Source organism: Blautia sp. TF10-30, assembly GCF_003481245.1.
Taxonomy (GTDB): domain Bacteria; phylum Bacillota; class Clostridia; order Lachnospirales; family Lachnospiraceae; genus Fusicatenibacter; species Fusicatenibacter saccharivorans.
This window is the reverse complement of record NZ_QUKM01000001.1, coordinates 1-230,686: the sequence shown is the minus strand read 5'-3', so window position 1 is coordinate 230,686 and position 230,686 is coordinate 1. Positions and strand designations below refer to the sequence as shown.

Annotated in this window: 214 protein-coding genes, 2 pseudogenes and 1 riboswitch (1 of these 217 cut by a window edge); of the genes and pseudogenes, 152 read left to right on the top strand and 64 right to left on the bottom strand. The window is 48.5% G+C overall.

Going from position 1 to position 230,686, the window contains the following annotated elements; genetic code table 11:
- The 5 genes in view from DXD02_RS01065 to DXD02_RS01045 are tightly spaced (at most 53 nt apart) and all read left to right on the top strand, a layout consistent with a single transcriptional unit that may run on beyond the window.
- Positions 1–389, top strand: partial view of a ribonuclease H1 domain-containing protein gene (locus DXD02_RS01065; protein ID WP_055218059.1) — the 3' portion only. The gene continues 346 nt to the left of window position 1, outside the view; only the last 389 of its 735 coding nucleotides appear in the window; its start codon lies off the left edge, out of view; the stop codon is at positions 387–389.
- Positions 390–442: 53 nt separating this feature from the next.
- Positions 443–1,243: a metallophosphoesterase gene (locus DXD02_RS01060; RefSeq protein ID WP_158554950.1), complete on the top strand. Its 801-nt coding sequence runs from the start codon at positions 443–445 to the stop codon at positions 1,241–1,243.
- A 15-nt stretch (positions 1,244–1,258) separates the two neighbouring features.
- Positions 1,259–2,080, top strand: a complete 822-nt coding sequence (locus DXD02_RS01055; protein WP_117509009.1) for a segregation and condensation protein A — start codon at positions 1,259–1,261, stop codon at positions 2,078–2,080.
- Entirely contained in the window at positions 2,058–2,681 is a 624-nt protein-coding gene (gene scpB / locus DXD02_RS01050; RefSeq protein WP_055226398.1) for an SMC-Scp complex subunit ScpB, read from the top strand. Before DXD02_RS01055 ends, scpB begins: the two co-directional genes overlap by 23 nt.
- Before the next feature lie 34 nt (positions 2,682–2,715).
- Entirely contained in the window at positions 2,716–3,504 is a 789-nt protein-coding gene (locus DXD02_RS01045; RefSeq protein WP_117760329.1) for a zinc dependent phospholipase C family protein, read from the top strand.
- Between the two features lie 99 nt (positions 3,505–3,603).
- Here the strand turns inward: DXD02_RS01045 and DXD02_RS01040 are convergent, their stop codons facing one another.
- From DXD02_RS01040 to DXD02_RS01025, 4 genes are all read right to left on the bottom strand, one after another.
- Positions 3,604–5,478 (bottom strand): extracellular solute-binding protein, encoded by a 1,875-nt coding sequence (locus DXD02_RS01040; RefSeq protein ID WP_179964625.1) that lies wholly within the window; start codon positions 5,476–5,478, stop codon positions 3,604–3,606.
- Between the two features lie 23 nt (positions 5,479–5,501).
- Complete coding sequence (locus DXD02_RS01035; RefSeq protein ID WP_118666265.1) at positions 5,502–6,344, bottom strand: ABC transporter permease; 843 nt, start codon at positions 6,342–6,344, stop codon at positions 5,502–5,504.
- A complete protein-coding gene (locus DXD02_RS01030; RefSeq protein WP_118666264.1) occupies positions 6,316–7,389 on the bottom strand; it encodes an ABC transporter ATP-binding protein in 1,074 nt (357 codons plus the stop codon). Before DXD02_RS01030 ends, DXD02_RS01035 begins: the two co-directional genes overlap by 29 nt.
- 72 nt (positions 7,390–7,461) lie before the next feature.
- Complete coding sequence (locus DXD02_RS01025) at positions 7,462–8,001, bottom strand: cupin domain-containing protein (RefSeq protein ID WP_055226534.1); 540 nt, start codon at positions 7,999–8,001, stop codon at positions 7,462–7,464.
- Positions 8,002–8,279: 278 nt separating this feature from the next.
- On the opposite strand from DXD02_RS01025, the gene DXD02_RS01020 reads away from it, so the two are divergent.
- A complete protein-coding gene (locus DXD02_RS01020; RefSeq protein ID WP_226906314.1) occupies positions 8,280–9,515 on the top strand; it encodes a D-alanyl-D-alanine carboxypeptidase family protein in 1,236 nt (411 codons plus the stop codon).
- Here DXD02_RS01020 and DXD02_RS01015 read toward each other — a convergent pair.
- Positions 9,500–10,882 (bottom strand): MATE family efflux transporter, encoded by a 1,383-nt coding sequence (locus DXD02_RS01015; protein ID WP_055226390.1) that lies wholly within the window; start codon positions 10,880–10,882, stop codon positions 9,500–9,502. The genes DXD02_RS01020 and DXD02_RS01015 overlap by 16 nt on opposite strands.
- A 268-nt stretch (positions 10,883–11,150) precedes the next feature.
- Between DXD02_RS01015 and DXD02_RS01010 the strand changes: the two genes are divergently transcribed.
- From DXD02_RS01010 to DXD02_RS00960, 11 genes are all read left to right on the top strand, one after another.
- A complete protein-coding gene (locus tag DXD02_RS01010) occupies positions 11,151–12,374 on the top strand; it encodes a 6-phosphofructokinase (RefSeq protein ID WP_055226388.1) in 1,224 nt (407 codons plus the stop codon).
- 270 nt (positions 12,375–12,644) lie between these two features.
- Positions 12,645–14,078 carry an acyl-CoA carboxylase subunit beta gene (locus DXD02_RS01005; RefSeq protein ID WP_022462330.1) on the top strand — a complete coding sequence of 478 codons (1,434 nt, stop codon included), beginning with the start codon at positions 12,645–12,647 and terminating at the stop codon, positions 14,076–14,078.
- Positions 14,079–14,093: 15 nt separating this feature from the next.
- A complete protein-coding gene (locus DXD02_RS01000) occupies positions 14,094–14,867 on the top strand; it encodes an OadG family protein (protein WP_118659149.1) in 774 nt (257 codons plus the stop codon).
- Positions 14,868–14,881: 14 nt separating this feature from the next.
- Complete coding sequence (locus DXD02_RS00995) at positions 14,882–15,262, top strand: biotin/lipoyl-containing protein (RefSeq protein ID WP_118666263.1); 381 nt, start codon at positions 14,882–14,884, stop codon at positions 15,260–15,262.
- A gap of 33 nt (positions 15,263–15,295) precedes the next feature.
- Complete coding sequence (locus tag DXD02_RS00990) at positions 15,296–16,447, top strand: sodium ion-translocating decarboxylase subunit beta (RefSeq protein ID WP_055226382.1); 1,152 nt, start codon at positions 15,296–15,298, stop codon at positions 16,445–16,447.
- 49 nt (positions 16,448–16,496) lie between these two features.
- The gene (locus tag DXD02_RS00985; RefSeq protein WP_117804070.1) at positions 16,497–17,906 is read left to right on the top strand and encodes an oxaloacetate decarboxylase subunit alpha; all 1,410 of its coding nucleotides are present in this window, start codon (positions 16,497–16,499) and stop codon (positions 17,904–17,906) included.
- A 230-nt stretch (positions 17,907–18,136) separates the two neighbouring features.
- Positions 18,137–19,111: a MurR/RpiR family transcriptional regulator gene (locus DXD02_RS00980; RefSeq protein WP_117509159.1), complete on the top strand. Its 975-nt coding sequence runs from the start codon at positions 18,137–18,139 to the stop codon at positions 19,109–19,111.
- Positions 19,108–20,355 carry an NAD(P)/FAD-dependent oxidoreductase gene (locus DXD02_RS00975; protein ID WP_117509003.1) on the top strand — a complete coding sequence of 416 codons (1,248 nt, stop codon included), beginning with the start codon at positions 19,108–19,110 and terminating at the stop codon, positions 20,353–20,355. Before DXD02_RS00980 ends, DXD02_RS00975 begins: the two co-directional genes overlap by 4 nt.
- A gap of 44 nt (positions 20,356–20,399) precedes the next feature.
- Positions 20,400–21,065, top strand: coding sequence for a (d)CMP kinase (gene cmk / locus DXD02_RS00970; protein WP_022462337.1), 666 nt, complete (start codon positions 20,400–20,402; stop codon positions 21,063–21,065).
- A gap of 32 nt (positions 21,066–21,097) precedes the next feature.
- Positions 21,098–22,999: a bifunctional 4-hydroxy-3-methylbut-2-enyl diphosphate reductase/30S ribosomal protein S1 gene (locus tag DXD02_RS00965; RefSeq protein ID WP_117509002.1), complete on the top strand. Its 1,902-nt coding sequence runs from the start codon at positions 21,098–21,100 to the stop codon at positions 22,997–22,999.
- A gap of 147 nt (positions 23,000–23,146) precedes the next feature.
- Entirely contained in the window at positions 23,147–24,223 is a 1,077-nt protein-coding gene (locus DXD02_RS00960) for a putative ABC transporter permease (protein WP_055226378.1), read from the top strand.
- Positions 24,224–24,287: 64 nt separating this feature from the next.
- On the opposite strand, the gene DXD02_RS00955 is transcribed toward DXD02_RS00960, so the two are convergent.
- Positions 24,288–25,376, bottom strand: a complete 1,089-nt coding sequence (locus tag DXD02_RS00955) for a ribonuclease H-like domain-containing protein (protein WP_118666262.1) — start codon at positions 25,374–25,376, stop codon at positions 24,288–24,290.
- A 172-nt stretch (positions 25,377–25,548) separates the two neighbouring features.
- Between DXD02_RS00955 and ruvA the strand changes: the two genes are divergently transcribed.
- The 11 genes from ruvA to DXD02_RS15545 all read left to right on the top strand — a co-directional run bounded on the left by ruvA (position 25,549) and on the right by DXD02_RS15545 (position 35,536).
- Positions 25,549–26,163 (top strand): Holliday junction branch migration protein RuvA, encoded by a 615-nt coding sequence (gene ruvA / locus DXD02_RS00950; RefSeq protein ID WP_117508999.1) that lies wholly within the window; start codon positions 25,549–25,551, stop codon positions 26,161–26,163.
- A gap of 40 nt (positions 26,164–26,203) precedes the next feature.
- Complete coding sequence (ruvB, locus tag DXD02_RS00945; protein WP_022461905.1) at positions 26,204–27,214, top strand: Holliday junction branch migration DNA helicase RuvB; 1,011 nt, start codon at positions 26,204–26,206, stop codon at positions 27,212–27,214.
- Positions 27,215–27,344: 130 nt separating this feature from the next.
- Positions 27,345–27,776 (top strand): cell division protein ZapA, encoded by a 432-nt coding sequence (zapA, locus tag DXD02_RS00940; protein WP_118666261.1) that lies wholly within the window; start codon positions 27,345–27,347, stop codon positions 27,774–27,776.
- 57 nt (positions 27,777–27,833) lie between these two features.
- Positions 27,834–30,047, top strand: coding sequence for a U32 family peptidase (locus DXD02_RS00935; protein WP_118666260.1), 2,214 nt, complete (start codon positions 27,834–27,836; stop codon positions 30,045–30,047).
- Positions 30,048–30,073: 26 nt separating this feature from the next.
- A complete protein-coding gene (locus tag DXD02_RS00930) occupies positions 30,074–31,588 on the top strand; it encodes an FtsW/RodA/SpoVE family cell cycle protein (RefSeq protein WP_117508997.1) in 1,515 nt (504 codons plus the stop codon).
- Positions 31,536–33,002, top strand: a complete 1,467-nt coding sequence (locus DXD02_RS00925) for a peptidoglycan D,D-transpeptidase FtsI family protein (RefSeq protein ID WP_243106317.1) — start codon at positions 31,536–31,538, stop codon at positions 33,000–33,002. Before DXD02_RS00930 ends, DXD02_RS00925 begins: the two co-directional genes overlap by 53 nt.
- 203 nt (positions 33,003–33,205) lie before the next feature.
- A complete protein-coding gene (locus tag DXD02_RS00920; protein ID WP_117508996.1) occupies positions 33,206–33,682 on the top strand; it encodes an NUDIX hydrolase in 477 nt (158 codons plus the stop codon).
- The gene (locus DXD02_RS00915; RefSeq protein ID WP_022461899.1) at positions 33,666–33,995 is read left to right on the top strand and encodes a hypothetical protein; all 330 of its coding nucleotides are present in this window, start codon (positions 33,666–33,668) and stop codon (positions 33,993–33,995) included. Before DXD02_RS00920 ends, DXD02_RS00915 begins: the two co-directional genes overlap by 17 nt.
- The gene (locus DXD02_RS00910; RefSeq protein ID WP_118594755.1) at positions 33,992–34,975 is read left to right on the top strand and encodes a DUF2953 domain-containing protein; all 984 of its coding nucleotides are present in this window, start codon (positions 33,992–33,994) and stop codon (positions 34,973–34,975) included. Before DXD02_RS00915 ends, DXD02_RS00910 begins: the two co-directional genes overlap by 4 nt.
- A 3-nt stretch (positions 34,976–34,978) precedes the next feature.
- A complete protein-coding gene (locus tag DXD02_RS00905; protein WP_022461897.1) occupies positions 34,979–35,383 on the top strand; it encodes a GerW family sporulation protein in 405 nt (134 codons plus the stop codon).
- 6 nt (positions 35,384–35,389) lie between these two features.
- Positions 35,390–35,536: a hypothetical protein gene (locus DXD02_RS15545; RefSeq protein WP_167622772.1), complete on the top strand. Its 147-nt coding sequence runs from the start codon at positions 35,390–35,392 to the stop codon at positions 35,534–35,536.
- 393 nt (positions 35,537–35,929) lie between these two features.
- Here the strand turns inward: DXD02_RS15545 and rpmB are convergent, their stop codons facing one another.
- Positions 35,930–36,115, bottom strand: coding sequence for a 50S ribosomal protein L28 (rpmB, locus tag DXD02_RS00900; protein ID WP_022461896.1), 186 nt, complete (start codon positions 36,113–36,115; stop codon positions 35,930–35,932).
- 244 nt (positions 36,116–36,359) lie between these two features.
- Between rpmB and DXD02_RS00895 the strand changes: the two genes are divergently transcribed.
- From DXD02_RS00895 to DXD02_RS00880, 4 genes are all read left to right on the top strand, one after another.
- On the top strand, positions 36,360–36,716 hold the full coding sequence (locus DXD02_RS00895) for an Asp23/Gls24 family envelope stress response protein (RefSeq protein ID WP_022461895.1): 357 nt from the start codon (positions 36,360–36,362) through the stop codon (positions 36,714–36,716).
- A gap of 24 nt (positions 36,717–36,740) precedes the next feature.
- Positions 36,741–38,420, top strand: coding sequence for a DAK2 domain-containing protein (locus DXD02_RS00890; RefSeq protein WP_055226532.1), 1,680 nt, complete (start codon positions 36,741–36,743; stop codon positions 38,418–38,420).
- 18 nt (positions 38,421–38,438) lie between these two features.
- Positions 38,439–40,493 carry an ATP-dependent DNA helicase RecG gene (recG, locus tag DXD02_RS00885; RefSeq protein WP_117508994.1) on the top strand — a complete coding sequence of 685 codons (2,055 nt, stop codon included), beginning with the start codon at positions 38,439–38,441 and terminating at the stop codon, positions 40,491–40,493.
- 263 nt (positions 40,494–40,756) lie between these two features.
- Positions 40,757–41,275 (top strand): DUF6465 family protein, encoded by a 519-nt coding sequence (locus tag DXD02_RS00880; protein WP_055265199.1) that lies wholly within the window; start codon positions 40,757–40,759, stop codon positions 41,273–41,275.
- Positions 41,276–41,387: 112 nt separating this feature from the next.
- On the opposite strand, the gene DXD02_RS00875 is transcribed toward DXD02_RS00880, so the two are convergent.
- Positions 41,388–41,609, bottom strand: a complete 222-nt coding sequence (locus tag DXD02_RS00875) for an alpha/beta-type small acid-soluble spore protein (RefSeq protein ID WP_022461891.1) — start codon at positions 41,607–41,609, stop codon at positions 41,388–41,390.
- A gap of 170 nt (positions 41,610–41,779) precedes the next feature.
- Here DXD02_RS00875 and DXD02_RS15925 point away from each other — a divergent pair, with 170 nt between their 5' ends.
- The 5 genes from DXD02_RS15925 to DXD02_RS00850 are packed head-to-tail and all read left to right on the top strand — an operon-like array spanning position 41,780 to position 44,069.
- Positions 41,780–41,905 carry a hypothetical protein gene (locus DXD02_RS15925; protein ID WP_279220552.1) on the top strand — a complete coding sequence of 42 codons (126 nt, stop codon included), beginning with the start codon at positions 41,780–41,782 and terminating at the stop codon, positions 41,903–41,905.
- Positions 41,905–42,306, top strand: coding sequence for a methylglyoxal synthase (locus tag DXD02_RS00865; RefSeq protein WP_022461890.1), 402 nt, complete (start codon positions 41,905–41,907; stop codon positions 42,304–42,306). Before DXD02_RS15925 ends, DXD02_RS00865 begins: the two co-directional genes overlap by 1 nt.
- Positions 42,307–42,346: 40 nt before the next feature.
- Positions 42,347–42,925, top strand: a complete 579-nt coding sequence (rsmD, locus tag DXD02_RS00860) for a 16S rRNA (guanine(966)-N(2))-methyltransferase RsmD (RefSeq protein WP_022461889.1) — start codon at positions 42,347–42,349, stop codon at positions 42,923–42,925.
- Positions 42,922–43,434, top strand: coding sequence for a pantetheine-phosphate adenylyltransferase (gene coaD, locus DXD02_RS00855; RefSeq protein ID WP_055265195.1), 513 nt, complete (start codon positions 42,922–42,924; stop codon positions 43,432–43,434). The genes rsmD and coaD overlap by 4 nt, the downstream gene beginning before the upstream one ends.
- Before the next feature lie 11 nt (positions 43,435–43,445).
- Positions 43,446–44,069, top strand: coding sequence for an ATPase (locus DXD02_RS00850; protein ID WP_117801036.1), 624 nt, complete (start codon positions 43,446–43,448; stop codon positions 44,067–44,069).
- Here DXD02_RS00850 and DXD02_RS00845 read toward each other — a convergent pair.
- Complete coding sequence (locus DXD02_RS00845) at positions 44,043–44,993, bottom strand: nucleoside recognition domain-containing protein (RefSeq protein ID WP_055265191.1); 951 nt, start codon at positions 44,991–44,993, stop codon at positions 44,043–44,045. The two genes, DXD02_RS00850 and DXD02_RS00845, sit on opposite strands and share 27 nt — an antisense overlap.
- A gap of 76 nt (positions 44,994–45,069) precedes the next feature.
- Here DXD02_RS00845 and DXD02_RS00840 point away from each other — a divergent pair, with 76 nt between their 5' ends.
- The 14 genes and pseudogenes from DXD02_RS00840 to hisI form a co-directional block, all read left to right on the top strand.
- The gene (locus tag DXD02_RS00840; RefSeq protein WP_117801042.1) at positions 45,070–46,530 is read left to right on the top strand and encodes an aminoacyl-histidine dipeptidase; all 1,461 of its coding nucleotides are present in this window, start codon (positions 45,070–45,072) and stop codon (positions 46,528–46,530) included.
- 158 nt (positions 46,531–46,688) lie between these two features.
- Positions 46,689–47,501, top strand: a complete 813-nt coding sequence (locus tag DXD02_RS00835) for a GTP pyrophosphokinase (RefSeq protein WP_055218019.1) — start codon at positions 46,689–46,691, stop codon at positions 47,499–47,501.
- A gap of 24 nt (positions 47,502–47,525) precedes the next feature.
- Positions 47,526–48,899: an RsmB/NOP family class I SAM-dependent RNA methyltransferase gene (locus DXD02_RS00830; protein ID WP_118666332.1), complete on the top strand. Its 1,374-nt coding sequence runs from the start codon at positions 47,526–47,528 to the stop codon at positions 48,897–48,899.
- Entirely contained in the window at positions 48,896–49,654 is a 759-nt protein-coding gene (locus DXD02_RS00825; protein ID WP_117801045.1) for a pseudouridine synthase, read from the top strand. The genes DXD02_RS00830 and DXD02_RS00825 overlap by 4 nt, the downstream gene beginning before the upstream one ends.
- Before the next feature lie 3 nt (positions 49,655–49,657).
- Positions 49,658–51,601: a YgiQ family radical SAM protein gene (locus DXD02_RS00820; protein ID WP_055226360.1), complete on the top strand. Its 1,944-nt coding sequence runs from the start codon at positions 49,658–49,660 to the stop codon at positions 51,599–51,601.
- Positions 51,602–51,652: 51 nt separating this feature from the next.
- Positions 51,653–52,270 carry a DUF4191 family protein gene (locus DXD02_RS00815; protein WP_118666259.1) on the top strand — a complete coding sequence of 206 codons (618 nt, stop codon included), beginning with the start codon at positions 51,653–51,655 and terminating at the stop codon, positions 52,268–52,270.
- Positions 52,271–52,282: 12 nt separating this feature from the next.
- A complete protein-coding gene (locus DXD02_RS00810; protein ID WP_118666258.1) occupies positions 52,283–53,269 on the top strand; it encodes an RluA family pseudouridine synthase in 987 nt (328 codons plus the stop codon).
- Entirely contained in the window at positions 53,266–53,844 is a 579-nt protein-coding gene (gene lepB, locus DXD02_RS00805) for a signal peptidase I (protein WP_022461878.1), read from the top strand. Before DXD02_RS00810 ends, lepB begins: the two co-directional genes overlap by 4 nt.
- A gap of 25 nt (positions 53,845–53,869) precedes the next feature.
- Positions 53,870–54,418, top strand: a complete 549-nt coding sequence (locus tag DXD02_RS00800) for a Holliday junction resolvase RecU (protein ID WP_117509155.1) — start codon at positions 53,870–53,872, stop codon at positions 54,416–54,418.
- 107 nt (positions 54,419–54,525) lie between these two features.
- Entirely contained in the window at positions 54,526–55,767 is a 1,242-nt protein-coding gene (gene hisZ / locus DXD02_RS00795; RefSeq protein ID WP_118600646.1) for an ATP phosphoribosyltransferase regulatory subunit, read from the top strand.
- 21 nt (positions 55,768–55,788) lie between these two features.
- Positions 55,789–56,427 (top strand): ATP phosphoribosyltransferase, encoded by a 639-nt coding sequence (gene hisG / locus DXD02_RS00790; protein ID WP_022461875.1) that lies wholly within the window; start codon positions 55,789–55,791, stop codon positions 56,425–56,427.
- Positions 56,424–57,722 (top strand): histidinol dehydrogenase, encoded by a 1,299-nt coding sequence (hisD, locus tag DXD02_RS00785; protein WP_055226357.1) that lies wholly within the window; start codon positions 56,424–56,426, stop codon positions 57,720–57,722. Before hisG ends, hisD begins: the two co-directional genes overlap by 4 nt.
- Entirely contained in the window at positions 57,723–58,313 is a 591-nt protein-coding gene (gene hisB / locus DXD02_RS00780) for an imidazoleglycerol-phosphate dehydratase HisB (RefSeq protein WP_118600648.1), read from the top strand. It begins immediately after the preceding gene.
- A 66-nt stretch (positions 58,314–58,379) separates the two neighbouring features.
- Positions 58,380–58,691: pseudogene (hisI, locus tag DXD02_RS00775) on the top strand (phosphoribosyl-AMP cyclohydrolase); the annotation flags it as partial.
- Between the two features lie 101 nt (positions 58,692–58,792).
- Here hisI and DXD02_RS00770 read toward each other — a convergent pair.
- The gene (locus DXD02_RS00770) at positions 58,793–60,208 is read right to left on the bottom strand and encodes an NCS2 family permease (RefSeq protein ID WP_117509154.1); all 1,416 of its coding nucleotides are present in this window, start codon (positions 60,206–60,208) and stop codon (positions 58,793–58,795) included.
- A 312-nt stretch (positions 60,209–60,520) separates the two neighbouring features.
- Between DXD02_RS00770 and DXD02_RS00765 the strand changes: the two genes are divergently transcribed.
- Positions 60,521–62,182, top strand: a complete 1,662-nt coding sequence (locus DXD02_RS00765; protein ID WP_117508987.1) for a Na/Pi cotransporter family protein — start codon at positions 60,521–60,523, stop codon at positions 62,180–62,182.
- Positions 62,183–62,300: 118 nt separating this feature from the next.
- Here the strand turns inward: DXD02_RS00765 and DXD02_RS00760 are convergent, their stop codons facing one another.
- On the bottom strand, positions 62,301–63,779 hold the full coding sequence (locus DXD02_RS00760; RefSeq protein WP_118666257.1) for a S1C family serine protease: 1,479 nt from the start codon (positions 63,777–63,779) through the stop codon (positions 62,301–62,303).
- Positions 63,780–63,992: 213 nt separating this feature from the next.
- Here DXD02_RS00760 and DXD02_RS00755 point away from each other — a divergent pair, with 213 nt between their 5' ends.
- Positions 63,993–65,516, top strand: a complete 1,524-nt coding sequence (locus DXD02_RS00755) for an ASKHA domain-containing protein (protein ID WP_118666256.1) — start codon at positions 63,993–63,995, stop codon at positions 65,514–65,516.
- Between the two features lie 80 nt (positions 65,517–65,596).
- Positions 65,597–67,942 (top strand): ferrous iron transport protein B, encoded by a 2,346-nt coding sequence (feoB, locus tag DXD02_RS00750; RefSeq protein ID WP_118666255.1) that lies wholly within the window; start codon positions 65,597–65,599, stop codon positions 67,940–67,942.
- A 96-nt stretch (positions 67,943–68,038) separates the two neighbouring features.
- Here feoB and DXD02_RS00745 read toward each other — a convergent pair whose 3' ends face one another.
- On the bottom strand, positions 68,039–68,830 hold the full coding sequence (locus tag DXD02_RS00745; protein WP_055226353.1) for a hypothetical protein: 792 nt from the start codon (positions 68,828–68,830) through the stop codon (positions 68,039–68,041).
- A gap of 354 nt (positions 68,831–69,184) precedes the next feature.
- Between DXD02_RS00745 and pfkB the strand changes: the two genes are divergently transcribed.
- The 5 genes from pfkB (at position 69,185) to DXD02_RS00720 (ending at position 75,010) form a co-directional block, all read left to right on the top strand.
- Complete coding sequence (pfkB, locus tag DXD02_RS00740) at positions 69,185–70,093, top strand: 1-phosphofructokinase (RefSeq protein WP_118666254.1); 909 nt, start codon at positions 69,185–69,187, stop codon at positions 70,091–70,093.
- Between the two features lie 15 nt (positions 70,094–70,108).
- On the top strand, positions 70,109–72,022 hold the full coding sequence (locus tag DXD02_RS00735) for a PTS fructose transporter subunit IIABC (RefSeq protein ID WP_055265173.1): 1,914 nt from the start codon (positions 70,109–70,111) through the stop codon (positions 72,020–72,022).
- Between the two features lie 68 nt (positions 72,023–72,090).
- On the top strand, positions 72,091–72,348 hold the full coding sequence (locus DXD02_RS00730) for an HPr family phosphocarrier protein (protein WP_022463097.1): 258 nt from the start codon (positions 72,091–72,093) through the stop codon (positions 72,346–72,348).
- Between the two features lie 263 nt (positions 72,349–72,611).
- Entirely contained in the window at positions 72,612–74,261 is a 1,650-nt protein-coding gene (gene ptsP, locus DXD02_RS00725) for a phosphoenolpyruvate--protein phosphotransferase (protein ID WP_118666253.1), read from the top strand.
- Entirely contained in the window at positions 74,255–75,010 is a 756-nt protein-coding gene (locus DXD02_RS00720) for a DeoR/GlpR family DNA-binding transcription regulator (RefSeq protein WP_055226343.1), read from the top strand. The genes ptsP and DXD02_RS00720 overlap by 7 nt, the downstream gene beginning before the upstream one ends.
- A gap of 88 nt (positions 75,011–75,098) precedes the next feature.
- Here DXD02_RS00720 and DXD02_RS00715 read toward each other — a convergent pair whose 3' ends face one another.
- Positions 75,099–75,737 (bottom strand): EFR1 family ferrodoxin, encoded by a 639-nt coding sequence (locus DXD02_RS00715; RefSeq protein ID WP_055226341.1) that lies wholly within the window; start codon positions 75,735–75,737, stop codon positions 75,099–75,101.
- Between the two features lie 203 nt (positions 75,738–75,940).
- On the opposite strand from DXD02_RS00715, the gene DXD02_RS15670 reads away from it, so the two are divergent.
- From DXD02_RS15670 to DXD02_RS15660, 5 genes are all read left to right on the top strand, one after another.
- Complete coding sequence (locus DXD02_RS15670) at positions 75,941–77,230, top strand: transposase (protein ID WP_242998339.1); 1,290 nt, start codon at positions 75,941–75,943, stop codon at positions 77,228–77,230.
- A 392-nt stretch (positions 77,231–77,622) separates the two neighbouring features.
- Complete coding sequence (locus DXD02_RS00700; protein ID WP_055227877.1) at positions 77,623–78,294, top strand: DUF1638 domain-containing protein; 672 nt, start codon at positions 77,623–77,625, stop codon at positions 78,292–78,294.
- 475 nt (positions 78,295–78,769) lie between these two features.
- Positions 78,770–80,350: an ATP-binding cassette domain-containing protein gene (locus DXD02_RS00695; RefSeq protein ID WP_117508980.1), complete on the top strand. Its 1,581-nt coding sequence runs from the start codon at positions 78,770–78,772 to the stop codon at positions 80,348–80,350.
- Positions 80,351–80,456: 106 nt separating this feature from the next.
- Complete coding sequence (locus tag DXD02_RS15665; RefSeq protein ID WP_243106310.1) at positions 80,457–81,008, top strand: hypothetical protein; 552 nt, start codon at positions 80,457–80,459, stop codon at positions 81,006–81,008.
- Positions 81,009–81,164: 156 nt separating this feature from the next.
- Positions 81,165–81,428: a hypothetical protein gene (locus DXD02_RS15660; RefSeq protein WP_227093461.1), complete on the top strand. Its 264-nt coding sequence runs from the start codon at positions 81,165–81,167 to the stop codon at positions 81,426–81,428.
- Between the two features lie 38 nt (positions 81,429–81,466).
- Here DXD02_RS15660 and DXD02_RS16315 read toward each other — a convergent pair whose 3' ends face one another.
- Positions 81,467–81,541 (bottom strand): DUF6783 domain-containing protein, encoded by a 75-nt coding sequence (locus DXD02_RS16315; protein WP_373141018.1) that lies wholly within the window; start codon positions 81,539–81,541, stop codon positions 81,467–81,469.
- Positions 81,542–81,592: 51 nt separating this feature from the next.
- On the opposite strand from DXD02_RS16315, the gene DXD02_RS00685 reads away from it, so the two are divergent.
- The 3 genes from DXD02_RS00685 to DXD02_RS00675 all read left to right on the top strand — a co-directional run bounded on the left by DXD02_RS00685 (position 81,593) and on the right by DXD02_RS00675 (position 85,139).
- Positions 81,593–83,143 carry a spermidine synthase gene (locus DXD02_RS00685; protein ID WP_118666252.1) on the top strand — a complete coding sequence of 517 codons (1,551 nt, stop codon included), beginning with the start codon at positions 81,593–81,595 and terminating at the stop codon, positions 83,141–83,143.
- A gap of 199 nt (positions 83,144–83,342) precedes the next feature.
- Positions 83,343–84,566, top strand: coding sequence for a M28 family metallopeptidase (locus tag DXD02_RS00680; protein WP_118666251.1), 1,224 nt, complete (start codon positions 83,343–83,345; stop codon positions 84,564–84,566).
- Positions 84,567–84,644: 78 nt separating this feature from the next.
- On the top strand, positions 84,645–85,139 hold the full coding sequence (locus tag DXD02_RS00675) for a GNAT family N-acetyltransferase (RefSeq protein ID WP_055227881.1): 495 nt from the start codon (positions 84,645–84,647) through the stop codon (positions 85,137–85,139).
- Here DXD02_RS00675 and DXD02_RS00670 read toward each other — a convergent pair.
- Positions 85,108–85,995: a LysR family transcriptional regulator gene (locus tag DXD02_RS00670; protein WP_117508979.1), complete on the bottom strand. Its 888-nt coding sequence runs from the start codon at positions 85,993–85,995 to the stop codon at positions 85,108–85,110. The genes DXD02_RS00675 and DXD02_RS00670 overlap by 32 nt on opposite strands.
- A gap of 123 nt (positions 85,996–86,118) precedes the next feature.
- Here DXD02_RS00670 and DXD02_RS00665 point away from each other — a divergent pair, with 123 nt between their 5' ends.
- The 4 genes from DXD02_RS00665 (at position 86,119) to DXD02_RS00655 (ending at position 90,186) form a co-directional block, all read left to right on the top strand.
- Entirely contained in the window at positions 86,119–87,486 is a 1,368-nt protein-coding gene (locus DXD02_RS00665; RefSeq protein ID WP_118596001.1) for an MATE family efflux transporter, read from the top strand.
- 224 nt (positions 87,487–87,710) lie between these two features.
- Positions 87,711–87,884 carry a hypothetical protein gene (locus tag DXD02_RS15355; RefSeq protein WP_158578914.1) on the top strand — a complete coding sequence of 58 codons (174 nt, stop codon included), beginning with the start codon at positions 87,711–87,713 and terminating at the stop codon, positions 87,882–87,884.
- 88 nt (positions 87,885–87,972) lie between these two features.
- Entirely contained in the window at positions 87,973–88,818 is an 846-nt protein-coding gene (locus tag DXD02_RS00660; RefSeq protein ID WP_055227885.1) for a S8 family peptidase, read from the top strand.
- 165 nt (positions 88,819–88,983) lie between these two features.
- Positions 88,984–90,186 carry an NADP-dependent isocitrate dehydrogenase gene (locus DXD02_RS00655; RefSeq protein ID WP_055217983.1) on the top strand — a complete coding sequence of 401 codons (1,203 nt, stop codon included), beginning with the start codon at positions 88,984–88,986 and terminating at the stop codon, positions 90,184–90,186.
- Positions 90,187–90,284: 98 nt separating this feature from the next.
- Here the strand turns inward: DXD02_RS00655 and DXD02_RS00650 are convergent, their stop codons facing one another.
- A complete protein-coding gene (locus DXD02_RS00650) occupies positions 90,285–92,210 on the bottom strand; it encodes an ABC-F family ATP-binding cassette domain-containing protein (RefSeq protein ID WP_117812762.1) in 1,926 nt (641 codons plus the stop codon).
- Positions 92,211–92,364: 154 nt separating this feature from the next.
- On the opposite strand from DXD02_RS00650, the gene DXD02_RS00645 reads away from it, so the two are divergent.
- The 12 genes from DXD02_RS00645 (at position 92,365) to DXD02_RS00590 (ending at position 104,834) form a co-directional block, all read left to right on the top strand.
- Positions 92,365–93,021, top strand: a complete 657-nt coding sequence (locus tag DXD02_RS00645; RefSeq protein ID WP_022462574.1) for a redox-sensing transcriptional repressor Rex — start codon at positions 92,365–92,367, stop codon at positions 93,019–93,021.
- A gap of 89 nt (positions 93,022–93,110) precedes the next feature.
- Positions 93,111–94,619, top strand: a complete 1,509-nt coding sequence (locus DXD02_RS00640) for a bifunctional ADP-dependent NAD(P)H-hydrate dehydratase/NAD(P)H-hydrate epimerase (protein WP_022462573.1) — start codon at positions 93,111–93,113, stop codon at positions 94,617–94,619.
- A 192-nt stretch (positions 94,620–94,811) separates the two neighbouring features.
- Complete coding sequence (locus tag DXD02_RS00635) at positions 94,812–95,159, top strand: type II toxin-antitoxin system PemK/MazF family toxin (RefSeq protein WP_022462572.1); 348 nt, start codon at positions 94,812–94,814, stop codon at positions 95,157–95,159.
- A 137-nt stretch (positions 95,160–95,296) separates the two neighbouring features.
- Positions 95,297–96,025, top strand: coding sequence for a YebC/PmpR family DNA-binding transcriptional regulator (locus tag DXD02_RS00630; protein WP_022462571.1), 729 nt, complete (start codon positions 95,297–95,299; stop codon positions 96,023–96,025).
- An 83-nt stretch (positions 96,026–96,108) separates the two neighbouring features.
- A complete protein-coding gene (locus DXD02_RS00625) occupies positions 96,109–96,768 on the top strand; it encodes a ClpP family protease (RefSeq protein WP_022462570.1) in 660 nt (219 codons plus the stop codon).
- 121 nt (positions 96,769–96,889) lie between these two features.
- Positions 96,890–97,756, top strand: a complete 867-nt coding sequence (locus DXD02_RS00620) for an undecaprenyl-diphosphate phosphatase (RefSeq protein WP_022462569.1) — start codon at positions 96,890–96,892, stop codon at positions 97,754–97,756.
- A gap of 24 nt (positions 97,757–97,780) precedes the next feature.
- Positions 97,781–100,321 carry an FtsK/SpoIIIE family DNA translocase gene (locus DXD02_RS00615; protein WP_055267847.1) on the top strand — a complete coding sequence of 847 codons (2,541 nt, stop codon included), beginning with the start codon at positions 97,781–97,783 and terminating at the stop codon, positions 100,319–100,321.
- A 123-nt stretch (positions 100,322–100,444) separates the two neighbouring features.
- Positions 100,445–101,332 carry a sulfide/dihydroorotate dehydrogenase-like FAD/NAD-binding protein gene (locus DXD02_RS00610; RefSeq protein WP_055217977.1) on the top strand — a complete coding sequence of 296 codons (888 nt, stop codon included), beginning with the start codon at positions 100,445–100,447 and terminating at the stop codon, positions 101,330–101,332.
- A complete protein-coding gene (gene gltA, locus DXD02_RS00605) occupies positions 101,332–102,726 on the top strand; it encodes an NADPH-dependent glutamate synthase (RefSeq protein WP_022462566.1) in 1,395 nt (464 codons plus the stop codon). The genes DXD02_RS00610 and gltA overlap by 1 nt, the downstream gene beginning before the upstream one ends.
- A 105-nt stretch (positions 102,727–102,831) precedes the next feature.
- On the top strand, positions 102,832–103,311 hold the full coding sequence (gene rlmH / locus DXD02_RS00600) for a 23S rRNA (pseudouridine(1915)-N(3))-methyltransferase RlmH (RefSeq protein WP_117508974.1): 480 nt from the start codon (positions 102,832–102,834) through the stop codon (positions 103,309–103,311).
- A gap of 26 nt (positions 103,312–103,337) precedes the next feature.
- The gene (locus DXD02_RS00595) at positions 103,338–103,835 is read left to right on the top strand and encodes a pyridoxamine 5'-phosphate oxidase family protein (protein ID WP_117812764.1); all 498 of its coding nucleotides are present in this window, start codon (positions 103,338–103,340) and stop codon (positions 103,833–103,835) included.
- Between the two features lie 57 nt (positions 103,836–103,892).
- Entirely contained in the window at positions 103,893–104,834 is a 942-nt protein-coding gene (locus tag DXD02_RS00590) for a GTP-binding protein (RefSeq protein ID WP_117812765.1), read from the top strand.
- Positions 104,835–104,898: 64 nt separating this feature from the next.
- Here the strand turns inward: DXD02_RS00590 and DXD02_RS00585 are convergent, their stop codons facing one another.
- The gene (locus tag DXD02_RS00585) at positions 104,899–105,360 is read right to left on the bottom strand and encodes a hypothetical protein (protein ID WP_117812766.1); all 462 of its coding nucleotides are present in this window, start codon (positions 105,358–105,360) and stop codon (positions 104,899–104,901) included.
- Between the two features lie 160 nt (positions 105,361–105,520).
- Here DXD02_RS00585 and DXD02_RS00580 point away from each other — a divergent pair, with 160 nt between their 5' ends.
- Positions 105,521–106,216 (top strand): DNA alkylation repair protein, encoded by a 696-nt coding sequence (locus DXD02_RS00580; RefSeq protein ID WP_022462562.1) that lies wholly within the window; start codon positions 105,521–105,523, stop codon positions 106,214–106,216.
- A gap of 65 nt (positions 106,217–106,281) precedes the next feature.
- Here DXD02_RS00580 and DXD02_RS00575 read toward each other — a convergent pair whose 3' ends face one another.
- Entirely contained in the window at positions 106,282–106,560 is a 279-nt protein-coding gene (locus DXD02_RS00575; protein ID WP_055228190.1) for a type II toxin-antitoxin system HicB family antitoxin, read from the bottom strand.
- 168 nt (positions 106,561–106,728) lie between these two features.
- On the opposite strand from DXD02_RS00575, the gene DXD02_RS00570 reads away from it, so the two are divergent.
- The 13 genes from DXD02_RS00570 (at position 106,729) to DXD02_RS00520 (ending at position 117,314) form a co-directional block, all read left to right on the top strand.
- Entirely contained in the window at positions 106,729–107,424 is a 696-nt protein-coding gene (locus tag DXD02_RS00570; RefSeq protein ID WP_158564995.1) for a YjjG family noncanonical pyrimidine nucleotidase, read from the top strand.
- Positions 107,425–107,431: 7 nt separating this feature from the next.
- A complete protein-coding gene (locus DXD02_RS00565; RefSeq protein WP_118594418.1) occupies positions 107,432–108,412 on the top strand; it encodes an alpha/beta fold hydrolase in 981 nt (326 codons plus the stop codon).
- 21 nt (positions 108,413–108,433) lie between these two features.
- A complete protein-coding gene (locus tag DXD02_RS00560; RefSeq protein ID WP_055217961.1) occupies positions 108,434–108,973 on the top strand; it encodes a DUF2284 domain-containing protein in 540 nt (179 codons plus the stop codon).
- 515 nt (positions 108,974–109,488) lie between these two features.
- Positions 109,489–109,782 carry a YabP/YqfC family sporulation protein gene (locus tag DXD02_RS00555; protein WP_055267857.1) on the top strand — a complete coding sequence of 98 codons (294 nt, stop codon included), beginning with the start codon at positions 109,489–109,491 and terminating at the stop codon, positions 109,780–109,782.
- 45 nt (positions 109,783–109,827) lie between these two features.
- Positions 109,828–111,126 (top strand): sporulation protein YqfD, encoded by a 1,299-nt coding sequence (locus tag DXD02_RS00550; RefSeq protein ID WP_055267859.1) that lies wholly within the window; start codon positions 109,828–109,830, stop codon positions 111,124–111,126.
- Positions 111,113–112,144: a PhoH family protein gene (locus DXD02_RS00545; RefSeq protein WP_055267861.1), complete on the top strand. Its 1,032-nt coding sequence runs from the start codon at positions 111,113–111,115 to the stop codon at positions 112,142–112,144. The genes DXD02_RS00550 and DXD02_RS00545 overlap by 14 nt, the downstream gene beginning before the upstream one ends.
- Positions 112,141–112,644 (top strand): rRNA maturation RNase YbeY, encoded by a 504-nt coding sequence (ybeY, locus tag DXD02_RS00540; protein WP_055228185.1) that lies wholly within the window; start codon positions 112,141–112,143, stop codon positions 112,642–112,644. Before DXD02_RS00545 ends, ybeY begins: the two co-directional genes overlap by 4 nt.
- Positions 112,645–112,694: 50 nt before the next feature.
- Entirely contained in the window at positions 112,695–113,849 is a 1,155-nt protein-coding gene (locus DXD02_RS00535) for a DUF3048 domain-containing protein (protein WP_055267863.1), read from the top strand.
- Between the two features lie 278 nt (positions 113,850–114,127).
- Entirely contained in the window at positions 114,128–114,346 is a 219-nt protein-coding gene (locus tag DXD02_RS15540) for a DUF896 domain-containing protein (RefSeq protein ID WP_055267865.1), read from the top strand.
- Positions 114,324–114,872 (top strand): 5-formyltetrahydrofolate cyclo-ligase, encoded by a 549-nt coding sequence (locus DXD02_RS00530; RefSeq protein WP_055228183.1) that lies wholly within the window; start codon positions 114,324–114,326, stop codon positions 114,870–114,872. The genes DXD02_RS15540 and DXD02_RS00530 overlap by 23 nt, the downstream gene beginning before the upstream one ends.
- Positions 114,873–114,912: 40 nt before the next feature.
- Positions 114,913–116,157, top strand: coding sequence for a glutamate-5-semialdehyde dehydrogenase (locus DXD02_RS00525; RefSeq protein WP_055267915.1), 1,245 nt, complete (start codon positions 114,913–114,915; stop codon positions 116,155–116,157).
- Positions 116,158–116,291: 134 nt separating this feature from the next.
- Positions 116,292–116,444: a DUF6198 family protein gene (locus DXD02_RS15350; RefSeq protein WP_156338179.1), complete on the top strand. Its 153-nt coding sequence runs from the start codon at positions 116,292–116,294 to the stop codon at positions 116,442–116,444.
- A gap of 100 nt (positions 116,445–116,544) precedes the next feature.
- A riboswitch (THF riboswitch) is annotated at positions 116,545–116,644 on the top strand.
- Between the two features lie 67 nt (positions 116,645–116,711).
- The gene (locus DXD02_RS00520) at positions 116,712–117,314 is read left to right on the top strand and encodes a folate family ECF transporter S component (RefSeq protein ID WP_022461732.1); all 603 of its coding nucleotides are present in this window, start codon (positions 116,712–116,714) and stop codon (positions 117,312–117,314) included.
- A 192-nt stretch (positions 117,315–117,506) separates the two neighbouring features.
- On the opposite strand, the gene DXD02_RS00515 is transcribed toward DXD02_RS00520, so the two are convergent.
- The gene (locus DXD02_RS00515; protein WP_118594421.1) at positions 117,507–117,806 is read right to left on the bottom strand and encodes a hypothetical protein; all 300 of its coding nucleotides are present in this window, start codon (positions 117,804–117,806) and stop codon (positions 117,507–117,509) included.
- Between the two features lie 80 nt (positions 117,807–117,886).
- Positions 117,887–119,386 carry an arabinosylfuranosidase ArfA gene (gene arfA, locus DXD02_RS00510; protein WP_118666250.1) on the bottom strand — a complete coding sequence of 500 codons (1,500 nt, stop codon included), beginning with the start codon at positions 119,384–119,386 and terminating at the stop codon, positions 117,887–117,889.
- A gap of 231 nt (positions 119,387–119,617) precedes the next feature.
- Here arfA and DXD02_RS00505 point away from each other — a divergent pair, with 231 nt between their 5' ends.
- From DXD02_RS00505 to DXD02_RS00450, 12 genes are all read left to right on the top strand, one after another.
- Complete coding sequence (locus tag DXD02_RS00505; protein WP_118666249.1) at positions 119,618–120,457, top strand: helix-turn-helix domain-containing protein; 840 nt, start codon at positions 119,618–119,620, stop codon at positions 120,455–120,457.
- A gap of 88 nt (positions 120,458–120,545) precedes the next feature.
- Complete coding sequence (locus DXD02_RS00500; RefSeq protein WP_055217929.1) at positions 120,546–121,868, top strand: sodium-dependent transporter; 1,323 nt, start codon at positions 120,546–120,548, stop codon at positions 121,866–121,868.
- Between the two features lie 175 nt (positions 121,869–122,043).
- Entirely contained in the window at positions 122,044–122,796 is a 753-nt protein-coding gene (gene sufC / locus DXD02_RS00495; protein ID WP_055217927.1) for a Fe-S cluster assembly ATPase SufC, read from the top strand.
- 30 nt (positions 122,797–122,826) lie between these two features.
- Positions 122,827–124,233: a Fe-S cluster assembly protein SufB gene (sufB, locus tag DXD02_RS00490; RefSeq protein ID WP_118659668.1), complete on the top strand. Its 1,407-nt coding sequence runs from the start codon at positions 122,827–122,829 to the stop codon at positions 124,231–124,233.
- Between the two features lie 13 nt (positions 124,234–124,246).
- A complete protein-coding gene (locus DXD02_RS00485) occupies positions 124,247–125,305 on the top strand; it encodes a SufB/SufD family protein (RefSeq protein ID WP_118666248.1) in 1,059 nt (352 codons plus the stop codon).
- Positions 125,292–126,509, top strand: a complete 1,218-nt coding sequence (locus DXD02_RS00480) for an aminotransferase class V-fold PLP-dependent enzyme (RefSeq protein ID WP_118666247.1) — start codon at positions 125,292–125,294, stop codon at positions 126,507–126,509. The genes DXD02_RS00485 and DXD02_RS00480 overlap by 14 nt, the downstream gene beginning before the upstream one ends.
- A complete protein-coding gene (gene sufU, locus DXD02_RS00475) occupies positions 126,499–126,927 on the top strand; it encodes a Fe-S cluster assembly sulfur transfer protein SufU (protein ID WP_055267877.1) in 429 nt (142 codons plus the stop codon). The genes DXD02_RS00480 and sufU overlap by 11 nt, the downstream gene beginning before the upstream one ends.
- A gap of 198 nt (positions 126,928–127,125) precedes the next feature.
- Positions 127,126–128,427: a phosphopyruvate hydratase gene (gene eno / locus DXD02_RS00470; RefSeq protein WP_055217920.1), complete on the top strand. Its 1,302-nt coding sequence runs from the start codon at positions 127,126–127,128 to the stop codon at positions 128,425–128,427.
- A 207-nt stretch (positions 128,428–128,634) separates the two neighbouring features.
- On the top strand, positions 128,635–129,309 hold the full coding sequence (locus tag DXD02_RS15535; protein ID WP_022462789.1) for an amino acid ABC transporter permease: 675 nt from the start codon (positions 128,635–128,637) through the stop codon (positions 129,307–129,309).
- 3 nt (positions 129,310–129,312) lie between these two features.
- The gene (locus DXD02_RS15530) at positions 129,313–130,056 is read left to right on the top strand and encodes an amino acid ABC transporter ATP-binding protein (RefSeq protein ID WP_055267879.1); all 744 of its coding nucleotides are present in this window, start codon (positions 129,313–129,315) and stop codon (positions 130,054–130,056) included.
- Positions 130,057–130,178: 122 nt separating this feature from the next.
- Positions 130,179–131,036, top strand: coding sequence for a transporter substrate-binding domain-containing protein (locus DXD02_RS00455; protein ID WP_055217916.1), 858 nt, complete (start codon positions 130,179–130,181; stop codon positions 131,034–131,036).
- 27 nt (positions 131,037–131,063) lie between these two features.
- Complete coding sequence (locus DXD02_RS00450; RefSeq protein ID WP_055217914.1) at positions 131,064–131,837, top strand: histidinol-phosphatase; 774 nt, start codon at positions 131,064–131,066, stop codon at positions 131,835–131,837.
- 82 nt (positions 131,838–131,919) lie between these two features.
- On the opposite strand, the gene DXD02_RS00445 is transcribed toward DXD02_RS00450, so the two are convergent.
- The 3 genes from DXD02_RS00445 to DXD02_RS00435 all read right to left on the bottom strand — a co-directional run bounded on the left by DXD02_RS00445 (position 131,920) and on the right by DXD02_RS00435 (position 135,202).
- The gene (locus DXD02_RS00445; RefSeq protein WP_117761486.1) at positions 131,920–133,305 is read right to left on the bottom strand and encodes an MATE family efflux transporter; all 1,386 of its coding nucleotides are present in this window, start codon (positions 133,303–133,305) and stop codon (positions 131,920–131,922) included.
- A gap of 129 nt (positions 133,306–133,434) precedes the next feature.
- Positions 133,435–133,914 (bottom strand): DUF6465 family protein, encoded by a 480-nt coding sequence (locus DXD02_RS00440; RefSeq protein ID WP_055267883.1) that lies wholly within the window; start codon positions 133,912–133,914, stop codon positions 133,435–133,437.
- A gap of 85 nt (positions 133,915–133,999) precedes the next feature.
- Complete coding sequence (locus DXD02_RS00435) at positions 134,000–135,202, bottom strand: iron-containing alcohol dehydrogenase (protein ID WP_055267885.1); 1,203 nt, start codon at positions 135,200–135,202, stop codon at positions 134,000–134,002.
- Between the two features lie 216 nt (positions 135,203–135,418).
- Here DXD02_RS00435 and DXD02_RS00430 point away from each other — a divergent pair, with 216 nt between their 5' ends.
- The gene (locus DXD02_RS00430) at positions 135,419–136,420 is read left to right on the top strand and encodes a DnaJ C-terminal domain-containing protein (RefSeq protein ID WP_117804994.1); all 1,002 of its coding nucleotides are present in this window, start codon (positions 135,419–135,421) and stop codon (positions 136,418–136,420) included.
- Positions 136,421–136,650: 230 nt separating this feature from the next.
- On the top strand, positions 136,651–137,238 hold the full coding sequence (locus DXD02_RS00425) for a 50S ribosomal protein L25 (RefSeq protein WP_118600932.1): 588 nt from the start codon (positions 136,651–136,653) through the stop codon (positions 137,236–137,238).
- Between the two features lie 80 nt (positions 137,239–137,318).
- Here the strand turns inward: DXD02_RS00425 and DXD02_RS00420 are convergent, their stop codons facing one another.
- Positions 137,319–138,194: a YitT family protein gene (locus DXD02_RS00420; RefSeq protein WP_055267889.1), complete on the bottom strand. Its 876-nt coding sequence runs from the start codon at positions 138,192–138,194 to the stop codon at positions 137,319–137,321.
- A gap of 293 nt (positions 138,195–138,487) precedes the next feature.
- Here DXD02_RS00420 and DXD02_RS00410 point away from each other — a divergent pair, with 293 nt between their 5' ends.
- From DXD02_RS00410 to DXD02_RS00295, 25 genes are all read left to right on the top strand, one after another.
- A complete protein-coding gene (locus DXD02_RS00410) occupies positions 138,488–139,534 on the top strand; it encodes a M42 family metallopeptidase (protein WP_055267893.1) in 1,047 nt (348 codons plus the stop codon).
- Between the two features lie 25 nt (positions 139,535–139,559).
- A complete protein-coding gene (locus tag DXD02_RS00405) occupies positions 139,560–141,425 on the top strand; it encodes a TIGR03960 family B12-binding radical SAM protein (protein ID WP_118666246.1) in 1,866 nt (621 codons plus the stop codon).
- Positions 141,409–142,116 (top strand): TIGR03936 family radical SAM-associated protein, encoded by a 708-nt coding sequence (locus tag DXD02_RS00400; protein ID WP_117508951.1) that lies wholly within the window; start codon positions 141,409–141,411, stop codon positions 142,114–142,116. Before DXD02_RS00405 ends, DXD02_RS00400 begins: the two co-directional genes overlap by 17 nt.
- Positions 142,109–143,308, top strand: coding sequence for a ribonuclease E/G (locus DXD02_RS00395; RefSeq protein WP_117508950.1), 1,200 nt, complete (start codon positions 142,109–142,111; stop codon positions 143,306–143,308). The genes DXD02_RS00400 and DXD02_RS00395 overlap by 8 nt, the downstream gene beginning before the upstream one ends.
- A 27-nt stretch (positions 143,309–143,335) precedes the next feature.
- Positions 143,336–144,346, top strand: coding sequence for a type II CAAX endopeptidase family protein (locus DXD02_RS00390; RefSeq protein WP_158554948.1), 1,011 nt, complete (start codon positions 143,336–143,338; stop codon positions 144,344–144,346).
- 156 nt (positions 144,347–144,502) lie between these two features.
- A complete protein-coding gene (locus DXD02_RS00385) occupies positions 144,503–145,378 on the top strand; it encodes a DegV family protein (RefSeq protein WP_055267903.1) in 876 nt (291 codons plus the stop codon).
- 116 nt (positions 145,379–145,494) lie between these two features.
- The gene (gene rplU, locus DXD02_RS00380) at positions 145,495–145,800 is read left to right on the top strand and encodes a 50S ribosomal protein L21 (protein ID WP_022462906.1); all 306 of its coding nucleotides are present in this window, start codon (positions 145,495–145,497) and stop codon (positions 145,798–145,800) included.
- Positions 145,801–145,805: 5 nt separating this feature from the next.
- Complete coding sequence (locus DXD02_RS00375; protein WP_055228163.1) at positions 145,806–146,126, top strand: ribosomal-processing cysteine protease Prp; 321 nt, start codon at positions 145,806–145,808, stop codon at positions 146,124–146,126.
- 4 nt (positions 146,127–146,130) lie between these two features.
- Positions 146,131–146,421 (top strand): 50S ribosomal protein L27, encoded by a 291-nt coding sequence (rpmA, locus tag DXD02_RS00370; RefSeq protein ID WP_022462904.1) that lies wholly within the window; start codon positions 146,131–146,133, stop codon positions 146,419–146,421.
- 110 nt (positions 146,422–146,531) lie between these two features.
- Positions 146,532–147,830, top strand: coding sequence for a GTPase ObgE (gene obgE / locus DXD02_RS00365; protein WP_022462903.1), 1,299 nt, complete (start codon positions 146,532–146,534; stop codon positions 147,828–147,830).
- Positions 147,831–147,858: 28 nt separating this feature from the next.
- On the top strand, positions 147,859–148,152 hold the full coding sequence (yhbY, locus tag DXD02_RS00360) for a ribosome assembly RNA-binding protein YhbY (protein WP_022462902.1): 294 nt from the start codon (positions 147,859–147,861) through the stop codon (positions 148,150–148,152).
- A 67-nt stretch (positions 148,153–148,219) separates the two neighbouring features.
- Positions 148,220–148,840, top strand: coding sequence for a nicotinate-nucleotide adenylyltransferase (gene nadD / locus DXD02_RS00355; RefSeq protein ID WP_117801119.1), 621 nt, complete (start codon positions 148,220–148,222; stop codon positions 148,838–148,840).
- Between the two features lie 12 nt (positions 148,841–148,852).
- Positions 148,853–149,455 (top strand): bis(5'-nucleosyl)-tetraphosphatase (symmetrical) YqeK, encoded by a 603-nt coding sequence (gene yqeK / locus DXD02_RS15525; RefSeq protein WP_117801121.1) that lies wholly within the window; start codon positions 148,853–148,855, stop codon positions 149,453–149,455.
- Positions 149,456–149,809 carry a ribosome silencing factor gene (gene rsfS / locus DXD02_RS15520; protein WP_022462899.1) on the top strand — a complete coding sequence of 118 codons (354 nt, stop codon included), beginning with the start codon at positions 149,456–149,458 and terminating at the stop codon, positions 149,807–149,809.
- 116 nt (positions 149,810–149,925) lie between these two features.
- Positions 149,926–151,806 (top strand): DUF5696 domain-containing protein, encoded by a 1,881-nt coding sequence (locus DXD02_RS00345; RefSeq protein WP_118666331.1) that lies wholly within the window; start codon positions 149,926–149,928, stop codon positions 151,804–151,806.
- A 195-nt stretch (positions 151,807–152,001) separates the two neighbouring features.
- Positions 152,002–154,254: a formate C-acetyltransferase gene (pflB, locus tag DXD02_RS00340; RefSeq protein ID WP_118666245.1), complete on the top strand. Its 2,253-nt coding sequence runs from the start codon at positions 152,002–152,004 to the stop codon at positions 154,252–154,254.
- A gap of 246 nt (positions 154,255–154,500) precedes the next feature.
- A complete protein-coding gene (locus DXD02_RS00335; RefSeq protein ID WP_055267911.1) occupies positions 154,501–155,664 on the top strand; it encodes an FAD:protein FMN transferase in 1,164 nt (387 codons plus the stop codon).
- Positions 155,665–155,666: 2 nt separating this feature from the next.
- Complete coding sequence (locus DXD02_RS00330; protein ID WP_118666244.1) at positions 155,667–157,691, top strand: FMN-binding protein; 2,025 nt, start codon at positions 155,667–155,669, stop codon at positions 157,689–157,691.
- 12 nt (positions 157,692–157,703) lie between these two features.
- Complete coding sequence (locus DXD02_RS00325; RefSeq protein WP_055228158.1) at positions 157,704–158,192, top strand: FMN-binding protein; 489 nt, start codon at positions 157,704–157,706, stop codon at positions 158,190–158,192.
- 1 nt (position 158,193) lies between these two features.
- Positions 158,194–159,066 (top strand): 4Fe-4S binding protein, encoded by an 873-nt coding sequence (locus tag DXD02_RS00320; protein ID WP_055266115.1) that lies wholly within the window; start codon positions 158,194–158,196, stop codon positions 159,064–159,066.
- A gap of 20 nt (positions 159,067–159,086) precedes the next feature.
- Complete coding sequence (locus DXD02_RS00315; RefSeq protein WP_055266101.1) at positions 159,087–159,470, top strand: NusG domain II-containing protein; 384 nt, start codon at positions 159,087–159,089, stop codon at positions 159,468–159,470.
- A 30-nt stretch (positions 159,471–159,500) separates the two neighbouring features.
- Positions 159,501–160,025 (top strand): Gx transporter family protein, encoded by a 525-nt coding sequence (locus DXD02_RS00310; protein WP_055266099.1) that lies wholly within the window; start codon positions 159,501–159,503, stop codon positions 160,023–160,025.
- 282 nt (positions 160,026–160,307) lie between these two features.
- Positions 160,308–165,131: a penicillin-binding Tp47 domain C-containing protein gene (locus DXD02_RS00305; RefSeq protein WP_118666243.1), complete on the top strand. Its 4,824-nt coding sequence runs from the start codon at positions 160,308–160,310 to the stop codon at positions 165,129–165,131.
- Between the two features lie 221 nt (positions 165,132–165,352).
- A complete protein-coding gene (locus DXD02_RS00300) occupies positions 165,353–165,889 on the top strand; it encodes a DUF3877 family protein (protein WP_117801135.1) in 537 nt (178 codons plus the stop codon).
- Between the two features lie 20 nt (positions 165,890–165,909).
- A complete protein-coding gene (locus DXD02_RS00295; RefSeq protein ID WP_117761498.1) occupies positions 165,910–166,446 on the top strand; it encodes a nitroreductase family protein in 537 nt (178 codons plus the stop codon).
- Here the strand turns inward: DXD02_RS00295 and DXD02_RS00290 are convergent.
- Positions 166,432–167,301, bottom strand: coding sequence for a helix-turn-helix domain-containing protein (locus DXD02_RS00290; RefSeq protein WP_055266091.1), 870 nt, complete (start codon positions 167,299–167,301; stop codon positions 166,432–166,434). The two genes, DXD02_RS00295 and DXD02_RS00290, sit on opposite strands and share 15 nt — an antisense overlap.
- A 226-nt stretch (positions 167,302–167,527) precedes the next feature.
- On the opposite strand from DXD02_RS00290, the gene DXD02_RS00285 reads away from it, so the two are divergent.
- The 5 genes and pseudogenes from DXD02_RS00285 to DXD02_RS16175 all read left to right on the top strand — a co-directional run.
- Entirely contained in the window at positions 167,528–170,635 is a 3,108-nt protein-coding gene (locus DXD02_RS00285) for a glycoside hydrolase family 2 TIM barrel-domain containing protein (RefSeq protein WP_158580093.1), read from the top strand.
- A 290-nt stretch (positions 170,636–170,925) separates the two neighbouring features.
- A complete protein-coding gene (locus tag DXD02_RS00280) occupies positions 170,926–171,801 on the top strand; it encodes a phosphoribosylaminoimidazolesuccinocarboxamide synthase (RefSeq protein WP_055217859.1) in 876 nt (291 codons plus the stop codon).
- Positions 171,802–171,954: 153 nt separating this feature from the next.
- Positions 171,955–172,449 (top strand): HD domain-containing protein, encoded by a 495-nt coding sequence (locus tag DXD02_RS00275; RefSeq protein ID WP_055228150.1) that lies wholly within the window; start codon positions 171,955–171,957, stop codon positions 172,447–172,449.
- A 46-nt stretch (positions 172,450–172,495) separates the two neighbouring features.
- Positions 172,496–172,630 (top strand): hypothetical protein, encoded by a 135-nt coding sequence (locus DXD02_RS15920; protein ID WP_274601035.1) that lies wholly within the window; start codon positions 172,496–172,498, stop codon positions 172,628–172,630.
- Positions 172,631–172,768 (top strand): annotated as a pseudogene (locus DXD02_RS16175) (aldo/keto reductase); the annotation flags it as partial. It lies immediately after the preceding gene.
- A 174-nt stretch (positions 172,769–172,942) separates the two neighbouring features.
- On the opposite strand, the gene DXD02_RS00265 reads toward DXD02_RS16175, so the two are convergent.
- Positions 172,943–174,640 carry a carbon starvation CstA family protein gene (locus DXD02_RS00265; RefSeq protein ID WP_022462875.1) on the bottom strand — a complete coding sequence of 566 codons (1,698 nt, stop codon included), beginning with the start codon at positions 174,638–174,640 and terminating at the stop codon, positions 172,943–172,945.
- A 607-nt stretch (positions 174,641–175,247) separates the two neighbouring features.
- Between DXD02_RS00265 and DXD02_RS00260 the strand changes: the two genes are divergently transcribed.
- The 4 genes from DXD02_RS00260 (at position 175,248) to DXD02_RS00240 (ending at position 179,842) form a co-directional block, all read left to right on the top strand.
- Entirely contained in the window at positions 175,248–176,981 is a 1,734-nt protein-coding gene (locus tag DXD02_RS00260; protein WP_118666241.1) for a glycoside hydrolase family 5 protein, read from the top strand.
- A gap of 195 nt (positions 176,982–177,176) precedes the next feature.
- Positions 177,177–177,395 (top strand): cation transporter, encoded by a 219-nt coding sequence (locus tag DXD02_RS00255; RefSeq protein ID WP_055266075.1) that lies wholly within the window; start codon positions 177,177–177,179, stop codon positions 177,393–177,395.
- A gap of 186 nt (positions 177,396–177,581) precedes the next feature.
- Positions 177,582–179,450 carry a heavy metal translocating P-type ATPase gene (locus DXD02_RS00245; protein ID WP_118666240.1) on the top strand — a complete coding sequence of 623 codons (1,869 nt, stop codon included), beginning with the start codon at positions 177,582–177,584 and terminating at the stop codon, positions 179,448–179,450.
- A 17-nt stretch (positions 179,451–179,467) separates the two neighbouring features.
- Positions 179,468–179,842: an ArsR/SmtB family transcription factor gene (locus tag DXD02_RS00240; protein WP_055217845.1), complete on the top strand. Its 375-nt coding sequence runs from the start codon at positions 179,468–179,470 to the stop codon at positions 179,840–179,842.
- Between the two features lie 193 nt (positions 179,843–180,035).
- Here DXD02_RS00240 and DXD02_RS00235 read toward each other — a convergent pair whose 3' ends face one another.
- A complete protein-coding gene (locus tag DXD02_RS00235; RefSeq protein ID WP_022462870.1) occupies positions 180,036–180,410 on the bottom strand; it encodes a LysM peptidoglycan-binding domain-containing protein in 375 nt (124 codons plus the stop codon).
- 253 nt (positions 180,411–180,663) lie between these two features.
- On the opposite strand from DXD02_RS00235, the gene lexA reads away from it, so the two are divergent.
- Both lexA and DXD02_RS00225 read left to right on the top strand, forming a co-directional pair.
- Positions 180,664–181,332 carry a transcriptional repressor LexA gene (gene lexA, locus DXD02_RS00230; RefSeq protein ID WP_055217843.1) on the top strand — a complete coding sequence of 223 codons (669 nt, stop codon included), beginning with the start codon at positions 180,664–180,666 and terminating at the stop codon, positions 181,330–181,332.
- Between the two features lie 206 nt (positions 181,333–181,538).
- The gene (locus DXD02_RS00225; RefSeq protein ID WP_022462868.1) at positions 181,539–182,615 is read left to right on the top strand and encodes a tyrosine-type recombinase/integrase; all 1,077 of its coding nucleotides are present in this window, start codon (positions 181,539–181,541) and stop codon (positions 182,613–182,615) included.
- 98 nt (positions 182,616–182,713) lie between these two features.
- Here the strand turns inward: DXD02_RS00225 and rsmH are convergent, their stop codons facing one another.
- The 33 genes from rsmH to DXD02_RS00060 form a co-directional block, all read right to left on the bottom strand.
- Positions 182,714–183,763: a 16S rRNA (cytosine(1402)-N(4))-methyltransferase RsmH gene (gene rsmH / locus DXD02_RS00220; RefSeq protein WP_117508932.1), complete on the bottom strand. Its 1,050-nt coding sequence runs from the start codon at positions 183,761–183,763 to the stop codon at positions 182,714–182,716.
- Positions 183,764–183,792: 29 nt separating this feature from the next.
- Entirely contained in the window at positions 183,793–184,740 is a 948-nt protein-coding gene (locus tag DXD02_RS00215) for an RluA family pseudouridine synthase (RefSeq protein WP_117508931.1), read from the bottom strand.
- 166 nt (positions 184,741–184,906) lie between these two features.
- Complete coding sequence (gene dtd, locus DXD02_RS00210; protein ID WP_022462865.1) at positions 184,907–185,347, bottom strand: D-aminoacyl-tRNA deacylase; 441 nt, start codon at positions 185,345–185,347, stop codon at positions 184,907–184,909.
- A gap of 75 nt (positions 185,348–185,422) precedes the next feature.
- Entirely contained in the window at positions 185,423–186,061 is a 639-nt protein-coding gene (locus DXD02_RS00205) for a cytidylate kinase-like family protein (RefSeq protein ID WP_117508930.1), read from the bottom strand.
- Between the two features lie 173 nt (positions 186,062–186,234).
- Entirely contained in the window at positions 186,235–187,164 is a 930-nt protein-coding gene (locus DXD02_RS00200) for an RluA family pseudouridine synthase (RefSeq protein ID WP_118666239.1), read from the bottom strand.
- Complete coding sequence (lspA, locus tag DXD02_RS00195; RefSeq protein ID WP_022462862.1) at positions 187,157–187,693, bottom strand: signal peptidase II; 537 nt, start codon at positions 187,691–187,693, stop codon at positions 187,157–187,159. The genes DXD02_RS00200 and lspA overlap by 8 nt, the downstream gene beginning before the upstream one ends.
- Entirely contained in the window at positions 187,683–188,795 is a 1,113-nt protein-coding gene (gene aroB, locus DXD02_RS00190) for a 3-dehydroquinate synthase (RefSeq protein WP_117508928.1), read from the bottom strand. The genes lspA and aroB overlap by 11 nt, the downstream gene beginning before the upstream one ends.
- Before the next feature lie 133 nt (positions 188,796–188,928).
- The gene (locus DXD02_RS00185) at positions 188,929–189,540 is read right to left on the bottom strand and encodes a cell division protein SepF (RefSeq protein WP_117508927.1); all 612 of its coding nucleotides are present in this window, start codon (positions 189,538–189,540) and stop codon (positions 188,929–188,931) included.
- A gap of 89 nt (positions 189,541–189,629) precedes the next feature.
- Positions 189,630–190,325 (bottom strand): YggS family pyridoxal phosphate-dependent enzyme, encoded by a 696-nt coding sequence (locus DXD02_RS00180; protein WP_022462859.1) that lies wholly within the window; start codon positions 190,323–190,325, stop codon positions 189,630–189,632.
- A 20-nt stretch (positions 190,326–190,345) separates the two neighbouring features.
- Positions 190,346–191,629 (bottom strand): HlyD family efflux transporter periplasmic adaptor subunit, encoded by a 1,284-nt coding sequence (locus DXD02_RS00175; protein WP_119206743.1) that lies wholly within the window; start codon positions 191,627–191,629, stop codon positions 190,346–190,348.
- Between the two features lie 205 nt (positions 191,630–191,834).
- Positions 191,835–192,254, bottom strand: coding sequence for a hypothetical protein (locus DXD02_RS00170; protein ID WP_022462857.1), 420 nt, complete (start codon positions 192,252–192,254; stop codon positions 191,835–191,837).
- A 221-nt stretch (positions 192,255–192,475) separates the two neighbouring features.
- Complete coding sequence (locus tag DXD02_RS00165; protein WP_226906396.1) at positions 192,476–193,561, bottom strand: D-alanyl-D-alanine carboxypeptidase family protein; 1,086 nt, start codon at positions 193,559–193,561, stop codon at positions 192,476–192,478.
- Complete coding sequence (gene mgsA / locus DXD02_RS00160; protein WP_022462855.1) at positions 193,536–193,940, bottom strand: methylglyoxal synthase; 405 nt, start codon at positions 193,938–193,940, stop codon at positions 193,536–193,538. The genes DXD02_RS00165 and mgsA overlap by 26 nt, the downstream gene beginning before the upstream one ends.
- Positions 193,915–195,111: an FtsW/RodA/SpoVE family cell cycle protein gene (locus DXD02_RS00155; protein WP_022462854.1), complete on the bottom strand. Its 1,197-nt coding sequence runs from the start codon at positions 195,109–195,111 to the stop codon at positions 193,915–193,917. The genes mgsA and DXD02_RS00155 overlap by 26 nt, the downstream gene beginning before the upstream one ends.
- Positions 195,095–195,355 (bottom strand): cell division topological specificity factor MinE, encoded by a 261-nt coding sequence (locus tag DXD02_RS00150; protein WP_118594440.1) that lies wholly within the window; start codon positions 195,353–195,355, stop codon positions 195,095–195,097. The genes DXD02_RS00155 and DXD02_RS00150 overlap by 17 nt, the downstream gene beginning before the upstream one ends.
- 12 nt (positions 195,356–195,367) lie before the next feature.
- Positions 195,368–196,147, bottom strand: a complete 780-nt coding sequence (minD, locus tag DXD02_RS00145; RefSeq protein WP_022462852.1) for a septum site-determining protein MinD — start codon at positions 196,145–196,147, stop codon at positions 195,368–195,370.
- A gap of 129 nt (positions 196,148–196,276) precedes the next feature.
- Positions 196,277–199,261, bottom strand: a complete 2,985-nt coding sequence (locus DXD02_RS00140) for a penicillin-binding transpeptidase domain-containing protein (protein ID WP_118666237.1) — start codon at positions 199,259–199,261, stop codon at positions 196,277–196,279.
- Entirely contained in the window at positions 199,246–199,773 is a 528-nt protein-coding gene (mreD, locus tag DXD02_RS00135) for a rod shape-determining protein MreD (protein WP_022462850.1), read from the bottom strand. Before mreD ends, DXD02_RS00140 begins: the two co-directional genes overlap by 16 nt.
- Positions 199,774–200,625 carry a rod shape-determining protein MreC gene (mreC, locus tag DXD02_RS00130; RefSeq protein ID WP_055228139.1) on the bottom strand — a complete coding sequence of 284 codons (852 nt, stop codon included), beginning with the start codon at positions 200,623–200,625 and terminating at the stop codon, positions 199,774–199,776.
- A gap of 21 nt (positions 200,626–200,646) precedes the next feature.
- A complete protein-coding gene (locus DXD02_RS00125; protein WP_055217830.1) occupies positions 200,647–201,660 on the bottom strand; it encodes a rod shape-determining protein in 1,014 nt (337 codons plus the stop codon).
- A gap of 56 nt (positions 201,661–201,716) precedes the next feature.
- Positions 201,717–202,406: a RadC family protein gene (radC, locus tag DXD02_RS00120; protein ID WP_022462847.1), complete on the bottom strand. Its 690-nt coding sequence runs from the start codon at positions 202,404–202,406 to the stop codon at positions 201,717–201,719.
- Between the two features lie 94 nt (positions 202,407–202,500).
- Positions 202,501–204,114 (bottom strand): NAD(P)/FAD-dependent oxidoreductase, encoded by a 1,614-nt coding sequence (locus tag DXD02_RS00115; protein WP_055228138.1) that lies wholly within the window; start codon positions 204,112–204,114, stop codon positions 202,501–202,503.
- On the bottom strand, positions 204,111–205,298 hold the full coding sequence (locus DXD02_RS00110) for an NAD(P)/FAD-dependent oxidoreductase (protein WP_199607166.1): 1,188 nt from the start codon (positions 205,296–205,298) through the stop codon (positions 204,111–204,113). Before DXD02_RS00110 ends, DXD02_RS00115 begins: the two co-directional genes overlap by 4 nt.
- Entirely contained in the window at positions 205,298–206,584 is a 1,287-nt protein-coding gene (locus tag DXD02_RS00105) for a methionine gamma-lyase family protein (RefSeq protein WP_055228136.1), read from the bottom strand. Before DXD02_RS00105 ends, DXD02_RS00110 begins: the two co-directional genes overlap by 1 nt.
- Complete coding sequence (miaA, locus tag DXD02_RS00100; protein WP_118666330.1) at positions 206,578–207,555, bottom strand: tRNA (adenosine(37)-N6)-dimethylallyltransferase MiaA; 978 nt, start codon at positions 207,553–207,555, stop codon at positions 206,578–206,580. Before miaA ends, DXD02_RS00105 begins: the two co-directional genes overlap by 7 nt.
- Before the next feature lie 9 nt (positions 207,556–207,564).
- Complete coding sequence (mutL, locus tag DXD02_RS00095; RefSeq protein ID WP_118666236.1) at positions 207,565–209,595, bottom strand: DNA mismatch repair endonuclease MutL; 2,031 nt, start codon at positions 209,593–209,595, stop codon at positions 207,565–207,567.
- Positions 209,596–209,650: 55 nt separating this feature from the next.
- On the bottom strand, positions 209,651–212,287 hold the full coding sequence (gene mutS / locus DXD02_RS00090) for a DNA mismatch repair protein MutS (protein ID WP_118600993.1): 2,637 nt from the start codon (positions 212,285–212,287) through the stop codon (positions 209,651–209,653).
- A 280-nt stretch (positions 212,288–212,567) separates the two neighbouring features.
- Positions 212,568–213,335 carry a hypothetical protein gene (locus DXD02_RS00085; RefSeq protein ID WP_022461039.1) on the bottom strand — a complete coding sequence of 256 codons (768 nt, stop codon included), beginning with the start codon at positions 213,333–213,335 and terminating at the stop codon, positions 212,568–212,570.
- A gap of 18 nt (positions 213,336–213,353) precedes the next feature.
- On the bottom strand, positions 213,354–214,019 hold the full coding sequence (locus DXD02_RS00080) for a hypothetical protein (RefSeq protein WP_055228134.1): 666 nt from the start codon (positions 214,017–214,019) through the stop codon (positions 213,354–213,356).
- Positions 214,020–214,041: 22 nt separating this feature from the next.
- Positions 214,042–215,139: a hypothetical protein gene (locus DXD02_RS00075; RefSeq protein WP_118666235.1), complete on the bottom strand. Its 1,098-nt coding sequence runs from the start codon at positions 215,137–215,139 to the stop codon at positions 214,042–214,044.
- Between the two features lie 188 nt (positions 215,140–215,327).
- Positions 215,328–216,962, bottom strand: a complete 1,635-nt coding sequence (locus DXD02_RS00070) for an ABC transporter ATP-binding protein (RefSeq protein WP_118666234.1) — start codon at positions 216,960–216,962, stop codon at positions 215,328–215,330.
- On the bottom strand, positions 216,962–218,692 hold the full coding sequence (locus tag DXD02_RS00065; RefSeq protein WP_118666233.1) for an ABC transporter ATP-binding protein: 1,731 nt from the start codon (positions 218,690–218,692) through the stop codon (positions 216,962–216,964). Before DXD02_RS00065 ends, DXD02_RS00070 begins: the two co-directional genes overlap by 1 nt.
- Entirely contained in the window at positions 218,682–219,194 is a 513-nt protein-coding gene (locus DXD02_RS00060; RefSeq protein WP_118666232.1) for a MarR family winged helix-turn-helix transcriptional regulator, read from the bottom strand. The genes DXD02_RS00065 and DXD02_RS00060 overlap by 11 nt, the downstream gene beginning before the upstream one ends.
- A 190-nt stretch (positions 219,195–219,384) precedes the next feature.
- Between DXD02_RS00060 and DXD02_RS00055 the strand changes: the two genes are divergently transcribed.
- Positions 219,385–220,785: a sodium-dependent transporter gene (locus DXD02_RS00055; protein ID WP_118594444.1), complete on the top strand. Its 1,401-nt coding sequence runs from the start codon at positions 219,385–219,387 to the stop codon at positions 220,783–220,785.
- Positions 220,786–220,989: 204 nt separating this feature from the next.
- Here the strand turns inward: DXD02_RS00055 and DXD02_RS00050 are convergent, their stop codons facing one another.
- On the bottom strand, positions 220,990–222,744 hold the full coding sequence (locus DXD02_RS00050; protein WP_117812799.1) for a glycoside hydrolase family 13 protein: 1,755 nt from the start codon (positions 222,742–222,744) through the stop codon (positions 220,990–220,992).
- A 413-nt stretch (positions 222,745–223,157) separates the two neighbouring features.
- Here DXD02_RS00050 and DXD02_RS00045 point away from each other — a divergent pair, with 413 nt between their 5' ends.
- Entirely contained in the window at positions 223,158–224,159 is a 1,002-nt protein-coding gene (locus tag DXD02_RS00045; protein WP_117804963.1) for a LacI family DNA-binding transcriptional regulator, read from the top strand.
- Here the strand turns inward: DXD02_RS00045 and DXD02_RS00040 are convergent.
- Positions 224,154–224,921: a GNAT family N-acetyltransferase gene (locus DXD02_RS00040; protein WP_118666231.1), complete on the bottom strand. Its 768-nt coding sequence runs from the start codon at positions 224,919–224,921 to the stop codon at positions 224,154–224,156. The two genes, DXD02_RS00045 and DXD02_RS00040, sit on opposite strands and share 6 nt — an antisense overlap.
- A gap of 90 nt (positions 224,922–225,011) precedes the next feature.
- Positions 225,012–226,466, bottom strand: coding sequence for a MocR-like pyridoxine biosynthesis transcription factor PdxR (pdxR, locus tag DXD02_RS00035; protein ID WP_118666230.1), 1,455 nt, complete (start codon positions 226,464–226,466; stop codon positions 225,012–225,014).
- A gap of 144 nt (positions 226,467–226,610) precedes the next feature.
- Between pdxR and pdxS the strand changes: the two genes are divergently transcribed.
- Both pdxS and pdxT read left to right on the top strand, forming a co-directional pair.
- Positions 226,611–227,492: a pyridoxal 5'-phosphate synthase lyase subunit PdxS gene (gene pdxS / locus DXD02_RS00030; protein ID WP_118666229.1), complete on the top strand. Its 882-nt coding sequence runs from the start codon at positions 226,611–226,613 to the stop codon at positions 227,490–227,492.
- On the top strand, positions 227,492–228,073 hold the full coding sequence (pdxT, locus tag DXD02_RS00025) for a pyridoxal 5'-phosphate synthase glutaminase subunit PdxT (protein ID WP_118666228.1): 582 nt from the start codon (positions 227,492–227,494) through the stop codon (positions 228,071–228,073). Before pdxS ends, pdxT begins: the two co-directional genes overlap by 1 nt.
- Positions 228,074–228,417: 344 nt before the next feature.
- On the opposite strand, the gene DXD02_RS00015 is transcribed toward pdxT, so the two are convergent.
- Positions 228,418–229,542: a DUF362 domain-containing protein gene (locus DXD02_RS00015; RefSeq protein ID WP_117761523.1), complete on the bottom strand. Its 1,125-nt coding sequence runs from the start codon at positions 229,540–229,542 to the stop codon at positions 228,418–228,420.
- A 180-nt stretch (positions 229,543–229,722) separates the two neighbouring features.
- Here DXD02_RS00015 and DXD02_RS00010 point away from each other — a divergent pair, with 180 nt between their 5' ends.
- A complete protein-coding gene (locus tag DXD02_RS00010; protein ID WP_118666227.1) occupies positions 229,723–230,403 on the top strand; it encodes an HAD family hydrolase in 681 nt (226 codons plus the stop codon).
- The last annotated feature ends 283 nt before the right edge of the window (positions 230,404–230,686 follow it).

Sequence of the window (230,686 nt, the reverse complement as noted above, 5' to 3'; positions counted from 1 at the left end):
GAAGCTATCAGCATGCGCTCGGAAAGTTCTCCTGCGGTGTGGTCCTCTTCCTGGACGGAAAAGAGTTGAATCTTGCAGAAGAATACAGCGACCCGGATCTCGTCTCCATGCGGAATGTGGCAGGCGAGATCAAGGGCGCAGAGCTGGCCATGGCTTACTGCCTGACACATGATATTCCGGAGCTGGCCATCTATCACGATTACCAGGGAATCGCAAGCTGGTGTACGAGAGAATGGCAGGCGAAAAAACAGGGAACCATCGATTACCGGAATTTTTACGATCTGGCATCGGCCAAAGTTGCGATCCGCTTCTGCAAAGTAAAGGGCCACACCGGCGTCACCTACAACGAAAAAGCCGATCAGCTGGCAAAACAGGCATTGGGCTTATAAACAGCAGGGAAAACGGGTTGTCATACACCGAAAAATCAAGTATAATGAACGGTATGAGAAAATTTACAACGACCTATTACAAACTTTCGTCAAATGGAAAATTTCTGGAAGGAAACGGTTTTCGTCTGGCGTTTATCAGTGATCTTCACAATATGGAGTTTGGCCCGGATAACACGGTGTTAAAGGCGGTCATCGATGAGGCGGCTCCGGATCTTGTCATCATCGGCGGGGACCAGATTGTGGCAAAGCCGGGGGAGAACCTCGACCCGGGTCTGAGTTTCGCGGAACGTCTTGCGGAGGAATACCAGGTAATCTATGGCTGCGGAAACCACGAATACCGTCTGAAGCTGTATCCGGAACAGTACGGCGATCTGTATGAAAAGCTCCGGGAGCGCCTGAAAAAGGCAGGAATCTGCTATCTGGAAAATGAGACGGCGGATCTTACCATCAGCGGCTGTCCGGTCCGGATCTACGGCTATGCCATGGACCGCACCTATTACAACCGCTTTTACCGCGGACCGCTGCCGGTTTCGGAACTGACGGACCACCTTGGAAAACCGGATCCGGCGCGCTACGGCATTCTGCTGGCACATCACCCTGCCTACCGCAGCTCCTATGCATCATATGGAGCCGATCTGACGCTTTCCGGCCATTATCACGGCGGCGTGGTGGGCCTTGGCGCGCACCGGGGGCTTGTGACACCGGATTTCCGCCTTTTTTCGAAAAACTGCCGCGGGCTGTTCCTGACGGGCGGCACCTGCCAGATCATCAGTGCAGGAACGGGCGAACACACCATTCCGGTCCGCATCTGGAACAGAAGAGAATTGATTATTACAGATATCGGGAAACCGTAAGGGAGAACAGAGCACATGGCGATACCAGTAAAGCTTCCGGTGTTTGAAGGACCGCTGGACCTTCTTCTTCACCTGATCGATAAAAATAAAATAGATATTTACGATATCCCCATTGTAGAGATTACGGACCAGTATCTGGAATACATTCATCAGATGGAGCGGGAAGACCTCAACATCATGAGTGAGTTCATGGTCATGGCGGCGACGCTTCTGGATATCAAATGCCGCATGCTGCTTCCGAAAGAAGTGAATGAGGAAGGCGAGGAAGAGGACCCGAGAGCCGAGCTGGTGCAGCAGCTTTTAGAGTACAAAATGTACAAGTACATGTCGTACGAGCTGCGTGACCGCATGAACGAGGCGAGCCGTTCCGTGTACAAGGAACCGACGCTTCCAAGAGAAGTGCTGGAGTACAGGACGCCGGTCGACACCTCCGAGCTCCTCTCGCAGATTTCTCTCGCGAAGCTCCATACGATCTATAAAATGATTTTAAAGCGCCAGGAGGACAAGATCGACCCGATCCGAAGCAAGTTCGGAAAGATCGAAAAAGAAGAGGTCAGCCTGCCGGACAAGATGACGTATGTCGAGCAGTTTGCTGTTAAAAAACGCCGCTTCAGCTTCCGCGACCTTTTGGAATCCCAGCCGGGCAAGGTGCATGTGATTGTCACCTTCCTTGCAATCCTGGAGCTGATGAAAACCGGCAAAATCCGGATCAGCCAGGAGGAGCTTTTCGGGGATATCCTGATTGAATCCCTGGAGGATGAAGACACCGTAGTTGTGCCGTATACAGACGAGACAGACAGTGAGGACAAGACAGATGGAAGAACAGAACAGGAATAAAGAAACTGCCCTGGGTGAGGCAAGACGCCCCTCTTCGGTCGAGGAGGCGGAAGCGGCCATCGAGGCAGTCCTTTTTGCGATGGGAGATTCCGTGGAGCTGGGAAGGATTGCAAAAGCGATCGGCCATGACACGGAGACGACCCGCAGGATTCTGAACCATATGATGGAAAAATATAATACGAAAGACCGCGGCATCCACATCGTGGAGCTTGAAAATGCGTATCAGATGTGCACGAAACAGGAATATTATGATTATCTTGTCAACATCGCCATGCAGCCGAAGAAGGCGGTTCTGACCGACGTCATGATGGAGACTCTCTCGATCATTGCCTACAAGCAGCCGGTCACGAAGCAGGAGATCGACAAGATCCGCGGCGTCAAGAGCGATCACGCGGTCAACAAACTGGTGGAGTACAATCTGGTGCAGGAGCTTGGCCGCCTCGACGCGCCGGGCCGCCCGATTGTGTTCGGCACGACCGAAGAATTCCTGCGGAACTTCGGCGTTGATTCCACCGACAATCTGCCGGAGATCAGTCCGGTCAAGATGGAGGACTTCCGCGCAGAAGTGGAAGAGGAAATGCAGATCAAGCTGGATGTCTGATCCGGCAGGAGAAAAAAAGAAGGGAGATACCGATATGCCTACTACGTACGCACACGACAGGTTCGGAAGAGAAGTCTATGAACAGCTTCCGGCAAATTTGAAAAAGATCATTCGAGAAAACAAAAAATTGTATCTGATCGGACTGCACGGGCCGGATATCTTCTTTTATTACCATCCGTTCTCGAAAAACCGTGTGTCTGATTACGGAACGTTTCTGCATGAACAGACGGCTTCCGTTCTGTTCGAGGATGAGGTGAAAAAGTATCAGCAGAGCCCGTCAGAGGCGATGGAAGCGTATCTGTTAGGCTTTGCCTGCCATTACCTTCTCGATTCGACGTGTCATCCGTATATCGGGAAATTTGTGGATCACACTGGAATTTCCCATGCAAAGATTGAGACGAGCCTTGACCAGTACTTCATGCTGGAGGACGGCCTCGATCCGCTCGTATACCGTCCGGCATCGCCGATCTGCCCGCACACCGACGGCAACAAGGTCATCCACCGCTGTTTTCCGGAAATCGGGGAAACAGAAATTGTCGAATGCCTGAAGGGCATGAAGCTCTGGACGAGAATCACGATCTGCCGCAGCAGTGCGGTAAGAAGCCTTCTTCTTGGAGCGATGAAACTGGTCGGCTGCTATGATTCGATGGGCGGCCGTGTGATGCCTGGAAGGCCTCAGAAGGAATGCGAAGCGGGCACACGGAATCTTGTCCACCTGTACGAAAGAGCGCTTGCAGAGGCGCCGCAGGAGCTTGTAAAGCTGGATGAAGTGCTCCATGGAAACGGAACGCTTTCCCCGCGCTTTGACCACAATTTTGATTAAAACAGACTTTTGAGAGCAACAGTAAGAATAGAAAAATCCCGGCAGGAATCTTTCCTAAGAATTCCTGACCGGGATCTTTTTTTGTCCGAAAGCAGATCTTTAATTTGATTTTACTTCACGCCACAGCTGGTTGTAAACCTCATCGGCATCATCGCCAAGATACGTAAAGGTTTCGCACCGTGCAAGCGTTTCCTCATCCGGGAAGGCGATTTCACTGTTTCGGATATCGTCATCCTCAATCAGTTCACGCGCCGCATCATTCGGCGTAGAGTAGGTAATATACTCAAAGTTTTTCAGTGCGATGTCCGGCCGGCAGAGGAAATTCAGGAATTTCTCTGCGTTCTCGACATGCTGCGCATCTTTTGGAATGCACCAGGAATCGATCCAGACGTTGGAGCCTTCTTTTGGAACAACGTATTCCAGATCCGGGTTTTCACGCTTCGTGTAGATAGCTTCACCGGAGTAAATAACGCCGATAGCCGCCTCATTTCCGATCATCTTGTCACGCACCTGATCCACAACGTACGCCTGCACGAGAGGTTTCTGTGTCACAAGCAGATCCTTCGCCTCCGTCAGCTCCTTGATATTGGTGGAGTTTAAGGAGTATCCCAGATCCTTTAAAGCAACAGCAAACGCATCGCGCACGCTGTCCTGCATCAGAATGCTGTCGCGGTAATTGGTATCCCACAGAACAGACCAGGAGTCGATCGGCTCGCTTACCATTTTTTTGTTGTACAGAATACCAACTGTTCCCCAGCAGTACGGGATCGAGTAGAGATTGCCCGGGTCGAACTGCTCGGAAGTCTCGTAGTACATATCTCCAATGTTGGAAGCGTTCGGAATATGGTCAAAGTTGATCGGCTGCAGCAGATCGTTCTGGATCATCTTCTGAATCATATAGTCGGACGGGCAGACAAGATCGTAGGAAATCGCACCGGATTTGATCTTCGGATACATGATTTCGTTCGTCTCATACTCCTCGTAAACAACGTGGATACCGGTTTCTTCCTCAAAGATATCGATGACATCAGAATCCATATATTCGCCCCAGTTGTACACAATCAGCTGCTGGGAGCCGCCGGCTGAAGCATTCTGGCTTCCGTAGTAAATACCGCCGCCGCCGATGACAAGCACCATGGCGATCGGAAGAATCCGGCGGAAGACCACACGTTTCGTGATGCGGAAACGGATGCCCTTCTTCGCCATAGCCTCGCGCTCTTTTGCCTCCTCTTTTTCTTCCTTCGGAGAAGGATTCACATTCACAAGGAGCAGCAGAAGCAGTACGGTAACAAAAAGAATCGTGGAGAGCGAGTACATCTCCGGCTTGATTCCCTTGCGGACTTCGGCATAAATCTTTGTGGAGAGCGTATCAACGCCCGGTCCCTTGGTGAAGTAGGTGATAACGAAATCATCGAGGGACATCGTAAAGGAGAGCAGAAAGCCCGAAACAACACCCGGCATGATGTCCGGGAAGATGACTTTCCAAAACGCGTACAGAGGGGAAGCGCCAAGGTCGAGGGCTGCCTCGTACGTTGATTTGTTCGTCTGCTTTAATTTCGGCATAACGCTCAAAATGACATAAGGAACATTGAACGTGATATGCGCCATCAGAATCGTGCCGAATCCAAGCTGAATGCGGCAGATGATAAAGAGCAGCATCAGCGAGATTCCCATAACGATCTCACCGTTCAGCATCGGGATGTTCGTAATACCCATGAAAAGCGTCCGGCTTTTTTTTGACATGCTGTTGATGCCGATGCACGCAAGCGTTCCAAGGATGGTTGCAATCGCAGAGGCAAGAAGTGCAATGATTAACGTTGTATACAGCGCGTTCATGATCTCTGTATTGGCAAACAGTGAACGGTACCAGTGCAGCGTAAAGCCGCCCCATTTGGCACGCGTTTTTGATGCATTAAAGGAGAGCACCACAAGGGTGACAATCGGCGCATACAGAAGAATAAAGATGAGCGCCATATAAATTTTTTCCAGTTTCTTTCTCAAAATGCCGTTCCCTCCCCGTCTTTATCGTATTTGTTCATCAGAACCATCGACAGGATGATGAAAATCATCAGGACTGTGGAAAGTGCACTTCCGGCATTCCAGTTGTTGGTCTGTTTGAACTCCTGCTCGATGACATTTCCGATCAGAAGGATCTTGCTTCCGCCGAGCAGGTCGGAAATAACAAAGGTTGTAAGCGCCGGGATAAATACCATGGTAATACCGCTTACGATACCCGGCGTGGTGAGCGGCAGCGTTACTTTCAGAAAAGTTTGTACACTGTTCGCTCCAAGGTCTCTTGCTGCGTTGATGACATCGCGGTCGATCTTAATCAGGACATTGTAGATCGGCAGAACCATAAACGGCAGGAAGTTGTAGACCATACCGAGAATGATTGCTCCCGGTGTATTGATGATGGAAATGCCGGGCAGATGAAAAAACGAGAGAATGCTGTTGATGACGCCGTTTTTCTCAAGCAGTGTCTGCCATGCAAGCGTGCGGAGCAGAAAGTTCATCCACATCGGGAGAATGAAGATCAGCACAATAAAGCTGGTCTGATTGACGTTCCGGTTTGCCAGAATCATGGCAAGCGGATAAGCAAGGACAAGACAGAGGACTGTGCTGAGCAGCGAGAGCCACAGAGCCAGGCCGAGTGCCTTGATGTTTTCCTTCGTTGCAACGTAGGCAAAATTCGAAAGGGTAAAGCCGCCTTCTTCCCCGGTGAACGCATAGTAGAGAATCAGGATCAGCGGGATGATGATGAAACCAACAGCCCAGACGGCATAAGGTGCTGCCAGCCATTTCTTTAATTTATTACTCTTCAACAGCTGCCGCCTCCTCATCTTCGGATTCCGGTTTGTTCATGATCTGGATATCAAATGGATCGACATGGATGCCGACTTCCTGTCCGACCGGGAACAGATCGGTAGAGTGAACGAGAAGCTCAAAACCGTTCACCGTAACCTCCATCTCATAGTGAACACCTTTGAAAATCAGATGGGTGACACGTCCGCGGATGGTACCTTCCTCCGGCTTCACAAGATCAATATCCTCCGGGCGGATCACAACGTCGACCGGTTTGTTTTTGCCGAATCCGACATCAACGCACTCGAACTTCGCACCGAGAATCTCGACGAGACGGTCCTCAATCATGATGCCGTCGAGAATGTTGCTGTCACCGATGAAGTCTGCAACGAATGCGTTCTGCGGCTCATTGTAGATGTCTTCCGGTGTGCCGATCTGCTGGATATAACCCTGGTTCATGACAACGATCGTGTCCGACATGGTAAGCGCCTCTTCCTGATCGTGGGTGACATAGACAAAGGTGATGCCAAGTTCGTTTTTCAGACGGATCAACTCGTACTGCATGTCCTGGCGGAGCTTTAAGTCAAGTGCGCCGAGCGGCTCATCCAGAAGCAGAACTTTTGGTTCGTTGACAATCGCGCGCGCAATGGCAATTCGCTGCTGCTGGCCGCCGGAGAGAAGCGCCGGGGAGCGGTTTTCATAACCCTCAAGGTTGACGAGTTTTAAGGCGTATTTGATTTTGTCATTGATATATGCTTTGGATTTTCCTTTGATTTTCAGCCCGAAAGCAATGTTTTCTGCAATCGTCATATGCGTGAAAAGAGCATACTTCTGGAACACCGTATTTAGCTGGCGTTTGTTTGGCGGAAGCTGGGTGATATCCTGTCCGTTAAATAAAACCTTTCCGGCATCCGGTGTCTCAAAACCGCCGAGGATACGTAATGTGGTTGTTTTTCCGCAGCCGCTCGGGCCAAGGAGGGTAAGAAATTCGTTTTCACGGATATAAAGATTCAGATCATCCAGAATGGTAACTCCGTCGTACGATTTTGTGATGTTGACCAGATCAAGTAATTTGGTACTCATGTGTAATATGCTCCTTTCGGGTTGTGAAATTTGGAACACCGTTTCTCGTGAAAATCACGCGGTGTAAAAAATCTAAAAATAAGGCGGTGAACTGACCCAGAGAATGATGGCCGGTGTTTTACCCGGATTTTCCAGATAGTGATTACAGGAAGCGGGATAGTAGAAGCTTTCCCCTTTCTTCACTTTGTGGCATTCATCTCCAAGATGAAGGAGAATACGGCCGGAAAGTACATAGCCGAATTCCTCGCCTTCATGCGGTGAATCAATCTCGGTGCACGCGCCGCTTTGCAGCGTCAGCCGGATTGGCTCCATCCTGTTTTTCTGTGCATTCGGAACGATCCATGCGATCTCGTTGCCCTGCGCTTCAGCGGTCTTTACAAAGTAATCTTCTTCGCAAAAGACAACCTGATTGTCCTGCTCTTCGCCGAAAAACGTTTTTAGATCCGTTCCAAGGCAGGTAAGAACATCAACCAGCGTGGCGATCGAGGGAGAGGTCACATCGTTTTCAAGCTGGGAAATAAATCCCTTTGACAGCTCGCTCCGATCTGCCAGTTCCTCCTGCGTCAGTCCTTTCCACATCCGCAGTTCCCTGATTTTTTTTCCGATTTCCATAAAAAATCCTTTCTGCATCCAAAGTCTTTCCCGGGATCCTTTTGCTGAATACGGATTCTCAGGAAATCTCAGTAAAAATAAACAAAAAGTTTAGTAATTCTATACAAACACGGGGAATTATACATGATATGGATCGCAGTGTCAATAACTTTGTGAAATTTTACCATGATTTTGCAGGAAACCTCATATAATGAAGAAGAAGCAGACAAAAAGCCGGTCCCAAAAGAGCGTCCGGCTTTTCCATTTTTAAAGAGAAAAAACACAAGGGGGATCTGATTTTGAACAGAAAAAGAAGAAACAAGACAGGTTTTTTCCTGGGAATCCTGCTTCTGTTTTTGGGAAGTGTGTCCGTGACTGCGACAGAGCAGGAGAGCGAGCCGAATCAGCTGTTTGCAACGGCGGCATGCCTGATGGATGGCGATACCGGCCGTGTGCTGTTCGGAAAACGCGAGACAGATCCTATGGCAATGGCGAGCACAACGAAAATCATGACATGCATTCTGGCACTGGAAAACGGACAAGAGCAGACGGTCGCAACTGCATCGGCTAAAGCAGCCGCAGCGCCGAAAGTACATCTCGGTGTGCGGGAGGGAGAACAGTTTCTGCTTGGCGATCTTCTGTATTCCCTGATGCTGGAATCGCATAACGACGCGGCGGTAATGATTGCAGAGACCATCGGCGGAAGTGTAGAGGAATTTGCATCGCTTATGAATGAAAAAGCCGCAGCAATCGGCTGTACGGATACGCATTTTGTGACGCCGAACGGTCTCGATGCTTCTGACGCAGGCGGAGATCACCACACGACAGCAGCTGATCTGGCACGGATCATGCGATACTGTGTCTGGATTTCACCGAAAGCCGCCCAGTTTCTCGCAGTGACGCAGACGCGGTCCTATACCTTCTGGGATCTGGAAAAGAAAAACATGTTCAACTGCTATAATCACAACGCACTGCTGGATCAGATGGATGGAGCTGTTTCGGGAAAAACCGGCTTCACGGCAAAAGCCGGTTACTGTTATACCGGTGCGCTGGAGCGGGATGGAAAGCGTCTGATTGTGTCGTTGCTTGCATGCGGATGGCCCAGCCATAAAAACTATAAATGGGCGGATGCCGCAAAGCTTTTAAACTACGGGCTGGAATCGTATATGTATCGTGACGTGCTGGACCATAGCTGGAACCCAGGGCAGATTGAAGTAGCAGACGGTGTTTACGACGGGATGCTGCAGGTAAAAAGCAGCGCCCGCCTTACCCTTACAAGCCCGGCGCTTGATCCGGCGCGCTCGCTTCCCGCTCTTCTGAAAGAGACAGAAATACCGGAAAAAGACATTTTTTTACCGGAGCTTTTGAAAGCCCCGGTAAAGAAAGGAGAAAAGGTCGGTTCGGTTACGTATTCGATCGACGGGATTCTTCTCGCGGAATATCCCGTCTATGCAGCCGAAACGATCGAGAAAATTGATTATGGGTGGTGCATGGAAAAGGTCGCAGAGCGCCTCTTTTGTCATTCTTCGGTATGAGTCACTTTTGCAAGTGTTTCTGTTGAAAGAATTTTCCGGATATTGCAGAGAAACAGCGTAACGGCAGTGATAACAGAACATACATCAGCGATCGGTTCTGCATAGTAAACGCCCATGACACCGAAGAAATGCGGCAGAATGAGTGCAAGCGGAATCAGAAGGATGACTTTTCGAAGCAGTGCAATAAAAAGAGAAATCTTCGCCTGGCCAAGACCGAGGAAGGAACTCTGTACGCCGCTCTGCAGTCCGAAAATTGCCATGCCGGCAATGTAAACCGGAAGTACCTTCTCTACGATGACAATCAGTTCCGGGTCAGTCGTGAAAAGACCGGCAAAAAGAGCCGGACGAAGCATTGCGAATACAACGTAGACGAAAGCGGCAGTAAAAGTAATGGCGATCATGCGCCGGATTGTCTGGCGGACACGGTCAAACTGGCCTGCACCAAAGTTGTAGCTGATGATCGGCTGTACACCGTTCGTAAAGCCGTTGACCGGTACGAAAATCAGCTGCAGCACCGACTGGAGAATTGTCATCGAGCCGACATAGAGGTCGCCGCCGTACGTCTGTAGCCCGTGGTTCATGACGATTGTGATGGCACTTTCCGTTGCAGACATGATAAATGGTGAGATGCCGAGTGCCATGACAGAGCCTAAAATGGAAAAATCCGGTTTCATGGTGCGAAGAGAAAGGCGGACACCTGATTTTTTTGAGGTAAGAAACCGAAGAACCCATGCAGCACTTAAAGCCTGGGAGAGAATGGTAGCAAGTGCGGCCCCGGAAACACCCATATGAAGAACGAAGATGAAAACCGGGTCAAGACCAATGTTGATAACAGCGCCAATGAGAACGGAGCACATGGCCGTGCGTGCGTGTCCCTGACAGCTGATAAAAGTATTCAATCCGACAGCCAGCTCGACAAATACGGTTCCGACAAGATAAATGGAAATATACGTGGAAGCGTATCGGATTGTGTTGCTGCTTGCACCAAAGAGGTACAGAAGCGGTGTCTGAAAGAAAAAGAAAAACGCCATCAGACACACGGAGAAAAAGAGCAGCAGGGAAGTGGAGCTTCCAAGAATTTTTTCTGCGCGGTCCCGGTTTTTCTGTCCGAGTGCGATGGCGGCAAGAGGAGCACCGCCTCCACTTGCGAATCCGGCAAAGGCGGAGATGATTGTGATAATCGGAAACGTGACGCCGACACCGGTCAGTGCCAGGGAACCAACATCAGGAATCCGGCCGATATAAATGCGGTCTACAATGTTATATAGTACATTTACAATCTGTGCGAGGACAGAGGGAAGGGCCAGTTCGAGCATCAGTTTCCCGATTTTTTCGGTGCCGAGACGGCCATCTTGCTTGGTCTGCATGAAAAAAACCTCCAGTTTTTTTGTTGATGAAACGTATATTTTTCTGCGTCCTTTTCGTGGACATTGCTTCTATTATAGCTTTTTAAGGGCAATCCTGCAAGAAAAAAACGAAAAACTTTGCAATCCGTTGTGAAAGTCTACAGGCTTTTCCCGGAAACGCAAAACAGGGTGTACGGAAGAAAAAAAATATGGTACGCTATAGGACGAAGCGAAAGTGATTTCGTGAAAAACTTTTAGAAAGTAGTGGGAATAGATGGAGGAAAATCATATGCGAAATCTGTTAGTAGCGCAGTCTGGCGGACCGACCGCGGCGATCAATGCAACGGTGGCAGGAGTTGTTTCCTGTGCTGTACTGTCCGGAAAAGTAGATCATATTTATGGTGCGGTAAATGGAATTGAAGGCGTGCTTGCAGAAAAATTTCTTGATCTTGGAAAAAAACTGGATTCAGCAGAAAAAATCTCTCTTCTGATGCAGACCCCGGCAGCAGCGCTTGGCTCCTGTCGTTATAAACTGGGCGATCCGGAAGAAAACAAGGAGGATTTTGAAGAAATACTTCAAATTTTTCGCAGACATGAGATCCGTTATTTTATTTATATCGGCGGAAATGATTCGATGGATACCGTAGACAAGATGTCAAAGTACTGCAAAGAAAACGGTGTGGACGATGTGTTTGTTGTCGGGGCGCCAAAGACGATTGACAATGATCTTGTCGAAACGGATCACTGCCCGGGCTTTGGATCTGCGGCAAAATATCTGGCAGCAACCTTTGCAGAGCTGGAGAGAGACTGCCATGTATATGAAAAGAAGGCTGTGACCATCGTGGAGGTCATGGGAAGAAACGCAGGATGGCTGACGGCAGCGTCTGCACTGTCCCGTGTCAACGGCGGAGAAGGGCCGAGTCTGATCTATCTTTGCGAGCCGGTCTTTGACACCGAACAGTTTTTAAAGGATGTGCAGGAAAAACTGGAACAGAAGGACAGTGTTCTGGTTGCAATCAGCGAGGGCATCCATGACAGCGAGGGCCGCTATGTTTCTGAGCAGGTGCAGAGCGATGCACAGGATCAGTTTGGGCACAGCTACATTGCAGGTTCTGCAAAAGTACTCGAAGAGCTGGTGCGTGACCGTATCGGCTGTAAGGTAAGATCGATTGAACTGAACCTGATGCAGCGGTGCGCGGCTCATCTTGCGAGTGCGACCGATCTTGAGGAGTCCCGTATGCTCGGCATGAAAGCCTGCCAGTGTGCACTGGAAAAACAGGGAGGACAGATGGCATCGATCCGAAGAATCTCCGCGGATCCTTACCGCGTGGAGTATACCTCCGTTCCGGTATCGGAAGTGGCAAATAAAGAAAAGAAAGTGCCGCTTTCCTGGATTACAGAAGATGGTCATGATGTGACCGAGGAGATGATGGCGTATCTTCGTCCGCTGATTCTTGGCGAACCGGCGATGCAGTATGAGAATGGAATTCCGGTTCACATTGAACTATATTAAACCGAAGGAAAAACGTGCAAGAAAAGCCGCCGCCGGGCGGCTTTTTTGTACGATGCGGAAAGAAAACAGGACTTTTTGAAAAAGGAAAGGCTGGGAAAAATCAAGTTTGACCTTCCATTTATAATAGGAAAAATCTGAAATTTTTCTGTCTATTTTCTGTCAAAAAGGTGAGAAAAAGTATTGAAAAAAAACGAAAAAACAGATATGATAGACTTGTATAAAATTTGTTTAAAATTTTATAATGAAAATAGAAAGATGGAGGTTTGAAGAATGAGTAACACAGCACAAAGTTTAGCGAGCACAAGAATCGCCTCTTTGCTGGATGAAAACAGCTTTGTGGAAATCGGCGGACAGGTTACTGCCAGAAGCACAGATTTCAACATGGCCGGCATGGAGACACCATCCGATGGTGTAATTACTGGTTACGGTGTGATCAACGGCAGCCTGGTATACGTATACAGCCAGGATGCGTCTGTGATGGGCGGTACCATCGGCGAAATGCATGCAAAAAAAATCGCGAGACTGTATGAGTTTGCACAGAAAACAGGTGCTCCGGTCATCGGACTGGTAGACTGTGCCGGTATGCGTCTGCAGGAGGCAACTGATGCTCTGAACGGTTTCGGCGAAATCTATATGGCGCAGGCAATGGCATCCGGCGTGATTCCACAGATCACAGCAGTATTTGGTACCTGCGGCGGCGGTATGGCACTCATCCCGGCTATGACAGACTTCACGTTCATGGAGTCTAAAAACGGAAAACTTTTCGTAAACTCCCCGAACGCACTGGACGGAAACCACGTATCCAAATGTGATACCGCATCCGCAGATTTCCAGGGCGAAGAAGCAGGTCTTGTTGACTTTGCTGGAACCGAGGAAGAAATCCTCGGACAGATCAGAAACCTGGTATCTATGCTTCCGGCAAACAACGAGGACGAAGCATACACCGAGTGCGAGGATGATCTGAACCGTGCATGTGCAGACCTTGCAAACTGCGCAGGCGATACCGGAATCCTTCTTTCCCAGCTCAGCGACAACGGCATCTATTTTGAGACCAAAGCCGCTTACGGAAAAGATGTTGTAACCGCATTCATCCAGTTAAACGGAGCAACCGTAGGAGCAGTTGCAAACCGCTCTGAAATCTACGGCGAGGACGGAACTGTAAAAGAGAAAATGGATGGAACCTTAAGCGCAAGAGGAGCCAAAAAAGCAGCAGATTTCGTAAACTTCTGCGATGCTTTCTGCATCCCGGTACTTACCATCACAAACGTAACCGGATTCAAGGCAACCAAATGCTCTGAGAGAACCATGGCTAAGAACGCAGCAGCCCTGACCGCAGCTTTCGCAAACGCAACCGTTCCGAAAGTAAACGTTGTTGTCGGCAAAGCATACGGAAGCGCATACGTTGTCATGAACAGCAAATCCATCGGAGCAGACATGGTATTTGCATGGCCGAACGCAGAAATCGGAATGATGGATGCAAAATCTGCAGCAAAGATCATGTACGAAGGATCTGACGCTGCTACCATCAACGAGAAAGCAGCTGAATATGCAACCCTTCAGAACAATGTAACTTCCGCAGCCAGAAGAGGCTATGTGGACACCATCATCGAGCCGGAAGACACCAGAAAATATGTTATCGGCGCATTCGAGATGCTGTATACCAAGAGAGAAGACAGACCGGACAGAAAACACGGAACAGTCTAAGGAAGGTGGCATACGATGAGAAAGAACTGGAAAAAATTAGTAAGTCTCGTCCTTACCGCAGCCTGCACCATGGTTGTGACCGTAGCTCCTGTTTTTGCGGATGCGGCATCTACACCGGCTTATTCACCGGTTGAGGCATCTACGGTAGATTCTCTGCTCTCCTCCAGTGTTCAGTGGGTAGGACAGAGCCTGATGACCTACAGCGATGACGATCTTGCCAATATGGAAGCTTCCGACCAGCAGTTCTATGCAAGAGCAGCTGAGGCATGGGAAGAGGCAAAGGCTGACCTCGGAGAGGTAAAAAGCCTGGAAGACGGTACTCTCGAAGTAGACGGAGATTTTGTAACCTGCACAATTCCGGGTGAATTTGAAAAAAATCCTGGTATTGTCCGCGTATTCTGGAACATCAGCACCGGAACACCAGTTCCGACCGACCTCACCATCACCGTTGAGGAGTCAAAGGGCGTTCTGATCGGCCAGGCCGGCATGAACACCATCATCGGAATCGGTACCGTATTTGTTATGCTGATTTTCCTGATTTTCGTTATTTCTTCGTTTGATTACATTTTGGGAGACAAGAAGAAGAAAAAAGCACCGGCAGCACCTGTACAGGAAGCACCGAAGGCTGTCGCAGCACCGGTTGTTGAAGAGACAGCACCGGAAGCAGACGATATGGAGCTGCAGGCTGTTATTACAGCTGCAATCGCCATGTATGAAGAAGATATGGCTTCTGCATCCGGAGATGCTTATGTTGCACGTCCGATCCGCAGAAAAGGCAAAAGAGCTTAAGGAGGAAATTTTCAATGAAAAACTACACCATTACCGTAAACGGAAATGTATATAACGTAACTGTAGAAGAAGGAACCACAGCAGGCGCAGCTTCAGTTGTCAGCGCAGCAAAAGCAGCTCCGGCACCAAAAGCAGCTCCGGCAGCAGCACCAAAAGCAGCAGCTCCGGCAGGTGCAGCAGGCAGCGTAGAGGTTACCGCTTCTGTTCCTGGTAAAATCTGCAAAATCGAAGCAAACGTAGGCGCAGCTGTAAAAGCAGGCGATACGGTTCTTGTACTGGAAGCCATGAAGATGGAAATCCCGGTTGTAGCACCGCAGGATGGCACAGTAGCAACCATCAATGTAGCAGTAGGCGATGCAGTAGAATCCGGTGACGTTCTTGCAACCATGAACTAATGCCCGTTGTAAGAAAAAACCGGAGGTGAAAAAATGATTACTGAAACTTTAAACAACCTGCTTCACCAGACGGCGTTTTTTAATCTGGACTGGGGCAATTACGTTATGATCGCAGTGGCTTGCTTCTTCTTGTATCTTGCGATTAAGCATGAATTTGAGCCGTTGCTTCTTGTACCGATCGCATTCGGTATGCTGCTTGTAAACATTTACCCGGACATCATGGCTGAGCCTTATACCGACGTACAGGGTCTTGAGCATGCGGGCGGTCTGTTCTACTATTTCTTTACTCTGGACGAGTGGAGTATCCTTCCATCCCTGATCTTCATGGGTGTAGGTGCGATGACAGACTTCGGTCCGCTGATTGCAAACCCGATCAGCTTCATCATGGGAGCTGCAGCACAGCTTGGTATCTATCTGGCGTACTTTTTCGCTATTTTCATGGGATTCAATGGAAGAGAGGCAGCAGCTATCTCCATCATCGGCGGTGCCGACGGCCCGACTTCTATCTTCCTTCTGAACAAGCTCGGACAGCAGCACCTGATGGGACCGATCGCAGTAGCAGCATATTCCTATATGTCACTTGTGCCGATCATCCAGCCGCCGGTCATGAAGCTTCTGACTACAGAAAAAGAGCGTAAAATCAAAATGGAGCAGCTTCGCTCCGTATCCAAACTTGAGAAGATTCTGTTCCCGATTGTCATTACAATCGTTGTCTGCATGATTCTTCCGTCTACCGCTCCGCTGGTAGGTATGCTGATGCTTGGTAACCTGTTCCGCGAGTGCGGCGTTGTAAAACAGCTTCAGGAGACAGCTTCCAACGCCATGATGTACATCGTTGTTATCCTTCTTGGTACTTCCGTTGGTGCATCCACAAGTGCGGAGGCATTCTTAAATGTCAGCACTTTAAAGATCGTTGCACTGGGTCTGATCGCATTCGTATTTGGTACTGCAGGCGGTGTCCTGTTAGGAAAAATACTGTGCAAGGCAACACATGGAAGAATCAACCCGTTGATTGGTTCTGCAGGTGTATCTGCGGTTCCGATGGCAGCCCGTGTATCCCAGAAGGTTGGCGCTGAGGCAGATCCGACGAACTTCCTGCTGATGCATGCGATGGGACCGAACGTAGCCGGTGTTATCGGTACAGCAGTAGCGGCCGGTACCTTCATGGCGATCTTTGGTGTATAACTTCTTAAGACAAACAAAAGTGAAAAACACTTCATTTAGGAGGATAGAAATGGCAGTAGAAAAGAAACCTGTCAAGATTATGGAAACTGTTCTGCGTGATGCACATCAGTCCCTGATCGCGACAAGAATGACAACAGAACAGATGCTTCCGATCATTGATAAAATGGATAAAATCGGATATCACGCAGTAGAGTGCTGGGGTGGCGCAACCTTTGATGCTTCCTTACGTTTCCTGCATGAAGATCCATGGATGAGACTGAGAAAACTTCGTGACGGATTTAAAAACACGAAACTGCAGATGCTGTTCCGCGGACAGAATATCCTGGGATATCGTCCGTACGCAGACGACGTAGTAGAGTATTTCGTACAGAAATCCATCGCAAACGGAATCGACATCATCCGTATTTTTGACTGTATGAACGATCTGCGCAACCTGCAGACCGCTGTCAGCGCAGCAAACAAAGAAAAAGGCCACGCACAGGTAGCACTTTCCTATACTTTAGGAGATGCTTACACCCTGGATTACTGGACCACCATGGCAAAGAGAATCGAAGAGATGGGTGCAGATTCCATCTGTATTAAAGATATGGCAGGCCTGCTCGTTCCGTACAAGGCAACTGAGCTGGTAACCGCGCTGAAAGAAGCAACCGATCTTCCGATTCAGCTGCACACCCACTATACTTCCGGTGTTGCATCCATGACGTACCTGAAAGCAGTAGAGGCTGGTGTTGATATCATCGATACCGCAATGTCTCCATTCGCTATGGGTACTTCACAGCCGGCAACTGAGGTTATGGTTGAAACCTTCAAAGGCACTCCATACGATACTGGTCTGGATCAGAACAAACTGGCTGAGATCGCAGATTACTTCCGTCCGATGAGAGACGAAGCGCTCGATACAGGCCTCTTAAATCCGAAGAACCTTGGCGTAAATATCAAGACTCTTCTGTATCAGGTACCGGGCGGTATGCTCTCCAACCTGACAAGCCAGTTAAAAGAGCAGCACGCAGAGGACAAATACTACGATGTACTCGAAGAAGTACCGCGCGTAAGAAAAGACCTCGGCGAGTGCCCGCTGGTTACTCCGTCTTCCCAGATCGTTGGTACCCAGGCTGTATTCAATGTCCTGATGGGCGAGCGTTACAAGATGGTAACGAAAGAGACAAAAGACGTTCTTGCCGGAAAATACGGTGCAACTGTAAAACCGTTCAATCCGGAAGTACAGAAGAAATGCATCGGCGATACCGAGCCGATCACCTGCCGCTACGCAGACCTGCTTGAGCCGGAGCTTCCGAAACTGGAGAAAGAGATCGAGCAGTGGAAACAGCAGGATGAGGATGTATTAACCTACGCTCTGTTCCCGCAGGTAGCTGTAGACTTCTTCAAATATCGTGAAGCGCAGCAGACAAAAGTAGATCCGGCAGCCGCTGACAAAAAAGACGGCGCATATCCGGTCTAAATAAAATCTGAGTAAAAAAATCAGCCGGTGTTCTGTGTTCCCCGTAAAAAGGGAATGCAGAACACCGGCTTTCCTTTTCAGCTTTTCAGCCATTGCGTCAGTAATTTATTCGTGTTATAATTCAAAAGATCGAGGTGTGTCCGAAAAAGAATCAGGATGCCCCCAAAAGAAAAAATGTGGATGCCGAACGGCATTTGCAGATCGGAAAAACAAATCAGGAAGAAAATAACATGAAAAAAGAAAAAGAACAGTCTTCTTCAGAAGAGCAGAAGGCAGCGAACGAGAATCTCCTCATTCGTCTGAATCAAAATTACGGAAAGTTGAGCAAAGGACAGAAGAGGCTGGCAGATTTTATTACGGCACATTATGACCAGGCCGTATCGATGACGGCAGCGCGCCTGGGACAGCAGGTCGGCGTCAGCGAATCGACAACGGTTCGCTTTGCGATGCAGCTTGGCTACGCGGGATATCCGGAGTTCCAGCGCGCACTGGAGGAGATGGTGATGAATCGTCTGAATTCAGTGCAGCGGATGCAGTTTACGTATGGCCGCGTGCCGCAGGGAGAAATTCTGGAGACCGTTCTGCAGTCGGATATTGAAAAAATCAAGATGACGCTGGAAGAAGTGGACCGGAGCGCCTTTGAGCGCGCTGCGGATACGATTCTTTCTGCGCGGACAATTTACATTGTCGGCATTCGGAGCTGCGCGCCGCTTGCGAGCTTTCTGGCGTTCTATTTCCATATGATTTTCCCGGATGTGCGCCAGGTACAGACAAACAGTTCCAGCGAGATTTTCGAGCAGATGATCCGCATCACGGAGGATGATGTGGTGATCGGCATCAGCTTCCCGCGGTATTCGATGCGTACGATGAAGGCACTGGAATTTGCGAACAGCCGCAAAGCGAAGGTGATTACGATCACAGACAGTGTGCATTCACCGATGAATGTTTATGCAGCCTGTACGCTGATTGCCAAGAGCGATATGGCATCGATCGTTGATTCTCTGGTGGCCCCTTTGAGTGTAATCAATGCGCTTGTCGTGGCGCTCTGCATGAAACGCCAGGCGGATGTGAAAAAGACACTTGAGAGCATGGAAAAACTGTGGGATGAGTACCAGGTTTACAGCAACGATGAAATCAACGGGCTGGACGATGCACGTCCCATGGGCGGAAAAAAGGCAGCTCTGCCGGTAAAGGAGAAAGCATGAGAAAAGCAGCAGTAATCGGCGGAGGCGCCGCCGGAATGATGACCGCCGTGCTTGCCGCCGGCGAAAAGACAGAGATTCATCTCTATGAAAAAAATGAAAAGCTGGGAAAGAAGCTGTTTATCACAGGAAAGGGCCGCTGCAATGTGACAAACGACTGCCCGACAGAAGAGTTCTTCACGAATGTGGTGACAAACCCGAAATTTCTGTACAGCTCCGCCTACAGCTTTGACAGCGCCCAGGTGCAGGAGTTTTTCGAAGCGGCAGGTGTCCGCTTAAAAGTGGAGCGCGGAAACCGTGTCTTCCCGGAGTCAGATCACTCCTCGGATATTATCCGCGCGCTGGAGACGGAACTGAAACGGAAAAATGTGCAGGTGCATAAGAATACAAAAGTAAAAGAGCTTCTTTTCGAAGGAGACCGCGTGAAAGGAATCCGCCTGGAAAACGGGAAAGAGCTTTTTTACAATGATGTCGTTGTCGCAACCGGCGGTATGTCGTACCAGACGACGGGATCGGATGGAGACGGCTACCGTTTCGCAGAAAAGGCAGGACTTGCCGTCACTCCGCTCCGCCCGGCGCTGGTGCCGCTGGAAACAGAGGAAGCGTACATCCGTGAGCTGCAGGGACTCTCCCTGAAAAATGTGACGATGACGATTAAAAACGGCAAAAAGACGCTGTTCGATGGATTCGGCGAGATGCTGTTTACACATTTCGGAATTTCCGGCCCGCTGGGGCTTTCTGCGAGCTCCTACATCGGAAAAGCACTGGAACAGCAGCCGCTGAAAGGATATCTGAACCTGAAGCCGGCACTCACGGAAGAACAGCTGGATGCGCGGATCCTGCGTGAATTTGAGGAAAACCGGAACAAACAGTTCCGCAACGTGATCAACAGTCTGTTCCCGGCGAAACTGCTTCCGGTGATGCTCTCTCTTGGCGGGATCGACCCGTACAAACAGGTCAATGCCGTATCGAAAGCGGAGCGTCAGCACTTTGAAGAGCTGATCACGCATTTCCCGTTTACAGTAACCGGAACACGGGGTTTCCGTGAAGCAATTATCACACAGGGTGGTGTTTCCGTGAAAGAGATCCGTCCGGGCACGATGGAGGCAAAGAAAAAAGAAGGTCTGTACTTCGTAGGAGAAGTGCTCGATCTCGATGCACTGACCGGCGGCTTCAATCTGCAGATTGCCTGGGCAAGTGCCCACGCTGCAGCCGAAGAGATCCGGGCAAAGGAAGAACAGGAATAAAATATGGATCACAGATTTTAGAATTTTCAGGAGGAAGAGAGAAGATGAGATTTAATCTTGCAATTGACGGACCGGCAGGCGCTGGCAAAAGTACAATCGCAAAACGTGTGGCAAAGGAGCTTTCGTTTGTCTACGTTGATACAGGAGCAATGTACCGTGCCATGGGCATCTATTTTTCAGATCTTGGCATTGCACCGGAAGAGCAGGAAAAAATTGAGGCAGCCTGCAAAGATGTGAAAATTTCCATTTCCTACGAAAACGGAGAGCAGCAGGTTTATTTAAACGGCGTCAATGTCACCGGAAGACTGCGCACCGAGGAGGCTGGAAAGATGGCATCCGCGACAAGCGCCTATCTGGAAGTACGGAAAAAACTCGTGGAGCTGCAGCAGGAGATGGCGGAGAATACGGATCTTGTGATGGACGGCCGCGATATCGGAACTGCCGTTCTGCCGAACGCACCGTTGAAAGTCTATCTGACAGCAAGTGCCCATGTCCGCGCACTGCGCCGCTGGAAAGAGCTGACCGAAAAGGGACAGACAGCCGATCTTGCGAAAATCGAGGAAGATATCAATGAGCGTGATTATCAGGACATGCACAGAGAGCATTCCCCGCTGGTACAGGCAGAAGACGCCGTACTCGTTGACAGCTCTGAAATGACGATCGATGAGGTTGTGGAAAAGATCTTAAGCCTTGCCCGCGAGCGTATGTAAACGCGGCAGAGAAAAGAGGAGAAGAAAAACAGATGGAAGTAACTGTTGCAAAAAGTGCAGGCTTCTGCTTCGGCGTCAAACGGGCGGTCGATACGGTATACCGTGAAATTGAGAGCGGTGAAAAGCCGGTCTACACCTTCGGGCCGATTATTCACAACGAACAGGTTGTGGAGGATCTCGAAAACCGCGGCGTGCAGGTGATCCATTCGGAAGATGAACTAGAGGGGCTTTCCGGCGGAACCGTTGTGATCAGGTCGCATGGCGTGTCGCGGGATGTCTGTGAAAAGATCGAAGCGCGCGGCATGAAGATTGTAGATGCGACGTGCCCGTTTGTCAAGAAGATCCACCGGATTGTGGACGAGGAGGGCAGAAAAGGCCGCCACGTCGTCATCATCGGAAGCGCGGATCATCCGGAGGTACAGGGCATCATGGGATGGGCGAGCGGCCCGGTTACCGTGATGCATACCGCCGAAGAAGCGGAAAGTTTTGTGCCCGAAAATGGAAAACCAATATCTATTGTGGCACAGACGACATTTAATTACAACAAATTTAAAGATTTAGTTGAAATTTTTTTGAAAAAGAGTTATGATAGTACTGTTTTAAAGACTATCTGCAACGCTACCGAGGAAAGACAGACGGAAGCGAGAGCAATTGCCAGGAAGGTTGATGCCATGTTTGTCGTGGGAGGCAGACATAGTTCAAACACGCAAAAGCTGTATGAGATATGTAAAGAAGAATGTAAAAATACTTACTTTATAGAGACACTCGTTGATTTGGAATCTAAGCCTTTTCAATCATTTGGTCGCGTAGGTATTACAGCTGGGGCATCCACCCCGAATAAAATAATTGAGGAGGTTCAAAAAATGTCAGAAATGAGTTTTGAACAAATGCTGGATGAATCATTTAAAACAATCAGAAACGGAGAAGTCGTTGAGGGTACTGTAATCGATGTCAAAGACGATCAGATTATCCTGAATATCGGATACAAAGCCGATGGTATTCTTACCAAAAACGAATATTCCAACGATTCTTCCATCGATCTTCACACCGTTGCACAGCCAGGTGACAAAATGGAAGTCAAAGTTCTGAAAGTAAATGATGGAGAGGGACAGGTCCTTCTTACTTACAAGAGACTTGCTGCTGAAAAAGGCAACAAGAGACTCGAGGAAGCATTCGAGAATCATGAAGTTCTGAAAGCAAAAGTAACACAGGTACTGAACGGAGGATTATCCGTAGTTGTTGAGGAGACCAGAGTATTCATTCCGGCCAGCCTTGTATCTGATGTATATGAAAAAGATCTGTCTAAATATGCAGATCAGGAAATTGAATTCGTTATTACCGAGTTCAACCCGAGAAGAAGACGCATCATCGGTGACCGCAAACAGCTCATCGTTGCTGAGAAGAAGAAACTGCAGGAAGAACTGTTCGCACGCATTGCAGTTGGCGATGTTGTAGAGGGAACTGTTAAGAATGTTACCGATTTCGGCGCATTCATCGATCTGGGCGGAGCTGACGGACTGCTTCACATCTCTGAGATGTCCTGGGGCCGCGTAGAGAACCCGAAAAAAGTATTCAAAGTTGGTGAGACTGTAAAAGTTCTGATCAAAGACATCAACGGCGACAAGATCGCTCTTTCCTTAAAATTCCCGGAAGAGAATCCGTGGCTGAACGCTGCTGATAAATACGCTGTAGGCAACGTAGTAGAAGGCTGTGTTGCCCGTATGACTGACTTTGGTGCATTCGTTGAGCTTGAGCCGGGCGTAGATGCTCTGCTTCATGTTTCCCAGATCTCCAGAGAGCACGTTGAGAAACCGTCTGATGCACTGAAAATCGGACAGGAAATCACTGCAAAAGTAGTTGATTTCAACGAGGAAGACAAAAAAATCTCTCTGAGCATGAAAGCTCTGGAAAACGAAGAGCCAGTAGAAGAGTAAGAATAATTTAACTTGCAGGTGCTGCAGTTGGATGATTAGAATGCCGTAGACAACCGGGTTTCCTGAACAGACAGGAAACCTGTTGCCTGCGGTATTTTCTTATCATCCTGTTTTTGGCACCAGAAAAGAAAAAGGGGATGAAAGTTTATGTGGGAGACGAAGATTCTGGGTGTGGATCTGTACCACGTTCTAGCATGGTTCTGGCTGTACAGCTTCTGCGGATGGATCTGGGAGAGTTCCTATGTATCGATCCGGCAGAAAAAACTGGTCAACCGCGGTTTTGTCAATGGTCCGCTGCTGACACTGTACGGCACCGGCGCTGTTATGGTATACTTGATCCTGCGCCCGTTTGAAGCGAACGTCTGGGCACTGTATTTCGGAGGTGTCATTGTAGCGACGGTTCTGGAATATGTAACCGGCGTGCTGATGGAGACCATTTTTCATGCGCACTGGTGGGACTACAGCAATCAGAAGTTTAATTTTCAGGGAAAGATCTGCCTCAGCAGTTCGATTGCCTGGGGATTCTTTACACTGGGGCTGTTTTATATTCTGCAGCCGATTGCCGTGAAAGTAGTGAATCTTGTTTCGGATACTACAGGAGAGATCATTGTTTCCGTTGTTACCGTCTGCTATCTGGTAGATTTTGGATTTTCCGCAGCCGCAGCATTCCAGCTGGGACAGAAGATGCGCAGTCTGGAGAAAACGTGGGGAGAATTTCTGAAATATCTGCAGAAATCCCGCTTTAACCAGCTTGCCGAGGAGATGAATGCGAAAGTACAGCAGTATCGTGCAGAGTATTCCAGAGATAAGATGAAAGAATATCTGGCCGAGAAGCGCCAGACACTGTCTGAGGCAATGGAGCAGATGCAGAAGCTGGAGAAGGAGCGGAAAGAAGCTGAGGGAAGAAGAAATCCGCTTTTCGAGTCGAAGAACCGCCTGATGGAGTTCGGAGCAGAGCAGAAGGAACGCCTGACCGAGTTCGGAGCAGAGCAGAAAGAACGGTTTGCGGCACTTGGATTTGATGTGCGCAGCGATAAGATGCCGGATCTTAAAGAGCTGCTGGAGCGCTTTGACCAGATGACAAAACCGCAGCTTCCGACCAACTGGCTGATGCGCCTGACAACGAAACGTTATCTGCGCGCCTATCCGCATCTGCAGGGAACGCATCATGCTTCTCTGAAAAAGGAAGAAAAAAAGGTAGAAGAGAAAGAAGAGAAAAAATAAAGGACTGCTTGGAAAGGACAGTCCCGGAAAAACGGCCGTGCATGCAAAAACGTGTACGGCTGTTTTATTTTCTGGTTTTGCTATCGTCTTTGAAAAAGAGCTGAAGCTCGGAGCAGAGATACTCTTTCAGGAGATCTTCCTGCGAAAAAAAGGCATCAGACCACTCAAAATAGTAAGGGCGGCTTTTGAAGTTCTCGCGGAAGGCCGGGGTGAAAAACTCTTTCTGCTGCGGAAGAAATGTACCGGTCCGCCGCTGATAGCAGTTGGCAGCCTTTGCTTTCTGACGGTGTTCCGGATCGACAAACGCGCCAACGCTCTTGTGAACAGCCTGATCCTCCAGCGGAAGATAATAGTAATTCTTATAGTCCGGGAAGAAATATTTCAGCTCCGCCGTATGCGTCTGCAGGGAGAGAGAAACCCGTGAACCAAAGGCTGTAAGAGAACCATCCGCGCAGACACGGGAGAGGAAAACCGGAACTTCCCACTCGGGCTGCAGTGAAACTTCCAGTGTCTGTCCGGTAAAACGACACGACTGGACAGAAAAATCGCCGTGAAACAGGGCAGGAAGCGCGAGCAGTTCCAGGACAGAACCCATGCCGAGGACATCCTCATAATTGTGAAGGAAAAGCAGTTCCAGTTTCTTTTCATCCAGTGTCTGAAGATAGTCGTGGTAAACAGAAATCAACTGTTTTCCGTTAAGTTGATCCTTCCGTGGGAATGAGAGATACTGTTCCACATTTTTCTGTTTCATTGAAGAAAGTCCCAGGATTGACTGAAACGGGCGGAGTGCCTGATAAAGATCCAGGGATGCGATTGACGAAAGCGGATCTTCCATCTGATAAAACAGTGCTTTGTGTGTGAGGTAAGGAAGATCAAATGTCGTTCCATTAAAATGCACCAGCTGCTTCACGTCGGAAAGAAACGTGAAAAAAGAGACAAGCATCTCTTTTTCTTCGGTCGGTCGATCAAGAAACCACTGGCGCAGTGTGAAAGCATCCGCGGCCGGGTCAAAGAACAGCGCACCAATCAGATAGAGATGCGAGGTACGCCAGGAAAGGCCGGTCGTCTCAATATCGAAAAAGACATCGCCGTTTCTCAGATACATCTGAAGATTGGCAGAGAGAGCAGCGGGGGTAGAATCTATGATCTGCATAAGGTTTTTTGTCTCCTTTGAAAAACTTTTTTGAATCTAAAGATATTATAAGACGAAAAAATCTGACATGCAAGAAAGACAGCGACTAATCGTTGCGTGATGAGAAAAGTTCTGCTATAATAGAATGTGCGTTCGCTTTCGAAAAAAGAAAACGGCGCTTTGGAGGAAAAACATGATTGCATTTATCAAAGGAACTGTAGATTCTCTTTCGGAAGGAAAAATGATTCTCGAAAGCCATGGAATCGGCTATGAGCTGAATATTCCAGCGAGTATGTTCGACGCAGGCATCCGGGAGGGAGAAGAGTTAAAGATATATACACATATGAGTGTGCGGGAAGACGGAATTTCCCTATTCGGCTTTCTGTCCCGCGAAGATCTTGAAATATACCGTATGCTGATCGGCGTAAGCGGCATCGGACCAAAAGCGGCGCTTGCGGTGCTGTCCACGCTTACTGCAGACAATCTGCGCTTTGCCGTCCTCTCGGAAGATGTCCAGGCGATTGCCAAAACACCGGGCATCGGAAAGAAGACCGCGCAGAAGCTGATTCTGGAATTAAAAGACAAATTCGACCTGCAGGAAGCGTTCGAGCAGAAGCTGGCAGGAAATCAGGCGGCTGCGGCGGTACGGCAGACAGGCGAACCGGATGCCTTCCAGGATGCGGTACAGGCGCTGACTGCGCTTGGCTACTCCGGAACGGAAGCACTGCAGGCAGTAAAGAAAGTCGAAATCACCGAAGGCATGGACAGCGAGGCTGTGCTGAAAGCGGCATTGAAGCATATGTTTTAGCAGATGGTCCTAAATTGTGGAAGAAGGAAACCTTATAACGATGGAAAGAAGAATTATCACAACTGACGTTCTCGAGGAGGACGTGAAAATCGAAGGTTCGCTCCGTCCCCAGCACCTGGACGACTACATCGGACAGGAAAAGACGAAAAAGAACCTGAAAGTATATATTGAAGCAGCAAAACAGCGAAGTGATGTTCTCGATCATGTGCTGTTTTACGGCCCTCCGGGACTTGGAAAAACAACGCTGGCGGGCATCATTGCAAATGAGATGGGAACCCATATGAAGGTAACGAGCGGCCCGGCGATCGAAAAACCGGGTGAGATGGCAGCGATCCTCAACAATCTGCAGGAGGGCGACGTCCTGTTTGTTGATGAGATCCACCGCCTGAACCGCCAGGTCGAGGAGGTTCTTTACCCAGCGATGGAGGATTTTGCGATTGATATCATGATCGGAAAAGGCTCTTCGGCGCGCTCGATCCGCCTGGATCTGCCGAAGTTTACGCTGGTCGGCGCAACAACGCGTGCAGGTCTTTTGACTGCCCCGCTCCGCGACCGGTTCGGTGTCATCCACCATCTGGAATTTTACACGGAGGAAGAATTGGCCAACATTATCCTGCACTCCTCAAAAGTACTGAATGTGGAGGTGGACCCGCAGGGAGCGCTTGAGATGGCGCGCCGTTCCAGGGGAACACCGCGTCTGGCAAACCGGATTTTAAAGCGTGTCCGCGACTTTGCCCAGGTGAAATACGATGGAAGAATCACAAAAGAGGTCGCATCATTTGCTCTCGATCTGCTGGAAGTAGACCGTTACGGACTGGATCAGACTGACCGGCTGCTTCTTACCACCATTATGGAAAAGTTCCAGGGCGGTCCGGTGGGACTCGATACCCTGGCAGCATCGATTGGAGAAGATGCCGGCACCATCGAAGATGTCTACGAGCCGTTCCTGATCAAATCCGGATTTATCAACCGCACTCCGCGCGGAAGAGTGGCAACGGAATTTGCCTGGCACCACCTGGGGCTGGAGGCACCGCGTAAGATCGAAGAGTAAAAGCCCTGAATCTTTCATTTTCTGTCGCTTTTTGCAGAAAAAGGTTGTTTTTCTTCCATTTTCGGTATATGATAGGTTATATTAGCCGGAAGTTTGGTCCGGTTAAATTCAGTGGAGGAAAAGCAAAAGAATGGCTGTAAAAAATACAACACAGGTTTTAATAGATGGAAAAATTATCACACTGGGAGGCTATGAGAGCCCGGAATATCTGCAGAAAGTAGCTGCTTATCTGAATCAGAAGATCAGCGAACTTTCCCAGTCAGCCGGATACAACCGCCTGTCGGTGGATACGAAGCACACACTGCTTGCACTGAACATTGCAGACGACTATTTCAAAGCAAAAAGCCAGGTAGATACCCTCGAAGAGGATATGGAAGCCAAAGACCGGGAAACCTACGATATGAAGCACGATCTGATCGCAGCGGAAATCCAGGTCGGCGATCTGAAAAAAGAGCTGGAAGAGAAACGAATCGAGCTGGAACATGTGCGCGGCGAGATGGAAGAACTGCAGCGGCAGCTTGATAAGGCAAATAAGGATCTGGAAGATTTATTAAAAGCGTAAAAGAAGGAAAAACGGGGGATTGCGGAACAGGTAATCGCCCGTTTTTAGGAGATAAAGATGAAGACAGAATTATTAGCACCAGCCGGTTCGATGGAAGCGTTAAAAGCGGCGGTTTCCGCCGGTGCGGATGCCGTCTATCTCGGCGGAGCCGCATTCGGCGCAAGAGCGTATGCAAAAAATCTGGATGAGCAGGAGATTCTCTCAGCCATCGATTACGTCCATCTGCGGAACCGGAAACTGTATCTGACGGTCAACACCCTCTTAAAAGAGGAGGAACTGGAAGAGAAACTGTATCCGTATCTGCGTCCGTACTATGAGCAGGGACTGGATGCCGTGATTGTCCAGGATATGGGCGTTTTAAAGGCGGTCCGCTCCTGGTTCCCGGATCTCGACATTCATGCGAGCACACAGATGACAGTGACAGGATCTGCGGGAGCGCGTTTCCTGGAGAGCCTTGGCGCGACGCGTGTGGTACCAGCCCGTGAGCTTTCGTTTGCGGAGATCCAGAAAATCCACCGGACGACCAACCTTGAAATTGAATGCTTCGTCCACGGGGCGCTCTGCTACTGCTATTCGGGACAGTGCCTTTTTTCCAGCCTGATCGGCGGGAGAAGCGGAAACCGCGGAAGATGCGCGCAGCCGTGCCGTCTGCCGTACGAAGCGTACGATAAAGACAACCACCGCATGGGGGAGCCGGGCGACCGCTATCCGTTAAGCCCGAAGGATATGTGTACGGTAGAACTGCTGCCGGAGATTGTAAAATCCGGGATTATGTCCCTCAAAATCGAAGGCAGAATGAAAAAGCCGGAGTATACAGCGGGCGTTGTCAGCATTTACCGCAAATACCTCGATCTGTACGAAAAAAAGCCGTCCCGTTTCCACGTTCTGCCGGAGGACATGAAAAAGCTGTATGAGCTGTATAACCGTGACGGTTTCAACAAAAGCTATTATACCGTAAGAAACGGACGCGATATGATGGCGCTGAAGAACGAAAAAGAGCAGGAAAATAAAAAGAAACAGCGCAGAAATGAGCAGCTCTTTTATGAGATCCAGAGAGATTATATCGAGACTGAGGCAAAAGAGCCGATTTCCGGCTTTCTGACCCTGTATCCGGGCCAGCCGGCGTTCTTAAGTGCAGAAAGCGGAAAATACAGCGTAACAGCAGAGGCGGGCATGGTAGAACCGGCAAAGAAGCAGCCGCTGACAGAGGAACGCGTAAAAACACAGCTGGAAAAGACAGGCGAGACACCATTCTATTTCAAAGAACTCGATGTCTGTATGGATGACAACTGTTTCGTGCCGATGCAGACGTTAAACGAGCTGCGGAGAGGCGTTTCGGACCAGCTGGTGAAAGAGATGACAGAGCCATACCGCAGAAAAGCAGCGGAAAAGCCGGAACAGGAAGCAAAAGCATCTGGAAAACCGGACCAGGAGAACAGGGCAGAAAAGAAAATGGAGCTGACCGCATCTGCCGAGACGAGAGCCCAGTGGAATGCGCTGCTCGAGATTCCGGAGATCACGACGATCTACGCCGGCATGGGATGCTTCAAACGGGAAATCTTCGAAGAACAGGCGGAAAAAGGAATCCTGCAGGCGAAAGAACTGGGAAAACAGGTTTATCTGATGCTGCCGCACGTTGTGCGTGAAGGCGATCTGAAGGAATACCGTGACATGTTCCGCTGTCTGAAGGAGATCGGTCTTGGCGGTTTCCTGATCCGCAATCTCGAAAGCTTTTCATTTTTGAAAGAGATGGGAATGGAAAAGGATATCCGGCTCGATTACAGCGTTTACACGTACAACAGCCGTGCGCAGGCATTCTGGCAGGAGCAGGGCGTGCAGCGTGATACCGTTCCGTATGAGCTGAACGAGCGGGAAATCGGAAAACGTGACAATACGAACAGCGAAATGGTGGTCTACGGCTACCTTCCGATGATGGTTTCCGCCCAGTGTGTCCAGAAGAACCTGAACGGCTGCAATCACAGTTATTCTCTGGTACGCTTAAAAGACCGGATGGGAAAATACTTCCCGGTGAAGAGTTACTGCACCTCGTGCTACAGTGTGATCTACAACAGCCTTCCGCTCGGCCTGGTAAAAGAAGCCGATGAGATCCGGTCCATGCATCCGGCTGCGGTGCGGCTGAATTTTACCATCGAGACACTGGAGGAGACAAAAGAAATCGCCGCTGCGTTTGCTGGAACGTACTGTAAAGGAATCGCAGTTCCGGCCGAACAGGAATATACCAAAGGCCATTTCCGCCGGAAAGTAGAGTAAACGGTGAGAAAAAATAAGGGGAATTTATGGAAAATACCATTGTTCAGTTATCAAAATATGTGATTACCTTCCTCATGATCTGTTTTACCGTGCAGTCGTTTGCTGCACTCAAAGAGCGGGATGAGGATGAGCGCCATTACATTCTGATGCGGCAGATCATCATGATCATTCTGATGAATTTCATCTGTTTCTTCGTGATGTTCCTGCAGGAAGGCGAAGTATCAACGATTCAGATGTTTCTGCTCACGATGGCGTATATCCTGGGCGTACAGATCCTGTACCGCCTGATTTACCGGAAGGCATCGATGATCCTGGTAAACAACATGTGTATGCTGCTCTCGATCAGCATGATTATTCTGACGAGACTGAGCGTGTCAAAGGCGATGTCCCAGTACAAAATTCTGGCGGCATCCACACTGCTCTGCTTCATCATTCCGGTCATTGTCCGAAAGGGCAAGTTTCTGAAAAATCTGACCTGGATTTACGCTGTGCTCGGAATTGCCATGCTTTCCGTCGTTATGGTGCTTGGCTTTACTTCCGGCGGTGCGAAGCTGTCGATCGAAATCCACGGCATTACGTTCCAGCTCTCCGAGATTGCCAAGATCACACTCGTGTTCTTTATGGCAGGCATGCTGCGCGAGGATAATTCCTTTGGAAACGTTGTGAAAGCAACGGTCGTTGCGGCAGTTCATGTGCTGATCCTTGTTGCATCCACCGACCTTGGAACTGCGTTCGTCTTCTTTATGGCGTACGTGGTTGTAATCTATGTGGCAACGAGAAAAGCCAGATATCCGCTTTTGGGACTTGCGGGAATGAGTGCCGCCTGCGTTGTGGCGTATTTCCTGTTTTCCCATGTACGGAACCGTGTGGCACTCTGGCAGGATCCGATCGGAAACTGGGATATCAGCAGCCAGTTAGCACAGGGACTCTTCGGCATGTGCTCCGGCGGATGGTTCGGAACCGGCCTTTTCGAGGGACGGCCTGACATTATCCCGGTTGCAACGAAAGACTTTATTTTCTGTGCGATCTGTGAGGAGATGGGCATTATCTTCGGAATCTGCCTGATTCTGCTGTGCATGTCCACATTCCTTCTGATTATCAATATTTCCATGAAGATGAGCAAACGGTTCTACAAACTGATTGCCATGGGTCTTGGAACGGAATATGCGACACAGGTGTTCCTCACTATCGGAGGAACCATTAAATTTATTCCTATGACAGGTATCACGCTGCCGCTGGTCAGCTATGGAGGAAGCTCTATGTTCTCCACGGTGCTGATGCTGTCGATCATTCAGGGATTGTACATCTTAAGGGAAGACGAAGGTGAGGAGCTTGAGAAAAGACAAAACAAGAAGAAACGAAACCAGCAGAAAAACGACCCAGGCGCCAAGAAAAAACGACGCCCGGACGAAGAGACCGAAAGACGAAAGAAGAGCGGCAGCCGGAACGACGGACAGGGAACCCGCCAGAAGTACCGCGAGCAGCCGGATGAATTCGAACGGCGGATCGAAGAGCAGACCGAGAACAGCCTCCACTGGTAAGGCGGCAAACAACGGCGCAGGGCCGTATCTGATCGTTTCGTTCCTGTTCGTGGCCATGTTTCTTGGGCTGATCGCGTATCTCGTTTACTTTAATGTCGTGCGGAAAGAAGAATTTCTGAATAGTTCTTACAATACGAGACAGAATAACTATGCAGAGCGCGTGATCCGCGGAACAATCTATTCTGCGGACGGCCAGGAACTGGCAAAGACGACGACAGATGAAAACGGGGATGAGGTAAGAACGTATCCGTTCGGCAGCCTGTTTGCGCAGGTGGTTGGCTACACGGGAAAAGGAAACAGCGGCCTCGAATCTTCCTACAACTATATGCTGATGGAGTCCCATACAAGTAAGTTAAAGCAGGTAAAGAATGAATTCAGCGATGCGAAGAACCCGGGAGACAGTCTCTATACAACGCTGAATACAACACTCCAGCAGGCCGCGGCCGATGCACTGGACGGATACCGCGGTGCAGTTGTCGTGCTGGAGGCAAAAACGGGCCGTGTACTTGCCAATGTGAGCAATCCGGTTTTTAATCCTAATACGATTGAAGAGGACTGGGAGGCACTGAACGCAGACGATGAGAGCGGCGTGTTTCTGAACCGCGGTCTGCAGGGAAGATATCCGCCGGGATCTACGTTCAAGATTGTTACTTCGCTTGCGTATCTCCGTCAGAACGGCACACTGGACGGTTTTTCGTTCGACTGTGACGGTGAGCTGACAGCAGGAAACTATACGATTCACTGCTCTGGCGGTGAAGTGCATGGACCGGAAGATTTTGCAGGTGCGTTTGCACATTCGTGCAACTCTGCCTTTGCACAGATTGGCCTTGGGCTGGATAAAGATGCCTTCCGCTCGCTGGCGGATTCCCTGTATCTGAACAGCCGTCTGGATCTGGAGCTTCCGACCAGCAAAAGTTCTTTCGACCTTGATTCGACAACGGCGGATGCTCTTGTGATGCAGACCTCCATTGGCCAGGGTGATACGCTGGTAACACCGATGGAGATGGCACTGATCGCCTCCGCGGTTGCAAATGACGGAGAAATGATCAAACCGCGTTATGTGGACAACATTGTGTCTGCGGACGGACAGGCAGTCAAAACCTTTTACAAAGAGTCTCTTGGCACGGTAATGTCCGAGAGCGAAGCCAATACGCTGACAGAGCTGATGAAAGGCGTTGTCCAGAGCGGAACTGCAGTTTCACTTTCGGATCTGCCGTACAATATCGCCGGTAAAACAGGAACCGCAGAACACGGAAGCGACGGAGAGACACCGCATTCCTGGTTTGTCGGATTCTCCAATGCGGATGATCCTGATATTGTCATTGCTGTTGTGGCAGAAAACGGCGGATATTCGAGTGAAGTCGCTGTACCGATTGCAAGACAGGTAATTGAAGCATATTATGCACAGCAGTAAACGATGAAAAAAACGCGTTCGAACCGGAAAGGATGGGTTCGGGCGCGTTTTCTGAATTTTTAGAAAAATGTTAGAAAAAGGATGCGGTTTTAAGGTTGCGCGGGGGCGGGAAAAGAGGTATACTTTTTAACAGAAGATCTGGCGGCAAGCGGGAAGAAAAGAGCTGTCAGGGAATGGAAAAAGCCAGAAGGAGCTTAAAACGTATGATCGAAGCAGTAAGCTGCGGAGGTATCGTAATCTACCGTGGAAAAATATTGACGCTTTACAAAAGCTACCGCAACAAATATGAAGGCTGGGTTCTGCCGAAAGGAACCGTTGAGCCGGGAGAAACCCATGAACAGACTGCTGTCCGCGAGGTATATGAGGAGTCCGGCGTACACGGCACCATCATCAAGTACGTGGGAAAAAGCCAGTACAGCTTCAGCATTCCGGAGGACACCGTGGAAAAAGAGGTGCACTGGTATCTGATGGTCTCATCCGGCTACTACAGCCGTCCACAGAGAGAAGAATACTTTGTGGATTCGGGCTATTACAAGTATCACGAAGCATATCATCTGCTGAAGTTTTCCAATGAACGGCAGATTCTGGAAAAGGCCTATCAGGAGTATCTGGAACTGAAGAGAGCAAATTTATGGAAGGTTCAGCCACAGGCTCAGGGAAAATATGGTAAACTGGTATAAAAATCTGTACGTCGGGGATACTGCAAAAAAGAAACAGAAAAAATGGATGCGCCGGATTGAGAACAAAAAAGCAGTTCCGGGAGTCTGGCTCCTCACACTGCCTTCCAATCAGCAGAACAATCTGGATGTAATTCCGGCGGATCTGCTTTTGCAGCCGGCCGTGCGGAGAAACTGTCCGATGATTGTCGGACTTGCCGTGTCGCGCGAGGAAGCTTTTGAGCTTGTGGAGGCGATCGCATTGGAAACTTATCGGGAAACCGGAGAAGTAAAAATCCGGGAATGGCTGCTGAACCGGATTGAGGGATGTGAATGATACATATACTATTCATGATTTTGAAGGCACTGGGGATTTTACTCCTTGTTTTACTGTTTCTCGTGCTTCTTATCGTCTGCACCGTCCTGTTTCTTCCTTTTTGCTACCGGGCGCAGGTTCTGAAAGAAGAAGAGGGATTTGCCTGCGTAAAAGCGAGCGGAAGAGTATCGTGGCTTTTCGGAGCTGTCGCGCTGACGGCCTCGTATGAGGAACAGAAGCCGGAGGCGCAGATTCTGCTTTTCGGGGCATCACTGGAAACATGGAAACGGCGGCTGAAAAAGATCCGCCGGGGAGAAGCGTCCGTGCCCCGGACGGAGGAAAATGAGACAGAAAATGCGCTGGAAGCAGAAAAAACAGCAGAGCAGAAAGCACCGGACCAGAAAGAAAAGCAGCAGAAGGTGACAGCACAGAAGGAGCAGCCAGAGCAAGAGCAGGAACCGGATGCGCCGAAAAAAAGCATTCTGGAACGGTTTTTCGGAAGGATCGAATATCTTCCGGAAAAACTGCTGAATCTTGCCAGCCGTCTGCTGCAGACAGCTTTCCGGCTGTTGGAACTTCCGTTCCGTCTGCTTGAAAAACTGGAGCAGAAAATCCAGGCAGGCAGACGGTTAAAAAGAAAGTGGGAGAGTGTGAAAAAATTCTTCCGTTCGAAGATGTTCCGTGAGGCGCTGCTCCATGCAAAGAAAGAAGTGCTTTATTTCCTGAAGAAAGCAGCACCGAAAAAAGTAACCGGCACAGTCCGGTTCGGATTTAACGATCCGGCACTGACCGGAGAGACACTCGGCATTCTGGGTATGATTTATGGAAAACTGCCGAAAGACCTTTCCATCCAGCCGGATTTCGAACAGGAAATTCTCCAGGGCGATGTCCGGATGAAAGGAAGTTTTCAGGCTGTGACAGCAGCCGGCATTGCACTTCGATTATTCCGGGATCAGAATCTTCGGAAAACCATACGACATTTCAAACACAAGGAGGCCTAAAAGATGGCAGAAAAGGACAACACATTTCAGAATACCGTAGAAGCACTGTTCCGCGGAATGGACAGTTTTATCACAACAAAGACGGTCGTAGGTGAGGCGATCCACATTGATGATACGATTCTTCTGCCGCTGGTAGACGTTTCCTTCGGCGTGGGAGCGGGTGCATTCGCAGAAAATGCAAAGAACAATGCAGGAGGCGGTATGGGCGGAAAAATTTCTCCGAGCGCCGTTCTTGTCATCAGCAAAAACGGAACGCGTCTGGTCAACATCAAAAACCAGGATGCTGTGACCAAAATCATTGACATGGCTCCGGATCTGATCAGCCGCTTTACCGGCAAAAAGGAAGAGGACGGGTATACCGCAGAGAAAGTAGAGCATATAATAAACCAAGAGGCGGATAAGGAGTAAGCTCGTTTGTGCAGAATTTTAGGTTTTCTGCTGTTTTGGATGGGGGTCGGGCTTCTCATCAGCCTGATGATCCGCAGCTCATTTCTTACGGTTCTTGCGGCCGCTCTGCTGCTGTGCGTGGGATATCATCTGTTCTGCAATACAGGGGAATAGTGAAAGATGCACAAAAAGATCGGAAATGAACTGGCTGATTTGTACAGAGAAATACTTGCAAAATGAAGAAAGCTGCGCTATAATAAGTCCATCTTAAATGAATCAGCCAACTATACTAATATCATAGATCAAGACGAGGGCGTCTTACCAGAATGAAAGTTTCGGTAGGATGCTCTTTTTCTTTTGCTAAGCATATGGATCGTTGGCAGGTTCAGCTTAAGAGACCACGCTATTTTTTTCTCCCTTTTAAAATATAAAAAATAGAGCACAACAGGGCATAAGCGAAAACTTATGTCCTGTTTGCTCTTCCCAGAACTTTTTTTAAAATCTTAATTCTATTTTTAAACAGCAAAAAAGCCTTCCCGGACTGGAAAGGCCTTTTAACCATTCAACTTATGCACGCTCTACTTTTCCGGATCTTAAGCAGGAAGTACATACGTACATTTTCTGCGGTACACCGTCAACTTTAACTTTGACAGATTTTACGTTAGATTTCCACATTTTATTGCTTCTTCTATGTGAATGACTTACGTTGTTTCCGAAATGAGCACCCTTCTCACAAATTGCACACTTTGCCATGATTGCACCTCCTTGACATACGTACTTGAGTCAAAACGCATTTTAGACTCACAACATAAGTCATTCTAACAGATCTATACCGGTTTTGCAAGTAAAAAATGAAAAAATTATATGAATTTTGAAGGTTTTTCATTTTAAACTTTCTTTTTTGCGGAAAAGCGGTTATAATGTATCGTAGAGTGGAGTCAGTTATTCCTGTCTCCATGTGTTTTGAATAGTATGATGGAATTGGAGGATACAAGGCATGAAAGGTCGTATGAATACAGGCTTGGGAGAAATCGTAATCAATCCGGATGTAATCGCCCTGTATGCGGGCAGCGTTGCTGTGGAGTGCTTCGGCATTGTCGGAATGGCAGCGGTAAACATGAAAGATGGACTGGTCAAACTTCTGAAAAAAGAGAGTCTGACACACGGAATCAATGTATCGATTTCGGAAAATAAAATTTCCCTGGATTTCCACGTGATTGTTTCTTACGGAGTCAGTATTTCTGCCGTAACAGATAACCTGATCAATAATGTGAAATACAAGGTGGAAGAGTTCACCGGAATGGAAATTGAAAAAATCAACATCCTGGTTGAAGGCGTTCGCGTCATCGACTGATGGTAATAGGAGGAAATGAAGAAAGTGGCTACAAATACAATTGATGCCGGCTTACTGGCAAAAATGTTTCTGGCTGGTGCAAAAAATCTGGAAGTAAAGAAAGAGTGGATCAATGAGCTGAACGTGTTCCCGGTACCGGACGGCGACACAGGTACCAACATGACGCTGACGATCATGTCCGCAGTCAAGGAAGTAAACTCACTCACAGAAGTGAACATGTACAACCTTTCCAAGGCAATCTCTTCCGGTTCTCTGCGCGGTGCCAGAGGTAACTCCGGCGTTATTCTTTCCCAGCTTCTTCGTGGCTTTACCAAGAAGATCCGCGATTATGAAGAGCTGAACGCAGAGATTCTTGCAGAGGCAATGGAAAAAGCAGTTGAGACTGCATACAAAGCCGTTATGAAGCCAAAAGAAGGTACCATCCTGACCGTGGCAAAGGGAGCAGCAGAGAAAGCAGCAGAGCTTGCACCGGAAAGCGAAGACCTGAACGCATTCATCGAGGACGTTCTCGCGCATGCAGAGTACGTGCTATCCCAGACACCAGAGATGCTGCCGGTATTAAAAGAGGCAGGCGTTGTGGATTCCGGCGGACAGGGTCTCTTAACCGTACTGCAGGGCGCATATGACGCGTTCCTCGGGAAAGAGATTGATCTGAATTTCGAGATGCCGGAAGCAAAGACAGAATTTGTCAGACCGTCCAAAGAGACAGAAAAAGAAATCAAATTCGGCTACTGCACCGAGTTTATCATTATGCTGGAAAACCCGCTTCCGGATGAAGAGGTTTATGCATTCAAAGATTTCCTGAACGGAATCGGAGATTCGATCGTTCTCGTTGCAGACGATGAGCTGGTTAAGGTACACGTACATACCAACGATCCTGGAAAAGCAATTTCCAAGGCGCTGACGTACGGACAGCTGACCAGAATGAAGATCGACAACATGCGTGAGGAGCATCAGGAGCGCCTGATCAAGAACGCAGAAAAGATCGCAGCACAGCAGGCAGAGGAAGATAAGAAGAGAAAAGAAGCAGCAAAACAGCCGCCGAAGGAGAACGGATTCATTGCCGTGTCCATCGGAGAGGGAATCAAAGAGATCTTCCAGGGACTCGGTGTTGATTACCTGATCGAGGGCGGTCAGACCATGAACCCGAGCACCGAGGATATGCTGACTGCAATTGAGAAGGTCAATGCAAAGAATATCTTTATTCTGCCGAACAACAAAAATATCATCCTCGCAGCAAATCAGGCAAAAGCCATGACTGAGGACAAAAATATCATCGTTGTTCCGACCAAAACCGTTCCGCAGGGCATCACAGCCATGATCAGCTATGTGCCGGAGAAATCTGCAGAAGAGAACGAGGAGGCCATGACAGAGGGCATCCAGATGGTGAAAACCGGTCAGGTAACGTACGCGGTACGTGATACCCACATCGATGAGAAAGAGATCCATCAGGGCGACATCATGGGACTTGGCGATCACGGACTTCTCGCTGTCGGACAGGATATTCTTACCGTTGCAGAAGAAACCATCCGCGCCATGGTCGATGAGGACAGCGAGCTGATCAGCATCTACTACGGTGAAGATATGAGTGAGGAAGATGCCGAAAGCCTTGGCGAAAAAATCGAGCAGGCATATCCGGACTGCGATGTGGAAGTAAACTATGGCGGACAGCCGATTTACTACTGTGTCGTTTCGGTTGAATAAGAGTAAGGAAAGAAAAATATGAATACGGAACCCCTGACAACACTGAAGGGGATCGGTGAAAAAACGGAGAAGCTGTTTGCAAAAGTAGGAATCTACAATTTGCAGCAGCTTCTGCATTATTATCCAAGAGATTATGACTGCTATGCAGAGCCGGTTCCCCTTCGCGAATGCAGACAAGAGGAAAAGAATGCGGTATACGGAAGAATTGTCCACAGTCCGTCGGTAAAAGGAAACCAGAGAAAGAGCGTCGTTGTCCTGGAACTCTACGAGGAGCCGGTGCGGCTGCAGCTTACCTGGTTTAATATGCCGTTTCTGCGGAGCACGCTGAAGAAAGGCAGTGTTTTTATCTTCCGCGGAAAGATACAGGAAAAATCAGGCCGTCTCGTGATGGAGCAGCCGGAAATCTTCACTCCTGCCGCATACCATGAGCTTCTGGCAAGTCTTCAGCCGGTTTATGGGCTGACAGCCGGTCTCACGAACAAGATGGTGAGCAAGGCCGTAGCACAGGTGCTGGAACGATGCGCACCTGCGCAGGACTATCTGCCGGAGAAAATCCGTGCCCGGTATGAACTCTGTGAAATCAATTATGCCCTCCATGAGGTTCATTTTCCAAAAGACCAGGAGCATCTGGCAACGGCGCGGCGCAGAATTGTGTTCGAAGAGTTTTTTCTCTTCATCCTGTCCCTGCGGCAGTTAAAAGAGCAGACGGAGGGAATTACCAATGTGTTCCCGATCCGCGCCGTCTGGAAGACGGAGGAAGTCATCGAAAATATGCCGTACCGTCTCACGAATGCACAGATGCGCGTGTGGGGCGAACTGGAGCGGGACTTAAAAGGCCATACCCGCATGGCGCGGCTGGTACAGGGAGATGTCGGAAGCGGAAAGACGATTCTGGCATTCCTTGCAATGATTATGACAGCTGAGAACGGCTACCAATCGGCGCTGATGGTTCCGACGGAGGTTCTGGCGCGGCAGCATTATGAATCGCTCTGCACTCTGTTGAAAGAAAACAATCTGACGGAATACAATCCCCGCCTTCTGACTGGATCCACGAAAGCAAAAGAACGCCGGGAAATCTATGCCAGTCTGGAAGACGGAAGCTGCAAAATGGTGATCGGCACACATGCACTGATTCAGGAAAAGGTACAGTACAAAAATCTGGCGCTTGTCATCACAGACGAACAGCACCGCTTCGGTGTCCGGCAGAGAACGGCACTTGCTGAAAAAGGGGAACCGCCGAATGTTCTCGTTATGAGTGCAACGCCGATTCCAAGAACCCTGGCTATCATTCTGTACGGAGATCTTTCGATTTCTGTGATTGATGAACTTCCGGCGAAGCGTCTGCCGATTAAAAACTGTGTGGTGGATACGTCTTACCGTCCAAAAGCTTACCGCTTTATCACGCGTCAGGTCGAACTGGGCCGTCAGGCGTATGTGATCTGCCCGATGGTGGAGGAGAGCGAGGGTCTGGAAGCGGAAAACGTCACCGACTATACACAGCTCCTGAAAAAAGAGCTGCCGGGCATCACAGTAGAGATGCTGCACGGACAGATGAAGGCGGCGCAGAAAAACGAGATCATGGAGCGGTTCGCCAGCGGAGAAATCCAGGTACTCGTCTCGACGACAGTCGTGGAGGTCGGTGTCAACGTGCCGAATGCGACGGTGATGATGGTGGAAAATGCCGAACGGTTCGGCCTTGCACAGCTCCATCAGCTCCGCGGACGTGTCGGAAGAGGAGAGCATCAGTCCTACTGTATTTTCATCCGCGGAAACAAAGATCAGGAGACCGCCAAACGTCTGGAAATCCTGAACCATTCGAACGACGGGTTTTATATTGCTTCGGAAGATTTGAAACTGCGCGGCAGCGGCGATCTGCTGGGAACGCGCCAGAGCGGGGATATGGAATTCCAGATGGCAGATATTTTCCGGGATGCCGATATCCTGCAGAAAGCGAGTGAGGCGGCTTCAGAACTGCTTGCCGACGATCCTTATTTTGAAAAACCGGAGCATGAACTGCTGAAAAAGGTAATGAAATCGTATCTTGATCTGGAAAACCACGACATTGGATTGTGAAAAATTACAAAAAAATCCGGCTTTAAAATGCAAAATCGGATAAAAGTAACAGCCTGATTGGATAGTACGGAAAATGACTGTACAATTTCGTGGAAAATTCGTGCGAAATCAGATATTACTTGAAATGCCAAAAAAATTCATGTATTATAAACAAGGAATCAAAAAATGTGCGGACCGTGAGTGTCAAGCGTTCGCCTGAATGATAGTTCGCAGGACGGCTCTTCCAAAATATACAGGGCCGGTCCAAATGGGAGGAAACAGATATGGTAAAGAAAAAACCAGCTGCCCAGGCTAAGACAGCAGAGAACGAGACAGTAAAAGTAGAGACCAAAGCAGCAGAAAAAACAACCGCAGCAGAGAAAGAAGCTGTAAAAGAAGTTGCAAAAGAAGTTGTAAAGGAAACTGCAGCAGCAGAGGAAGCACCTGCAAAAGCAGAAGAAAAACCGGCAGCAAAAGCTGCAAAAACAACCCGCACAACAGCAAAGAAAACAACGACAAAGAAAGCGGCTGCACCGAAAAAACCAGCAGCAGTGAAAAAGCCGGCAGAGAAAAAATCACCTGCAAAAGCAGCAAAGAAAGAAGCGGAGCAGGAGATGATTCTGCAGTTCGGCGGAAGAGAAATCAAGGAGAAAGATCTGTACGAGAGAATCCAGCAGATCTGGATCGAAGGATATGGCAAGAAAGCAGAAGAATTAAAGAGCCTGAAGGTTTATGTAAAACCGGAGGAATTTACTGCTTACTACGTAATCAATGATGATGTAACCGGAAGCATTGATCTGTAAGTATTATGTACCAGCTCTGCAGGAGCAAGAAAAAAGCGTGAGCTTTTCCGAAAAGAAAAGAGCTCACGCTTTTTGATGCCTGTTCCGGCATCAGGATGTTATACCGGGATGATTAGTACTGGCCAGAAGAACCGCCGGACATCTGGCGTTCCTGCTGCTCAATCATCTTTTTGACCATATAACCTCCGACAGAACCATTCTGTTTGGAAGTCAGGTTACCGTTGTAGCCATCACTGAGCGGCACGCCGAGTTCGCTTGCCACCTCAAATTTGAATTTGTCCAGAGCGCCTTTTGCTTCTGGTACTGCTGCGGTATTCGATGAACGATTCGCCATGTTCATTCCCTCCTTTATCTTTGTGCTTGTTAAAAGCTGCTGTGAAGCAGATCCGGATGTGTTTTTCATCTGTTCTGCTACGGTCATAGTATGTGGAAAGAAAACAAAAATAAACTTCCAGATTCTGTATTTTTTCCGGAAAAGCGGAGAAAGTAAAAGAAGAAGGAAAAATGGAACGGCAGAAAAAATATAAAAACTGTGTAAAAAATTCACAAAAAGAATTGCGTATTGAAAATAAATTTGTTATAATTGCTGTACATGGTAGTAAAAACAGGAGAAGGGGCGGTTTGCAGTAATGAATATTGGAATCATAGCACACAACAGCAAGAAGAGTCTGATCGAGGATTTCTGTATTGCATACAAGGGAATCCTCATGAAACATGAGGTGTACGCCACCGGAACCACCGGACGGCGGATTGAAGAGGTGACGAACCTTCATGTACACAAGTTTCTGCCTGGAAGCGTAGGCGGAGACAAACAGTTTACCGAGATGATTGAACGCGGCGATATGGATATGGTAATTTTCTTTTACAATCCGACGATGATCAATCCGAAAGAGCCGGATGTCTACAAAATTATCCGTACCTGCGACCAGTACAATATCCCGATTGCAACAAATATCGGAACTGCGGAGTCTCTGATTTTGGGACTTGCAAGAGGAGATTTGGACTGGAGAGAGCAGTTGAAAGCCGACTGATCCATCAAACAAAAACAGTAAGGACGAAAATAAGACCAACATGAGAGTAATAGCAGGAAAATGCCGGAGTCTTCCATTAAAGACGGTTCCCGGCAGACAGACCCGGCCGACGACGGACCGGATCAAAGAAACCTTATTTAATATGCTTCAGCCGTATCTGCCGGATGCGCGTTTTCTCGATTTGTTCGCCGGAAGCGGGGCGATCGGAATCGAGGCGTTGAGCCGCGGCGCCGAGCGCGCGTGGTTCGTAGAGCAGAACAAAGCTGCAGCAGACTGTATCCGGCAGAATTTAAAATTTACGAAGCTGGAACAGCAGGCAGTGCTCCTGCCCATGGAAGCGCATGCAGCTCTGCAGTCGCTTCAGGGACAGGAGCCTTTTGACTGCATTTTTATGGACCCGCCATACGATAAGGGACTGGAAAAGGATGTGCTGTATGCGTTCCGCGACGCCTCTTTTATCGGTGAGGATACCTTAATTATTGTAGAAGCATCGCTGAATACTGATTTCGACTGGGCGGAGGATGCCGGATACGAAATTCTGAAGAAAAAAATCTATAAGACAAATGTCCATGTATTCCTTACCCCGAAAAGCAAACACGAAGGAGTAAAAGAATCATGAAGACAGCCGTATACCCGGGAACTTTTGACCCTGTAACGTATGGTCATCTGGATGTTATCTTGCGTGCATCCAAGCTTTTTGACCGCGTAATCGTGGGAGTTTTACATAATTCCTCAAAATCTCCGTTGTTTTCTGTGGAAGAACGTGTTAATATACTAAAGAAAGCGACCCAGGACATTCCAAATGTCGAAGTCCGTTCTTTCAGCGGGCTCGCTGTTGATTTTGCGAAGGAATGCCAGGCGCATACGATCGTCCGCGGACTCCGCGCGATCACAGACTTTGAATATGAACTGCAGATGGCACAGACGAACCGCGTTCTGGAACCGGAAGTAGATACCACGTTTCTGATTACCTCGCTGGAGTATGCGTACCTCAGCTCCACGGTAGTAAAAGAAGTAGCTGCTTTTGGCGGCGACATTCACAAATTTGTTCCGGATTTTGTGGAAAAAGAAATCCGCGCAAAGTATGCCGCCCGAAATTCAGAAGGAATGCCGCAGGATAAAAGATAAGGAGAATTAAAATGAGCAGCAGAATTGAACAGATCATCGAAGAAATTGAGGAGTATGTAGAGAGCTGTAAATATCAGCCGCTGTCTACCACCAAAATCGTTGTAAATAAAGAAGAATTAGAAGAGCTTCTCCGTGAGCTCCGTCTGAAAACACCGGACGAGATCAAACGGTACCAGAAGATCATCAGCAACAAAGATGCGATTCTGGCAGATGCACAGAACAAGGCAGATGTCATCATTGCAGAGGCACAGGCAAAGGCAAGAGAGATGGTAGAGCAGAGTGAAGTGATGCAGTCAGCATACGCACAGGCAAATGAGACCGTCAACAATGCAAATCAGCAGGCACAGGAAATCCTGGATGCTGCAACCAACGATGCCAACAGCATCCGTCTCGGTGCCATCGGATATACCGATGATATGCTTGCCAACTTAAGCAATATTATGACGACTGCATTAAACGATGCAGGAGAGAAATACAACAGCTTTGTAGAATCCCTGACAAGCTGCTACAATACCGTTGTTCAGAACAGAAGTGAGCTCTCCCCGCAGGGTGCTCCGGAAGAAGAGCAGCCAGAGGAAGAAGTTGTCGTACCGGAATATGATCCGGCATCAGAAGAGGAAAGCGAAGAGGAATAAACCAAGCGTTCCTGCGAAAGCAGCACAGCAGAGCTTCCCGGCAAGATAAGGCCAGAGGGGCAGACCGCTGTTATGGATCATACAGTTTGTCTGGGCAGCGACAGAGAGACCGCCGAAGGCGGCGCAGGTAAGGATAGCAGAGACTTTTCCGGCGTAAGGAAGAGAGGACGCGGCAAGCTGTGCGATTCCCGTCGTGATTTCCAGCACGCCGCAGAGCAGGGGCGAGGCGGAACCAAACGGATGCAGATCCATCAGAAGTCCGGACAGAATGGAAAACAGGATGATGTATCCGCCAAGCTGTGTAATGATTTCAAATCCGTTCATGATAGAGGTGTCCAGCAGGTTTCCTTTGGAAGTCTGTTTTGACATCTCTTTTTTTTCCACGGAATGTGTCCGATGGGCGGTGTGCCGGTGCAGGCGGAAGCGGCGGAAAACAAGCCGGAACAGAAAACCAGTTAGAAAATTGGAACCGTAGAGTACGCCGAAGACGAACCCGGGATGGATCTGTCCGGAAAACGCAGTTAAGATAACATAGGAAGACAGAAAAGCAGGACTCGGACTGCTGCAGAAGGTTAAAAGATAGCACGCTTCGTTCCGGTCAATTTCTTCTGCCTCATAGAGCTGGGCAGTGATGCGCGCTCCCATGGGAAAACCGCAGAAAAGACCGAGAAAAAGTGCATAAAACCCAGCCGGGGAAAGACCGAAAACCGTTTGAAAAAAAACTTCTGCACGGGCAGAGATCCGCCGCGCGGCTCCTGTTTCCAGAAGAAGAGATGTCAGAATCAGAAACGGCAGAAGTGACGGAAGAATGGTATGAAACCAGAGATTGACACCCTCGCAGGCATAGAAAAAAGTCCGCGCGGGAAAGATAAGAAGACAGAAAAAAAGAAGCAGGGAAGAGAGAAATAAAAGTGATTTTTTCATGACGTTCGAACCTCCTCCCGCTTTCTAAAATAGAGTATGACGAAGCTTTGAAAAAAAGAAGATGGGAGAAGAAAAAATGAGCGTATTAGCAGGATTAAAACCGGAACGGGTATTTTATTATTTTGAAGAGCTCTGCCGCATTCCGCACGGCTCCGGAAACACAAAAGAAGTGAGCGACTATCTGGTTCAGTTTGCAAGGGACCATGAATTATCCTGGTATCAGGATGCGTCCAACAACGTGATCATCCGCCGCCCGGCATCGAAGGGATGTGAATTGGCTCCGACTGTGATTCTGCAGGGCCACTGCGATATGGTCTGCGAGAAGAAGCCGGGCAGCAGCCACGATTTTACGAAGGACGGCCTTGAGCTTCACATCGACGGCGATGAGATTTATGCCAGGGACACGACGCTTGGCGGAGACGACGGAATTGCCGTTGCCTATATGCTGGCTGTGCTGGAATCGGATGATCTGCAGCTTCCGGCCATCGAGGCACTGATTACGACGGATGAAGAGATCGGACTGCTCGGCGCAGCAGCATTAAACGGGAATGAATTAAAGGGAAGAACACTGTTAAATATGGATTCTGAAGAGGAAGGCATTCTCACCGTATCGTGCGCAGGCGGTATGACAGCCATGATGGATCTGCCGGTGCGCAGAAGCGAAGTGATGGGTGAGCAGATGGAAGTGACGATTTCCGGTCTTGCTGGTGGCCATTCCGGTACGGAAATCCACAAAAACCGTGCCAACTCCAACATTCTGGCGGGCCGTTTCCTGTACGAACTGGCAGGAAAGATGGATTATGCCCTGATCGAGCTGGAGGGCGGTTTAAAAGACAACGCCATTCCGCGGACAACCCGCATGCTTCTTGCCATCGACGGCGGAGAGAAAGAGATCTTAAAAGAGGAAGCATCACGCTTCACCGAAAATCTTTGCAGAGAGTACAGCGGAACAGATGACGGTATTAGCGTTACGGTAGAGAAAACAGGCGAGGGCGCTGCACCGGCGCTTCATCCGGTCAGCCTGCAGAAAACCGTCTTTTTCCTGATGAATCTTCCGAACGGGGTACAGAAGATGAGCGGCCAGATCCCGGGACTGGTGGAAACATCCCTGAACCTCGGTATTCTGAAATTAGAGCCGGATCACCTGCATGCGTGTGCGAGTGTGCGGAGCTCCGTGGGAAGTGCAAAAGAAGCCCTTTCCGACAAGCTGGAGTATCTGATCGGTTTCCTGGGCGGTGAGTTCCACGTAGAGGGCGCGTACCCGGCATGGGAGTATAAAGAGGATTCTGCCCTCCGCGATCTGATGGTGGTGGAATATGAAGCCATGTATGGACAGAAACCGGCAGTGGAAGCGATTCATGCCGGACTGGAATGCGGTCTGTTCTATGAAAAGCTTTCCGGTCTTGACTGTGTATCTTTCGGCCCGAACATGAAAGCAATCCACACGACCGAGGAGCGGCTTTCGATTTCCTCCGTGGAGAGAACGTATCAGTACCTGTGCCGCGTTCTGGAGCAGCTTTCGAAACGGCAGGCATAAAAAACTGCCCGTGTCTATTTCAAAAAAGTTTCTGAAAAACAGTCATAAAACAGAAAAGACAGGCATAAAGTAACAGGGTGGGGATTGAATTTCCAAAGCGTTTACCATCCGATAAGAAAAATGGCTGAAAGCAGGAGCAAAAAAGGAGATTAGGGGACATGGATATACTGTTATGGCATGAGATTCTGGAACCATACGAGCTGGCTGTCAAGGAATTACAGGTGAAATTCCGGCATCTGATCAAGGAGCACCACGGAAAAGGGCTGTACTCACCGATCGAGAGCGTGAGCGGCCGTGTGAAGAGTGTTTCCAGTATTCTGGAAAAAATGCAGAGAAAGGGCATTGTGCCCGAAGAGATGGAGGAGCAGGTGGAGGATATCGCGGGCATCCGCATCATCTGCCAGTTCGTTGAAGATATCGAAAAGGTTGCCGACCTGATCCAGAAGCGGTCGGATATTGAGATTAAGAGCGAGAAAGACTACATCCGCCACATGAAGGACAGCGGTTACCGGAGCTATCACCTCATTGTTTACTATACCGTGGAGACGATGAACGGCCCGAAGCGCATCCAGGTGGAAATCCAGATCCGCACGATGGCGATGGATTTCTGGGCGACGATTGAGCACTCGCTGCAGTACAAATATAAGGCAAACATTCCGGATCACATCCGGGAGCGCTTGAGTGCAGCTGCAAAGGCGATTATTGTGCTGGATAATGAGATGTCCTCTGTGCGGAGTGAGATTATGGATGCACAGAATTCCTCCCAGATACAGCGGAATCTGATCACGGATATCCTGAATAATATCGAGAATCTTTACAAGGTGACGAACAAACGCGAAGTAGAAAAAATTCAGGATGAGTTTTATCACATCTATGCGCAGAACGATCTGCAGGAGTTAAAACGGTTCCACAAAGAACTGGATCTGATTGCAGAGGGATACCGCGCACAGGCAATTACAGACGAACTTTAGAACAAAAGGGGATAAACGGATATGATCACACTGCCGGAAGCCTTTGAGCAGGAGATGAAACAGCTGCTCGGTGAGGAAGAATATGAGGCATACTGCAAGACATTTGACGAGGCGGTACATAGAGGACTGCGGGTAAACAACGGAAAAATTTCGACAGAAGAGTTTCTTAGGCGGACCGATATTCCGCTTAAGAAGGTTCCGTGGATCCCCAATGGATTTTATTACGATGAAGAGAGCTGCAATCCGGCAAAGGATGCCGATTACTATGCGGGCCTGTATTATCTGCAGGAGCCGAGTGCGATGACACCGGCATCCCGCCTTCCAATTGAGCCGGATGACCGTGTGCTCGATCTCTGTGCGGCACCGGGCGGAAAGGCAACGGAGCTGGGAAGCCGGATCGGTGAGGGCGGCATGCTGCTGGCAAACGATATCAGCAATTCGCGGGCGAAGGCGCTGCTGCGCAACCTGGAAATCCAGGGAGTGGGACGTCTTCTCGTGACGAGCGAGGATCCGGAAAAATTAGTAACCTTGTATCCGGCCTTTTTTGACAAGATCCTTCTTGACGCGCCGTGCTCTGGGGAGGGCATGTTCCGAAAAGAGAGCTCAATGCTGCGCTACTACAGTGAAAATGGGCCGGAGCATTATGTGCCGATCCAGAAAAAACTGATCGAGCAGGCGTATCAGATGCTTGCAGAGGGCGGAGAGCTGCTGTACTCTACCTGTACGTTTTCTGTAAAGGAGAACGAAGAGGTCATCGCAGGGCTGCTGGATGCGCATCCGGATATGGAAGTGCAGGAAATTACCCCGGGTTACGAAGGGTTTGCGCCGGGAGTATCCGTGAATGGCCGCGATCTTTCCCGGTGCGTTCATATTTTCCCGCAGCGGATGGAGGGAGAAGGCCATTTCGTGGCGCTCCTGAAAAAGCAGGGAGAGAGCCGGAAACGGCAGCCTTCCCGCCTTTTGGAAACGACAAAGAAGCTGCCGAAAGAGGCGGAAGAGTTTCTTGCTGGCGTGCGCATGGACTGGAAGAATGGTTCGTTTGCCCTTGTGAAAGACCAGCTCTATTTTCTGCCGGAAGGTGTCTGTGCGGCAAAGGGTCTGCGCTATCTGCGGACCGGACTTTCGCTTGGCACCATTAAGAAAAACCGCTTCGAGCCGTCCCAGGCGCTGGCGGCGTATCTGAAAAAAGAAGAATACGTTTCGTGTTTGACCATTCCCAAGGGAGATGACCGTGTCATGCGCTACTTAAAGGGTGAGACACTCTCGTTTTCCGAGGAAGAGTGTCAGGGGAAAAAGGACTGGGTGCTTGTGTGCCTGGATGATTTCCCACTTGGCTGGGGAAAAATAAACAACGGAACGTTAAAGAATAAATATTATGCAGGATGGCGGATGGTATGAGTAAATTACGACTCGATAAATATCTGGCGGACATGGGTGTGGGAACACGCCAGGAAGTAAAGGCCCTGGTCCGGAAGGGACGGGTGGCCGTAGACGGAATTACGGCAAAAGCCCCGGAACTGAAAGTCGACCCGGATGAAGCGCAGGTGACTGTGGACGGAAACAGCATTTCCTATGTGAAAATGGAATACTGGATGCTCCACAAACCGGCGGGTGTCGTCTCTGCGACGGAGGACCGCCGTGACCGGACCGTACTCGATCTTTTAAGTGGTGCGGCAAGAAAAGACCTCTTTCCGGTCGGACGGCTCGACAAGGACACCGAAGGGCTGCTGCTGATTACGAACGACGGAGCCCTTTCCCACCGGCTGCTCTCTCCGAAATCGCATGTCTCGAAAGTGTATGAGGCCGTGATTGACGGAAAAGTGACAGAAGAAGATCGGCAGGCATTTGCCGAAGGGCTCGACATTGGGGACGACAAACCGACACTTCCGGCCGAGCTTACCATTCTGGAAACGACAGAAAAAGAGCCTGGCATTTTTGAAAGCCGGATCCGCATTACCATCTGTGAGGGCCGCTTCCACCAGATCAAGCGCATGTTTGAGAAGGTCGGAAAAACGGTCGTCTATTTGAAACGGCTGTCGATGGGGAGCCTGGAACTTGATCCGGCGCTGCCAAAGGGCAGTGCCCGTCTCCTGACGCAGAAAGAAAAAGCGGCGCTTGGCATAGCGGACGCCGAAACACAGAAAGGAAAGTAAAGCATGCCTTTTTTACCAATTACAAGAGAAGAGATGAAGGAACGGGGAATCGAACAGTTTGACTTTGTCTATGTCATCGGAGATGCCTACGTGGACCATTCCTCGTTCGGACCGGCAATCATCAGCCGTGTGCTCGAGGCGAACGGCTATTCCGTCGGCATCATCTCACAGCCGGACTGGAAGGACGAGAACAGCATTTCGATTTTCGGTGAACCGCGTCTTGGCTTTCTTGTCTCTTCCGGAAATATGGATTCCATGGTCAACCATTATACCGTGGCGAAAAAGCACCGAAAAACAGATGCCTTTACGCCGGGCGGTGTCATGGGAAAACGGCCGGACCGCGCGGTTACCGTGTACGGCAATCTGATTCGGAGAACGTATAAACATACACCGATGATCCTCGGCGGCATCGAGGCATCGCTCCGGCGCCTTTCGCATTACGATTACTGGTCTGACCAGGTGCGCCGCTCCGTCCTTCTCGATTCCGGTGCGGATCTGATTTCGTACGGAATGGGAGAACTTTCGATCGTAGCGATTGCAGATGCACTTGCGGCTGGCATTGACGTTCATGATGTCACCTTTATTCCGGGAACCGTTTATCGGAGCAAAACGCTGGATCACCTGATTGACCCGGTGGTGCTGCCGTCATTCGAGGAGGTGCGGGAGAGCAAGCGGACGTATGCGGAGAGCTTTGCGATTCAGTATAAAAATACCGATGCCATCAATGCGAAGCCGATGGCAGAGCCGTATGAGGGCCAGGGCTACATTGTACAGAATCCGCCTTCCCGTCCTTTGACAGAGCAGGAGATGGATGATGTCTATGCGCTTCCATACATGCGCGCCTATCACCCAAGCTATGAAAAAGACGGCGGTGTGCCGGCGCTTGGGGAAATCAAATACAGTCTGACGAGCAACCGCGGCTGCTTTGGGTCCTGCAGTTTCTGCGCGCTGACGTTCCACGAGGGACGCGTTGTGCAGACAAGAAGCCACGAATCCATTCTGGCGGAAGCGCGGCAGATGGTTCAGGAAAAAGAATTTAAAGGCTATATTCACGATGTCGGCGGCCCGACGGCGGATTTCCGCGGTCCGGCATGCAAAAAGCAGCTCACCAAAGGCGCCTGCCCGAACCGGAACTGTCTCTTCCCGGAGCCGTGTAAAAATATGGTGGCAGATCACAGAGATTATGTGAAGCTGCTGCGGGAATTAAAAGACATTCCGGGCGTGAAGAAAGTCTTTATCCGCTCCGGCATCCGTTTTGACTATGTCCTGGCCGATAAAGACCAGACGTTCCTTTCCGAGCTGGTAAAGGATCACGTCAGCGGTCAGCTCCGCGTTGCGCCGGAGCACGTTTCGAACCGTGTGCTTTCCTATATGGGAAAACCGCGCCACGAAGTATATCAGGAATTTATCCGCCGCTTCGATGCGTGCAACAAAAAGACGGGGAAGCAGCAGTACGCACTTCCGTATTTTATGTCGTCCCATCCGGGGTGTGACTTGGAGGATGCGGTGGAGCTTGCCGAGTACATCCGCGATATGGGATTTATCCCGGAGCAGGCACAGGACTTCTATCCGACGCCTTCCACACTTTCCACCTGTATGTACTATACCGGTCTTGACCCGCGGACGATGGATCCGGTTTACGTGCCGAAATCGCCGCATGAGAAGGCGATGCAGCGTGCGCTGATTCAGTACCGGAATCCGGAGAACTATGAGCTCGTCTGCGAGGCACTGCGCCGGACACACCGGGAGGATCTGATCGGATTCGGACCGAAATGTCTCGTACGGCCGAGAAAGATGGCCGGGGAGGCAGGAAAACCGTCAAGAGGAAAAGGGTCCAACGGAAAAGGCTTTGGCCAGAAGACGGCGAATGACCGTTCCGGACAGGGAAAAGCCAAAACAGGCGGACGGCCGAAAAAGACGCTCCGCAACGTGCACAAAAAGAAATAAACACGCAGAAGATGAGCGGGGATCTTATCGAAGAAGGGAAATGACAGAAGAATGAAGATCAGAAAAGGGGATTACGGCTATATCCGCCGGGAAAAGAAAAAAAGACTGCTTGTGACACTGGGACTGTTCGTCCTTCCGGCCATCGTTTTTATTGTCGGACTTGTGCTTGCAGACGGAAACAAGAGCAACATTTTTACGGTTGTCGCCGTAGTAGGCTGTCTGCCGGGCTGCCGCGCCGCCGTCGGTTTTATCATGATGGTTATGCAAAAGCCAGTGGACAAAGCAGTGTACGATGCCATTGAGGCAAAAAAAGGAAAACTGCTGATGGGATATGAAATGTATATCACACAGGAAAAATCGAGTCTGATGATCGAAGCAGCGGCGTTCTGCGGTGAGGAGATCGCCTGCTACACCACGCGCGCCAAAGACCAGAAACAGATCGAGGACTGCACTACGTATCTGAACAAGATCATCCGTTTCAACGGCTACAAATGCCATGTGAAGATTTTTGATCGGGAAAAAGCATTTCTGGAGCGCCTCGATTCCCTGAACCGCAACTACGATGAGCTGGAAAAGAGCGCCAGTGAAAACTTCAAACCGGATGAGCGGTACCCGGATCTGTCCCGCACGGAACTGGTGAAACACACGATGCTGGCGCTGGCACTGTAGGAGACCATTGCTATGAGAGAACTGACCGTGACAGAAAAAGACTGCGCGCAGCAGCTCATCAAATATCTGTCCAAATATATGGAGGAGGCGCCAAAGAGTTTCTTCTATAAAATGCTGCGAAAGAAAAACATTGTGCTGAACCAGAAAAAGGCGGACGGCAGTGAAAAGCTGAAAACAGGCGATACGATCCGGCTGTATCTGGCGGAAGAGACCATCGAAAAATTTCGGAAAACACCGGAAAAACCGGCGGCTGGAATACAGGTAAAGTATCCGAAGCTGGATATCGTCTATGAAGACGAAAAAGTAATTTTCCTGAACAAGCCGGCAGGTGTCCTCTCACAGAAGGCGAAAGAGACGGATGTGAGCCTTACCGAAGCGCTCGGCGCCTATCTTTCGGAAAAAAATGCCGGGGAGGAGACCATGTTCCGCGCCGGACTCTGCAATCGTCTGGACCGGAACACCAGCGGTCTGATTCTTGCCGGAAAAACCGTTGCGGCGACGCAGCAGCTTTCAGAACTGATCGCAGAGCGGGCTGTTGGAAAATACTATCTGACGGTTGTAAAAGGAACCGTGACAGAGACAGAGCGGATACGCGGATATCTCACAAAAAATGAGAGGACAAACCGTGTTTCGATTCAGAGAGAGCAGCAGGGAGATGCTGTTTACATAGAAACCGCATACCGGCCGCTCTGTGCCGGAAGAGGCTGTACGCTGCTGGAGGTTGAGCTGGTGACCGGAAAGAGCCATCAGATCCGCAGCCATCTCGCGAGCATCGGTCATCCGCTTGCGGGAGATACGAAATACGGGGATGCGGAGTTTAACCGCCGCTTCCGGGAAAAATACGGACTGAAATACCAACTTCTCCATTCGTGGAAGGCGGTATTTCCAGAGCTTACGGGCACCTTATCGGATCTGTCCGGAAAAACCTTTACAGCGCCCCTGCCATCATCCGTGCGCCGGATTTTACAGGGAGAACATTTGACGGGAGAAGGATTATGAGCCGAAAAGACAACGAAAAGAAAGAAACAAAACCAAGAAAAACGGAGGAGACGAGCATCGGACGGGAAATCTGGGAATATGTAAAAATGATCGCCATTGTCGTGGCAGTCGTTGTTTTTGTGGAGCAGGTCATTGTCATCAACGCAAGAATCCCATCTCCTTCCATGGAAAACACGATTATGACCGGAGACCAGATCTTCGGTAACCGCCTTGCTTATGTAAAGAGCGATCCGCAGCGGTATGACATCGTTATTTTCTATTATCCGGACGACGAGAAGCAGAAGTTTATCAAGCGCGTTATCGGACTGCCGGGAGAGACGGTTACGATCCGCGACGGAAAGGTGTATATCAACGATTCCACCGAGCCGCTGCGCGATGATTTCTGCCCGGAAACACCGGTCGGCGATTTCGGACCGTATGAGGTGCCGGAGGGCTGCTACTTTATGCTCGGCGACAACCGGAACGTATCAAAGGATTCCCGCTACTGGCTGAATCCGTACGTAGAGAAAGACAAGATCATCGGCAAGGCCTTTCTGCGCTACTGGCCGCTGAACAAAATTTCTCTGATTGAATAAGAACAGAACGAAGACGAGGACAGGAATTATGGCATGGACATCGAGGGGACTCCGCGGATCAACGTTGGAGGAAATGATCAACCGCACAAACGAGCAGTACCGTGACAAGCATCTGGCACTGATCCAGAAGGTGCCGACGCCGATCACCCCGATCAAAATAGATAAGGAGAGCAGACACATCACGCTGGCTTATTTTGAAAAGAAGAGTACCGTTGATTACATCGGCGCTGTACAGGGCATTCCCGTCTGCTTCGATGCCAAAGAGTGCAAAACGGATTCCTTTCCGCTCGCAAACATCCACGAGCACCAGGTCACGTTTATGAAAGATTTCGAGCAGCAGGGGGGGATTTCCTTCCTGCTGCTGTATTTTACGGCGCGGGACGAATATTATTACCTGCGGTATGAGACGATGAAAACCTTCTGGGACCGCGGACAGAACGGCGGAAAGAAGCATTTTTCCTACACCGAGCTTGAAACGTCATTCTTCCTTCCCAGAACGGGAAGCAGCGTTCTCGTCCCGTACCTGAACGGAATCCAGAAGGATCTGGAGATACGGGATTCGAAAGCGGATTAAAATTTTGAGTTGACAGGGAAAATGTTTTCCGATATACTAACCATAGTTTTAAATTCAATATGGTAATATGGTAGTGAACTAAAGCGAAAAAGTGAGGACAACAAAACATGGATCGATTAATTCATACCCCGGAAGGCGTCCGGGATGTCTACAATCAGGAATGTACGAAAAAATTATACCTGGAGAATCAGATTGAGCAGGTATTTCATGCGTTTGGATATCAGGATATTGAAACACCGACGTTCGAGTTTTTTGATGTATTCGGAAGAGAAGTGGGAACAACACCGTCCCGCGAGCTCTACAAATTCTTTGACCGCGACGGCAACACCCTTGTGCTCCGTCCGGACTTTACCCCGTCGATTGCACGCGCAGCCTCCATGTATTTCATGGAAGAGACGATGCCGATCCGCCTTTGCTACAGAGGAAGCAGCTTCGTCAACAGCAGCAGCTATCAGGGCCGCTTAAAAGAGTCCACCCAGATGGGCGTCGAGCTCTTAAACGATGATTCCGCAATGGCAGACGCAGAGATCATTGCGATGACCGTAAAAGTTATGCTGGATGCCGGTCTTACCGATTTCCAGATCAGCATCGGCCACGTAGGTTTCTTCCAGGCGCTCGCCGAGGAAGCTGCGCTCGCCGAGGATGTTCTGAACGAATTAAAAGAACTGATTTCCATTAAAAATCATTTTGGCGCCGAGGAGCTGCTGGCAAAACAGAACCTTCGAAGTGATCTGTTTGAAGCACTCCGTGATGTTCCGCAGCTGTTCGGAAATGCAGAGATTCTCGAAAAGGCAAAAGGCCTTACAAGAAATCCGGCGGCAAGAGAGGCACTCGATCGTCTGGCTACGATCTATGAGATCGTTAAAGATTACGGCTATGAAAAATACGTCTTCTTCGATCTCGGCCTTTTAAGCAAATTCCATTACTACACCGGTATTATTTTCCAGGCCTACACCTACGGCACCGGCGAGCCGATCGTAAAAGGCGGCCGCTACGATGCACTGCTGCAGCACTTCGGAAAGAAAGCGCCGGCGATCGGATTCTGTACTGTCATGGAATCTCTGATGAATGCACTGGAGCGCCAGAAAATTTCTCTTCCGATTGCCAATACGAAAACGATGCTACTCTACCCGGATTTTCTTCAGCCGCTGGCCGTAAAACTTGCTAACGAGCACAGAAGCAAGGGCATGGATGTCGCGCTGGTCTGCTTTGCAAGGGACAAGGTTCTTGCAGATTATGAAGAATACGGCAGAAAGAACCAGTTCGGCGGCATTGTCTATATTCAGAAGAGCGATTCGGTGCTTGCTATCGATTTGTCGACAGGAGAAGTACAGCCGGTGGAGCTGTAGGAGAGGAAGGGTACGAAAAAGATGAGATATTTGACCATTGCACTGACAAAAGGACGCCTGGCGTACCAGACGCTGGAGCTGCTGGAAAAAGTCGGCATCACCTGCGATGAAATGAAAAATAAAGATACGAGAAAGCTGATTTTCACGGACGAAGAGCATAAGCTCCGTTTCTTCCTCGCCAAAGGTCCGGATGTGCCGACCTATGTGGAGTACGGCGCAGCGGATATCGGAATCGTCGGAAAGGACACGATTCTGGAGGAAGGAAGACGCCTCTACGAGGTATTGGACCTTGGCTACGGCAAGTGCCGCATGTGTGTCTGCGGACCGGAGTCCGCGCGTGAGCTGCTGCAACACAACCAGCAGATCCGTGTGGCAACGAAGTACCCAAACATTGCCAAGGATTACTTCTACAACCGCAAGCACCAGACCGTTGAGATGATCAAGCTGAACGGCTCGATCGAGCTGGCACCGATTGTCGGACTTTCCGAAGTGATTGTGGATATTGTAGAGACAGGAAGCACTTTACGGGAAAACGGCCTGACCGTTCTCGAGGAGGTCTGCCCGCTGTCTGCGCGCATGGTTGTCAACCAGGTGAGCATGCGGATGGAAAATGAGAGAATTACCAAATTAATTCAGGATCTGAAAGGAGCACTGGTATGAGAATCGTAAAACTGACAAAAGAGACCACAGAAAATATTCTGGAGAATATGCTGAAACGAAGCCCGACACAGTACGGAACGTACGAGGCTTCCGTGCAGGAGATCATTGAGAATGTAAAAACAAGAAAAGACGCAGCCGTTTTCGAATATACCGAGAAATTCGACCATGCGGTACTCGATGCTTCTACCGTAGAAGTAACACAGGAAGAGATTGATGAGGCGTACAACATCGTAGATCCAGAGCTGATCGGTGTCATTCGCAGATCCATGAAAAATATCCGTGAGTTCCACGAAAAACAGAAACAGAACAGCTGGTTCACCTCTACCGAGAACGGAACGATGCTTGGCCAGAAGCTGACCGCCCTGAACCGTGTCGGCGTATACGTTCCGGGAGGAAAGGCAGCGTATCCGTCCTCTGTTCTGATGAACATTCTTCCGGCAAAAGTGGCAGGAGTCAAAGAAATCTGCATGACAACGCCGTGCGGCAGAGACGGAAAAGTCAACCCGGTTGTCCTTGCGGCAGCAAAAGAAGCCGGTGCGGACCGCGTCTTTAAAATCGGCGGTGCACAGGCAATTGCAGCCCTTGCTTACGGAACCGAGAGCATTCCAAAAGTCGATAAAATCGTAGGACCTGGAAACATCTACGTTGCCCTTGCAAAGAAAGCCGTATACGGAAATGTCAGCATCGACTCCATCGCAGGCCCAAGTGAGATTCTTGTCCTTGCTGATGAGACTGCAAATCCGCGGTTCGTGGCAGCCGATCTCTTAAGCCAGGCTGAGCATGATGAGCTTGCAAGTGCGATCCTCATTACCACCTCCCAGGAACTGGCAGAGAAGGTAAGTGAAGAGGTAGACGGTTTCTTAAAAGTCCTCTCCAGAAGCGACATCATCTCCAAATCACTGGACAACTTCGGCTACATCCTTGTCACCGATTCGCATCAGGAAGCGATCGACACCGTAGATGCCATCGCACCGGAGCACCTCGAGATCGTGACGAAGAACCCGTTTGAGGATATGATGAAGGTACATAACGCCGGTGCTATTTTCCTCGGCGAGAACTCCAGCGAGCCTCTCGGTGACTATTTTGCCGGCCCGAACCATATCCTGCCGACGAACGGAACCGCAAAATTCTTCTCCCCGCTGTCCGTAGACGATTTCGTGAAGAAATCCAGCATCATCTATTATTCCAGAGAAGCCCTTTCCGAGATCCACGAGGATATCGAGAGCTTTGCAAAATCAGAGAGCTTGACGGCACACGCCAATTCGATTGCCGTCCGTTTTGAGGGGGAAGAGTAAGTGGAGAACAGAACAGCCAGCGTAGAACGCGTGACAAAAGAAACAAAGATCCGCATGACATTAAATCTGGATGGAACGGGAAAGAGCGACATCCACACCGGCATCGGCTTTTTTGACCATATGCTCGACGGCTTTGCCCGCCACGGTCTTTTCGACCTTTCCGTTTCTGTAGATGGAGACCTTGATATAGACGGCCACCACACGATCGAGGACACCGGTATCGTGCTCGGAACTGCAATCCGCGAGGCAGTCGGCGACAAACAGGGCATCCGCCGCTACGGCGACAGAATCCTTCCGATGGACGAGACACTGGTGCTCTCGGCCGTTGACCTCTGCGGCAGACCGTATCTCTCTTTCCAGGCAGAATTTACGCGGGAGAAAGTAGGAGAGATGGAGACTGAGATGGTAAAAGAATTCTTCTACGCCGTTTCCTATGCGGCGCAGATGAATCTGCATATCAAAGTGCTTGACGGCGGAAATAACCACCACATCATCGAGGCGATGTTCAAAGCATTTGCGAAGGCACTCGATGAGGCAACTTCCTTCGATCCGAGAATTGCCGGCGTGCTCTCGACCAAGGGCAGCCTGTAAGAGCAGAAAAAGAGGAGAACAAGAGGAGAACAAGAGATGAAACAAGCATTAAAATGTGATTTTACCTGGGCGGATTTTAAGACAAACAGCGACGGCATGGTTCCGGTTGTTGTACAGGATGCGGAAAATGACGAAGTGCTGATGCTCGCCTACATGAATGAAGAAGCGTTTGAGACGACACTGCGCCTTGGAAAAATGACGTACTGGAGCAGAAGCCGCAATGAGCTCTGGACGAAAGGACTGAGCTCCGGCCATGTGCAGTATGTAAAACAGCTTCTGATCGACTGCGACAACGATACAATTCTTGCCAAAGTAGAACAGGTCGGCGCAGCGTGCCACACCGGAAACCGCACCTGCTTTTACCGGACCCTGGCAGAATAAAAATTTTTGATTCAGAGCATAAAAAGAGCTCCTGTTTCACAGAATAAAATCTGTGGGACAGGAGCCTTTTTATGCAGTTCTGTATCGTTAAAAAGCCATTACAGAAGAAGGTATTTTAAGATAAACAGAACAGCCAGGATGTACATGATCACGCTGATCTTTTTTTCTTTTGCTTTTCCGCTCAGGATCTGGATTGCAACGTAGGAGATAACTCCCATGGCAATACCTTCGGAAATGCTGTAGAAGAACGGCATTGCTCCGATGCAGATGTAGCACGGAATCGCCTCGGAAAGATCGCTGAAATCAATGTTGACTACGTTGGTCAGCATGTAGAAGCCTACCACGATCAGTGCCGGAGCCGTTGCAAAGGACGGGATGGCAAGGAAGATCGGGGAGAGGAACAGAGCGAGGCCGAAGAGGATTGCAGTGGTAACAGCGGTAAGACCGGTACGGCCGCCTTCGGAAACGCCGGAAGCACTCTCAACGAAAGTCGTTGTGGTAGAAGTACCAAGAACAGCACCTGCGCAGGTAGCAACAGCATCTGCCATCAGCGCGCCCTTGATGCGCGGAAGTTTTCCGTTTTTGTCGAGCATGTTTGCCTTGGAAGATACACCGATCAGAGTTCCGATGGTATCAAACATATCGACAAACAGGAATGCAAACATGATCACGAAGAACTCGCCTGTTTTCAGAATGGAGAAATCCAGTTTTCCGAAAATCGGGGCAAGGCTTGGAATGGAAAGTCCGTTGGAAAAATCCGGGAACAGGCTGTAGAAGCCGTTTGCCGGGTTCGGAACGTAGAGACCGCATGCCTGGCAGATCATGCCGAGGATCCAGGTTGCAAGAATTCCCCAGAGGATGTTTCCCTTTACATTGCGTACGACAAGAACGGCGGTGAGAATAACACCGATGACTGCGAGCAGAACGGTGATTCCGACATCGTTAAACGTTCCTGCCACATACTCTGTTCCGTTTAATGTGGCTGCAGACTGCAGGTTGGCATTGTAGGAAGACAGGGAATAGAGGCCTGCCACGGTTGAAGAGTTCGGCAGTACAATTTTTGCATTCTGAAGTCCGATGAATGCGATGAACAGACCGATGCCGACGCTGACTGCAGATTTCAGGCTGACCGGAATGGAGTTGAAGATCGCCTCACGGACGTTGGTCAGAGAAAGTACAATAAAGATGATACCTTCTGCAAAAACGGCGGTCAGGGCTGCCTGCCAGCTATATCCGTAGCCGAGAACAACGGTGTAGGCGAAATAGGCGTTGAGGCCCATTCCTGGTGCCAGAGCGAATGGATAATTGGCGAAAAGTGCCATGAGCAGGGTGCCAAGGAAGGCTGCCAGAGCCGTTGCGGTAAAGACAGCGCCGTGGTCCATGCCGGTGGAGGAAAGGATGTTCGGGTTGACGGCAAGAATGTACGCCATCGTCATGAACGTGGTGACACCGGCGATGATCTCGGTTTTGACCGTTGTTCCATTTTCCCGCAGCTTGAATGTGTTTTCCATCAGCTTGCTAAACTTTTCCATAGTTTTCTCTCCTTTTGAATTTTGTAGGCGGAAATGTCGCCTCATAATATGGAAACATCCTAAATGTTACAATATTATCAAGTAGAATGCAAGAAAGAAACGAAAAGAATCTGAAAATTTCTTGTCGAAATTTTTAATTTTTCTATAGACAAATGTCATGATTTCTTTTATGATAAAAAAGGTGTCTTGTAAAATCTGCGTTAAGGAAATGTAAAATATTGAGACCAAAACACGAAAATACTTTGACAGGGATTTTGAAAAGACATCAGAAAAAGACAAGGAAGAAAAAAGAATATGAGTGTAATAGTGTCTTTGATGGGCGGTCTGGGCTTCTTCTTATATGGAATGAAGCTGATGAGTGAAGGACTGCAGAAGGTTGCCGGATCCAAGATGAGAAGCATTTTGGAGGTATTTACGAAGAACCGTGTGATCGGTCTTCTGGTCGGTATTTTCTTTACCGCGCTGATTCAGTCCTCCAACGCTACAACCGTTATGGTGGTCAGCTTCGTAAACTCCGGTCTGATGAAACTGGCACAGGCTCCTGGAATTATCCTCGGAGCAAACATCGGTACGACAGTTACCGGACAGCTGATTGCGTTTGACCTTGCGGATATCGCGCCGCTGTTTGTCATCATCGGTGTTCTGATGGTTATGTTCGTAAAGAACAATCTGACGATCAGCCGTCTCGGCGAGGTTATCTTGGGATTTGGTATTCTGTTTATGGGTATCTCCGGTATCTCAGGAGCCCTGAACGAAGCAAAAGAGATCCCGGCAGTCGTCAACGCCCTCGGATCCCTGACGAATCCGTTTCTTGCGTTCTTAGTCGGCTGGGTGGCTACCGCGATTCTGCAGAGTAACTCTGCAACGGTCGGAATCATCATGCTTCTTGCAAGAGAGGGCTTGATGGGACTTCCGATCTGTCTGTTTATGATGCTTGGATGCAACATCGGATGTACGATGTCCGCTATTCTTGCCAGCTTCGGCTGCAAAAAAGATGCAAAACGTGCGGCATGTGTCCACCTGCTGTTCAACATCTCCGGAACGATTGTCTGCTCCATTATTTTCCTGCTGTTTGGAAATCAGGTAGTTGACTTCTTTATGGGTATTTCCGGAAACGAAGCAGGCCGTATGATCGCAAATGCAAACTCGATCATCAAAGTATGCCAGGTACTCCTGATGCTGCCGTTTACCCCGCTTCTGGTGAAGGCAACGTACTTTATCATCCGCGGAAATGACGAGGAAGACAAAAAGTTCGAGCTTGCCTACATCAGCTCGAAACATGCGATGTCCCCGACGACTGCAGTTCTGCAGGCTGTCCGTGAGATGGAGCGTATGGCACAGATGGCAGAGACCAACCTGATTCGCGCGATGAATACGTTGGTGACCCGCGATCAGAAAGAAATCGACGAGGTCTACCGTGTCGAGGAAAATATTAATTTCCTGAACAAAGAGATTACGAACTATCTGGTTCACTTAAATCAGGCATCGCTGCCGACATCAGACGTTATGCGCATCGGTGCGCTGTTCCATGTGGTCAATGATATCGAGCGGATTGGTGATCATGCCGAGAATGTCGCAGATTCTGCTGTGCAGATGACGAATGACAATGTGACCTTCAGCAAACAGGGCGAACTGGATCTTTCCGAGATGCTGGATATGGTATTAAAAATTCTCGATGAGTCGATCGAAATGTTTGCAAAGAATGATCTGCAGCACCTGCAGGAGATCATTGATATTGAAAATTCCATTGATCAGGAGGAGCGGGATCTGCAGCAGAAGCATGTAGAGCGTCTGACCCGCAACGAATGTACGCCGGAAGCCGGCATGATCTTCTCCGATCTTGTATCCGGACTCGAGCGTGTCGCGGACCATGCAACCAATATTGCATTCTCCATTCTGGATGAAGATCCGGAAGAGAAAGCAGCCCGCGAGGCAGTTGCAGGAGCAGAAAAATAAGAAATGGATTAAGAGAATAGGAGAAAGGCCCCGAAACATTGGAGTTATGTTTCGGGGCCTTTCTTTCATGCTTATGATGTTTTTTATTTATGGATTTCTTTCACGGGAGAGCGGGCAGTCAGATCGAAGGAGTAGCGGAGGTCAGGGTATTTCCACCCTCTGCAGAGCGGGATGAACCCGCATTCTGCTGGGAATCGCTCTGCTGATCATCTGAAGAGCTGATGCTCGTTCCGAGGGTCAGTGAGAAGGTCTTTGTCTCATAGGATCCGTTGTCTGGAACCTGTACTTCCACCTCAACGGTTTCGCCGGCAGAGTAATACTGCAGCAGGGATTTCAGCTCGCTGGTGGAGGTGATGGAATGTCCGTCAAAGCTGGTCAGAACGTATCCGGATTTCAGACCTGCATTTTCAGCGGCACTGCCGGAGGTTACTTCGGAGATATAGACGCCGGCCGGCATATTGTATGCCTGCTGGATCTGGCTGCTGACATCGAGGCATTTGATGCCGATCGTTCCCTGATCTTCTGCGGCAACCTTTGTTCTGGTCTGCTCATTCATCAGATTTTCAATGATATCGGAAACACGGGAGACCGGGATTGCATAGCCCATGCCCTCTACCTCTGTAGAAGCAAGTTTTGCGGAGTTGATACCGATGACCTCTCCGTTCATGTTCAGAAGAGCGCCGCCGCTGTTGCCAGGGTTGATGGCTGCATCGGTCTGTAAGTAGGTCTTTCCGGTTGTATCAGTGGAAGAAGTATCTGCCGTTGTTCCATCGGAGCTTCCGTCAGAAGAGGAATCGCTGTCGATCACACGGTTTGCAGCACTGATGATACCGGTCGTAACGGACTGGCCGTAGCCGAGTGCGTTGCCGATCGCAACGACCTGCTCGCCGACCTCAACGGAATCAGAATCGCCCATCGTGGCAACAGCGATGCTGCTCATCGTGTCATCCGGGATCTCGGAGAGCGGAACGGCGATGACGGCAAGATCGTTATCGGCATCGGTACCTTTGATATTTGCCTTGCAGACCTGATTGTTTACAAAACTAACAGAAAGAGTATCGGCATCTTCTACTACATGGTTATTGGTGACGATCAGAAGCTCGGTGTCATTCTTTCCGATGATGATACCGGAACCGCAGCTTGTGGTCTCCTCGGTCTGCGGAGTCTGGGCACCGTAACCGAACATGCTGAAGTAGTTCTGTACTTCCTGTACGGACTGGTTTGTGATGGAGACGATCGACGGCATTGCGTTTTTCGCAATCGTGGAAACATCCATCGTTCCGGTGGAAGTGGAGCTTGAGGATGTGGCAGCGGCTTTTAAGAGGCTGCTGTTGGAAGTCGTCTGCTGTGCAGTGGTTGTTGTTGCAGCGGCTGTCGTGCTTCCGGCAAAGTGGTTGACTGCCTGGAAGGTACCGCCGGCAACACCGCCGAACAGAACTGCGCTTAAGGCGATGGCTCCGATTTTCTTTGCAAGCTTAGCAGCTTTTTTATTTTTGGAAGAAAGTTTCTTTCCGTTGAAGCTGTTCTGCTCTGCTGCCATCATGTTCTCATTATTGGTTTCGTTTTCGTTATTGTAGTTGTTTCTGTAGTCCATCATAATAAATACTTCCTTTCTGGTATCTGTATTTTAAACTGTGTTCCGGAATCGGCTTCCGGTTTTGTTTGCTTCCTTTTTTGTTTCTATGCTTTGCAGTATAATGGGAATCTGTGATGGAAATGTAGTAAAAATGTGAAAAAAATAAGTTCTCTGGAAAAGAGAAAAGTGCTACAATAAGAAACAGAAAAATGATCAGGAAATGAGGAAGTAAGAATGAATAGAGGAATAACACAGAAACAGTATCTGGAGTTGGTCCCGCCGACGGAGGAGGACGCCCGCTCCAGCCAGATGCGGATACTGGATGCATTAAAAGAGAAAGGAATCACCGCATCATTTACCCTTCCAGCGCTGCAGAAACTGTATCCCATCTGCGATGAGGCAGACTATAACATAACGGTTTGCCTCGCATGGAATGGAAGCATCTGGCAGGTGGTTGATCTGGAAGCGGGCGATACAGCAGCAGAGCATTACGGCTATGCCGCTGATCTTGGAAGTACGACCGTCGTTGTGCGCCTGGTAAACTGCAGCGACGGTACTGTGCTTGCCGAGGAGAGCGAATACAACCGCCAGACTGCCTATGGAACCGATATTCTGACGAGAATCTTTGCCTGTAAGGATAAACCGGAGGTACTGCAGGACATCCGTGCGTGTACGATGGAGACATTTACACTGCTCTTTGAAAAACTTCGCCAAAAGACAGGAATTGCGCCGTCGGATGTTCTCTCAATGGTCGTATCCGGCAACACAACGATGATCCATTTCCTGCTGGGACTGGATCCGTTCTGCGTCTTTTCATCCCCGTACGCCGTGCGCGCAGACCGCGTCGGATTCCTTCCGGCGAAAGAGATGGGATTTCCCATGAAGGGATGTGTCTACTGCGTGCCGGGAAAATCCAATTACCTGGGCGGTGATATATTAAGCGGTATGATCGCAACGGAACTCTATAAAAAAGAAACGATCAGCGTTTTTTTTGATATCGGAACGAACGGCGAGCTTGTCGTCGGAAACCGGGAATTTCTGCTCTGCGGCGCAGGCGCTGCCGGTCCGGCGCTCGAGGGCGGCGTGGTCAAAACCGGCATGCGAGCTGCAGAAGGCGCTGTTGATGCGGTAAAAATAGAAGACGGGAAAATCCAGTGCCATGTAATCGGAGAGGGTAAGCCAAAGGGCATCTGCGGTTCCGGCATTATCGATCTGCTCGCGGAATTATTCCTAAATGGATGGATCAACCTGTTCGGCACCCTGCAGCCGGAGCGGTCAGAAAAGATCAAAGAAGATCCGAAGACGGGAGAATGGTGTGTCGAGTACAGGGAAGGACTGAACTTTTATCAGAGCGATATCGCCGAATTTCTGCGGACGAAATCGGCCGCCTATACGATGGTTGAGTACATGATGCGTGAATCCGGCATCTCCATGGAAGATATCGACCGGTTTTATGCGGCGGGCGCGTTTGGAAAACACGTCTCGAAGGAGTCAGCCATCACAATCGGCATGTATCCGGATATGGACCGGGAACGCCTCATCTGCGCTGGAAATACGTCGTTAGAGGGAGCGGAAAAAATTCTGCTGGACAGAACCCGAATCGAAGAGATTGACCGGATTCTCGAGGAGATGGTTTATATTCAGTTTGGTCAGGTCTCTGACTTTATTTCCATGATGGCAGCCGCCCAGGCAATTCCACACACGGATCTCGAGCGGTTTCCAAGTGTACAGAAAAAACTGGAAGAAAGAAAACAGTAAATAGCGGCAGGCGCTTGACCGCAGTCGAATCGTGTCATATACTTGTTAATGATAATGAGAATCAACAAGGAGAGACAGATATGACATTGAAAGAACTGCCGATCGGAAAAACGGCGACTGTCCGTACCGTAGGAGGAGAGGGTGCGCTGCGGCAGCACTTCCTCGATATGGGAATCATTCCAGGTGCGGAGGTAACAATGGTAAAGTATGCACCGATGGGAGATCCTGTGGAAGTACGGATTCACAGCTATGAGCTGACACTTCGCCTTGACGATGCCGGACGGATTGAAATTGATGAGGTGCGGGATACCGTAAAAGAAAAGGAGCAGCCGGATGCCAGAGCGATTCCGCATCCCGGCTTTGGAGAGGGCGGAAAGTACCACAATAAGGCAGAGGAGCATCCGCTGCCGGAAGGAGAGCTGTTGTCCTTTGCGCTGGCCGGAAACCAGAACTGCGGCAAGACCACCCTGTTCAACCAATTAACGGGATCCAACCAGCACGTCGGAAACTTCCCCGGCGTGACCGTAGACCGGAAGGACGGTGAAATCCGCGGCCAGAAAAACACGCTGGTCACCGATCTTCCCGGCATTTATTCGATGTCGCCGTATTCAAGCGAAGAGATCGTCACCCGGAATTTCGTTCTGAACGAGCATCCGCGCGGCATCATCAATATTGTAGATGCGACAAATATCGAACGAAACCTGTATCTGACGATGCAGCTGATGGAACTCGACGTTCCGATGGTACTGGCCCTCAACATGATGGATGAGGTACGCGAAAACGGCGGTTCTGTGCTCGTGAACCAGATGGAAGAGAGACTTGGCATCCCGGTTATCCCGATTTCCGCTGCAAAAAACGAGGGAATCGATGAACTGGTTGCCCATGCTGTCCATGTGGCCAAATACCAGGAAAAACCGGGCAGAAAGGACTTCTGTGAGGCGAATGACCACGGCGGTGCCGTCCACCGTGCGTTGCATGCGATCATGCATCTGATCGAGGATCACGCCGCAAGGGCGGATATTCCGGTGCGGTTTGCGGCGAGCAAGCTGGCAGAGGGCGATGCGCTGATCCTGGAGCAGCTGGCCCTCGATGAAAACGAGAAAGAGATGCTCGAGCATATCGTCTGTCAGATGGAGACGGAGCGCGGCCTGGACCGCGCGGCGGCGATTGCGGATATGCGTTTTAATTTTATTGAAAAAGTCTGCCGTGAGACCGTGGTAAAACCAAAAGAGAGCCGCGAGCATGTGCGGAGCACAGAAATTGACCGTGTGCTGACCGGAAAATATACGGCTCTGCCATGTTTTGCCGGGATTATGGCGGCTGTCTTTTTCCTAACCTTCCATGTGATTGGAGCATCGCTGCAGAGTGTGCTGGAGATTCTGATCGGAAAACTGACCGAGCTCGTGGACAGCGCCATGACAGCATGGGGCGTCAATCCGGTGCTTCATTCCCTTGTGATTGACGGTATTTTTAACGGCGTCGGAAGTGTCTTAAGCTTCCTTCCGATCATCGTCACCCTGTTTTTCTTCCTGTCCATTCTGGAAGACAGCGGCTATATGGCGCGCGTGGCATTTGTGATGGATAAGCTGCTCCGGAAAATCGGCCTCTCCGGCCGCAGTATCGTGCCGATGCTGGTCGGTTTTGGCTGTACCGTGCCGGGCGTCATGGCGAGCCGCACCCTGCCTTCCGAGCGTGACCGGAAAATGACGATCCTATTAACTCCGTTTATGAGCTGTTCGGCAAAACTTCCGATTTACGCGTTCTTTACCGCCGCATTCTTCCCGAAATACAGTGCCCTTGTGATGGTTCTTCTGTATTTCGGTGGTATCTTCATGGCTGTCCTGATGGCGATGCTGATGCAGGGAACTTTATTCCAGGGGGAAGCCGTTCCGTTTGTCATGGAGCTTCCAAACTACCGCATGCCGGGGGCAAAAAATGTCGGACAGCTTTTGTGGGATAAGGCAAAAGACTTCCTGCAGCGGGCATTCACCGTCATTTTTGTTGCCACGATTGTGATCTGGTTTTTACAGACCTTTGGAACGCATCTCAATGTCGTGGAGGACTCCAAGGACAGCATTCTCGCCGTTGTCTCCGGCCGTCTCGCCCCGGTTTTTCGGCCGCTTGGATTTGGAGACTGGAGAGTATCGACCGCCCTTCTAACCGGATTTATGGCAAAGGAGAGTGTCGTCTCCACACTTTCCGTACTGTTCGGCACGACCGCGCAGCTGACCGAAATTCTGACACCGGTTTCCGCATTAAGCCTTCTGGTTTTCTGCCTCCTCTATACGCCGTGTGTGGCGGCAGTCGCTTCCATCAAGCGGGAGCTTGGCGGCAGATGGGCAGCCGGTGTTGTCGTTTCCCAGTGTGTGATCGCCTGGCTGGCAGCTTTTGTCGTACATGGCTTTGCACTGCTGTTTGGCATGTAAAAAAGAACATTAAATAAGAAAAGCTCTGCAGAACAGAAAATGCAAAATTCTGATCTGCAGAGCTTTTGATATATGGCTAGTAAAAAAATGCCGGTTTTAAATTTTTCGTATCACATGCTTTAAAATTCTTGTCTTGTGGAGCAGAAAGATCGAGCAGTCCATAAACAGATGGGCAAGAAAGGTGCTCAAAATGACGCCATTTGATTTCAGCAGAAAGCCGACATGGAACCCATACCAGCACACGAAACCGGAGTAGGCGCTCATGATGACAAGAAGCGGTAGATTTTCCAACACGCCCCGCATCGTTTCAAGAAAACTCTTGACCGTAAAGTCGAAATACAGGAAGCGGCCGACCGTCAGTGTCAGGAAATAGAGAATCAGCCCGTCATAATTCGTGTCCTCGTAGATAAAGCGGATGTACAGGAGAATCAGTACAATATAGAAGACCGAAATCAGCCGCACCGACGCCTTCTGCTCCGGGTCAAGGTGCGTGAGCTTTACCAGAACCACATCGAGCCAGCTCGTCAGAAAGACGGAGAGCACGATAAAGACAAGAAGCACCACATCCTGATATTTCTCCCAGTACATCGAAATCTGCGGCAGACGCTCATCGATAATGTAATAGAGGGAGAGGAAGAGAAGAATCGAAGTGCCGGAGAAAACCAGCTCATAAAAGCTTTCCACAATCTGATACTGCCTGCGCTGGTGTTTCTTCCGGCGTATTTTTTTTGCTTTTTCCTCTGTCTCCTCTTTTAGCTGCCGTTGAATCTGCAATTTTGCAATCAGAAGCACAAGGGCAAGCACCAGAATCAGGCCGAGCAGTGAGACAAGCAGAAAACTGCCCACATTGGCGGGATCAAAATAGTGAAGAATATAGTATCGTTTCAAATAAAATCACCTCTTCTGAAAATTCTTTTTTTGATTTCTCTTCACTTTAGTACCAAATCCGGAAAAAGTAAAGTACAAAAATGAGAACAGAAAGAAAGTGTCTGATAAAAAATGACCGAAATGGAGAGAATAAAGTGATCGATGCGTGACAGGGAAGAAAAGATGACGATCAGTCAAACTCGGTCAAAGCAGGGCGATAAAACGGGGAAATCCGTCATAAAACTCTAAACTTATGCAAATACGACAAAAAGAGAAGGGAAAATTCATGAAATATTAATGATTGATTTTGAATGAATATGACGATATAATAAGTTCATCAAAGCAAACACGATCAAAATAATGCAGGAGGGAAATATGATTTACACAGTGACATTCAATCCGTCTCTGGACTACATTGTATCGGTGGAAGACTTCAAGCTCGGCCTTACCAACCGCACAAGCTCCGAGCTGATGCTTCCGGGCGGAAAAGGAATCAACGTATCGACCGTACTTGGAAACCTTGGAATTGAGAGCACAGCGCTCGGATTTCTGGCAGGCTTTACCGGAAAAGAAATCGCCGGACGGCTCGACCAGATGGGAATTAAAAACGGCTGCATCTGGCTGGAAGAAGGATATTCCCGCATCAACGTCAAATTAAAGAGCATTGACGGAACTGAGATCAACGGACAGGGACCCGAAATCCCGGAGAAAAAAGTGGAAGAGCTGATGAAACAGCTTTCCGCACTCGGCGAGGGCGACGTTCTCTTCCTCGCAGGCAGCATCCCGTCATCCATGGCAGATGATGCCTATCAGAAAATTATGGAAATGCTCGACGGCAAGGGCGTCCGCATCGTCGTAGACGCGACCCGTGATCTGCTGATGAAGGTTCTGCCGTACCACCCGTTCCTCATCAAACCGAACAATCACGAACTCGGCGAGATTTTCGGTGTGGAATTAAAGACAAGAGAGTCGGTTGTTCCGTATGCAAAACAGCTGCAGAAAAAGGGCGCACAGAACGTTCTGGTTTCCATGGCAGGCGAAGGAGCCGTTCTCGTTGCCGCATCCGGTGAGGTCTTTGAAGCTCCGGCCCCGAAAGGAAAGCTTATCAACGGCGTCGGCGCAGGAGACTCGATGGTAGCCGGATTCATGGCAGGCTACATGGAAAAAGAAGATTACCTCCATGCGTTCCATATGGGAATCGCAGCGGGAAGTGCAAGTGCTTTTTCTGAAAACCTTGCAACCCGGGAGGAAATTGCATCTGTCTACGAACAGATTACAAAATAAAAGGGAGGACGTCTCATGAGAATCACAGAGTTGCTGGACATCCGCAGTATTGCGCTGGATGCCGCACCGAAAAGCAAACAGGAAACGCTTGACGCAGCCGTAGCGCTGATGGTCAAAAGCGGAAAGATCACAGACGAAGATGCGTACCGTGCACAGGTTTACGCAAGAGAAGAAGAGAGCACCACAGGAATCGGAGAGGGAATTGCGATTCCGCACGGAAAATGTGATGCAGTAAACAAACCGGGCCTTGCAGCCATGGTGATCCCGAACGGCGTTGATTTTGATTCTCTCGATGGAGAGCCGGTCACCCTGCTGTTCCTCATCGCAGCGCCGAACACAAAAGACAACGTTCACCTCGATGTCTTAAGTAAACTTTCCATGATGCTGATGGATGAAGAGTTCACCAAGAGCCTTCGAAACGCAAGGACACCGGAAGAGTTCCTTGCCATTATCGACCGCGCCGATGAAGAGAAAAAGAGCGTAGATGAGCGTCTTGCAGAGCCGGTGGAAGCAAAAGAAAATCAGGTGAAGATTCTCGCCGTTACTTCCTGCCCGACCGGTATTGCCCACACTTACATGGCAGCCGAGGGAATCGAGAAAGCAGCGAAAGCAAAAGGATGCTTCGTAAAAGTCGAGACACGAGGCTCCGGCGGAGCGAAAAACGTGCTGACTGCACAGGAAATCGCCGATGCGGACTGCATCATCGTTGCAGCCGACGCACAGGTTCCGATGGATCGTTTCGACGGAAAGAAAGTCATTCAGCGCCAGGTATCCGACGGTATCAGCAAAGCAGATGAGCTGATCGAGCTTGCGATGTCCGGAAACGCACCGGTTTACAAGAGCGGCAATGCGCAGACAGCCGCAGCAAGCACGAAGAAGAACAGCGGCGGTATCGGCCACCAGCTGTACACCCAGCTGATGAATGGTGTTTCCCATATGCTTCCGTTCGTTGTCGGCGGCGGTATTCTGATCGCAATCGCATTCCTGATCGACGGACTTCTTGTTGATATGAACTCCCTTGATGCCGCAGCCAGATCAAACTTCGGTACGATTACCCCGGCTGCAGCGATGTTCAAACAGATCGGCGGCGTGGCATTCGGCTTCATGCTCCCGGTTCTTGCAGGCTACATCGCCATGGCAATCGGCGACCGGCCGGCACTTGCCCTTGGTTTTGTCGGCGGTATGATGGCATCGAGCGGAACCTCCGGTTTCCTTGGAGCACTCGTTGCCGGTTTTGCAGCAGGCTACATTATCCTTGGCCTCCGCAAAGCATGTGAGAAACTTCCGGAAGCACTCGAAAAGATTGCGCCGGTTCTGATTTACCCGGTAGTCGGCATCCTTGCGATGGGACTTCTGATGCTCTTCATTGTAGAGCCGATCATGGGAACCGTCAACACGGTACTGAACAATGGTCTTGCTTCCATGGGCGGATCCAGCAAGCTGATCCTTGGCATGATCCTCGGCGGCATGATGGCCATCGACATGGGCGGCCCGTTTAACAAAGCAGCTTACGTATTCGGAACAGCAGCCATCGCAGCAGGGAACTACGACATTATGGCATCCGTTATGATCGGCGGTATGGTTCCTCCGTGTGCGATTGCACTTGCAACCCTGCTGTTCAAAGATAAATTTACAAAAGAAGAAAGAGAATCCGGTCCGACCAACTTCATCATGGGACTCGCCTTCATCACCGAGGGTGCGATTCCATTCGCAGCAGCAGACCCGATCCACGTTCTTCCGGCCTGCATCATCGGCTCTGGCCTCGCAGGTGCGCTCTCCATGGCATTTGGCTGTACCTTAATGGCACCGCACGGCGGCATCTTCGTTGTACCGGTTATGGGAAATGCGCTGCTTTATCTGGTGGCAGTTGTCATCGGAACAGTGGTATCCGCAGTTCTGCTTGGAGTTTTAAAGAAAAAAGTTGCATAAAAGAGTAGAAAAAAGACAGAAAACAAAGTAAAATAAAAATATCAAAGATCCTATGGGAGGAAAAAATCATGAAAGAATTTAAGTATGTTGTAACAGATCCAGAAGGAATCCACGCTCGTCCGGCAGGAATGCTGGTAAAAGCAGTCAAAGAATTTTCCTGTGATATCAAGATCGCAAAAGACGGAAAAGCCATGAACTGCAAAGCCATCTTCGGCATCATGGGACTGGCTGTAAAACAGGGCGAAGAAGTTACCCTGACCTTCGATGGAGCAGATGAAGATGCTGCATACGAAGCAATCAGCAATTTCATGAAAGAGAACTTGTAATTCTACAGAGCCATGCGGAATGGAAGAAAAAAGTGCGAATCATGCTTGCATGAATGAGTGCTTTTTTCTGGAATTCCATATGGCGAGAAGCCACATCGAAATGGAGCGTAAGCGGAATTGAGATGGGGCTCTGGAGAATTACAATATAGTAATCGGCAGGAGCGTGTTTGAAAAACTTTCTGAAACTAAGAAATCCTTTTTGAACACGCTCCGGCTGTCTGGACAGAAAATTCGGATATCGAGAACAAAGGTGGAGAAAACTTATGCAGATTTATCAGGGAAAAAGCGTATTTTCCGGCATTGCGATCGGAAAGATCCGCGTATACAAAAAGAATGAGCGTCAGGTAAAACGTGTGAAAGTAGAAAATCCGGATGCGGAGATGGCACGGTTTGAGGAAGCAAAGGCAAAAGGAATCGCACAGCTTGGCGTTCTGTATGAAAAAGCATGCAAAGAGGTTGGCGAGGCCAATGCAGCGATCTTCGAGGTACATCAGATGATGATGGAGGACGACGGCTACAACGAGTCCGTCGAGAATATTATCAAGAGCCAGGGCGTCAACGCTGAGTATGCCGTTGCAACGACAGGCGACAACTTTGCGCAGATGTTTTCTGCCATGGACGATGATTACATGAGAGAGCGCGCGGCAGACGTAAAGGATATTTCCGAGCGTCTGATCTCCATCTTAAACGGAGACGACACCGACGCATCCTTAAACGACGAACCGGCGATCATCGTGGCAGATGACCTTGCGCCGTCTGAGACGGTACAGATGGATAAGGACAAAGTTCTTTCTTTTGTTACCGTACACGGTTCTTTAAATTCCCACACCGCTATCCTTGCAAGAACCATGGCGATTCCGGCACTGGTCGGAACACCGCTTCCGCTGGATGAGAGCGTAGACGGAAAGCTCGGCATCGTAGACGGATCCGATGGAACCATCTATGTTGATCCGGACGAGGAGACTCTTGCTGCCATGCAGAAGCGCCGCACCGAGGAGGAGGAAAAGAAAAAACTGCTCCTCACCTTAAAGGGAAAAGAAAATATTACACTGGACGGACAGAAAATTCTGCTGTATGCTAATATCGGAAACATCAAAGACCTTGCGGCTGTCATGCAGAACGACGCGGGCGGCATCGGCCTGTTCCGAAGCGAGTTTATCTATCTGGAGCAGGATCACTATCCAACAGAGGAGGAGCAGTTCCGTATCTACAAACAGGCAGCAGAGACGATGGCAGGAAAACGTGTCATTATTCGTACGCTCGATATTGGAGCTGACAAACAGTGCGATTATTTCGAGATGGAAAAAGAAGAAAATCCGGCACTTGGCTGTCGTGCAATCCGTATCTGCCTGACAAGACCGGAGATCTTTAAAACCCAGCTTCGCGCGCTGTTCCGGGCAAGCGCATATGGAAAAATTGCGATTATGTATCCAATGATCACAAGTGTCGGCGAGGTTCGCCAGATCAAAGCGATTGTGGAGGAAGTAAAAGCTTCTCTCGCTGAGCAGGGCATTGAGTACGGAAATCCAGAGCAGGGTATCATGATCGAGACCCCGGCGGCTGCCATCATCAGCGATGAGCTGGCAAAAGAGGTTGATTTCTTCAGTATCGGAACGAACGACCTCAGTCAGTACACACTCGCGATCGACCGCCAGAACACAAAGCTGGATCCGTTCTTTGATCCGCATCACCCGGCGATCCTGCGCATGATTCAGATGGTTGTGGAGAATGCACACAAAGCCGGCATCTGGGCCGGTATCTGCGGCGAGCTCGGCGCTGATCAGGAGCTGACAAAAGAGTTCCTTGCGATGGGCGTAGATGAACTTTCCGTTTCTCCGGGAAGCATCCTTCCGCTCCGCAAGATCATTCTGGGAACAAACGTGGCAGAATATAAGGCAGGAAAGAAATGTTAACACAGCAGAGACATGAGATAATTTTGAAACTGTTAAAAGAAAAGGGAAGCATCACCGTGACGGAAGTCCGGGATCTTCTCGATACATCGGAGTCCACGGTACGCCGCGATATCACAGCGCTCGACAAGGAGGGCAAGCTGGAAAAGGTATTCGGCGGCGCCGTGGAGGCCGGTCAGAAGGTGACGGCACACGAGTACACCGTTGCGCAGAAAAATGAGCTGAACTGCGACGCCAAACGGAAAATCGCAGAGTATGCGGCATCCCTGATTGAACCGGATGATTTCGTCTTTCTCGATGCGGGAACGACGACAGCGCATATGATCGATTTTATCGGAACAACCTCCGCCGTTTTCGTGACCAACGCAGTTGCCCATGCACAGCGGCTGGCATCCCGCGGCTATAAAGTCATTCTGGTCGGCGGCGAGCTGAAAAGCTCCACCGAAGCCGTTGTGGGAAACCAGGCGATCCGCACGATTCAAGAATACCACTTCACCAAAGGCTTTTTCGGCACTAACGGTGTCACAAGAAGAAGCGGCTGCACAACGCCGGATGTCAATGAAGCAGTAATCAAAAAGACCGCCATGGAGCAGTGCCGCCAGTGCTACGTCCTCTGTGACGCAAGCAAATTTAACAGCATCAGTTCCGTTACCTTCGCAGACTTTGAAAAACCGATTTTTATCACGGACCGGAAAGTTCCCGGGTATGAGAAGAGCAAACATATCATCGTATGCGAGACGGAGCGAAAATAAAAAGCCAACATCTTACACGCACATAAATTGCAAAGCGCCCCGGCCCTGCAGATCATTTGGATGCAGGACCGGGGCGCCGTTTACAGACTTATTCTTTGATTTCCGCCAGCATTACATCTGGATGATGATACTGCGGACGATGTTTCAAAAATGGAACTTTAAGCAGGGTAGCATTCTTGGGACACCAGTGAAGACAGGCATAACAGGCTGCACAGGAATGTCCTCCATAAAAATACGATGCAGTAACAAAATCTTCTTTTGGCAGACTTCCGTCAGATGTAAAGTTTGTTTTTCGTTCTTTTATAAAAGATATGATAGATTTTAACCGTTCCGGTGCTTTTTTCAGTCGTTCCAGATTTTCCTGCTCTGAGCTGATTAAACAGTTGCCTGGCATCTGCAGATCAAAGACAGCCGACAGGTTTGCACCGCTGCGGGAAAGTGCCTGACTTAGGCTGACAAAAGAATTTCCGCTTTTTCCATTGTTAGAAGTCATGACGACAAAAGTATAGCAGTCAGGATTGACCGTTAACTTCAATAAAAATTCTTTTACAATCCATGGCAGATCGCTCATGTAGGTAGGAAAGACAAAACCGATTATATCGTCTTTGCAGAAAAAATTGCTTTCTGTTTTCTGTTTTATAATATTCTCAACAGGCTGATTCAGCTCTTTTCCAATTTCTTTTGCAGCCCAAAGCGAATTACCAGTTCCGGTAAAATAAAAAATCATAAGTTTTTCCCTCTCTTTTTGAAGTTTATGACGGAGAAAATATTTTTATCCGTTTGCTTTATATTATTTTAAAACTATGATGTTGGGGTCAAAAGCCCCTCTATAGTACCTTGAAAAGTTCATATATTTTGTAGTAAATACAAGCCTAAATGGTTTACTTGCTGTATAATAGAGATATCTTAGTAGGAAAGAAGGCAATCTCTATGTCATTCAAAGAAAATACTTACCAGCAAATGTCATTTACAGATAGTTTTTCTGGATTAACTGCCAGAGAACAAAAAGCATTGGAAAAATCCTGGGCAAAAGTCTTTGCCGATGAAATATTTCCTGCCATTGATGAAAAGCGTTTTTCTGTCTTATACAGCGATAAGGCATCCAGACCGAATACTCCGGTCAACGTGATTGTTGGTGCGCTCATTATCAAAGAGCTTTTTGATTATTCCGATGACGAGATGGTCGAAAATCTTATGCTGGATTTTCGAATTCAGTACGCACTGCACACAACAAGTTTTGAAGAACAGTCTTTGAGTGACAAGACCTTAAGCCGTTTCCCCAAGAGGTGCTATGATTATGAAACACTTCACAACAAGGATCTTTATCATGATTGTGTGAAAGATTTAAGTGCTTCCATTGCAAAACTGGTGGGAATCAGCGGTAAAGTCAGGCGTATGGATTCCATGATGATCGAATCCAACGTCCGCAGGCTCAGCCGAATGGAACTGATATACACCTGCATTGCAAAGCTGGTGATGTATGTGAATAAAATCAATGGTTCCGCTCTGTCTGACGATTTAAAACATTATATCGATCCTAACGATTTTAACAGAGTGATTTATCATCAGCGCAGTACCGATGCAGATGAGCGCATGAAGCAGCTCTTAACGGATGCGGATAAACTTCTTGCCCTGTGTGAGTCTGATTACAATGATTCAACAGAGTATGATCTGTTTGTCAGATGCCTGTCAGAACAGACCATTGTTGAAAATGAAAACCGAAGACTCCGCACGAAAGAAGACGGCGGCATGAAATCAACCATGCTGCAGAATCCTTCTGACCCTGAAGCGACATTCCGGAATAAAGCAGGAAAAGAGCATCGAGGATATGCTGCTAATCTTGAAGAATCCGTTGGAGCCAATGGTTCTGTTGTAACAGAGTACCAGTATGAGCAAAACAACCATAGTGACAGTCAGTTTATCCAGGAGCACCTTGCGCAGATGGATAACCAGGAAGAACGGACTGTTATAGTCACGGATGGAGCATATAGTGGAACAGAAAACACACAACTTGCAGCTCATAAAAACGTAGAACTGATTACCACAAGTCTGACGGGGAAACCGGCTCCGGATATCCTTGCTGATTTTGAATTCAACGAAGAGGGAACAAAAGTCCTCCGATGTCCAGCCGGCCATGCACCGAAAAGCTGTTCTTATATGAAACCAAGCAATCAGTGTGCCGTTTCCTCTCTGCATGAGCAGTGTGCCAACTGTCCGTAGCAGGATCAATGCAAGCCGAAGATCTTTAAGAAGGTTGCAAAAATAGTAACATCCAAAGCAGCGCATGAACGTGCGAAAATCCAACGGAACATGAATAGCAAAGAATTCAAAAATTATGCAAGGCTGCGTAATGGAGTGGAAACTGTTCCATCGAATATACGCAAGAATTACCACTTGGAAAAGATACCTCGTGGGAAACAGCGGGGCAAGTTCTTTTTCGGTTCCAAGATAGCAGCATTGAATTTCAGAAAACTCTTTATAGAAATAGAGGACAAAGTTATTTATGGTTTTGCCCCCAACATCAAAACTATTGTAGTATAACATAGAAAGAAAAACTTACGGTAAACGACGCAGATAAATCAATTTTTATATATTGTACGAGGAGCACGAATATGGAAAAAGAAACCGTCATTTTGACTTGCAGTTCGCTGGAACGTTATGTGAAACGGGCACAGGAGAAGATGCATACCAATTATCCGATTATAGTCATTGATCGGATCTATCACGTAGAGCCGGCGACTATGAAAACGGTGATCTGGCAGGAACTGGAAAAAAGAAAAAGGAAGCCGGATACGATTCTGGCTGCCATGGGATTTTGCGGAGGAGTTTGGGACCAGGTGCGGGCACAGGTAAGGACTGTGATTCCAAGAGTAGATGATTGTGTGTCCCTGCTTTTAGCCACAGATGACCGGTACATCCCCAACCGCAAGGAGAGCGGGCATCTGTATCTTTATGAGGATGAGCCCGAAAAATTTTCTGTGTTATCACTATTGAAAGATTATCGGAAAGCATCCAAGGAATTTCAGGGACTAGATGAAGAAACGTTGTTCCACATGTGGTTTGACCAGTATTATTTTCTGGATATCATTGATACCGGGTATAATGATTGTTATGAACTTGCGTATGCGGAGCAGGCGCAGAAAAATGCAGATATGATTCATGCAGCGTTGGACTATGTGCAGGGAAGTAACCGAATCCTGGAAAAACTGGTGTCGGGAGAATGGGATGAGCAGTTTCTGGTAGCTGAACCCGGGCATTTGATCCGGCATGGGGATTTTTTCTGAGTGGAAAAGGATGTTCCAGCCCAGAGATCTGGCATTTTTGGAAGGTCTTGTACTATTTTTATGTAAAATGGAAAGATGCTGAGAAATTAGTTTGGCATTGACAGATCAGCAAATCTGTGATATTGTCCAACTATGCATAGAGCATATTTGAAAAATGCTTTTCGAAGACGCTTTAAAGCATGAATAGAAAAAAGAAAGAACATGAACGTGTAAAGGTGAGGGAATGTATCTGAAATAATTTAAGCTGGAAAACACAATTGTATTTTGGTAAGACCTGTTTGAAACGGGTTATTTTGTGTACGCTTAAATTAGATACTTAGACGATTCGTTATGTTCCGACACCAGTGCCATGCACGCTGTGTCTGTTTAGGATGCGGGTCTGTTTTGCGTACGCAAAGCGGGCTCGCTTTTTAAATACTCTAGGCAGAATTTTTTATGCCGTGAGAAAAAGAAAAACAGGCAGAAGGGAGTTTTTATGGCACAGATCAATGTCAGTAATCTAACCTTTGGGTATGAAGGAAGTTATGATACAATCTTTGAAAATGTATCGTTTTCAATCGACACCAGCTGGAAGCTTGGTTTTGTGGGAAGAAACGGAAAGGGAAAGACAACGTTTCTTCAGTTACTCCTGGGAAAATACGAATACCAGGGAGCGATCACCCGATCGGTTGTCTTCGATTATTTTCCGTATCCGGTGAAACAAAAAGATCTGGAACGGACAGCAGCGGAGCTGATGGAAGACTGGAAAGCGGGAGTAGAGAGCTGGAGAGTTCTTTGTGAATTGGAAAAAGTGGATATGGACGCAGAACTTTTGTACAGACCATTTGGTACGTTAAGCTTTGGGGAGCGGACCAGGGTCATGCTTGCAGTCCTTTTTTCCGGTGAAAATGATTTTCTGCTGATCGATGAACCCACCAACCATTTGGATCAGGACGCCAGAGAGATTATCAAAAAATATCTGGCGTCAAAAAAAGGATTTATTCTGGTATCCCACGACAGGGATCTGCTGGACGCCTGTATCGATCATGTGCTGGTTTTAAACCGGGCCTCGATCGAAGTGCAGAGCGGCAATTTTTCCAGCTGGTGGGAAAATAAGGAAAAAGCAGACAACTTCGCCAGAATGGAACATGAAAAACATGTAAAAGAAATTGGAAAACTAAAGGCAGCCGCCGACCGTTCTTCGCGCTGGGCAGAAAAAAATGAAAATACCAAGATTGGGTATGATCCAGCCAAAGAACATGACAGATCGATATCGACACGATCGTATATCGGAGCAAAGACGAAGAAAATGCAGTCGCGCGTCAAAGCGTACGAGGAGAGAATGGACCGGGAGATCGAGAAAAAGGAAGGGCTGTTAAAAGATATCGAAACGGTAAAAGATTTAAAGATTATGCCGCTTTCCCATTACAAAGAACGGCTGATCGAATGCAGGGATTTTTCCTTAAAATATCGGGATGGAAAAGAACATGTGATCACCGGATTGAATTTTGAACTGAAACAAGGAGACCGTGTTTTTCTGAAAGGAAAAAATGGCTGTGGAAAATCCAGCCTGATCAAGTATATTCTGACGCAGAACCTGCAAAATTCTTCCAATGGCGGAATCGAAAAGCGGAAAATTACGATGTCCGGATGCGAAAATCTTTCCGGCGAAAATATAATGGCAACGGGTACCTGTTCGATTGCCTCAAATCTCGTTATTTCCTATATCAACCAGGATACCTCGCATCTGTCCGGAACGCTGAAAGAATTTGCCAAAAAGCAGGAAATTGATGAGCCAATGCTCCTTTCCATGTTGCGCAGCCTGGATCTGGACAGAGAACAGTTTGTAAAAAACATGGAGGAATTTTCCGAGGGACAGAAGAAAAAAGTATTGATTGCTGCCAGCCTTTTAACACCTGCGTATCTCTATCTGTGGGATGAACCGCTGAATTATATTGATGTATTTTCACGGATGCAGATTGAGAAACTGATTGCGCAGTTCCAGCCAACGATGCTGATCGTGGAGCATGATGCAAGGTTTGCCAAAAAGCTGGCAACGAAAGTGGTAGAGCTTTGACCAGAAGAATAAACGGAAAGGTTATGACTGAAAAAAAAACGAGACTTCTTATGGAGGTCTCGTTTTGCTATGATTAAAAATAGTAAAAAAAGGAGGAATTCACATTATGACAAAAAGAAAAATAATGCTGATTACGGTTTGCTTTGCTATTTTTGCTATATCGCTTCTGCTATCCAGACAGTTTTTTAAAAGCGCTGGAAAAAGGAATATGGATGTTCCGGCAGCGGGATCTGAACAGATAGAGGATTCAAAGGATACAGAAGAAAAAAGAAACACAGAAGAAATGACAGAGCTGGAAGAAACAGAAAGAACAGCAGCATCAGAAGGGGCAGCAGAACCGGAAAAAGTGGAAAATGTTACCATAGGAAGTGAGAAATACCGGGGATTTATCCTGGATTGTGTCCTGCATTCGGAGCAGGAGGGGGATATTCATTATAATGTATATATTCCGGATTCTTATGACGGAACAAAAGAATATGCATTATATGTAACACTGCCCGGCTATCAGGGACTGTACTTTCAAGGTGTGGGGGAAAATATCAGGACAGAGGATTTTGGTTTTGAGGCACAAAAATACAATTCGGAGATAATTATCGTAGCACCGCAGTTAAATGACTGGGGTGAGACATCCGCGGATCAGGCAATCGAGCTGACGTAGTATTTTCTTGAGAATTATAAGATCAATCCGGAAAAAGTATATAGTAACGGCTATTCCGGCGGAGGAGAAACGCTGGCGCTGATCCTGGGAAAAAAGCCGGAACTGTTTACTGCAGCGCTCATGTGCAGCTCCAAATGGGATGGAGCATATGAACCGGTGACAGAGGCAAAAACACCGGTCTATTTTGTGATTGGCGAAAGTGATGAATATTATGGATCAGAACCGTTTAAAGAAGCGTATCAGATTTTATATGAGCTGTATGCAGAGCAGGGTTTAGCAAAATCCGAAATAGACAATTTGCTGGTACTGGATATAAAAGAGAAAAATTACTTTGCAGGAACGAAAGTGACTTATCAGCACGGAGGCGGTTATCTGTTCTGTCGGGATGAAAAAATTATGGGATGGCTGTTTGGACATTAAGAGTCATGGAAAAATATATTGCAAAATTCCAAAGAAGTCTATAGTATGATAGTAGAGCGCGTTTGAAAAATCATTTCCGCATTCTGTGCGTTCCATTTTGCGGTATGTTTCACTCTTTTGCCGGCATGATGGCAGCAAAAAGATAAAATAAAAAAGGAGTCGACATGGAAAGAAAAAATCGTGGCATCTTAAAAAACAAGTTATTTTTGTATCTGACAGAATTTTTTTCCGGAATGTCTGTGATGGCGGTAGAACTTGGTGCGAGCAGGCTGCTTGCCCCGTATTTTAGTTCTTCACAGATTGTATGGACGATCATCATCGGAACCATCATGATTGCTATGGCACTGGGAAATATCTATGGAGGCAGAACGGCGGACAAGTCGCCCAATCCGGACAAGCTCTATGGACGTATCATCGTAGCTGCTTTATGGATTGCGTTAATTCCCGTGGTCGGAAAATATATCATTGTTGGCATTTCTGCGGTTCTGATTTTTTCCGTAAATAACAATTTTCTGATCCTGGCTGCGTTTGTGGCCTGTATGGTAATTTTTGTGTTCCCGTTATTTTTACTGGGTACGGTAACTCCGTCGCTGGTCAAATATTCGGTGAGCAATCTGGATGATAACGGAAAAACGGTGGGAACACTGGGAGCATTCAATACGATCGGCAGCATTATTGGTACCTTTGTGCCGACGTTTGTTACGATCCCTGCGGTTGGAACATCGATCACTTTTCTGATCTTTGCGGGAATTTTACTTGCGTTATCCATCGTGTATTTTGTGATGGAAAAAGCAGGGAAAAAGAAAGTGATTGCATCGGTACTTATTTTCGCGTTCTGCTGTGGAACAGGTTATTCCGATTCCTTCGCATTCTGGGAAAACAACCTGACATATGAGGGAGAGTCTGTATACAACTATCTTCAGGTGTACGAAAATGATGAGAGAGTAGCATTGTCTACCAATGTTCTGTTTGGCGTACAGTCTGTCTATATGAAGCAGGATGAACTGACCGGAATGTACTATGATTATGCGATGGCGGCGCCGCTTATGCTCAAAGACAAGCCGACAGATCAGATGGATGTGCTGATCCTTGGCATGGGTACGGGAACCTACGCCACACAGTGTAAGAAATATTTTGGGAACATGAACATTGAGGGTGTAGAGATTGATGAAAAGATCACGGATCTCTCGCGGAAATATTTTTCACTTTCCGAGGATATTCCGGTGACTACTTACGATGGAAGAGCGTTTTTAAATGCATCGCAGAAAACGTATGATGTGATTATGGTCGATGCATATCAGGATATCACAATTCCATTCCAGATGTCCTCCAAAGAGTTCTTTGAACTGGTCAAATCACATCTGAAGGACGATGGCGTTATGGTGGTAAACATGAATATGCGTGGAATGAAGGAAGGAAACATCAATCAGTACCTTTCGGATACGATTGGAAGTGTCTTTGATACAGCGGTTACAGTGGATGTGGCAGGATCGTCCAACCGGGAACTCTTTGCGTCGGACGATCCGGACATCGTAAAGAATCTGACGAAACATACGGGGGAACTTACAAACGTAAACCTGAAAAATATGATGCAGGAAGTTACGTCAAATCTTACAGAATATCAGAAAGGAAATTATATCCTCACAGATGACCAGGCGCCGGTGGAGCTGCTTGGCATGCAGGTGATCGATGAGCTGATCAAGGATGAAGTCTAATACTATAAAGATATTTATAAAGAGCAGGGAATCAAAGGACTGATCGAGTCTCTCTGAGCTCTGGAAAAAACATAAATCATGGGAATGAGAAAGAGGAACAGATACACCATCACAGTTTTTTAAAAAAGTTGTACGAAATAACATGGTTATGTTAGCAAATGATATACAGAAAAAATGGTTATAAAGGAGAACTAAAAATATGAAGTTAAAATCTATTTTTGACCAGACAGATTTTGTACATGCAAGCGGTACAAAAGAAGAATTGCAGGTTGCAAACTATTTAAAGGAGCAGTGTGAAGCATTAGGAGTCCCGGCAAAACTGGAAGGTTTCCGCGTTGCGATGGGCGAAATCGAAGAGGCACATTTGTATGCAGACGGGATGGAAATTTCATGCAAAGCTCTCACATGCTGCGGAAGCGGAAGTGTCGAAGGCGAACTCTACTATATGCCTGGAACCGATCCGGTTTCCGTTGCCGGTGCAAAAGATAAAATTGTGCTGATGGATACGCAGGGAATCGGATTTTTTGCGTACCAGGATTTGATGAAAGCAGGCGCGAAAGCGATTCTGTTCCAATATGGAAACAGCTATTACCCACATACAGACATTGATCAGAGAGATCTTCGGGAAGCCGTTGTCGGAGAGGAAAAGAAAGTACTCTGCGCCATGATTCACTCTGCACAGGCAGTAGAACTTGTGAAAAATAAACTAAAACAGATCCGTCTGGAAATCCGGCAGAAGGAATACGATGGAGAATCCCATAATGTGATTGCAGAATTGCCGGGAAAAAGAGAAGAATGGATCGTTTTAAGCGCGCATTATGATACGACATCGCTTTCGCATGGTGCATATGACAACATGAGCGGATGCGCAGGGCTTCTTGGAATCATGGAGCAGATGAAAGGGAAAGAGCTGAATTATGGTCTTCGGTTTGTATTCTGCGGAAGCGAAGAAAGAGGACTTTTAGGATCGAAGGCGTATGTCAGAGATCATGAGAAAGAGTTGAGACAGATCGTACTGAACATCAATCTGGACATGATCGGAACGTATATGGGAAAATTTATCGCCTGCGTATCGGCAGAAGAAAAGCTTACCCATTACATCAGCTATATGGCTGCAGAAGTTGGCTTTCCAATCGCAGCAGAAAACGGCGTCTATTCCAGTGATTCCACGCCATTTGCCGATCATGGGGTTCCGGCTGTTTCGTTTGCGCGTATTGCCAACGGAAATGTCGCCCCGATTCACTGCCGCTACGATGTCAAAGATGTGATGTCGATGGAGCAGCTGCAAAAAGATATTGATTTCCTGACAGTATTTACCAGAAGATTCGCAAACGCAGCGGTCTGCCCGGTGGCAAGAGAAATACCGGAAACGATTCGGAAACAATTGGATGAATATTTGTTTCGCAAGAGAAAAGAAGCCTGATATACTTCGATCACGGATATGAGCAGCGAGACGAATTGCAAATAGGAAAAAGAACGACAGTGGCAGGAGAGAGAAACCATGAAAAAAATAGAACTGGTAGAAATCAGGCAGGTAAACGATGCCCTTGCAGAAATGGTTGCGCTGTTTCGAGTAGAACTGCGTTCCTATAAAGGAATTGCATCAAAACCGAACGTGGAAGACGGACGGGAAGAAATGAAGGAATACCTTTTAGCAGGATTTCCAGTGTTTGCCGCTACGGTGCATGGCGAATACGCAGGTTATGTTGTCTGTCGTATTGAGAGCGAGGTGGTGTGGGTGGAATCCATCTTTGTCAGAGAAGAGTACCGCCGGCAGGGAGTCGCTGCCGCACTGCATGGCAAGGCAGAAGAAATTGCAGCTTCTTATGGAAACGATACGGTTTACAACTATGTCCATCCCAATAACCACAGGATGATTGAATTTTTGAGAAAGCGTGGTTACACCGTTCTGAATCTAATTGAGATCCGTAAACCGTATCAGAATGAAAAACTGACGCAGACGATTACGGTTGGGGAACATGAATTTGATTATTGAGGGAGTCATTTTCATCCCACAATTCCAGAAAAGCCCGAAGTTCAGACGGAAGGCGCCCCTTGCGCCAGGCAAGCAGGATTTCGGTTGTAAGGTCTGCATCTGTGATGGTGCAGGCCTTTAATTTATGGGTAAGATTCAGCATGGAGGCCGGCAGAAGAGCGATGCCAAGGCCTTTTTCTGCCATTGTCATTGCCGTGCGGGCGTCCTCGCAGGTGAGATAGATATCGCAGAACAGACCCGCCTGCTCGAAAGCGGAGAGCATGTATTTCCGGTAGCGGTTCGACAGAATCAGCGGCTGCTCGGCAAGTTCCGTAAGCGAAAGGGTTTCACGCCCGGCAAAAAGCGGGTGAGAAGGGAGTGCCATGGCGGTGATGCTCTCTTTTAAAAGGGTCTTCGTCTCGCAGCCATTTAAAACGATTGGCGTGCGGAGCGTGGTGAGATCCACCATGTGATTTTCGAGCTGGTCTTTTAAAGCAAAGGTAGAACCCTCGTGGACATCAAAATGGATGTGCGGGTATTTCCGGGAAAATCGCAGGAGATAGTCGGCGAGCAGCGAAACGGTGGATGGCGTCATGCCGATGTGGAGTGTCGCAGACTGACTGGATTTTACGACTTCGCGCCTGGTGAGATCCGCAAGCATCAGAAGCGTTCCTGCCTGTTCATACAGTGTTTTTCCTGCCTCGGTCAGGGTGATTTTCTTTGTACCGCGGATGAGAAGAGGCACCTGAAGCTCTTCCTCCAGCATTTTGATCTGATAACTTAACGGCGGCTGTGTCATATGCAGCACCCGTGCCGCCCCGCTGATGGTTCCCGCGTCCACGATGGCGCGGAAGTATTCGAGTTGTCGAAGTTCCATAAAAATCCTCCTGAAAAAACTATATAAAAATTATTCAATTTCAATATAAAAACAATAATTTACATATAGAATACGCCATGCTATACTGAAAAGCAAGTGAAAAAGAAGGGAATGAGGGAACAAATGAAACGAATTGATTTCGAACATGGAACCGTAACCGGAAACATCTTCGGGGCAGCGCTCCCGATGCTGGTTGCTCAGATTTTGAGTCTGCTGTACAATATTGTAGACCGCGTCTACATCGCGCGGATCCCGGAGGTAGGAACGGCGGCACTCGGTGCAGTCGGTCTGTGCTTTCCGCTGATCGTTATCATCACAGCATTCAGCAACTTGTTTGGAAGCGGCGGCGCTCCGCTGTTTTCGATTGAGCGTGGAAAGAATGATCAAAAAAAGGCGGAACGTATTATGAATACGTCGTATTCCATGGTATGTGTCTGTGCTGTCATACTGATGGTGATCGGCTTTTTGTTTGCCCGTCCACTGCTATCACTGTTCGGCGCATCGGCAGATGCGATGGTCTACGCGTATCCTTATATGATGATTTATCTGATCGGAACTTTGCCGTCGATGGTGGCAACCGGCATGAACCCGTTCATCAACGCGCAGGGCTACTCGACCGTTGGTATGCTTTCCGTCACGATCGGAGCGGTCGCAAACCTGCTGCTTGACCCGCTGTTTATCTTTGTGTTTGGCTTTGGTGTGCAGGGGGCTGCGATTGCAACTGTGATTTCCCAGACACTTTCCGCAGTGTTCGTTCTGTATTTCCTGACCCGGAAATCGGAACTGAAAGTGCGCTTTGTGCGGAAAAATGAAATTTCTGAGTGTGCAGGCTATGCGAAAAATATTGTCAGCCTCGGTACCGCGGGATTTATCATGCAGCTGACCAACAGCCTTGTCACGATCTGCTGCAACAACGTACTCTCTGTGACCGGCGGTGATATTTACATCTCTGTTATGACGATCGTATCGAGCGTGCGTCAGCTCGTCGAGACACCGATCTATGCAATGAATGAGGGAACTTCTCCGATTTTGAGCTATAATTACGGTGCACGCCGTCCGGCCCGCGTGCGCAAGGCGATGTGTGTCATGAGTGCGATGATCCTCGGCTATACCGCAGTGATGTGGAGCGTGATTGTTCTGGCGCCGCATGCGCTGATCGGTATTTTCAGTTCGGATGCGGTACTGACCGCAGATGCGGTTCCGGCTCTGAAGCAGTACTTTGCAGCATTCATTTTCATGGATCTGCAGTACATTGGACAGACCGTATTCAAATCTCTGAATAAAAAGAAGCAGGCGATCTTTTTCTCCCTGCTCCGAAAAGTCTTCATTGTTGTACCGCTCACCTATCTGATGCCGTACGTACTCCACATGGGAACGGACGGTGTATTCCTTGCCGAACCGGTATCAAACGTAATCGGCGGAAGTCTCTGCTTTATCACCATGCTGATTCTGGTTCTGCCGGAACTGAAGCGAATGGAGCAGCAGAAGTAATGTTTTTGAAAAGTTTCTGAAAAAAGGACAGGAAGATCTTTACCGAAACGGTTTTGGCAGATATCTTCCTGTTTTTTATTGCCATACATACAATATGATGCCTCGGACAATCTGATGCGCATTGGAGTCCCGGCGCTCCGCATTCTGTCGGTGCCTATCTGCTTTCGATTCCAGGTCTGATCTATCAGGCGGCGCTGCAGGGACTTTCCCTTGGAAAAGAAAGTATGTACATATCCATGACACGCCAGGCGATTCTGCCGCTGGTGTTTGCATTTCTTCTCAAAGGATTTGGAAACCTGAATCTGATATGGGGCGCCTTTGTCCTGGCTGAGCTCTGCGGCATCCCGCTTGCAGCAGCTCTCTGGAAACGGAAAGGGGAAAAGCAGATTCAGTTTTAAGTATAGAAAAGAAAAACAAAAAGGCTGTTCTTTGCGAAAGGCAGCCTTTTTTGCATACCATAAGATAAGAATACACAGGGGCTTATGGATGAAAGAGCAGGAAAATCTGACAGGAAAAGGAATTACAGCCGCCGTGCTGGATACAGGGATTTTTCCCCATATGGATTTTGACGGCCGGATTGTAGCCTTCCGGGATCTTGTGTACGGGCGGGAGACGCCTTACGATGACAATGGACACGGAACGCATGTCTGTGGTATCCTTGGCGGAAGTGGAAGAGCGTCCGGCGGAAAATACCAGGGTGCGGCACCGGGATGCCGGTTTGTCGTAGTGAAGATTCTGGACCGAAGGGGAAATGGAAGAAAGCAGGATATCCTCGCGGCGATTGACTGGGTGTGCAAAGAGCGAATAAGACTTAATATCCGCATTTTAAATATTTCAGTGGGAACAACAGAGCAGGAAAAAACGGTGGATGATCTGCTAGTACAGGCGGTGGAGCGCGCCTGGGATGACGGGATCACTGTTGTGACAGCGGCCGGAAATCTGGGGCCCGCTCCGGGCAGTATTACGGCGCCGGGGAGCAGCAGAAAAGTGATCACCGTGGGAGCGGGCGATCTGCTGGAGCCAAGAAGAGGAATCTCCGGATGCGGCCCGACACGGGACTGCGTCTGCAAACCGGATCTTGTCGCGCCTGGAAAACGTCTCATTTCCTGCGCGCCTGGAAGAAGCAGGAAGGAATATGTGGTGAAGAGCGGCACCTCGATGGCGGCACCGCGGGTGTCCGGAGCCGTGGCTTTGGCACTTGAACGGGTTCCGGATCTTACAAATGTCCAGGCGAAAATGCTGCTTTGCGAATCGGCGAGAGACCTTGGCCTTCCGCGCAACCGTCAGGGGCATGGGATGCTTCAAACAGACCGTTTTCTGTCTCTTCTGTGAGACACTGTGCGGCAGCATAAAAAAAGAAAAATGAAGGAAAACACCTCTCATCCTGCAAAAATTGTGTGAATTTATGGGAAAATGCCAAAAAATCAGGCGAATTTTGACTTGACAAGCTATAGGATACTTTATACAATAAACGGGAATAGAAAAAGGAGGCCTACTATGGAAAAAATTCAGATGACCACTCCTCTGGTAGAGATGGATGGAGATGAGATGACCAGAATTCTCTGGAAAATGATCAAAGATGAGCTGCTTCTCCCGTTTATTGACCTGAAAACGGAATATTACGATCTGGGACTGGAACACAGAAACGAGACGAACGATCAGGTAACCGTAGATTCCGCAAACGCTACCAAGAAATACGGTGTAGCAGTCAAATGTGCCACCATTACGCCGAATGCAGCGCGTATGACCGAGTACAATCTGAAAGAAATGTGGAAGAGCCCGAACGGAACGATCCGTGCCATGCTCGACGGAACCGTTTTCCGTACCCCGATTGTCGTAAAAGGCATCGAGCCGTGCGTGCGCAACTGGAAAAAACCGATCACGATTGCCCGTCATGCATACGGAGATGTCTATAAAAATGCAGAAATGCGCATTCCGGGACCGGGAAAAGCAGAGCTGGTTTATACGGCTGAGGACGGCACCGAGACAAGAGAGCTGATCCACAACTTCACCGGCGCCGGTGTCATTCAGGGCATGCACAATCTGGATAACTCCATAGAAAGCTTTGCGAGAAGCTGTTTCGAGTACGCACTGTCCACGAAACAGGATCTGTGGTTTGCAAGCAAGGATACGATTTCCAAGAAGTATGATCACCGCTTCAAGGATATCTTCCAGGAGATCTTCGATGCAGAGTACAAAGAGAAATTTGCAGAAGCAGGCATTACCTACTTCTACACTCTGATCGACGACGCCGTTGCCCGCATCATGAAAGCAGAGGGCGGCTTTATCTGGGCCTGCAAGAACTACGACGGCGATGTCATGAGCGACATGGTATCCTCCGCCTTCGGTTCCCTTGCGATGATGACTTCTGTTCTCGTATCCCCGCACGGATATTACGAGTACGAGGCTGCGCACGGAACCGTACAGCGCCACTATTACCGTCACTTAAAAGGTGAGGAGACATCCACCAACTCCGTGGCCACCATTTTTGCATGGACCGGCGCACTCAGAAAACGCGGGGAAATGGATGGAAACGCAGAACTTTCCGCATTTGCAGACCGTCTGGAAAAAGCAACGATCGCAACGATCGAGAGCGGAAAAATGACAAAAGACCTTGCGCTGATCACCACCATGGAAAATCCGACCGTATTAAACAGCCGTGATTTCATCCTGGCCATCCGCGAGGAGCTGGAGAAATAATTAAACGAAGCAAAAAAGAAAGCCGATCCGGCATTCCCGCAAAAAGGGATGCGCCGGACCGGCTTTTTCTGTTTTGAATTTTCCGGGGAAAACCAGGCCTATTCGGCAAGCTCTTCCCATTTTTCATACAGCTCTTCGAGTTCCGCGGCAATCTCTGCTTTCTCTTTGCTTAATTTCACACACTCTGCCACATTCGTTGCGACTTCCGGTTTCGACATTTCCTCATCAATTTCCGAATCGCGTGTCTCAAGCTCTTCAATTCGTTTCTCCGTCTTTTTCAGCTCGTTTTCTTTCTTGCGGAGACGTGCCTGTTCTTCTTTCTGCGCTTTCCAGTCCAGCTTTGTGGAGGAGGCTTCGGAAGGAGCCGCTGTTTCTTCCGGAGCGGCGGCATCGGCAGCAGGAGCATAGATGCGGGTCAGCTCTTCTTTTTTCTCCAGATAGTAATCGTAATTTCCGATATAGTTGACGAGTGTTTGTCCCGTCAGCTCCAGAATCCGGGTTGCAGTCTGATTGATAAAGTAACGGTCGTGGGAAACGTACAGTACCGTTCCAGTGTAATCCTTCAGCGCGTTTTCCAGAATCTCCTTTGATACGATATCGAGGTGGTTGGTCGGCTCGTCGAGGATCAGGAAGTTGGCGTTCGAGAGCATCAGCTTGGCAAGAGAAATTCGTCCGCGCTCACCGCCGCTCAAGGTATGAATCGGTTGGAAGACATCGTCGTTTGTAAACAGGAAGGCGGCCAGCACATTTCGGATTTCGGTGTTTGTCAGATACGGATACGCGTCGGAAATCTCCTGGAAAATGGTCTTTTCCATGTGGAGCACCTGATGCTCCTGATCGTAGTAACCGATCTGTACACGGCTTCCAAGTGTAAAAGAGCCGGCATCCGGGCGGATGACTTCGTTTAAGATCTTTAAGATCGTCGTTTTTCCCGTTCCGTTGTTTCCGATGATTGCGACGCGCTCCCCGCGCTTGATTTCGAAATTCAGATCCTGGAAAAGCGTCTGTCCCGGGAAGGCTTTGGAGAGGTGCTCGACGGTCAGCACATCGTTTCCGCTTGTGATGCGCGGTTCCAGACGGATCCGCATATCGGAGCGTACTTCGGTCGGCTTTTCCAGCACATCCATTTTGTCCAGCATTTTTTCACGGCTCTCGGCGCGTTTGATGGATTTCTCGCGGTTGAAAGATTTCAGCTTTGCAATGACTTCTTCCTGATGGTGGATTTCCTGCTGCTGGTTGACCCAGGCATGGTAAGCGGCTTCACGGAGCATTGCTTTTTTTTGACTGTAGGCGGTATAGTTTCCCTCAAAAGTTGTTACTTTTTTATTGTCCACTTCAACGACTTTTGTGACAACGCGGTCGAGAAAGTAACGGTCATGGGAGACGATCAGGACGGCTCCGCTGTAATTTAAAAGATACGTTTCGAGCCAGGAGATCGAGTCCATATCGAGGTGGTTGGTCGGCTCGTCGAGCAGAATGATGTCCGGTTTGGTGAGCAGCAGTTTACCAAGTGCCACGCGGGTCTTCTGACCGCCGGAGAGGGAGTCCACCTGTTTTTCAAAATCGCTCTCGGAAAAGCCAAGACCTTTTAAAACACCGACGACTTCACTGCGGTACGCGTATCCGTTTTCCAGTTCAAAGGTATGGGAGAGGCGGGTGTAGGTGGAAAGAAGTTCATCCAGCTCTGCACCGGATTTTGTATTCATATCACTTTCCATCTGACGGAGGCGTTCCTCCATATCGATCAGATTCTGTTTCGCGGTCAGCACTTCCTGGTAAATGGAAAGGTGTCCGGTCAGATCCTGATGCTGGGCGAGATAGCCCATCGTCTTTCCTTTGGAGAGGATGACCTCTCCCTCATCGGCCCTCATTTCGCCGATGATGATTTTTAACAGCGTCGATTTTCCGGCACCGTTGATGCCGACCAGTGCGGTTTTTTCGCGTTCTTCTATATGAAAAGATGCATTTTTGATAATTTCCGTTGTCCCGAATGCTTTCGAGATATTCTGACATGCAAGAATCATGTGGTTCCTCCAGATAACATATTTCTGTATTTTGACATAATACACCATCCTTATTATAGAGAGTAATACACAAAATTTCAAGAAATCTTTGACAATTTTCTATCAACCATATATAATATGAATATATGCAGGTGTAAATAAGGAGGAATTTATCTTGGAAGAAAAAGGAATTTCGCGGGCAGTTATCAAAAGACTTCCTAGATATTATCGTTACCTGGGCGAATTGCTGGAGGACGGAGTAGAACGGATCTCTTCCGGTGAGCTGAGCGAGCGGATGAAAGTGACAGCTTCCCAGATTCGCCAGGATTTAAATAATTTCGGCGGCTTCGGCCAGCAGGGGTATGGTTATAACGTGCGGTATCTGTACAGCGAGATTGGAAAAATTTTAGGTCTGGACAGAGTCCACAATATGATTTTTGTCGGAGCCGGAAATCTGGGACAGGCGCTTGCTAATTATGCGGCCTTTGAAAGAAGCGGATTCAAAACGGTCGGTATTTTTGACGTCAACCCGGTATTAAAAGGAATCTCCGTGCGCGGAATTGAAATCCGCATGGCGGACGAGCTTCCGGAATTTATCAAGGAACACCATGTAGAGATTGCGGCTTTGACACTGCCAAAAGCAAAAGCGGTAGAGATGGCAGAGATTCTCGTGGACAACGGTGTAAAAGCAATCTGGAATTTTGCACATACCGATCTAAACTTAAAACTTCCGAAAGATGTGATCGTCGAGAACGTCCATCTTTCCGAAAGTCTGATGCGTCTCTCCTACAATCTGACCAGATATGAGGCGGAGCATCCAAAGAACAATTAAGAAACCAAAACAAAAGCAGGAGAGTCTTCGGGAAACCGGAGACTTTTTCTGTTCACTTTCCGGATAAGGCAGGAAAAGGAGGAAAAGCGATGAAACGGATTCTTACAGCAGCACAGATGAAGCAGGCAGACCGCAATACGATCGAAACCATGGGGGTACCGTCCCTGGTACTGATGGAGCGCGCAGCGCTGTCCTGCGTGGAGGAGCTTCAAAATGGAACATGGGATACAGGAAAAGTCCTTGCTGTGTGCGGTCCCGGAAATAATGGAGGGGACGGTGCGGCAATTGCACGGATTTTAAAGACGAAAGGGGTGGATGCGGAACTGTTCTGTCTTGGAAATCCGGAAAAATACAGTGAAGGCATGAGAGCACAGAAGAAAATTGCGGAAAATTATGGGGTCCGTGAGGTTAAGAATCCGGATTTCCGGGAATATACTGTTATCATAGATGCCATCTTTGGAATTGGCGTATCCCGTCCGCTGGCAGGGGAGTACCGGAGGGCAGTGGAAGCAATCTGCGCAAGCGGTGTTCCTGTTCTTGCCGTGGACATCCCTTCGGGGATCCACACGGATACCGGAGAGGTCCTTGATGCGGCGGTGAAAGCCAGAGCCACGGTGACATTTGCCTGTGCAAAGCCAGGGCTTCTCTTTGATCCCGGAAAACGATATGCCGGAGAGGTCCTGGTCCGTGATATCGGAATCGGCTTTGATGCAGGAGAAGAGGAGACGCCCTGGTACGGTTCAGTGGAAAAAGAAGATCTGGACCGGTTTCTTACCCGCACGCCGATGGGAAATAAGGGAACCTTCGGAAAGGTGCTGGTACTTGCCGGTTCCGGTGCCATGTGCGGAGCCGCTGTTTTGTGTGCCAGGGCAGTCCTTGCATCCGGTGCCGGCATGGTAAAGGTTGTGACAGAGGAAAGAAACCGTACGCCGCTTTTCTGTGCCCTGCCGGAAGCAATGGCGGATTTCTGGAAGGAGGATGAGCCGCTTCCGGAAGAAGCCCTGCTGCAGGATCTCGCCTGGGCGGACGCTGTTGTTGCGGGACCGGGACTTTCCAAAAGCCGGACGGCAAAAGAACTGCTCGTTTTTACGGTGCAGCACACAGAAGTTCCTCTTGTTCTGGATGCAGATGCGCTGAACCTGATTGCAGAAGATGCAGAGATTCTTTCGGGCTGCCGGGCAGAAAAAATTTTAACGCCTCATGTAGGAGAGCTTGCACGGCTGCTGCACATGACCATTGCAGAATGCCAGCGTGACCCGGCAGGAAGCGCCGGAAGGGCAGCCGAAAAATACCAGGCCTGCTGTGTACGAAAGGATTCCGTAACCGTGACAGCAGAGGAAGGGCGTGAGCAGTATTACATAAACACAAGCGGAAGCAGTGCGCTTGCGACGGCGGGAAGCGGCGATGTGCTCGCGGGAATCACAGGCGCCTTTGCAGCAAAACGTCAGTGTGAAAAAAACGAGAAAAAAATCAGCCTTGCCAAAACAGCGGCACTGGCGGCATATGCGCATGGAAAGGCGGGAGAGGCTGCGGAAGAAAAAAGCAGTGCTTCCTATGTAACAGCATCCGAGATTATCAGAGGATTGCAGTCAATCTGAGCAAAGCAGATCAGAATCACGGGTTCCCAAAAGGACTCCGGGCGGACTTTTTTGAAGCGCCGGATGAAATTTGTGAATACCTCCGGAAAAACAGGCAATATTAAATACATGGAAACGATTTTAAAAGGCGTAAAACGCCGGATCGTTATCGTATGGGAAAGCAAAACGGAAAGAATCGGAGAGTGAGCACAAGTGGTAATCAAGCGTGGCGATGTATATTATGCCGACCTGCGGCCCGTTGTGGGAAGTGAGCAGGGCGGTGTCCGTCCGGTGCTGATCATTCAGAATGACATCGGCAACCGGCACAGTCCGACGGTGATCTGTGCGGCGATTACATCGAGGATGAATAAGGCGAAGCTGCCGACGCACATTGAGATCGAAGCGTCCGCCTATGGGATTGTACGGGATTCTGTTATTTTACTGGAACAGCTTCGGACGATCGATAAGAGAAGGCTGAAAGATAAAATCTGTCATCTGACGCCGGAACAGCTGGCCCTTGTGAACGAAGCACTGAAAATCAGCCTAGATCTGCCTACATAAGGGGTATTTTTGGCGCGGTTCACGGTTGACGAATGAGAAAGATCGTGCTATATTCTATATTATATGGGCTTCTGCCGTTTTTCGGGGAAACCTTTTTACAGAAAAGTAATACTTTAAATAAAGGAGACAAAAGAGGTATGTCAGGACATTCAAAATTTGCCAATATTAAGCATAAGAAAGAAAAAAACGACGCAAAAAAAGGTAAAATCTTTACCATCATCGGCCGTGAGATCGTAATCGCTGTCAAAGAGGGCGGACCGGATCCGGCAAACAACAGCAAGCTGCGTGACGTTATCGCAAAAGCAAAAGCAAACAACATGCCGAACGATACCATCGACCGCGGTATTAAAAAAGCTGCCGGAGATGCAAACGCAGACAACTACGAGCGTATCACCTACGAAGGTTATGGCCCGAATGGTATCGCGATCATCGTAGAGACTCTGACCGACAACAAGAACCGTACCGCAGCAAACGTAAGAAGCGCTTTCACCAAAGGAAACGGAAGCGTTGGAACACCGGGATGCGTATCCTACATGTTCGACAAAAAAGGCCAGATCATCATCGACAAAGAAGAGTGCGAAATGGATGCTGACGATCTGATGATGCTTGCTCTGGATGCAGGCGCAGAAGACTTCGCAGACGAAGAGGACAGCTACGAAATCATCACCGATCCGGATGACTTCTCCGCAGTACGTGAGGCTCTGGAGAAAGACGGTATCGCCATGGCAGAGGCAGACGTTACCATGATCCCACAGACCTACGTAGAGCTGACCGATCCGCAGGCATTAAAAGACCTGAACCGTACCCTGGATCTGCTGGATGACGACGACGACGTACAGTACGTATATACCAACCTGGACGAGTAATTTCACTGGAAATTACATAGAATCATAAGAATCTGCGCATACTGATGAAGCTATTTTGGAATAGCAGAAAAGAGGAAATCCGTATGGCAGAATCACAGAAAAACCAGACAGAAAAAGAAAATATTGTAGAACTGAAGACCAACATTTATCTGCTGTCCATCATCGGCGAGGTGGAGGGGCATGAATCACTCGGCGAGCGCACGAAAGCGACGCGCTATGAGCACATTCTCCCTGCTCTTGCCCGTGCCGAGGAGGACAAAAGTATTGATGGTCTTCTGATTCTCCTGAATACCGTAGGCGGAGATGTGGAGGCCGGTCTTGCAATTGCAGAGATGATTGCGTCCATGCGAAAGCCTGCGGTATCGCTCGTTTTAGGGGGTGGTCATTCGATCGGTGTCCCGCTCGCCGTTGCAGCAGACTATTCGCTGATCGTGCCGAGTGCCACCATGGTCATTCACCCGGTGCGTACAAACGGCATGTTCATCGGTGTTGCACAGACGTACCGTAATATGGAAAAGACGCAGGATCGGATCACAGGTTTTGTATCGGCCCATTCTAAAATCACCAAGGAACGGCTCGAGGAGCTGATGCTCGATACGAAAATGCTGGTCAAGGATGTCGGAACAATGCTGGACGGCCCGCAGGCAGTGGAAGAAGGCCTGATCGACGAGGTCGGCGGCATTGCCCGCGCGCTCGAAAAGCTGAATGAGCTGATGAAAAAGGCAGCAGGGACAGAAAATTGACTTCACGGCGCGGCTTGTGTTTCAGGGGATTTTGTGTTAGAATGAGTTCGCTGTGAAAATTCGAACGGAAGTTTTGGCCGGACTTTCACAAAAGAGAAAAATAAGGGAACAGGATAAAAAAATGACAGTAATAGAAGCTTTATTTCTGGGCCTGATCCAGGGAATCACGGAATTCCTGCCGATCAGCAGCTCCGCACATCTGATTATCTTCCGTCACTTTATGAAGATCGAAGATACGCAGACGGTGTTTTTCAATGTGCTTTTGCACTTTGGCTCCATGATTGCAATTCTGCTCACATTTTCGAAGGAATGGAAACGTCTCTTCCTCGCGCTGTGCGGAATCATAATCGATCTGTTTCATAATTTAAAGGAACACTTTTCCAGTCAGCATCAGGAGAGAAAGCAGTACCGGAAGGTACTCGGCAGCAACTACCGTATGCTTGCTTTCCTGCTGATTCTGACCACCATCCCGACTGCTGTAATCGGCGGCATGATTCAGAGCCTTGTCACACTGACCTCCTCGAATCTGCTGGCACCTGGCGTTGGTCTGTATCTGACGGCGATTCTGCTTGTGGTGGCAGATATGCTTCCGGAGGGAGAAAAAACGCAGAAAAATTTGAAGCCGAAAGATGCACTGATTGCCGGATTCTTCCAAGGCTTTTCCACGATTCCGGGTCTTTCCCGTCTTGGTTCGACTATTTCTGCGTGTGTGATCGGCGGCATGACCCGTTCGTACGCTGTGAAATACTCTCTGATTGTGAGTGTTCCGGCGATTATCGGGGCAACGATCGTTGAAATTGCGACCATGGGAAAAAATAAAATTGTTTTTCATCCGGTATATCTGGTCGGCGTTTTCATGGCGGCACTTGCCGGTTACTTTACGATCCGCATTCTGATGCGTGTGGTGAAAAAACGGAAACTGAAATATTTTGCTTTGTACTGTCTTCTTGTCGGGACATTCTCCATTGCAGGATATTTTCTGCTGTAATACGAGAAAGGGGAGAAGTTCTGCATGGCAAATACAACAAAGGGAAGCGGGAAGACAAAGAAAAAAACTTCTGCTTCCGGAACAGCAAAAAAGAAACAGACCCAAACAACGGCCAGAAAAACAACGGCGAAAAAGAGCAGTACCGCAAAACGTACCTCCGGCACAAGGAAAAACACAGTCCGTGAGCCGATGGACGAGGGAGTGCGCGCAGAAATTATTCTGCTTTCCGTGCTTGCTGTTTCGATTCTGCTGATGCTCAGTAATTTCGGTATGGGCGGCGTGATCGGACAGGCTGTCTGCGACTTCTTTTTCGGCCTTTTCGGCGTGACAGAGTGGGCAGCACCGGTTCTGATCTTCTTTGGAACAGCATTTTACATAGCAAACAGACAGAACTTTTTAATTGTGCGGAAAACCGGGGGAGCGATCAGCTGCTTCGTCTTTTTCTGCGCTTTTATGCAGCTTCTGGCGTCCGGCTATACGAGAGATACGACATTTCTGGATTACTATTTTGACAGCGCCTACGATCATCTCGGCGGAGGAATCTTAGGAGGGTCTGTCGTGAAAATTCTCGGCATGGGATTCGGCCAGATCGGTGCGTGGGTGATTATTGTGATCGCCATCGTGATTTCCGTGATCGTGATGACGCAGAAGCCGATTCTCGCGCCGATCCATGAAAAGACGAATGACCACCGCCGGATGGCGGAGGAGCGCCGCCAGGAGCGTCTGGCGCGCCAAGCTGCGATGGAGGAAGAGGAAGGAAAAGAGCTGATTCTTGAGCCAGTGGAGGAACCGAAAAAAGCCGGGAAGAAAAAGAAATCCCGCCTTCTTTCTCATGTGGAATCGAAGGCTGATTTAAACGAAAACGACGATACCCATCAGATGGAGACGCCGGAGCTTTCGATTCACCGTGGTTCTGTGCCGGCTGAAGAGCCGGAAAAGACAGGACCGGAGATGACACGGCAAGCTGCAGAAGAGGCGAAAAAAGAGAAAACGTCTGCGGATCATACGAGAAATCCGCGGTCTTCCTGTGAAGAGATCGAGGCGGATATAGACGGCATTCGTCAGGAAATCGGGAAAAAAGCAGAGGAAAAGCGGCCGGAGTACAAAACACCGCCGATGAATCTTCTGAAAAAAGGGATGCGCGGTGCCATGGGCGATTCCGATGCGCATTTGCGGGAAGTAGCGCGGAAACTGGAGGAGACGCTGGACAGCTTCGGTGTCAAAGTTACAGTCAATAACGTAAGCTGCGGACCGACCGTCACACGGTATGAGCTGATGCCGGAACAGGGCGTGAAAGTAAGCCGGATTGTCGGATTGACCGACGATATCAAGCTGAGTCTTGCAGCAGCAGATGTCCGCATTGAGGCACCGATCCCGGGAAAATCCGCAGTCGGAATCGAGGTTCCAAATAAGACGAACACGGCCGTGATGCTGCGTGATCTTCTTGAAACACCGGAGTTTAAGAACTTTTCTTCGAATCTGGCCTTTGCTGTCGGAAAAGACATCGCCGGTCAGCCGGTCATCGCAGATATCGCGAAAATGCCTCATCTTCTGATCGCCGGTGCGACCGGTTCCGGTAAATCGGTCTGCATCAACACACTGATTATGAGTATTATTTATAAGGCAAAACCGGAAGACGTCAAACTGATCATGATCGACCCGAAGGTCGTTGAGCTTTCTGTTTATAACGGCATTCCGCACCTTTTTATTCCTGTTGTCACAGACCCGAAAAAGGCTTCCGGAGCTCTGAACTGGGCGGTTGCGGAGATGACAGACCGTTATAACAAATTTGCGGAATTCAACGTGCGCGATATGAAAGGCTACAATGCAAAAGTTGCCGAGCTGCCGCCGGATGAAAACGGCAAAAAACCGGAAAAACTGCCGCAGATCGTCATTATCGTGGATGAGCTTGCCGACCTGATGATGGTTGCGCCGGGAGAAGTGGAGGATGCGATCTGCCGTCTGGCACAGCTTGCCCGTGCGGCCGGCATCCATCTGATTATTGCAACACAGAGACCTTCCGTCAATGTCATCACTGGTCTTATCAAGGCAAATATGCCGTCCCGTATTGCATTCTCGGTTTCTTCCAGCGTAGATTCCCGTACGATCCTCGACATGGGAGGTGCGGAAAAACTGCTTGGAAAAGGCGATATGCTCTACAAGCCGCAGGATTACCAGAAACCGGCCCGTCTGCAGGGATCCTTTGTTTCGGATAAAGAGGTCAGCGATGTCGTTGCCTACTTAAAAGATCACTACGGCGAGAACGCTTATGATCCGGATATCGAAAAACGGATTCACACCGTAAGCCTGGATGGCGGTTCTGCCGCAGGCGGCGGAGATAACCGCGATAATTACTTCGTGGAAGCCGGAAAATTTATCATCGAAAAAGATAAGGCATCGATCGGCATGCTCCAGAGAGTGCTGAAAATCGGTTTCAACCGCGCGGCCAGAATCATGGACCAGCTCGCGGATGCCGGTGTCGTAGGACCGGAGGAAGGAACCAAGCCGAGAAAAGTTCTGATGTCCATGGAACAGTTCGAAAATTATCTGGAGGAACACGGATGATGGGAAAAGATGTTGTCCGTTGTTTACAAATAACCGGAAACGTGATAAAGTATTAACATAAAATGCGCGAAAATCCAAGTCGTGCTTTTGTTAAAATATTTCTAACAAGATTAGGAGGATATTATGTACAAGATTCAAGAAGCGGAAATGCTCGCGAATAATATCTACCGTATGGTAGTAGAAGCACCGCGAGTAGCACAGCACTGCCTCCCTGGACAGTTTGTTATTGTCAAGGCAGATGAAGAAGGAGAAAGAATTCCTCTGACCATTTGTGATTACGATAGAGAAGCAGGAACTATCACCATCGTATTCATGCCGATCGGAGAATCTACCAAAAAAATGAAAGATCTCAAAGCGGGAGATGCTTTCATGGATTTCGTAGGACCTCTGGGGCAGCCGTCCGAGTTCTGCAGCGAAGATATCGAAGAACTGAAGAAAAAACGGATCGTATTCGTAGCCGGCGGTGTTGGAACTGCACCGGTTTACCCGCAGTTAAAATGGCTGCATGAGCATGGAATCACTGCTGACGCCATTGTCGGAGCAAAGACAAAAGATCTCGTTATTCTCGAGAAAGAAATGTCTGCTGTCAGCAATCTGTACATAACCACAGACGATGGTTCTTACGTAAGAAAAGGTATGGGTACCGATGTACTCCGCGACCTTGTACAGAACCAGGGCAAACAGTATGATGTCTGTGTTGCCATCGGACCGATGATCATGATGAAATTCGTATGTCTTCTGACAAAAGAACTGAACATCCCGACCGTTGTCAGCATGAACCCGATCATGGTAGACGGAACCGGTATGTGCGGTGCCTGTCGTCTAATGGTAGGCAATGAAGTAAAATTTGCCTGCGTAGACGGACCGGAGTTTGACGGTCATCTGGTAGACTTCGACCTGGCTATGAAACGTCAGCAGATGTATAAGACAGAAGAGGGAAGAGCTCTCTTAAGATACCAGGAAGGCGCAACCCATCACGGTGGATGCGGCCAGTGCGGAGGTGACAAATAATGGCAAAGGGATTAAACAGAGTACCGGTACGTGAGCAGGAGCCGAAGGTACGTGCCACAAATTTTGACGAGGTATGTCTTGGATACAACAAAGACGAAGCAGTAGAAGAAGCACAGCGCTGCCTGGGCTGTAAAAATGCAAAATGTATCACAGGATGCCCGGTTAATATCAACATTCCGGCATTCATTGCACAGGTAAAAGAGGGAAACTTCGAGGAAGCATACAAAATTATCGGTGAGTCCAGTGCACTCCCGGCAGTCTGCGGCCGTGTATGTCCGCAGGAGAGCCAGTGCGAGGGCAAATGTGTCCGCGGAATCAAAGGCGACGCTGTTTCCATCGGCAAACTGGAGCGTTTCGTTGCTGACTGGGCAAAAGAAAACGGTATCAAACCGGTTCCGGCAGCAGAGAAAAACGGCCACAAGATCGCGGTTATCGGTTCCGGCCCTGCAGGTCTTACCTGCGCAGGAGACCTTGCAAAACTTGGCTACGATGTAACCATCTTCGAGGCACTTCACAAAGCCGGCGGTGTATTAAGTTACGGTATTCCGGAGTTCCGTCTTCCGAAAGACAAAGTAGTTGCCGCTGAAATCGAGAACGTAAAATCTCTCGGTGTTAAAATTGAGACCAACGTTATCATCGGAAAATCCGTTACCATCGACGAGCTGTTAAAAGACGAAGGATTTGAAGCAGTCTTCATCGGTTCCGGTGCAGGCCTTCCGATGTTCATGGGAATCCCGGGTGAGAACGCAAACGGCGTATTCTCCGCAAACGAGTTCCTGACCAGAAACAACCTGATGAAAGCATTCCGCGATGATTACGATACCCCGATCGCACACGGCAAGAAAGTTGCTGTAGTCGGCGGCGGCAACGTAGCTATGGACGCTGCAAGAACCGCACTTCGTCTCGGCGCAGAGGTACACGTTATTTACCGTCGTTCTGAGGCAGAGCTTCCGGCCCGTGCAGAGGAAGTTCATCATGCAAAAGAGGAAGGTATCATCTTCGACCTTCTGACCAACCCGGTAGAAATTCTGACCGACGACAAAGACTGGGTAACCGGTATCCGCTGCATCCGTATGGAACTTGGCGAGCCGGACGCTTCCGGAAGAAGAAGACCGGTTGAGATTCCAGGATCTGAGTTCGAAATTGAAGTAGACGAAGTTATCATGTCTCTTGGTACTTCCCCGAACCCGCTGATTTCTTCCACCACCTACGGTCTGGATGTCAACAGAAGAAAATGTATCGTAGCTGAGGAAGAAACCGGAAAGACCAGCAAAGAGGGCGTTTACGCCGGCGGTGACGCTGTAACAGGTGCAGCAACCGTTATCCTTGCTATGGGTGCCGGAAAAGCCGGAGCTAAAGGAATTGATGAGTATATCAAAAGCAAAAATGCATAAGGCATTGCTTTTCTAAACTAAAAGCCATATAGACGCGGACAAGAAGTGATCTATATGGCTTTTGGTGTTTTTGACAGATATCCGAAAGGGTTTTAAGATTACAGAATGAAAATTACAGTATTGACAGTAGGAAAAATCAAAGAAAAATATCTGCGGGATGCGATTGCCGAGTATTCGAAGCGCCTCAGCCGCTATGCAAAGCTGGAAATTATCGAGGTGGCGGATGAAAAGACACCGGACAACGCGAGTGAAACCGTAGAGACAAATATCAAAAACAAAGAAGCAGAGCGCCTTCTCAAATATATCCGGGATGACGCTTATCTGATTACATTGGAAATTAAGGGAAAACAGCTCACATCCGAGGAGCTGGCCCAGAAAATAGATACGCTCGGCGTGCAGGGAACGAGCCATATTATTTTTGTGATCGGTGGTTCCTTAGGGCTTGGCGAGGAAGTTCTGAAGCGTTCGAACTATGCGCTCAGTTTTTCGAAAATGACATTTCCGCATCAGTTGATGCGGGTTATTCTGCTGGAACAGATTTACCGGAGCTACCGCATTAACTGCGGGGAGCCATATCATAAATAGCTGCGAATAAGAGAGGTGTGATTGCGATGCGTGAAATGCGTTTAAAAAAGCGGGAGATTACAGATCCTGAAATTTTAAGAGAAATTCTGGAAAGCTGCGAGGTTGTGCGGATCGGGGCGATGGATGAGGAAGGCATGTTTATCGTGCCGATGAATTATGGATATGATGTCCGGGAAGAAGATGGAACTCTTCACGTCTGTCTGTACCTGCATGGGGCAAAAGAAGGGCGGAAGGCGGCTGCATTTGCAGCGGATCCGCGCGTGGCGGTGGAGATGGATTACAACCATGAAGTGATTACAGGTGACTATACGTGTGCGTATTCCTATGCGTACCGCAGTATCATGGGAAACGGAACCATCACGGAGGTGACAGATCCGGAGGTAAAGAAGAAAGGCCTGGAAAAAATCATGGCGCATATCGCACCGGAGGCGAAGATCGCTTTTCTGCCGGAGATGGTGGAGCGCGTTGCCGTATGGCGCATAGACATCGATATATTTACCGGCAAAGAGCGCAGACGAAAATAGAGTGTTCGAAGCTCCGCAGGCTGCAGACGGAAAAAGACAGCAGAAAGGACAGCAGAAATGATTAAAATTGATCTGATTACAGGCTTCCTTGGCTCAGGGAAGACGACTTTTTTGAAACAGTACGCAAAGTATCTGATGGCACAGGGAAAGAACATCGGCATCCTGGAGAATGATTTTGGGGCAGTCAATGTGGATATGCTGCTTCTGCAGGAACTGCGCGGCGATCAGTGCGAGCTGGAGATGATTTCCGGCGGATGCGACAAAGAGACACACCGCAGACGATTCCGCACGAAACTGATCTCGATGGGCATGAGCGGCTACGACCGCATTCTCGTGGAACCGTCGGGGATTTACGATGTGGATGAGTTCTTTGACACGCTGTATGACGAGCCGCTGAACCGCTGGTATGAGGCGGGAAGCGTCATCACGATTCTGGATGCCGGGCTCGATGAGAAGCTGTCGGAGGAAGAAGAGTATCTGCTGGCTTCCGAGGCGGCGAACGCTGGTAAAATCGTGCTGAGCAAAGTACAGAATGTTTCGGAGGAAAAGAAAGAAGAAACGATTGCCCATCTGAACCGCACGCTCGAGCAGGCAGGCTGCAGAAGACAGTTTTCTGATGCAGAAATTTTACAGAAAAACTGGGATGATCTGACAGAGGATGATTTCAAAATGCTCTCCGAATGCAATTACCGTTCGGAGGATTACCGGAAGCTGGATTTCGGCGAGCAGCAGACATTTGATTCGCTCTGCTTTCTGGAGCCGAAGATTACGGAAGAAGCGCTGAAAAAGGCAGCAGAAGCAATCTTTGCGGATTCATCATGCGGCAATGTATTCCGGATCAAAGGAATTGTAAAGACGGGCGAAACTGTGTGGAGCGAAATCAATGCGACGCGGGAACAGATGACATTCCAGGCAGTGCCGGAGAGCCAGGAAGTGCTGATTGTAATCGGCGCGGGGCTTTCGAAAGAGCGGATTAGTGGAATTCTCGGAATTAAGTAAAAAATGGAGCATGACGGAAAGGGGTATTTTCCATCATGCTCCTGCTGGTTTGGCTAAATAGCAGTTACTGTAAAATGCGCTGCCGTTCTGACAGTGTGGGGAACGGAATGATTTTGGAATCCCGTGCATCATCCGGTGTACAAAGAGCAGTCAACGGTTGCGGCTGATTTTCCATGGTCTGGAAGGAGAGAATGCCATCTTTCCATAAAACGACATCATCCGGTGAATGGACGGCAAAATAGCGGTGCAGCACATCGAAAAGAGAGGATGGAACTGCCGCAAGATCGTGCTCGGGATCGCTGGAATATAGAAAGATCCGGCTTCCCGGAAAACGACGGGAATGGATACCGGCAGAGGGAGCGGTAAAATCCGGGTTTTCGGTAAAATATAAGGATCTTTCTGCGGGTCCGGAAAACGGAATAGACAGCGTTGTGGAAACAACTGGCGCTTCTTCTGCAAGGGCTGGCTGCTTCTGAAATTTGCACAGGAATGGGATATTTTGAAAAAATGTATATTTCTTTCTCATAAGACTCACCTTTCAGCCGGAAAAGATCTGGCATTTGGCAGGGTGGATGTTATCGTTTACTTTAATTTTATCTTATCAGAAGTGCAGAAATAACAGGGTTAAACATTTGTAAAAAGCGTGTAAAACATCTTAAAGAGAAAGAAAAGAGAGGGGAAATCATATGGAACAGGAAGTAATGCAGGCCATTCGGGCAGAACTGGAAAGCAATATAGATGCAAAATACCGGGAATTTCACAGCTCTCTTGTTCCGGGACAGAACTGTCGGATTCTTGGTGTCCGCATTCCGGTTTCGCGACGGATTGCAAAAGCGACAGCAAGAGACCATTATGAAGTTTATACCGAACAGTTTAATCCGGAAGTCTACGAGGAGCTTCTGATCCGCGGAATGATGATCGGCTACGGAAAGCTGACCCGTGAAGAACAGACGGCAGAACTGGACCGCTTCGTGCCGATGATCAACAGCTGGGGAATCTGTGACAGCTCCTGTGCAACGTGCCATTTTATGAAGAAAGACCAGGAGTATTGGTATGGATATCTGCAGAAATGGCTGAAAAGCAGCCGGGAATATGAAATCCGGTTTGGTGTTGTGTGTCTGCTGGACTTTTTTATCAACGAAGCGTATATCGATGCTGTGCTGGAGGAGATGAAAAAGATTCATCACGATGGCTATTACGTAAAAATGGCCGTCGCCTGGGCAGTATCGATCTGTTATATTCATTTTCCGGAAAAAACACAGAAACTGCTGAAAGAAAACAGTCTCGATGACTGGACACATAACAAAACAATTCAGAAAATCAGAGAGTCGCTGCGGATCAGCAAAGAAGAAAAAGAGATGCTGAAAACCTGGAAGAGATAAAAAGAAAACCGTATCGCCGCGTTTTGAATATCGCAGCAATACGGTTTTCTTTCTCTTTTTTGAACTTATTCGTCCCATCCCTCAAAAAGCCGGATGTTGACGGCAATATTTCTTGCAATTTCACCTTCGCTTTTCCCGAGATCTGCCACATCCGATACCGGCGGAAAATCAGGTTCTTCTTCCGTCAGTTCCAGAGAGATCCAGTCATAGGCGGAGTGAATGGCATCTTCCAGCGCCTCGTCGAGGGTATCCCCTTTTGCATAGCAGCAGGCGAGATCTGGAAAATAACCTTCGTAGGTTCCCTGTTCGGTTTTATGAAAAACGGCTGGATAAGTAAATTTCATAGTGTTTCTTCCTTCTTCCTTTTCTTTTTCACGGAAATTCTTTTTTATCGTAGCACTTTTTCTCAAAAGATACAATGCCTAAAATACAATTGATCGTATTTGTAATCTATGCTAGAATGAAAAACAGATAATTGGAAAATACAAATGAAACCAAGGGAGGATTTCTCTTTGATAAAAGTAATTTTGTGGGACATCGACGGAACACTTCTGAATTTTAAGATGTCGGAACGATATGCAATTGAGTACTGTTTCAACAAGTTTCATATGGGAACCTGCACGGACGAAATGCTGCAGCGCTACAGCGTGATCAACCGCGGTTACTGGGAGCGGCTGGAGACGGGAGAGCTTACGAGAGAACAGGTGATGCTTGGACGATTCCATGAATTTTTTGAATCGGAAGGACTGCCGACGGATCAGGTAAAGGTATTCAATGATGAATATCAGATCCGCCTCGGCGATAAGGCTTTCTTCTGCGATCACGGAGATGAACTGGTAAAACGGCTGAAAGCTACCGTAAAACAGTATGCAGTAACAAATGGAACCACTGTTGCACAGGAGCGTAAACTCCGCTTTTCCGGGCTTGATCAGCTTCTGGACGGCGTTTTTATCTCGGAACAGGTCGGTGTGGACAAGCCGCAGAAGGCTTTTTTTGATGCGGTATGGAACGAAATCGGAAGTTATGCACCGGATGAGGTTGTGATCGTCGGCGACTCCCTCACAAGTGATATCCGCGGCGGAAAAAATGCAGGAATCCTGACCTGCTGGTACAACCCGGATCATCTTCCGAACAAAATTGAAGTTACACCGGACTGTACCATCGACAATCTTCAGGATATCCTTTCGTATCTGGATGAAAGCAGGTGATTTGCTAATGAGAACACGCGTATTACAGGAAAAAAATTACGCGGAGCGGATGCAGAATGGTGTGGAGCCGTACCTCGCCGCTCATGCAGAAGAATTTTACTGGGAAAGGGAGAGCGGTCATCCGATTCATGTTCTTCGTTACCGCGCATTCCGCCCGAGAGGTGTTGTTGTAATCTCACACGGTTTTACGGAAAATGCAGAGAAATATAAAGAGATCGTGTATTATTTTATCAAAGAGCATTTTCATGTTTATCTGCCGGAACACTGCGGCCACGGAAAGAGCTACCGTCTGGTGGATGATCCGTCGCTTGTTTATGTCGATTCCTACCATCGTTATGTAGAAGATCTGCTCTTTGTTGCACGAAAAGCAAAAGCAGAGGCATGCGGTCTTCCGCTCGTTCTCTATTCTCACTCGATGGGCGGCGGAATCGCAGCAGCAGCGGCCGCCAAAGCGCCGCATCTGTTCCGGAAAGTGGTCTTGAGTTCGCCGATGATCCGTCCGCTGACCGGAAAAGTGCCGTTCGCCGATGCAAAACGGATCGCAGCTTTTGCCTGTGCCACAGAACGAGGCACACAGTATGTGGTAGGACAGAAACCATACCAGGGAATCGAAAGCTTTAAACAAAGTTCGTCCCTCTCCCGTCCGCGCTTTCTCTATTACCAGCAGAAGCGGGAAAAAGAGCCGCTGTATCACCTAAATGCCGCTTCTTACGGATGGCTCCATGCCGCCGCACATCTGTACCGCGATCTGATGCGGAGCGGATGGAAACGGATCGAGGCTCCTGTCCTTTTATTTCAGGCGGAGAACGATCATCTTGTGTCCAACCGTGCCCAGGAGCGGATGATCCGGAAAATGGCAGAACGCCGTCCCGGCATGGCAAAAATGGTAAAAGTACCGGGCGCAAAGCATGAATTGTTTGGAACCAGAGGGCGCATGCTCCAGACGTACTGGAATATGGTATTTGCTTTTTTTGAAAAAGATCTGTAACAAAAGAGAAGGGATGACAAAATGACACAGACAGAAATCGAAGAATATATTACCCAGTTTCCTATCTATCAGTATGCATTTGTAAAACCGGAGGACATCGAATTCAATGACCGGGTCCGCCAGATCTGCAAAAAGGAGTGCTCCCGCTACGGAGCCTCCTGGTCCTGCCCGCCGGCGGTCGGCACTGTTGAAGTCTGTAAGGAGCGTTGCATGAACTACGATCACGTTCTGTTCTTCTCCAGCATCGCAGAAGTGGACAACATCATGGATATGGATGAGACATTAAAAACAAAATCGGAGCACGAAAAAATCACACGCGAAATCGAGCAGCATTTAAAAGACAAAACCCTGCTCACCTTCGCCCTTTCCTCCGATTCCTGCCAGCTCTGTGATAAATGTACCTACCCGAGAGGCGGCTGCCGCCATCTTGAACTGATGCATCCATGCATCGAGAGCCACGGCATCGTTGTTGCAAACCTGATTGAAAAAAACATGATGGATTATTACCTCGGCGAGCATATGGTCATATGGTTCAGCATGATTTTCTATAAAGAATCGTAATCTGTGATGTAATTTTCCATTCTTTCAAACGTATTTATAATAGAGGATTTCGCTGTAAGAAATTCAGAAAATACACAGGAGGGGGAATGAAGCATCTGCGGAGTCTGTTTCCGTCAGCGCTACGGCAGAGCCGGCGAAAAAAGCGACGCCGACCGAAACACCAACACCGACAGCGACTGAGACACCAACTCCAACGGCTGCTCCAACCGAAACGCCGACCCCTGAGCCAACCATAGAAGCTGCGGCGGAAGAAACCGTTGAAACGCAGGCAGCGGAAGAAACGCAGCCGGCAGTGACTGCTGAAGAACCACAGGTAACGGAAGCTCAGATGACGAGAGAAAATGCAGAAGCCCAGGGGTATGAACCCTGCAAAAAATGTTTTTAAAAAAGAGAAATGAAACCCCGCAGCCTGATCGGGCAGGAAACCCCAGCGGCTGTGGGGTATTTTTGTGCTTTTTTCTGCATAAAATAGCGATAGAACAAAAAGCAGACCCGCAAAGCGGAGGAGGTTTTGGATGCGAAAAAAGAAAAAGCAGAAAAAATCACTCCATCCGCCGGGCGGGGAGCTGCTTTCGGCGATGCAGGTTCCGTCAGATCTTGCTTTTGGCGAGCCGGTTGTGACGTTTTACGGCGGGAGAGAAGTGCAGATTGAAAATTTCCGCAGGATTCTGGAATATAATGCGTGCCGCCTCTGTGTGCTTACACAATATGGCAGGCTGCTCCTTGTGGGAGAGGGAATCCGGATTGTTTCGTATTCCGGGGAGGAGATGCGGGTGGAAGGGAGAATCGATCAGGCGACGTTTCAATAAGTGTAATGATTCCAATCATTCCAATGCTGAAAAGGGGGTGTGCGTTTGCAGAGGGGAAAGGTTTTCTGGAAAGGCAGTGTGCGGATTCGTGTGACGGGCCGTGAACCGGAGCGTTTTTTCAATCTGTGCGGGCACCATAACATCACACTGTGGGACGTGACAGAACATCAGGGCTGCTTTGAGATGAGCCTTCTGCCGGAAGATTTTTTCCGCCTCCTGCCGATCCGCCGCAAGAGCGGTGTGCGCATCCGAATACAGAAAAAACAGGGACTGCCTTTCTTTTACCGGCGAAGTTTAAAAAGAAAGGCATTTTTTATTGGTATTTTTCTCTGCCTGGCGGGACTTTACACGCTGTCGCAGTTCATCTGGAATATTCATGTGGAAGGAAATTACGCGAACAGTACGCAGACGATCTTAAACAGCCTTGACGCGGCCGGGATTCATCATGGAAGCTGGAAAAAACGTGTGGACTGCAGCCAGACCGCATCGTATTTGCGGGAGCAGTTTCCGAATCTGACCTGGGTGTCCGCAAAAATAGAAGGGACGCAGCTTGTCCTTGCGGTAAAAGAAAACGTAGACGGCTATGTGATCGAAGAAAAAGCAGATGATCCGCAGAATCTTGTGGCGAAAAAAGAAGGGACGGTCGTGCGTATTATCACACGGAACGGCATTCCGCAGGTGCTCCCCGGTGATACATGTCAAGCGGGAGACATTCTTGTAAAGGGCGAGATTCCGCTTGTGAATGACAGTGGGGAAACGTATGATTATTCTTATGTTCACGCAGACGCGGATATTGACCTTGAGACGACGTGGTACTATTATGATACCTTTCCGCTTTCCCATACGGTACGGACATATCAGAAAGCAGAGAAAAAAACGCCGGTATTCCAGATTTCTGCTTACCGATTTTTCCTTGGAAATCTGCTGCCGGAGAATTTTGTGGAGAGTTTGCGGAGCATGACCGGAACGGCGGATCAGAAAACAGAGAAAAGGGAAAATGGAGCAGACGAGGAAGTGTCCCTTCAGCAGCTTTATCTGACAGAAAACTTTGCCCTTCCGTTTTATTTCGGCTACCGTCAGAAATTTCCTTTTGAAGTTCAGAAAGAAACCTACTCAGAACACGAGGCAAAAGAAAAAGCCTCGCAGAATTATCAGAAATTCCACAGAAATTTATCAGAAAAAGGACTTCAAATATCGGAGAATCATGTTACAATAGAACTTAACGATACGTCATGTATCACAAAAGGGACACTTCGCGTGATAGAACGGGCCGTAGAAGCACAGCCCTGCGAAATGCAGAAGATGTCGGATGGAAAGGAAACAATGGTAGATGAACAGCAATAACAACATGATAGAACTGCAGATGGAACTGCCCATCGAACATGAAAAGAAAGTATTCGGCCAGTTTGATGAACACATCAAAATCCTGGAGAGATCCCTGGCGGTTACGCTGATCTCCCGGGACGGCGTTTTAAAAATTGTGGGCCCGGCATCGAATGCAGCGCGCGCAAAGGAATGTCTGACACAGCTTCTGGAGCTCTCACGCCGCGGAAATGATATCAACACACAGAACGTCAATTATGCAATCTCACTTGTTATGGAGGACAGCGGAAGCAGCCTTGCTGAAATCGACAGTGACTGCATCTGCCACACGGTCGCAGGCCGTCCGGTCAAACCGAAAACACTCGGTCAGAAAGCGTACGTGGATGCGATCCGGGAAAAGATGATCGTCTTCGGCGTCGGCCCTGCCGGAACCGGAAAAACGTACCTTGCGATGGCGATGGCGATCACGGCATTCCGAAACGATGAGGTAGGCCGTATTATCCTGACGCGTCCGGCGATTGAGGCGGGTGAAAAACTCGGTTTCCTGCCTGGCGACCTGCAGAGTAAAATTGACCCGTATCTGCGGCCGCTCTACGACGCGCTGTATCAGATCATGGGAGCAGAGAGCTTCCAGAAAAACATGGAAAAAGGCCTGATTGAGGTTGCGCCGCTCGCGTACATGCGAGGCCGTACGCTCGACAATGCGTTTATTATCCTTGATGAGGCACAGAATACGACACCGGCGCAGATGAAGATGTTCCTGACCCGTATCGGTTTCGGTTCCAAAGTCATTGTAACCGGAGATGCCTCTCAGAAGGACCTTCCTTCCGGTACACGCTCCGGCCTTGATGTGGCAATGCAGGTACTGAAAAAAGTAGACGGAATTTCCTTCTGCGAGCTGACGAGCAAGGACGTTGTCCGTCATCCGCTGGTGCAGAAGATTGTACAGGCTTACGATGAATATGAAAAGAAAGCAAAGCCGGAAAATCACAGCGGCAGAGCAAAAAGTACGACGAGAAAACGGAGGGAAAATAAATGACACTGACGTTTGAAAATGAACAGGATTTTGACCTTGGATTTGATCCGGAAGAGGTTGCAGCAGCGGTAATCAATGGTGTGCTGGATCAGGAAGCGTGCCCGTATGAGGCAGAAGTAGAACTGATTCTGACTGATCCGGAAAATATCCGCACCATGAACCGGGAACACAGAAACATTGACCGGGAGACAGACGTGCTTTCTTTCCCGATGGTAGATTATCCTTCTCCGGCTTCGTTCGATTTTCTGGAGACGGAAGAGGGAGATGACTGTTTTAACCCGGACAGCGGTGAGCTGATGCTGGGTGATATTGTGATTTCTGTTGCGCGCGCAAGAGCGCAGGCGGAGGAATACGGTCATTCTTTAAGACGCGAATTTGCTTTTCTTGTTGCACACAGTATGCTGCATCTTCTGGGTTATGATCATATGACACCGGAGGAAGCAGCCGTGATGGAGGCAAAGCAGGAAGAGGTGCTGCAGCGTCTCGGTATCACAAGAGACTGATTGAAAGAAGAAAAGGAGGGGTCTTTATCAAAAAGAGAGGGTTTTACACATTGGGGATTGCTCTGCTGGGAAGCATGATGCTGTTCGGATGCCGGAAAATTGGGGAAACGGCACCGGAAACTGCATCGGCAGGAACTTCTTATGTCTCAGAAGAGACAGCAGGGGAAAGCAAGACAGAAACGAAAGCTACGGAACCACCGGCCCCGACCGAAGATCCGGCACCGGAACCGCTGGTTCCGGAAGCGATTGAGCCGACACCCGCGGAGGATGCGCTGCCGGAAGGTATGGTGAAAAGTTATCTGACAGGAGAACCTGTCGCCGAAGTACAGGGAAGAAGGCGCCCGGTGGCGGTTATGCTGAGCAATATCATCAGCGCCTGCCCGCAGAGCGGTATCAGCCGTGCGGGAGTGATCTATGAAGCGCCGGTCGAAGGCGGCATTACGCGCCTGATGGGGCTGTTTGAAAACTATGATGATCTCGAAAAGATCGGATCGGTGCGGAGTTGCCGCGAATATTATGTGTATCTGGCAGCGGGATTTGACGCTCTGTATTACCACTATGGACAGGCGGCGTATGCGATTCCGCTGCTCGAATCGGATCACATAGACAATGTGAATGGCATGGAGTATTCGGAACAGGTGTATTACCGGACGTCGGATCGTCCGTCGCCGCACAATGCGTATTTGGATGCGGCCGGGATTGCAGCGGGAATCGATCTCTGCGGCTACCGGACATCTTACAAAGACGGTTATGACGGATTTTTCCAGTTTGCATCCGAGACAGAACCGGAAACGCTGGAACAGGGACGAAATGCCGCCTATGTGGCACCGGGTGGATATTTCCACAATAATCCATGGTTTTCGTACGATGAGGCGAGCGGCACGTATTTGCGTTATCAGTTCGGGGAACCGCAGATCGATGAGATGACACAGGAACAGCTTGCGGTGAAGAACATTATCGTGCAGTACTGTTCCTGGAAAAAGTATGATGACAATGCGGAATATCTCGATATTGATGTGGTAAACGGCGGAATGGGAACGTATATCACAAGCGGAAAGGCCATCGACGTGACATGGAGCAAGGATGATCCGTGGGGTGTCACAAAGTACCGGGACAGCAATGGAGAGGAGATTAAACTGAATCTTGGAAAAACATGGGTTCTGATTGTTTTAGATAATTATGCAGATGAGACTGAAATCCGGTGATAAAGCTGGATTTCAGGATTTTTCTCAGATCGGCTGGACAGATCCTGTGTTTTGCGGTAAGATAAAAAGAAAATCCGGTCATTTAACCGAATCAAGCAAGTCCCTCGCTTCTAAAGCGGTGGGATGAATTGTTAAAAGAAACATAACGGTAGTGGCAGGCGGAGAGAAATCGGTATCCTCCACTGACATGAGGCGAGTCACAGTCGAACTATTTTCGACATGTCAGACTCTGTGAAAATACCGACTGTGAGTTGAAACAAAGGAGAAAAATACAGAAAATGGAAATTAATATACAGAGAATCAACGAACTTGCCCGCAAGGCGAAAGCAGAGGGGCTGACACCGGCGGAGAAAGAAGAGCAGCAGAAGCTGCGGAGAGAATATATTGCAGCCGTGAAAATGAACCTCCGTACCCAGCTCGACAATATTGATGTGCAGGAGAAAGACGGAACAATCGTAAATCTGGGGGAGCGCTATGGAAGCAAAAGGAAACATTAGAAAAGAAGTTTTTGCCCGAAGAAGAGCAGCCACACAGGAAGAAATTCAGGAAAAGAGCCGTATGATTTATGAAAAAATCACGGCTCTGCCGGAGTTTCTGGATGCGGACTGCTTTTTTGCGTATATGGACTTCAAAAAAGAAGTCATGACACGGGATCTGATCGAGAAGGCCCTGCAAATGGGAAAGACGGTCGCTGTGCCGCGCGTGGAAGGCGATGATATGGTTTATTATGAGATCAAAGATTTCTCCACGCTGAAATCCGGCTATTTTGGCATTATGGAGCCGGACGGCGGAAAGGTCTGCACGCGGGAAGAGGGCTTTCTGCTGGTACCCGGTGTGGCCTTTGATCCGGCGCGCCACAGAGTAGGATATGGAAAAGGATTTTATGACCGCTTTCTTGCCGCACATCCAGGGTTTACAACGGTTGCAGCGGCGTTTGAGTTTCAGCTGTTTGATGCGGTGCCGTTTGAAGAGACGGATGTTCTGCCGCAGATGCTGGTGACAGAGCAGAAGATTTACCGTTAAGCCAATTACGATAAGACAACACGAGGAGGAGACGAGTATGATGAAGCTGGAAGAAATCGGAACGAGAGCCCGCCAGGCGGAGCCTGTGCTTCGAATCATGGAGACGGAGAAGAAAAACCGTGTGCTGAAAAAAGCAGCGGAAAACCTTGTGGCAGACGCCGAAACGATTATCGCGGCCAATGCGCTGGATATGGAGCATGGAAAAGAAAAAGGCATGTCTCAGGGACTTCTGGACCGGCTCTTTCTGGACAAAAGCCGGATTGAAGCAATGGCAGAAGGCATGTGTCAGGTATCCGAACTGGACGACCCAATCGGGGAAGTGCTGGGAATGAAAAAACGCCCGAACGGTCTTCTGATCGGACAGAAACGTGTTCCGCTCGGTGTTGTCGGCATCATCTACGAGGCACGCCCAAATGTGACGGCGGATGCATTTGCACTCTGCTTCAAAACGGGAAATGTCGTGATTTTAAAAGGCGGAAGCGATGCAATCCACTCGAATACGGCGATTGTTGCCTCTCTTCGGAAAACACTGAAAGAGGAGCAGGTGCCGGAAGACGCCCTGCTTCTGATCGAAGATACCTCCCGCGAGACGACGGCGCAGTTTATGAAGATGAACCGCTATGTCGATGTCCTGATCCCACGCGGCGGCGCCGGACTGATCCGCGCTGTCGTGGAAAACAGCACGATTCCTGTCATTGAGACGGGAACCGGAAACTGTCATATCTACGTGGATGAGACAGCCGATCTTTCCATGGCAGTGGATATTATTCTGAACGCAAAAACACAGCGCGTTGGCGTATGTAATGCATGTGAATCGATTGTGGTACACGAAAATGTACGTGAAAAACTGCTCCCGGTTCTGGAGGAACGATTAAAAGAAAAACATGTGGAAATGCGCGCAGACGAAAAGGCAAGAGAATACATGCCGGAAGCAGAAGAAGCGACAGAAGAGGACTGGGGAAAAGAGTATCTCGACTACATCGTGTCCATCAAAACCGTCTCTTCCATCGACGAAGCGATTGCACACATCAACCACTACAACACAAAACACTCCGAAGCAATCATCACCAACAACTACACCCACGCCCAGAAATTCCTGGACGAAATCGATGCAGCTGTAGTCTACGTCAACGCCTCCACCCGCTTCACCGACGGCTTCGAATTCGGCTACGGCGCCGAAATCGGAATCAGCACCCAAAAACTCCACGCCAGAGGCCCGATGGGACTGCTGGCGCTGACATCGATTAAAAATATCGTATACGGAACGGGACAGATCCGAAAATAAAAGAAGAAAGATCTTGTTGTCAAAGGGCAACCCAGTTGATCCAGTGACCGATTGCTGACGACCACCCGTCACCCGATCACTGACCAACTCCCAACTGTCCCTTTTCTGGATCAACAGCCCAGACAACAGCCGCATTGTTCACCTTCTTCGGACTTGGAAGAATCGAAGGTCTTGGAATCGGAACGGTAGCAGCTGCTTTTACGATGGGAAAAGGCATTGTGCTGATGGGAAAACTGCTGGATAAAAAGTTTGCGTTTGTCTCCGTTTTATCACCGGAAAGACCGTAAAATGCAGGGCTGATATTTGATCGTAAAAAATTAGAAAAAAATGTAAAATCCTCTTGAAATCAAGGGGATTTTACTATATAATGAGCAGGACAAAAACAACTGCAGAGTAAGTTCATATGCGTAAAGTGCTCCCAGGATAGAGAGTAGCCAGGGAGACGAAAAGAGAAAATCTTGCGGTATATGAATTGCATCTCGCTGCAACAGAAGATAGAGACAAGAGATTATCTCCTATTGTAGTCAGATATCTGTAAAGGAGGTAATTTTTTTATGCAGAAAAATGCAAATGAAACAGCAAAAGAAACAAAAAACATGTTTCTGCAGTCAGCAAAAGAGCTGAAAGCAGTCACAACCCTCGCAGCCTGTGCCATGTTCGCAGCGCTGGCGATGATTCTGAACCAGGTAGCATCGATTGATATCGGACCTTATGTCCGCATCGGATTTTCTGGAATCCCGAACCGCCTTGTCGATTACCTGTTCGGACCAGTGACAGGATGTCTTTTCTCCGGCATTCTTGATGTCGTAAAATACTTCCTGAAACCGAGCGGCCCGTTCTTCTTCGGATTCACCTTTAATGCGATGCTGGCATCTTTTATGTATGGATGCTTCTACTATCGCAAAAAACTGACCATCAAACGTGTGCTTGCAGCCAAGTTCATCGTTATGCTGACTGTCAACGTACTGCTGAACACCCTGTGGATCAGCATGCTGTATGGAAAAGGAATCATGGTGCTTCTTCCGGCACGTGCCTTAAAGAACCTGATTATGTGGCCGATCGATTCCATCATTTTCTATAGCCTGACGAAGTTGATCGAGCAGACCGGCGTCTTCCGCATGTTCCATGCAAGAACCGCTGCACAGGCACAGAGATAAAGAAAAATTCAGACACCATCAAAACGATACATTTACCAATCTGCAGAAAAGGTACTGTCCGCCAGAACAAAAAGGAAGCGGATGGGTTTTGTCGGAAAAGAAAAGCGAAAAAGAACTGCGGCAGGAACTTCCCCAAAAGGAAGCCTGCCGCAGTTCTTTTTGTATGAAAATCCCATCAGGCGGACAGCGATTTTACTGATATCCGTGATCTGACCAGTCCTGGTTTTTGATCCGCTCGTAATCCTCCTCTGTAATCGGAAGAATCGTTCCATGCTTGTAGCCGTATGGGAACGAGAAGGAAGCATCAGAACGAACAAATTTTCCGGAAGCAAGGCTGTCTGCAACAAACGGCACATATCCCTGGCCGGCACCCGGAACGCCGTCGTTGACAGCTTCCCAGTGGAAACCATCGCGGCTTATGCCGAAATAAACCTGTTCGCCGTCCGGTGTTGTTTTTTCCCGAAAATGAACAAATAAATATGCCTGTGCCATAAAATAAAACTCCTTTATGCATATGTTTGGATGAAAAATTCAGATGTTCTGTTTTTCAGGCCATACCTTATACGGTTCCATTATTTTGTAAGACGGATCACATTCCAGCTGTGTTTTCCAAGAACGGTGTGCATTTTTCCATTCTCCAGTTTGGTGGCATCGGAATGGGTCGGAGTAACGTGGTTCGGATCTGCTTCGGTGTTGACCGCTTTCATATCGTCGTTTGTCAGCACGATGTGCTCAGCCAGACGGCATCTTTCGAACTGACGCAGATCGCAGGAAACCTCCATATCCTCATCCAGGCTCTTGTTGACTGCAAAAATGGTCAGTGCATCGTTTTCCTCATCCCAGATGCAGACAGAATCGAGATACGGAGCTTCGCCGTACGTTTTGCTCTCGTAAACCGGTGTCAAAACCTGTGTATTTAAGACGGTTCCGCGGCCGTATACGCTTGCATGCATGTATGGATAGAAGATCGTCTGACGCCATGCACCGGTATCGGATGTCATGATCGGAGCGATAACGTTGACAAGCTGTGCGAGGCAGGCAATCTTGACACGGTCTGCGTGGCGCAGGAGTGTGATCAGCATGCTTCCGACGAGAAGTGCATCCTCAAAGTTGTAAACATCCTCAAGCTGATGCGGTGCGCGTACCCATTTCTCCAGCTTCTGATCCTGCTCATTGCTGTGATACCATACGTTCCACTCATCGAAGGAAAGGTTAATCTGCTTTTTGCCGTGTTTTTTCGCTTTGACTGCATCACAGATCGCAACTACACCGGAGATGAAATCATCCATGCCCTTGGAGCTTGCCAGAAAATCGACAGTATCATTTGCATAATTTCCGTAGTACTGGTGTAAAGAAAGGTAATCCACCTCATCATAGCATTCGTCCAGAACCGTATATTCCCAGGAACCGAAGGTTGGCATCGTAAGATTGGAGCTTCCGCAGGCAACAGTTTCGATCGTCGGATCCATGAATTTCATCAGACGGGAAGTCTCTGCTGCAATACGTCCGTACTCAGAAGCGGTCTTATGTCCCATCTGCCACGGTCCGTCCATCTCGTTGCCGAGGCACCAGAGTTTGATGTTGTGTGGATCTTTGTAACCGTGGGATTTTCTCAGATCACTGTAGTAGGTGCCGCCCTTGAAGTTGCAGTACTCCAGCACATTTTTTGCGTCTTCCGGTCCGCGGGTTCCGAGATTGACGGCCATCATAATATCACTGCCGGCTTTTTTCGACCAGTCAGCAAACTCATTCAGACCGAATTCGTTTGTCTCAATCACGCCCCAGGCAAGATCTGGTTTTGCAGGCCGTTTGTCTTTCGGGCCTACGCTGTCTTCCCAGTGAAAACCGGAGACAAAGTTTCCGCCCGGGTAACGGACGATCGGTACCTGAAGCTCTTTGACAAGATCCAGGGTATCTTTTCGGAAGCCCTGCTCGTCGGAGAGAGCACTTCCTTCCTGATAGATGCCCTCGTAAACGGCGCGTCCCAGGTGCTCGATAAAGGAACCGAAGATTCGTTTGTCAACTTTTCCGGTAAGAAAATATTTGTCAATGATAATCTCTGCTTTTTTCATACTTAAAAATCCTCCTGTTAAAAGAAATGTTCGTTTTCAGACACGATCCAGAAAAACAAAGGATCACAGGCGTGTCTATGATTTTATTCCACCGTTTCGCTTTCGCTTTGGATAGTTTCAATTTTAGCAGGAAGATAGAAAAAAACCAGAGATTTTTGTCCGGCAAATTTGACTTTTTTTCCGGTTTTGCGGTAAAATAGGGAGAAGAAAAGAAAAGGGGAAACGAGAAGAATGGAATTTTCAGTTCATATTTGTGAATATAATAGATCCAACGCCGATTATGAGACGATATATCGGCCGGAGGGCAGCGGGGACTATCTGTTTCTGTTGTTTAAAACGCCGATGAAGGTGTATGACAGAACTGCGTTTTTCATTGCACAGGAAAATGCCTGCCTTTTTTACACGCCGGATCACGAGCAGCATTATCAGGCTGTTCAGAAGTTTCGCAACAGCTATGTCCATTTCTGGTGCGGTGAGAATCTGGGTGAAACGTATGGAATTCCGCAGAATGCTGTTTTTTATCCACAGAACACGGAAGCAATTGATGAGCTGATTCGCCTTTTGCAGAGGGAATACATTGTGAAAGATCCATACGCAGTGGAATATGAGGAAGCACTGGTTCGTCAGATGATGATTACGGCATCGCGCGGTATGCGGCTGTACAAGAAAGCGGCAGAGGAGCCGGCCGGACTGTATCAGGAATTCCAGGAGCTGCGCCTTAAGATGTTGAGCCATTATGAGAAAGACTGGACGACAGAAAAGCTTTGCCAGATGGCCAATATGGAAAAAAGCCAGTTTTATTCTTATTATAAACAGTTTTTTAGCAGCACCCCGCACAGCGATCTGATTGAAGTACGGCTCGACAAGGCGAAAAATCTTTTGACAAATCAGGCACTTTCCATCGGACAGACCGCGGAAATCTGCGGTTTTTCCAATCTGTCTCATTTCAGCCGCTATTTCAAACGCCACTGCGGATGTTCTCCGCGGGAATGGCAGCAGCAAGGCGGAAAAAGCATAAAATATAAAGTGAAGTTGCAGGAAGATGAGAAATGCTATAGCTTTTCCCAATAGCTTATGCTAAAATATTCAGAAGATGTTGGAGTCAAAAGGTACTTTGGCCATGATATCTTCAGAAAAAGTAAGAAAAAGGGAGAGCAGTATGAAAAAGAGAGAGTCATTTAACAGTCGGTGGGGATTTATCCTGGCCTGCATCGGCTCTGCAGTTGGAATGGGCAACATCTGGATGTTCCCTACCCGGGTTTCCTTGTACGGAGGAGGTTCCTTTCTGATTCCGTATTTCCTGTTCGTTGCACTGATCGGCTTTACCGGTGTGAGCGGGGAGATGAGTTTTGGCCGTGCCACAAGATCCGGTCCGGTTGATGCGTTCGGTTTTGCATGTGAAACGAAAGGAAAACGAAAAGCCGGAGAGGCGCTTGGTCTGATTCCGGTGCTGGGTTCCCTGGCAATGGCGATCGGTTATACGGTTGTCATGGGGTGGATTTTCAGGTACATGATCGGAACCTTTACCGGAAAGACACTGTCAGCTGTGAGCGTAGAGGATTTTGCCGGAGCGTTTGAATCCATGGCATCTGCGTTTGGAAACAATTTCTGGCAGATCGTAGCTCTTGTGGTTGCGATGGTCATTCTGGCATTTGGTGTTGGTAAGGGAATTGAGAAGGTCAATAAGGTGCTGATGCCTGTTTTCTTTCTCCTGTTTGTTGCACTTGGTATCTATGTTGCCTTTCAGCCCGGTGCAGCGGATGGATACCGTTATATTTTCCGTGTGGAACCAAAAGCACTTGCAGATCCGAAGACCTGGATTTTTGCACTTGGTCAGGCATTCTTTTCCCTGTCTGTAGCCGGAAACGGAACACTGATCTATGGTTCCTATTTGTCAGATGGAGAAAATATTCCGGCCGCCGCCGGAAGAGTAGCATTTTTTGATACGCTCGCTGCTATGCTTGCTGCGCTGGTTATTATCCCGGCGATGGCAACTACGGGAGCACAGTTAAATACAGGAGGACCTGGACTTCTGTTCATTTTCCTTCCGAATTTGATAAAGTCTATGCCGGGTGGCGCGCTGATCGCAATCGTTTTCTTTGTCGCTGTCTTTTTTGCCGGCCTTACCTCTCTGATTAACCTGTACGAAGCACCGATTGCAACGGTACAGGAAAAATTTCATCTCGGAAGAGTAGCAGCCTGCGGTGTGATCGGGGTTATCGGTGTGGTCGTATCTCTTCTGATCCAGGGCATTGTATCCCAGTGGATGGATGTTCTGTCGATCTACATCTGCCCGCTCGGCGCCGGCCTTGCCGGAGTCATGTTCTTCTGGATCTGCGGAAAGAAGTATGTGCAGTCCCAGGTAGACAAGGGAAGAAGCAGCAAATTCACGGATCTGTATTATCCGATCTGCAAATATATCTACGTGCCGATCTGTGTGCTGGTTCTGATTCTCGGAATCGTGCTGGGCGGAATCGGCTGAAACGATGTTGATAGAAAACGCGCCTGTCGTGCGGAAAAAAAATCCGGCGGCAGGTGCGTTTTTTGATAAAATTTTTCAAATATATAAATCCGATTGAAATACTCGGAAAAAAGGTCTACAATCGGAGGCGAAAACAGAGATTTTAACCTCGAAGCAAAATAAGGAGGATATCAATATGGGAAAAAATCTTTTAACAGTGAAAGATTTAACGGTAAATGTAGAAGAAAAAGAGATCCTGCACGGCGTCAATCTTACGATTGGAAAAGGGGAGACGCATGTGCTGCTTGGACCGAATGGTACCGGAAAGTCGACGCTTGGCAATACGCTGCTCGGCAATCCGAAATATAACGTGACACGCGGCGAAATCTGGTTCCAGGGAAAGAACATCACAGAAGAGCCGGTCAATGAACGCGCCAAAATGGGACTGTTTCTCTCGTTTCAGAATCCGCTTGAGGTGCCTGGCGTAACCTTAAGCTCTTTTATCCGCAGCGCCGTCGAGTTAAAGACCGGCAAACGGATGCGTCTGTTTGAGTTCCGGAAAGAACTGGAAAAAGCAATGGAAGTTCTGCAGATGGATCCGTCGTATGCAGACCGTGATCTGAATGTCGGATTTTCCGGCGGTGAGAAAAAGAAAGCCGAGATCTTGCAGCTTCTGATGCTCGAGCCGTCCCTTACCATTCTCGATGAGACCGACTCCGGCCTGGATGTCGATGCGGTCCGCACCGTTTCTGCCGGAATTGAGGCATACCGCAGAAAATGCGGAGGAAGTCTTCTGATCATCACGCACAGCACGAAGATTCTGGAATCGCTGATGGTGGATCAGACCCACATCATGGTGGAAGGTGAAATCGTCAAAACTGGCGATGCATCTCTTGTAGAGGAGATCAACCGGGACGGATTTGGAAAATACGAAAAGTCACTGGCGTAAAACCGAAGGTACAGAAAGGATGAAAACGCTGTGAGAGAAAAAAGTTATGTAGAGGATATTGACCGAAGCATCTATGATTTCAAAGACGATGAAAAGGATGCCTATAAAGTAAAAGCCGGCCTGACGCCGGAAATTGTACAGAAAATTTCGGATGAGAAGAAAGACCCTGCCTGGATGCAACTGTTCCGTCTGCGTTCTTTACAGATCTACAACCAGATGCCGATTCCGGATTGGGGTCCGTCGATCGAGGCTCTGAACATGGATGACATCGTAACGTATGTCCGCCCGAATACCAAAATGAAAGCAAAGTGGTCCGATGTGCCGGATGACATCAAAAATACGTTTGAGCGTCTCGGCATCCCGCAGGCAGAGCGGAAATCACTCGCCGGCGTGGGCGCACAGTATGATTCGGAGCTGGTCTATCACAACGTCCGCGCGGAAGTTGCGGCGCAGGGTGTTGTCTATACCGATATGGAGAGTGCGCTGCATGGTGAGTACGCGGATATGGTGCGGAAACACTTTATGAAACTGGTGAAACCGACCGACCACAAATTTGCCGCACTGCACGGAGCCGTCTGGTCCGGAGGTTCGTTTGTCTATGTGCCGAAGGGGGTTTCCGTGGAAATCCCGCTGCAGTCGTATTTCCGCCTGAATGCGCCGGGCGCAGGCCAGTTCGAGCATACGCTGATTATTGTCGATGAGGACGCGGACCTTCACTTTATCGAGGGCTGTTCCGCACCGAAATACAATGTGGCCAACCTCCATGCCGGATGTGTGGAGCTGTTTGTCGGAAAGAATGCAAGACTCCGTTATTCTACGATTGAAAACTGGTCGAAGAATATGTACAACCTGAACACGAAGCGCGCGCAGGTCGAGGAGGGCGGAAAAATCGAGTGGGTTTCCGGTTCATTCGGCTCCCACGTTTCCTACCTGTACCCGATGAGCGTGCTGAAAGGAAGAGGCGCAAAGATGGAATTTACCGGCATCACGTTCGCCGGTAAGGGCCAGAATCTCGATACCGGAGCGAAGGTTGTCCACAGCGCGCCGGATACGAGTTCCTATATTAACACGAAATCGATCTCGAAGGACGGAGGCATCAGCACCTTCCGTTCGTCAGTCTCTGCAACAAAAGCGGCAAAGAACACGAAATCAGCCGTTTCCTGCCAGTCTCTGATGCTCGATGACATCTCCCGGTCGGACACGATTCCGGCGATGGATATCCGTACAAAAGATGCGAACATCGGCCATGAAGCACAGATCGGAAGCATCAGCGATGAAGCCGTCTTTTATCTGATGTCGCGCGGCATGACGGAAGAGGATGCGAGAGCGTGCATCGTCAGCGGATTCGCGGATGATGTTTCAAAAGAACTGCCGCTGGAGTATGCGGTGGAGATGAACAATCTGATCCGCCTCGAGATGAAGGGCAGCATTGGATAAGGAGGCCAGACACATGGAAGAACAGAACAGCATGAAAATCAACCAGCTTCCATCGAAAACATGGTACTGGCTGGGATTAAATGATACAAAAGTAAAATGGGCGGCGGGTGCGCCGTGTGAAATCTGCGCGGAAGAGCCGTCTGCGGATGATGAGATAACGGGTTTTCCGGAAGCTATGAATACCGGGGCAGGAAAAGAGACGGATGTCCTTTTTGCACCGGAGCAGACGAAAAACTGGAGTGTCTCTGCAAAGGAGGGGCAGACGAAACAGGTCACGCTTTCCATCGGACAGGGAAAAGAGAAGGTTTCATCCGGAAAGATCCGCGCGGCGGCAGAAGAGGGAGCTTCCCTTACCGTTTTCGAGGTATTTGAACCGGCACAGGCAGCGGGACAGCTCGCGGTGCGGACAGAACTTTACGCGAAAAAAAACAGCCGCATCCGGCTCGTGCAGGTGATGATGCGCGGTGAGGGACAGGAGCTTTTAAATGATGTCGGATGCATCTGCGAGGAAAATGGTGCACTGGATCTTTTACAGGTCGTTGTCGGAAAAGGCGATGTCTATGACGGTATCTGGACCGAACTGCAGAAGGATCACGCATCACTGCAGGCAGAAATCGGCTATCTTCTGCAGAATCAGCAGAAATTTGATGTCAATCTGAATGTGCGCCACTTCGGAAAAGTAACCGAGAGCACGATCCAGGCAGACGGAACGCTGATGGATGCGGCGGAAAAGATCTTCCGCGGCACAATCGACTTTGTGCGCGGTTCGGCAGATTCCGTCGGAGCAGAGACAGAACAGGTATTGCTGCTCGGCGATGATGTAGTCAACAAGACGATTCCTGTGATCCTCTGTGCAGAGGAAAACGTACAGGGAAGCCACGGCGCGGCAATCGGAGAACTCGATGAAGAGACACTGTTTTACTTCGGTGCGCGCGGCATGGACCGTACACAGGCAGAAAATACGATAGCGCGGGCGAAACTGGAAGCAAAAATCCAGAAGATCGGCGATGCGGACATCGAACAGAAAGTAAAAACACAGCTTGCGGAGGTGCTTGACCGTGACAACAGATAACATCAGAAAAAATTTCCCGCTTCTGCAGCAAATGGACACGATCTATCTGGACAACGCGGCGACGGCACAGCGCCCGTCATGCGTTCTTGCTGCAGTACAGGAATTTTACGAACAGAAAAATGCAAATCCTCTGCGAGGCTTCTATCCTTTAAGCCTGGAGGCGACGGAGAGCTATCAGGAGGCAAGAAAGACCGTACAGAAGTTTATTCATGCAGAAGAGCCGGAGGAGATTATTTTTACCCGGAATACAACGGAAAGCCTGAACCTTGTGGCATACAGCTATGGCCTGAACTTTTTAAAGGAAGGCGACGAGATCGCTGTAACAATCATGGAGCATCACAGTAATCTGCTTCCGTGGCAGATGGTGTCGCGTATGACTGGGGCGAAGCTCCATTATCTGGAATGTACCAGTGAGGGCGAGCTGACCGATGAGGAGCTCCAAAAGGGCATTAATGAGAGAACACGTCTTGTGGCTGTTGCGCAGGTATCGAATGTGCTCGGCTGCGTGAATCCGCTCCAGAAAATCACGGAGATGGCGCACCGCGTGGGAGCCGTTGTCGTTGTGGACGGCGCCCAGAGCGTTCCGCATATGCCGGTCGACGTACAGGCGCTGGATGCAGATTTTCTCGCCTTTTCCGGCCATAAGCTGATGGGCCCGATGGGAATCGGCTGTCTGTATGGAAAACTGGAACTGCTGGAAAAAATGCCGCCGTTTTTAACCGGAGGCGAGATGATCGATTCCGTTCACCGCGACGGAGCCGTTTTTGCACCGGTTCCGCAGAAATTTGAGGCGGGAACGGTAAATGCAGCCGGTGCGGTGGGGCTGGCCGCAGCGATCCGGTATCTGCAGGAAAAAGGATTTGATTATATCCAGAAAAAAGAGCTGGAACTGACGCAACGTGCTATGGAAGGACTCGGCGCGCTGCCGTACGTTCATATCCTCGGTTCCAAAGATCCGGCCAACCATACGGGCATCGTTTCGTTTACGATTGACGGCGTGCATCCGCACGATGTGAGCGAAATTCTTTCTTCTGACGGCATCGATGTGCGGGCAGGCCACCACTGTGCACAGCCGCTTCTGGAATATCTTGGCGTCCGAAGTTCGACAAGAGCCAGCATGATGTTTTATAATACACCGGAAGAGATTGATGCACTGATCGAAAGTGTATCCACAATCAGAAGGAGAATGGGCTATGGAGAGTAGAGGATTTTATAACGAAATTTTGACGGAGCACAATCTGCGTCCGGAATTCAAGCATGATCTGCCGGATGCGGACATCGTACTCGAGGGCGTCAACCCAAGCTGCGGCGATGATATCTGGCTGAAATTAAAAGTCGACGGCGATGTGATCACGGACGGTGCGTTCGTGGGCGACGGCTGTGCGATTTCGCAGGCATCGGCGGACATTATGCTCGGCATGATCATCGGAAAGACGAAGGACGAGGCACTGCGCCTGGGAAATCTGTTTCTGCGCATGATCAAAGGAGAAGCATCCGACGAGGAGATTGACAAACTCGAGGAGGCTGGTGCACTGAAGGACATCTCCCACATGCCGGCAAGAGTGAAATGTGCAGTGCTTGGATGGCATACGCTGGAAGAGGCATTTAAACAGGAAAAATAAGAACAGAAAAACTTTTTGCATTTCTGAGAAAAAGTATCACTTTACCCACTTGCAATTTTCAAAAAAATTAGTTATAATGAATTACAGTTAGTAAAGACTAACCAAAGCGAATCAATCATTGTTATCTCCCGTCTGCGGATCTTGGACACTTCGCAGGCGGGAAACTCCAGAAACAAACGAGAAAGGAGCACACGAAAAGTGAAGAGCCTGAAAATTGAGGAAGTAAAAGGAAGAGAAATTCTGGATTCCAGAGGAAACCCAACCGTAGAAGCTGAGGTTGTTCTTGCAGGGGGCGTTGTAGGGCGCGGCATGGCACCAAGCGGCGCATCTACCGGTGAGTTTGAGGCACTGGAATTACGAGATGGAGATAAAGCAAGATACCTTGGAAAAGGTGTGCAGAAAGCAGTAGAAAACATCAACACCGTCATCAACGATACCTTAAAAGGTATGGATGCATCCGATACCTACGCTGTAGACAAAGCCATGATCGATGCAGACGGAACAAAAGATAAATCCCGCCTGGGTGCAAACGCCATTCTGGCTGTATCCATTGCCTGCGCAAGAGCAGCAGCAAACGCACTTGAGATTCCGCTGTACCGCTTCTTCGGCGGCGTTTCCGGAAATCGTCTGCCGGTTCCGATGATGAACATCATCAACGGCGGATGCCACGCACTTTCTTCCGGCCTGGATGTACAGGAGTTCATGATCATGCCGGTTGGAGCATCTTCTTTCAAAGAGTGCTTAAGATGGTGCGCTGAGGTCTTCCATGCACTGGCTGCCATCTTAAAAGAGCGCGGACTGGCAACATCGGTTGGAGATGAAGGCGGTTTTGCACCGGCTCTGAAATCCGATGAAGAAGCCATCGAGACCATTCTTGAGGCAGTGAAAAAAGCAGGCTACGAGCCAGGCAGAGACTTCAAGATCGCGATGGATGCTGCTTCCTCCGAGTGGAAGACAGGAACCAAGGGTGAATACAAACTGCCGAAAGCCGGCACTGTATTTACTTCCAAAGAGCTGATCGCTCACTGGAAAGCACTGGTAGAGAAATATCCGATCATCTCCATCGAGGATGCTCTGGATGAAGAAGACTGGGAAGGCTGGAAAGAGCTGACCGCAGAGCTTGGCGGAAAAGTACAGCTTGTCGGTGACGACCTGTTTGTAACCAATACTGAGCGTCTGGCAAAAGGTATCTCCCTTGGCTGCGGAAATTCCATCCTGATCAAACTGAACCAGATCGGTTCTGTATCTGAGACCCTTGAGGCAATCAAAATGGCTCACAAAGCAGGCTACACCGCAATTTCCTCCCACCGTTCCGGTGAGACCGAGGATACCACCATCGCAGACCTGGCTGTTGCCCTGAACACCTGCCAGATCAAGACCGGTGCACCGAGCCGTACCGAGCGTGTTGCAAAATACAACCAGCTTCTCCGAATCGAAGAAGAACTTGGAACGGCCGCTGTATACCCTGGTGCAAGAGCATTTAATGTGACACAGGACTAAGCAGTAAATAACATAATACCATAAAAAAAGACAAGATCCTTCCTCTTAAAACCAACCATAAATAAGTGTCCCCGGGGCCGTTGAAAAACGTGTTTCCCGGGGATTCTTGCATGCGGGGGAGGGGTATATGAAAAAACACTTGACTTGAAGCGGACTTGAAGTGTTATCCTATCTAGGAAAATGTAAAAATAAGGGGGATATATCGAAATGAGCGAAAGATTATGGAATATTCTTCTGGATTCTTTCTGGAAAATCTTTCTGCCGGGCCTTAAGGTGACGATTCCGCTTACTGTAATCTCGTTTTCCATTGCACTTGTAATTGCGACGGCAATGGCTATGGTACAGTTTGCAAACATCAAAGGCCTTCGTCAGATTGCACGTTTCTATATCTGGATTTTCCGCGGAACCCCGCTTCTGGTCCAGCTTTTCGTTGTGTTTTACGGACTTCCGCGCGCCGGTATTCTGATCGATCCGTTTCCGGCGGCAGTTCTCGTCTTTTCCCTGAATGAGGGCGCCTACAGTGCCGAGACGATGCGTGCGGCCCTGGAAGCCGTTCCGGCAGGCCAGCTCGAAGCCGGCTACTGTGTCGGCATGTCGTATCTGCAGATCATGCGGAGAATTATCCTTCCGCAGGCGATGCGCACCGCTTTCCCGCCGCTTTCCAACTCTCTGATCGCCATGGTAAAGGATACTTCCCTTGCCGCAAATATCACCGTAACGGAGATGTTTATGGTAACGCAGCGGATTGTAGCGCGCACCCATGAGCCGCTGGCACTGTATATTGAAGTAGGACTGATCTACCTGCTGTTCTCCACTGTGCTCACGAAGCTGCAGGGAATCGGAGAGAAGAAACTGAGTACATATCAGAAAAAAGGGGAATAAGCCATGCTGGAAATTAAAGGATTAAAGAAAGCGTTCGGCAGCCTGGAAGTATTAAAAGGTGTAGATTTAAAAGTAAAACAGGGCGATGTTGTTGCAATCCTCGGTCCGAGTGGTTCGGGAAAAACGACGATGCTGCGCTGTGTCAACTTTCTGGAGCATGCGGACGGCGGCAGCCTGATCTTTGACGGGAAAGAATATCCGTTCCACAACATCAGCAAAAAAGATATCGCGGCGATCCGTCAGAAAACCGCATTTGTATTTCAGAACTATAACCTGTTCCTGAACAAAACAGCCCTTCATAACGTAACCGAGGGCCTGATCATCGGCAGAAAAATGCCAAAAACCAGGGCGGAGGAAAAAGCGCGTGCAGCGCTTGAAAAAGTAGGCATGCTGGACCGTGCGGACTACTATCCGCATCAGCTTTCCGGCGGACAGCAGCAGAGGGTGGCAATCGCCCGTGCACTGGCAACCGATCCGGAAATTATCTATTTTGATGAGCCGACCTCAGCACTCGACCCGGAGCTGACCGGCGAGGTGCTTGGTGTTATGCGCCAGCTTGCCAAAGAGGGAATGACAATGCTCGTTGTCACGCATGAGATGGGCTTTGCAAGAAACGTTTCGAACAAAGTTGTCTTTATGGAAAACGGCGTTGTCGTTGAGGAAGGTCCGTCGAAGGAATTTTTCGCAAATCCGCGGGAAGAGCGGACGAGAACATTTTTGCAGAATATTGAACAGCATTACGAGTAAGGTATCCCGCAAAGCGGCAAATCCTGCCCGGAGTACGGAATCCGGACAGTTTGCAATAAAGAAAACAGAAGAAGCAAAGGCAGCTTCTTCCAGAACAAAACAAAAAAGGAGTGGCGAATATTATGAAAAAGAAAATGGCAGCAGTATTTCTGGCAGGTATCCTGACATCATCCTTTTTACTGACCGGATGCGGAAACAGCACGGCAGATAACAGCAGTGCTTCTTCCTCTTCATCAGCATCTTCTGCAAGTGCGTCTGGGGATCTTTTAGAGCAGATCCAGAGCAAGGGTGAGATCGTTGTGGCAATGGAAGGAACCTGGGCACCGTGGACGTATCACGATGAGGACGACAACCTGGTCGGCTATGACGTAGAAGTGGCACAGCAGATCGCAGAGAAACTCGGCGTGAAAGCAACCTTTGTAGAGGGTGAGTGGGACGGCCTTCTTGCAGGAATCGATTCCGGCCGGTACGATATCATGGTAAACGGCGTAGATATCACAGAGGAGCGCGCTGAGAAATACAGCTTTTCCGATCCATACGCATACAACCGCACCGCTGTTATCGTAAACTCTGCTAACGATGAAATCCAGTCCATGGAGGATCTCGACGGAAAGAGCACCGCGAACACCATTTCCAGTACGTATGCAGAAGTTGCCGAGAAATATGGCGCAGCCGTTACCGGTGTTGACGATCTGGAGCAGACTTTCGAGCTTCTCTTAAGCGGCCGTATCGATGCAACTCTGAACGCAGAGGTAACGTATTACGATTATATGAAAGCACACCCGGATGCAGAGATCAAAATTGCATGTCTCGATCCGGAATCCACAAAAGTCGGTATTCCGATGAAAAAAGGCGATGAGACCAAGACGCTGCTTGAGGCAGTCAACAAAGCACTTGGCGAGCTCGCAGAAGAAGGAACACTGACAGAGCTTTCGGAAAAATATTTTGGAACGGATATCTCCAAAGAAGCAGCAGAATAAGATACAAAATAAAGAAGGTTACAGATCATGATTGCAAATTATCATACCCATACATGGCGGTGCCGCCATGCGGACGGAACGGAGCGGGAGTATGTGGAGCGCGCGATTGAGGGCGGCCTTAAAATTCTCGGTTTTTCCGACCATTCGCCTTATCCGTTCCCGGACGGCTACGATTCCGGCATGCGGATGCGGCTCGATCAGGTGGAAGGCTATGTAGACACCGTGCTGGCATTGAAAAAAGAGTATGACAAGGATATTGAAATCCATCTCGGACTCGAAACAGAGTATTTCCCGAGATTCTGGGATCAGCTGATTGATTTTTTGTCGGACTATCCGTTTGAGTACTTTGTGCTTGGCCAGCACAGCCTGGGAAATGAGATCGAAAAGATTCTCTACAGCGGCCATGGAACAACAGACGGAAGCTACCTGAAACAGTATGTGGACCAGTGCCTGGCAGGCATCGATACCGGAAAATACCTGTATCTGGCACACCCGGATCTCTTTTTATTCAACGGCGACGAAGCAGTGTTCGACCGGGAATACCGGAGACTCTGCCGTGAGGTGAAAAAGAGAAACATTCCGCTGGAGATCAATTTCCTTGGTCTGATGGAAGAAAGATGGTATCCGAACGAGAAGTTCTGGAAGATCGCCGGCGAAGAAGGAAACACCGCCGTTTTCGGCTGTGATGCCCATACGCCGAAAGCCGTCTGGAATCCGGAGACGGAACAGAAGGCACTGCAGCTGGCAGCAAAATACGGTCTGAAAGTACAGGAAACCGTTCCGATGCCGAAGACATTTTAACAGAAGCAGAAAAAGCTGTTCTTTTCTGGTGAGAGTTTTGAAAACTCCGCGGAAAAGAACAGCTTTTTTGATATGAGATTTTTTATGCTTTTTTTGTGTGCATCAGCCGTACCGCCTCTTCCCGCTGTTTCAGAATCTTCTGAATCGAAGTCCAGTAAACAATCATTGAGACAACCGGCCCGATCAGGTCGGAAATAGGTTCCACGTAGAAGATGTTTTCCAGTGCAAAGAACCGCGGCAGAAGAAACAGAGCGGTAAAGTAGACGAATTTCCGGAAGAAGGAGAGTGCAAACGAATAGCGCACGCAGCCCATTGCAGTAAAGCCGTCTACAATCTCGTACTGAATGCCGAGCGGAATGACTGAGAGTGTCGAAATATGAATCGCGCGGACCACCATCGAGACGATCTGCGGATCGGAAGTAAAAAGCTGCGCAAACAGTGTTCCGGCGGCATTGGAGACGAGGAACATCAAGGTCGTAAATCCGGCACAGAGTGCGATGATGGTTTTCTGTGCCTCAAGAATACGCCTGGAATTTCCAGCTCCATAATTGTATGCGAGGATTGACTGCGTTCCGCCACTGATTCCGCCGAGCGGTATCGTAATAATCAGCATAAAGCTCTGAACGATCGTTGCACAGGTGATGAAGCTGTCTCCCTGTCCGGCGGGTGCATATTGCTGCAGGACGGCGTTCATCGCAATGATCATCACATTGTCGATGGCAATGATTAGAAACGGAGTAAAACCGACTGTCAGAATGCGTTTCATGATCGCAAATGAATACCCGCCGAAGGTGATGCGGATCGGAATCGTCTTTCCGAACAGAATATGCAGCACATACAGACAGCTTGCGATCTGGGAGAGCACGGTTGCAATTGCTGCGCCGCGCACGCCGAGATGCAGAACGAAGATAAACACAGGGTCCAGCAGCAGATTCAGGACGGCGCCTAGCAGAACAGATTTCATTCCCTCACTGGCAAAGCCCTGGCAGATCACAAACTGGTTCAGGCCGGTCGATAAAAGCGCAAACACAGAGCCGGAAACGTAGATCATAAAATAGGCTCTGGCGTAAGGATACGTAACGGTGCTGGCTCCGAATGCCATCAGCATCGGGCGGGTTAAAAAAAGCGCCGCGGCTGTCAGAACGAGGGACAGGGAAACAAGCATCAGAAACGCATTAGCCAGGATGCGGGATGCCTCTTTTTCATTTTTCTCTCCGAGCCGGATGCCGAGCAGCGGTGCGCCGCCGACCCCGATGAGGGAGGAGAACGCGCCGATCATGGTGAGAATGGGACCGCAGACGCCGACACCCGCGAGCGCCAGATCACCGACAGAGGCAATGTGGCCGATGTACATACGGTCTACAATGCTGTACAGAACACTCACGAACTGTGCCAGCATGCTCGGAAAAGCAATACGGGGAACCAGTTTTCCGATCGGGTCGGTTCCGAGATGGTTTACAGTTTTCATAGAAAAATACCTTGTCGTTTTTTAGGTTTGGGAACAGACAGCAAAAAACATGCCCGAAACAAAATCCGGAAGACTTTGTTTCGGACATGCCGCTTTTGGTCTGTTCTGATAGATCAGCTGACAGAAAAATTATTCAGCAAGAGTGGTCAGATCTACTTTGAAATCGTCAGATCCCTGTCCGTCTACGGTGTAGTAAGCGGCTCTCTGCTCTGCGTTCAGGTAGATTTTGATCTCGCCTTTTAATCCGTTTGCTTTTACTTCTTTTTTGATGACTGCTTCGAGGTCTTTCATAGATACTTTTGTCTCGAAGATCTCAAGAACGGTATCAGATACTTTTGTCATTTTACGTGGGGTTTTGGTTGCTTCTGCCATGGTTTCCGTGGTCTCCTTTTTTACTGTTTTTTTAACGGTTTCTTTTTTGGTTGCTTTTTTCGGCTCTTTTGCAGCTTCTGCTTTTCCTTCTGCTGCTTCTGTATGTAAGGTTTTTTCAGTCGTTGGTTTTACTTCTTTTGCCGGTGCCGCTGTCTTTACAACGGTTTCCGCTGTTTTTGCAGCTTCTGCAGCCTGCTGTTTCGCTTTGGCCATTTTTTTCATGGTTCTTTTATTCATTTTATTCACTCCTCTATGCGATATCTCTAATAAATTACCATGTTTTTTGCGTTCTGTCAAATTTAAATTCGAGAAAACAGCGGCTTTAGGATTGTACACGGCGGAGCACAGAAAAGATTTTTTCAGAATCCCAGATCTGCGGAACAGGGTAGGTGGGATTTGCTTCTTTTAAAGCACGGCGTGCTATTTCTGTGTAATCATTCGGCGAAAGGTGTGGCAGAGTGGATGGAATGTCAAACGAATCGCGCATAGCCTCGATAGCTGCAATCATCCGCTCAGCCTTTTCAGAAACGGTATCTCCGCCGAGAGAAAGCGCATCGGCGAGAACGGCAAGTTTAGGCGCAATGCAGGAACCGTATTCGCGCAGAACAGCAGGCAGCAGAACCGCGTTGGCTCTTCCGTGCGGAATGTGGTACAGTGCACCGACGGCGTGAGCGATGGCATGGACGTAGCCGACAAAGTTGTTGGTAAAAGCGAAACCGGCCAGATACGATGCATGAAGCATTTCCTGCCGTGCGGCAAGACGGGAGCCGTCACGCCAGGCTTCGGGCAGGGCATGGAAATTTTCGCAGACTGCCTCGATGGATGCATTCTGCACGCTGTGGGAGGCGAAGAGGTTCAGAAAAGCTTCCATGGCATGGGTCAGGGCATCCATACCGGTATCTGCGGTCATAGAGGACGGGAGGCTGATCGTAAGACGCGGATCGAGAACTGCCGTATCCGGGATCAGACAGAGGTCATTGACGGCGTATTTGTATGGTTTCCCGTCGATACAGTCTGTGATGACAGCTGCCGCCGTTGCCTCCGAACCGGTTCCGGCTGTCGTCGGCACGGCAAACAGCGGCGGAAGTTTCCGACGGACTTTCAGGAGGCCCCGCATCGCAGGAACCGTCTTTTTCGGACAGCAGACGCGGGCACCGATCAGCTTTGCTGCATCGAGAACGGATCCGCCGCCGATGGCGAGGATAGCCTGCGCCTGAATCTGCTGATAAAGACGGAAACCCTGTTCCACGCTCTCAATCTGCGGATCCGGGGCGATTTCGGAGAAAATGGTGACGGAAATGTTTTCTTTTTTACAGCCGTCCAGCAGAGACGTCAGTGTTCCGCGGCGGACAAAGCCGGGGGTAGTCACCAGGAGAATCCGGGAGATCCGGCGTTTCCGGAATAACGTGGGGAGCAGCAGAACGGCATCCGGTGCTGCAAGGAGTGTCTGTTTCTTATGCTCTGTCAGATGAAGAACGCGGCTCAACACCCACTGCCGGGTGCGGAACCAGAAAATGGAATGCATCAATCAAGTACCTCCATAAAAAATCGTGAGAATCGTATATCTCTTATTGTAACAGTGCACGGCAGGTTTTTCAATTCGTATAGGAATTTTGAATCTTCCGTGAAAAGAATTGACAGTGTAAAAAATGCGTGTTATAGTACAAATAGAACAGATAAAGAGAGCCAGGAATTGTTCACCTGGGAAATCAGGAAAGGGCTTGACTGGAGGTGCCTGATGATGGAAACAAAGAGAGATTATTATGAAGTATTAGGCGTCAGCCGGAATGCAGACGAGAAAGAAATCAAGCGTGCATACCGGAAACTGGCGAAAAAATATCATCCCGATACGAATGCGGGAAACCCGGATGCGGAAAAGAAATTTAAGGAAGTGACAGAAGCGTATTCTGTCTTAAGCGATCCGGAAAAGAAGAAAATGTACGATCAGTTCGGATTCGCGGCGTTCGACCAGGGAGCCGGCGCGTACGGCCAGCAGGGCGGTGGAAATCCGTACGGCAGTGCGTATGGAAACCCGTTCGGCGGAAGCGGAAACAACGGCGGCTATCACGAATTTCACTTTGAAGGAAACGCGGACGATATGTTCGGCGATTTCTTTGATCAGATGTTTCATGGCAAAAGCCGTGGATTCGGAAGCGAGCGGTATACGCGTTCGGGAAGTAGCAGACATCCGTTTGAGGATGCATTTTCCGGCCGCGGTACGGCAGAGGATCTCGATCTGCACGCTGAGGTTTCGATCCGCCTGGAGGAAGCGGCATCGGGCTGTGAAAAACAGATTACCCTGCGGAACCCGGATGGAACGACCAATACGCTGCTGGTTAAAATCCCGGCCGGTATCGAGAGCGGAAAGAGCATCCGTCTGCGCGGCAAAGGCCATACAGGATCAAACGGCCGCCGCGGCGATCTGATTTTGAAGGTCAATGTAGAAGAAAAGAAAGGCTTTGAACGGCGCGGAATGGACATCTACACGACGATTCAGATTCCATACACAACGGCAGTCTTTGGCGGTGAAGCGCGTGTCTCGACACTGTACGGAGATGTGGTCTGCAAAATCAAGGAAGGAACACAGTCCGGCAGTAAGCTCCGTCTGCGCGGCAAGGGCATGGTATCGATGAAAGATGCGAACGTGCACGGTGATCATTATGCGACGATTGAGATTGCTGTACCGCGCAGTCTGAACCGCACAGCACGCCAGAAACTGATGGAATATAAGGAAGCGTGCTGAAAATGTGAAGAAACTGTGAAATCGGAAAATCCGGGTTGACAAATCGTGTTTGTGGTATTATATTACATCTAGAACAAAGAAAAGGAATCAACAAGAAACCAATTCTTCCTTGCATGTTCCCAAACATCCTGTTCCAAGAAACTTATTCATAGCCACAAGGCAAAGCAAACTTAACACCCTTCACAAGATAAGAAGCCTGCTAAGAATCAGATTTTTGGAGGAAAAGGTAAATGAATACTTTAAAAGCTGAAAAGAGAAGTTTGGATGTAAAAGCAAAAAGACTTAGAAGAGAAGGATACGTTGTCGGCAATGTATTCGGCAGAGAGATGAAAGAATCCATTCCAGTTAAGATGGTAAAAAGAGATATCGAGAAACTGCTGAAGACAGACCACAAAGGCAGCCAGATTATGCTGGATGTCGACGGAACCGCATACGATGTCCTGATCAAAAATGTTGATTATAACCCGGTAGCCGGACAGATCGATTCGATCGAGTTCCAGGCACTGGTCAGCAACGAGAAAGTTCATTCCGTTGCAGAGATTGTCCTTGTAAACCATGAAAAGATCGCAGAAGGCGTTCTGCAGGAGGATCTGAACGAGGTTGCCTACATGGCATACCCGGCATCCCTGGTCGATCAGGTAATGGTCGATGTCGGAGAGATGAAGATCGGTGATGTCATCCGCGTCAAAGATCTGTCCCTGGCCGCTGACCCGGATATCACCATAAAGACCAATCCGGAATCCATTGTCGTAAGTCTGATGGCTTCCCACAACGTAGAAGCATCGGCAGAAGATACCGAAGAAGCAGAAGAGAAATAAACAGAATAAGCACATACAAAGAAATCCGAAGGCGTCAAAAACCTTCGGATTTTTTGCGTGAAAAATATGGTTTGAATCGATCAGATATAACTCATGAAGCCTTTTCCGATAATTTCGCTGCTCTTTGTGATCGCAATAAACGCGGTCGGCTCGGTATCATGAATAAATCGCTGAAGATAGACGGCCTGCTTGACATCCACAACCGTGAGAATGACTGTCCGCTGCTGGTCGGAGTAAGCGCCGACGGCGTCGTAAAGGGTTGCGCTGTGATTGAGATCCTTTGTGATGAAATCGCAGATCGGCTGCGGATTGTTGGAGATAATCGTAAAAAATTTATTCAGCTTCATCCGCTCAATCGTTTTGTCAATCAGCAGTGTTTTCGCTATCAGACCGAGAACCGAACAAAGTCCGGTTAAGGTATCGAAAATCAGGAAAGCAAGGATGACAACGATGAGGTCGGTCACCAGCAGGGCAGTGGAAATATTCATTGTAGAATATTTTTTAATAATCATGGCGATGATGTCTGTGCCGCCGCCGGAGGCATTCTCAAAAAACAGCAGTGCTGCCGCCAGTGCCGGAAGAATAATGGCAAAGCAGAGCTCCAGCATGATCTCATCGGTAAGCGGATGTGCCATCGGAAACAGCTTTTCAAAAATGTTCAGAAGAACCGAGGAAAGCACGGTCACGTAGGCTGTCTTGACGCCGAAGTTCCGCCCCAGCACAGCAAAACCAACCAGCAGAAGCAGCAGGTTGATAAAAAGGTTGATCTGTGAGGCAGTGAACGGAAGAAACCGGCAGATGACAACGGCCATACCGGATACACCGCCGAAAGAAAAATTATTGGGGAATTTAAAAACATAAATTCCAATGTCCATGATCAGAACAGCTGCGGTAATGACAGCATATTCTTTTAACGTTTGTAATGCAGGCTGCGATGCCTGTTCTTTTGTGTCCATTTTTTTGCTCCTTTATTTGAATTTGAGGCGACCTTTATTTTATTATAGAAGAAACTTTTTTGAATAACAGCTAATAATGTATCCCCCTCTTCAAACATAGCATGGCATATGGTAGTTTGTCCAGTTACATTTTCCTTATTTCCATTTTTCCGTTTTCCGATGGTTGTATCCAATTTATTTCTGTGGTATGATGAAGGGCAGGATCTTTTTTCGGAAAGAAAAAATCTGCAGTTTCTGTTTCAAAATGTTTCGAAAAAAGAAGAAAAAACAGAAACAAAAATGGAGGAAGAAACATGAAAAATACAAAGGTTTATGTTGATTTTATAACAGAGAAACTGAAAAAACTGCTCTCCATCGACAGCCCGACCGGCTACACGAAAGATGCCATTGCATGGCTGAAAGCAGAGTACGAAGCGATGGGCTATGCGCCGGTGATCACCACAAAGGGCGGCCTTCTGGTGCAGCTTGCCAAAGGCTGTGAAGGAAACGGCGGTGTCCTCGTGGAGACACATACCGATACGCTCGGCGGCATGGTAGCGGAAGTGAAAGGAAACGGCCGTCTTCGTCTCACCGCGCTCGGCGGTATGAATCCGAACAATGCGGAGACGGAAAACTGCGTTGTCATCACAAGAGACGGAAAACGGTACGAGGGCTGCTTCCAGATGAACAACCCGTCGATCCATGTCAACGGTTCCTACGACCAGCAGGACCGCACCTACGACAATATGGAGGTCGTTCTGGATGAGATGGTCTTCTCCAAAGAGGAGACAAAGGCGCTCGGCATCGAGACCGGTGATATCGTCTGCTTTGAGACGAGAACCCGCATCACGGAGAAGGGCTACATCAAGAGCCGTTTTCTCGATGATAAACTGAGCGTTGCAATCCTGCTCGGCTATGCGAAGTATTTAAAAGAAGAAAACGTAACACTGTCCCGCCCGGTTTATCAGCATATCACTGTATATGAGGAGGTCGGCCACGGCGGATCTGCTTCCGTTCCGGAGGGTGTAACAGATATCCTTTCCGTTGATATGGGATGTGTCGGCGATGGACTGGAGTGTAAGGAACACCAGGTATCCATCTGTGTCAAAGACAGCGGCGGCCCTTACAGCTACGATTTTACCGGTGAGCTGATTGCGGCAGCAAAAGCAAACGGAATCGACTATGCGGCGGATGTTTACCCGCACTACGGATCTGACGTGGAGGCAACGCTCCGCGGCGGCGCAGACGCACGCCATGCCCTGATCGGCGCCGGTGTGTACGCATCCCATGGATATGAGAGAAGCCATGTGGACGGCGTGAAGAATACGCTGGAACTGCTTGCGGCGTATCTGGACAAATAAAAATAAGAACAAGTGAGAGAATTGCATGAGAAAATTAGCATTGCCAGAAGAAGTGCTGCTCCAGATTGAGCAGCCTGCGCGATACATTGGAAATGAATTCAACAGTGTCGTAAAAGACAAAGAAAAAGTAGCCTTACGCGGCGCTTTCCTGTTCCCGGATGTGTATGAGATCGGTATGTCGCACCTTGGCATCCAGATCCTGTACGATATGTTTAACAAACGTGAGGACATGTGGTGTGAGCGTGTCTATTCCCCATGGCCGGATCTGGACCGCGTGATGCGGGAACAGAGCATTCCGCTGTTCGGCCTGGAATCCCAGGAGCCGGTGAAAAACGAGGATTTCCTGTTTATCACCCTGCAGTATGAGATGTGTTATACGAACGTTCTGCAGGCGCTCGACCTTGCCGGAATCCCGCTGCATGCGGTGGAGCGTACCGACGAGGACCCGATCGTTATCGGCGGCGGCCCGTGTACGTACAATCCGGAGCCGATCGCTCCGTTCTTCGATCTGTTTTACATCGGAGAGGGCGAGGTTGTGTACGACAAGCTTTTTGACACGTATCTGGAAAATAAAAAGAACGGCGGAACCCGTCAGGATTTCCTGAAAAAGGCATGCTGGATCCCTGGTATTTACGTACCGCAGTTTTATGAAGTAACGTACCACGAGGACGGAACGATCGCGGCCTTTACGCCGTCCATTCCGGAAGCACCGGAAAAGATCAAAAAACAGCTCGTCATGGATATGACCGAGGCAACGTATCCGGAGAAACCGGTCGTGCCGTTTATCAAGGCAACACAGGACCGTGTCGTTCTGGAGATCCAGCGCGGCTGTATCCGCGGCTGCCGTTTCTGCCAGGCGGGTATGGTGTACCGTCCGACAAGAGAGCGCGATGTGGAGAAGTTAAAAGAACTTGCGACCCATATGCTGCGCAATACCGGCCACGATGAGATTTCGTTGAGTTCTTTGAGCTCGAGTGATTACAGCCATCTTCCGGAGCTTGTCAACTATCTGATCGACAGCTGCCCGGAAAAAGGTGTCAATATTTCCCTTCCGTCTCTTCGAATCGACGCATTTTCCCTCGATGTCATGAGCAAGGTACAGGATATCAAAAAGAGCAGCCTGACCTTCGCACCGGAGGCGGGAAGCCAGCGGATGCGGAATGTTATTAATAAAGGTCTGACCGAGGAAGTCATTCTCGACGGAGCCGGAAAAGCGTTTGAGGGCGGCTGGAATAAAGTAAAACTGTATTTCATGCTGGGCCTTCCGACCGAGACCGAGGATGATATCAAAGGAATTGCGCATCTGGCGGAAAAGATCGCAGAGCGTTACTATGAGATTCCGAAAGACCAGAGAAACGGAAAATGCCAGATTACGGCAAGCTCCTCGTTCTTTATCCCGAAGCCGTTCACCCCGTTCCAGTGGGCACCGATGAACACGGAGAGGGAGTTTCTTGACAAAGCGGCGATTGTAAAGGCAGAGGTCCGCGCACAGCTGAATCAGAAGAGCATCCGTTACATTTATCATGAGGCAGATATTTCCCTTCTGGAGGGATTCCTTGCACGCGGTGACCGGAAATGTGCCGAAGTTATTGAAAAAGCGTACAGAAAAGGTGCTATTTTCGATGCCTGGTCCGAGTATTTCCGGAAAGATGCCTGGGAAGAAGCGTTTGCAGAGACCGGCATTGACGTTTCGTTCTATGCCTGCCGTGAGCGCAGCACCGATGAGATCCTTCCGTGGGATTTCCTTGATATCGGCGTGACGAAAAAATTCCTGATCCGCGAATGGGAGCGGGCACAGAAAGAAACCGTTACCCCGAACTGTAAGATGCAGTGTTCCGGCTGCGGAGCAAAATCATTCGGAGGAGGTGTCTGCTATGAAAATCAGAATTAAGTTTGCCAAAACAGGTGTGATGAAATTTGTGGGTCATCTGGATGTGATGCGTTACTTCCAGAAAGCAATCCGCCGTGCAGAACTTCCGATCGCTTATTCCGAGGGCTTCAGCCCGCACATGCTGCTGTCGTTTGCTTCTCCGCTCGGTGTCGGCATCAGCAGCACCGGTGAATATTTCGATATGGTGCTCGCGGAAGATATGAAAACCGACGAGATTGTAAAACGTCTGAATGCGACGATGGTTGAGGGAATGGAAGTGCTTTCCGCCCGCCATGTGCCGGATGGAAAAGCAAGCAAGGCAATGTCTCTCGTAGCAGGAGCCGATTATCTCGTGCAGTTCCGCGAGGGAAAAATGCCGGAGATTGATCTGGAAACGAAAGTACCGGTGTTTTTTGCACTTCCGCAGATTGAGATCATGCGAAAGACAAAACGAAGCGAAAAGCTGACCGATATCCGCCCATGGATTTACGATATGAAAGCAAAGAAAAGCGGTGTCTGGATGCAGCTCTCCACCGGAAGTGTTTCGAACCTGAAACCGGAGCTCGTGATGGAAGCGTTCTGCAAATGGTGCGGGGTTGAACTGCCGCCGTTTGCATACACGATTCTGCGCGAGGAAGTTTACGCAGACATCGGAACGGAAGAAGAGCGAAAGCTGGTTCCGCTGGAAGCATTAGGAGAAGAAGTTGAGTAAACGAGTTGTCATTGCCCATCTGCCGTGGGAGGGAAAAGATTACCTGGTACACACGCTGGTGGAAGGAGAAAAACCGGTCGAACTGACGGCCCTCTGCAGGGAGAAGGAAACGCTGCTTGGCAATATCTATGTCGGCCGGGTGGAAAAACTGGCGCCCGGGATCCGCGGGGCATTTGTCTCGTTTGCGGAGCAGCAGAGCTGTTTTCTTGATCTGTCCCGTGTAAAAGAAGGGTATCTTCTGAAAAAAGCACCGGGAACGGAACTGCATGTCGGAGATGAAATTGTCGTGCAGATCCAGCGGGAAGCGCAGAAAACGAAGCTTCCGTCGGCGACAGCAGAACTTTCTCTTTCGGGAAGTGCCCTGGCGCTCTATTATGGAAAGCCGGAAATCTCATGCTCGGGACGCCTTCTGCCGGAGCAGAAAAAACGGTTAAAAGAACTGGGAAGCCGGATGTTTCCAGAGCTTTCCGGCGGAAGCCTTCCGTTTGGCGTGATCTTCCGCACCGCATCCGCTGATGCTTCGGAAGAAGAGATCCGGCAGGAATATCTCGAGCTGTCCGAAAAACTCGCGCGGATTGTCCAGTATGGAACGATGCGGAGCCTGTACTCCTGCCTGTATCGGGCGTCAGATGCCGTGCCGGAGCTCGTCAAACGGTATGCACCGTCAGTTTCAGAACTTGTGACAGATGACAGAGAAACGTATGAGATCTGCAGAGAATATCTGGAGCGCCATGATTTTCACGACTGCCGCCTGACCTGGTATGAGGATCAGCTTACCACACTGACAAAGAAAGAAAATCTCGAAAATCACGTAAAACAGGCACTCGACAAACGTGTGGATCTGCCTTCCGGCGGATTCCTCGTGATCGAACCGACCGAAGCGCTGACCGCGATCGATGTGAACAGCGGAAAGCAGCTCGGCGGACGGAAAAATACGTTTCTGTACAGCGTAAACCAGGAGGCAGCCCGCGAAATCGCCCGCCAGATCCGCCTGCGCGGGATTTCCGGTCTGATCCTGGTTGACTTTATCAACATGCCGGAAAAAGAGCAGGAGGAGCGCCTTCTCGGCTTCCTGCAGGGTCTTGTGCGGGAAGATCCCGTTCCGACCAAAGTTGTGGATATGACGGCGCTTCATCTCGTGGAACTGACGAGAAAGAAAATCCGCCGGCCGCTGGCAGAACAGATGAAATGACAGTGACCTTACAAAGGAGGAATGAATATGGAACCACAAAAGAAACCGATTCACCTCAATGAAAATGATACCCCATATCTTTACGAACCCTTTCGAAACCAGATGCCGGCAAAACGGCCGCATCCGGCGGAAAAAGAAAAGATACTGAAACCATGGCAGGGCCTGCTTGTGTTTGCCTTTCTGATGGTTCTTTTTAATCTCGCCGGAATCCCGCTGGTTCTTGCAGGAGGGATGTATGGAAATGCGCTGGACGAGATCATTGTATTCCTGATCGGATCCATTCTCGTCGTACGGGCACTTCATATTCCGTTAAAAGAAGTGTTCCCATTAAAAAAGCCGGATGGAGCCGGAATCCTCGGAACCATTCTGATGTGGTATGTGACGTACCGCGGTGTGCTTGCCCTTTTCCTTCTGATGGAATGGATTTTCCCGCAGGAATACGCAAGCCTCTCGGAATCCATGGACAGCAGTATGGCGGGCCTTTCCTGTTTCGGCGAGCTGCTTGTCGTTGCGCTGACACCGGCCATCTGTGAAGAAGCACTGCACCGCGGTCTTCTGCAGTACAGCCTGCGCGGAATCAAAAAGAAATGGGTGATGTTGCTTCTGATGGGCGTTTATTTTGGCGCTTTCCACATGAGCATCGTCCGTTTTCTTCCGATGATGATGATGGGAATCGTTCTCTCGTATGTGCGGATGAAGACCGACAACATGTTTTACAGCTCGCTGTTTCATTTCGTCCATAACGCATCGACGATTGTGGCGAGCATTGCGGCAAGCTTCCTCTATATGTTCTCGCAGGGGAACGCAGCAGCAGGCAGCGGATACGCAACGGAAACGTACATCGGCATGTATCTGATCGAAGCGGCGCTGATGCCGATCGGTCTTTATATGGGAAGCCGTCTTCTGATGTACCAGCAGACAAAAAGCGAAGGATTTTTCCCGAAGGAGAGAAGAAAAAAGACCATTGCAAAAATCGTAATTCCGACCATTCTGCTGATCCTTGGCGGACTGTTTTTCCTTGGTATTGGTATGATGTAAAAAGAATCAAAAGCAGTTTGGGCAATTTTGCAGAAATGTCCAAGCCGGGTAGAAAACAGGTACGATTTATGATAGAATAACAGCAAATCAAGCGTTACACGATATTACAGAAAGGAAAAGCTGTTTCTCTAAAAAGAGACAGCAGGAATAAGAACTATGGCAAGAACAGCTATTGCTACCGACAGCAACAGCGGTATTACACAGAGTCAGGCGAAAGAGCTGGGCGTTTTTGTCCTTCCGATGCCTTTCTTCATGCGCGGAAAAATCCAGTTTGAGGATATCGACCTGACACAGGAACAGTTTTACGAGATTCTGGCAGAGGATGCGGCTGTTTCCACATCTCAGCCGTCTCCGGGAGATCTGATGGATTTCTGGAACAAAATTCTCGAAGAGTACGATGACATTGTTTACATTCCGATGTCAAGCGGCCTTTCCACCTCCTGTGATACAGCGACCGTGCTGTCCGAGGACTACGAAGGAAAAGTGCAGGTTGTCAACAACCAGAGAATCTCCGTTACGCAGCAGCAGTCTGTTCTGGATGCAAAGAAAATGGCAAACCGCGGCGTGGCAGCAAAAGACATCAAAGCAATTCTGGAAGAGGATGCGCTGGATGCAAGTATCTATATTATGGTAGATACGTTAAAATACCTGAAAAAAGGCGGCCGCGTTACGCCGGCAGCAGCCATGATCGGAACCGTTTTAAATATCAAACCGGTGCTGACGATCCAGGGAGAGAAGCTTGACGCGTTTGAAAAAGCGCGCGGTGTGAAACAGGCAAAGAAAGCCATGATCAAGGCTATGAAAAAAGATATGGACAAACGCTTCGCAAAAGAACGTGCAGCCGGCATCATGGGACTTCACATTGCCTATACCGCAAACGACAAAGAAGTAATCGATGGATGGATTGTCGAAGTAAAAGAAGCCTTCCCGGATTTTGAAGTCGATGCGCATCCACTGTCCTTAAGCGTTGCCTGCCACATCGGACCTGGCGCACTGGCAATTGCATGTGAAAAAAAATCTGCAATTTCCTGAAAAATACTATTGACAAACAGCAGACGTGATGATATATTGTAGAAGTATGCCGCACAGAGAGGTAAAAGAGTCGAAAGACCACCGAATCTGGCGAGTAATTGATAGGGAGGTGCCATATGTACGCAATTATTGCAACAGGTGGTAAACAGTACAAGGTAGCTGAAGGCGATGTTATCCGAGTAGAGAAACTTGGCGTTGAAGCTGGAGAAACCGTAACTTTTGATCAGGTACTTGCAGTAAGCAATGACGGACTGAAAGTTGGCGAGGACGTTAAAAATGCATCCGTAACCGCATCTGTAGTTGGAAACGGTAAAGGCAAAAAAGTTATCGTTTACAAGTATAAGAGAAAAACTGGTTATCATAAGAAAAACGGTCACAGACAGCAGTACACTGAAGTGAAGATTGAAAAAATCAACGCTTAAGTCTTATGATTTGTATAACCGTAACAGAGTCTGACGGCGAGTACATCTCCGTGGAGTCAAACGGTCATGCAGGCTATGCAGAGGAAGGGCAGGATATCATCTGTGCCGCTGTCTCCGCATTGATTGTAAACACCGTAAATTCCGTGGAAACATTGACAGAGGATCTGATTATAAGTGAAGCTGGAGATGGATACGTGTATTTTTCATTCCCGAATGGGTATTCTGAAAGTACCGCACTTCTTGTAAAATCACTTTTGCTGGGCCTCGAAAGTATCCGCCGCGATTATGGAGCACAATACTTAGAGATCGCATTCAAGGAGGTGTAATACCATGTTAAATATGAACCTTCAGATTTTCGCTCATAAAAAAGGAGTTGGTTCTACCAAGAACGGTAGAGATTCCGAGTCCAAGAGATTAGGAGCAAAAAGAGCTGACGGACAGGTTGTAAAGGCTGGAAACATTCTTTACAGACAGCGTGGAACCAAGATTCATCCAGGCGTGAACGTAGGAATCGGAAAAGACGATACCTTATTCGCTATGGTTGACGGACGCGTAGCTTTCGAAAGAAAAGGACGTGACAAAAAACAGGTTTCCGTATATCCGGTAGCAACAGAAGAGTAAGACAAAGGTGCGGCTTCAAATCTTAAGAGGTTTGAAGCCGTTTTTGTTAATAATAATTAAAGGTCCAACAGACCGATTTGGATTTAGATAAAACAAGACAGGAGAATACCATGTTTGCAGACAGAGCAAAAATTCTGATCCGCTCCGGTAAGGGCGGAGACGGACATGTCAGTTTCCGCAGAGAGCTTTTTGTACCGAACGGCGGGCCGGACGGCGGCGATGGCGGCAAAGGCGGAGACGTTATTTTTGAAGTTGACGAAGGACTGAATACACTGGTTGATTACCGCCACAGAAGAAAGTTTTCTGCTACCGACGGCGAGCCGGGCGGAAAACGCAGATGCCATGGCGGAAACGGCGCAGATATTGTCCTGAAAGTACCGGAAGGAACCGTCATTATGGACGCTGCGAGCGGAAAAGTCATCGCAGATATGTCCGGTGAAAACCGCCGTCAGGTTGTATTAAAAGGCGGAAAAGGCGGAAACGGAAATATGCATTACGCAACCGCTACCATGCAGGTTCCGAAATACGCCCAGCCAGGCCAGCCGGCACAGGAGCTGGAAGTAAGAATGGAACTGAAAGTCATCGCGGACGTCGGACTCGTCGGCTTCCCGAACGTTGGAAAATCGACCCTTCTTTCCCGTGTGACAAATGCAGAACCGAAAATCGCAAATTATCACTTTACCACACTTTCCCCGAACCTCGGTGTCGTAGACCTTGAGGGCTGCAGCGGATTTGTTATCGCAGATATCCCGGGACTGATCGAGGGTGCATCGGAAGGAGTCGGCCTCGGCCATGAATTCCTGCGCCACATCGAGAGAACCCGCGTGATGATCCATGTAGTAGACGTTGCATCGACCGAGGGAAGAGATCCGGTGGATGATATCAACAAGATCAACAAAGAGCTCGAAGCCTATAACCCGGAGATCGCAAAACGCCCGCAGATCATCGCGGCCAATAAGACCGATGCGATCTATGTAGAAGAGGGCGAAGAGGATCCGGTGGAACGTCTGAAAAAAGAGTTCGAGCCGAAAGGCATCCCGGTTTATCCGATTTCTGCCGTCAGCGGAAAAGGCTTAAAAGAGCTTTTATATGCCGTACAGAAAAAACTCGATGAGCTTCCGAAAGAGCGTATGGTCTTCGAGCAGGAATTCTTCCCGGAGGATATGCTTCTTGCCGAGAACCTGCCGTACACCGTCGAGCAGGACCCGGAGGACGAGCACCGCTTCATCATCGAGGGACCGAAGATCGAGAAAATGCTCGGCTACACCAATCTGGATTCCGAGAAAGGTTTTGCTTTCTTCCAGCGGTTCTTAAAAGATACCGGTATCTTAGACGAACTCGAGCAGGCCGGCATCCAGGAAGGCGATACCGTCAAGATGTATGGATTTGAATTTGATTATTATAAATAGAACGAATAAATAACGAAGGAGGAGACGTATGACCAGCAAGCAGAGAGCATACCTGAAAGGCCTTGCCATGACCATGGAACCGATCCTGCAGGTAGGAAAAAGCAGCATCACGCCGGAGCATACCGCTGCTGTAGCAGAGGCACTTGAGGCGAGAGAACTAATTAAAATCAATGTACTGCAGAACTGCCTCGATGATCCAAGAGAGATCGCAGAAGTTCTGGCAGAACGCACCAATTCCCAGGTCGTACAGGTGATCGGCAAAAAGATCGTGCTGTACAAAGAGGGCAAAAAAGAGAAAAAGAAAATTCAGCTTCCGAAATAATCCGCAGGAAAGAACCGCCGGGACCGGAGCATACCGCTGCAGTTCCGGCGCTTTTTGAGGAAAACGTATGGAAAAGAAAAACAGAAAAATTGGCATTATGGGAGGCACATTCGATCCCATTCATATCGGTCATCTGATCCTTGGCGAGGCGGCGTACGAGCAGTTCGGGCTTGATGAAGTCTGGTTTCTTCCGGCCGGAAATCCGCCACATAAGCGGAACCGGGCGGGACAGGCAAAGGATGCACAGCGTGTCGAGATGGTGCGCCGTGCCATCGCATCCAATCCGCATTTTGTGCTCTGCACCAAAGAGATGAAAGATGAGGGCTATACCTACAGTTATCGGACGCTTGAGGCGATGCGGAAGGAACATCCGGGCACGGAGTTTTACTTTATCATTGGAGCGGATTCCCTGTTCTATTTTGATGAGTGGAAAAATCCAGAGCGGATCTGCGCCGCGGCAAAGATCCTTGTGGCGACCAGGGATCGGGCAAAAGAGGAAGAGCTTCTGGCCTGTATGGAACGAAATGCAGAAAAACTTCACGGTACCTTTCTGAAACTCGACACACCGAATCTGGATGTTTCTTCCCACGAACTGCGGGAATGGATCCGGGAAGGAAAATCCGTGAAATACTATCTGCCGGATTCTGTGATTTCCTACATTCAGGAGCAGAAAATCTATCAGGATTAGAGGAAGAGCAGGATGGAACAGTACGATTTATGGAAACTGGACAAAAAACTCCAGAAGGAAGTCGATGAAGACCGCTATCATCACACGCTCGGTGTGATGTTTACCGCATCATCCATGGCGATGGTATGGGGCGAGGATCTCGAAAAAGCCCGTGTCGCGGGACTGCTTCACGACTGTGCAAAATGCATTCCGAATAAGAAAAAAATCACCATGTGTGAGAAAAATAAGATTGAAATCACTGAGTTTGAGCGGAACAATCCGTTTTTGATCCATGCCAAGCTCGGTGCATTTCTGGCGAAGGACAAGTATAAGGTGGAAGATCCGGAGATCTTAAGCGCCATCACCTGGCATACGACAGGAAAAGAAGATATGACATTGCTGGAGAAGATCATCTATATCGCAGATTATATCGAGCCGGCACGAAACAAGGCGCCTCATCTTACCCGCCTTCGGAAGCTGGCATTCACCGATATCGACGAATGCATGTATGAAATTTTAAAAGACAGTATGGCGTATCTGTCGGAAAACCCGAAGACGATGGACCCGATGACGGAGCAGGCATATCAGTTCTATGAGGCACTGCACCGGGAACGGACGGCAAAGGAGGAAGTATAAATGAGCGAAGCAAAACAGACTGCAAAACTTGCACTGGAAGCACTGGAAGATAAAAAAGCAATGGATGTCCGCATTCTGGACATTACCCATGTTTCTACCCTGGCAGATTATTTCATGATCGCCAGCGGAAGCAACCGTAACCAGGTACAGGCGATGGCAGACAACGTAGAGGAGGTACTCGGAAAAGCCGGCGTACATCCAAAACAGATCGAAGGCTATCAGACCGCAAACTGGATTCTGATGGACTACGGCGATGTTGTCATCCACATCTTTGATGAGGAGAACCGCCTGTTCTACGATCTGGAGAGAATTTGGAGAGACGGTAAAGTCGTAGAAAAAGAAGAGATTATGTAAGTTAGGTGGAAAAAGGCGCAGAAAATCCGGAACCGTGCAGAGAAAGGCGGACGGGTTCTCTGCGCCTTTCTGGTGTTTGGAACGCATATGATAAAGAAAAAGGGGAATATCACACGATGAAAAAAATAGAAAGCGGATCGCTTGCTGTGATGCTCGATGAAGAGACGCTGGGACTTAGGATCGAAAAAGACGGCGTTGTCTGGAATACGGATCCGAAAAAGACACCGGAACTGATTTTTGCAGAGGGAACATACCGTTTCCTGGATGCAGAGGAGATTTCCCATGAGGTCTATTCCTTCGGCGTCGGATGCGGCATCCGGAGCCGTTATGCGGGATTTGCGGGAACACCGTATGCCTTCGAGACGATTATCTGGATCGAAGCTGTGGATGAAACATTTTGGATGGAGTGGATTCCGCTCTGCGAGGAGGGACTGCATCCGGTAAAGGTGCTGTGGCCGACGGCAATGGAGTTTACAAACGGGCGCGATGACTGGTATACACTCCTTACCGAGGGACAGGGACTTCTGATTCCGAATACCTGGAAGACGGAACTTGGAAAGCTTTCGTTTGACGGCAGATTTGAGACCTCCGGCGGCTATATGCCGTGGTTTGGCCAGGTGAAGGAAAGATGCGGCTATACAGCGATCTGTACAACACCGTGGAACGCCGGTTATCAGGCAGAGCACCCGGCAGGCGGCCCGTATACCAGCGTGGGGGCATGGCTGGAGCCAAGCCTTGGAACAATGAATTACCGCCGCGTATTCCGTTATACGTTTTTAAATGACTGCGATTATAACGACCTCTGCAAAATATACCGTCAGTATGTACGGGAACAGGGCCATCTGCGCACTTTGAAAGAAAAGGCAGTACAGAATCCGTCCATTCACGATCTTGTGGGAACGTGTTTTGTTCATACGGGAATCAAGACGGTTGTGCAGCCGGAGTCCGGCTTTTTCGATCCGCAGAATCCGGAGAAAAATAACCGCGTAGTGCCGTTTTCCGTGCGCGAACAGCAGATCCGCGAAATTCATGATCTCGGCGTAGAGAAAGTCTATCTTCATCTGGACGGCTGGGCAGAACCGGGGTATGACAACCAGCATCCGGACTACACACCGGCATGCCAAGCGGCCGGCGGATGGGAAGACATGAAATCGCTTGTCGATACGATGCATGATTTCGGCTACAAATTCGGTATTCACGACCAGTACCGCGATTATTACCATGCAGCGCCGAGCTACGATGAAAATTATGCCTGCCGCCTTCCGGATAGAACGATACCGGGACACAGTTACTGGGCGGGCGGACCGCAGAGCTATCTCTGTGCAACGCAGGCACCGTTCTATGTGAAACGGAATTTTGCCGAGCTGAAGAAAAACGGAATCCGGCTTGACGGTGCATACCTCGATGTGTTTACGTGCAACGAGGGCGACGAGTGCGCAAATCCGGAGCATGTGATGACGAGAAGAGACTGCTATACGTACCGCGGAAACTGCTTCTCCTGGCTGCTATCACAGGGGATTCTCTCAAGCTCCGAGGAGGTCAGCGACTGGGCCGTTCCGTATCTGGTATTCTGCCATTATGCGCCGTACGACTTTATGCTGCGCCCGGCAGAGACACCGAAAAAAGGAATCCCGGTGCCGCTCTTTAATCTTGTGTATCATGACTGCGTAATCGAGCCGTGGATGATGGACCATGTTTCAAAAGACGAGGACTATATGCTGTATGCGCTTCTTGCAGGCGGTGCACCGTATCTTGTACGGGACGGCGCATATCCGAATACAGATGGTGCATTTGACGGGGAGAAAATCAGTCTGGAAGAGATGACAGAAAGATGCCGCGTTGTAACGGAGCTGCATGAAAAAACGGCACTCCTGGAACTGGTACGCCACGAGTGTATGACGGCGGACGGAAGCGTACAGAAGAGTGAATTTTCCGATGGAACATATGTTATTTGTGACTTTGCAGAGCAGATATATGAAATCGGATACGGGGAATAAAAGAAAAGCGCCACATGTAGATTTTGTTCTTATAAAAATACAAGATTTTGTGGTTTTCCTTGTATTTTTTCAAGTGCATATCTTGCGCGGAAAGCAGAGATTTGTTATATTATGCATGCGGAGGTGTTCATGCCCGGTGCAAAGAAGATGCCGGAGCGTGACGAAACAAAATAACACCAGAAAGGAACAAAGCAAATGAGAGAATTTGAACAGTGGGATGGCTTTACCGGAAGACTCTGGAAAGAAGGCATCGACGTACGTGACTTTATTCAGAACAACTATACTCCATATGACGGAGATGAGAAATTCCTGGAGGGACCAACAGAGGCTACAGACCGTCTGTGGGGCAAATTACAGGAACTCCAGAAAGAAGAGCGTGCAAAAGGCGGCGTTCTGGATATGGAGACAGACGTTGTAAGCGGAATCACAGCTTACGGCGCAGCATATATCGATGACAGCATGAAAGATCTGGAGCAGGTAGTTGGTCTTCAGACAGACAAACCGCTGAAACGTGCATTTATGCCGTATGGTGGAATTAAAATGGCTGAGCAGTCCTGCGAGACTTACGGCTACAAACCAAGCGAGAAGCTTCATGAAATTTTCACTAAATATCACAAAACACATAACCAGGGTGTATTCGACATCTACACACCAGAGATGATGAAAGCCCGTCACAATAAAATTCTGACAGGTCTGCCGGATACCTATGGCCGTGGCCGTATCGTAGGCGACTACCGTCGTGTTGCTCTGTACGGTATTGATTACCTGATCGAGCGCAAAAAAGCAGACTTCGCTGCAACAAATCGTCAGGGAATGCGTCGTGGTGACTTCCAGTTAAGAGAAGAGATCGCTGACCAGGTCAGAGCACTGCAGGATATGAAAGTTATGGCACAGTCCTATGGCTATGACATTTCCGAGCCGGCTAAGAACGCAAGAGAAGCTGTTCAGTGGCTGTACTTCGGATACCTTGCAGCTATCAAAACTCAGAACGGTGCTGCAATGAGCGTTGGCCGTGTATCTACTTTCCTTGACATCTACATCGAAAGAGATATTGAAAAAGGAATCCTGACTGAGAAAGAAGCTCAGGAGCTGATCGACCATCTGGTAATGAAATTCCGTATGGTTAAATTCGCAAGAATTCCGTCTTACAATCAGCTGTTCTCCGGTGACCCGGTATGGGCTACTCTGGAAGTTGCCGGTATGGGAATCGACGGACGTTCTATTGTTACAAAGAACGATTTCCGTTTCCTGCATACACTGGAAAACATGGGACCGTCCCCAGAGCCGAACCTTACTGTTCTGTACTCTGAGCACCTTCCGGAAGCTTTCAAAAAATATGCAGCTCATATTTCTGTACAGACAAGCTCCATCCAGTATGAGAACGATGATGTAATGCGTCCGGTATGGGGCGATGATTACTCCATCTGCTGCTGTGTATCTGCTACCGAGACCGGTAAGGAGATCCAGTTCTTCGGCGCTCGTGCAAACCTTGCAAAATGCCTTCTGTACGCGATCAACGGCGGTAAAGACGAGAAGACAAAACAGCAGGTTGCTCCGGAATATCAGCCGATCACTGCTGAGTATCTGGACTATGATGAGGTTATGAAGAAATACGACGTTATGATGGACTGGCTGGCTCATCTGTACGTTGGAACTCTGAACATGATCCACTACATGCATGACAAATACTACTATGAGGCAGCAGAGATGGCTCTGATCGACACCGATGTAAGACGTACCTTTGCAACCGGTATCGCAGGATTCTCTCACGTAGTAGACTCCTTAAGCGCAATCAAATACGCTAAAGTTAAAGTTATCCGTGACGAAGAAGGAATGGCTGTTGACTTCGAGACAACCGGCGACTTCCCAAGATACGGCAACGACGATGACAGAGCAGACGAGATCGCTGTATGGCTGCTTCGTACCTTCATGGACAAACTGAAATACTGCCATACCTATCGTGATTCTGAGCCGACTACCTCTATCCTTACCATTACTTCCAACGTTGTATATGGTAAAGCAACTGGTTCTCTGCCGGACGGAAGAAAAGCCGGTGAGCCTCTGTCTCCGGGAGCTAACCCGTCTTACGGCGCAGAGAAGAGCGGACTTCTTGCTTCCCTGAACTCTGTAGCAAAACTGCCGTATGAGGACGCTCTGGACGGAATCTCCAACACCCAGACCATCAACCCGGGCGCACTTGGCCACAACGACGAAGAGCGTACCGAGAACCTGGTACACGTTCTGGACGGATACTTCGAGCAGGGTGCACATCACCTGAACGTAAACGTATTCGGAACCGAAAAACTGATCGACGCAATGGAGCACCCGGAGAAACCGGAGTATGCAAACTTCACAATCCGTGTATCCGGCTATGCAGTTAAATTCATCGACCTGACAAAAGAGCAGCAGATGGACGTAATTGCACGTACCTGCCACGATCATATGTAATTTCTGAAAATGTTATTTCTAAAGCCCCCGCGGCCGCAGCAATGCGGCTGTGGGGGCTTTTTGTATATCGCTGCTTGAATTCCAGTAAAATCCACTTGATTTAGAGTACATAAAATGAGAAAATTTATCAGATGCAGAACGCTAATTGAAAAACTTTTATCAAGTAATTCATAGCGTAAGTTACGAGTTAATGTTATAATACCAAAGTTAGGATTTCCTAACATAAGAAAAAATGGAGTTTTATTTATGAAAAAGAAAATTGTTGCAGCATTTTGTCTTGCCATGGTGATGACGGTCGGCGGATGTTCCGGTGCGGGGACAGCAGCGCAGCCGGAGAGCAGTGAAAGTCAGACACAGCCGGCGTCTGTTTCGGAGTCTTCGAGCAGTTCTGACGCTTCGGAAGAGAATTCCACGCAGAAATCCGCATCATCCACAGCTTCTTCCGATGCCGCAGATGCATCGAGCAGCCGAGATATTTTTGCTATGGATACGTACATGACGGTCACTGCCTATGGTCCGAATGCAGAAACGGCGGTGGATCAGGCACAGCAGGAGATTGAGCGGCTGGATGCACTTCTGTCGACCGGAGAGGAGACGAGTGAAGTAGCGCAGATCAATGCAAACGGCGGCGGAACCTTATCGGAGGATACCACCTATCTGCTGGAACGCTCGCTGGATCTGTATGACAGCACAAACGGCGTTTTCGACATCGCAATTTATCCGATCATGGACGCCTGGGGTTTTACAACCGGAAATTATACGATTCCTTCGGATGAGACGATCGAAAGCCTCCTTCCGCTGACCGATGCCAATGATATCCTTTACGACAAGGACAGCGCATCCATCAGCTTTGCCAAGGACGGCATGAAAATCGACTTCGGCGGAATTGCAAAAGGCTATACCTCCGGCAGAATCGCCGATATTTACCGGGAATGCGGTGTGACGAGCGGGCTCATCAACCTCGGTGGAAACGTTCAGGTTGTCGGCACGAAAACGGATGGCAGCAAATGGCGTGTTGCCGTGCAGAGTCCGGAAGCGGAGGATGATTATCTCGGCATTCTCTCGACGGCCGACCGGGCGGTTATTACTTCTGGCGGCTATGAGCGGTATTTCGAACAGGACGGCATGAAATATCATCACATCATCGACCCATCGACCGGTCATCCGGCAAATAACGGTCTGGTGTCGGTGACGATCGTAAGTGCTGACGGAACACTGGCGGATGGCCTTTCTACTTCTCTTTTCATCATGGGAAAGGACAAGGCAGCTGAATACTGGCGTGCACACAGCGATGAATTTGACACCATTCTGGAGGATGAGGACGGAGTTCTGTATGTAACCGAAGGAATTGCCGATGATTTCGCATCCGATCACGAGACAAACATTATCAGGAAAGACGGTGATACATAACCATGGGAAAATGGAAAAAACTGACAGCATTTGCACCGGCTCTCGCGGCAGTTATCGTAGCAGCCTGCGCCGGTATTTCGCTGAATGGCTACACTGCACCGGTTTACGCCGTAGAGCAGCCGGAGGCACTGGTGACACCGGAGCCGGAACAGGATACCGATGCAGCGGAAAAGAAAGATGATACAAAAAAGAAGGACGATACCAAAAAGACAACCGATACCGAAGCAGAACTTGTCGCAGCCGTCGGTTCCGGCAGCTTTGAGCTGGCGGACGGAACGTACGAAGGAAGCGGAACAGGTTTTGGCGGTACGATTACAGTCTCTGTCGTATTGAAAGACAAAACGATTCAGTCGATTTCGATTGTAAGCGCTCCCGGCGAGGACGCAGCTTTCCTGAACCGTGCAAAGGGAGTTATCGACCGTATCATCGCATCCCAGAGTGTGGATGTGGACACGGTTTCCGGTGCAACTTTCAGTTCAAAAAGTATCCTTGCAGCCGTGAAAAATGCACTGACCGGTCAGGAGGACACTTCAGAACCGGCATCCGCATCAGGAGCGGCAGGCGGCGGAACAGTTACGGTATCTAAAATTGAAGAGCCGGCTGCCTACCGGGATGGAACGTATTACGGAACTGGAACGGGATTTGGCGGCACAATGAAAGTCTGTGTTGTTGTCAGCGGCGGAAAAATTGCTTCGATTGATATTGTGGAAAACAGCGATACGCCAAGCTACCTTTCCAGCGCTTCCTCTCTGATTTCGACGATTATCTCAACACAGAGTACGAATGTGGATACGGTCTCCGGCGCGACATACAGCTCCCGCGGTATTATTGAAGCTGTGCGGAGTGCCTTAAGTCAGGCGGCAGTGAACGGGTCTTCCAGTACAAACGGAGGAAGCCAGGGCAATACAAACAACGGAAACAACAGTCAGAATAACGGCCAGAACAATAACAACTCGTCTGCATCCAAGGGAAGTTTTCCTTATCAGGACGGAATTTATTACGGAACGGCCGCCGGTTTCCAGGGAGACATCAAAGTGGCGGTAGCCCTGCAGGATCAGACGATCAAAGCGGTACTGATTCTGGAAAACGAAGATGACGAGACATTCTTCAACCGTGCCAAAGTCGTAGCGGACCGCATCGTAGACGGACAGAAAACCGATGTGGATCTCGTATCCGGCGCAACGTACAGCTCCTGCGGCATCCAGAACGCAGTAAAACAGGCGCTGGAAAATGCGAAGAAGGCAACAAACGGCGAGACCGTTCCGGATAACGGAACGAGCAGCGGCGGAACCACAACGATTCCGGAAGGAAAATTCCCATACGAGGAAGGCATTTACTACGGAACCGGCGAGGGCTATCTGGGAGACATTACAACGGCAGTTGTCATTCAGGATGAGACGATCAAGGCAATTCTCGTGACCGAGAGTGAAGATGACGAAGCATTCTTAAAACGCGCAAAACAGACAGCAAAGGACGTTGTGAAAAACCAGACACTGGAAGTTGACACCGTTTCCGGCGCAACCTACAGCTCCAGGGGAATTCTTGCGGCAATCGAGGAAGCTTTAAAAGAGGCAGAACGCGTAACTGAGGAAAAGAAAAATCCAACCCCGACACCGACGGAAACACCAACCCCGACCGAAATCCCGGAGCCAACTGAGACGCCAACACCAACCCCGACGGAAACTCCGGAACAAAAGATCTATCAGGACGGCGAATACACAGCGATTGCCGTCTGCGAGCCGGATGAAGATGAAGATTTTACCGCTTATCAGCTTTCTGTGACGGTAACAATTGAAAACGATAAAATCGTAGCGTTAAGCAACATCACCGGTGACGGAGACAGTCAGAATGCCTCCTACATCCGCCGCGCATCCGAAGGAACCTCCAAAATCAAAGGCGTTTCCGCTCAGATTCTGGAAACCGGAACGCTTGAAAACATCGACACCGTTTCCCGTGCAACCTGCTCCTCAAAAGCCATTCTTGAGGCATGCCGGAATGCGCTGGATGCTGCGAAAGTAACGCAATAAAGGGGAAAACAGATGAGACAATTGATTGTTCGTTTTTTGAATGTCGCTGTCATTGCTGCTGTTCTGATCGGCTACAATACCGTACTCGATAAAAGAGACAAAGAGGATCAGATCGCGCGGCTCTCGGCAGAGCTTGAGACGACCCAGCTTCAGAAGGAAAATCTGCAGGCCGCAGCAGCTGCATCCAACACGGCGGATACGGCCGCAAGTGAAGCAGCAGAAGCAGAAGGGCAGTACGTGGACGGTACGTATGACGGTGAAGCTGACGGCTTCGGCGGCACCATTGCAGTTGAAGTAACCGTAGAGGGCGGCCAGATTACCGATCTTGCCATCACATCCGCCGACGGCGAGGACAGTGCGTATCTGTCAAACGCGGAGGCGATCATTCCAAAGATTATTGAGGCACAGTCCGCCGATGTTGATACGATCAGCGGAGCAACATTCAGCTCCACCGGTATCAGAAATGCGGCGCAGGAAGCAATAGAAAAGGCGGAGAAATAACATGAAAAATTTAGATCTATCCACATTACCGGCAAAGAAGAGAAAACAGATCGTTTCCTGCCTGCGTGCCGGAATCCAGCTTTTATATTTCCTGTTTCTTCCGTCAGTATTTACCGCTGCATTTAACGGAGTGAAATACATTTTTACGCAGCTTGGACAGGGTGAAAAAATTGAGATGACCGCGTTTGTGTCGGCTCTGCTCCTTGTCTGTGCATTTACGATCGTATTCGGAAGATTTTTCTGCGGTTTTGCATGCGCTTTTGGAAGTCTGGGGGATGCAATGCATGCAATTTATGGTATAATCTGTAAGAAACGTAAAAAGAAGCCCATACGCATCAAACCGGAACTGGCAAAAAAACTGGCGCTGGTCAAATACGGCATTCTGCTTCTGATTGCTCTTTGCTGCTTTGCAGGAGTTTATCAGAAAGCAAGAGGAACAAGCCCGTGGGATGTCTTTTCCATGCTGCATGCGGGAAATTTCCGACTTTCCTCTTATATTCCAGGCATTGTTCTTCTGGTGCTGATCCTGGTCGGCATGTTCTTTGAGGAGCGCTTTTTCTGCCATTTCCTGTGCCCAATGGGAGCTGTCTTTTCTCTGCTTCCGATCCTGCCGTTCTTTACTCTGCACCGGAAACGCGAAAACTGCATCCGCGGCTGCAGCGCCTGCACGAGACAGTGCCCGTCAGCGGTGGAACTGCCATCCGATGGATACGTGGAGATCTCCGGCGACTGTTTCCAGTGCCAGAAATGTATTGATACGTGTCCGAAAGGTAATATCCGCTGCGGGGTAAAGGAATTTCACGGAAATGAAATCCTCTTTACGCTGTTCCGTGCTGTATTCCTGCTGACACTGCTGTTATGGGCTGGCATCTGATTCAGAATAAGGAAAACTATATGAAGAAAAAAGATCTGATTCTGGCAGGCGCCGTTCTGCTCCTGGCTGGAATCCTTGCCCTGGCGCTTCGGCTGCCGAAAACGGAAAATGGAAATACCATGAAAGTCACGGTGGACGGCGAGGTCTACGGAACGTATTCACTCGCAGAAAATCAGACCGTGAAAATTCAGACGGGTCACGGAACGAATGTCCTGGTGATCGAAAACGGAAGTGTCCATATGGAAGAAGCTGACTGCCCGGACGGCTACTGCAAAAGACAGGGTACGATTTCCCGGGTAAATGAGACGATCGTGTGCCTGCCGCATAAGCTGGTTGCGGAGGTAGAAAGTGACGGATCCACAACGGACGACGCCGACGATGCGCCGGATGTGATTGTAAAATAATACCAGCTTAGAAGAAAGGAATTGGAATTTATGAGAGACAGCCGCACTGCAAGCAGAAAAATTGCCTTATGCGCCATGCTGATGGCACTTGCCATGATCTTCAGTTATGTGGAGGTACTGATCCCGATCAACCTCGGTGTTCCTGGAATCAAACTCGGCATTGCCAATCTGGTTGTAGTCGTCGGCCTCTTTTTCCTTCCGGCAGGGGAAGTCCTGATGATTTCCGTCGCCCGCATTCTTCTGATGGGGTATCTGTTCGGAAATGGAATGTCCATCCTTTACAGCCTTGCCGGCGGGCTTTTGAGCTTTCTTGTGATGCTTCTGCTGAAACACATCAAGGGCTTTAGTATCACCGGCGTAAGTATTGCAGGAGGCGTGACGCACAATGTCGCGCAGATCTGCGTGGCGGCTCTCGTGGTGCAGAACCGCAAACTGTTCTATTATCTGCCGGCGCTTCTCGTGGCCGGAGTCATCACCGGAATGCTGATCGGAATCCTTTCGGACCGCATTCTTTCTGCGGTAAAACGCGATGGACGAAAGAGTTCTTCGCGGTGAAAACTCCATATCTACGGAATTTTTTCTGTGTGGGAACGAAAATCATCCCACAAACTTCACAGTATCGGATCATTAAATAGTAAAAATACTCAATAAGCAGAATCTGTGCCTCTTTTGAGAAAAAATAATCAGTTAAGAGTTAGACAAAACGATCAAAAATTAGTAGAATAATCTACGGTTAGTTAAAACAATTATTGATTAGTGAAAACTAATATAATAATGAAGGACAGTTTTGCCCCTGTTTTTCCTGCAAAACTGTGGAAAAGGAAAAAGGAGGAAGTTATGATCAAAAGAAAAGAACTTCAGAAAAAATCATTAGCAGCCGTAATGGCAGCTTCCATGACCATGAGCCTGCTCCCGGGAACCGCACTGGCGGATGCTACAAGTGGCGTGCTGGCAGATGGCACTTATGAGTCTACGGCTCATGTTACCAGAACTGCAGAAGACGATGAGGATGAGAATGCATGGGATGAATATGACGTTAATGTCAAAATCACAGTTGCAGACGGTAAGTTTTCTGATATTGCAGTAACACCTGGTTCTGGATACAATATAGAAAATGCTACATATTTTAAAAAAGCAGCTACAAACAGCAAAGGATTCAAAACGAAACTTCTTGGAAAAGATGCAACGATTGAAAACATTGAAGGATGGGATATTGTATCGGGTGCAACCAGAACTTCGAATGCAGTAAAAACCGCGGCTCTTGCAGCAACCCAAAAAGCAACCCCGACTCCAGAAGCAGTAGACACCACAGCACTTGAAAAAGCAATCGCAGATGCCGAAGCATTAAAGGAAGCTGACTACACCGCAGACTCCTGGAAAGCTGTCCAGACTGCTCTTACCGCAGCAAAATCTGCTCTTTCTGCAAAAGAATCCCAGAGCGCTGTTGATACCGCGAAAGATGCGCTGAATACTGCAGTAAAAGGCCTTGTTAAAGCACCGACTCCGACGGCGACCCCGACAGCAACGCCAACCGCAACCCCAACGGCGACCCCGACCGAGACTCCAACTGAGCAGGTGGCTTACGTTCTGATGAACATTCCGTATGATGAATTTTATGCTGCAGATGTAAACAACTCTGTTCCAGTGGATGTATTTTCTTCCGCAACGAAGAGCAAAACAAGAACAGCCACTCTTGCCGGTGGTTCTTATCATACCAATGCAGATGGAAGTGCAATCAATGGAATTACCTTCCCGGTTAAAGTAACAGGAGTGGATCTTTCCAAATTTAAGAAAGTAACAGATTCTGACTCTGTAAGTATTACAGTAACAAACCGTGGTCAGACATCTACACAGACATACACTGGAAAAGACGCCTTATTTGAAAACTCAGACTATGCATATTATGTATTAAGCGAAGTACCTTCTTACTACAAAGAAGCAACGGTAAATGCAGATGGCTCTCTTTCTTTTGGAAAAACAGTTGGAACTGCAATTGAACTGACCAATGTATCTCCGGAATTTATGACTGAATCAAAATATGGAGATTATCAGCTGGATCTCGACGGACTGGAGAACACGATTGATGTTGGAACCGATCAGATCTATGGTGTTATTGTCAGCACGAAAGAAGGCAATGACTATGGTATGCGTCATGTGGAAAATATCTGGCGCGGAACAGAGCTGGCATGGTCAACTGGATTTACAACACAGGTACATGGATGCCTGACTTCTTCTGCACATTACAAGAGCATGATGGGACAGCATATCAATAAGGTTACTTATTATACCAGCAAAGGAATCTACACGATTCCAGTGAATGATATTTTTGTTCCAACAAAATTTGAGGCAAGTGTATCCGTAGAAGACGCTTCTCTTTCCGCTGGAAAGACAACGATGACCGTAACCGGACTTCCGGCTGATTATGATGCAGAATATTCCGTAGATGGTCTGGATGGATTTGCAGTAGACGGAAATACCATTTCTTATTCCGCAAATGCGAAAAAAGGAATGTATACTCTGACGATTCATGATAAAAAAGGTGTTTATGCAGATCTGACACAGAGCTTTACTCTGTATACAGATGCAATGCCGGCTGCTTACAACGAAAAAGGAAGTGCTCCGGCGCTTGTAAAAGCAGAGAATGCATCAGAAGATGACTTTGCTGATTATATCAAGAACATCACTTCGGTAAAAGTAAATGGAAAAGAATATGCAGCAACTGGAAAACGGAAAACAATTCTGATCAAAGAAGACGGTACGCTTGATCTGACAGCTGCCGCTTTTGCAGAAGGAAATAAATTTGAAATCGAAGTAACTGCAACAGGTTACAAGACGCTTTCCTTTACTTATGAGAAGAAAGAAACAACATATAAATATGTATATGCAGGTCTTACCTGGGCTGAGTATTGGGCAGCAGAAGGAGTTCAGGCGGCAGGAAGCGACGCTGGTTCGGATGAAACTGACAGTCGCGAAGAAAGTGATAAAGGCGCTTTTGATGTTGTAACCCGTGCGACTACAAACCATGGACTGCACAGAGGAAGCTTCCAGTGCGCAGCGACTATCTACATGAAAGATGGCACAACCTATGATGTAGCATATTATACCGCAGCAACCACGGCAGTTCTGACGAACGGCGAGACCGTAACTTACGATAAGAGCCAGATTGATCATTATGAAGTAAAAGGTCTGAAATATGTGCCTGTAAAAGTTTCGGAAGATGATTACGAAGATTTCTGCAAAAAGTATGTTGTGGTAGAAAACGGCGGAACACTTTCCGGTGGATTTTCTGAAAATAAACTGCAGAGCTATACAGGCCTGGTTGCAGATGTAACAGAAAACACAAACGGTCTGAAGATAGCAGTGAAAAATGCAGATGGAAGCTTCTCCTTCTCTGCAAGAACAACAGGAAGTGAATCCGGAATCAAAGATCAGGCGCTGAAGACAGCTCCGGATGCTGAGACCGTAGGACTGACCGTGAAAGAAGCCAATGGTTCTTATGGAGAATTCCTTCGCGTAGATTTAACGGGAGATTACGGCGATCTGGCTGCTAATCTGCAGACCGTAACCTGGACTTATTACGGTGATGATTCCACTTATACGAATGCAAAAGCAACGTATGGAACAAAATTCGCAGCAGATAACTGGATGCATAAAGTAATGGGAATCCAGCTTGGCCTTACCGATTCCCTGCGCTGCACTTTACCGGAGGGAACGGATGGAACCGGTTATTGGAAGATTACGATTCATGCACTTGGCTATGCAGATGCTTCCTACACTTTTGAAGCAACCAAAGCGAATATTGTAGGAGCTGATCCGGTAGAGAGCACAGCAGCACTGGAAGAGGCAATTGCAAAGGCAGATGCACTGAATAAAGATCTTTACACGGAAACTTCCTGGAATAATATGCAGACAGAACTGGCAGAAGCAAAAGAAGCATTGGAGAAAAAACAGAGCCAGGGAACCGTAGACGAAGCAACAGAGCATCTGAATGCAGCAATCGAAGCACTTCAGTCCCAGTATGTATTAATGAACATTCCGTATGCTGAGTTCTATCAGGCAGAGGTTCATAACGATATTCCAGTAGATGCATTTACTTCCGCAACCAAGAACAAAACAAGAACAGCCTCCCTTTCTGGCGGATCTTACCATGTGAATGCAGACGGAAGCGATATTACAGGTATCACCTTCCCAGTAAAAGTAACAGAGGGTATGGATCTGAGCAAATACACGAAAGTGACAGATGAGGATTCTGTAGAAATCACCGTTACCAACCGTGGACAGACATCCACCACAACGTATACCGGAAAAGATGCACTGTATGAGAATGCAAGCTATGCATATTACACTTTACATGAGGTTCCGTCTTATTACAAAGAAGCATCTGTAGATGCAGACGGCAATGTAACCTTTGGTGCTGTTCAGGGAACCGAGACAGCAAAGCTGGAAAATGTAACGGCAGAGCTCTCCACTAACAGCAAATACGGTGATTATCAGCTGGATCTGGATGGTCTTACTGATACCATCAAAGCAGGCGAAGATACCGTATATGGTGTTGTTGTCAGCACAAAAGAGGGCAACGATTACGGAATGCGTCATCTGGAGAATATCTGGAGAGTGTCTAAGCTGGCATGGAGCACTGGATTTACCACAAGCGTTCATAATTGCCCGACTTCTTCTGAACATTACAAGAGTATGATGGGACAGACCATCAACAAAATTACCTATTACACCAGCAAGGGAATTTACGAAGTCGACGCAGATGTATATGTACCGGTTAAGTTTGCATATGAATTTTCTGTAGAGAATGCGTCTGTCACATCTGGAAATGCTTCTGTTAAACTGGAAGGCCTGCCGGATGATTACGATGCTGTCTATACAGTAGAAGGTCTGACGGGAACCGTGTCCGGTGATACTCTGTACTTCAAGAATGCAGAGAAAGGTTCTTATACATTGACTGTCAGCGATAAGAATGGTAAATATGCAGATCTTTCCGCAGACTTTATCCTTTACACGGAAGAGATGCCGGCAGCATTTAACGAAGATACGACAACACCGGGTCTGCTTAAGAAAGGGGATGCAACAGATGAAGAGTTTGCAGATTATCTGAAGAACATTACCTCTGTTACTGTAAATGGAAAAGCATATGCAGCAAGCGGAAGAGGAGCTGTTGTACTGTTCAATGAGGATGGTTCCTTAAAGACAGATGCAGCACCGTTCGCAGAGGGCGATTCCTTTGAAATTACAGTTTCTTCACTGGGATATCAGGATCTTAGCTTCACCTGGAAGAAATCAGCAGAAGAGCCGACTCCTACTCCTACAGAGACCCCAACCGTAACCCCGACCGAGACTCCGACGGTTACCCCAACTGAGACTCCGACGGTTACACCTACAACAGCACCAACCACAACCCCGACGACTGCTCCTACCACAATACCTACGACGCAGCCGACGAAGACCCCGACAAGCACCCCGAAAGCAACATCTACTCCGCTTGCAAGTAATAAAGTATCCAATACCTCTACTTCCAAGAAGAGTGATAATGCAAAGACCGGTGATGCTACCAACATCTGGGGATGGGTAAGCATGGCAGTTGCATCTCTTGGCGCTGGCGGACTTGGATTCAAACTCCGCGGCAGAAAGAAAAAAGACGACGAAGAGTAATTCAGAACAAAATGACTGAGAAATTCTTCTGACATAAGAAATCACAGAAACCTCTGTTCCAGCTTTTCTGGCGGAGGTTTCTGACGTTTCGAGGAGTAAAAAAAGTGATTCTTTTCTTTTTGTAAAAAACAAAAAATTAAGTGTTCACACAACGCCCAATTCATGCGATAATAATACTGTATTTTTTGCACATGCAGCATAATGGAGGTGACTGAAAAAATATGACAGCAAAACTGTTGGAAAAACATATTACCGATACGATTCGGGAATGGCAGGTGAAGATCGGCTATGAGGGCGGTACGATGAAGCTCTACTACCCGGTGGAGTCCCTGCGCCGTTCCCTCTCTTTAGACGAAACAGAAGACCTGGATGCGGCACTTGCCGCGTTCTGTAAGGAAGTACAGCCGCGTCTTGGAACACTTGCGATTTCAGCGGTCAAGGACCGCTACTGCATGGAAATCCCGGAGGAGGGATGTTCTTATATCGAGCGGAAAATTCCTGTTCCGGAGCTCCTGCAGAACCTTCTGCAGGTGATCACAACGCCTGGAAACACAATGGAACAGGTTCGAAACTGCTTTTCTTCCTATGCAGAGAAAATGCATACTACCGTGGAAGAAAACGCATCCGAGGAGCATGAGATGGGCCATGTATTTTCTTTTTCAGACCCGTCTGTAGATGAATACTGTTACTGTGTCGAAGAAAATGAATTCGGCCTGACGTATCACCGTTTTTCACGGGAAGATTACGAGGCTTTATAAATAAAAGGAGGATATACACCATGGAATTTACAAAACTGCTGGAAGAAAGAAGAAGCATCCGCGCGTTTGCTCCGGAGAAACACGTAACCGCAGAGCAGATCCAGGAGATCGTACAGGCAGCGATTCAGGCACCATCCTGGAAAAACTCACAGACAACACGGTACTATGCCCTTGTAACACCGGAGAAAGTCGAAGAATTTTCCGCAAAATGCCTTCCAGAATTCAATCAGAAGAGTTCAAAGGGAGCCGCACTTGTCGTAACAGCATTCGTAAAAGACCGCTCCGGCTTCACGCAGGACGGAACACCGGACAATGAAGTCGGAAACGGCTGGGGCTATTACGATCTTGGCCTGCATGACGAAAACCTGATCCTGCGCGCAAGAGAACTCGGCCTTGATACTCTGATTATGGGAATCCGTGATGAGAAAGCTATCCGTGAAGCCCTCTCCATTCCGGAGAATGAGCTCCTTGGTGCTGTCATTGCTGTCGGCTACCGTGCCATCAACCCGGACAAGCCGAAACGTAAAACCGTGGACGATATCTTAAAACTGTTCTAAATCCGGCGCATCCGTGTGAAGACGTGCGCGGTACTTTCCAGGCGGGAATCCAAAGAACCGGGAAAACTGCTTGCTGAACGCATAGACATCGCCATATCCGACAAGACCGGCAATTTCCTTCATCGGTACGCCGCCCTCGAGAAGAATACGGGCCTGCTCCATTTTCTTCCTAGTGCGGTACCGTGCAGGAGAGACGCCGGTCTGTTTTTTAAATACTTTTCGAAACGTCTCATAACCGATCTGGAGTGACCGGGCAAGCTCTTCGAGAGAAATTTCTTCATCAAGATTCTGCGAGAGCATATCGCAGGCGGCCTCGATCGGATCCCGCTGCAGATTCACCCGGTGCGCATGGTAGCCGTACATTCGCAGAATCTCTTTTTCCATCTCCGGAATCCGCAAAGGCAGCAGACTGTCCGGTGTGGCCTTTAACGACTGCAGAAGCTTCTGATACCGCTCGAGATCGCCGGGAAGCAGCTCTGCCTTTAGCACCGGCTCCCGGTTCAGAACCGAAAGCGAGCAGAAAGAATCAAAAAACGGTTTCCCAATCGAGATAAAAAATTCCAGCCATTTCCCATCGGGGTCTACGCGTGTGGAATGCGGCACACCCGGCAGACGCTGGACCAGGCTTCCCGCCTGCAGCGGATAGGAGGTGCCGTCCTCGGCAATATATTCCCCGCTCCCGCGCAGCAGCACGAAACAGCTGTAATACTCGTTCGAAAAATGATACTGCGAGCGGTCCGCCGTCTCTTTCCGCATAAAACCGCACGCCAGAATCCCGTTCTTCATTTCATTTCCAATACAGCGATAGATAACATCGCTCTTTTCTATTTTTGCAAGCAGATATTCCGGTATCATACGACTTCTCCTTTGCTTTCCCATTTTGGATAAAAGAAACACCAGATCAACTATTTCTCATCCACGTGCAGTGTTTTATACTGAATCATAAGATAACTGCATGAATCTTCTGAAAATCCACAGATGTATTATATCACAGGAAAGCAAAAAAGGAACACCAATCTGGATAAAAAGAAGAGAGACAGTCGGAAAATGCGAAAGCAAAGGCAAGGAGGGTTTCAAGAACATGAGACAGACAAGAGACTGGGAAAATCAGTATATAACGCAGAAAAATCGTTATCCGATGCATACACCATACGGTGCGTATGAGACGGTAGAGCAGGCGCTCGCCGGAAATCGGAACGCGTCCCGCTTTGTAATGGATCTGAACGGAGACTGGAAATTCAAAATGTATCCGTCACCGGAAGCGGTGGAAGCATTTTATGAAGAGAATTTCGATCACGCAGCATGGGATGCGATTCCGGTGCCGTCCAACTGGGAACTGCAGGGATATGGAAAGCCGGTTTACACCAATATGCTGTATCCGTTCAAACGGGAGGCAAACGGCGAAGCATTTGAGATCGAGATTACCGAAGGCACCTACGAGCTGAATGCGCCGTACGTACCGGAGAAAAATCTGACTGGCTGCTATTTCAGAACCTTTGAGGTTCCAACAGACTATATCGGCCGACAGCTTCTCATCGATTTCGGCGGTGTGGAGTCCTGCTTCTATCTCTGGGTCAACGGAAAACAGGTGGGGTATTCCCAGGACAGCAAAGTGAACGCGGAATTTGACATCACTGAATATGTGCAGGAGGGAACGAACACCCTCGCCGTACAGGTAATGCGCTACTGTGACGGTACTTACCTGGAAGATCAGGATTACTGGCATCTGTCCGGTATCTACCGCGATGTCCGCCTCGTATCGAAACCGGTGCAGCACATCCTGGACTATAAGGCAGAGACACTGTTCACACACCCGGATTACACGAAAGCTACCCTCTCTGTCACGATCTGGCCGGACAACTCCAAACCGCTGTACGGCGAGTATCATGCCAAAGTGACGCTGTATGATGCAGAACAGAACAAAGTAACCGAGATGGATTCGAGACCGTTTGCTGAGTGCGGCTTCTATCTGATGCCGAAATTCATCGCAACCGTTACTGCTCCGGTAGAGAACCCGGCACTCTGGACTGCAGAGACTCCGACACTTTACACCCTCGTTGTCGAGCTACAGAACAAAGAGAATGAGACGGTTGATATCGAGAGCTGCAAGGTCGGCTTCCGTCAGGTGGAAATCAACAGCCGCGGTGTTCTGACCCTGAATGGCAAACGCCTTGTGATCCGAGGTGTTGACCGCCACGATTTTTGCGCCGAGACGGGACGTACCGTTTCTGAGGAGCAGATGCGAAAAGAAATTGCTGTGATGAAACGCCTGAATTTCAACGCTGTTCGTACCAGCCATTATCCGAATTCCGTGAAATGGTATGATCTGTGTGACGAGCTTGGCATTTACCTTGTCGATGAGACAAATCTTGAGACGCACGGTTACGGCGGACAGCTCAGTGCATCCGCTGAGTGGACAGCCGCTTATCTGGAGCGTGCAACCCGTATGGTACTGCGTGATAAAAACCATCCTTCCATCGTCTTGTGGTCCCTTGGAAATGAATCCGGTGCCGGGGCGAATCATGCTGCGATGCACGGCTGGATCCGCGAATACGACAAGACAAGATACGTTCAGTATGAGTCCGGCAACCCAAAGAGTAATATTTCCGATGTCATCTGCCCGATGTATCCGACGATGAGCTGGCTTACGGATGTGATGGCAGACGATTCTGATCTCCGCCCGTTCATCATGTGCGAATATGCGTATGCAAAGAGCAACAGCAACGGAAACTTCAAGGAGTTCTGGGACTATGTCAATAAATACCCGCGTTTCCAGGGCGGCTTTATCTGGGATTTCGCGGACAAGGCGATTGCGATCCACGAGGAGGACGGAAATATCAAATACGGCTACGGCGGAGCGTTCGGAGAGGATGTGACCGATCCGGTTCCGGATATGTGTCTGAATGGTGTTGTCTTTGCCGATCTTTCCTATAAACCGGGCGCCTATGAGGTGAGAAACGGCCAGTCCCCGGTTACGATTGAGCAGGTGAAAAATCCATATACCGGCGAAACTATATGGGTGCTGGCAAACCGCTACCATACCCTCGATCTTTCTCATCTGCAGGTGCGCTATGAAATTGTGCAGAACGGCGAAACGCTTGCAAAAGGCAGCTATCCGGCATTTTACACGGCAGCCGGAACAACAGAGACGCTTCCGCTTCCGGAGCTTCCGGCGAAACTGCATGGCGAGGCGTATGTAAATTATTACGTTGAGCTTGCCCAAGATACCTTCTATGCACCGGCGGGAACAGAACTATACCGCCGTCAGATTCCGGTTACTTCAGGTGTTTATCTGGCAGACGAGAAAACGATTGTCGGGAAACCACTGACCGTATCGGAGGATGAAAATCATGTTCGCATCACCGGCGAAGAGACCGAAATTATCTTTGATAAAAAGACAGGTGAATTTACCAGATATCAGGCAAAGAGCGTTTCTTTTATGACCGGCGGAAAAGATGAATTTTATCGTGCCCCAACCGGTATTGATGAGGGAACCCATGAAAGTGATTACGATGATATCTGGCGCGCGGAAGGTCTGGATCGTCTGAAAAAGGAAGTACAGTCAGTATCGGCTGTCAGTGCCGGAAATCAGGTGCTTCTTGAAGTGCAGGCTTCCTATACCGCGGAGCCGGACAACGCAGTACTCTTTACCGCTCATACTCTGTATCGCATCGGCAGTGAGGGAATGGAGCTGAAAAACGAAGTAACAAACAACAGCGGCCTTGAGACCATCGCAAGAGTCGGACAGTCGTTCCGCTTCCCTGCAGCGTTTGATACGCTCACCTGGTATGGAAAAGGTCCCTGGGAGACGTATGCAGACCGAAAGGACGCAGCTTTTACCGGATTTTACACATCTTCTGTAGCAGAACAGCACGTTCCGTTTGTAGTACCTTGCGAATGCGGTGGCCATGAGGATACGCGATTTGCCGTTCTTTCGGATGGAACACATACCGTTCAGATTGTGGGCAGTGATGATTTCCATTTCAGTGCACTTCCTTATTCTATAGCAGAATATCGAAAAGCCACATATGAGGAAGAACTTCCGGAGCAGACAACAGGAACCTGGCTGATCCTGGATGCAGCGCACGCAGGCCTTGGCGGAGATACCGGCTGGACGAAAAATATTCACCCGGAATATCGTGTATGCAAGGGAAGATACAGCTATACGTTCCGTTTCCATTTCGCATAAAAGAAAGAAATCGGCCAACTGTTTATTTTTCGGAAGGCAGACGGCCGATTTTATTTGCTCATTCGCAGCCATCATGAAAAGTTTTGCTTCGCAAAAGGAGAACTGCACACGCCTGAAGCACTTTTTTGCGCACCGGAGCAGCAATCATTTTGCCTGTTTTATTTAGTAGCGTTAATAATAAATACTTGACAATTTATAAGGAGTGGTGTAGGGTAAAGGTGTCAAAGGAATTTCACCGGATCGGGTGTAATTCCGTTCACTATCCTATACGAAAAGAAGAGGTATTCATGATGAAAGAATTAAAGCCAATCAAAGAGGGTAAGGTACGCGAGATTTATGATAACGGCGACAGCCTGATCATGGTAGCAACCGACCGTATTAGCTGTTTTGATGTCATTCTGAACAATGTGGTAACAAAAAAAGGTACCGTTCTGACCCAGATGTCCAAATTCTGGTTCGATCTGACAGAAGACATCCTTCCGAATCATATGATCTCTGTAGACGTAAAAGACATGCCGGAATTTTTCCAGCAGGAGAAATTTGACGGAAACAGCATGATGTGCCGTAAGCTGGAAATGCTTCCTATCGAGTGCATTGTCCGCGGCTACATTACCGGAAGCGGCTGGGCAAGCTATCAGAAAACAGGAAAAGTATGTGGCATCGAGCTTCCGGAAGGATTAAAAGAATCTGACAAGCTTCCTGAGCCAATCTACACTCCGTCCACAAAGGCTGAAATCGGAGATCATGACGAAAATATCTCTTATGAGCAGAGCATCGCCCATCTGGAAAAATACTTCCCGGGAAAAGGAGCCGAGTATGCAGAGAAGCTTCGCGACTACACCATCGCTCTGTATAAAAAATGTGCTGATTATGCTTTAAGCAAAGGCATTATCATTGCAGACACAAAATTTGAGTTTGGTCTTGATGAAAACGGAAATATCGTAATCGGCGACGAGATGCTGACTCCGGACAGCTCCCGCTTCTGGCCTGCAGATGGTTATGAACCAGGCCATGGTCAGCCATCTTTTGACAAACAGTTCGCGCGCGACTGGCTCAAAGCCAACGATGGAAACCACGACTGGACTCTGCCGCAGGAAATCGTAGACAAGACGATCGAGAAATATCTTCAGGCATATGAGATGCTGACAGGAAAACCGCTGGCATAAAGAATATCATAGTGTTAAAAAGCTACAGGAGGCAGGTTCTGCCTCCTGTTTTTGCATATTTTGTGATAAGATCAGATGATAATCTGATACTCAAATGCGTGAAACATGTGATATAATGGGAAGAAAGACAGGATGCGAAGGAGGAAACACGATATGAAAATTGCTACTGCAATTGAAAAAATGACAGATTTTTATAAGGGAAATATTCATGATATTTATCATTTTCTGAAGGTATGGGCCTTTGCAAAGAACATCGGCGAGGCGGAAGGACTGGATCCAAAAACACAGGAAACGCTGGAGATGGCAGCTGTTGTCCATGATATTGCCTGCCCGCTGTGTCGGGAAAAATACGGAAATACCAGCGGAAAGCATCAGGAAGAGGAAAGTGCGCCGCTCGTTGCAGAATTTTTCAAAGATGTACCGGCAGGAGAACTGGATGTCGAACGCATCACATGGCTGGTTACGCATCATCATACCTATACAAATGTAGAGGGAATGGATTACCAGATCCTGCTGGAAGCCGATTTTCTGGTCAATGCCGGCGAGAGCGAATATTCAAAACAGGCGATTGAAAATTTCTGCAGAAAAGTATTTCGGACGGAAGCGGGAACGCATCTGTTGAAGAGTATGTTTCTGGAGAAGGAATAAGGTCATGAAGTGTGACATCCTCCCCCACCTCTACAGGTGGTGGAGGATGTCACTTTTACAGCAGGACAGCCGGGAGATCCCGAAGTATCTGGATGCTACCTTATGGAACAGGGGATTTGTGGATACAAACGGCAAATACTATGAGCTTTGGAATGCGCAGGCACAGTATTATACGGAGTAAAATTTTGGCAATCTGTCGGCAGAAGCCATTCACAGAGAGATTGACGGTACACTGAAACGGCTGGGAACAGAGTATCTGGATCTGTATATCATTCACCGTTTTGACTACGAAACTCCGATTGAGGAAACAATGGAAGCCCCGAATGTATGACCGCACTGGCATGGCAATGGGCGAAGGGAGTCAGCTCCCCGATTATCGGTGCGACCAAGGCGGCAATTGTTTCGTAAAAAACTATGGCATGTAAAACGCCGTCAGACTTGTTGTAGTCTGACGGCGTTTTGTGTTAGGAAGCTCTTTGAAGAAACATCTATATTATTTCGTTTCCTGTCCCGCTTTCTTCCGGAACAGTTCTTTTCCACAGCTGATAACAATGATGACACCAAGAACCATCAGCAGAATGGCGATGATGAGCTGCAGTCCCTCAACGAGGAAGACAGCGGTTCCTGCTCCATACGCTTTTACAAGTGCAATGACACGCTCTACCAGTGCGGTAAAGGTGACACAGAGCATGATGATAAGCGGCGGGAACAGGGTTCTGTTTTCACGGCCGGTGACTTTCAGGAAGACACAGAGCGTGATCAGAACGAGTGCACTCAGCATCTGGTTTGCACTTCCGAACAGCGGCCAGATATTGGCATATCCGATCTGGGTCAGGATGTAGCCGCAGAGCAGAGTAACAATGGTAGAGAAATATTTATTGCAGAGCAGCTTTCTCCATCCGGCAGCATGTTCCATATCATCGACAGTGAACAGTTCCTGGAAGGACATACGGCCGATTCGTGCAACGGAGTCAAGACTGGTAAGTGCCAGCGCCGATACACACATCGTCATGAAGCACTGTGCTCCGTATACCGGGATGCCGAACATTTCCAGAAATCCGGCAACACCGGAAGAAAAGATCGCAAATGGCGTTCCGACAGCAGCCGTACCGTCTGCAGAAGCAGCAGCACCGGCAACGCAGAGGGCGAGGACGGCAAGCAGGCTCTCCAGAACCATAGCTCCGTATCCGACTTTCTGCATATCTTTTTCATTCGCAATGGTTTTCGAAGAGGTTCCAGACGATACCAGGCTGTGGAATCCGGAAACAGCACCACAGGCAACGGTGACAAACAGGATCGGGAACAGATCTCCGGATGCCGCATTGTGGAAACCGGTGTACATTGGAAGATTCATTTTCGGGTGTGCAACAACAAGTCCGACAACAGCGCCAAGGATCATGCCGGCAAACATAAAGGTTGTCATAAAGTCACGCGGCTGCATCAGAAGCCACATCGGAAGGACAGCGGCAAGAAAGATGTAGGCAAATACCAGATAAGTCCAGGTTGCTTTGCTTGTTACAAGCGGTACATTCATGCCGATTGCAAAGGCTGCAACAGTGCAGGCAAGGCCGAGTACCATTTCTTTCCAGCCTTTCCACTGCAGTTTTTTCTGGAGCAGTCCGAAGACAACAGCAAAAGCGATAAATAGCAGGGAGATGCTTCCGGCAGCGCCGTTTACAGTTGCCTGGGCAGAAAGCTTTGTGACGCCGTCAACCGTTTCGTAAGCATTAAATGTTCCGGCAACCATATCTGCAAAGGCGGCGATAACGATCAGTGTAAAGAGCCAGCAGAAGAGAAGAAACAGTTTTTTTCCTGTTTTGCCGATGTATTTCTCAATGAGAAGTCCCATGGATTTTCCTTCGTTTTTGACACTCGCATACAGCGCACCGAAATCGGTAACAGCACCAAAGAAGATACCGCCGATCAGGATCCATAAAAGGACGGGAACCCATCCAAAGACAGCGGCCTGAATGGCACCGGTGACAGGGCCTGCACCTGCGATTGAAGAAAACTGATGGGCGAATACGGTCCATCCATCGGTAGGGACGTAATCCTGACCGTCATTTTTTGCAACGGCAGGTGTTTTTGCTTTAGGATCGATGCCCCATTTCTTTGCCAGCCAGCTTCCGTAGAAGGTATAACCTGCTATCAGACATACGGCGGCGATCAGTACAATAACCAACGTGTTCATAATAAAATTCCTCCTCGTTCAAAAATGATATTTCCAGTTTACATGGATTTCAAATGGAAAAAGAAAAGGGAAAAGGCAATTGTGTTGGTATGCTTGGAAATAAAAAAAGCTTCGTCTCCCTGACTTATGCAAGAAGACGAAGCTTTCAAAAAACGCTCCGCGTTACCACTTCTAATTATCGGCTGTTTCTTTTGGTCGATCACTCAGACAAGATCCCCGAAACCATTTGATACACTTTCCGGTGAATCTCTTCTCTGCTAACGGTGAGAGGCCGGTCCGGACTACTTTCCATTTCTGGTTTCGTCTGTACAGCTCACAGGGGATTGTTCTTTGGGATACCTGCCATCTCGCACCAGCCGATGGTTCTCTGCAAAGGCTCACCCGAAAAATGTTGTCCTGCTCATTGCTTTTTTCTGATCCCTTTTTTCTTTTGAACACTTTGCATTATAGTCTCATTTTTCGGTTTGTCAAGCAATTTTAAAAAAAATATCATGTTTTTTCCCTGAAAATAGTAAAAATCTATTTCTTGACACAGAAAACCAGAATTTTTATAATAGAAGAAAAAGCGCAGAACCAGAAGGCTTCTGCGGAAAGGTGGTATTTTTGTATGGGGTATTATGACAAAGAACGTGTAAGGGGATTTTTGCACAATCAGGACGGTATTATTGTGAATGATTTCGGAGAAGAGGTGATTCTCCGCGGCTGGGGCATGGGAAACTGGGATAATCCGGAAGGATTTATGCTCGGCACCCAGAGCGGCTTTGGACTGTTCGAGCCTGGAAAATATGCGCCGATGGGACGTATGGACCGTGGAAGAAGTATGGACCAGATTCTACGGGAGACCTGCGGAACGAAATATGCGGAGGAGTTCTGGAAACGCTGGAGACGGCTGTATCTGACGGAGGAGGATATTGCACTTCTCTCCAGACGCGGTTACAATTCCGTGCGTCTGCCGATCCGCGCAGGAAGCTTTCTGTATGAGGAGCCGGGGATTACGTATAATGAAGATTCCTTTGCCATGCTGAATGATGTTCTCGACTGGTGTGAGACGTATCAGGTTTATGCTGTCGTAGATTTCCATGCGGCAACGGCAGGCCAGTCCGGAATTCCGTGTGATGACGGCGTGGACAATGGACAGCATCTGTATGACGATGAAGAATCGATGGAGCGGATGTTTCTTCTGATGGAAGAGTTTATGAGAAGATACAAAGACCGCTGGATCATCGGCGCATATGACTGTATCAACGAGCCGATCTCCATGACGCCGCGCCGCGAGGAGCTGACACCGAAGCTGGTCTATTTTTACGAGGAAATGATCCGCCGCTGCAGAAAGATCGACCAGAAACACTTATTTTTGCTGAATGGTACACAGTTTTCCTCTCTTACATATTTCTTTAATCATGAGTTTGACCCGGAATACCACAACTGGGGCATCAGTCTTCATGCGTATGAGATGGTTGTTCCGGAGGTAGCTTCTCTTGCCAGTGTTCTCCGTACCTGCCGGGAACAGAAGATCTGCCTGTGGATGGGCGAGACAGGAGGAAGAAATGAGCACGCATGGCAGACAACGATGTATGAGATTCTTGCCGAGTACCACGCCGGTTATAATCTGTGGTGCTGGAAAACGGTAGAGGGAGCAGGATGTGCTTCGATTCTGAACTTTAATGTTCCGGATGAATGGCATCTGATTACCGATTATGCAATTAATGGAGCTGCAAAACCGTCCTACGAGCATGCGCAGGCCATCTGGGACAGCTACCTGGAATGCCTGGCGGTCGATAAATGCAAAGAAAATACGCAGTATCATCCTTATCTGCTTCGAGAGGGCGATTTTGAGATCCCGGCGATCGGCTACAACGCGCTGCCGATGGATTCACACCGTGGTCTTAGTGATCTTCCGAATGCTGCAGGATATCGTCTGTATGACCGGTTTGAATTGGTTTATGAAAAAGGATATCATCCTGAACCGGCCGGGTTTGCCGCACCGGGTCCGATCAAACATCCGAGAGATCATGTACAGCTTCAGCTGGGAGCAGGAGAGTATGCTTCCTATACAATCCGTGAAAAAGAAACCTATACCGTTTCTGTAACTTACTGTGCAGACAAAGAGGTGAAGGTACAGGCAGCTATTCAGGGAGAGACTCTTTTTGAAGGGGTAATGCCTCCTGCCGGTGAGAAAGTAACTTCGGATGTTCATCCATATTTTGCATATGAAACAGCACCGAACACACTCGAACGGTTCACACTCGGTACCGTTACAGGAGAAGGCATTCTGAAAATAGAGGTTCTGGACGGATGTGCACGGTTCGGACAGATTGTGATTCGGAAAAGTGAAAAATAGCAGAACATAACGTTTCTTTATGAGGAATAAATAACAGATCTATCTGCCCGCAGGAATCAAAAAAATCCGACGGGCAGATTTTTTTGATTTTTTTCAGTTTTCCATTGACAATTGCATCACTGGTGCTATAATAAAAACAAACATATGAATAAATGTTCATATGAACAGTGAAAATGAAAAAGGAGATCAAAAGCGATGAAGAAAACGTATAAGATCGATGTTGACTGCGCAAACTGTGCAAACAAAATGGAAGAGGCTGCAAAAAACACAGCAGGTGTAAAGGATGCTACCGTAAACTTTATGATGCTCAAAATGATCGTTGAGTTCGAAGACGGACAGGATCCAAAGAGCGTTATGCAGGATGTTCTGAAAAACTGCAAAAAAGTTGAGGATGACTGCGAGATCTTCCTCTAAAATAAAAAACTTTCATCGGCGGATGGAAGAAAAAGCTGGAGCAGAATAGATTCTAAAACCTGTCTGCGGTTCAGCTCGAGAAAAATCCAGTATTTTCTCTCTGGAGCAGCGGATTTGGATCTGTAAATCTCTGGGATGAAATGCTGGATTTTTTCATCCGGCGGTAAGAACAAAGGAGGCATATGTATGAATAAGAAACAGAAAAAGGTTCTCATCCGCGTCATCGTTGCATCGGTTCTTCTGATTCTCTGCGCGGTACTGCCGACAACCGGCTATGTGCGATTTGCAACCTTTATGGTTCCTTATCTGGTCATCGGATACGATATCCTGAAAAAGGCCTGGAAGGGAATCCTGAACAAACAGGTATTTGATGAAAACTTTCTGATGGCTGTTGCAACGGTCGGTGCCATTCTGCTTGGCGAGTATCCGGAGGGCGTAGCCGTTATGCTGTTTTACCAGATCGGCGAACTGTTCCAGAGCTATGCTGTCGGAAAGAGCCGCCGGAACATCAGCGAACTGATGGATATCCGCCCGGATTATGCAAATATCGAGGTAGACGGAAAACTCGAGCAGGTTGATCCGGATGAAGTTGAGGTTGGCACAATCATCGTTGTACAGCCTGGTGAAAAGATTCCGATCGATGGTGTGATCGAAGAAGGAAACACCACACTGAATACCAGTGCCCTGACCGGAGAGAGTGTTCCGCGTGACGCCCGGGAGGGAGACGAAGTCATCAGCGGATGTATCAATATGTCCGGTCTGATTAAAATAAAAACAACGAAAGAGTTTGGAGAGTCCACCGTATCCAAAATTCTGGACCTTGTGGAAAACTCCAGCTCCAAGAAATCAAGATCCGAGAACTTTATTTCCAAATTTGCGAAATACTATACACCGGCCGTCTGCTACGGTGCGCTGGCGCTGGCAATCCTGCCGCCGCTGGTACGGATGCTGTTTTTAAGTGCCGCTCCTGAGTGGAGCGTATGGATTTACCGTGCGCTGACCTTCCTGGTTATCAGCTGCCCTTGTGCACTGGTCATCAGTATTCCGCTCAGCTTCTTCGCCGGTATCGGCGGCGCAAGCCATGAAGGTGTCCTGGTGAAAGGTTCCAACTATCTGGAAACACTTTCCCAGACCAAATACGTTGTATTCGATAAAACCGGTACCATGACACAGGGGGTCTTTGAAGTAGCCGGTATTCACCACAATACGATCAGTCAGGAAGATGTTCTGGAATACGCAGCACTTGCTGAGTGTGCTTCGAGCCATCCGATCAGCAAGAGTCTGCAGAGAGCATATGGAAAACTGATCGACCGAAGCCGTGTCACGGACATCGAAGAGATCAGCGGAAACGGTGTAACAGCAAAGGTAGACGGTAAAAATGTCGCTGCCGGAAATGCAAAACTGATGGAGCGCCTTGGCGTTGATTATATCGACTGCCACAGCGTCGGCACCATCGTCCATGTTGCTGTAGACGGCAAGTATGCCGGACATATCCTGATCTGTGATATGATCAAACCGCATGCGAAAGAGGCGATTCAGGCGCTGCGGAAATCCGGTATTAAAAAGACGATTATGCTGACCGGAGACTCCAGGCGGATAGCCGATCAGGTAGCTGCAGATCTTGGAATTGATGAAGTTTACAGCGAACTGCTTCCTGGTGACAAAGTAAGTAAAGTGGAAGAGCTGCTTGCTGCAAAGACAGAAAAAGAAAAACTTGCCTTCGTAGGTGACGGCATCAACGATGCACCGGTACTGTCCCGTGCCGATATCGGTATTGCGATGGGAGCACTTGGTTCCGACGCAGCAATTGAAGCAGCTGATATCGTTCTGATGGACGACGATCCGCTCAAGATTTCCAAAGCAATTCACATTTCCAGAAAATGTATTCACATTGTTTATGAGAATATTTATTTTGCAATTGGTATCAAAGTATTGTTCCTGCTTCTGGGAGCCATCGGTATCGCTAACATGTGGATGGCAATTTTCGCAGATGTCGGAGTTATGATTCTGGCGGTTCTGAATGCAATTCGTGCTCTGTTTGTGAAAAATCTATAGAAAGACGAGGACACAAAATGGCAAAAATCAATCCGGAAGAAGCTGATCTGTGCTGTGACTCCTGTGAGGTTCATGAAAATCTGGTAAAGATTGTCAATGAGACCATGCCGGATGAAACAGAGCTTTACGATCTGGCAGAGCTTTTCAAGGTATTTGGTGATTCCACGCGGATCCAGATCCTGTTTGTCCTGTTTGAGGCAGAGGTATGCGTCTGCGACCTGGCAGAAGCACTGCACATGACACAGTCCGCAATTTCCCACCAGCTTCGCATTCTGAAGCAGAATAAGCTGGTAAAGAGCAGACGAGAAGGAAAATCGGTGTTCTACTCTCTTGCAGATGGTCATGTACGGACAATCATCGCACAGGGACAGGAGCATATTGAAGAGGATTAAAAAAAGCATAAGATAGCAGAAACGTCCCGCAGATGAGAAATTTCATTTGCGGGACGTTTCTGCTTTTCACATTCATTCTTTATTTGATAAACCATGCTTCCCGAACATGCTGTTTTAGAAGGTTCCGTGCATTTTGGAAGCTGTTTTTTTACTTTGTTTACATAACCGAATTATGTAAAGCATTTCTTGAATTTCATGATTTATACTCCTCGGAGTAATACGGAATGCAGAGATACATACCGTCCGTGATCTGGTTGGAACTCAGGTGATTGATCTCACGGACCTCAGCAATGTAACTGGAAATATCGGAGTATTCTTCTGTACGGTATTCTTTGGCGATGTCCCACAGTGTATCGCCGGAAGAAACGCGGATACTGGTGTAGTATTTGTAGGTTGGAGCTTTCGGCTCACTGTCTGCCTGCGTATTCTGCGGCGTGAAGTGGAAGATTAAAAGAAATGTGACGGCAACCAGAGACAGGAGGGCGGCGGCTGCGCGGATCTGCAGTTTTCTTCTCTGGATTTTTCGTCTTTCTCTCAGTGATTTTCTTTTCTTTGCATTGGTACTCATGTAAAATTCCCCCTTGATTTGTGATAGAAGAGTAGTTGTGCTACGTGAACATTTGTTCTTTCGAATATATGTTCATTATAATAAAAGAACGTATGTTTGTCAATACGAAATACGAACAAATTTTCGAAACTTTTGTTTGCGTTCCGGTGGGATTTATGGTAAAATTTATTTGGTATATTTTAAGCAAATATCGTATAGAAAGAGGGGACTACCCTAATTCATATAAAAAACGAAACGACAGGAGGAACATACGATGGCTGGAGACAAAAATAAACTGACAGAGAAACAGAGACAGATTCTCGAATATTTAAAACAGGAAATTTTGCAGAGAGGATTCCCGCCGTCTGTGCGTGAGATCTGCGAAGCGGTTTCCCTTCGTTCTACATCCTCGGTACATGCACATCTGGAAACACTGGAGCGGAAAGGCTATATCAAACGAGATGCAACAAAACCGAGAGCCATTGAAATCTGCGATGAAGGATTCCATACCGGCCGCCTTGGTGCAATCCAGGGAATTGCATCGGAAGACACCGCATCCCAGAGTGAGGTTGCACAGATTCCGCTGATCGGCAAAGTAGCTGCCGGAGAACCGATTCTTGCGGTAGAGAATATTGAAGGATATTTCCCGATGCCGGTAGACCGTCTGCCAAACGCAGAAACGTTCCTTTTAAAGGTACAGGGCGAAAGCATGGTAAATGCAGGTATTTTAGACGGTGACCTTGTTCTTGTGGAACAACAGGCAACTGCGGAAAATGGAGAAAAAATTGTCGCTCTGGTCAATGATTCCGCTACAGTAAAAACATTCTACAAGGAAGACGGTTATTTCCGCCTGCAGCCGGAAAACGATGAGATGGATCCGATCCTTGTGAATGATCTGCAGATCGTAGGAAAGGTAATCGGAGTATTAAGATTTTTATCCTGAAAAATAAAAGAAGAAAATAAAAAATGTTGTGAAAAAACGAACAAGAAATCGGCCTGTAAAATTCGGCGGTTTCAGAGGAAAAACCGGTGATTTCTGAAAGTAACTCTTCAACTATTCGAAAAACCTGCGTTTCCCGAATAGTTATATAGAAGAAATACTTCTTTCATTTTCCCGGTTTTTCTGTTTAGAAAGGCTCATTTGCAGTTATGAAATCAAAAATTACGTATCACGAACAAACCGATATGGAAAATACACTGAAGCTCCGCGAGGTTCTGAAGACGCTTCCCTCTTTTACTTCCGAATTTTTCCGCGGCATCAGCACAACGACATCGACCAGCACACGAATCAAATATGCATATGACCTTCGGATCTTTTTTCAGTATCTGCAGAAAGAAAATCCGGAACTTGCCAAAATTCCCATGGATCAGATGTCCGTTGATGTGCTTGACCAGGTCACTGCACTTGATCTTGAGGAATACACAGAATATTTAAAGGCTTATATCGGTTCCCAGGAATCTTATACCACCAACGGGGAAAAAGGACTGAAACGAAAATTGTCGGCACTTCGGACGTTCTATTCCTATTATTTCAAAAAGGAACTGATTGAGACAAATCCTACGCTGCTTATCGATATGCCGAAGCTCCATGAAAAAGAAATTATCCGTCTGGAGCCAAATGAGGTTGCGGAGCTTCTTGATTTTATTGAATCCTGCGGCGACGGGCTGAGCAATCATCAGCGGGCCTACTATGAAAAAACAAAGGAACGTGATTTTGCAATCATTACTCTTCTGCTTGGCACGGGAATCCGTGTGTCGGAATGTGTCGGGTTAGATATTGAGGATGTCGATTTTAAAAACAATGGCATCAAAGTGCTTCGAAAAGGTGGAAATGAAATGTTTGTCTACTTTGGAGATGAAGTTGCCGAGGCACTGAAAAAGTATATCGAAGTCCGCGCAGGTATTACGCCTGTGGCAGGACACGAACACGCACTCTTCTATTCGGCGCAGAGAAAACGGATCAACGTCAAGACGGTGGAAAATCTGGTGAAGAAATATGCGTCCCAGGTGACGACAACGAAGAAAATTACGCCGCATAAACTGCGTAGTACGTACGGTACGACGCTGTATCAGGAAACAGGCGATATTTATCTTGTTGCGGATGTTCTCGGCCATAAGGATGTCAATACGACGAAGAAGCATTATGCTGCCATGGACGATGCAAGGCGCCGTCAGGCTGCCACAGCGGTACGGCTGCGGGAGTCCATGCCGGAGCATGAGGAATAAAAACATATCAGAAACCAAAAGAGGAATCAACAGGGATTATATCCCATTCGTTGATTCCTCTTTTTTATGGAGACGACTTCTCTCCTGCTTTTTTTAAGTTACTCCGCCTTAATTGCCCAGCGCATTTTCGTTGAACTTGCACGGCTGTTGCGGATGCATTCTTCTTTGGAAGGACGAATGACTTCTTTTGAATATTCGGAATAAATACCGATCTGATACAGTCCCTTCATGGACTTTTTCACAAGCCGGTCTTCGCCGGAATGGAACGTCAGAATTGCCGCTCTGCCGCCCGGAGCAAGAGCATCCGGAAGTTTTTCCATGAATGCTTCCAGAACCTCATATTCGTTGTTTACATCGATCCGCAGTGCCTGGAAGGTGCGGGCGCAGGATTTTTTGATGGCTTCTTTTTTCTCGTCTTTCGGAAGAAAATCCAGTGCTTCAGCGATCAGATCACGCAGTGCAAACGTAGTGTCAATTTTCTTTCCTTTCCGAAGTGCCCGCGTAACAGCCTGGGAAATTTCTTTTGCATACGGTTCATCGGCGTTTTCAATGAGCATGCCTTCCAGTTCATCGCGTGCAACCGTGCGCAGACGCTCGGCCGCGGAAATTCCTGCCTCCGGATTCAGGCGAAGATCCAGCGGTCCATCATATTTGTAGGAAAAGCCGCGCTCCGGATTATCAATCTGCATGGAGGAAACACCAAGATCCGCCAGAATGAAGTCAAAGGGGCCGTATTTGGCAGCAACCTGATCAATATTGGCAAAATTCTGATGAAGAATCGTTAAAATCTCAGGGCCGTACCCCTGCGCGGCCAGTCGTTCTTTTGTTTTTGCCATCTCGATCGGATCGACATCCAGCGCACAGAGATGCCCTTTTCCCTGCAGGCATGCAAGCATACGGGAGCTGTGGCCGCCGTATCCGAGTGTTGCATCAAGTCCGTTCTGTCCCGGCTCGATCTTGAGAAAATCGAGGATTTCATCTACGAGAATCGGGATATGCATGCCGGCCGGTGTGCTTCCCTTTTGGATCACATGCTCAATGGTCCCCTGATATTTCTCCGGATTCAGTTCTTTGTATTTCTCATTGTAATTCCGCGGATGTGTGCCTTTGTAGCGGACGCGGCGTTTGTGTTCTTTCTGTTCTTCCATAAAATGTTCTCCTTATACTTCAAATATATTTAATCGAACATGTGCGTTCGAATATTTTCCAGATCAATTGGTTCTCCTGTCATCGGCTGCAGAAAGTGCAGTTTCCAGGCATGGAGCGCGGCACGGGTACCGCCGTCGCGGACTCCGTAGAGCGGATCTCCGAAAAGTGGATGTCCAATAGATGCCATGTGAAGGCGGATCTGATGCGTGCGGCCGGTTTCCAGACGGCAGCACACGACGGCCCAGAAAGGATCCTGAAGGACAGCCTCGTAGTGTGTAATAGCCCACAGGCCGTTCCCTTCTTTACAGATACGCATTTTAGTGATACGTTTCCCAGACGGATCGAAAGAATCAGGGTCATCTCCTGGAATTTGCTCCATGGAAAGACGAATGGTTTCTTTTTGCGTTTCTTCGGAAAAGGGATGGTGTACCAGAGCCAGGTATTCTTTTTTCAGCGCGCCGCTCTCCCGCTGCCGGGACAGTCTGGCAGCAGCCAGCTGATTCTTTGCAAATAGTACCAGACCCGATGTATCTTTGTCAAGACGGCCGATGCAGCGGAGTTCAGAAGGCGCTGTCGGTGTTTTTAACAGGGATGCGGCAGCATGTGTCAGGGAATCGGAATAATGGCCGTGGGAAGCGTGGCAGACCATACCGGATGGCTTGTCTGCGACACAGAGATCACTGTCCTCATAGAGAATCCGTACGCCGGCAGAATCACCTGATACCGGCAGAACCTGATCTTCGGAAAGGTGGGGACACTTCTGCTCATATCGAAAAGTGATTGTATCTCCAGTCTGAACGACTGCATTCGTGCGGCAGGAAACACCGTTTTTCTGAATTCCATCCGGAATATATTTGGCATGGCGGATTTCACGTGGTGTCAGGTGCAGAAAACGTTTTAGAATTGTTTCCACCGACAGTCCCCCCTGTTCCGGAAGGACAAAGTGACACAGCTGCTGATAGTCAAATTGCGGCATAAAAGATTTTCTCCTCTTCACAAGTTCACATAATCATTTTATGTAAACTATATAAATACAAACAATTCAGTACGATGATGGTACACTATCTCTAGACAAAAACAGGTTTCACAGATCTCGCAAACCACGTTCTGTTTTACCGATTCGGCAAACAAAAAAATTTTATTTACAGATCCTCTAAGATCACCGTAAACGGCCCATCATTCACCAGTGATACTTCCATCTCAGCCCCGAACACTCCCGTTTCGACAACAGGAACCTGTTCCCGTGCTTTCGCGACCATATATTCATACAGTTCTTCTGCTCTGTGCGGCTCGCCTGCTTCCGTGAAGCTTGGACGGTTTCCTTTTTTACAGTTGGCATACAGGGTAAACTGTGAAACCATCAGAAGCTGTCCATCCACATCTGCCAGGGACTTGTTCGTCTTTCCATTTTCATCTTCAAAAATACGCAGTCCCAGCAGTTTTTTCATATACTTGTCTGCTGTTGCTTCATCGTCCCCCTGGCCGACACCGATCAGAACCAGAAAACCTTTCTGAATCGATCCGACAACCTTCTCTTCCACCGAAACACTTGCTCTTTTTACACGTTGTATAACAATTCTCATCTTTAAAATCCTTTCATAAAATGACCCTCCTCTTATTTTTAAGAGGAGGGTCGTTTCTCCTATGTTCTGTTTTGATCAGGTGCTGAAAATCTTGCGGATTCCCGCTTCTTTAACTTCAATTGCCTGTTTGATCATATCTACGGTTCCATCGATACCGAATACACTGCTGTTCAGGCACAGGTCGTAGCTGTCTACCTCGCCCCAGCGTTTGCTGGTGTAGTAATTGTAGTAGCTTGCACGCTGTTTGTCGATCTTTGTGATCTTGTCTTTTGCTTTTGCATCGGAAAGATCATACAGCTTTGCGATACGGCGGATGCGATCCTGCATATCAGCTTTAATAAAGATGCTCAGCACGTTCGGATTTTCCTCCAGTGCATAATCTGCACAGCGGCCTACGATGACACACGGACCGTCCTGCGAAATCTTCTTGATGGCATCAAACTGTGCCAGAAATACCTTCTGGTTCAGCGGCATATCCATCATGGTAGATCCATAGCCGAAGGAGTAACTGTCCATAACCAGAGAGTATAAAAAGCTGTTGGTTGGTTTTTCATCGTGGTTTTCGAACAATTCCTGGCATAATCCGCTGTCCTTTGCTGCTCTCTCCAGCAGCTCTTTGTCATAGTACTTGATTCCCAGGTCATCCGCTAAAATCTTACCAATGGAATGTCCGGCGCTTCCGTACTGACGTCCAATCGTTATGATAGTTTTCATATAATCCGCTCCTTTCCATTCCGTCACAATAATCTGCTTTCACAGATGTAGTAACTCGCGTTTTTTCGTTACATCCAGTATACTACAGAATTCACAGAAAGTACAGAACATTTTGATAAAACTTATACAAATTAACTATATACTTTTTGAAATATCATTCTTTTTAAGCAGTTTCAGACATTTTTTCGAAACTGCAGCAACAGATTGGAAAAATATTCCGGAATCGGCGCCTCAAACTCCATATAGGCACCGGTCCGTGGATGGATAAATCCAAGTACCATCGCATGCAGCGTCTGTCCCTGCAGGTTTTTCACCGGGCATTTCTTCGGGCCATAAACCGCATCGCCAAGCAGCGGATGCCCGATACTTGCCATATGGACACGGATCTGATGCGTCCGGCCGGTTTCCAGCTGGCATTCAATATACGTATAATTTCCAAAGCGTTCCAGCACACGGTAATGTGTGACCGCCGGTTTTCCGTTCCGTTCATTAATCGCCATCTTTTTCCGGTCTGTCGGATGGCGGCCGATTGCACCGCGCACGGTTCCCTCGTCCTCTTTCAGATTCCCATGGACAATTGCCCGGTACTTTCGGGTAATGGAATGTACAGAGAGCTGTTCTGCGAGGCTCTGGTGGGCGAAATCGCTCTTACAGATAACCAGGGCACCCGTTGTGTCCATATCGATTCTGTGGACGATTCCGGGGCGCAGAACGCCGTTGATGCCGGAGAGATTTCCGCGGCAGTGATACAGAACCGCATTGACCAGTGTTCCGCTGCTGTGGCCTGCCGCCGGATGTACGACCATCCCCTTGGGCTTATTGACGACCAGAAGATCATCATCCTCGTACAGAATATCAAGCGGAATGTTTTCTGGCTCCACGTTCAGTTTTTCCGGTTCCGGCAGAAGCACCAGAACGGCATCACCGGCGGCAACCTTACTGCTTGCTTTCTGCGTTTTTCCGTTGATCGAAACCTTTCCGTCTTTTAAAAGCTTCTGCAGAAAAGAACGGGAACAGTCCGAAAAAGATGCGGCCAGGCACTGATCAATCCGTTTTCCGTCAAAATCCGGTGTAACTTCCAAAATCCGTTCTTCTTCAGCCATCGGACTCCTCCTTTTTGGCGTTTTTATGCAGAAATGCGAAGTCTTCGTCCTTGTAGTACAACAGATACAGCAGTAAAAAGACAGCGACCGATACGGTGACATAAATATCAGCTACGTTAAAAACCGGAAAGTTGATCAGCGAAACGTAGATGAAATCAACGACATAGTGATTCAGAAAACGATCGTAAAAATTTCCGACCGCACCAGCCGTCAGAACAGTCAGCACGGCAAAAAGCGGTAAAAAGCGGCGTGTCTTTGGAAGCTTGTAAAAGACAATCACCATGACGATCAGAAACAATACCGTCATCATAGCAAACAGCCAGTACTGATCCTGCAGAAGTCCGAATGCCATACCGCGGTTTTCCAGATAAAACAGCTCCAAAACCCCTGGAATGAGCTCGATCGACGGCTGGTCCTTCAGATACTGCACTGCCAGTGATTTTGTATACTGATCTGCTGCAAGCAGAAGGACAATCGCTGCCGCGCAAACCAGATAAACGGCCAGCGGAGAAAGTTTTTTACTCTTCATCGATCAGATCTCCATTAATAGAATTGATAGCTTCCAGCATTTCTTCATCTGTAACCGTGCGGTCCACCACAGCATGGCCGACAGACTCCAGAAGGATGAATTTGATCGTACCCTGTTCCATTTTCTTGTCCGATTTTGTTGCAGCCAGAATATCTTCCGATTTCAGGCCGTCCACAGTGATTGGCAGATAGAAACCGACGTTCATATCACGAATCTCGTAAAACTCTTCATCGGAGAGATAACTTCTCTTGTAGGAAATATAGGCAGCAGCAACGGTTCCAAGTGCAACGCACTGGCCATGGAGCAGTTCGAAGTTTTTGAGTTTTTCAATGGCATGGCCGATCGTATGGCCAAGATTTAAAACGGCACGCTCTCCCTGTTCTGTTGGGTCATTTTCTACAACCTGGCGTTTGATATCGCAGCATTTCTGAATCATTTTCGTTAATACCGGCTCAATCCGCTCTTCGATCTCAGACATGTGATTGATGGTCCAGATGTAGAATTTTTCATCGCGGATCAGACCTGTTTTCAGGACTTCTCCCATACCGCAGGCAAACTGATCGCCGTTCAGGGATTTTAAGGTTGCCATATTCATATAGACAAGACGTGGATGATGGAATGCACCGACCATATTTTTGTACTGGTCGAAATCGACGCCCGTTTTTCCTCCAACGCTGGAATCTACCTGTGCAAGCAGTGTCGTCGGAAGCTGGATGAAATCAATGCCGCGCAGATACGTTGCCGCCGCATAGCCGGTCAGATCCCCAACGACACCGCCGCCGAGTGCGAATAAAATGTCTTTTCTCTCAAAGTGGTTTTCAATCAGATGCGTGTACAGATCTTTGACAGTATCCAGATTTTTGCTTGCTTCACCAGCCGGGAAAACAAATGCGGTTACGGTCTCAAACAGCGGGGACAGTACATTTTTTACCTCTTCCAGATACAGTTCTGAAACCGTGCTGTCTGTGACAATGCAGGCCTTTTTTGCAGGGAGTTTTAAGTTCTCCACACAGCCGGCGAGGCGTTCGTAGCTGCCGTCCCAGACAATTTCATAAGAAAATTCAGTAGATGTGCCTTCTCTTTTAACGGTAAGTGTTTTCATAAATTATGCCTCCTGTATGTTCTTTCATGAAAAAAGCATCAGAATCCTGCATCTGATGCTTTTCCTTTGTTACTAAGTAAATCAATAATTGATCCAGTGGATCCATTTTAATTTACTGCAAAGATAATTTTCTTTAATAATCGGTACGGATATTTGGAAGATCAAAAGCTCCGCTTAAGATATCCTGGATGTCGCCGGAAATTTCTACACTGGACGGTGTCAGGATGAAAATATAGCTGGAAACTTTCTGCAGACTTCCGCTCATGCAGTAGCATGCACCACAGCAGAAATCAATGATTCTCTGGGCAATATCCACATCAATGCCTTCTAAGTTAAGGACAACGGTACATCCGGCCAGAAGCGTATCCGCGATTTCACGGGTATCCTCCATGGAAGCCGGTTTGATGACGCATACTTCCATATTTAATGCACCTGCTTTCTTTCTCATTGGAGTAACTTTCGAGGAAACCGGGGCAGCTGGCTTTGGAGCTCGTGCAGCAGCAGCCTGGCTTGAAGCGGTGGTCTTTGGCGCCGGCTGTTTACGCGGTGCAGTGTGAACCGGTTTCGCCTGCAGCTCTTCCTCTTCGTCCTCATCCTCGTTCTCCAGTTTACGGAAGAAACGTTTCTTTGGTTTTTCTTCTATATCATCGTCTTCTTCATCGAAGAAGCTATCCGAATCAGCATCCTCTTCCTCGTAATCGTCGTTCAGCCGGATGGCATCCAGAAATTTGTCTAAAACACTCATTCTTATACTCTCCTATTTTTAGTCCTGTGGCATTTGGCCAGACAGCCGTGCAGAATGCGCGGGGTCACTCTTCTTGGAAAGGCTTCCTGTTATCTTTTACTGTAATCCCGTTCGCCAAAGACTCCGGTTCCAACCCGTACTAAAGTGGCGCCTTCTTCTACTGCTACTTCGTAATCGCCGGTCATGCCCATGCTCAAAATGGCCATACGTACATTATTAATGTTTTTGGCGGCAATGTCAACACTTAATTCCTTTAATTTGCGAAAAACCGGACGATTTTCTTCTGGATCTTCCACATACGGTGCAATGGTCATAAGTCCCTCCACATGAATTGCCGGAAGTTTTGCGATTTCTTCAATCAATGGAAGGGTTTCCTCTACGGAGACACCAAACTTGCTTTCCTCGCCGGCAACGTTTACCTCGATCAGGATCGGGATTTCGCAGTTGTGCTTTACCGCTTCCTCACTGATCGTTTTTGCCAGACGAAGAGAATCGACAGAATGAATCAGGGCAACTTTTCCTGCAATGTATTTTACTTTATTCCGCTGCAGATGACCGATCATGTGCCAGTGGATATCCTTTGGCAGCACTTCCTCTTTTTCTGTCAGCTCCTGCACTTTGTTTTCACCGAAATTGCGTTCGCCAAGATCATAGATTTCGGAAAGCATTTCGACCGGTTTTGTCTTGCTGACCGCAATCAGGGTAACTTCCTCCCGGTTCCGTCCGGCTCTTTTGCAGGCTTCTGTAATTTTCTTCTGGACTTCTTCATAGTTCTCTTTCAGCATATCTTTCTAACCTCCAGTATTTAATGCACAATATCTTCTTCACTGACGGTGGATGCATTTTCCACAATATAATCATACTGCGAAATGCCGTATTGCGTTTGTTTTTTTATGATAGAATACTCCGCATTCTGATCGATGATCTGAATTTTGCGGAATACAGCATATCCTTTGTTGATGCAGTAAACACCCTGCAGCGAAACCGTTTCTCCAATCTGATACGTTGTGGCGGAATCCTGTGCACGAAGTATATCTCCATCATTAAAAGCGGCCATGTCGACGTAATATTCGACCGGATTATCATTTTCATCATTGACCTGCTCATAGATCGTGGCGTTTACAAATTCTGTCACCGGCTGTCCGTTATCATCCAGCATGACATTTCCTTTTTTATCGGTCTTTTCCCGCAGGAAACCGGAAGAATTGCTGTCTCCGCCCTGTACGAGCATCTGCGCCGGGATTTTATAGAAATCTTTTTCCGTGATGGCAGTATTTGGAATTTTCAGTCCGCTTCCAGTGTTTGTGACCAGCTCTATTGAAAGAAAACGGTCTTCCGCATAACGGATCATCCCGCTTGTAAACGAAATGACAGCATAGTTCTGATCGTTAATGGACTTTAGGTTCAGTGTTCCCGTCTGTGTTTTTCCGTCTTTCAGAAATTTAACTTTTATCGTACTGAAATTGGAAAGTGTAACGACCTGCTTATTCGTCACCGGAACGGCAATTTCCCACTGCTCATCTGTCACCAGACGGTATACTGCATTTCCAGGCTCCGTCTGCGCGCCGGAATCAAAGGAAACCACAGAGGCTTTCGTAGAGAAAAGCTCCGGCGTAAGGCTGTCCTCCGTATAGCTTTCATATCCATCACTGCCGTAGACGACAACACCGTCCTGATCTGCATAAAATATCGTCTGTGATGAGGAATCTCCGTTTTCAGCGGCAGCGGCAAGCAGCTTTGCGGAAAGTTCTGTTTTCAGCTGATAAATGCCGGAAAAGGAACTGGAATCATAATCAGAAGAAAAACGTGCGAGCGAGGAACGAAGCGACGTTCTCGTTGCCGCATCTGCCGAAATACCAGAGGTATCGGCATTTTCTGTTGCGGAAATCCCATAAACAGCGCTTCCGCGGCTGATTTTCGATGCATTTGGGGTATAGAACTGAACATATCCGCTGCCGGAGGAAAGCTGCACGCTCTCTGTCCGCATGGCGAATGCGGTATAGGTATCATTCCGGGATAAAGTTCCCTGCACAACCTGAAAAGATTTGATATGATCGGCGGTCAGGTAAAAGAAAAGTGAAACTGCCATATAGAAAAAAAGGGCTCCAAAGATGATATTTCCAATATTCAACGCCGGAAAAGGGAAACGGATTCTCGAATGCCGGCGGCTGTTCTTTTTCTGCTTAGACAAAATGTATGCTCCTTTTATTGTTTAATCCATGCGCTAAAAGGACGGTGCCGTAAGCGCCGTCCTTTGGTTTTGTCGCTATGCAATTATTATAATACAGTTTCGGTTACAGTGCAACGATAATCTTATCCTGCATGCCTTCCGGAAGCTCTTCCTTATCCATGGAGACACTTAATACGAAGGTAATGTTATACTGCTTGCCAATGCCTTCCAGCTGTTCAACACAATCTGTGATGTCCTCTCCTTCCAGTTTTGCTACTTTCAGGAAGCTGTCGAGATAAACGCTTGCGAGATCGTGGTCCTGAGAAACGATACCGCAGATAAATCCGATAAATTCATCACTGTTTTTCAGAGGATAGTCGGTTGCGGAAATCAGACGTACTTTGTTGTTTAATTCAAACATGTGCTTTGTGCTCTTGTCAATATACACGATATTTCCGTTTGCGGTTTTTACCTCTGCATTTACTTTGTCTAACAGCTGTTTTGTTTTGCCTTTTCCCTTCTTGCCTACAATTAATTGAACCATAGCAGTTTCCTCCTTAGATTAGAATAAGATATTTTCACCAAAAACCTTTAAGTTCATGGTTTAATTATAGTACAATTCACCAACGTTTTCAATGGTAAAATGAAAAAATTCTGAAAAATCTTCTAATTCGCAGGGAAAGGAGCTCTGTTTTTCTAAACGGATACGACAATCTCCCGGATAGGCAGAAAAAACGCCGTCCGGGGGATTGCAAAAAGATTACGTCAGGAGTTGATATTGGAAAGAAGAGTGTTCATGTCCTCGTACAGTTCCACTTTTGTTGATGCATGAAGAATGACAGAGATAAACGGTTCTCCGTATGCATTCTGGGATACCAGTGCCAGGCAGGAACCGGCCTCATCGGTCGTTCCGGTTTTTCCGCCGAGCACCGTCACATTTTCCGGTGCGTTTTTCTCTCCGGTCAGATATTTGTCCGTGGAGCTTAAATAGATCGTTCCCGCCGTACCGTCCGCATGCGTCATGTTCAGCGTGTAGGAAGACATTGACATCGTATTCTGGAATTCCGTATGCTGATAGGCAGCATACAGCATCAGATAAACATCATATGCAGTAGTGTAATGATTCTCATTGTGAAGACCGTGCGGGTTTGCAAAATGCGTACCGGTCATGGCAAGGGAAGCTGCCTTATCGTTCATCATCTGAACGAAATTCTCTACACTTCCGCCTACCTGGCGGGCAATCGCCATAGCAGCATCGTTGGCAGAATAAATCAACAATGCATGGAAAAGCTGATCCATCGTTACCGTATCGCCCACGGCCAGTCCACTCATCTGGGATCCATCTTCCAGCGCAAGATCCTCTTCTGTGATCGTTACCTGCGTATCCGGCTGGTTGTATTCCATGGCAAGGAGAGCCGTCATGATCTTCGTGATGCTGGCTGGGTAGATCTGATCATACATATTCTGCGCGAACAATACTTTTTTGTGATCCAGATCAAACAGTCCGGCCTTTACCTGTGAAGAAAACGAGATATCATTCAGCGGTACGCTCGTCTCACCGACACAGAGATCGGCAGAGAGCGTTTCAGCCTGAAACCGTTTTTCTGCCGAAAGCGGATCGGAGGCGAGCACCATACTTCGCGCAAACGGCTCTGTAATGTCCATCTGGCGGTCCTGACGGTACAGTTTCACACCGATCAGAACCGCAATAACAGCAACACAGACACCCGCGCCGATGATCAGGCGGTTTAAAATATGTTCGGTTTTTTCCGGAGCAGTCCCGTTTTTCTCCGTTACAGGCAGTTTCTGTTCTTTTTCTGTAGTATTAGTCGTTTCTCCGGTAGATTTCACGCCAGTCCATTTCTCCTCTGTCTAATGATTTGATCAGCATTTCTGCCGTTGCAAGATTGGTGGCAAGCGGAATGCTGTGTACGTCGCAGAGACGGATAATCCGATGGACATCCGGCTCATGCTGTTTCGGCTGTTCCGGATCCCGCAGGAAAATCACAAGATCCAGATCATTCTGTTCAATCTGAGAACCCATCTGCTGAACGCCTCCAACGTGTCCAGCCAGATATTTGCGGACGTTAAGTCCGGTTGCCTCTTCTACCAGACGGCCGGAAGTTCCGGTTGCGTAAAGAGTATGCTTGGCAAGTACCGAGCGGTAGGCGATACACAAGTTCTGAAGCAGCGTTTTTTTTGCATCATGCGCGATCAATCCGATGTTCATTGATGGTTTTCCTCCTTAGTAATTCATAGTTTCTGGTTACAAAATCCCGGTTCTGCAGTCCGACATTCAGGACAAGCCCCATTCCGATGTAAAGTGTTACAAGGGAGGTCAGTCCATAGCTGACGAACGGAAGCGGTGTACCGGTGTTCGGCAGGATTCCGGTTGCAACACTGATATTCAGAAAGCTCTGAAAGGCAATGAGTCCTGCCATACCGCAGCAGATCAACGTTCCTGACAGATCTTTTGCTTTCCGGGAAGTCCGGATGCATTCGACGAGAATCAGGAACAGGAGCAGGATGATTCCGCAGCATCCAAAGAAACCAAGTTCCTCTCCTGCCACTGCAAAAATAAAGTCATTATGGTTCTGGGAAACGAAATTTCCCTTATTTGCGGAAGAAACTTTATTGTTGTTGAGTCCTTTTCCGGTCAGCTTTCCGGAACCGATGGCTGTAATGGAATTCTGCTGCTGGAGACGGCCGTCGGCGTTGTCGGCATCATCGCTTAACCAGTCCTGAATTCGCCCAAGCTGATAACCAATCGTCTTGTCAAGAGCCGCCGGAAGCTGGAAATTCACCTGCGTAATGACAAGCAGAAGCGCAAGTACCAGTGCTGAACCGGAAACCAGAACAACGGCGATAACTTTGTAGCTTAAGCCCGCCACATACATCATAAAGCAGAACAGAACCATGACCGTAATCGTATTTTTCAAATCCGGCTGACGGTAAATCATAACGAGCGGCGGAATCAGAAGCCCGATCGCGGTAAAAATGGTTTTCGCCGTATTCAGATCTTCTTCATGCTTCATCAGAAACATCGCAAAAAACATGATCAGAAAGATTTTTGACAGCTCGGTCGGCTGAAACTGAAAGCTTCCGATCTGAATCCAACGGGTCGCACCAAACGTGTTTTTTGCGGTAGAACCGCCGAGATAAAGAACGCCAAGCATCATTAGATTTCCGATGTAAAGAACCCAGTAAAAATTCAGAAGCCAGCTATAGTCAAGCAAAGAGACAATAATCATGATGACTACGCCCAATACGACTCCGATGGCCTGTTTTTTCTGGTCTGCACTGTCTGCACTTCCGATCAGAAGCACACCAATAATGCTGATGGCAATCAGAAGAATGACCAGCCGGAAATTATAATTTTTCAGCTTATATCGTCTTAACATGATACTCCTCGTTTCTTTTCAATGGTATTTTCGCTGTCAGTATGACAGGGGTTGTGTGTGTAATGGTGACGGAAATTTCATCCGCCTCAACGGTAAGGTATTTTCCTGCAGCAGCAGAAAGATCATTTTTCAGCATCTGAAGCGATGCCGGAGAACAGTTCAGACGTTCTGCCATTAAAAGATTGGACAGACGTTCTTTTGCAACGAGGCCGGAGTGCGGCTTTCTGCCTGAAAATAAACCCATACCAGTTCCCTCCTATCGCCCGAATACGCGGCGGAAAAATCCCTTTTTGCTGTCAAGATCCAAGTAGGGAACACTCTCCCCGAGGATCCTGTGGCTGATATTCGTAAAGGCTTCTCCTGCCTTGGAACCGCTTCCAGCGATCGCTTCGCCCTGGTTGGTGGCGATTACTACCTGCTCATCATCGGGCAGAATGCCGAGCAGCGGAACAGCAAGAATTTCCTGTACATCATCCACCGACATCATTTCACCGCGTTTTACCATATCCGGCCGGATACGATTGATGACAAGAGAGATATCCCTCAGATCCTGCGCCTCCAGAAGGCCGATGATGCGGTCCGCGTCCCGGATGGCCGAAACCTCCGGCGTAGTCACAACAATTGCCTTATTGGCGCCGGCAACTGCATTTGCAAATCCCTGCTCAATGCCTGCCGGACAGTCAAGAAGAACAAAATCAAAGCTCTGTTTTAATTCATCGCAGAGTTTTTTCATCTGCTCGGGCGTTACGCTTGTCTTGTCCCTCGTCTGGGCAGACGGGAGAAGGTAGAGCTGCTCGTACCGTTTGTCGCGGATTAGCGCCTGCTTCATCCGGCAGTTGCCCTCCACAACATCCACAAGATTGTAGACAATCCGGTTTTCAAGGCCGAGCACGACATCCAGGTTTCGAAGACCGATGTCGGTATCTACCATCACAACTTTCTTTCCAAGCTGTGCCAGCCCGATTCCGATATTTGCTGCGGTTGTCGTCTTTCCGACGCCGCCTTTTCCTGATGTAATTACAATGACTTCACTCATCTGGAACCTCCTTGTTGAAAACTGTTCTGCATTTTCATGCCGCAGGATGCGTCCAAACCTTTGTTTAAAAACGCATCCTTTCTCTTTTGCAGCTTTCTTCCCAGGCTTCGTTTCTGCCGGAAAAATTCCTTAGTCTGCTCTCACGCTTGCAACACCGTTGGAGTTTGCCTGACCGGACAGAATATCGTCTGAGAGGCCATAGTAATAATCTAAGATATCCTTAGCTACCAACTCTGCGTTCATAGAAGAATATCCAAACGGAATGCGGACGGCAAGAGCAATATCGTCTCTGCTCTCATAGTGAGAGAAGCCGATAAACAGTCCATGGTTTGCACGTGTACGGTCTTCCTGCGCGGTACCGGTTTTTCCGGAAAGCTCTACCGGCCAGGATTCCGGGAAAATGGCCGCATTGGATACGCTGATTACTTTTCGCATGCCTTCGTGTACCAGATCCCAGATGCTGGAATCAACATCCATTTCTGAATTTACCGTCGGGCCGAAATCTGCGCCCATATCGATGTCATTGCCATCCGAATCCGTTGCTTTCTGCAGAAGGGAAAGATTATAAACCGTACCGGAATTTGCAATCGTTGTGACATAGCGTGCAAGCTGTGTCGTCGTATAGTTGTTGGTACCCTGACCAATCGAGGAAGGGATCGGGAGGGAATCGGTTACATTCGGATCGGTTTCCGAAATTTCGATTCCAGTCTTTTCATCCAGCTTAAACATATCGGCATATTTCTGGATCATTTCCAGAGAGCGCTTCTGTTTAAAGGTGCCGTTCTCATCGAGTCCCAGACGATATCCAAGCGTACAGAAGAACACGTTGCAGGAGTTCTGGATGGCACCGACAATGTTCAGATCTCCGTGGCCGCTCAACTGATGGCAGTGGACATAGTCAGATTCGTTGACAAGTCCTTCCCCGAACAGACCGTTGCAGTTGATGGTACTGGTCGGAGTAATTATGCCTTCGCTTAATCCGGCAACCGCCATCAGCGGTTTAAAGGTGGAACCAGGAGCCGTCTTCTGCTGGGTTGCTTTGTTGTACAGCGGGCTGGATTCATCGGTATTCAATTTTGCCCAGTATGCGGTATCCATCTGGTTTGCCAGGCGGTTGTTGTCGTAGCCAGGATAGGAAACACAGGCTAAAATAGCACCGGTATTCGGGTCCGTAATGACAGCAGAACCGGAACACGGATCGAGTGCAAGCTGTGCCGGGGTGATTTCCAGTTTGGCGATTTTATCGGACAGAAGCTGGAACGGTGTCATATTTCCTGCAACATAAGCGGCATAATCGTCATCCTCTTTCGTCAGAAGGTTCTGATCATACATCAGATTGCAGATATCATAGCCATCGAGCATATCCTGCAGCAGCATATAGTGATACATCTTTTTTGCAAATGTTGTATTGTTTGCCAGACGGTCCAGAATAACCTCCGTCAGCTTCTGATAAACCTCCTGAGAATCCAGGTAGGCATCATCCTGCGTCAGTGCTGAGACATCAATCCAGTTCTGGCTTGCCGCATACGTCAGATAATCACGAAGAGAAATCGTTCCGTCATTCCATGCCTGATAGGTGGCGTCTTTCTCATCAATTGCTGTTGAAGAAAGAATACCCATCGTACTGGAAAGCAGCTTATCCACGATGAAGGTCTCATATTCCTGCATTTCATCGCTGAGGTCGTTGTAAACGGTTGCTGTTTCAACGGTCAGTTCCTGCGTAATCTCGGCAAGCACCTGCTGGAGCTTCTGCTGGAACAGTGCATAGATCCGCTGCTCACGCTCCGTGGCATCCGCCGCCGAGAAATGGGAAATATCAATCGTGCTGTTTTCGATCAGTGCATTGTATACATCATAAATTGGAATCGGAACGGCATCCGTGTTGGCAAGTGTTGAGGTATCAACAGATTTTACATCACTCAGATACTGTTTCAGAATGCCGGCAATTCTCTGTTCCAGAATTTTATATACCGCAATCTGCAGGTCATAATCAATCGAAAGATAGACGTTATTTCCCTGTTTTGGCTCAACCAGGGATCCTTCTACCGTTTCCAGCTCTTTTCCGACGTTATTAACGATAATCTCTTCTGATCCGTCGGTTCCCTGAAGGATTGTCTCCATATACTGTTCCAGACCAGATTTTCCGACGATGGATTCCGTGGAATACGTTTCTTCTTTTCCCTGGCTCTTCAGCTCTTCATTCAGTTCTGTCAGCTCGTCTGAGGACGCCTGGCCCGTATAACCGATCAGAGAGGAAAAATACTTTCCGTCATAATATACACGCTCGGAATCTTCCGAAATGCTGACACCCTGCAGAACATCTTCATTCTCTGCAATCGATGCAGTTGTATTGCTGCTGACGCCGGAAGCAACTGTCACGCGGACATACTTCTGATAATTCGTCTGTTTCATCTTATAGCGGATCACCAGAATTTCCAGACGCTCCTGATTGGAAAGAGAAAGGACCGCATTTCCGGATTCGTCTGTCTGGTATGGAAGACCATACTCTTCAAAATCTTTGGCAGAATATGCGTATTTTTCATCGTCAGAATAGGCATCCAGGCCAAAGCCGTCCGGTCCGGCAAGAAATGTCATCAGCGTTTCGGCACTGGAACTCTTCTGTTCTGCCGTCATATCGTCGATTTTCTTCTGTCCATAAATGTCTGCACGGAAACGGTCGCGGGTCGTTCCCTCTTCACCTGTAAAAACAAACGCACCGTTCTCATCCACTTCAATCGGGAAGGTGCTGGTGTCAATCGAGTCTCCGTTTGCACGAATCAGCTTACAGAGACGATAGAGTTCTGCGTTCAGAGAGAGAATACGTTCTTTTGTCGTGTTGTACGTTCCGTTATCCTCGATGGTTACGGAGTAGGAAACCTTATTTCCAGCGATCAGTTTTCCGTTCCGGTCATAAATATTTCCTCTTGTACTATCAAGGGTTCTGGTTTTTGTGATTTGCAGTTCAAAATTATCCGCATACTCTTCTCCATGCACCACCTGCAGGATAAAAAGTCTTCCGATCAGGACGGCAAACATAGCAAGGAAAACCACACCAAGCAATAGGGTGCGGTTTTCACCGAGTCTGCGGAAAAGTTTTCTTATCTTCTTAGCCATGGCGACTGTTGTCCTTCCATTTCATTTTCGGTCAGTTTACGGTTGATGATAAATAAAAGCCGGTAAAGCAGAATGGAGAGCACTACCGTGTATACCATTTCCGGCAGAATAATATGCGCCAGATAATCGAAAAAGTGCAGGCGCACGCGCAGCAGGAACTGCAGCACATACATCAGCAGACTGTAGACAAGATCGCTGGCAGCGACCAGTACAATGTGTACCTTAATATCATCGTCATAGAAGACTTTGCAGAAAAAGCCGTTCAGATAACCGATATACATGTAGAGCAGTGCGTAAAATCCAAACAGGCTGCCGTAGAACAGATCAATCATCAGACCGCTGAAAAATCCGACCATCAGTCCCTCTTTTTTTCCGCGCATCAGCCCAAAGGCGGACGTCAGAATCAGAAGAAGGTTCGGCGTTACGGACGCGATCTGAAAATACTGAAATACAGTTGTCTGTAACAGGAAAGCTGCCAGAATCAGAAAGGCAAGCGTGATTTTTCTGCGCATTTACTCTCCTCCCTGCTGTTTTAATTCTTTGATCACGAGAACTTCCTGAATATGTTGAAAATCCACAACAGGAATGATGTATCCCTTTTTCGTCAGGTGATTGGAGTCCTCGGTGATTTCACTGACATAGCCGATCAGAATACCGCGGAGGTATTTATCACTGATGTTCGATGTCACAATCTTTTCGCCCTCAGCTACCGTGTCGGTTGTATTCAGCTGGGAAAAGGCAAGCTTTCCGTCGCTGATCAGGCGCAGATCACCCGATACAATACACGTATCTGAGGTAGATGCTGTCATGGCGCTCACGGAACTGGAGTCATCAATGATAGAGCGGACAGTAGCGGAATTGGAACTTACCTCCTCAACAAGTCCAACAAGGCCGCCGTCTGCAATAACGTTCATATCTTTCTGAATCCCGTCATTTGATCCTTTGTTGATGACAAAGGTATCATACCAGTTGCCCGGATCCTTTGAGATGACCTGTGCTGCTACTTTTTCATATTCCGAGTAGGACTGGTCCAGCTGATACAGCTCCTGAAGACGCTGCAGCTCCTGCTGCTCCTGTACAAGCTGATTGTTTTCCTCAGTCAGATCCGTGACCTTCTGTTCAAGCTCCTCTTTCTCGGCAGACAGTTTTTTGACGTTCTGGAAACCGGTCAGACAGTCTGTCAAATACGCACCGATCTGGTTAATTCCGTTCTGAAACGGGATGATCACAAAGCCTGCGGCTTCCCGGATCGGCGTGACCGGCATTTTGTCTGCTGCACTGCCTAAAATGCCGGAGAGACACAGGAACGTCATGATGAAAAGTAAATGTTTGCTTTTTAGCTGAAATTTTTTCTTCTTATTCATAGCGGGTCCTTTTTGATAGATTTACTTCTTTTTATTTACCGTGTAAGCCCAGCGATGCAGCGCATCGTGCGTGATCAGTTCCTTGAGCCCACAGATGGTACAGAGGTCATAATACTGGGAAAGCTGCACCGGACAGCCGAGCTGTCTCGAAAGATAGCGGTCAATGTTCGGAATCCTTGTGCTTCCGCCGGTGATGTAAATACCCTCTTTCTGGATATGATCGTGGATCTGCGGCGGTGTACGCTCCAGCGCATGCTTGATTTCCTCGCCGATCTCATTAACACCGGAAAGGAGTGCTTCGTTTACGAGGGAAGAAGTAATGATCCCTTCCATTGGAAGACCGGATGCACCATCTACGCCGCGCACCTTCCGCGCCTCTTTTTTGTCTGTTCCAAGATCCGCCAGCGCAATCTTGACACGTTTGGCTGTTTTGGAGCCAATCTGGAAATTGTTTTTGCGGCGGTTCAGATTGCATATCGATTCGTTGAACTGTTTTCCGCCTACCGGGATGATTCTGGAAAAAATAACCCTCGCGTTGGCGATAACAGAAATCTCTGTGCTCTGCGCTCCGATGTTGACAATCATGGAACCCTTCGTGCGGTTGATCGGAATGCCAAGTGCCAGCGCATCCGCGATTGGTTTATCCACAAGATACATGCGGCAGTTTTTTAAGGCTCCCTTATGTGCAATCGTATAATAAGAACGCCGTTCAATCTCTGTCATATCGCAGGGAACTGAAAAATACAGCTCCGGGCGGTATCCCATGTGGCGCGTACAGCGATGGAGAAGCGTGTGCAAAACGGCTTCTACCATCAATACATTCGCAATGCGTCCGTTGCTCATGGGGGTAATTACCTCGATATTGGAAGGCGTTCTCTCGTGCATTTCATATGCGTAATTTCCAACGGCAATCACCTGTTCGCGGTTGCGTATGGCAATCATATTTTTTTCTTTTGTGATTGTGTCTTTCTTCAGGTCATAGATTTTGACGGTACTGGTGCCAAGGTCTATGCCGTATACATTTCGAATCTGCATCGTGCTCCTTTAACTTGTTCCCTTCCTTTGGGCATTTCTGCCTCGGATTTTCGGGATCAGATTCCCTGTTCCAGCATACTGGTATAACAGTGATCCCCGATAATAATGTGATCCAGCAGGGTAATGCCGAGCATTTCGCCCGCCCGCCGGATCTGCCGTGTCACGGTAATATCGTCACCGCTTGGTTCCGGGATTCCGCTTGGATGGTTGTGAACCAGCAGAATATGAACCGCACGGAACTGCAGTGCCGCAAGAAAAAGCTCCCGCGGCGAAATCATCGTCGCATTGACCGTTCCTCTTGTGATTTCCTTTTCTCCGAGAAGCTGATTTTTTGTGTCCAGCATCATGCAGAGAAGAACCTCCTGATCCTCGTGGCGGAGACGTTCCATGTAATAATCCGCAATGGAAGCCGGATCATGAAAGCAGAGACCTTTTCTTGCTCCGGCCGCGGCCATTCGTTTGGAAAGCTCACCGATGCACTGGAGCTGGATCGCTTTTACTTCCCCGACTCCGCGGATCTGCAGAAGTTCCTGTCTTGTACAGTGATAGAGTCCTAACAGGCCCTCCTCTTTTCCGGGAAGGGAAAGAATTTCTCTTGCAAGCTCCAGGGATGTTTTTCCCCTTGCCCCACATCGTAAAATGACAGCCAGAAGCTCCGCGTCGGAAAGGCTTTCCGGGCCGTTTTCCAGGCATTTTTCATATGGCTGTTCCATCGTCGGCAGGTTTCGTAATCCATTTTTTCTCATGTATTCCTCCCACCACTCTTCCGGGAATTTTCATGGAATACATTGGTTTGAATCACCCATCATTCTAGCACAACTTTCCGCAGATGTATAGGAATTATGAAAAATTCATATATTTTTTTGCAATTTCCTCTGCCGTTTTTAATCCGTCCATGGCTGCGGAAGTGATGCCTCCCGCATAGCCTGCGCCCTCTCCGCACGGGTAAAGACCGGTAAGCGACGGACTTTCGAGCGTTTCATTTCTTACAATGCGGACCGGTGACGAGGTACGCGCTTCCACGCCGGAAAGAACGGCGTCCGGACGGGAAAAGCCGTGGATTTTCCGCTCAGATGCACGAATGCCTTCCACAAGGGAGTCTCCGATAAACGTCGGAAGAACTTCCCGCAGATTGGCGAAAGTCCATTCTCCGCAGATGGAAGGGGTTACCTCTCCAAGTGCTGTAGAAACTCTGTTTTCACAGAAATCACCAAAAAGCTGCACCGGAACTTTGCCTTTTCCGGCTTCCCACGCAGCGTGTTCAAGCGCTCTCTGGAATGCCACACCATCGAGTACGTCCGGCGTTCCCTCTACATGGTACGGGCGGTAGTCTTCCGGTGTTACGGTGACAATCATAGCGCTGTTCGCATTTTTACCTTCCCGGTCAGAATAACTCATACCGTTGACGCAGGTGCGTTCCGCTTCCGAGGATGCGTTGACAACATAGCCGCCGGGACACATGCAGAATGAGTACACACCTCTTCCGTTTTCACACTGATTGGTGAGCTTATACGGTGCTGCCCCAAGGAAATCCGGTGCCTCCGGTCCGTACTGATCCTCCGTGATCATCTTCTGCGGATGCTCAATGCGGACGCCGACAGCGAAGGATTTTGCTTCCATGGAGATCTTATTTTCGCAGAGTTTAAAGAAGGTATCGCGTGCAGAGTGGCCGATCGCAAGGACTGCAGTCTCCGCGGCAATCTTCTCGGTTTCATTGACGGTTACAGAAGTGAGTCTGCCGTTTTCAATCCCAAAGTCCGTCACTTTTGCTCCGAAACGGACTTCTCCGCCCCATGCCTCGATCTTTTTCCGCATCGTTGTCACAATTCCGATGAGCTGATCGGTGCCAAGGTGCGGTTTCTGATCGTACAGAATTTCTTCCGGTGCCCCGCATTCTGTGAAGATCCGGAGTACCTCACGGTTTCTGCCGGATGGATCCTTCACCGAAGTGTTTAATTTTCCATCCGAAAACGTACCGGCGCCGCCCTCTCCGAACTGTACGTTCGATTCCGGGTTCAGAACGCCGGTTTTCCAGAACGCATCGACACTTTTCTTTCTCTGTTCTGCAGATTCGCCGCGCTCCAGAACGAGCGGACGGTAGCCATGCTTTGCGAGAACATAGGCACAAAAAAGTCCTGCCGGACCGCTTCCGATAATAACCGGCCGGTGAACAAGAGTCTGTTCTCCAGATTTTGGGAACACATATGGCTTTTTCTCCGCTTTTACGATCTGGTTATTTTTCGCCTTCCGCAGTACGGCATTCTCATCTTTTACTTTTACATCAAGCTGATAAACGTATTTTAATTCGGATTTCTTTCTGGCATCAATTGAGCGGCGTAAGAGCTCAATTTCCTGCAGATCGTGTTTTCCGATTTTCAGTGTTTTTCTTATTTTCTGTTCCAGTTCCTCCTGTGTGTGGGTGACTGGAAGCTTTAATTGCTGTATCCGAATCATGCATGTTCTCCTGCTGCAGCTCTTCCGGCTGCACTTCCGCTGGACCAGGCCCACTGGAGATTGTAGCCGCCGCAGACGCCGTCGACGTCCAGGGCTTCTCCCGCAAAGAAAATACCAGGGTGCTGTACCGATTCCAGAGAATCCGTAAGCTGGTCGAGCGTGATGCCGCCCGCACACACCTGGGCTTTTCCAAAGTCGGTCTGGCCGGTGATCTGTAAACGATATGATTTGATGGCGCCTGCCATTTCTTCCGGAATCTTTTTCTTTCCGATCAGAACCGGAATGAGTTTTTCCGGAAGAAGGCCGATCAGAAGCTCTTTTGGCGCTTTATACGGGCAGATTTCCTGCCGTCTGACAAATTCTGCAGTAAGCTCCGATTCCGTCAGTTCCGGAAAGAAGTCTACGAGAAGTTCAGCGCGTTTTTTCTGCATGCAGGCGCGCACAGCGAACCGGGAAATCTGGAATACCGGGATGCCGGAGACACCGTAGTCGGTAAGCTGCAGCTCTCCCTGTTCCGTCAGAATCTCCTGATTTTCAACCAGAAGCGTAATCTTCGCGCGCACCCGAACACCCGCCCAGGAGGAAAACTGGTTTCCTTTGCAGCGGAGCGGGCAGAGGGCCGGGAAAAACGGAATCGAAGCGAGCTGAAGCTGATCGGCAAATCGAAGTGTATCTCCGTCGGAACCGGCGATCTGGGAAGCACAGCTTCCGCAGCAGATGATGACGCTGTCAGCCGGGTACTGCCATCCTTCGGTGCGCACCAGATAACCATTTTCGGCTTTTTCCACTGCAACAGCCGTTTCCCGTGTCTTGATTTTTACCTTTCGGAATCTGGCTTCCAAAATCAGCAGCTCAAGAACGGACTGTGCCTGCTCGCTGGCCGGATAAAGCCAGCCTTCACGGCTCCGGATGCGGATGCCGAGCTGTTCAAAAAACTGTTCGGTGTCCTGTTCGGTAAACTGTTCGAGAACCCGTGATGCACGCTCCTGATTTCCCGTGCGGTAGCACGATGCATCCTGATAACGATTGGTAAAATTACACCGTCCGTTTCCGGTCGCAAGAAGCTTTCTGCCCGGTTTATCGTTCTTTTCCAGAACGGTGACCGCGGCACCGAGACGTGAGGCCCAAATTGCCGCCATCAGTCCGCTCGCGCCGCCGCCGATAATTACCACATTTTTTGCCATTATAATGTCACCATACCGGCATCGACGAGTTTCTGAAGACTCATCAGAATACCGAATTTTGCGTGCTGCCACGTAAGCCCACCCTGAAAATAGACAGCGTACGGCGGTTTGATCGGTCCATCGGCAGAAAGTTCAATGGAAGAGCCCTGCACGAAAGCGCCAGCTGCCATGATAACTGGGCTGTCGTAGCCTGGCATATCCCAAGGTTCCGGGGAAACGAAGCTGTCGACCGGGGCAGCTGCCTGGATACCCTGGCAGAATGCGATGACGCCTTCCGGTTTTCCAAACGTTACCGCCTGAATGATGTCGTGACGGCTCTCGGTTCCGTTTGGAACAACGGCAAATCCCAGTTTCTCATAAACATTTGCAGCAAAGACAGCACCTTTTAATGCCGCTGCGGTAACGGTCGGTGCCAGGAAGAATCCCTGGTAGAAGGAACCGTTCACACCGAGTGTTGCGCCAACCTCTTTTCCAAGTCCCGGGGAGAGCAGACGGTATGCTGCATTTTCCACGTACTTTTTCTTTCCAACAATGTAACCGCCGGCCGGAGCCAGTCCGCCGCCCGGGTTTTTGATCAGGGATCCGACCATCAGATCTGCACCGACATTGGTCGGTTCGATCGTCTCCACGAACTCGCCGTAGCAGTTATCGACCATACAGATGACATCTGGTTTGATATTTTTAATAAATGCAATCAGTTCACCGATGCGGGTAACAGAAAGCGTCGGTCTGGTCTGATATCCTTTCGACCTCTGAATCGTCACCATCTTTGTCTTTTTGTTGATGGCATTTTTGATTCCTTCGTAATCGAAAGAGCCGTCCTCTTTTAAATCTACCTGGCGGTAAGTTACGCCATATTCCGCAAGAGATCCGACGGACGGGCGGATGCCGATCACTTCCTCAAGGGTGTCGTACGGTTTTCCAACAGGAGAAAGCAGTTCGTCGCCCGGGCGGAGATTTCCGGAAAGCGCCGTTGCAAGCGCATGGGTTCCGCAGGCGATCTGCGGGCGTACCAGTGCATCCTCAGTGCCGAAGCACGTTGCATAGACCTGCTCCAGCGTATCACGTCCCAGGTCATTGTATCCGTATCCTGTGGTTCCATATAAGCATGCCTCGCTGACCTTGCTTGCCTGCATGGCGTGGATGACCTTTAACTGGTTGTATTCTGCGATTTCATCAATTTTTGCAAAACGCTCTTTTAATTCTTCCTCAATTTTCGTTCCAAATGCGAAAACCTCTTTGGAAATGCCAAGTGTGCTGTACATAGCAGCTTTTTCTGTCAACATGATTGTTCTCCTTCTTCCTTTGCATCGGCCGAAACGATTTCGTTCCAGCGATCCAGCATATATGATAATATTTTTTCTTCGTCGTAGTCAAAATCCGGCTTGTTCAGCCAGATCACATCCTTTTCCCGTCGGAACCAGGTCAGCTGCCGTTTGGCAAAATGACGGGTGTCCCGCTTGATGATATAGACGGCCTCCTCCAGCGTGCATTCGCCCGCAAGATACGGGAACAGTTCTTTGTAGCCCAGTCCCTGCATGGAGACAAGATCTCTTGTGTATCCCATTTCTTTCAAACGGAAAACTTCATCAACCAGTCCGTCGCAGATCATCTGATCGACGCGCCTGTCAATGCGGTCATACAGAATCGAACGTTCGTCGTTCAGCACAAAATAAGCAGAACAGTACGGAGATTCCTTCTGCTTCTGCTCCTCGTTGTGCTCCGAAATCTTCTGTCCTGTCTCGTGATAATATTCCAGCGCCCGGATTACACGTTTTACATTATTCGGGTGAATCGTCTCCGCGGAAGCAGGATCAACCTCGGAAAGTTCCCGGTACAGTTCTGCCGCGCCTTCCTCCGTTGCTGCTTTTTCTTCCAGCTGTTTCCGGATCGGCAGTTCACCGTGCGATTCCGTAAAATCAACTTCTTTTAAAAGCGCCTGGATATAAAAGCCGGTGCCGCCCGTCACGATCGGAATCTGTCCGGCGGCGTATATTTTTTCCATCGCTTCATGCGCCAGTTCCACAAACTTCACGACGTGAAACTCTTCGGAAGGATCGAGCACATCGATCAGATAATGCGGAACGCCGCACATCTCCTCCGGGCGGATTTTGGCAGATCCGATATCCATATGGCGGTAGACCTGCATGGAATCCGCGGAGATAATGGCCCCATTCACCGCTTTTGCAAGCGAAATCGACAGCTTCGTCTTGCCGACAGCGGTCGGACCGGTCAGGATAATCAAAGGTTTTTTCAAAAAAATCACCTACACAATTCTCTTAAATTTCTTTTCCAGTTCCCGTTTCGAGAGGGAAATGATCGTCGGCCGGCCGTGCGGGCAGTGATACGGATCTTCGAGCGTCAAAAGCTCGGCAATGAGCTGCTCCGCCTCTGCATAGGAAAGATGATTGTTGCCCTTTACGGCGGCCTTGCACGACATCGTCGCCAGACGGTCTTTTAAAATCTCCAGCGGCTTTTCGCGGACCTCCTCAAGATTGTCGAGAATCTCGATAAACAGCTCCTCCGTCGCAATACCGTACAGGTTGTGCGGCACGGCGTTGATCGCATAGTCTTTTCCGCCGAACGGGGAAATTTCGTAGCCGAAGGACTGGAAAACGTCCATGTAACGGGTCACAAGATCCGCTTCCTGCGGCGTTAAGGAGACGATCAGCGGAGGACTCACCATCTGGGAGGTGACGTTCTTTTCCCGGTAATTTTTCATCATCCGCTCGAACAGTACCTTTTCGTGCGCGGCATGCTGATCGATGATGTAGAGATTCTCGTCGTACTGAATCAGCCAGTATGTATCGAAAACCTGGCCGATGATGCGGTGCGATTTCTCTGCCTCCGGGGTAAGAAACTGCTCATCAAAGAGCTGCATCTGGCCTTCTGGCTCAGGCGAAGCAGATGCAGATGAGGATTCTTCCGGCATGGAAGATACCGTTGGAGCTGCATCTGGCTCCTGCTGATGCTGTATTACGTCCGCGTTTGAGAGGTCTGCCGTCTTTGGCACGTTTCCTGCACCCGGCTCAAACAGTTCTTCCTCTTCCCGCGTCATTCCCGTCATCTGCTGAACCGGCACATATGTTTTCGCTGCGCGGTATCCATTTCGTTCCACCTCCGGGAAAATTGGCATTCTTCTGCTCTGGCTGGAAACCGGCTCCACCGGAAGGGACTGCCGTGCAAAGCCTTCTTTTACCTGCCGTTTCTGCTCGAACGGTTCCGGAACAACAATCTGTTCTTTCCGTGCCGCTTTTTCCTCTGCTTTCCGTTCCCTGTCGGAAGAAAGCGAAACCTTCACAATCTGCTCCCTGTGATTCAGCGCATCCGAGATCATATCACGCATCTGGCGGTAAATCTCCTCCTGATGGGAAAAACGAAGCTCCATCTTCGTCGGATGCACATTGACATCCACCGCCTCTCCATCCATCTGGACATAGAACAGCGTAAACGGATATTTATGCTGCATCATCGATGTCTGATATCCGTCCTCAATCGCACGGGCGAGCAGCTTGCTCCGCACATACCGTCCATTCACGTAATAATTTTCAAAATTCCGGTTTCCCCTCGAGATCACCGGTTTTCCAATAAAACCATCAATCGTCATCAGCGGGCTTTCCGAGTGAATCTCGATCAGCTCCCGCGCGATGTCGCGGCCGTAAATATTATAGACCAGTTCTTTTAAATTCCGGTTGCCGCTTGTATGAAGCTTCACCTGCGAATTGACCATGTATTTAAACGAAATGCCCGGATGGGACAGAGCGAGCTGCTCCACCACAGAAGTCACCGCATTTGCCTCCGTGACCGGCGTTTTTAAGAATTTCTGACGAGCCGGCGTGTTGTAAAAAAGATTCCGGACCAGAAAGGTTGTTCCGGTCGGGGCACCGACCTCCTCATTGGCCTTCTCCGCGCCGCCCTCAATCACATACCGCGTTCCCGTCAGCGCATCCGGCGTTTTCGTAATCATCTCGACCTGCGCAACCGCCGAGATACTCGAGAGCGCCTCGCCGCGGAAGCCAAGAGATGCAATCTGCACGAGTTCTTCCACGGAACGGATCTTGCTCGTCGCGTGGCGCAGAAAAGCGAGCGGCACCTGTTCGGCCGGAATGCCGCTTCCATTGTCCGTGATCCGCACCAGCGAAATACCGCCGTCGCGGATTTCCACGGTGATCGCCGTCGCACCGGCGTCCATTGCATTTTCCACCAGCTCCTTTACCACGGAAGCCGGCCGTTCCACGACCTCACCGGCCGCAATTTTATCGATCGTATTCTGATCCAGTACTGCTATGGTAGCCATGTTGTTCCTTTCTGTTTCGGATTGATTCTAACTTATGTTCTGATCCAGCATTCCCCTATTTCCAGCGGTTTTTCACCTTTCCCTGGAAACGGTACAGGGTATTTAAAGCATCCATTGGTGTCATATTCGAGATATCAAGCTCCGAGAGCTCTTTGATGATATCATCGTCCTGCACCGTATCGAACAGCGACATCTGTGCCATATCGACCTCGTCGTAGTGAACAGGCTTTGCCTTCGGTTTTTTCTGCATGGTCAGATCCTTAACCGCAGCAGTGATATCGGCATCGCTCAACTGCTCCACCAGCTCCTGCGCCCGGGAGAGCACTGACTCCGGCACTCCCGCAAGACGCGCTACCTGGATACCGTAGCTCTTATCTGCGCCGCCCTGTACAATTTTACGCAGGAATACGATATCGTCGCCCTTTTCCTTAACGGCAATACAGTAGTTGTGCACGCCCGGAAGCTTTCCTTCAAGCTCAGTCAGCTCATGGTAATGCGTAGCGAACAGTGTCTTTGCGCCGAGCAGCTTCGGATTCGCCACATGCTCAATCACCGCCCAGGCGATCGAAAGACCGTCGAACGTACTCGTTCCTCTTCCGATCTCATCGAGAATCAGCAGACTGTTCGAGGTTGCATTCCGAAGAATATTCGCCACCTCCGTCATCTCAACCATAAACGTACTCTGGCCGCTTGCCAGGTCATCGGATGCGCCGACACGGGTAAAGATCCGGTCCACAATACCGATGTTTGCCTTCGAAGCCGGAACAAACGAACCGATCTGTGCCATCAGCACAATGAGGGCCGTCTGGCGCATATACGTCGATTTACCGGCCATGTTCGGTCCGGTGATGACGGAAACGCGGTGGTCACCGTTGTCAAGCAGGGTATCGTTTGCGATAAACATATCGTTTGGAATCATCTTCTCGACCACTGGGTGACGGCCGTCCTTGATATCAATCTTTCCTCGGCTGTTCAGCTTCGGACGCACATAGTGGTTGTGCTCGGCAACGTAGGAAAGTGATGCATACACATCGAGCCGTGCCAGAGCCTGCGCCGTGCGCTGAATCCGCTCCGCCTCACCGGCAACCGTATCGCGCACCGTACAGAAAAGATCGTATTCCAGCGCATACAGTTTATCCTCCGCACCGAGAATCGTATCCTCGAGTTCCTTCAGACGCGGGGTAATGTAGCGCTCCGCATTCGTCAATGTCTGTTTTCTCGTATAGTAATCCGGGACAAGATCTTTAAACGAGTTCGTGACCTCCAGATAATAGCCGAATACCTTGTTGTATTTGACCTTCATATTTTTGATGCCGGTTTTCTCGCGCTCACTTGCCTCAAGCTCACTCAGCCACTGTTTGCCCTCGGTCTTGGCGTGACGGTAATTATCGACCATCTCGTTGTAGCCGTCCTTGATCATACCGCCGTCGCGCATCAGATACGGTGGATCATCCACGATTGCCGCATCGACAAGCTGATAGAGGTCTTCCAGCGGGTCGAGATCCTCCTGAATCTGCGCCAAAGCGCCGCCGTCAAACGAGTTTAAGAGCTGCTTGATGTAAGGCAGCATCTGCAGCGACGATTTAAAGGCGATCAGGTCACGCGGATTCGCGGACTGGTAGCTGATTCTTCCGACGAGACGCTCAAGGTCATAAACCGGACGGAGGTATTCACGGATTTCCTCGCGTAGCATCGCCTGCCCCGTTAGAGCCTCTACAGCATCGAGTCTTGCATTGATTTCATCCTCGTCGATCAATGGCTGCTCCACGTAGCTTCGCAGAAGACGCGCGCCCATCGCCGTGCGGGTTTTGTCGAGAACCCAGAGCAGGGAGCCGCGTTTCTGCTTCTCACGCAGCGTTTCCACCAGTTCCAGATTCCGGCGGCTGGAGCTGTCGATCAGCATATATTTGTCTGTCACATACGGTGTAATCGAATTCATGTGAGACAGATCCGATTTCTGTGTCTCATGCAGATATTGGAACAGCGCACCGGCTGCAATTGTTCCGCAGTTGTAATCGGCGATGCCAAGGCCTTCCATCGTAGCAGCATGGAACTGTTCCTGCAGTGTACGGCGGCAGATGTCATCGTCGAAATACCAGTCTTCCAATGCATTCACGCAGATATGAAGGCGGGTCCGGAGATCCTCCACATCGATCCCGCAGAGCAGGAACGACTGATTGCAGATGATTTCCGCCGGCATAAACTTCGTGATCTCATCCACAAGGCGGCGCGGCTTGTCCATTTCCGTGACGAAGCACTGGCCGGTCGAGATATCTGCTGTAGAGATACCGAAGCATCCCTCCATGCAGACGATCGACATGATGTAGTTGTTCTTCGTCTCATCAAGTCCCTGCGGGATCAGCGTCGTACCCGGTGTGACAACGCGGATGACTTCGCGCTTTACCATGCCCTTTGCCTGCTTTGGGTCCTCCATCTGCTCGCAGATCGCAACCTTATGGCCGTTCTCTACAAGACGGTTGATATACCCTTCTGCAGCGTGATACGGGATACCGCACATCGGAGCGCGCTCCTCCATGCCGCAGTCCTTTCCGGTCAGCGTAAGCTCAAGTTCTTTGGATACCAGGGTGGCATCCTCGAAGAACATTTCGTAGAAATCACCTAAGCGGTAAAACAAAATGGTATTAGCCGGGTCAGTCAAGCCCGTCTTCGTCTGGCAATAATGTACCATCATAGGCGAAAGCTTCTCACACTGATCCAGCGCATCCTGTGCTGTCACAGGCCGCGTGGACATCAGTGCCGGCGCTTTTACCGCTGTGTTTTTTGTTTCTGTATCGTTCATTTGTATTTCATACCTTTTCTCAAGAATAAATATAAGAAGTATAACAAACGTCATACCTGCACAATTTTAGCATGAAACCAGAAATTGTGCAAGATTCACAAGCGTATAAAATGCCCCCTTCCTGTCAGTGGTTTTTTCTCAAAACCAGCCGTCCAGGAAGCGAGCATTCCCTTTAATTTTTCTTTTTTTGTCTCCATTTTGAGAAAGACGAACCAATCAACAGGATCAGCACAAAAACAACGGCAACCGTTTCATAAATCTGCACGCCGGTGTTGACAGGATTGTCGTCAATTGAGCGGTAATCGCGCTCCAGACGCCACAGCATCGCCATCCGGTCCATGAAATCAATCTGCCGCGTGCCGTCCGTCTCGGTCTTAAAGACGGCACAGTAAAGATTCGTGTACCACTGGTCAAGAAGACTGACCCCTGATCGCCCGATCTTTCCGCTGCCGATCTCCTCGTCATTTTCATCATACAGAATCCTGCCGCTTCTCGAACTCTGGTAATCGAGCGGCGTTTCATCTACATCAAGGAAAATCAGTCTTGTATCTTTTCCATAGGAGGTATCCACATACTGCTCCTGCGCATAGCCAAGACACGTACCGGATGCGTCGTAATAGCCGTACGTCGTGCCGGAGCCTTCTCTGTCATTGATGGGCTCATCCTCCACATAGTCAATCGAAAACCACTCCTCCTCGTTGATATAGACCGTATTCTTCTGAAGATAGCCCGCCACTTTTCCGTCTGCCACAATCTTCGTCTTTCGTTTACTTCCATACAGGTCAAAGTAGATTTCTATGGTTTCTGCCGATGTAAGCGCCTCTTTTGCCTCATCCGCAGTTGCAAACTCAGATTCCGGCACTTTTTCTTTTCCGCAGCCGCCAAGCACCAGAGCGGCGGCAAGAAAAAGACCAGCGGCTGTATATATTCTCTTTTTCAACTGTCTTTTTCCTCCGCCTTACTTGTTATCTTTGTAATACTCATTTGCCTCATCGTACATCATATCGAGCAAGGCGTATTTATCCTGGAAATCCATCACCTGCGTACCGTTATCCTCCAGGTTCACATAGAGATTGCACTGTGAACCGGACCAGTCCATCTCTTTTTTCGCAGAACCGATCACCGTTCCGCCCTCTGTATAAATGGTATGTCCATCCTCTGATGCGTAATATGGTTTTTCGTTCAGATCTGCATCGAGAAAAATAATGTAATACGCTTCCGGCATCTGATCCGGTGTCGTCACGCGCTCCTGTGCATAGCCAAGCAGGTTGTTGTCCGGATCATAGAATGCATAGGTAGTAGCGGATTTTGTCATCTTATTGATTTCTTCGTCCGTCACAATTTTCATATGGAACCATTCTTCGCCGGAAATAGAGATCGTCCAGGTCTGATCAAAGAGACCGCTGTTTTTCATATACGCGGCAGCCTTTTCATCCGCATAAATGTTTCCCGAAGCGTCAACGTTATCCAGATCACAGCGCATGCGGACGGACGAAGCCGATGCAAGGGCTTCTTTTGCCACATCCGCGTTTTCATACCCTAACTTTTCTTCTGCCGCCGAGCATCCGCACAGAAGCAGAAGTCCTGCTGTAAAACCCAAAAACAATTTTGTCGTTTTTCTCATAGATTCCCCTCTCTTTCTTTTGTCAGGACCGATTGGAAAGACCGCCGTCCTTGTCGCGTGCCAGTTCTCTTGCCGCCATCACAGCGAGTGCGGTCAGCTGCGGCAGATATTTTGCATCGTAGACAATCAGAAACGCATTGTCGAACATGATGTTTCCGACGGTAAGATCCATATTGTCGACGATGGCGCCGATCATAGTTCCGTTCAGTTTTACCGAGTAATTGTGGCCGATGGAGCCGGCGTATTCCCGGAGTTCCAGTTTTCCCTCCGGCAGTTCCATCGAGAACTGATCCCGTACGAGTGCAAACTGCTTTTTCAACACACCATACGGCTCGCCGTACAGATAAAAACGGTACGTCGGCAGCGCGTGGAGCAGTTCCTTCGTCATACGGAAGATTTCGGTGTGCATCGCATCGTAGATATAAAATGTTTTCAGCGGCACGGTGCTGTCGATCTCGTAAACCAGGTTTCCGTCTGTATCCTCCAGATCGAAATGCTGGCCCGTCAGGCGGTAATCCTCCGTGAAAGTGTAAATCTGGGACGCCGAAATCTTCTGAAACGGCTGTACCGTTCCGGTTTTGACGAAATGCTCCAGATTCGCTTTTAATTCGCACTGGAACATCATCAGATCGGAATGGTAGCTTAGATGGTCTGCGAGGTTCTCTGCAACATCTTCATGAATCGGATACACGGGTGTGGTGAGTTTCTTTTTGATAAAGCCTTCGATGAAGGAATATCCCAAATAACCGACATGACCGTCTTTGGTCAGCCAGAAGTAGAGATATTCTCCCTTGGCGTCCGGTCCGAAAACGAGTGCTTTCTGCCGCATCGTGTAGAATTTTGCAAGCCATGCAGAACCGAACGGTGTATCGACGTTCTTGTAAGCCTCATAAAATTCTTCGATTTTCCGCGGCTTCTCCATGGAGATCATGGCAATCATATCCGTCATGGAATTGTAGTTCTCCGGGGTTGCCATGGACCAGATGGCAATGCCGAAAATCAGGACAACCGTGGCGATGGTGAGTGTGATCGTCTCTCCGTAGCCGACCGCCATCAGATAGATGCCCAGCAGCGTGACAGCGCCGCCTGCGATGCGGAATTTCCATTTTCTCTTTTTCAACTGAATACCGCCTCCTCTCTTTTCGTTACTTTTATTGTACTTGCTCCCCTTTTTTGTGTCAATTGAAACTCGCTCCTCCGCTCTATTTTGTTCTGCCTGGAGGGACAAAGAAAGCGTGTCGGCGCATCTTTTTTTGTCAGAATGCATCCGGCACGCTTTCTTTCAAAAATTTAATGAACGAAAAGAAATTATGAAATTGGAATCACGCGTCCCGTTTCTGCCATAGTTCGGTGGGAAATGGAAATTACGGTACGGTTTTTGGAAACTCTTTGCAATGCATTTAATACCATTTTTTCCGTCTCTGCATCAAGGTTTGCGGTAATCTCATCGAGGAGCAGAATTTCAGGCTCCGCTGCGGCTGCACGTGCAATCGAGAGAAGCTGCCACTGACCCTGTGAGAAGAGATCCTGTGTACAGATCGTATCATATTGGTACGGAAGCGCCTCGATGGTCTTTGCAAGTCCGGTCAGTTCTGCCGCTTTTTTTACATCCGCATTCGAAATCTTCGAATCATACAGTGTAATCTGGTCTTTTACCGATCCCGGCACCATGTGGAACGACTGCTCCACATAGCCGAAAACCTTTCGTTTCTTTGCATCCGGCAGATCGACAGATGGAACACCCCAAATCAGAACCATTCCTTTCTGTGGTTCATATAAACCGAGCAGCAGTTTGAAAATAGTACTCTTTCCGGCACCCGTTCGTCCCAAAAGTGTTACCTGCTCGCCTTTTTTGATCTGCAGACTTACATCGTTTAAGATGACCTGGCTTTCGTCATATCCAAACGTCACATTTTTTAGCTCAGCCGCTATGCCGTAATCTGTATTTTCAGTCAGCGCAGCCGGCTCTTTCTTCTCTTCCAGGCTGTAAAATTCATTGATTCTTTCCATACCGGCAAACGCAGACTGAATTGTCTGGATTTCCATACCAAGGCTTTCGACCGGAGCAAAGATCTGGGAAATATAGTTTATAACAGCAACGGCGGTTCCGGCGGACATGCCGAACAGTTTTAAAACGGTCGAATTGCCGGAGGCCGAAAGCAGCATGACAACAGCAACAACAATGGCATTTAAAATCAGGATGACTGGAGAATAGACGGCATCGTAAAAATTGGTCTTCTCCATTGCGCTGTAGCTGTCATCAATATAGTGCGCATACTGCTGCTCCATATACGTCTCTTTCTGCAGACAGTGGATGGTACGGATGTTGTGCAGCGTCTCTGGAACGTGACCCGAAGCACGGCTGACTGCACGGCGGTTGGCAATCTGGGAGGCCAGCGTGTTTTTCTGGACGTAACGGGTAAAGAGGAACAGAACAGGGAGTAAAATAATCAGAACAATCGTAAGTCCACGATTAGTCACCCAGATGACGGCAAGAATGCTTAAGATTTTGCACGCATCGGCAAACATACTGATGATCCCGGAGGTAAACAGGTTTTCCACTGTGTCGACGTCACCGACAAATCTTGATACGAGAGCGCCCGGCTCCTGGCGGTTCAGCTCGTTGGCGGATAGGCGTCCGAACTTTTCCATCAGACTGCTTCGGAGTGCATGTGTAATTTTCTGGCCGAATACCGTCAGAAGACTCTCTCGTGCCGACTCCAGAAGACCCGTCAGGGCAAGAAGTCCGAAATACAGCAGAATTCCTTCCATCCAGAGGGTATGCTTCTTTGTCAAAAGGTCAATCAGCTGTGCCAGCACAAGAGGCGGGAGCAGTGCGAAAATAACCGCACCGCAGACGACTCCCAAAAGTGCGGCTGATAAAACACCGTGTTTTCGAACGGTTTCTTTGATTACCCGCAATACAGATTCTTTTTTTTGCATCAAAAGCTGCCTCCCTTCGTCTGATTGCTGCAGAGCTCTGCGTAGGACGGAACCGTTGCAAGGAGTTCCTCATGTGTGCCGACCTTCGTATGGCACTCATCCATCCAGATGACCTGATCCATCTGGTCGAACAGATAGAGGCGATGGGAAATGAGGATTATAATAGAGTCTTTTGCCAGCTCCTTTAAATTTAAAAAAATTTGTGCCTCCGTCTCTTTGTCGAGTGCCGAAAACGGATCGTCGAGAACCAGAACCGGCCGTTTGTGGTACAGGGTTCGCGCAAGGGCAAGGCGCTGCGCCTGACCACCGGAGAGGCGGACACCGCCCGTTCCGACCAGGGTATGGATTCCGTTTTCCATTGCTTTCACTTCATCTTCCAGGCAGACGACTCGGATCATCTCCTCTGCGCCCTCTTTTCCCCCGAGACGGATATTCTCTTCCACGCTTCCATGGAACAGCTCCGGGTCATGGCCAAGATAACCGACCATGCGGTTCCGGTCTGTTTTTTCCATTTTTCCAAGTTCTTTTCCTCCGAAGGTGATGCTTCCCTCATACGGCGACTCGCAGAGAAAAGTCTTTCCAAGCGTTGACTTTCCGCATGCGACAGGTCCCGTTACACCGATGATCTGGCCAGGAACCGCCTGAAACGACAGGTCATGGATGATCTCTTTTCCGTTTGGATAGGCAAAATGCAGGTGATCGACGTTAAGCTCTGCAGGCGCTGCGCCTGGAAGTTCCGGTTCTGTTTTGGAATTCTGCAGCAAAGGTTTGATTCGTTTCCAGGAAACCTGCGCTTTATGTACCGCATTAAAAAGCTTCGCAGCGCTCGATGATTTGGTGGCAAGCTTTGTGTAGCAGGACAAAAACGTGGTAAATACGGCGATGTTCCACGGTGTCCATCCCTCCTGCAAGACGTTTCTGCCTCCAAAATACAGGATAAACAGAATGCTCGTCATCGAGATCATACGGTAAATCGGCGGCATAGCTGTGTTCCAGATATTGGCGCGCACAGCGGCAGATTCGTAAGTCGAAAGATTCTCCTCATAAGCGGCCTTTCTGTCCTCCTCACAGCCAAAGACACGATACGTGATGGCATTTGTCGCACGGTCCAGGGTTGCAGCACTTAATGCACCCGACTGTACCTTATAGGCAGCGCCCGTTTTCTGTACCATGACCTTCATCTTTTCGGCAATCACGTAGGAAATGGGTGGGAAAATCATGCAGAGCAGCGCCAGGCGCCAGTCGTACCAGAGCAGCATACACGCATAGGCGAGAAGAGCAACACCGGTATCAAAGATTTCCGTTGTAAATTTCCGCATTCCTTCTACGCAATCGTCTACATCGAGAATGGCCTTCGTCAGTATATTTCCGGTACCTTCCGCTTCCAGCTCCAAACGGCTTTTGCGAACCAGCGTTCCGTAAAGAATCTGCTTCATATGCCGGTTGACGTTGTTGGCAAATCTTCTGACATAGAACCGTTTGAAATAGCGGGAAACCTGCACAATGCCAATACTCACGACATAGGCCGTGACCAGCATCAGCATCTGGTGGAAGGTTCCTGTGCCGCCGAGGAGATCAACCAGCTTTCCTGTCATTTTTCCCTCAAACCAGGGGCCTGCAAGAAGTCCCAGATTATAGATGAGACCGGAAACCGTAACAAAAAAGAGAATTTTCCATTCTTCCTGAAAGTAAGAGAGCATCCGGTTCGGGCGAAAGGTTTCATCCTTCATCGCTGCTGCCTCCTTCTGCTGTTGCTTTTATTGTTTTATCTGCTTTTTCACTTAAAATTTTTGAAAGTTCCGCAAAATGATTCTGCCGTTCTCTCTTCGATTTCCAGTACAGCTTGTCCAGTGTTTCGCAGAAGCTTTCTGCCTCCTTTTCCGGAAGCTCCAAAAGCAGCCATTCATAAAAAACCGTTTCAATTTCTGCTTTGGAATTTTTCAAGGATTCTGCTTTTTCCGTAGCATACAGAAGCTGGCTTCTGCCGTCCCACGGATTCGGTTTCCGGATCAGATATCCCTTTGTCTCAAGGCTTGCAGCGCGCCTTGCAGCGGCTCCTTTATCAATCTTTAACTGTTCGCGCACTTCCGTCTGGGTGATGCCCGGATGATGGCGCACTAGATGGATAAAGTCAAATTCTGCCGTACCGATGCCTTCTTCTTTCATTGCCTGCACCGTAAATTTCCCGGCTTCCCGCGCTATTTTTGTTATTTTCCGTTCTGTTGGATCCATTTTTCTGTTCCTCCTGTCCATTCTCGATCTGTTTCAAATAGATGCATATACAACTAATTAGATGATAGTACAACTAATCGAAATTGTCAATCTATAGATCTTCTGGTTGACGAAGTATCGTCCGAACTTTATAATAGAAGTATTCGGCTGTTAAAAACAGTCAGTCTATCAATAAGGAGATGTATCTTATATGGAAAAGAAACATACGCGTGGCAGCTTTACCGGATCGATCGGCTTCGTGCTTGCTGCTGCAGGAAGCGCGGTTGGACTGGGAAATATCTGGCGTTTCCCTTATCTTGCCGCAAAAGACGGAGGCGGAACCTTTATTTTAGTTTATATCGTACTGGCTCTGACCTTTGGATTTACCCTGCTGACAACTGATATTGCCATCGGAAGAAAAACCGGACAAAGTCCGCTTGTCGCTTACGGTAAAATTCACCCGGGCTGGAACGGTCTTGGCCTTCTCGCCAGTATCGTGCCGGTTGTCATCCTGCCTTACTACTGCTCCATTGGCGGCTGGGTATTAAAATACCTGTCTGTGTTTCTCACCGGACATGGCACTGCTGCTGCCGAGGATGGTTACTTTACCGGCTATATTACCGGTACATGGCAGCCGATTGTGTGGTTGGGAATCTATCTTTTTCTTACCGCATTCGTTGTATATCGTGGTGTCAATAAGGGAATTGAAAACTACAGCAAAATTCTGATGCCGATCCTTCTGATTTTAATCATCGGAATTTCTGTTTTTTCTCTGACCCTGACCCATACCGACGCAGACGGTGTCGTCCGTACGGGACTGCAGGGTATGAAAATTTATCTCGTTCCGAATTTTAAAGGAATGACGCCGCAGAAATTTTTCACCGTCTTTGTCGATGCACTCGGACAGCTTTTCTTTTCGATCAGCGTTGCGATGGGTATCATGGTTGCCTACGGTTCCTACGTAAAAAAAGAAACAAACCTGATGAAATCGATCAACCAGATCGAAATTTTCGACACCATTGTTGCGCTGCTCGCCGGTTTGATGATCGTTCCTGCCGTATTTACCTTTATGGGGACAGAGGGTATGTCTGCCGGCCCTGGTCTGATGTTTGTCTCCCTGCCGAAGGTCTTTCAGTCCATGGGAGCAGCAGGCGGCGTAATCGGAACCATTTTCTTTCTTATGGTCTCCTTTGCAGCCATTACATCTTCCGTATCGGTCATGGAATCCATTGTTTCCTGTATGATCGACAAATTTCACATCAGCAGAAAGAAAAGCACGGTTATTGTAACCGTTTATGCATGTCTCGTCGGTATCATCGTATGCCTCGGCTACAATGCGCTTTATTTTGAACTGAAGCTTCCAAATGGCGCAACGGCTCAGATCCTGGATGTCATGGATTTCATCAGCAATAACCTTCTGATGCCGCTTGTCGCACTTCTCTCCTGTATTCTGATCGGATGGGTTGTAAAGCCGCAGGTCATCATCGATGAGGTGACGCTGGGAGGATATAAGTTCGGTCGAAAGAGGCTGTATATCGTCATGGTGAAGTTTATTGCACCCGTGCTCCTTGCCGCACTGCTGCTGCAGTCGTTCGGTATTTTAAACGTCTGATCACTGCGATACCAGATTGCTATGTGCTTTGCACTCACGCAATCTTCAAAAACATTCGTAATCCGCTCATTTTCCTTCGAAAAATGGCTCCTTACTTATGTTTTTGGCGAGTCAAGAGATCAAAAAAGCATGTTTTCCGGTGGCTTTTCCAGAAAACATGCTTTTTTTGTGCCTGTCTGCACATATTTCTAACAGGTGAAACCCTTACATCCTGCGAATTAACGTTCCATTTACACCAAGTATCTCTCCATCAAATTCCCGGGCAAAAAGTACTTCCCCGTCTCCTTTTACTTTTATCTCCTCATCCGATGCGTTGAGCAGAACTTCGATTTTATTTCCCTCTTCGTCTAGTTTAATATACTCTACACACCGATCATTTTCATAACCATTCGGAAAATGGAAATGCAGGCTTCTGCACACTTTTTCATTTCTTCGAAGCATGATCAGTTTCCGCATCGTTGCAATTTTTTTCTGATTCTCTTCGCTTTCAATTTCACTCCAAGGCATACATCTTCTGCAGTCCGGATCATGAGCGCCTTCCATTGCGATCTCCGTTCCATAATAAATACAGGGGCTTCCCGGAAGCGTAAAAAGGATTGCAAGCTGCTGGTAGAACTTGTCCAGATCGTGAAAACGGTTCATCAGCCTCTCGGTATCGTGGGAATCCAGGAGATTAAAAAGTACATCGTTATTCTGCTGCATATACATGGTATAACAACGGTTTACCATATATTCAAATTCTTCTTTTTTCATTGTTTTATCAAGAAAGAAATCATGGATTCCGCTCAGCAGCGGGTAGTTCATGACAGAATCATATTCATCTCCCTGCAGCCACTGGCTTGCATCATGCCAGATTTCCCCCAGAAGATAAATATCCGGCTTTATCGTTTTTAAATGCTCTCTTATCCGCTTTAAGAACCTGTGCGACACTTCGTTTCCTACATCGAAACGAATTCCGTCGATATCAAACTCCCGTACCCAGTCCTCACAGATTTTACAGAAATACTGTATCACCTCTTCGTTGTTTGTGTTCAGCTTTGGCATCCCGTCTGTAAATGCAAAGGAATAGAACCGTCGGTCTCTGGTGTCTCCCCTTTTTTGAACCTGTTCCCAGTCCTCTACCATAAACCAGTCCGCATAACGAGACTCTTTTCCATGCTCCAGGATATCTATCCATGGCTCAAATTTTCTTCCACTATGATTAAACACTGCATCTACCATAATGCGGATTCCTTTTTCATGTGCTTCTTTGCAAAGCACTTTCATTGTATCCGCATCGCCAAAAAACGGATCTATTTTTGTATAATCGGTCGTGTCATATTTGTGGTTGGATTCTGCTTTCATGATCGGATTCAGATAAATACCGGTAATCCCAAGTTCCTGCAGATACGATAATCTCTGACGGATCCCTTCCAGGTTTCCTCCGAATTTTTCTTCGTTTGTTACGGTTCCGTGATTTCTCCAGGGTGTGATATCATCTCCGTTTTTTTCCGGTGTCCCGTTGCAGAACCGATCCGGGAAAATCTGATACCAGATCGTTTCGTTTACCCATGCCGGTGTGCGATTGATATCTGCCGGGTTCATCCAGGGTACAATAAAGCACTGCTGCATACGGCCATCCATCCGGAGCTGTTCTTCTGTCAGGAAACCATCCTCAAAATAATACCAGACTTCCTTTTCCGTCCGCAGCTCGAAATAATATTTGCATCTTTTGTATTCCGGAAGAAGCGTTGTTGTCCACCAGATCTGATAAGGCAGACGTTTTTTATATATCATTTCCTCTCTTTTTCCGATCCACTTTTCTTTTCCGCCCAAAATTCCGGCTTCATAAGGATCTCCGTAATGGATAAAAACCTGTTTTACATCATATCCTGTCTTGATATTGACAATCAGTCTGTCCTCATCCAGGGCATAACTCATCTGTTCTGAAGTTTTATGGTATACACCGCTAAATTCCATCTCATTTTCCTCCCGTATAGCTCTAAAGCTGTTTTTTGCATCCTTGTAAGAAACACGATCACTTTTTGTTTCGCATTGTTTCGTAACTTTACTATAAGCCTTTTTTATTTCTTCGTCAATCAATTTCCATTTTTCCCTGCGCTTTCGTAAAATTCAGATAATTTTCAGGATGATTTTTGTGCAGGATGCTTTCTTTTTTCGAAACTTAGCGAAACATTTCTTTTTCACGGTATGGATTGCTTTTTATCTTATGTTTTTATATAATGATACGGGGGCAAAAGGTTTTTTGACCCCTTTGATACCAGATTGCTACGTGCTTTGCACTCCCGCAATCTTCATATAATAGCGTTAAAAGAACTCCATCATGATAGCTGGGAGTTTACATTTTTTGTTTTGTGAAAGGATTGCCGATTATGACTACCATTCAGGATATTGCTGATAAAATGGGAGTTTCCAAGAGCACGGTATCCAAAGCGCTCAATGACGCGCCTGATATCAGCGATGCTTTACGGAAACAGGTTTTGGAAACTGCCGTAGCTCTGGGTTATACGAAGCTGCGGCGTTATAAGAAACCAACGAAAAAAGTCTGTATTATAATAGAAAAAGAAAATATGCGGTATCAGGAACCGCATCATTTTGCCTATGATATCCTAGTGGGTTTTCGTCAGATGGCAGAACCTGCCGGATTTGATGTTGAAATTGTACCCGTTGATATTAAGACCCAAAGAAACCAGCATTATGATGTTTTTATGCTGGAGCATGATTATATAGGAGCTTTTGTGGTCGGCTTTTCCCTGAGCGATCCCTGGATTCAAGACTTTAAAATCAGCCGCACACCGGCTGTTCTTTTCGACAACTATATAGTAGGGAATCCTTCCACCGCTTATGTAGGTATTGATAATGAGGAGGGAATGGAGCTTGCCGTCTCTTATCTTGCCGGACTTGGACACCGGAAGATCGCCTATCTGAGCAGCTCCCTCGGTGCCCGGGTTCTCCAGGCACGCCATGCTGCCTTTCTCCGTTCCATGCACCAGCATGGACTGAAGACTTCTCCTGCTGCGATCGGCTGTTCTTATTATCTGTCAGAATGTATGGAAAAGCATCTTCCCCGTTTTCTGGAAAACGGAATCACTGCTATTATTTGCAACCAGGATACCCTTGCTAGTGCAACGCTCACGCAATGTCAGCAGCTGGGATTCCAGATTCCTGATGATATCAGCATTATCGGATTTGATGATCTGCCGATTGCTGCTTGTACGTCACCGCCCCTTACAACCATCAGACAAGATCGGCTGGAGCTCGGAAAAAGTGGATTTTTTGCATTGTCAAGTCTTCTCAATCACATCCCAATCAGTACGTATTTGTTGCATGCACAGCTGATTCAGCGGGAATCGACAGGGAAGGTTCCTTCATAAATTCATCTCATCAACAATATTTGCCGGTTTTGCAGTCATTTCTACCCATGCCGGTATAAAACCGCTTTTGACAGCGTTTCTTACAGATCTGACATTAGACCAGGCGGTACAGTAAAAAGGTACTTTTCCCCTGTTTATGATCTCTTTTGTAAGTCTGCTTGTCAGTGCAGAGGCAATCCCCTGTCGTCTGTATTCCGGCAAGACATCCACACCGATCTGCCACATATCGTCGCAATCGGCAGAACAGGCGGCAAGTCCCACCAGCGTACTTCCATCATATGCGCCGACGCCAAGTACATCCAGATTCTTCCGATCTTCGCAAAGCGCATTGCTCCATTCCGGTCGATACAAATCCGCAAAATCTTCCTGTGTCAATACTCGTGTCTCATAGGCGCAGGAAAGAGTCGGTATCCGGCTGATGTCCGGCAGATAGTATTCTGCCATGAAACATATTTTGTGACCTTTTTCAGCTAAACGTTCATTCAGCCAATGCATGTTTGGTGTCTCAAAACAGTGGTAAAATTCGAATTTGTCTACATACGCAGATACCAGATCCATCGTCTCCGGTATGGAAGCCGCCATGATATTATTTCCATAGGAAACCAGATTGCAGGTAATAGGCTCTTTCAAATATTTGCGGGCCTTCTTTCCTAATTTTATGGGAACAACAACATTTTTGTCCGCCTTGAAATCTTCCACGCGGCACCCCATATCTTCCGCAGACTGCCTCATGGCAAGCTCCATCATTTCACGATTCATCATATGCTTTTCTCCTTTATGAGTTTGTAATAGAAACTGCTGGGCATCAGAGAAGCTCATTCCCTGCAGTTATTTCTGTGGATCAATTTATGATTATTCCTGGCTCTTTTTCATCTCTGCCTCAAATGTGTTTTCCGTCATATGCGCCCGCAGAATATGAAGCAGCACTCCCGCCGCCCGCTCCATTGCAGCCGGATCGATAGAGGAATAGTTCATGACATACGTATTTTCCTGCTTTATTGCCTCCGCCGCATCCGCGTAATAGCCGGAGAGCGGCTTTAATTTCACACCACGGGATTTCGCCTGCGTGACAATCGACTCTTCTTTCAAATCCGTGCGAAGATGCATCAGAAAATGAACGCCTGCTTCTTCCTCCTCGATGGTCACGTAATCACCGAGCGGCTTCTTTTCGAGTTCCTGTAAAATCAGATCTCGTTTGTTCTGATAATAGTTTCGCAGCCGGTTGATATGTTTTTCGAAACTGCCATTCTCAATAAACTCTGCCAGTGTGTACTGCTCAAAGTTGGAGACGGTGCAGGAATAAAACGACAGCTCGCGATAAAATTTCTCCGCTAATGTCTGCGGAAGCACCATATAGCTGATCCGTACCGTGGAGGCAAGTGTTTTCGTAAACGTATTCATATAGATGACCTTGTCCGAAACGTCAATACTCTGCAGTGTCGGAAACGGCTTTCCGCCGAGACGCAGCTCACTGTCATAATCGTCCTCAATGATATAGTGATGATCTGATTTTGCTGCCCAGCCGATCAGTTCATAACGGCGGCTGACCGGCATGACTGTCCCGGTTGGAAAGTGATGGGACGGGGAGGTATGAATAATATCAACCGATCTTTTTTCCAGCTCCTGCACCGAAACACCGTCCTGGTCGAGCGGCACTGGCTCGTACCGCACCTTCATACTCTCATAAATCCGCGCAATTTTGTGATACCCGGGATCCTCTACTCCATAAACAAGATCGTTTCCGAGAAGCTGAATCAGAAGGTTATGCAGATACTCCGTTCCTGCGCCGACAATAATCTGCTCCGGCAGCACCTGCATTCCACGAAACTCTCGCAGATATTTTGCAATCGCACTGCGCAGCTTTAAAATCCCGGCGCACGGGGAATTGATCATGAGCTGGATCCGGTTGTCATTCAGGACAGCACGCACCGTCCGCGTCCAGATTGTAAACGGAAAAATCTCGCTGTCCGTCTGGTTACTGGAAAAATCCGCAAAATAGGAAGTCTCCCCGTTTGCTACCTGCAGGATCTCTTTTGGCACCGCATCCCGCATGGAATCCTCAATTTCCAGATCAGCCGCATAGAATCCGCGCTTTGGCATGGAATACAGATAGCCTTCCGCAACAAGCTGCGCATAGGCATTCTCGACGGTAATGACGCTGATACCCAGATTTTTCGCGAACGTCCGTTTCGACGGCAGCTTCTCTCCAGGGCGGATATTTCCCAGCAATATGTCATTTTTGATACATTTATATAAATATTCATACAGGGAATCTGACCCTATATTGGAAAAATTATACGTCAGCATCCGACCGCTCTCCTCTCATCTGACCTTACTGAATATATTTGTTTTGGCAATTTTTTTATAGTCACTTTACCAGTATACTGTGAGGCAGAGCAAAAGTAAAGCCAAAACAGAAACTAAAATTTTTCAGACACGGAGGAACTTATTATGACAGCAGCAAATGAGAGATACAAACTGAACAAAGAACTGGCACAGATGTTAAAGGGTGGCGTGATCATGGACGTTACCACTCCGGAGCAGGCGCATATTGCCGAGGAAGCTGGTGCCTGTGCCGTTATGGCACTGGAGCGGATTCCTGCAGACATCCGTGCAGCCGGCGGCGTTTCCCGTATGAGTGATCCGAAGATGATCAGCGGCATTCAGGAAGCCGTTTCCATTCCGGTTATGGCAAAATGCCGCATCGGCCACTTTGTAGAGGCACAGGTTCTTGAAGCCATCGAAATCGACTACATCGACGAGAGTGAGGTTCTCTCCCCGGCGGATGATGTCTACCATATTAACAAACGAAATTTCAAAGTACCGTTTGTCTGCGGTGCAAAGGATCTCGGCGAGGCACTCCGCCGGATCAACGAGGGAGCGTCTATGATCCGTACCAAAGGTGAGCCGGGAACCGGCGATATCGTACAGGCGGTCCGCCATATGAGAAAAATGAACAGCGAAATTCAGAAACTGACCTCAATGCGTGAGGATGAGCTGTTTGAGGCAGCCAAGGTCCTGCAGGTTCCATACGATCTTGTTCAGTATGTTCATGATAACGGCCGTCTCCCGGTTGTCAACTTTGCAGCCGGCGGTGTGGCAACGCCTGCCGATGCAGCGCTGATGATGCAGCTCGGAGCAGAAGGCATCTTCGTCGGATCCGGTATCTTCAAATCCGGCAACCCGGCAAAACGTGCCGCTTCCATCGTAAAAGCTGTTACCAACTACACCGATGCCAAACGGATCGCAGAACTCTCCGCTGATCTCGGCGAGGCTATGGTCGGCATCAACGAGCAGGAAATCGCCTTACTGATGGCAGAAAGAGGAAAATAATGAAAATTGGAGTGCTTGCATTGCAGGGCGCATTTGCAGAACATGAAAAAGTATTAGAACAGCTTGGCGCCGAATGCATCGAACTGCGGCAGGCCCGCGATCTTGCCGAGCCTTACGATGCACTTGTACTGCCGGGCGGCGAGAGTACCGTTCAGGGAAAGCTTTTAAAAGAGCTTAGCATGTTCGATATCATGAAAAGCCAGATTGAAAACGGCATGCCGGTCCTCGCAACCTGTGCCGGTGCAATTCTTCTGGCAGAAACGATCAACGGACAGATGAAGGGACAGCCAGAGCAGTATTTCGGCACGATTCCCATGTGCATCAAGCGGAACGCCTACGGCCGACAGTTAGGCAGCTTCCACACAGAAGCACCGGTTGTGGGCATTGGAACAGTGCCGATGACGTTTATCCGTGCGCCGTATATCGCATCTGTGGGGAACGGCGTGGAAGTGCTCGCGGTTGTGGAAGAGCGGATTGTCGGTGTAAAATATAAAAACCAGATGGCCTTCTCCTTCCACCCGGAGCTCGACCCGGATATGAGGATTCATAAGACATTTCTTTCGATGATCAGCAACGTATAAAGCAAAAGACTGTGCAAATCATAAATTCATTTGCACAGTCTTTTGCTCTGTTTTCATACCGCAATGCAGTCCCATGGAATAATTTGAATCTTTTCCGGAGAAACACCATCTATTTTTAGGGTTCCCCTGTCACCGATTCGAATCCGGTCTTTTTCCCGGCTTACGTTCTCCCGTGTGACAAGATTTTCCGTGAAACCATTATCCATATAATGGATGAAAAAAACGTTGTTATCTCTGAAGAAAATAAAATCTGATCGCAAAAAGCTCCAGCTTCTCGTTGATTTTTCATCCGAGAAGCTGGAGCTTTCCACGTTGTTTACCTGCCATAAAGCATTTTTGAATTATTATTTGATACGTTTCAGTTCATACTGTCTCGTACCAAGACCAATTTTCTCTGCCTGGTCAAGGGTTGCCTGCCATTCAATATTCGGATTGGAATCCTTGAAATGATCGTGGTGGCAATGCCATCCCGGCTCTGCAAGATGCTCGCCAAGCTGACTGTTTTCGATCGGAGTTGCCTTCAGGCAGGCATCGGCACACGCCTGATCAAGAGCAACCGGGTCGAAACTTGCAAACATTCCGATATCCGGCAGGATCGGAGCATCGTTCTCACCATGGCAGTCACAGTTCGGGCTGATATCCTGTACCAGAGAAATATGGAAGCACGGACGTCCATGACAGACAGCCTGTGCATACTCCGCCATTTTCCGGTCGAGAAGCTCGTTTGCACTGCTGTTTGGATTGTAAACCGCATCAAAACTGCAGGCACCGATGCAGCGGCCGCATCCTTTGCATTTGTCATAGTCAATGACTGCTTTTTTATCCACATAGGAAATTGCATCGCTTCCGCATTCTTTTGCACAGCGGTGGCAGCCACGACAGACATCCGTATTGATCGCCGGTTTTCCACTGGCATGCTGCTGCATCTTTCCGGCGCGGCTTCCGCATCCCATACCGATATTTTTCAGTGCACCGCCAAAGCCCGTTGCTTCATGGCCTTTGAAATGGCTCAGACTGATAAAAATATCTGCGTCCATGATTGCATGGCCAATCAATGCTGTTTTGCAATATTCTCCGTTGACAACCGGAACTTCGATTTCATCGGTTCCTCGCACTCCATCTCCGATGATAATCTGGCATCCTGTGGTAATGGTATTGAATCCATTCAGATTCGCACAGTCAAGATGCTCCAGGGCATTTTTTCTGCTGCCCGGATATAACGTATTGCAGTCTGTCAGAAACGGAAGGCCTCCCTGCTCTTTACAGAGATCTGCAACCACTTTCGCATAATTCGGACGAAGAAACGCCATGTTTCCCAGTTCGCCAAAATGCATTTTGATTGCGACGAATTTGCCTTCCATATCAATGTCTTTGATGCCAGCAGCAATACAGAGCTTTTTCAGCTTGTCAAGCTGACTCGTTCCAACCGGACATCGAAAGTCGGTAAAATAAACCGTTGACTTTTCCATTTTGTCATTCCTCCTGATTTGTCATTTTTTGACAGCATATCACTTCAAGCTAGGTTGAAGTCAAGTATAATTTGTGGTCTTCTGTTTGTCTCATGGGCTTGTCTTTTTTCTGGATTTTTCGTATACTGAACATAGTTTTTAAGCAACTGAAAATACAGAAGTGCTTTGGAGGTCATGTTTATGATAAAGGCAGTATTATTCGATATGGATGGTATCCTGTTTGACACCGAGATTGTAATGAAAGAGGGCTGGCAAAAAGCTGCCCGGGAGCTGAATTTTACGCTCACGGAGGAACATCTTTCGCAGATGCGCGGCAGTGCGCTTCCGCGGAGCAGAAAGCTGTTTGAGGAGTGGTTTCACGGACAGGTGACATACGATGAAGGACGCGCAATCCGCACGGCGTATCTAAACGATTATATTCGACGCAACGGTGTCCCGGAAAAACCAGGGCTTCATGAGTTTCTTTCCTGGCTCAAAGAGCATTCGATCAAAGTTGCCGTTGCTACTTCTACAACGCGGCGCGTTGCGGAAGACTATTGGAAACAGTCTGGCATTGACCAGTATATCGATGCTTCAGTCTGCGGGGATGAGGTAATCAACAGCAAGCCGGATCCGGAAATTTTCTTAAAAGCAGCGTCTCTTCTGAAAGTTCCGATTGCTGCATGCATAGTAGCCGAAGACAGCATCAATGGTCTGAAGGCCGCGCGTGCAGCTGGTGCCATCTCCTGCATGATCCCGGATCTGACACCGTATACAAAAGAGCTTTTTCCATTTTGTGATTATGTGAGTCCTTCTCTTTTGGCCTGTAAAGAAATTCTGCTGCAGACTCCAGAAGCGGACAAACTGAAAAGCTGGAAGTAAAAAATCATACATAAAGTGAACCTCACATGACTAAAGTCACGTGCTTCAAACCGCTTTAGGCGGCAGACAAAATATCGGCGGATACGCCTGTTTCTTAGATCTTGCGCGGATACGCGCTTCTTCCATGCCGGATACGGCAGGTCTCCACATAACAGGTAGTCCACGGTATATCTGCCTGTGTTTATGCTACTTTTTGCAGTTCCATTTCTGAAATTAAGTCTCTCAAATCCGCATAAACACATGAGGTTCTACGCTTTACTGCAGGAACTTTTGCCTCCAGCAA

Bases quoted from the DNA above. Each gene is read 5' to 3' on its own strand.
- DXD02_RS00955 (WP_118666262.1), bottom strand. From the start codon at position 25,376: ATGCAGATCATAGATTCTACCCCCGCTGCTCTCTCTGCCAATCTTCAG.
- DXD02_RS00590 (WP_117812765.1), top strand. From the start codon at position 103,893: ATGATTAAAATTGATCTGATTACAGGCTTCCTTGGCTCAGGGAAGACG.
- DXD02_RS00700 (WP_055227877.1), top strand. From the start codon at position 77,623: ATGGAAAAAGAAACCGTCATTTTGACTTGCAGTTCGCTGGAACGTTAT.
- dtd (WP_022462865.1), bottom strand. From the start codon at position 185,347: ATGAGAATTGTTATACAACGTGTAAAAAGAGCAAGTGTTTCGGTGGAA.
- DXD02_RS00290 (WP_055266091.1), bottom strand. From the start codon at position 167,301: ATGATACCGGAATATCTGCTTGCAAAAATAGAAAAGAGCGATGTTATC.
- DXD02_RS00915 (WP_022461899.1), top strand. From the start codon at position 33,666: ATGGTAAACTGGTATAAAAATCTGTACGTCGGGGATACTGCAAAAAAG.
- DXD02_RS00525 (WP_055267915.1), top strand. From the start codon at position 114,913: ATGAAGCTGGAAGAAATCGGAACGAGAGCCCGCCAGGCGGAGCCTGTG.
- DXD02_RS00050 (WP_117812799.1), bottom strand. From the start codon at position 222,744: ATGGAATTTAGCGGTGTATACCATAAAACTTCAGAACAGATGAGTTAT.
- DXD02_RS00295 (WP_117761498.1), top strand. From the start codon at position 165,910: ATGGAATTTACAAAACTGCTGGAAGAAAGAAGAAGCATCCGCGCGTTT.
- DXD02_RS00920 (WP_117508996.1), top strand. From the start codon at position 33,206: ATGATCGAAGCAGTAAGCTGCGGAGGTATCGTAATCTACCGTGGAAAA.
- scpB (WP_055226398.1), top strand. From the start codon at position 2,058: ATGGAAGAACAGAACAGGAATAAAGAAACTGCCCTGGGTGAGGCAAGA.
- DXD02_RS00810 (WP_118666258.1), top strand. From the start codon at position 52,283: ATGAGAGAACTGACCGTGACAGAAAAAGACTGCGCGCAGCAGCTCATC.
- DXD02_RS00330 (WP_118666244.1), top strand. From the start codon at position 155,667: ATGGGAAAATGGAAAAAACTGACAGCATTTGCACCGGCTCTCGCGGCA.
- DXD02_RS00620 (WP_022462569.1), top strand. From the start codon at position 96,890: ATGACAGTAATAGAAGCTTTATTTCTGGGCCTGATCCAGGGAATCACG.
- DXD02_RS00010 (WP_118666227.1), top strand. From the start codon at position 229,723: ATGATAAAGGCAGTATTATTCGATATGGATGGTATCCTGTTTGACACC.
- DXD02_RS00310 (WP_055266099.1), top strand. From the start codon at position 159,501: ATGAGAGACAGCCGCACTGCAAGCAGAAAAATTGCCTTATGCGCCATG.
- DXD02_RS01055 (WP_117509009.1), top strand. From the start codon at position 1,259: ATGGCGATACCAGTAAAGCTTCCGGTGTTTGAAGGACCGCTGGACCTT.
- DXD02_RS00980 (WP_117509159.1), top strand. From the start codon at position 18,137: ATGAAAAAAGAAAAAGAACAGTCTTCTTCAGAAGAGCAGAAGGCAGCG.
- pdxT (WP_118666228.1), top strand. From the start codon at position 227,492: ATGAAAATTGGAGTGCTTGCATTGCAGGGCGCATTTGCAGAACATGAA.
- arfA (WP_118666250.1), bottom strand. From the start codon at position 119,386: ATGAAAAAAGCAGAGATTATCATTGACAAATATTTTCTTACCGGAAAA.
- DXD02_RS00505 (WP_118666249.1), top strand. From the start codon at position 119,618: ATGGAATTTTCAGTTCATATTTGTGAATATAATAGATCCAACGCCGAT.
- DXD02_RS00335 (WP_055267911.1), top strand. From the start codon at position 154,501: ATGAAAAAGAAAATTGTTGCAGCATTTTGTCTTGCCATGGTGATGACG.
- mgsA (WP_022462855.1), bottom strand. From the start codon at position 193,940: ATGAACATCGGATTGATCGCGCATGATGCAAAAAAAACGCTGCTTCAG.
- DXD02_RS00155 (WP_022462854.1), bottom strand. From the start codon at position 195,111: ATGTTAAGACGATATAAGCTGAAAAATTATAATTTCCGGCTGGTCATT.
- DXD02_RS00115 (WP_055228138.1), bottom strand. From the start codon at position 204,114: ATGATTCGGATACAGCAATTAAAGCTTCCAGTCACCCACACACAGGAG.
- DXD02_RS00185 (WP_117508927.1), bottom strand. From the start codon at position 189,540: ATGAGTGTTTTAGACAAATTTCTGGATGCCATCCGGCTGAACGACGAT.
- DXD02_RS00825 (WP_117801045.1), top strand. From the start codon at position 48,896: ATGAGTAAATTACGACTCGATAAATATCTGGCGGACATGGGTGTGGGA.
- DXD02_RS00200 (WP_118666239.1), bottom strand. From the start codon at position 187,164: ATGGCTGAAGAAGAACGGATTTTGGAAGTTACACCGGATTTTGACGGA.
- DXD02_RS15920 (WP_274601035.1), top strand. From the start codon at position 172,496: ATGTCACTTTTACAGCAGGACAGCCGGGAGATCCCGAAGTATCTGGAT.
- DXD02_RS00325 (WP_055228158.1), top strand. From the start codon at position 157,704: ATGAGACAATTGATTGTTCGTTTTTTGAATGTCGCTGTCATTGCTGCT.
- DXD02_RS00910 (WP_118594755.1), top strand. From the start codon at position 33,992: ATGATACATATACTATTCATGATTTTGAAGGCACTGGGGATTTTACTC.
- DXD02_RS00755 (WP_118666256.1), top strand. From the start codon at position 63,993: ATGAATAGAGGAATAACACAGAAACAGTATCTGGAGTTGGTCCCGCCG.
- mreC (WP_055228139.1), bottom strand. From the start codon at position 200,625: ATGAATAAGAAGAAAAAATTTCAGCTAAAAAGCAAACATTTACTTTTC.
- DXD02_RS01035 (WP_118666265.1), bottom strand. From the start codon at position 6,344: ATGAGGAGGCGGCAGCTGTTGAAGAGTAATAAATTAAAGAAATGGCTG.
- DXD02_RS00170 (WP_022462857.1), bottom strand. From the start codon at position 192,254: ATGGTTCAATTAATTGTAGGCAAGAAGGGAAAAGGCAAAACAAAACAG.
- DXD02_RS00580 (WP_022462562.1), top strand. From the start codon at position 105,521: ATGGAACAGGAAGTAATGCAGGCCATTCGGGCAGAACTGGAAAGCAAT.
- DXD02_RS00485 (WP_118666248.1), top strand. From the start codon at position 124,247: ATGGAAGAACAGAACAGCATGAAAATCAACCAGCTTCCATCGAAAACA.
- DXD02_RS00345 (WP_118666331.1), top strand. From the start codon at position 149,926: ATGAAAAAAATAGAAAGCGGATCGCTTGCTGTGATGCTCGATGAAGAG.
- sufC (WP_055217927.1), top strand. From the start codon at position 122,044: ATGGGAAAAAATCTTTTAACAGTGAAAGATTTAACGGTAAATGTAGAA.
- DXD02_RS00150 (WP_118594440.1), bottom strand. From the start codon at position 195,355: ATGGGTTTATTTTCAGGCAGAAAGCCGCACTCCGGCCTCGTTGCAAAA.
- DXD02_RS00225 (WP_022462868.1), top strand. From the start codon at position 181,539: ATGAAATCAAAAATTACGTATCACGAACAAACCGATATGGAAAATACA.
- DXD02_RS01010 (WP_055226388.1), top strand. From the start codon at position 11,151: ATGCGAAATCTGTTAGTAGCGCAGTCTGGCGGACCGACCGCGGCGATC.
- DXD02_RS00515 (WP_118594421.1), bottom strand. From the start codon at position 117,806: ATGGCACAGGCATATTTATTTGTTCATTTTCGGGAAAAAACAACACCG.
- DXD02_RS00455 (WP_055217916.1), top strand. From the start codon at position 130,179: ATGAAAAAGAAAATGGCAGCAGTATTTCTGGCAGGTATCCTGACATCA.
- ruvA (WP_117508999.1), top strand. From the start codon at position 25,549: ATGATTGCATTTATCAAAGGAACTGTAGATTCTCTTTCGGAAGGAAAA.
- DXD02_RS00450 (WP_055217914.1), top strand. From the start codon at position 131,064: ATGATTGCAAATTATCATACCCATACATGGCGGTGCCGCCATGCGGAC.
- radC (WP_022462847.1), bottom strand. From the start codon at position 202,406: ATGAGAAAAAATGGATTACGAAACCTGCCGACGATGGAACAGCCATAT.
- DXD02_RS00565 (WP_118594418.1), top strand. From the start codon at position 107,432: ATGAGAACACGCGTATTACAGGAAAAAAATTACGCGGAGCGGATGCAG.
- DXD02_RS00985 (WP_117804070.1), top strand. From the start codon at position 16,497: ATGGCAGTAGAAAAGAAACCTGTCAAGATTATGGAAACTGTTCTGCGT.
- DXD02_RS00140 (WP_118666237.1), bottom strand. From the start codon at position 199,261: ATGGCTAAGAAGATAAGAAAACTTTTCCGCAGACTCGGTGAAAACCGC.
- DXD02_RS00125 (WP_055217830.1), bottom strand. From the start codon at position 201,660: ATGCAGATTCGAAATGTATACGGCATAGACCTTGGCACCAGTACCGTC.
- DXD02_RS00500 (WP_055217929.1), top strand. From the start codon at position 120,546: ATGAAAAAGAGAGAGTCATTTAACAGTCGGTGGGGATTTATCCTGGCC.
- gltA (WP_022462566.1), top strand. From the start codon at position 101,332: ATGGCAAAGGGATTAAACAGAGTACCGGTACGTGAGCAGGAGCCGAAG.
- nadD (WP_117801119.1), top strand. From the start codon at position 148,220: ATGGAAAAGAAAAACAGAAAAATTGGCATTATGGGAGGCACATTCGAT.
- DXD02_RS00315 (WP_055266101.1), top strand. From the start codon at position 159,087: ATGAAGAAAAAAGATCTGATTCTGGCAGGCGCCGTTCTGCTCCTGGCT.
- DXD02_RS00205 (WP_117508930.1), bottom strand. From the start codon at position 186,061: ATGAAAACTATCATAACGATTGGACGTCAGTACGGAAGCGCCGGACAT.
- DXD02_RS15665 (WP_243106310.1), top strand. From the start codon at position 80,457: ATGACAAAAAGAAAAATAATGCTGATTACGGTTTGCTTTGCTATTTTT.
- DXD02_RS00300 (WP_117801135.1), top strand. From the start codon at position 165,353: ATGACAGCAAAACTGTTGGAAAAACATATTACCGATACGATTCGGGAA.
- DXD02_RS01025 (WP_055226534.1), bottom strand. From the start codon at position 8,001: ATGGAAATCGGAAAAAAAATCAGGGAACTGCGGATGTGGAAAGGACTG.
- DXD02_RS00555 (WP_055267857.1), top strand. From the start codon at position 109,489: ATGCGAAAAAAGAAAAAGCAGAAAAAATCACTCCATCCGCCGGGCGGG.
- sufU (WP_055267877.1), top strand. From the start codon at position 126,499: ATGGAGAGTAGAGGATTTTATAACGAAATTTTGACGGAGCACAATCTG.
- DXD02_RS00385 (WP_055267903.1), top strand. From the start codon at position 144,503: ATGGCAAGAACAGCTATTGCTACCGACAGCAACAGCGGTATTACACAG.
- DXD02_RS00060 (WP_118666232.1), bottom strand. From the start codon at position 219,194: ATGGATCCAACAGAACGGAAAATAACAAAAATAGCGCGGGAAGCCGGG.
- aroB (WP_117508928.1), bottom strand. From the start codon at position 188,795: ATGAAAACACTTACCGTTAAAAGAGAAGGCACATCTACTGAATTTTCT.
- DXD02_RS00895 (WP_022461895.1), top strand. From the start codon at position 36,360: ATGAAAGGTCGTATGAATACAGGCTTGGGAGAAATCGTAATCAATCCG.
- DXD02_RS00530 (WP_055228183.1), top strand. From the start codon at position 114,324: ATGGAAGCAAAAGGAAACATTAGAAAAGAAGTTTTTGCCCGAAGAAGA.
- DXD02_RS00440 (WP_055267883.1), bottom strand. From the start codon at position 133,914: ATGAATAAAAGAACCATGAAAAAAATGGCCAAAGCGAAACAGCAGGCT.
- DXD02_RS00735 (WP_055265173.1), top strand. From the start codon at position 70,109: ATGAGAATCACAGAGTTGCTGGACATCCGCAGTATTGCGCTGGATGCC.
- DXD02_RS00715 (WP_055226341.1), bottom strand. From the start codon at position 75,737: ATGATTTTTTATTTTACCGGAACTGGTAATTCGCTTTGGGCTGCAAAA.
- lepB (WP_022461878.1), top strand. From the start codon at position 53,266: ATGAGCCGAAAAGACAACGAAAAGAAAGAAACAAAACCAAGAAAAACG.
- DXD02_RS01005 (WP_022462330.1), top strand. From the start codon at position 12,645: ATGAGTAACACAGCACAAAGTTTAGCGAGCACAAGAATCGCCTCTTTG.
- DXD02_RS00630 (WP_022462571.1), top strand. From the start codon at position 95,297: ATGTCAGGACATTCAAAATTTGCCAATATTAAGCATAAGAAAGAAAAA.
- DXD02_RS00905 (WP_022461897.1), top strand. From the start codon at position 34,979: ATGGCAGAAAAGGACAACACATTTCAGAATACCGTAGAAGCACTGTTC.
- DXD02_RS00640 (WP_022462573.1), top strand. From the start codon at position 93,111: ATGAAACGGATTCTTACAGCAGCACAGATGAAGCAGGCAGACCGCAAT.
- DXD02_RS00615 (WP_055267847.1), top strand. From the start codon at position 97,781: ATGGCAAATACAACAAAGGGAAGCGGGAAGACAAAGAAAAAAACTTCT.
- DXD02_RS00070 (WP_118666234.1), bottom strand. From the start codon at position 216,962: ATGCAAAAAAAAGAATCTGTATTGCGGGTAATCAAAGAAACCGTTCGA.
- feoB (WP_118666255.1), top strand. From the start codon at position 65,597: ATGACATTGAAAGAACTGCCGATCGGAAAAACGGCGACTGTCCGTACC.
- DXD02_RS00520 (WP_022461732.1), top strand. From the start codon at position 116,712: ATGCAGAAAAATGCAAATGAAACAGCAAAAGAAACAAAAAACATGTTT.
- DXD02_RS00815 (WP_118666259.1), top strand. From the start codon at position 51,653: ATGAAGATCAGAAAAGGGGATTACGGCTATATCCGCCGGGAAAAGAAA.
- DXD02_RS01000 (WP_118659149.1), top strand. From the start codon at position 14,094: ATGAGAAAGAACTGGAAAAAATTAGTAAGTCTCGTCCTTACCGCAGCC.
- cmk (WP_022462337.1), top strand. From the start codon at position 20,400: ATGAGATTTAATCTTGCAATTGACGGACCGGCAGGCGCTGGCAAAAGT.
- DXD02_RS00545 (WP_055267861.1), top strand. From the start codon at position 111,113: ATGAACAGCAATAACAACATGATAGAACTGCAGATGGAACTGCCCATC.
- DXD02_RS00680 (WP_118666251.1), top strand. From the start codon at position 83,343: ATGAAGTTAAAATCTATTTTTGACCAGACAGATTTTGTACATGCAAGC.
- DXD02_RS00405 (WP_118666246.1), top strand. From the start codon at position 139,560: ATGAGAAAATTAGCATTGCCAGAAGAAGTGCTGCTCCAGATTGAGCAG.
- DXD02_RS00850 (WP_117801036.1), top strand. From the start codon at position 43,446: ATGAGCAGCAGAATTGAACAGATCATCGAAGAAATTGAGGAGTATGTA.
- DXD02_RS00990 (WP_055226382.1), top strand. From the start codon at position 15,296: ATGATTACTGAAACTTTAAACAACCTGCTTCACCAGACGGCGTTTTTT.
- coaD (WP_055265195.1), top strand. From the start codon at position 42,922: ATGAAGACAGCCGTATACCCGGGAACTTTTGACCCTGTAACGTATGGT.
- DXD02_RS00875 (WP_022461891.1), bottom strand. From the start codon at position 41,609: ATGGCGAATCGTTCATCGAATACCGCAGCAGTACCAGAAGCAAAAGGC.
- DXD02_RS00015 (WP_117761523.1), bottom strand. From the start codon at position 229,542: ATGGAAAAGTCAACGGTTTATTTTACCGACTTTCGATGTCCGGTTGGA.
- DXD02_RS00835 (WP_055218019.1), top strand. From the start codon at position 46,689: ATGGATATACTGTTATGGCATGAGATTCTGGAACCATACGAGCTGGCT.
- lexA (WP_055217843.1), top strand. From the start codon at position 180,664: ATGGCTGGAGACAAAAATAAACTGACAGAGAAACAGAGACAGATTCTC.
- pdxR (WP_118666230.1), bottom strand. From the start codon at position 226,466: ATGCTGACGTATAATTTTTCCAATATAGGGTCAGATTCCCTGTATGAA.
- DXD02_RS00215 (WP_117508931.1), bottom strand. From the start codon at position 184,740: ATGCCGCAATTTGACTATCAGCAGCTGTGTCACTTTGTCCTTCCGGAA.
- DXD02_RS00575 (WP_055228190.1), bottom strand. From the start codon at position 106,560: ATGAAATTTACTTATCCAGCCGTTTTTCATAAAACCGAACAGGGAACC.
- pfkB (WP_118666254.1), top strand. From the start codon at position 69,185: ATGATTTACACAGTGACATTCAATCCGTCTCTGGACTACATTGTATCG.
- rsmH (WP_117508932.1), bottom strand. From the start codon at position 183,763: ATGGAAGAACAGAAAGAACACAAACGCCGCGTCCGCTACAAAGGCACA.
- recG (WP_117508994.1), top strand. From the start codon at position 38,439: ATGAATACGGAACCCCTGACAACACTGAAGGGGATCGGTGAAAAAACG.
- DXD02_RS00430 (WP_117804994.1), top strand. From the start codon at position 135,419: ATGGAAACAAAGAGAGATTATTATGAAGTATTAGGCGTCAGCCGGAAT.
- DXD02_RS00760 (WP_118666257.1), bottom strand. From the start codon at position 63,779: ATGATGGACTACAGAAACAACTACAATAACGAAAACGAAACCAATAAT.
- DXD02_RS00425 (WP_118600932.1), top strand. From the start codon at position 136,651: ATGAATACTTTAAAAGCTGAAAAGAGAAGTTTGGATGTAAAAGCAAAA.
- DXD02_RS00965 (WP_117509002.1), top strand. From the start codon at position 21,098: ATGGAAGTAACTGTTGCAAAAAGTGCAGGCTTCTGCTTCGGCGTCAAA.
- DXD02_RS00265 (WP_022462875.1), bottom strand. From the start codon at position 174,640: ATGAACACGTTGGTTATTGTACTGATCGCCGCCGTATGTCTGATAGCA.
- hisD (WP_055226357.1), top strand. From the start codon at position 56,424: ATGAGAATCGTAAAACTGACAAAAGAGACCACAGAAAATATTCTGGAG.
- DXD02_RS00260 (WP_118666241.1), top strand. From the start codon at position 175,248: ATGGGGTATTATGACAAAGAACGTGTAAGGGGATTTTTGCACAATCAG.
- DXD02_RS00650 (WP_117812762.1), bottom strand. From the start codon at position 92,210: ATGATTCTTGCATGTCAGAATATCTCGAAAGCATTCGGGACAACGGAA.
- DXD02_RS00445 (WP_117761486.1), bottom strand. From the start codon at position 133,305: ATGAAAACTGTAAACCATCTCGGAACCGACCCGATCGGAAAACTGGTT.
- DXD02_RS15355 (WP_158578914.1), top strand. From the start codon at position 87,711: ATGTACATATCCATGACACGCCAGGCGATTCTGCCGCTGGTGTTTGCA.
- DXD02_RS00880 (WP_055265199.1), top strand. From the start codon at position 40,757: ATGGTAAAGAAAAAACCAGCTGCCCAGGCTAAGACAGCAGAGAACGAG.
- hisZ (WP_118600646.1), top strand. From the start codon at position 54,526: ATGGATCGATTAATTCATACCCCGGAAGGCGTCCGGGATGTCTACAAT.
- pflB (WP_118666245.1), top strand. From the start codon at position 152,002: ATGAGAGAATTTGAACAGTGGGATGGCTTTACCGGAAGACTCTGGAAA.
- DXD02_RS00110 (WP_199607166.1), bottom strand. From the start codon at position 205,298: ATGGCAAAAAATGTGGTAATTATCGGCGGCGGCGCGAGCGGACTGATG.
- DXD02_RS01060 (WP_158554950.1), top strand. From the start codon at position 443: ATGAGAAAATTTACAACGACCTATTACAAACTTTCGTCAAATGGAAAA.
- DXD02_RS00845 (WP_055265191.1), bottom strand. From the start codon at position 44,993: ATGAAAAAATCACTTTTATTTCTCTCTTCCCTGCTTCTTTTTTTCTGT.
- DXD02_RS00585 (WP_117812766.1), bottom strand. From the start codon at position 105,360: ATGAGAAAGAAATATACATTTTTTCAAAATATCCCATTCCTGTGCAAA.
- DXD02_RS00245 (WP_118666240.1), top strand. From the start codon at position 177,582: ATGAATAAGAAACAGAAAAAGGTTCTCATCCGCGTCATCGTTGCATCG.
- DXD02_RS00930 (WP_117508997.1), top strand. From the start codon at position 30,074: ATGGAAAATACCATTGTTCAGTTATCAAAATATGTGATTACCTTCCTC.
- DXD02_RS00925 (WP_243106317.1), top strand. From the start codon at position 31,536: ATGAATTCGAACGGCGGATCGAAGAGCAGACCGAGAACAGCCTCCACT.
- DXD02_RS00280 (WP_055217859.1), top strand. From the start codon at position 170,926: ATGAAAGAATTAAAGCCAATCAAAGAGGGTAAGGTACGCGAGATTTAT.
- DXD02_RS00255 (WP_055266075.1), top strand. From the start codon at position 177,177: ATGAAGAAAACGTATAAGATCGATGTTGACTGCGCAAACTGTGCAAAC.
- DXD02_RS00560 (WP_055217961.1), top strand. From the start codon at position 108,434: ATGACACAGACAGAAATCGAAGAATATATTACCCAGTTTCCTATCTAT.
- DXD02_RS00055 (WP_118594444.1), top strand. From the start codon at position 219,385: ATGGAAAAGAAACATACGCGTGGCAGCTTTACCGGATCGATCGGCTTC.
- DXD02_RS00595 (WP_117812764.1), top strand. From the start codon at position 103,338: ATGCGTGAAATGCGTTTAAAAAAGCGGGAGATTACAGATCCTGAAATT.
- yqeK (WP_117801121.1), top strand. From the start codon at position 148,853: ATGGAACAGTACGATTTATGGAAACTGGACAAAAAACTCCAGAAGGAA.
- rsmD (WP_022461889.1), top strand. From the start codon at position 42,347: ATGAGAGTAATAGCAGGAAAATGCCGGAGTCTTCCATTAAAGACGGTT.
- DXD02_RS15670 (WP_242998339.1), top strand. From the start codon at position 75,941: ATGTCATTCAAAGAAAATACTTACCAGCAAATGTCATTTACAGATAGT.
- DXD02_RS00375 (WP_055228163.1), top strand. From the start codon at position 145,806: ATGATTTGTATAACCGTAACAGAGTCTGACGGCGAGTACATCTCCGTG.
- DXD02_RS00285 (WP_158580093.1), top strand. From the start codon at position 167,528: ATGAGACAGACAAGAGACTGGGAAAATCAGTATATAACGCAGAAAAAT.
- ruvB (WP_022461905.1), top strand. From the start codon at position 26,204: ATGGAAAGAAGAATTATCACAACTGACGTTCTCGAGGAGGACGTGAAA.
- DXD02_RS00390 (WP_158554948.1), top strand. From the start codon at position 143,336: ATGGAACCACAAAAGAAACCGATTCACCTCAATGAAAATGATACCCCA.
- DXD02_RS00180 (WP_022462859.1), bottom strand. From the start codon at position 190,325: ATGCTGAAAGAGAACTATGAAGAAGTCCAGAAGAAAATTACAGAAGCC.
- yhbY (WP_022462902.1), top strand. From the start codon at position 147,859: ATGACCAGCAAGCAGAGAGCATACCTGAAAGGCCTTGCCATGACCATG.
- DXD02_RS00610 (WP_055217977.1), top strand. From the start codon at position 100,445: ATGTACAAGATTCAAGAAGCGGAAATGCTCGCGAATAATATCTACCGT.
- DXD02_RS15540 (WP_055267865.1), top strand. From the start codon at position 114,128: ATGGAAATTAATATACAGAGAATCAACGAACTTGCCCGCAAGGCGAAA.
- DXD02_RS00065 (WP_118666233.1), bottom strand. From the start codon at position 218,692: ATGAAGGATGAAACCTTTCGCCCGAACCGGATGCTCTCTTACTTTCAG.
- ptsP (WP_118666253.1), top strand. From the start codon at position 72,612: ATGCAGATTTATCAGGGAAAAAGCGTATTTTCCGGCATTGCGATCGGA.
- DXD02_RS00720 (WP_055226343.1), top strand. From the start codon at position 74,255: ATGTTAACACAGCAGAGACATGAGATAATTTTGAAACTGTTAAAAGAA.
- DXD02_RS00045 (WP_117804963.1), top strand. From the start codon at position 223,158: ATGACTACCATTCAGGATATTGCTGATAAAATGGGAGTTTCCAAGAGC.
- DXD02_RS00865 (WP_022461890.1), top strand. From the start codon at position 41,905: ATGAATATTGGAATCATAGCACACAACAGCAAGAAGAGTCTGATCGAG.
- hisG (WP_022461875.1), top strand. From the start codon at position 55,789: ATGAGATATTTGACCATTGCACTGACAAAAGGACGCCTGGCGTACCAG.
- DXD02_RS00695 (WP_117508980.1), top strand. From the start codon at position 78,770: ATGGCACAGATCAATGTCAGTAATCTAACCTTTGGGTATGAAGGAAGT.
- DXD02_RS00670 (WP_117508979.1), bottom strand. From the start codon at position 85,995: ATGGAACTTCGACAACTCGAATACTTCCGCGCCATCGTGGACGCGGGA.
- rpmB (WP_022461896.1), bottom strand. From the start codon at position 36,115: ATGGCAAAGTGTGCAATTTGTGAGAAGGGTGCTCATTTCGGAAACAAC.
- DXD02_RS00040 (WP_118666231.1), bottom strand. From the start codon at position 224,921: ATGATGAATCGTGAAATGATGGAGCTTGCCATGAGGCAGTCTGCGGAA.
- DXD02_RS00410 (WP_055267893.1), top strand. From the start codon at position 138,488: ATGAAAAATACAAAGGTTTATGTTGATTTTATAACAGAGAAACTGAAA.
- DXD02_RS00305 (WP_118666243.1), top strand. From the start codon at position 160,308: ATGATCAAAAGAAAAGAACTTCAGAAAAAATCATTAGCAGCCGTAATG.
- DXD02_RS15535 (WP_022462789.1), top strand. From the start codon at position 128,635: ATGAGCGAAAGATTATGGAATATTCTTCTGGATTCTTTCTGGAAAATC.
- DXD02_RS00730 (WP_022463097.1), top strand. From the start codon at position 72,091: ATGAAAGAATTTAAGTATGTTGTAACAGATCCAGAAGGAATCCACGCT.
- DXD02_RS00235 (WP_022462870.1), bottom strand. From the start codon at position 180,410: ATGAGTACCAATGCAAAGAAAAGAAAATCACTGAGAGAAAGACGAAAA.
- DXD02_RS00240 (WP_055217845.1), top strand. From the start codon at position 179,468: ATGGCAAAAATCAATCCGGAAGAAGCTGATCTGTGCTGTGACTCCTGT.
- DXD02_RS00660 (WP_055227885.1), top strand. From the start codon at position 87,973: ATGAAAGAGCAGGAAAATCTGACAGGAAAAGGAATTACAGCCGCCGTG.
- DXD02_RS00975 (WP_117509003.1), top strand. From the start codon at position 19,108: ATGAGAAAAGCAGCAGTAATCGGCGGAGGCGCCGCCGGAATGATGACC.
- DXD02_RS00995 (WP_118666263.1), top strand. From the start codon at position 14,882: ATGAAAAACTACACCATTACCGTAAACGGAAATGTATATAACGTAACT.
- DXD02_RS00765 (WP_117508987.1), top strand. From the start codon at position 60,521: ATGAGTGTAATAGTGTCTTTGATGGGCGGTCTGGGCTTCTTCTTATAT.
- DXD02_RS00625 (WP_022462570.1), top strand. From the start codon at position 96,109: ATGGCAGAATCACAGAAAAACCAGACAGAAAAAGAAAATATTGTAGAA.
- DXD02_RS00175 (WP_119206743.1), bottom strand. From the start codon at position 191,629: ATGGCAGTTTCACTTTTCTTTTACCTGACCGCCGATCATATCAAATCT.
- DXD02_RS00655 (WP_055217983.1), top strand. From the start codon at position 88,984: ATGGAAAAAATTCAGATGACCACTCCTCTGGTAGAGATGGATGGAGAT.
- DXD02_RS00275 (WP_055228150.1), top strand. From the start codon at position 171,955: ATGAAAATTGCTACTGCAATTGAAAAAATGACAGATTTTTATAAGGGA.
- DXD02_RS15925 (WP_279220552.1), top strand. From the start codon at position 41,780: ATGGAACGGCAGAAAAAATATAAAAACTGTGTAAAAAATTCACAAAAA.
- rpmA (WP_022462904.1), top strand. From the start codon at position 146,131: ATGTTAAATATGAACCTTCAGATTTTCGCTCATAAAAAAGGAGTTGGT.
- DXD02_RS00675 (WP_055227881.1), top strand. From the start codon at position 84,645: ATGAAAAAAATAGAACTGGTAGAAATCAGGCAGGTAAACGATGCCCTT.
- DXD02_RS00960 (WP_055226378.1), top strand. From the start codon at position 23,147: ATGTGGGAGACGAAGATTCTGGGTGTGGATCTGTACCACGTTCTAGCA.
- DXD02_RS00320 (WP_055266115.1), top strand. From the start codon at position 158,194: ATGAAAAATTTAGATCTATCCACATTACCGGCAAAGAAGAGAAAACAG.
- DXD02_RS00420 (WP_055267889.1), bottom strand. From the start codon at position 138,194: ATGGACACAAAAGAACAGGCATCGCAGCCTGCATTACAAACGTTAAAA.
- DXD02_RS00685 (WP_118666252.1), top strand. From the start codon at position 81,593: ATGGAAAGAAAAAATCGTGGCATCTTAAAAAACAAGTTATTTTTGTAT.
- DXD02_RS00400 (WP_117508951.1), top strand. From the start codon at position 141,409: ATGAAAATCAGAATTAAGTTTGCCAAAACAGGTGTGATGAAATTTGTG.
- DXD02_RS01015 (WP_055226390.1), bottom strand. From the start codon at position 10,882: ATGCAGACCAAGCAAGATGGCCGTCTCGGCACCGAAAAAATCGGGAAA.
- DXD02_RS00435 (WP_055267885.1), bottom strand. From the start codon at position 135,202: ATGCATTCCATTTTCTGGTTCCGCACCCGGCAGTGGGTGTTGAGCCGC.
- pdxS (WP_118666229.1), top strand. From the start codon at position 226,611: ATGACAGCAGCAAATGAGAGATACAAACTGAACAAAGAACTGGCACAG.
- DXD02_RS00840 (WP_117801042.1), top strand. From the start codon at position 45,070: ATGAGCGTATTAGCAGGATTAAAACCGGAACGGGTATTTTATTATTTT.
- mutL (WP_118666236.1), bottom strand. From the start codon at position 209,595: ATGGCTACCATAGCAGTACTGGATCAGAATACGATCGATAAAATTGCG.
- rplU (WP_022462906.1), top strand. From the start codon at position 145,495: ATGTACGCAATTATTGCAACAGGTGGTAAACAGTACAAGGTAGCTGAA.
- DXD02_RS00820 (WP_055226360.1), top strand. From the start codon at position 49,658: ATGCCTTTTTTACCAATTACAAGAGAAGAGATGAAGGAACGGGGAATC.
- ybeY (WP_055228185.1), top strand. From the start codon at position 112,141: ATGACACTGACGTTTGAAAATGAACAGGATTTTGACCTTGGATTTGAT.
- DXD02_RS01045 (WP_117760329.1), top strand. From the start codon at position 2,716: ATGCCTACTACGTACGCACACGACAGGTTCGGAAGAGAAGTCTATGAA.
- mutS (WP_118600993.1), bottom strand. From the start codon at position 212,287: ATGATGGTACATTATTGCCAGACGAAGACGGGCTTGACTGACCCGGCT.
- zapA (WP_118666261.1), top strand. From the start codon at position 27,345: ATGGCTGTAAAAAATACAACACAGGTTTTAATAGATGGAAAAATTATC.
- DXD02_RS01040 (WP_179964625.1), bottom strand. From the start codon at position 5,478: ATGGCGCTCATCTTTATTCTTCTGTATGCGCCGATTGTCACCCTTGTG.
- DXD02_RS01030 (WP_118666264.1), bottom strand. From the start codon at position 7,389: ATGAGTACCAAATTACTTGATCTGGTCAACATCACAAAATCGTACGAC.
- rsfS (WP_022462899.1), top strand. From the start codon at position 149,456: ATGAGCGAAGCAAAACAGACTGCAAAACTTGCACTGGAAGCACTGGAA.
- DXD02_RS00080 (WP_055228134.1), bottom strand. From the start codon at position 214,019: ATGAGAAAAACGACAAAATTGTTTTTGGGTTTTACAGCAGGACTTCTG.
- rlmH (WP_117508974.1), top strand. From the start codon at position 102,832: ATGAAAATTACAGTATTGACAGTAGGAAAAATCAAAGAAAAATATCTG.
- obgE (WP_022462903.1), top strand. From the start codon at position 146,532: ATGTTTGCAGACAGAGCAAAAATTCTGATCCGCTCCGGTAAGGGCGGA.
- DXD02_RS15530 (WP_055267879.1), top strand. From the start codon at position 129,313: ATGCTGGAAATTAAAGGATTAAAGAAAGCGTTCGGCAGCCTGGAAGTA.
- minD (WP_022462852.1), bottom strand. From the start codon at position 196,147: ATGAGTGAAGTCATTGTAATTACATCAGGAAAAGGCGGCGTCGGAAAG.
- DXD02_RS00935 (WP_118666260.1), top strand. From the start codon at position 27,834: ATGAAGACAGAATTATTAGCACCAGCCGGTTCGATGGAAGCGTTAAAA.
- DXD02_RS00665 (WP_118596001.1), top strand. From the start codon at position 86,119: ATGAAACGAATTGATTTCGAACATGGAACCGTAACCGGAAACATCTTC.
- lspA (WP_022462862.1), bottom strand. From the start codon at position 187,693: ATGAAGAGTAAAAAACTTTCTCCGCTGGCCGTTTATCTGGTTTGCGCG.
- mreD (WP_022462850.1), bottom strand. From the start codon at position 199,773: ATGCGCAGAAAAATCACGCTTGCCTTTCTGATTCTGGCAGCTTTCCTG.
- DXD02_RS00105 (WP_055228136.1), bottom strand. From the start codon at position 206,584: ATGTTGACAGAAAAAGCTGCTATGTACAGCACACTTGGCATTTCCAAA.